This window comes from Myxococcus sp. MH1 (assembly GCF_059738865.1).
Map to the genome: position 1 here is coordinate 3,991,552 of NZ_AP026947.1, position 229,281 is coordinate 4,220,832.

A 229,281-nucleotide genomic window follows, 5' to 3' on the forward strand; every position below is an offset into this window, starting at 1 on the left:
CCATCTGCCCCAGGAACTGACGGGCGTAGGCGGAGAGGCTCTCGACGTAGCGGCGCTGGCCTTCCGCGTAGAGCGTGTCGAAGGCGAGCGAGCTCTTGCCGGACCCGGAGACCCCCGTGAAGACGACCAGCTTCTTCTTGGGGATGTCCAGGGAGACGTTCTTGAGGTTGTGCTCCTTGGCGCCTCGGAGGGAGATGACGTCGGGCTCGGACATGATGGGCGGGCGATCTACCACTGAATAGGTGTTCCGGTAGTGGAAAAACCTGGAGAGGAGGGTGGATGGTCCTCAACGCGTGGCGTTGCGCGCCCACTCCCACCCGCGCCGGCCGCCCGAGCGGGCGACCCGGGGCCGCTGGAGCCCCGACCGGGATTCCGGTAGAGGGGCGCCTCCTCCTATGTCCTCTCGCTGGGTCCTCCCCGTGCGCTACCGCGGCACGCCGCTGCTCGTGTTCGCGAGCGTGCTGTTCGCGGTCATGGCGCTGTGCACCCGCCTGCTGGCCGGCCGCCTGTCCCCGGGGCAGGTGGCGTCCGGGCGCTTCGCCATCGGCCTGCTGTTCCTCGCGCTGTTCTTCCCGCTGATGCGGCGCAGGCCCCGCTTCGGGCGCGTCCACCTGTGGGCGCTGCGCGGCATCTTCGGCGGCGCGGCCGTCTACCTCTACTTCGTGGCGCTGGACCGGATGTCGGTGGGGCCCGCGGTGCTGCTCAACGCGTGCTGGCCCATCTACGCGGCCATCATCGGTTGGATGTTCCTGGGCGAGCGCGTGACGGGGGCGCTGCTGGCGGGCCTCGTGCTCACCACGGCGGGCGCGGGGCTGGTCATGTGGAGCACGGTGGCCCAGGACGTGTCGCTGACCCTGGGGCTGGGCGCGTGGGCGGGCATGGCGTCGGCGGTGCTGGGCGGCGCGGCCGTGGTGGTCATCCGCGCGCTCAGGCACGAGACGGACGCGGCCACGGTGTTCCTCTCCTTCTGTCTGTTCGGCCTGCTCTTCAGCCTGCCCTTCGCGCTCGCGGACTGGAGGCCGCTCGGCTGGGATGTCGTGCTTCCGCTGTTGGGCGTGGGGGTTTCCTCCGTGGTGGCGCAGATGGCCTTCACGTATGCCCTGGGCTACGTCACCGCGGTGGCCGGAGGGGTCGCCACCCAGTCGACGCCGGTCTTCTCGTGGGTGCTGGCGGCGGTGCTGTTGGATGAGGCCGTCTCGCCCCTGGCCGTGACGGGCGCCCTGGTGTGCATGGTGGGCGTCCTCTGGGGAACGGGCGTGCTGGAGCGTTGGCGCGCCCCGCAGTCGAAGCCCGCGCCCTGAGGCGCTCGGGTGCCCACGGCGGGCTGGTGGTTTGTCCCGACTGTCACCTGGCGTTCCTGAAGTAATTCCAGTCCCACCCGCCCCCAGGGAAACGTTCTTCCCACGGCGGAGAACCCCTTTTCCCAGCCACGCCCAAGAGTTGCCACGTTGGCCGGTGGACGTCTGTCGCCGCCATGCGTCGGGCACCTGGGTTGCAAAGCGCCCCCTCCGCCGGAATCGCGCGGGTGCGAGGCCGTGCGGAATCCGGGCTCGGGAGTCGTGGGGAGGCAGCAACGATGAGACGTCTGTTCTGGGTGGCGTGGGTGGCGGTGGCGTTGGTGGTGGGGACGGGATGTGAGCGCCCATCGTCGCAGCGGGCGAAGAGCGCCTTCGTGGTGCGCCCCGAGACCATCGACTTCGGCCCCGCCGCGCTGGGCCGCACCAAGAGCTTCAAGCTGAAGGTGACCAACGGCGGCCGCGCGTCCTACCGCGTGGAGGGCGCCACCTCCACCATCCCCAATGTCACGGTGCCGCCGTTCGAGCCCTTCACGCTGGGCGCCGGCGCCGAGCGCGAAATCGAGGTGCACTTCAAGCCCGAGGTCGAGGGCTCGGTGCAGGGCTCGCTGGAGCTCATCACGGACGCGGACGCCCAGGGGCAGGTGCCGGTGTCGGGCCGGGGCGTGAAGGCCTTCGTGGAGGTGCCGCTGACGGAGCTGGACTTCGGCAACGTGGCCATGGGCTTCGTGGAGATGCGCCAGGTGACGGTGAAGAACCCCTCCGACGTGGAGACGCCCTTGGCGGTGTCGGTGCAGGGCGCGGACCTGGACCAGTTCACCGCGGAGCACGGCGAGGCGCCCACGCTGGCGCCGGGCGAGGAGCGGGTGCTGTCGGTGGCCTTCGCGCCCCGGCGGCTGGGCGCGGCCGCGGCGGAGCTGCACATCGCCGTGTGCGACGGCTGCGAGCCGGCGGTGGTGCCGCTCAAGGGCATGGGCGTGGCGTCCAAGCTGGAGGTGACGCCGCTGCGGCTGGACTTCGGGCGCGTGGCGCTGGGCGCCAGCGCGGAGCAGTCCATCACCGTGCGCAACCAGGGCACCGAGTCCCTGCGCTGGTCCGGCGTGGAGCTGCAGCTCAACCCGGGCGGCGTGTACCGCGTGGTGAGCGAGCCCGTGCTCAGCGGCGGCCTCCTGGCGGCGGGCGCGAGCGTGGAGGTGCGCGTGGCCTTCACCCCGGTGGTGCTGGGGCGCGCGGGCGAGGGGCGCGTGGAGGTGGGCGTGCGCGAGCAGGGCTCCTCGGCGCCGGGCCCCAAGGTGTCGCTCGCGGGCGAGGGCGGCACGTCCTGCGTGGCGGTGAAGCCGCGTGACTTGGACTTCGGCGTGGTGGCCGAGGGCATGACGGCGACGCGGCCGGTGGAGGTCATCAACCGCTGCCGTGACAGCGTGCTCGTCAACAACCTGAACCTGACGACGGCGCAGGGGGGCTACTTCACCCTGGCGCAGGCGCCGGCCAGCGTGACGGTGCCCGCGGGCCAGTCCGCCTTCGTGGGCATCACCTTCAGCCCGCGTGTGGGCGCGGCGGGTCGGAGCGAGGGGCAGCTCGCGGTGAGCGTGCGCGCCGGGAGCACCACGTCCACGGAGGGCGTGACGCTCAAGGGCGAGGGGCGCGCCTTCAAGCCGTGCCAGTACTCGCTGCCGCAGCAGCTGAAGTTCGGGAAGGTGCCGGTGGGCGCGGAGGTGGGGCTGGGGGTGACGTTGCGCAACACCGGCACGGAGGCGTGCTACCTGGCGTCCATGCAGCTGGTGGCGGGCTCGGACCCGTCCTTCCTCGCGCAGTCGGTGCCCAACCACGTGCTCGAGCCGGGCCAGAAGGCCACGCTGGTGGTGCGCTTCAAGCCGGAGGAGGAGGGGCCCTTCGAGGGCCTCGCGGAGGCGTGGGTGAACCACCCGACGCTGGGGCACCCGCTGGTGTCGCTCGTGGGCGAGGGCGTGAAGGGCTGCTTCGCGCTGCAGCCGACGACGGTGGACTTCGGCGTCACCAAGCTGTCGTGTGGACCTCGCACCCGGGAGCTGGTCGCCATCAACGAGTGCATCGGCCCGGTGAAGGTGGCCGGGATGACGCTGGAGCAGGCGGGCGAGGAGTTCTCGGTGGAGTCGGCGAGCGCCTTCCCGTCCTCGATTGCCGCGGGCGGGCGGGTGAAGCTGACGGCGCGCTACACGCCGACGGACGACGGCGACGACGCGGCGGCGGTGCGCTTCCGGCTGGAGGATGGGAGCGAGTACACGGCGGGCCTGTTGGGCCGGGGCGTGACGAAGGCGGAGCAGACGGACCGCTTCTTCCAGGAGTCGAAGGCGAAGGTGGACGTGCTCTTCGTGGTGGATAACTCGGGCTCGATGATGGAGGAGCAGCAGAGCCTGGGGCAGAACTTCGCGGCCTTCCTGAGCGCGGCGAGCGCGGCGGCGGTGGACTACCGCATCGGCGTCACCACGACGGGCCTGGATGAGTCCCCGGGCGGCTGGTCCGAGTGCCCGGGCGGCGCGCAGGGCGGCGAGAACGGCCGCCTGTTCCCGGTGGACGGCTCGCGCCCCCGCATCATCACGCCGGACACGCCCAACGCGGCCGCGGTGTTCGCGGACAACACCCGCGTGGGCGTGTGTCACTGGAACGAGCAGGGCCTGGACGCGGCGCACCGCGCCCTGTCGGACCCGCTGCTCTACAACCTGGATGACGCCCGCACGCCGCTGCCCAACGACGGCAACGGCGGGTTCCTGCGCGAGGACGCGAAGCTGGCCATCATCTTCCTGTCGGACGAGGAGGACTTCAGCTCGCAGCCGGTGTCCTTCTACGAGACGTACTTCCTGGCGCTGAAGGGCAACGACAAGGCGAAGCTCAGCATCAACGCGATTGTCGGCCCCATGGACCTGGCCACCTGCCCCACGTCGAGCAGCGCCGGCAGCCGCTACATCCAGCTGGCGAACACCACGGGCGGCGTGGTGGAGAGCATCTGCACGCCCAACTGGGCCGCGTCCCTGGAGAAGCTCTCCAACAGCGCCTTCGGCCCCAACCGCAAGTTCCCCCTGTCCGAGGAGCCCGCGGACACCACGCGAATCGTGGTCCACGTGGACGGCGTGCAGGTGCTGTCGGGCTGGGAGTACGACGCGCGCACCAACAGCATCATCTTCGACCGGGACTCCGCTCCCGCGCCGGGCTCGCTGGTGGAGGTGACGTACCCGCTGGGCTGCAACTAGCGCTCACGTGAGTCCCAGGTGTGACGGCGCCGCGCTTCTCCTCGGAGGGGCGCGGCGTTTGTCTGTGATTGATTCTGGCGAGTGCTTCCTTCATGGCTGCGTTGAGCTGAAGTGTGGGTTTTCTGTCAGCCTTGCGTCCCATGGGGCGGGGATGACTCGACAGGGTGGATGCGCGGGTGCAGCCTTCCGGGGTGATGCCGGAGCCCCTCCTGGTTGCCGCCCTGGGTGACGTCCACGGTCGCTTCCACCGCGTGGAGACGTGGTTGGACGCGCTGGAGCAGTCGCGTGGTCGGCCGGTGTCGATGGTGCTCGCGGTGGGGGACGTGGAGGCGTTCCGCCGCGCGGATGACCATCGGCGCAAGGCCGCCAAGCGGACCATGCCCGCGGAGTTCGCCGAGTACGCGGACGGCGTCCGCCGCGTGAAGCGGCCCCTGTACTTCATCGGCGGCAACAACGAGGACTTCGAGGCGCTGCACGACTTCCAGGACGGGGGCGAGCTGGCGCCGGGCGTCACCTACCTGGGCCGCGCCGGCGTGCGCGAACTCTCCGGGCTGCGCGTGGGCTTCCTGTCCGGCATCCACGCGCCGCGCTTCATCGACCAGCCCTTGAAGCGCCCCGTCACGCAGGACCTGATGAAGCAGGCGGGCTACTTCCGCACCGCGGAGGTGGAGCGGGTGATGTCGCTCAGGGACGTGGACCTGATGCTCGTGCACGAGTGGCCCCGGGGCATCGTCCAGCGCGCGCGGGAGGAGAACCCCTCGCCGCCCCGGCCCTTGCCCTCGTACTGGATTGGCAATGGCGTGACGCGCCGCCTGGTGGACACGGTGCAGCCGAAGTGGCTCTTGTGTGGACACTCGCACAAGGCCTTCGCGGTGACGCTGGAGGGCGCGGGCCGCCCCGCGACGCGCATCGCCTGCCTGGACCAGGCCACGCGCCCCGAGGAGTCCGTCTTCTGGCTGGAGTACGAGGGCCGGGAGGTCGTGCGCGTCGGCTGGGGGGTGTCCGGCGCCGTCGCCTGGGAGCCGGGGCGCCGCTGGGATTTGTCCCGGCTGCCCGTCGTGGAGGGAGGGCACGACGGCGACGAGGCTCCCGCGGGCGTGATGTAGCGCGGCTCAGGGCTGGCCGGGCTCCCAGTGCTCGAGCAGCGCGTCCGCGTCCGGTGTGAGCAGGGCGCTGGCGGACGGAGGCGGCGCGGTGGGCCGCACGAGCCTGCGTCGCACGGTGGCGTCCAGGAACCTGCGCGTCACGTCCGCCGTCGTGGCCCAGCCCCGGGCCACCGCCTTCGCCGTCTCCGCCGACACCACCCCCGGCGCCAGTGTGGCGGCGGCGCCCACGCTGGTGAAGCCCACGTGGCGCATGCCGGGGATTCGAACCATCCACCGATGCGCGCCGCGCAGCGACTCGAGCAGCTCGAAGTCGGGCACCACCACGGCGTCGTCCTCCTGGAACAGGTGCAGCAGGGGGACCTGGACCCGCTCCGGCTGGAAGTCCGGCAGGCCCTTCAACCACTCCTTGCCGCGCCGGGTCCCGATGCCCCCATCCAGGCTCACCAGCGCGCCCGCCTCGGGATGCGCGAGCGCGAACAGGAAGGCCGCGCGAGCACCCAGGCTGTGCCCGATGACGGCCACGCGCGAGGTGTCGATGCGCGCATCCGCGTGGAGCACGCGCAGCGCGCGCTCCAGCTCCCGCGCCTGCCGTCTCGCGGTGGCGAGCACGTCGACGAGCGGCCCGGGCGGCTCTGCGCGAGTGGGCGAGGGCGTGGTGGCCACCACGTAGCCGTGGCTCGCCAGGTACTCGGCCAGCACGGCCTGATGGTGGGCGGAGTGGTGCCGGCCCTGCGCCACCAGCACGAGCGGGAAGCGTCCCGGCGCGGGCGGCGCGTGGGGCGTGGCCGTCATGGGCGTGTCGAGCCACGCGGCGGTGCTCTCCTCGGGCACGCCCAGGTCGATGAGCTGCTGCTCGTAGAGGGTGACGGCCTGGGTGGCGCGCGCCTCGTCGCGAGGCGTCTCGGGTTCGGACTCGAAGCCCATGAGGCCCACGTAGTCGCGATAGTGCAGGCGCGTCGCCGCGTCGCTCTCCCGCGTCGGGTACCAGACCGTGAGCTGGAGCGCCGAGGGGTCCTCCGGCGTGGCGGCGATGGCCTGCACGCGCATCCCGACGCTCCAATGCCCCGCCTCCACCGGGCCCCAGATGGGCGGCGCGGTGATGAAGGGTTGGGGCGGCACGAGCAGGTAGCTGGGCGCGAAGCGGCTCGCGGAGTTGCAGCCGGCGACGAGCACCAGCGCCAGCACGCCCGCGCGCCACGCCCGCCCGAGACGCCCGCGGATGGCGGGCCTCAGAACACGCCCGAGAAGCCAGCCATGCGCGCGCCGGCGACGGGCATCAGCCGGGCGGCGGTCGGGGAGCGGCGCGCGGCGCTGGACTCCACGCCGCCGGTCCGGCCATGCAACAGCAGGGGCACCGCGACGCCGAAGGCCGCGCCCATCACGGCGCCCGTGGCCACGTCGGTGAGGTAGTGCTTGTCGGCGCCCATGCGCAGCAGTCCCACGGAGGTGGCGAGCGGCAGTCCCACGGCCCAGATCCACGCCTGGTTCTCGTAGCCGCGCAGCGCGGCCACCGTGCCCGCGGACACCACCAGCGAGAAGGCCAGGTTGGTGTGCCCGCTGTAGAAGGACAGGTTGTTGTCGCTGGGTTGGTCGGTGAGGCGCTTCTGGTCCTCGGGCAGCACGTGGACGAAGGGGCGCTCACGGCCGACCAGGAACTTCACCGTCTGGTTCGCGAGCGTCGCCAGCATGGCGCTCTCCAGGATGATGGTCGCGTCCTGCGCGAAGAACCGGTTCGGGCTGTCCGAGCCTCGCCCCACCGCGTACTGCAGACCCATGACCCCGGCGGGCAGCACGCCGAAGCCGATGATGTTGCTCCAGTGCCCCGCGCGGTGCCGGGACGCCTCCGTGTTCCCCGCGAGTCCCCGGCCCCAGCGGTCCAATTGGTTGAGTCGGTCCGTCCCGTCCGGCGCCCGGTCACACCAGCGGCATGTCGCGGGCGCCAGGTCGCTCTTGAAGAGCACCTCGCTCGAAATCCAGAGCACGGCGGCCGAGCCGGTGATGACGCCGTCGCGGGCCCAGTCGAACTTCAGCTCGTGCAGACGAGGGGCGTCCTCCGCGGGCTGGGCCAGGGCCGGAGTCAGCGGAAAGAGCGCGAGGATCGCAGTGAGTGCGAGAATGGGAAAGGACGGGCGCACGGCGCGCAGCATAGGGCGACGCTGGCGCGGCGCGAAGGGTTTGACTACAAGCGTCCGACTCCCATTCGCATCCGAGGCTTCATCGTGAGTACGCACCCCGTCGACCTGACGGCCGAGACCTTCGAACAGATGACTGGCAAGCCAGGGTTGGTCCTGGTGGACTTCTGGGCGGAGTGGTGTGGCCCGTGCCGCAACTTCGCGCCGACCTATGCCACCACCGCGGAGAAGCACCCGGACGTCGTGTTCGGCAAGGTGGACACGGAGGCGCAGCAGGAGCTGTCGGGCCGGTTCCAGATCCAGTCCATCCCCACGCTGATGGCGTTCAAGGATGGCACGGTGGTGCACCGCTCCAGTGGAGCCATGTCGCCGGGCCGGCTGGACGCGCTGGTCAAGTCGCTCAAGACGCTGGACGTCGCCTACGCGAAGCAGGCCGAGGAGAACAAGAAGCTGACCGAGCAGGGCATCGTCCCGCCCGGCGTGCACCCCGAGGCGACGTGGGACGAGGGCGACAGCGAATGGGTGTACGGCGCCACGGACCCCAAGGGGCGCAAGCAGGGGCCCTACAAGTACTGGCGCGCGGACGGCACGCTCTGCAACGAGTGCAGCTTCGAGAACGACAAGCCCCACGGCCCCTTCAAGCGCTTCCACGAGAGCGGTGAGGTCTCCCAGGACGGCGACTTCGTGAAGGGGGAGCTTCACGGGCCGCGCACCTGGTACGCGTCCGAGAAGTTCACCACGGAGCGCATGCACGAGAACGGCGTCTCCACGCTCGTTCGCAAGACGGTGATGGTGTACGAGCACGGCCGCGTCACCGGCGTGACGCACTATGACGGCCAGGACCGCCGCGTGGTGCCGTCCACCGGCGAGCCGTACCCCGACCGTCCCGAGGGAATCCCGCTGGAGGCGGAGCTTCGCGAGGACCTGAACCAGTGGTCCCACGTCGAGCTGAACACCGACGGCGAGCGCCACGGGCTCGCGCGCTTCTGGCTCCAGGACGGCCAGCTGTTGTGGGAGGGCGAGTTCGTCGAGGGGCAGCGCCACGGCGCCTATCGCTCGCTGGCGAAGGACGAGTACCTGGACCCGCGTGTCAGGTTCGACGAGGGCCGGTACGAGCAGGACGTGGCCTGTGGGATGTGGACGCTGCTGGACGCGGACCGGCAGGTGGTGTTGACGCGGGACCTGGGCGTCGCGCAGCAGGAGGCGGAGCTGTCGGCGTCGCCGGTCTTCTCCAACGTGCCCCGGAGCGCGGAGGCCTGGCGTGAGTACGCGGCCACGTGCGTGGCGGCGCGCAAGCACCGCGAGGCGCTCCTGGCGCTGGCGCGCTCGGTGGCGATGGACCAGCAGGTGGCGCCGTTCCTCGAGTTGATGGAGCGCGTGGCGCTGCCGAGGACGCCGGACAACGCGAAGGCCACGGCGGGCGAGGCGCTGCAGAACGCGGCGGACTCCAGCTCGGCGCTGGCGGAGACGCTGGTGCGCGGTGGTGACGCGGGCATGCTGCTGCGGGCCCATGCGGTGCGGCTGGACCAGCTGGACCGGCCGAGGGCGGCGCTGGACTTCGTGAACGCGGCGCTGCTGGTCGCTCCGGAGCGCACGGCGTTCCTCTTCACCCGAGGCCTCGTCCTGTTGAACATGGGCATGGACGCACACGCGTTGAAGGACGCGGAGGCGCTGGCGAAGGCGGAGCCGGGGACGGCCACGTTCCTGGGGACGTACGCGCGGGCGCTGTTCCCGGTGTTCGACTTCTGGCCGGCGAAGCAGAAGCCGGTGTCGACCTACGAGGACCTGCCGGAGAAGCCCGCGCAGACGCTCGACGCCATCGTGCGCATCGTCCAGAAGTACGCCACGCGGCTGCAGCTCGTCCGCGCCGCGCTGCTGGGGCGCTTCAAGCCCGGCGCCGTGCTGCCGTGGATGCCGCCGGACGTGTCCGCCCTGTTGCCTGCGGGGCCGGTGGAGCTGGCCGAGGAGGAGGTGGAGGTTGGGGAGGACTCGGTCTCCGTCGACGAGACGCTGAGCGTGGCGGGCATGGGCCTGCCGGACCTCATCCGGCTGGCGCGTGGAGACTGGAACGCGCTCACGTGGCTGTTGTGGGCCTGTGGGGAGTCGAAGGTGGTGCTGCCGAAGAAGGTGGCGCCTCCGGCGGACTTCGGACAGGCGGCGGGCATGTCGAGCCAGCGACACTGGCGGGTGCGGGACCGCAAGGTGACGGGCGGCCGTGGCGCGCAGGCGTCGGGCGCGGCGGGCTTCGAGTTCGCGGGCGTGGAGATCGACGCCCTGCACCCGAACCTCCTGGGCATCGCGGAGCAGCACTACGCGGAGATGCAGGCGATGTTCTATTGGCTGACGGACAGCCACAACGTTTCGCCCTGGCAGGACAACCTGAGGGGGAGCTGAGCCATGAACCGCACGCCTCGACAGGTCGAGATCGCCGACCCGCTGTGGAAGGCGCTGGAGACGATGAGCCGCGAGATGGGCGTGGACCGCGATGTCCTCGTCAATCAGGCGCTCTTCTCGCTCGCGCGGCAGTTCGGGTTCATCCAGCCCACGCAGGTGAGCCTCACCGAGACGGGCAGCGCGCCGGCCGTGGTGGCCGCGCCTGTGGTCGCGCGGATGCCCGTGGCGACGCCAGCGGCAGTGGCGACGCCCGCGGTCAGCGCCCCCGTCTCAGTGCCCGCGGTGACTGCTGCTCCAGCGGCAGCGGAGCCGGTGGCCACACCTCCCGCGACGGTGCCTCCGATGAAGGCACCTGCCTCCGCGAAGGTCGCGGACGTGGCCAATGAGTCCGCTGAGGTAGAGGCTCCGAAGGGCGCCGAGTCCGAAGCGGTCGCCGAGCGTGTTCGCGAAGTAGTGCGCGCCGTGGACCAGTCGGTGGAGGTTCAGCCGCCTCCGGTCGTCGCGCTCGCGGACACCGACGAAGAAGAGTCCAAGACCGGGGAGCACGAAGGAACTCCCGGGGCCGAAGACGCGGAGGGTGCCGAGGCGAAGGCCGCCGGAAGCGCCAAGGACTCCGACGACGAGGAAGCGGAGGGTTCCGAGGACTCCGAGGACGAGCCCGCCACGGAGAAGGAGCCCACGGTCGACGAGGCCGAACTGCGCGAAGCTGTCGCCGCGCGCGTCCGAGACATCGTGGGTGACGTCGACCGTCTGGTCGAGCCCGTCGACGCGAAGCCCGATGACGACTCGGATGACGATGCCGACGAGGACTCGGACGACGACTCGGATGACGATGCCGACGAGGACTCGGACGATGGTTCCGATGACGACTCGGACGACGATTCCGATGAGGACTCGGACGATGACGAGGACTCGGATGGCGACGCGGATGAGAAGGACTCCGGCGACGACGATTCCGACGAGGACTCGGATGGCGACGCGGATGAGAAGGACTCCGGCGACGACGATTCCGACGAGGACTCGGACGACGATTCCGATGCGGACGGGGATTCGGACGACGATTCCGATGCAGACGAGGATGCGAAGCCGGCCGCAGGCAAGGCGGCGGCAGGCAAGCCAATCCCAGCCAATGCAATCGCAGGCAAGGCCGCGGTCGGCAAGCCCGCCGTCGGCAAGGCGGCAGCAGCTTCCGCCGAGCCAGCGTTCGTGGACGAAGACTCCTCCGACCTGGTGACGGAGGCGAAGCCCGAGCCGAAGGCGCCGGCGGGCAAGCCGGACAAGACCATCATCGTGCAGGCTCCGCCGGAGCTGAAGGTGCACGTGAAGCTCGACGATGGCGAGCCGGTGCTGGTCGCTCGCGAGCGGTTCATCATCGGCCGGGGTCCCAGCGCGGACCTGATGGTGAAGTCCGCCAGGGTCTCGCGTGAGCACGCGGTGATCCTGCGCGACGGCGACGAGGTCTTCATCGAGGACCTCAAGTCCTCGAACGGCACCTGGTTCGACAACACGCGCATCGCGCGCCGTCAGGTCTCCGATGGCGAGGAGTACCTGCTGGGCGGCATCCGCATCACCTTCTCGCTGACCACCGAGTCGTAACGCGGCCCCTCTCCGCCTCCACGGACGTCACGTCCGTGGAGGCGGTGTCAGCGGGGAAGGGGCAGCGAGGCGACCCAGAAGACCTGGGGCAATGCGGCCTCCGGACCTCGAAGGATGCGGTCGCGGAGTCTCGCTTCGGTGACCCAGACCGTCCCCTCGTCGGACACGGTGAGATTCACCGGGGACTCCATCCCCGATGCGAGCACCTCCAGGACCTTCGCGCCCCGGGACTTGCCCAGGACGTCGATACGGACGAGCCGCCCGTCGCCGCTCTGTGTCGCGCCCTCGACGAGCAGCAGGCGTCCGTCTGGCGCGAAGCGCATGCCGTCCGGATTCTCCAGGCGGCGCGGCAGCGAGACTTCACGGACGCTCGGACCCTGTCCCCTGGCTCCAGGACGAATCACGAAGAGCCGACCTGGGCCGAAGGTGTTGATGACGAGCGTGCTTCCATCGGGCGCGAGCGCGATCCCCGCTGGCCCCACCGCGCTCATCCCGGGGCCGCGAGCGCTGAAGCGTGGATCCATCACCCATGTCTCCCACGCCTCGCTGTCGGGCCGCAGGTACAGCACGGCGGCGCGGTGGCTATCCGTGACATACAGGCCGCCATCCGGAGCCACGGCGAGGTCATTGCCGAGCGCGCCCGCGGGAAGCGGGATGACCTTGAGCAGCGCGCCCGAGCGAGCGTCGAGCGCGAAGACGCGAGCCCCCCGTCCACCCGCGACGCCCTGGGGTCTCAGCAGTCCCATGGCGTCGGGAGACGTCCCCCACAGCAGGTTTCGAGGCGCGTCCAGACGGAGGCTCGTCACGGAGAACACCTGCTCGGAGCCCGGAAAGAACTCCGTCCAGTCACCGCCAGCGACACGTCGGAGCACCCGGCCATCCGCCACGGAGCCGACATAGAGCGTCCCCTGGTCATCCACGGCGATGCCGTTGGGCACCGTGAAGCCCGAGGGGAGCGACATGCGCTCGAAGCCATGCGGGCCGGGCGTGGTGCTCGCGGAGGCGGGTGTCACGGCACCCGAAGCGCGGGCCTTCGAGTGCGGCGGGGTCGCGGGGGAGGTGATGAGCAGCAGCGTCGACAAGACACTCGCGAGCGGCAGTGGGCACATGAGATGGACTCCCAGGAGGACGCGTGGTGCATAGCCCGCGAGCGACCCGGCATCATCGGGGCGCCGGGCACGACACTCGTGCGCGAGATGCAACAATCGGAGGGAGGCGTGGAGCGCTTGGAGTTGAGAGATCGGCTGGAGGACATGCTGGCCTTTTCGGCCGTGGCGCGCGCGCTGAGCTTCGCGGACGCGGCTCGGGAGCTGCGGGTGAGCGCGTCCACGCTGAGTCGACGGGTCGCTCGGTTGGAGGCCGCGCTCGGCGCCGCGTTGTTGAGACGCACGACGCGCCGGGTCTCCCTCACGGAGGCGGGCGCCCTGTATCTGGAGCGATGCACGGATGTCCTCCAGCGCCTCGAAGAGGCGGATGCCCTGGTGTCCGGCTACGGAGGAGCGCCGAGAGGGCGGCTGCGCGTGGCCGTGCCCAATCTCTTCGGTCAGCGTCAAATCGCGCCGCTCGTTCCGGACTTCATGCGCCGCTATCCGCGCATCACGTTGGAGCTCTCCTTCCAGGACCGCTACGTCAACCTCGTCGAGGAGGAGTTCGATGTGGCCATTCGGATTGGCGCGCTGCCGGACTCGAGCCTCGTGGCTCGACGGCTGGCGACGATTCGTCGATTCCTGGTGGCGGCTCCGCGCTATCCGAGGGGCCGCGAGGCGCTGGCCCAGCCCGCTGACCTCGCGTCGCATCCGTGTCTCCAGTTCTCCCATTTCCAGGACGGAGAGACGTGGACCCTGGTGCGTGGCGTGGAGCGGACCACCGTGCGCATCCATCCCGTCTTGCGCACGGACAACGCGGAGGCGCTGCGGCTGGCCGCGCTCGGCGGTTGTGGTGTCGCGGCGCTCGCCACGTTCCTGGTGGATGAGGACCTGCGGACGGGCCGGCTCATCCGCATGCTGGAGGACTGGGCCCTGCCGGAGGTGGGCCTGTTCGCCGTGCATCCTCCCAGCAGACTGGTGGCGCCCAAGGCGCGTGTGTTCGTCGACTTCCTCGCGGAGCGACTGGCGGGTGAACCCTGGGAGCGCTCGGGAGCAAAGAGGCTCCGTCGGGCGCGGAAGCAAGGGGTTGCCGGCGGGGTGTCGCTGCGGCAGCGTGGCGTGGAATGAATCGCGAGCCTCAGGCTTCGGAGCCGATTGCCATGGACCTCGTTCCCGCGTCCGAGGGGTCTTTCCTGTCGCTGTCCACGCTGTTCGCGCGCGCCTTCGAGGGCTACTTCGTCCCGGTGCCCGATGCGCCGCAAGCCTTCGATGCGCGCGTGCGAAGCGAGCACATCTCGTTGACGGAGAGCCGGGTCGCTCGCGTGGGTGGTGAGGCGGTGGGGCTCGTGCTGATGGCGCGACGGGGCAACGTCAGCCGGGTCGCGGGCATGGGCATCGTTCCCAGCCGAAGAGGGCAGGGCCTGGGCGGCGAGATGCTGCGTCCCTTGCTGGACTCCGCACGAGCGCGCGGAGATGCGCGGATGGTGCTCGAGGTCATCGAGCAGAACGCGCCCGCGGTGAAGCTCTACGAGCGCCTGGGCTTCCGACGCATGCGGCGACTGGTGGGCTTCACGGGGACGCCGACGCCAGAGCCCGGAGCGCTGGAGGAAGTGGACCCGCGCGAGTGTGCGAAGCTCCTGCCCGCGGGCCTGCCATGGCAGCTCGACGCGGCGACGGTGATGGGCTTGTCGTCCCCGGCGAAGGCCTTCCGACTCGGTCCCGCCTTCGCGGTGGTGGCGGATGTCGCCGCGCCCACGCTCGGTCTGCGCTCGCTGGTGGTGGAGCCCTCGGCCCGAGGAAAGGGCGCCGGGAGGAGGCTGCTGAGGGCCCTGGCCGCCGCGCATCCCGGCAAGCCCCTGGCGGTGAGCGCCATCGTCCCCGAGGGCCTGTGTGACCGCTTCTTCCTGGGCGAGGGCTTCACCTACCCGGCGCTCTCGCAGCTCGAACTGGCGCACACCTTCTGACGCGCACCCGCTCCAGGGCGCAAGGGCCACCCGGAAGCTCCAGGGCTTCTGGGTAAGCCGGTCAAGGAGGTCCGGTTCGCGGGCCAACCGTGGGAAACAGGTGGGCAGGCAGGCGGGCTCACGAACACACTGGGCGCGGAGTGAGGAATCGAGCATGAAAGCGACCCGTCCGGTCGTTCTAGACTCCACGCATCCATGGCCCGCCCCGTCCGTACCCTCCATGTGTTCCCCGACGCCAGCCGGCGTCAGGCCGCGTTGCGCGCGGAAGGGAACGCCCGGGGGCTGGCGGTGGGCCGGGACCTGCTCACCTGGGAGGAGCTGCTCGTCGCGCTGGGCGGGGCTCGCGAGCTGAACCGGCGTCCGTGCCCGGCGGTGCTGGCGCGCGCGGTGATGTCCTCGCTGGGGCCGCAGCTGGGCAACACGCACTTCGGAGAGTACGTCCGGGAGCCGGCCTTCGCGCGCGCGGGGCTGGAGGTGGTGCTGGACCTGAAGGCCGGGCGCCTGTCGCCCCGGGAGCTCCAGGACGCGGTGGAGGTCCTCCCGCCCGAGCGGCAGAAGCACGTGCGGGTGCTCGCCCGGCTGTATCACCTGTACGAGCAGAAGCTGGCGGAGCTGGGGCTCGCGGACCGCGAGGACGTGCTGCGCGGGGCTCGCGAGGCGCTGGGCCGGGGTGCATGGCCGGTGAGCTGGGACGGCGTGGGGACGCTGGTGCTGCACGGGGTCTACGACGTGCGCCCGTCCGGCCTGGAGCTCCTGCTGGCGTTGGCGGCGGCGTGTGAGTCGCGACGCGTGACGCTCCGGGTGGAGACGCCGGTGGGTGGCTCGCCGGTCGCGGACGCGGCCCTGGCCTCGCTGTTCCGCGCCTTCGAGAACCGCGGCGAGTCCATGCCGCACGTGGACCTCTTCAAGGCGGACGTCACCTTCGAGTCCCGGCCGTTCATCGACCTGGGGCGCTTCGCCTTCTCGCCCCGGGCGCCGCGCAATGTGCTCGAGGACGCGAAGACCCAGCCTCGCGTGTGGAGCGCGGCCACGGCGCGCGAGGAGGCGCGACTGGTGGCCAGGGACGTGCGCCGGCTCATCGCGGAAGGGGCCGCGCCGTCGGACATCGCGATTGCATACCGTGAGCTGGGGGCGGAGGCGGGGTGGCTCGCCGAGTCGCTCGGTGAGCTGGGCGTGCCGGTGCGACTGCCCTGGGGCGAGCCGCTCTCGTTGGCCGGGCCGGTGCGTCTGGCGTTGGACCTGCCGCTGCTGGTGGAGGACGGCTTCCCCGCCGAGCGCGTGGCGGAGCTGGTGGGCAGTCGCTACGCGCACATCCTGTCGCGCGGAGGTCCGGAGTCGCCGGCGAGCCTCTTCGCGCTGGCCGCCGTGCGGGACGACCGCCTGGGCGCGCTGCGAGGACGCGGTGCCTACGACGTGCGCCTCGAAGGCCTCGCGCGTCGTCTCCAGGCGCTCCAGGGCGCACAGAAGAAGGACGGCAGCGCGCGCATCCAGTCGGTGCGGGTGCTGCGTGAACGCTGCGGCCTGTTGCTGAATGCCTGCCGGCGCATTCCCGAGAAGGCGCCCGTTGCTGAACAGTTGGCCGCGTGGTGGCACGTGGTGGAGCAGTTGGGGTTGATGGACTCCGAGGGGCCCTTGGAGTCCCGCGCGGAAGGTGGACTGGCGGAGCGGGCGCTGGATGCGCGGTCGCGAGACGAGGCCGCGCGCGAGGCGCTGCGGCAGCGCGTCCAGGGACTGCTGCGGACGATGAAGGCGGTGGGCGGTGGCCCGGTGCTGCGTCGGCGCACGTTCGGTCGATGGCTGCGCGATGCGATGTCGGAGGCGTACCTGCCCGCGCGAGGCCCCAGGGGCGCTGCGGTGGAGGTGCTGGAGGCGGCGGAGGTTCCTGGACGCTCCTTCCGTCATCTCTTCATCGCGGGGCTCACCGAGGGACGCTTCCCGGGACGGGATGTGCCCTCGCCGTTGCTCGCGGACGCGGAGCGCTCGGCGCTCAATCAGCACCTGGGCCGTGACGTGTTCCGACTGACCGGCGGCGAGTTCGAGGACCGCGCGGCGTGGCGGCTCACCGAGGACCGCCTGTTGTTCGCCAGCGCGCTCGCCGCGGCGGAGGAGACGCTGAGCCTGTCCTTCGCGGTGGAGGGAGCGGGTGGACAGGAGCAGGTGCCGTCCTCGTTCCTGGAGGAGGTGCGCCGGCTCACCGCGCTGAAGTGGACGCCGCGCTCGTTGCCGCCCATCCCGCCGCTAGACGAGGTGCTTACCGAGTCGGAGCTGCGGCGCTGCGTGGCGCTCGAGGTCCTGGCGCATCCAAAGCTGCGCGTCACCGAGCCGGACCCGGCGGCGTCTCGGCTCAAGGATCGCTTCGACCGGGAGGCCTGGTACTCGGGCGCACATGAGCTATCGCTGGTGGAGGTGGAGCGGCTGCACTTCTTCGGGGAGCCGGACCGCAAGCCCGGGAAGTACACGGGCTCGGTGGATGCCAACACGATGCGCGCGTCGTTGCGCGAGGCCTTCCGCTTCGACCTGACGCGGCCCCTGTCCGCGTCCGCGCTCGCGCGCTTCGGCAACTGCGGCTTCCAGGGCTTCCTCACGTACGGCCTGAAGGTGACGGAGCCGGACCGCCCGGGCGAGGAGTTCGACGCGCGCGGGCGCGGCACCTTCTGGCACCGCGTCGTGGAGGAGGTCTTCCAATCGCTCAAGCAGCACCAACTGCTCGGCAAGGCTCCGGAGGAGATCCCCGAGGAGGTGCTGGACTCCGCGCTCCAGTCCGCGGTGGCGCACTTCGAGAAGTTCCACCACGTGGGGCACCCCGCGCTGTGGAAGCTGGCGCACGAGCGCGCGCGGGCGATGGCGCGTCGAATCCTGGTGGATGAGCGGCGCGGGCTGCCCTTCGAGCGGATGGTGCCGGAGGGCTTCGAGCTCCAGTTCGGCCCCGCCGCCGAGGACGACCGGTGGCGCCACGTCATGTTGCCCATCGACGGTGACGCCATCGTCTTCGAGGGGAAGATCGACCGGCTCGACGTGTCCGGCTCGGAGGTGGGTGTCATCGACTACAAGTCCGGGCGCCTGGACAAGAACGAGCTGAAGAAGCGGCTGCTCACGTCCGACTTCCAGCTGCCGCTGTACCTCTTCGCCGCGCGCGAGAGCGGCCACCAGAACGCGAGCCAGGCCGCGTGGTTCTCGCTGCGCACGGGCAACACCATCCACCTGTCGGAGGTGGTCCCCGCGCAGGAGCTGGACGAGCTGTTGTCCACGGACCCCGAGGTGCGCGCGAAGGTGGCGGAGAAGGAAGGCGGGCGCAACCTGCCCAACGCCGTGGAGTCGCTGGTGCGCACGCTGCGCGAGGGCCAGTTCGCCGCGCGGCCCCAGGACTGTGGCTCCTGCGGCTTCCGCGCCGTGTGCCGCATCACCGAGCGGCGGATGACGGAGGAGGGGAGTTGAGCACGGCCCCTTCCATCCTCGCGCTGGAGCGCAACCTGGCGCTCATGGCGGGCGCCGGCGCGGGCAAGACGTACAGCCTGGTGACGATGACGCTGCACCTGCTCGCGGGCGCGCGCGAGGCGGGGGGCCCCTTGCGCCCCGCGCGGTTGTGCATGCTGACCTTCACCGACAAGGCCGCGGCGGAGATGCGCGCGCGCCTGAGGATGCGTCTGGACGGGCTGGCGCAGGGCGAGGCGAAGCTGGACCAGGAGGTGGAGCTGCGCGCCTCGCTCTCCCGGCTGGACCGCCCGTTCCCGTTGCCCGAGGCGTGGCGCCAGCTGCGCGAGGAGATGGGCGCGGCCACGGTGGGCACGTTCCACTCGCTCTGCGGTCAGTTGCTGCGACGCGCGCCACCGGCGGTGGGCATCGACCCGAGCTTCGAGGTGCTCGACGAACTCGAGGCGTCCAGTCTGGTGCAGGACGTGTGCGAGCGCGTCGTGCTCGATGCGCTGGAAGCGGGCGACGCGCGCGTGCGTGAGCTGTGTCAGGAGCTGGGGTTCTCCGGCTCCGGGTTCTCCGATGGTCTGGTCGCCGCGCTGGTGTCGGTCTACGGCAAGCTGCGCGAGGAGGGGCTGCGCGCGGCCTCCGCGGCGGTGGCCGACGTGGCGCAGGCCCGCGAGGAGTTCGACGACGCGCTGAAGGAGTGCCTGCGCCTGTGCATGGAAGTGCGAGCACTGGACGCCAAGGGCGAGTGGAGCCAGTTGGTGGGCGCGCTGGAGAAGGCGCTCAACGGGATGACGGCGGAGAACTTCCAGAAGGGAGACCGCTACCCGTGGTTGCGCGCCTGCTTCGCGACGGACACGCGCAACATCGCGCGGCTCAGCAAGGGCGCCGCGGGGCCGGTGCGCGAGCTGTACTGGCGCATCTACAAGGGCAAGACGGACGGCTCGGTGCGCATGCTCGTCGATGCGTGGGCCGCGTGGCACACCGCGCCCTTCGAGGAGACCTTCCGCGAGCTGCTGGGGCGCGTGGAGACCCGGCACGACGCGGAGTTCGCCCGCCGCAACGTGTTCGACTTCACCTCGCTGCTCGTCAAGGCGCGCGACCTGCTGCGAGACCATCCCGAGTTCCGCCGGCAGGTGCAGGAGCGCGTGGGCGCCCTCCTGGTGGACGAGTTCCAGGACACCAACCGGCTCCAGTTGGAGCTGGTGCTGCTGCTCGCGGAGAAGCGCGAGGGGGGGCCTCGCGAGCTGACGCCGGAGATGGACCTGCCGTCCGCGCTGCCGCTGGAGCCCGCGTTCCTCTGCGCGGTGGGAGATCGCAAGCAGTCCATCTACGAGTTCCGTGGCGCGGACGTCTCCGTCTTCACGCTGCTGTCGAAGAAGGTGGAGGAGGAGGGCGGCACGCGCGGCTTCCTCCAGCACAACCGCCGCTCGGTGCCGGGCCTGTTGTCCTTCTTCAACCACGCCTTCGCCGGGGTGCTGGTGGCGGCGGATGCGCACGCGCCCCGTCCGTTCGAGGTCGTCTACGTCCCCGAGGAGGACGACCTGTCACCCGTGCGCGCCTCGCTCACCGAGGCCCCCGTGGTGGAGCGACTCCACCTGGAGGAGCAGGAGACCGCCGGAGACCTGCGATGGCTGGACGCGGACTGCACCGCGAGGCGGCTGCGCATCCTGCTCGCGCCCGGTGCGCTCCCCACGGTGGCTCGCGAGGATGGCGAGGGCTCACGTCCCGCGCGCGGTGGCGACGTGGCGATGCTCTTCCGGACCTTCACGCACCTGGAGGTGTACCGGCAGGCGCTCATCCGCCACGGTGTGCCGCATCGGGTGCTGCGTGGACGAGGGTTCTACGGCGCGCAGGAGGTGCTCGACCTGGCCTCGCTGCTGGCGCTGCTGGCGGACACGGAGGACGCGCTCGCCTTCGCCGCCGTGCTGCGCTCGCCGCTGGTGGGCCTGTCGGACGCGACGTTGTTCCTGCTCGCCGGGGAGCAGCCGTTGTCGCTGGCGTCACCTCGACTGACGGACGACGAGGTGCTCGCCACCCTGCCGGAACGTGAACGTCAGCGCCTGAAGACCTTCCTGGAGGCCTTGCCCGCGCTGTGCCGGGAGCGGGACCGGTTGGGCGTGAGGGAGCTGTTGCTCTCCGCGCTGGACCTGACGGGCTACCGCGAGGCGCTCGCGGGCTCTCCCTATGCGGAGCAGGCGAGCGCCAACGTGGAGAAGCTGCTCGCGTTGGCCTCGCGTCGCGACGAGCGGGGCTCGGGCGGGTGCGTGGCCTTCGCCCGCGAGCTGCGCATGCTGGCCGAGTCCTCCCCGAACGAAGCCCAGGCGGACCTGCTCGACGCCGGAGACCCGCGCGCGGTGCAACTGCTCACCATCCACCGCGCCAAGGGCCTGGAGTGGCCCATCGTCGTCGTGCCCGGCATGGGCGGTCGACGCCGGAGCACCTCCGCCCGCGCGCACTTCGAGCGCTCGCACGGCATCGCCCTGCGCCCCTGGGTGCCCGACTCGCTGGACGGCTACACGTCCAACCGCTTCGAGGCGGTGCGCCAGGAGCTCAAGGCCCGCGAGGACGCCGAGTATCGCCGCCTGCTCTACGTGGCGCTCACCCGCGCCAGGGACTTGCTGGTGCTCTCCGGTGGAGAAGAGCCACGTGCGGGCAAGGATTCGTGGTGGCACCTCGTCGACGCCCGGCTGGAGGACGTCACCACGCGCGAGCTCGTCACGGACGTGGACGTGGACGAGCTGCCTCCACCCAGGGACCCGGAGCCGCCGGGGCCCGAGGCGCTGGCGCGTGTGGAGGCCCGTGTCGAGGCCGCGTTGCTGCGCGTGCGCGGCGGCACGCTGGACCTGCCCGAGTCCGCGGCGTCCCTCAGCGCGCCCGTGAGCTCCGTGCAGGACTTCATCACCTGTCCACGCCGCTTCCACTACGTGCACCGCCTGGGACTGCGCGGCGCGCCGTGGCAGTGGGAGGTGGCGCCGCGAGAGACCCCGCTCGTCGTCGAGCCGGAGGGCTGGCTCCCTGAACGCAGCCCCGCGGAGCTGGTGCGCCATCTGCTGAGCACCTCTGATTTGCGACTGTGCTCGGCCCGTGACGTGGACGTCACGGAGCGCCGCGCGCACCTGGAGGCCTTGCTGCGCGAGGCGGGCGCGTTGGCGGAGGACCCGGGCATGGAGGCGGTCCTGGGCACGGCGGAGCGCTGGCTCGCCACCGACTTCGCCCGGATGCTGGCGGAGTCCCCGCCGCGCGGCGTGCACCGGGGCCTGGCCTTCAGCCTGGTGGTGGACGAGGGCATCTCCCTGGAGGGTGAGATGGATGTCCTCTGGGAGTCACCTCGCGGCGAGGCGGTGGTGGTGACCTACAAGTCGGGCGGACGGCATCCGTTGGGAGCGGCCGCGTACGTCCACGAGCTGGACGCGCTGGAGCTGGCGGCGCGACGGATGGTGCGAGCGGGCGTCCCCGTGCGTGTGGGCGTCGTCTTCCTGGGGGAGGAGCGCCCGGAGCCCGAGTGGCGGGCGGACGCGGCGCGCCCCGAGGAGGCCGCCAGGCGGCTCGCGGACGCGACGCGGGCGCTGGCACGGGGGGAGGTGCGTGGCGCCTGGGTGGGACGAGAGAGGGCGACCTGCCAGGCCCTGCATTGTGGCTTCTCGGAACACTGTCACCCGGCCCCTCCCGCGTGCTAAGCGGCGGGCACCATGCCGAACGTCGTCGTCATCGGAGCGCAGTGGGGAGATGAAGGGAAGGGCAAGGTCGTGGACCTGCTCACCGAGCATGCCCAGTTGGTCGTCCGCTTCCAGGGCGGCAACAACGCGGGGCATACGCTCGTGGTGGGGGGCCAGAAGACGGTCCTGCACCTGATTCCCTCGGGCATCCTCCACCAGGGCAAGACGTGTGTCATTGGCAACGGAGTGGTGGTGGACCCGGCGGTGCTCGTGGGGGAGATCGACGCGCTCAAGGCGCGCGGCTTCCTCAAGGAGGACTCGCAGCTCATCATCTCCGACAATGCCCACGTCATCTTCCCGTGGCACAAGCTGCTGGACAGCTTCCGCGAGAAGGCCCGCGGTGGCAGCGCCATCGGCACCACCGGCCGCGGTATCGGCCCGTCCTACGAGGACAAGGTGGCGCGCCGGGGCATCCGCATGCGGGACTTGCTCAACCCCGAGCGCCTGCGCAAGCGCATCGAGGAGCGGCTGCCCCAGGCCCTCGAGGAGCTCCGGGAGCTGTGCGGCAAGGCGGGCGTGCCGGTGCCCCAGCTCGAGGTGCCCCAGGTGCTCGCGGAGTTCTCCGGGCTGGGTGAGCGGCTCAAGCCCTACGTGCACGACGCCTCGCTGTACCTCGCCGGCCAGGTGCGCCGCGGCGCGCGCATCCTCTTCGAGGGCGCGCAGGGCACGCTGCTCGACGTGGACCACGGCACCTATCCCTTCGTGACGTCGTCCAACTGCGTGGCGGGCAACGCCGCGGTGGGCTCGGGCCTGGGCCCGACGGCCATCGACAAGGTGATGGGCATCAGCAAGGCCTACACCACGCGCGTCGGCGGCGGTCCGTTCCCCACGGAGCTCAGCGACGCCATCGGCGACCAGCTGCGCAAGGTGGGTGACGAGTTCGGCGCCACCACCGGTCGTCCCCGCCGCTGCGGCTGGCTGGACGGCGTGGTGCTGCGCTACGCGGCGCGTGTCAACGGCCTGTGGGGCATGGCGCTCACCAAGCTCGACGTGCTCAGCGGCCTGAAGTCGCTGCAGATCTGCAACGCGTACGACCTGGACGGCGAGAAGATCACCGAGCTGCCCGGCGACTACGAGGACCTGGCGCGCGTCAAGCCCATCTACGAGACGCTGCCCGGCTGGGAGGAGAACCTCGCCGGCGTGCGCAGCTTCGACGAGCTGCCGGAGAACGCGAAGCGCTACGTGCGCCGCGTGGAAGAGGTCAGCGGCGTGCCCGTGGTGTGCGTCTCCGTGGGCGCCGACCGCGGCGAGACGGTGCTGCTGCAGAACCCCTTCCGCAGCTGAGACGGGCCACACCCTCGGAGAAACTCCCACCGGGGGTGTGGGCGCATCGTGACGTCGTCCCCGGTTTCTGCTACGGCAACCGGTGCAACCCCTTGGGGGACGTCATGCACCTGGTGCGCAAGTCCGTCGTCGTCCTGTCCGCGGTGCTGCTGCTCGGTGCGGCGGAGCCCTCCGCGCCCGCCCGGGCCGCCTTTGCTCGCGGCGAGTCCGCCCTGGGCGCCGGCCGTCTGGACGAAGCGGCCGCCGCATACCGCGAAGCGCTGGCCGCCACTCCGGGCTATGCCCCCGCGCTCAACGGCCTGGGCAGCGTGGCCTTCCGCCAGGGCAAGCTGAAGGACGCCATCGCGCGCTTCGGCGAGGCCACGCAGGCGGACCCGCTGCACAAGATGGCGTACTTCAACCTGGGCTATGCCGCGCGCAAGGCCGGGGACGCCGCCACCGCCGCCCGCGCCTACGGGCGCTATGTCGAGCTCGAGCCGGACGACGCGGACGGCTACTACGGCCTCGCGGAGAGCCACCGCCAGCTCGGCGACAAGCCCCAGGCCATCGCCGCGTATCAGGGCTACATCGCCCGTGAGAACCGGCCCTCGGAGCAGATCTGGGTCCAGAAGGCGCGCGGCTACCTGAAGTCGCTCGGCGCCTCGCCCCTGCCGCCCGAGTCTTCGAAGCCGCTCCCGCGCGGCGTCGCGGCGCCGCCTCCGACGAGCACCCTCGGCGCCTCGCCCGAGTCCCCGAAGCCGCTCCCCCGCGTCGCCGAGGCGCCGCCTCCGACGAGCACCCTCGGCGCCTCGCCCGAGACTCCGAAGCCGCTCCCGCGCGTCGCCGAGGCGCCGCCTCCGACGAGCACCCCGGGCGTCACGCCAGTGACACCTCCCGCTGTGGCGACGGCCGACGGCGCGGACCTGCGCGAGAAGGGGACGCCCCCGGGCACCGCCGTGGCCTCGCCGGCTTCGACGCCCTCGGCGCAGGAGCCGGTGCCCTTCCCGTCGAAGCCCTCGGCCGAGGTCGCGCAGGCTCGCACGCCGAACCCCGCGCTGGCGGCGGCGCGCATCCGGGACGGCGACGCGCTGATGAAGGAGCGCCGCTACCGCGAGGCGGCCTTCGCGTTCCTGGATGCGTCGCACGCGGACGAGGGCCATGTGGAGGCCTTGTTCAAGCTGGGCAACGCGTTGGCGGTGCTCGGCTACTACGGGCAGGCGGTGGAGAAGTGGGAGTCCGCCATCCAGCTCACGAAGGACGCGGCCATCCGTCAGAGCGCGCAGGACAACATCGCGCGGGCGCGGACGAAGATGGCGCAGTCGGGCGCGTCGCCGCAGGCGGCGGGACAGGCCCCGGGCTCCGGACCTGTCGCGGAGACGACACGGGCGCAGGCCCGGAGGGCCTATGAGCAGGGCGTGCAGCGCATCGGCTCGCGCGACTTCGCCACGGCGCTGACGCACCTGACGCAGGCCATCCAGCTGGAGCCCATGCTCGCGGTGGCCTACACCGCGCGCGGCAGCGCCAACATCGGCCTGCGGCGCTACGCGGAGGCCGCGGCGGACTATCAGTTCGCGATGGAGCTGGAGCCCCAGGCGGCGTCCCCCCTGTACGGGTTGGCCGAGTCCTACCGTGCCCTGGGGCGCAACGCGGAGGCACGGGGGCTCTACGAGCGCTATGCCGCCTCGTCGGCCGCGGACGTCCGTCCCCAGCTCCAGGAGGAATCTCGACAGAAGGCCGTGAAGCTGCGTTGACCGGCGGCCAGGCGGGCCGGGGGGCAGGTGGATCCTGTCAGCCCCAAGCATTAATTTGGAGGCATGACCGGGCGCGACGCGGAGATGAACGGACGGCAGGTCTTTCGCCCTCGTCGTAGCCTCTCGGCTGCGATGGCGGCGGCGGGTCTGCTCTGGGTGGCGGTGCTGCTCTACCTCTTCAAGTTCGAAGGGGTGCCGCTGAAGACCTTCCTCTCAGCGGGCTTCTTCATCCTCTTCTTCGGCGTCTCGCTCGCGTACTACGCGCGCACGCTCATCGTCGTGGACGCCCGGGGCATCACCTACCGGGGCATGGTCCGCACCCGGCGCTTCGCGTTCTCGGACATCCGCAACGTGGACGTGCTGCCCGGCCCCGTCACCGTCTACGCCATCCGGGGACAGTGGGGATTCGTCCACTTCACCAGCTTCTTCCTGCATCACCAGAAGCTCGCCCGGATTCTCGTCGAACGCGCGGGGTTGGCGCCGCTGCCGGGTTGACGCGCTAGGTCGTCATCAGGAGGTAGGTGACGAGCAGTCCCGCCAGCGCCGCGGTGCCTCCCAGCCCGATGAACCACCACTCCGCGCGAGCCTTCCGCCGAGGAGGCGCCGTCTGCGCCGGCCCCGTGTCGGAGAGGCTCTGCTCGGGGGATTCCGGGGCGGCCGGCTCCGCGGGCGCCTCGTCCAGGGCCGCCTGGAAGCGCAGCAGCGTGCGCCCCAGCTCCAGCACGTCGCCATCGCACAGCGTCACGGGCTCCTGGACGCGCTCCCCGTTGACGTAGACGCCGTTGGGACTGCCCAGGTCCTCCAGGACGAACACACCTTCTTCGTGGTGGATGCGCGCGTGATTGCGGGACACGGACCTGTCGCGAAGGCGCAGCGTGGCTTCTTGTCCCCGACCGAGGTCCGTGCGGGCGTCCGCGAGCGCGTGCATCCGGCCCACGTCCAGTCCCGTCAGGCAGGTGAGGGTGGCCGCGCGGGAAGGGGCCGCGTCCAGGCCCGTGAGCAGCCCCTTGAGCACGGCGACAGTGCCCTGGGCGCGCTGCTCGGGTGTCTCCGGGAGGACACTCAGGCGCATCGTGTCGGGCAGGCCCACCACCTCGCCGGGGAGCACCAGCCTGGACACGCCCGGAGGCACGAGCACCCCGTTGACGTCGAAGGTCCGGGTCGCCTCCACCATGAGCCGCTGCCCCTCGATGTGCAGGGACAAGAGGTGGGGCGGCAGGGCCTCCAGGCGGACATGGTCCTCGGGACCGCCGCCCAGCAGGTGATGGCCCTCGGGCAATTCGAAGGGCGTGGTGGTGCCCAGGTGCTGGAATTCGAAGCGCATGACCCGGGGCTGGAGCAACGGGTGGACCGCCCTGGCGCACGGGGATTCGCGTGCTTGGCGCTTGGGTGCGTCCCGGGCGCTGGCCCGGCCCGTCCTCGCCGCGAGACGGCTCAGGCGGCCGGGTCGCGGGAAGTGTCCACTTCCGACACGCGCGCGCCAGGATGGACGGCCACCGCGGAGCCATCCGCGACGAACGCGGAGGCGGGCGTGCCCCGCAGGAAGGGCACGAAGCGCTCGCCGTACAGCTTCGCCACGTCGCACTCGAAGACGGGGTCCTCGGCGCGCCACACGGACCAGCGCGGGTGCTCCACGCGGTACTCCGCGCTGCCTCCGTCGCGCTGGGGCGTGTAGCCCCAGTAGTGCTCGGTGATGAACTCCTCCTGCGAACCCGGAGCGCTGGGCAGGGGAGCGCCCCGCGTGCGCGCCGCGAGCCGATGCCAGCGGCCCTCGTGCTTCCAGCCGTACTCCAGGCGGCCCGGTGCGCCCTGCTCGGCGCCGTCCATCTCCACGAGGTGCCGCATGGGCAGCGCCAGGTACGGCTCGTTGTAGACGACGCGCGCCACCGTCGCGATGGCCCACCGGGGGACGAGCTCCCGCACGAAGGCCACGCCCCGTCGCCATCCCTCGGGTCCACGGTGGCGCACGTAGTAGCGGAGGTTGACCTCGTCGAAGTCGCGATGGAAGGGCACCGCGAGCCCGCGCACGCGCGTGTCGAGGAAGCGGAAGCCCACCATGCTGGCGAAGGCCTTGCCCCCCCACGTGTCCAGCTCCGTGCCTCGGGGGACGAGCGGCGCGAGCACCTTCGGGTCCACCTCGTAGTTGAGCATCACGAGGTAGCGCCACGTGGCTGTCAGGAAGGGGCTCATGTCCCTTCGTAATCCGCGCGGGGCCCGCGTGTCCGGGCCGCTGTCGCGGGCCCCGAACTCCGCCTTACTGGAGTCGGAAGCCGATGTTCTGTGGGAGCGAGAACATGTACGCGCTCGCGACCGCCATCATCACGACGCCCAGGGCGAGCAACGAGATCTTCAGCGACGGGTGGTCGAGCTTCGTGGCCACGCCCGCGAAGAAGAGGACGGAGGCGAAGAGGACGACGCAGAAGGTGAAGTTGTCGCCGTTCTGGGTGGCCTGCCGCGCCTTGTCGAAGGTCGCTGACGCCTCTTCGTTCAGCAGCCGGCTGCGCTCGCGAGGCGCCGGGTAGTATTCGGGCCGCGTGAAGGGCGTGTCCGGCGGCGCGACGCCTTGCTCGAGGCCCTCCGCGCGCCACGCCTCGAAGGCGGGGCGGAACTCCTCGCGGAAGCGCTGCTCGAAGAACCGCGCCCGCTTCTCGTCGCCGTCGCTCCACGCGGCGGCCCAGTTCCCGAAGGTGCTCGTGTCCACCTCGACGAGCAGCGCCATCTCGTTGGCGGCGCGGACGGCCTCGGAGCGCAGCGCGTTCGCCTTGCTGTATTCGTAGGACTGCTCTCCGCTCCAGCGGGTGGCCTGGTACGCGCTCCACGCGGAGCCGACGGTGGCGAGCGCGAGCAGCACGGTGGCGAGCAGCTCCACCATGTACTCACGCCTTCGCTCTCGCGCGGGGCGAAGGTGGAGGATGGCGTCGGCGAGCTCCTTGTGGAACTCGTGGGGAGCCGGGGAGGACGTGCTCATGCGGGGCCTCCAGGTCCTGTCACGGCGAGGACGTCGGCTGTGTGGTGGCCGAGGTCGCCGTCACCACGGGCCCCTTGGGTCCGGGCCGGATTTCGTAGTCGACGGAGGCCTGTCGGGACGGACAGCACAGCGGATCCTCCTCCGAGTAGCGGCGCACCGCGCCCGACAGGCTCTTCGCGTCCACCAGCCGCACGTCCCCGAGCGCTCCGTCGAACCGGTCCGACATGGGCTCCGGAGACAATGTGCCCGCGAAGCGGCCGTCGACGAAGACGAACACCTGGTAGCCCATGGCGCGGCACTGGCCGTCCCCCTCGGCCGCGGCGGTGATGACCTCCGTCGTGTCGTAGACCTGCAGCGCGCCCAGCAGCGTCCAGCCCGCCTTCACCACGGCCCGGTCCGACGCGGTGGTGGGCTTGCGCGCGAGCTTCGCGCAGGGGCCCGTGCGCAGGGACTGGCCATCGCCACGAGGCGCCTTGGGCAGCGTGGCCCCCGACACGTTCCATGACGCCAGGGGCTGCTTGTCCACCCACGCGGAGCCGCTGGCCTGGGGCGCGGCGGGCGACGCGGCCAGGGAGGGGGCCGCCCAGAGGAGCAGGACGGCGGGGATGAGCACTCGACGTCGCGACATGGGCGAGACCTCCGGAAGCAAGATGGCCCTGTCGCGCGCGAATGGGACGTGGGCCGCGCGGGCGGGCAGGTGAGCGGAGGGCCGCCCGGGTCGAACGCAGGCGCGATGGAGCCTACCTCGCCGCGGGAAGGCCGCTAGGATGCCCGCCGCCGATGCGCACTTCCTCCATCGTCCTCTTCCTGACCCTCTCGTGTTCCGTGGCCGCGTGCCGCGATGAACAGGCGGGCCCCAAGCCGCGCACGCAGCGTCTGCCGGAGCCTGCCCGCGCCCGCATCCTGGACGCCGCGCCCTCGGACCTGACCTTCCGCGCGGGCACGACGTTCGCCGGCGGCTCGGTGGTGTACCTGGGCTCGAAGGTGACGCCCGCGAACGCCGCCCCGGGGCAGCAGGTCCAGCTCTCGCACTACTTCCAGGCGCGCGCGCAGCCGCCCCAGGGCTATGGCTTCTTCGTCCACGTGGTGGACGTGGCGAGCGGCGGCATGGTCGTCAACGCGGACCACGAAATCCAGGACGGCGCCGCGCCGTTGGCCACGTGGCCGGTGGGCAAGGTCATCGAGGATGTCCATGTCGTGCCCATGCCCAACGCCCCCGCGCGGGTCATGCTGGGCTTCTGGCGCGGCGACGAGCGGCTGGCCGTGGACGACGCCTCCGCCCAGGACGGCGCGAACCGGATGCTCGGGCCCCAGCTCGGCGGCGCCGCGCCGGCGCTCCCCGAGTATGTCGTGCGCCGGGCCGAGACGGCGCCCAGGCTGGACGGCGTGCTCGATGACGCGGTCTGGAAGACGGCGACGCCGGTGGTGCTGAAGGGCAGCTTCGACGGGCGCGCGGTGCGGCTGCGCACCGAGGCGCGCCTGGCTTACGACGACGCGTACCTGTACGTGGCCTTCGACTGCGAGGACCCGGACGTCTGGGGCACGCTGCGCAAGCGCGACGACCCCATCTACGAGCAGGAGGTGGTGGAGATCTTCCTCGACGCCAACGCGGACGGGCGCACGTACAACGAGCTGCAGGTGTCACCGCACAACGTCCAGTTCGACGCGTACTTCCCCGCGCGTCGGCAGGGCATGGACCTGTCGTGGGACTCGGGGCTGACGTCCGCCGTGAAGGTGCGCGGCACGCTGGATGACGCCTCCGACAAGGACGAGGGCTGGTCCGTGGAGCTGCGCATCCCCTTCGCGAAGCTCGCGGAGGTGCCCCGGGTGCCGCCGCAACCTGGGGACAAGTGGCGCTTCAATCTCTATCGGCTGGAGCACCACGGCCGGAAGACGGTGGAAGGCCAGGCCTTCTCACCGCTCTTCGTCGGTGACTTCCACGCGCTGCCGCGCTTCGGGTGGCTGACGTTCCAGTGAGGGGCCGCGCCCCCGCGCTCAGGCGTGCGGGGTGATGTCCCACTGGGCATCCGCGACGGAGCGCTCGGAGGTGTCGCCCAGGAAGCGGAGGAAGCCCTGGAGCTCGAGCGTGTCGATGAGCTCCTCGGCCTCCTGTTGCGAGTACCCCTTCAGGTCCACGAGCAGGTCGCGCATGAGCGACTTGCCGCGCAGGTAGCCCACGGGCTCTCCAGGGCCGAGCTTGGACTTCAGGTCCGCCGTCAACTGCCGCAGGTCGATGTCCTCGGGAATCATCGACTCAACGATGGGAATGACGCTCCCCCGCGGCAAGTCGTGGCGCGGAGGGCTCCGGCTCGCGCGTCAGGTGAGGGACCAGCCGGACTTCCCGCCCATCACTCTCCACCGTGACGGCGCCGTCGATGTCCGTCCGCCAACACTCGCTGCCCAGGGCGCGGTAGCGCGCCTCGACCTCCGGGTGGGGGAAGCCGAAGCGGTTGCGCCGGCCGACGCAGAAGACGACGTGCTGGGGGCGCACCCGCTCCAGCAGCGCCTGGGTGGAGGACGTCCGGGAGCCATGGTGGGGTGCCTTCATCACCGTCACCGGGCCCAGGCCTTCCGTCAGCAGATCCTCCGCGTCGTGCTCCATGTCGCCGGGCAGGAGCACCGTGACGTCGCCATGGCGCACGCGCAGCACCACGCTGCGGTCATTGACGCCCTCCAGCAGCTCCCGCTCCGCCGGGCCGGGCGGCCCCAGCACCTCCACCGTCGCGTCTCCCAGGCGAAGCGGCGGATGGCCCGCCTCCACCTCCTCGACACGTGCGCTGCCCGCCGCCTTCACCACCTGCCGTGACAGGGGACCGCCCTCGTCACCCGCGGGCAGCCACAGGCGCGCGGTGGGCACCTGTCCCAGGGTCGAAATCAATCCCAGCGCGTGGTCCGGGTGCGGATGGGACAGCACCGTCAAATCCAACGCGGAGATGCCCTGGTGGCGCAGGTAGGGCAGCACGAAGCGCGTGCCCGTGTCCGCGCCGTTGGGCGCGCCGCCGCCGTCCACCAGCGCATGGTGTCCCCTCGAGCTGAGCACCACGGCGTCTCCTTGCCCCACGGAGAGGAAGGTGACGCGCAGGCCCGGCTGCGGCATCACCCGGGGCACGAGCACGGTGGCGACGAGCGCCGCGGGCGTGAGCCACAGGCCGTGTCTCCACCGCCCCGCGCCCAGGGCCCACACCAGCAATCCCAGCGCATACGGCGCGGCCCAGAGGCCCAGCGACGGCACCTCCACCGAGGCCAGGGGCATGGCCGCGAACACGCGCGTCACCCACAGCAGCGCCTCCGACGCCCACGCGCCCGCCCACAGCACGGGCGTGGCCACCACGGGCGAGATGACGAACAACGCCGCCCCTCCCGCCGCCAGCCCCGTGAGCAGGCCACAGAGGGGCAGGGCGACGACATTGGACAGGAGCCCCGCCAGGCTCACCCGTCCGAAGGCCGAGGCCACCACGGGCAGCCCCGCGAGCGTGGCCGCGCCGCTCGCGCACAGCGTCTGCGCCATGGCCTCGCGCGACTGGTGCCACCACCGCACCCATCGGCGAGGCTCGCGAGGGTCCGCGGGCGCCAGGGGGAACGCCAGCCTCAGCGCGGGCACGAGCACGACCAGGCCGAAGACCGCCAGGAACGACAGCCGCAAGGACAGGTCCTCCACGCTGGAGGGCGCCCACAAGCCCAGCACCAGGGCCGCGGCGCTGAGGCCGTTGAGTCCATCCGCGCGCTTCCACCACGCCAGCCCCAACAGCACCACGGTGGCCATCACCGCCGAGCGCACCGCCGGAGGCTGGTTCCCGGTGAACAGCACGTAGGCCCAGACGAAGGGCACGGCCGCCGGAGCCGCCACCCGACGCGCATCCACCATCCGCCACCGCGCGCCCGCTCTCACCAGCAACCGCCGCAGCACCGCGAGCGTCATCAACGCGAGCGCCGCGACATGCAGCCCGCTCACGCTGAGCACGTGCGCGAGGCCCGCGCGTGAGAACGCGTCCTCCCACCCTGCAGCCAGCTCCGCCCGGCGTCCCGCCGCCAACGTCAGGAAGAGGGCCGCGGAGTCCCGCGACGGCGCCACCCGGTGCGTCTGCTCCGCGAGCCGCTCGCGCGTGTCCTCCAGGCTCCACCGCCACGTCGACGCGAGCGACAACACCAGCACCCGCTCCGCGCTCGTGGACCCGGTGAAGGCCACGCCCTGTCGCCGCCGGACCGAGGAGAAGTCCTTCTCACCCGGGTTGGCCGCCGGAGCGTCCGGGGAGAGCCGCGTCCGCGCTCGGAGCCGCTGGCCCGGCAGCAACGCCAGGGGCGCTCCACGTAACGTCAGGTTCACCTTGAACCGGGCCGGCTCGAGCGCCGTCTCCGAGGGTCCCGCCCGGGCCACCACGAGCCGCACGCGCGTGCCGCCCTCCACGGCGTCCACCCGCTCCGCCTCGCCCTCCAGCACCGCCTCGCCGCCGCCCTGGAGGGACGCGGGCACCCGCACCCGGGCCTCCCAGTGCGACAGACCGGCTCCCGCCATCCAGAGTGCCCCCAGGACCGCCAGGTGAGCACCAGGCAGCCGGGCGAGCGCCAGGCCGACCAGTCCCAGCAAAACCCCGCAGACCAGAAATAGCTCCGCCGAGCCATCCGTTCCGGGTGACCAGAGAGCGCCCAGCAGCAGGCTCAACGAAGGAAAGAAGAGGGGACGCGTCCCCAGGTCGCGCCAAGCGTAACGTTCCACCCACCACCCCGACCTGCACCGTCCGTCACGCCAGCTCGCACACCGAGCGTCATCGCGTACGAAAACCGACAACGTAGTCGGACGCGTTCTGGGTGGTCAAGGCGTTATCGTTGCCCGTTGATGTGGTTTGTGGTAGTAGTGCCCGGCTTGTTGATGGAAGGCCGGTTGCGAGTCTTTCAAGGAGGCAGTTAGTGCAGACCAGCTTCAAGACTGGTGACAAGGCGGTTTATCCGGGCCAGGGCGTCGGTGAGGTGATGGGTATCGAGCACACCGAAGTGGCCGGGCAGCGCCAGTCGTTCTACGTGCTGCGCATCCTGGAGAACGGGATGCGGATCATGATCCCGATCAACAAGGTCGGGTCGGTCGGCCTCCGGGAGATCATCAGCGAGGAGGATGTGAAGCAGGTCTATTCCATCCTCAAGGAGAAGGACATCTCGGTCGACTCCACCACCTGGAACCGTCGGTACCGGGAGTACATGGAGAAGATCAAGACGGGCTCCGTCTTCGAGATCGCCGAGGTGCTGCGTGACCTCTACCTCCTGAAGGGCGACAAGGACCTGTCGTTCGGCGAGCGCAAGATGCTCGACACCGCGCGCTCGCTGCTCATCAAGGAGCTGTCGCTGGCGAAGGACTGCTCCGAGGAAGAGATCGAGTCGGACCTGAAGAAGATCTTCAACCTGGCCTGATCCGGGCCTCCAGCCCGACACTCCCGCCCCGGGTTCCCTCACAGGGAGCTCGGGGCTTCGTGTTTGTGCGTCATGATTGAGCCGTCATCCTCCTCCGCGTCGGCGCGGGCCGAGCGGGACCTTCGCATCGCCGAGCTGGAGGCGAGGCTCGCGCGCCGTCGCGTGGGCGTCAGGCCGCTGGCCGCGGTGCTGGGCATCATGGTGAGCCTTGCGCTGCTGGCGATGCAGCGTCGGGAGCTGGCGTATGTCTTCTCCCCGGCCGCTCCGCTCACGTTGGGCGTGGAGGGGGACTACCGGTTCGACGCGCTGGTCTCCAACCGCTACGCCCAGGTGCATGGCATCCCCACCGCGCGGGGCGCCTACGAGCGCGAGGGCGGCGCGACGTACGTCCTGGTGGGCCTGCGCGAGTCTCCGTTCGTGGTGCGCAGGCTCGCGTTGCCCGGCGAGGACTGGGTGGAGGGCCGGCCTCCGCCTTCACCGGACTCGCGGCCCTTCGCCATCCGGGGGCGGCTCCTGGCGCAGGAGGACGCGCCTCGCTACCGGGACGCGCTCGCGTTGTTGAAGGGCATGGGAGAGCTTCAGCCCCACGAGGGCCGGCTGTGGCTTCTCATCGAGGGGGAGCGCCCCGGTGAGGACCGGGGGCGGGTGCTGGTGGCCCTGGCGCTGCTCGCGTTCGCGGTGTTGAACGCGGTGCTGCTGGTCAGGGGGCTGACTCGGCGGTGGTCTCCAGACGCCTGAGGCCCTCGATGGCGCTGCGGTTGCCCGAGTCGTACTTGAGGGCCTGCTGGAAGGCGGCCCGCGCGGCGCTCGAGTCGTGGGCCTTCATGTGGTCCACGCCGGAGCGGACGTACAGGATGGAGAGCTGCTTGCGCAGCTGCGGCCCCTGCAGGCTCCAGCCCTTGGAGAGCTCCTGGTCGATCTGCGTCGCCAGCGCGAGCTGGGAGATGGCGCGCGCCGTGTCGCCCTTCGCGAGCGCCTTGCGGGACTCGGCGCTGGTGGCCTCGAAGCGCACGAGCTGGGCGTGGAGCGTGTTGAGGCGGGCGCCCTTGGCCAGGTCCATCGCGCCAGCCAGGTCATTGGCTTCGTAGAGGCGCAGGACGTCCGCCTCCGTCACGGGGCCCGTGGGCTTCGACGGCGCGGCCTTGGGGGCGGTGGATTCGGGGAAGGCCGCCACCTCCACGTCCGCGCTGGCACTGCTCGGCCGGACTGCGCCCGAGGCGATATCGCGAGCGCTCGGACTCGGCGATGCAACGGTGCTGGCCGGCGGCGAGCCCCGGCTCGCGCCCGAGGCGATGTCCCGGGCGCTCGGGCTCGAGGATGCAACGGAGCTGCCCGGGGATGCGCCCCGGCTCGCGCCCGAGGCGATGTCCCGGGCGCTGGGGGTCGGAGCCGCAACCGGGTTGCTCGACGGCGAGCGGCCCGCTCCCGAGGCGATGTCCCGGGCGCTCATGCCGGTGGCCGCGACCGGGTTGCCGGAGCCGGCGGCGCCCTGTCCGTCCGAAACCTCATCGGTCCGCGAACCCCGCGAGCTGGTGTCCTGCTGTGCGCCCCGGTTGCCATTCCCGGCGATGTCGCGGGCGCTGAGTCCAGCCGGCGACGAGGGGCGCTTCGTGCCCGAGCCTTCGTCCGAGGCGGTCCGCTCGACCTTCGCGGTGCCAGCGTGCTCTCCGCCAGGACCCTCGTCGACCGCGCGTCCCGTCACGGCGCGCGCATTGCCCGGGTCCACGAGCAGGGGCGGCTCGGCGTTCGTATCGCCGCTCGCCGTCGTCGCGCCCGCGTTCGTCGTCGCGCCCTCGGTGGGATTCACCGCGCGACTCGAGCTCAGCCCCACGGCCAGCACCGTCACCAGCGCGGCCACGGTGGAGCCCACGCCCGCGGCGACGAGCCCCACGCCCAGCGGCCCCAGCCCTCGCTTGCGAGGCACGGGCGGAGGCAGGGCCTGGGAGATGGCAGGCAGACCCGCGGCGGGCGTGCCTCCGGGGCCGCGCAGCCGCAGCAGCGCGTTGCCCAGGGTGATTTCGTCGCCCGACATCACCTCGACCTCGCCCGTGACGCGGACGCGGTTGAGGAAGGTGCCGTTCTGGCTGCCCAGGTCCTTCAGGAGGAACTGGTCCCCGGTGCGGATGACCTGCGCGTGCCGCCGGCTGATGGACGGGTGCTGCAGCCTCAGGTCCGAGGACGAGGACCGCCCCAACACCAGCGAGCCCTGCTGCACCGGCACCAGCTGCCCGATGCCAGGGCCGCGCTCGACGTACAGGAAGGCCGGCGGGTGACCGGGGTTCGAGTACTCGCGGCCCCAGTCGAACCTGGCCGACAGCTCCCGGTCCGCCTTGTCGCGGCCCTTGCCCGAGCCCTGACGGGGCGCCTTGCGCGGGCCCGCCGGGTACTGGGGCACGCGCTGGGGACGCGGGTCATCGGCCTGCAGGGGCGCCACCTCGTCGTCGTCGAAGGGCAGCTCCACCTCGGGCTCCTTCGGCGCCTGCGAACCCGGCGGGCGGGGAGGGCGGGGCGGGCGCTTGGGATTCGGTGGAGCCATGAACACCATTCTCGCTGATTGAGGACCGGCTGGAAGGTTCTCAGGCCCTGGGCGTCCGAAGTTGTCCAGGTCCGATGGTTTCCCCCAGCCCTTCCGGATTCAAGACCCCGTGAATGCTGGCCTGTACAGGGACCGGGAATCTAGAGTGGCGGCCACACGCACAAAGACGGACCTCCAGGAGGAATGGCGCAAGTGACGACTCCCCCCACCATCCGGCTCTTCAACACGATGACCATGCAGAAGGAGCTCTTGCAGCCCTCTGTCCCGGGCTGCGTGGGGGTCTATGTCTGTGGGCCCACGGTCTACAGTTACATCCATATCGGGAATGCTCGCACCTTCACGTCGTTCGACGTGGTGGTCCGCTACCTCCGGTACCGGGGGCTCCAGGTTCGTTATGTCCGGAACTTCACGGACGTGGACGACAAAATCATCAAGGCCGCCCAGGAGACGGGCGAGGCCCCGGTGGCGCTGGCGGCGCGCTACGTCGAGCTCTTCCGCGAGGACGCCAAGGCGCTGCACATGCTGGAGCCGGACGTGGCGCCCAAGGTGAGCGACCACCTGCCGGAAATCATCGGCATCATCCAGAAGCTCGTGGACAAGGGCTTCGCCTACGCGTCCCAGGGCGACGTGTACTTCTCCGTCAGCGCGGACAAGGACTACGCGAAGCTGTCCAAGCGCCACCTGGAGGACCTGTGCGTGGGCGAGCGCGTGCAGCCCGGCGACCAGAAGCGCGAGCCGCTCGACTTCGCGCTGTGGAAGGCGGCCAAGCCCGGCGAGCCCGCGTGGGACAGCCCCTGGGGCCCGGGGCGTCCGGGCTGGCACATCGAGTGCTCGGCGATGAGCGCGAAGTACCTGGGTGAGACGTTCGACATCCACGGCGGCGCTCTGGACCTCATCTTCCCCCACCACGAGAACGAAATCGCCCAGAGCGAGTCCGCCAACGGGGTGGAGTTCGCGAAGTACTGGATGCACTGCGGCTTCCTGGACCTGGAAGGCGCGAAGATGTCCAAGTCGCTGGGCAACGTGGTGCGCCTGCGCGACGCGCTCCAGCGCGTGGACGCGGAGGCCCTGCGCTTCTTCTTCCTCTCCACGCACTACCGCCACCCGCTCAGCTTCTCCGACAAGGCCCTGGCCGACGCGGAGGCGCGCATGGAGTACTTCTACGAGACCCTGCGCAAGGTGGACGAGCGGCTCGCCGGCAAGGACTTCGGCGACGGGCCGGTGCACGGCGACCCGCACCGCTTCCTCGCCGAGTTCGAGTGCGCCATGGACGACGACTTCAACAGCGCGGGCGGCCTGGGCGCGCTGTCGGGGCTGTTCGGCCTGATGAACGAGCTGACCGACAAGCCGCCGGTGAAGGACAAGGCGCTCGTCGGGCGCACGCTGCGCGCGCTGCGCGAGGACGTGCGCAAGGTGTCCGGCGTGCTCGGCCTGTTCGAGGACGACTCGAGCGCGTGGCTCTTGCGCCGGCGTGAGCGCGCCGTGCGCGAGCGGGGCATCGACGTGGCGGAGGTGGAGCGGCTGCTCGGTGAGCGGACGGCCGCTCGGGCGGCCAAGGACTTCGCCGCCGCGGACCGGGTGCGGACCACGCTGAAGGAGAAGGGCGTGGAAATCATGGATACGCCCGCCGGCACCTCGTGGAAGGTGGCGGCCGCGCAGGGCTGAAGGGCTGCGGTGCCCCGGGCCTTCGTGTTAGGGCTCGGGGCACCATGAAGCACCTGCTGTCACTGCTGCTGGCCCTGGCCTCCGCTCCCGCGCTCGCCCAGCGCGCGCCCCTCGTCACGCCCGCCGAGAAGACGGCCGCGGGCACCATCGACCCGGACGTGCTGCGCGCGCACATCCGCTTCCTCGCGCACGACCTGCTCGAGGGACGCGGACCCGGCACCCGGGGCGACGCGCTGGGACAGGCGTACATCGCCTCGCAGTTCGAGGCCCTGGGCCTGAAGCCCGCGGGCTCGGACGGCACGTTCTTCCAGCCCTTCGACCTGGTGGGCGTCACCGGCCATCCCCAGGCGATCTCCGTGCGCGCGCCCCTGGGCAGCGCGGAGCTGAAGTTCCACGAGGACTTCATCGCGGTGTCGGGCGTGCAGAGCCCCGAGGCGCGGCTGGACGCCTCCGAGCTCGTCTTCGTGGGCTACGGCATCCAGGCGCCCGAGTACGAGTGGGACGACTTCAAGGGGATGGACGTGCGCGGCAAGACGCTGCTCATCCTCAACAGCGACCCGGAGGATGACCCGCGCATCTTCGGCGGCCGCACGCGGCTGTGGTACGGCCGCTGGGATTACAAGTACGAGCAGGCGGCGAAGGTGGGCGCGGCGGGCGCCATCATCCTGCACACCACGCAGAGCGCCGGCTACCCGTGGCAGGTGGTCCAGTCCTCGTGGACGGGTGAGCAGTTCGAGCTGCCCGCCACCACGGGCCCCCGGCTCCAGGTCAAGGCGTGGACGACGGAGGACGCCACCCGCCGGGTGCTGCAGCTCGCGGGGCGCGACCTGGAGACGCTGCGCGCCGCCGCGCAGTCGCGCGACTTCCAGCCCGTGCCGCTGGGCGTGACGGTGTCCACGCGCTTCGCCAACGAGGTGCGCCGCCGGCCCACCGCGAACGTGCTGGCGATGCTCCCCGGCAGCGACGCGAAGCTGTCCAACGAGGTGGTGCTCTACAGCGCGCACCACGACCACCTGGGCAAGAAGGAGGGCGGCAAGCCGGGCGAGGACACCCTCTACAACGGCGCGCTCGACAACGCGGCGGGCGTGTCCGCGATGCTGTCGGTGGCGCGTGCCTATCGCTCGCTGCCCAAGGCCCCGCGCCGCTCCATCCTCTTCGCCGCGGTGGCCGCGGAGGAGCAGGGGCTGTTGGGCTCGCAGTACCTCGCGGAGCATCCGCCCGTGCCCGCCGGCCGCATCGCCGCCAACGTCAACATCGACGGCGCCAACATCCACGGACGCACGCGCGACATCACCGTCATCGGCCTGGGCAAGTCCAACCTGGACGCGGTCATCACGGCGCTGGCGAAGACGCAGGGCCGCGTGGTGAAGGCGGACCAGCTGTCGGACCGGGGCTTCTTCTACCGCTCGGACCAGTTCAACTTCGCGCGCCAGGGCATCCCCGCCGCATACTTCGGCAGCGGCATGGACTTCATCGGCAAGCCGGAGGGCTGGGGCCGCCAGCAGCGAGAGGCGTGGGAGGCCAAGCACTACCACCAGCCTTCCGACGAGCTGCGCGCGGACTGGGACATGTCCGGCGCGGTGGAGGACGCCCGGCTGTTCTTCCTCTTGGGGGCCCACGTGGCCCGCGTGCCGGAGCTGCCGCGCTGGAACAAGGGCGACGAGTTCGAGGCGGCCCGCCTGGCGGCCTTGAAGGCGCTGGAGGCGCCCAGGACGCCCCCGTCGGAAGGCGCCTCGAAGTAGGGCAGGGGGCGCTCCGTCCGCCGGTCGACGGGCGGATACAAATGTGCAGTGTTTCCCTCCGCGAGGGTGTTAAACCTCGCGGATATGCCTGAGTTCCAGATCGTCAGCGACCACCAGCCCGAGGGCGACCAGCCGAGGGCCATTGGCGAGCTCACGGAGGGCGTGCAGCGGGGCGACCGCTACCAGACGCTCCTGGGCGTCACCGGTTCCGGCAAGACGTTCACCATGGCGAACATCATCGCCAACGTGCAGCGGCCCACGCTGGTCATCGCGCACAACAAGACGCTGGCCGCCCAGCTCTACGGCGAGTTCAAGTCGCTCTTCCCGAACAACGCCGTCGAGTACTTCGTCTCGTACTACGACTACTACCAGCCCGAGGCCTACGTCCCGTCGACGGACACCTTCATCGAGAAGGACTCGTCCATCAACGACAACATCGAGCGCATGCGCCACTCGGCCACGCACTCGCTGCGCACGCGCGACGACGTCGTGATTGTCGCCAGCGTCTCCTGCATCTACGGCCTGGGCACGGCGCGCAGCTACGTGGACCTGGCGGTGCGGGTGGACCAGGGCGGGGAGATGGAGCGCGACGCGTTCATGCGCCGGCTCGTCGAGTCCCAGTACGAGCGCAACGACATGGACTTCCACCGCGGCACCTTCCGCGCGCGCGGCGACACCGTGGAGGTGTTCCCCGCCTACGAGGAGGAGCGCGCCATCCGCGTGAGCTTCTTCGGCGACGAGGTGGAGCGCATCACCGAGTTCGACCCGCTGCGCGGCGTGACGCTCGGCGTGCTGGACAAGGTCGTCATCTTCCCCGCCAGCCACTACGTCGCCGGCGAGGACTCGCGCAGGCGCGCCATCCAGACCATCCGCGACGAGCTGGCCGAGCAGCTCGGCATCTTCAAGCGCGAGGGCAAGCTGCTGGAGGCGCAGCGGCTGGAGCAGCGCACCATGTTCGACCTGGAGATGATGGAGCAGGTCGGCTACTGCAACGGCATCGAGAACTACTCGCGGCACTTCTCGGGGCGGGCCCCGGGTGAGCCGCCGCCGTGCCTCATCGACTACTTCCCGCGAAATCTCCTGGTGCTCATCGACGAGAGCCACCAGACGGTGCCGCAGATTGGCGCCATGTACCGGGGAGACCGCGCGCGCAAGGAGACGCTGGTCAACTTCGGCTTCCGCATGCCCAGCGCGCTGGACAATCGGCCGTTGAAGTTCGGCGAGTTCGAGGAGCTGGTGCCCCAGGCCGTCTTCGTCTCCGCGACACCGTCCGAGTACGAGCTGCAGAAGTCCCAGGGCGTCGTGGTGGAGCAGATCATCCGTCCCACGGGCCTGACGGACCCGGAGGTGGAGACGCGGCCCGTCGGCAACCAGGTGGACGACCTCCTCGAGGAGGTGCGTGTCCGCGTCAGCCGCAACGAGCGCGTCCTGGTGACGACGCTCACCAAGCGCATGGCGGAGGACCTCACCGAGTACTACGCGGACGTGGGCGTGCGCGTGCGCTACCTGCACTCGGACATCGACGCGATTGAGCGCACGGCCATCATCCGCGACCTGCGCAAGGGCGAGTTCGACGTGCTGGTGGGCATCAACCTCTTGCGCGAGGGCCTGGACATCCCCGAGGTGTCGCTGGTGGCCATCCTCGACGCGGACAAGGAGGGCTTCCTGCGCAGCCACGTGTCGCTCATCCAGACCATCGGCCGCGCGGCGCGCAACCTGAATGGCCGCGTCATCATGTACGCGGACTCCGTCACCGACTCGATGAAGAAGGCGCTGGAGGAGACCTCCCGTCGCCGGGAGATCCAACGCCAGTACAACAAGGAGCACGGCATCACCCCGCGCTCCGTCAAGAGCAACATCACGGACCTGTCCGAGCACCTCTACGACGCCGAGTCCGCGGGCGCGCTGCCCATGGCGGCCGAGGGCGAGGACGACGTGCTCGAGTCGAAGGAGCTCAAGCGCCTCATCGAGGAGTTCACCCAGGACATGCACCGGGCCGCCGAGTCGATGGAGTTCGAGAAGGCCGCCGAGTACCGGGACAAGGTGCAGCTGCTCAAGGACATGGACCTGGGCCTCAAGCCCGCGTCGCGCTCGCTGCTCAAGGGCCCGGCGAAGGCCAAGGAGGACGACGGGCCGAAGAAGGGCCGGGGCCGGGGTCGTTCGTCACGGGCGAAGCCGCGCCGCTAGGAGGCGCCTGTCATGGACGTGAAGCTCCAGGAGAAGCTCGACGCCCTCCCCACCGAGCCCGGCGTGTACCTGATGAAGGACCGCCGCGGGCAGATCATCTACGTGGGCAAGGCCATCAACCTGCGCAGCCGCGTGCGCTCGTACTTCACGCGCACGGGGGACACGCGCGTCTTCGTGTCGCTGCTCGACGAGCTGCTCGGCGACCTGGAGACGGTGCTCGTCCACAACGAGAAGGAGGCGCTGCTCCTCGAGAACGAGCTCATCAAGAAGCACCGCCCGCGCTTCAACGTCCTGCTCAAGGACGACAAGCAGTTCATCTCGCTGCGCCTGGACCGCACCCACGCGTATCCGCGCCTGGAGGTCGTCCGAAAGTACGAGCGCGACGGCGCGCGCTACTTCGGCCCGTACTCCAGCGCCGGCGCCATCCGCGAGACGCTGCGCATCATCAACCGCTACTTCCGGCTGCGCACCTGCACCGACCACGTGCTGGCCAACCGCAAGCGCCCCTGTCTGTTGTTCCAGATCGGCCGCTGCCCGGCCCCTTGCGTCTACCCGGTCCCCGAGGACGACTACCGTCGCAGCGTGGACGAGGTCGTCATGTTCCTGGAGGGCAAGGCGAGCGAGCTGGTGGAGGGCCTGCGGCTGCGGATGAAGCGCGCGGCGCAGGACCTGAAGTTCGAGGAGGCCGCGCGGGTGCGCGACCAACTGCTCGCCATTGAACGAAGCCTGGAGCGTCAGAAGGTCGCCACCACGGACTTCAAGGACCAGGACGTGTTCGCCCTCTACCGCGAGGGGGACCGCATCCTGTTCTACGTCCTCTGGGTCCGGCAGGGCCGCCTCAACGGCGGGCAGGCGTTCCCCTTCGGCAGCCAGGAGTTCCCCAACGAGGAGCTGCTCGCCTCGTTCGTGAACCTCTACTACGACCAGGGCAGCTTCGTGCCGGAGGAGGTGCTGCTGCCGCTGGAGCCGGAGGACGGCCTGGCGGGGCTGGAGGGCCTGCTCACCGAGCGGAAGGGCGAGCGCGTGCGCGTCATGGTCCCCAAGCGAGGGGAGAAGCACGAGCTGGTGAAGATGGCGGAGAAGAACGCCGAGCAGGCCTTCATCGAGCGCCGGCGCACCAAGGACGAGACCGACCAGGTGCTCTCCCGCCTCCAGCAGCGGCTGGGCCTGCGCAACTTCCCGCGCCGCATGGAGTGCTTCGACATCTCCCACTTCCAGGGCTCCGCCATCGTCGCCTCCCAGGTGGCCGTGACGGATGGCGAGGCCGACAAGTCCCGCTACCGGAAGTACAAGATCAAGACGCTGGAGAAGCAGGACGACTTCGCCAGCATGTACGAGGTCGTCACGCGCCGGCTCAAGCGCGGCCAGGAGGACGGCGACCTGCCGGACCTGCTCGTCATCGACGGCGGCAAGGGCCAGCTCGCCAGCGCGCACGCGGCCATGAAGGATTTGGGCGTGGACACGGTGGACGTGGTGGGCCTGGCCAAGAGCCGTGACCTGGAGGTTTTCGACCGGGACGCGGAGAGCGCTCGCAGCCCCGAGCGGGTGTTCGTCGTGGGGCGAAAGGACCCCATCGTGCTGGCGCAGAACTCGGCGGAGATGTTCATGCTGACGCGCATGCGGGACGAGGCGCACCGCTTCGCCATCACCTTCCAGAAACAGGTGCTGCGAAAGAGCCGGGTGCGCTCGGCGCTGGAGGACATCCCGGGGGTGGGGGAGGTGCGGCGCAAGGCGCTCCTCAAGCACTTCGGCTCGCTCAAGCGCGTGGGTGAGGCGAGCATCGAGGAGCTGGCGGAAGTCGTCGGTCCGGCGGTGGCGGAGCGGGTCCATGCGGGGCTTCATGGACACCCCGACGAAGAGGCCGAGGACCCCGTCCGGGAGGCTTCCCTGGATGACGCCACCGAACCCTCCCACGAAAAATCACGGGGAGGGTCGCCACCCGGTGCGGCGTGATTAATTTCCGCTGCAGACTGCGGGGGGAAGCGCGCTGGAACCGCGACGTTCCTGGGGTTTTTAATTGCGACTGGGCTCCGCGCTGATTTATAGCGGTTGACGATTCGAGCAGCTCCAAAGAGGGCGAGGGACCGACATGAGGCTGTATCCGAAGGTGATCCCGATCATTTCGCGAGAGACGATTCAACGGCTCATGCAGGATGGGGACATCGAGGTGGAGCCGATGCGCGTGGCGGACGCCGAGATGGACCTTTCGGCCATCATGCGTGAGTACCTCGCGAACGAAGAGCGTGTGAACCAGGCGACGCGCGAGGCGCTGGAGCGTCGCGGATACGACCCCTCCAAGTTCAACCAGGTGAAGCGCGAGATGGCGGACGTCCGCGGCTTCAAGATGGGCGACGAGGGCATCGAATACGTCATCAACCAGATGATCGAGTTCCTGCTCATCAGCCGGAACGTCGAAGAGGTCTTCTCGGCGGATAACTCGCTGCGTCAGAAGATCCACGTGGTGATGAAGAAGCACCTGGACGTGGACGAGGACATCGACAAGGAGGCGCGCTCCCGCCTGAAGCACCTGCAGGAGGGAACGAGCAGCTTCGAGATCGAGTACAACAAGACGGTGGAGCAGATCCGCCGCGCGCGGGGCCTCATCTAGTCTTCTTTGGAGAGAGGGGACTGTCGTTCCCCGCTCCGCTGCCTACCTTGTTGCACAAGGAGGCAGCGTCGATGGCGGGACCTCTCACCACGCTTCTTTTGTCCGGAGTACTGGCCGCCGGGCCAGGCGGGTTCACGTTCGAGGGCCGGGAGGCCAGCGCGGGGACCGAGCGACCGGACGGCTTCTTCATCCAAGGACCCTTGCCCTTCACGGACCTGGCCGAATCCGGCACGGGGAGCGCCGAGCTCACCGTGGAGGACCGGGTGGACCTGGCCCAGGCCACGTACGGCGACAAGGCGGCCTTCCAGGCGACGTTCCGGCTGGGGAACACCGAGTACCGGGTGGAGCTCGCCCAGGCCGGTTTCCCGCCCGCCCAGGCCCGTTCCCAGGCCTCGTCCAGCGTGCCCCCGGCACCCCGCCACACGGTGGGCGGCGGCGTGCTCCTGAACGTGCCCATCTACGGGGACAGCGGGCTGGGGTGGTCGGTCATGACCCGCTCCCATGCGGCGGTGGCCGTGTGGGGAGTGGGGAGCGTGTGGCGTGATGGCCGGTTGCTGACGGACACGGCGCTCATCCACGTGGCGGCGTTGGACGCCGGGGCGTTCGCGGATGACTCGACGCACCGGATGCTGCGTCAGGCGCGGGCGGGGGACACGGAGCTGGTGGTGCTCGCGTACAACCTGCCGACGGACGTCGAGCGTCGGGGCTTCGTGCAGTTCGTGTTCGAGGACGTGGCCATCGAGGTGGCCGGGGTTCCGGTGCGCTCGGTGGCGGTGGTGGAGAACACGGGGAATCTGACGGTGGACCCGACGCGGCTGACGCCCGTGCCGGCGAACGTCGCGCCTGGCCTGCCGCCCATCCTTCCGCAGCCGGCGGCCACGGGTGGCAGTGGCCTGGCGACGGGAACGTCCGTGTCGGCGCCGGAGGTGGGGACGCCCGGGGGCAGTCGGGTGTTCGTGGGCGGGGGGCAGGGCGGCACGGTGGTGCGGGGAGGCGCCACGGTGGGGACGGGGACGGCCGATGTGACGGCGCCCGAGTCGCCCGCGGTGGTGAGTGGCGGCTTCCCCACGAGCGTGGTGGCGGAGCCGCCGGTGAACATCTCGGGGGTGACGTTGGGGACACCGACGACGAGCCCGACGCTCGCGGCGGAGGGGGTGCTGACGACGGGCGCGTCGCCGGTGGGGACGGCGCCTGGGTTCTTCGGCTCCTCGGGGACGACGTCGAGCCTGGCGACCACGGGGTCGTTCTCGGTGCCGGTGCCCTCGGTGACGTCGCCGAGCTTCGATGCGTTCCTGGGCACGTCGCAGGTGAGTCCGGGCATCCTCGCGACGGCGCCGCCGCTCAATGCGGCGCCGGGCTCACCGCCGCCGGGGCTGCTCGGAACGCCCACGCCACTGAATGCCGCGCCCGCGCCGCCGCTCTTCGGGTCTCCCACGCCGTTGAACGCGGGGGCCGCCACGACACTGCCCGCGACGCCTGCTCCGGCCAATGCGGCGCCTGCCCCGGCCAGCGCCGTGCCCGCGACGTCAGCACCCGGCGGCGCGGCTCCAGCGAATTGAGGCACGGGTCTGTAGAGACATGAGAGGGTGCGCCGCGAGCGTTCGTTGCTCGCGGTGCCGCTCCGCGAGCGCCGTCATCGCCTGTGCATCCGCCTCGCGGCGCAGGCGGGCGACGGCCCGGTGTCGACGTGACAGCGCGAATGGTGTCGGCGGTCAGCGAGCCCGTGAGGGCGCGCCCTGATGCGCCATCGCGGCCGCCTGGGCCAATCGCTTGCGAATCTGGACGACGACGTCGTGCAGCTCGTCGAGCCGCTCGAGGACGCGAAGGTCATCCCCGGTGTTGATGAGGTTCACCGGTGACAACGTCGCGCCGCGCAGCGTGGTCAACACGTCGTGGAAGTGCGCTTCGACGTCACCGAGCGCGTCCAGCCCTTCCCTCAAATCGTCCTCCAGCAGGTCGACGAGCACCGCCGCGTCGGTGCGAGCGGGGAGCGCGCGAGCGAGGCGTTCGGTCGCCACTCGGACCGGGTCGGCCTGGCGCGAGAGCACGGGGGCGGCGAGGGCGAGAGGGGGCATGGGCTCGACGCTACAGGCCCGTAGCACCCCGTCAATTTTCCCACCCCCGCGGGGCCTCCCCCCTCAGTGTCCCTTCGCCGCGAACACCGCGCGATGGGCCGACAGGAAGTCGCGGATGTCGACGGGCGCGTGCCCGGTGAGGTCGGCGATGGCCGTGCTCACTCCACTCATGCGGCCCTGTGCCACGGCCGCGTCGAACGACGCGTAGGCCTCCGCCATCGGTGCGGGCAACCCGTGCGCCACCAGGCCCGCGGCGAGGCTCGCGGTGTCCACGGCGATGGACTCGACGGGGCGCCCCGACAGCTCACCCGCGAACCGCGCCAGCTCCGCCTGCGTCACCGCCGACGGCCCGGTGATCTCCAGCACGCGCTGTCCCTCGTACGAGGAGGCGAGCGCCGCCACCGCCGCCCGGGCGCAGTCCTCGCGCGTGACATACGCCGTGGCCCCCGTCCCGGTCGCCGTGACGAGCCGCCCCTGCGCGACGGCCTGGGGCAGGCTGTGCAAGAGCATCTCCATGTAGACGTTGTTGCGCAGCACGGTGAAGCCCAGTCCGCTCGCCGCCAGCGCCTGCTCCGTGGCCCAGTGGTCCTTGGCGAGCGTGATGGGCGAGTCGGGCTCCGGCCGCGTCAGCGACGTGTACACGACGTGCTTCACCCCCACGCGCCGCGCGGCCTCCACGGCATGGCGATGCTGGGTGATTCGGCGGCCAGGAACATCGAGCGAGTCCGTGCTGACGAGCAACAGTCGCTCCGCGCCGACGAACGCCGCGTCCAGCGTCGACGCGTCATCGAAGTCCGCCTTGCGCACCACGACGCCGCGCGCCGCCAGGTCCGCGAGCTTCGACGGCTCGCGCGTGGTGACGATGAGAGGCCCCTTCCTGGCCTCGAGGAGCAGCTCCACGACGCGGCGGCCCAGATGGCCGGAGGCGCCGGTGACGAGCAGGGTGGGGGATGTGGCCGTCATGTGAATCTCCAGAGCGAGGGAGCGACATTGGCTCCGGCTCATGGGTAGCGCCGCCCGGCGTCCTGCACAATGCGGCCCGCTGGAGCATACTGTTCCACGGGAGGAACAATGGACCTGAACCAGCTCACCCTCTTCGTCGCCGTCGCCGAGGGCGCCAGCTTCTCCAGCGCGGCGAAGAAGCTGGGCCTGCCCAAGTCTTCGGTGAGTCGGGGCATCGCCCGCCTGGAGTCCTCGCTCGGTGTGCAGCTCATCCACCGCACCACGCGCCGGGTGTCGCTCAGCACCGCGGGACAAGCGCTCTACGAGCGGGTGTCCCCGATGCTGCTCGCGCTGCGCAAGTCCGTGGGGGAGCTGCCGGAGTTGGAGGAGGAGCCGTCAGGCGTGCTGCGGCTGACGTCGGTGGTGGACTGGGGGACCACGGTGCTCGCGGAGGTCATCACCCGCTTCGTGGCGCGCTACCCCGCGGTGAAGGTGGACCTGCACCTGGACAATCGCGTCGTGGACCTGGTCGCGGAGGGCTTCGATGCCGCGCTGCGATTGGCCATCGCCCCGTTGAAGGACTCGTCGCTGCGCGCCCGCCGCCTCGGGACGATCTCCCTGCGGCTCTATGCGTCGCCGGCGTATCTCGCGCGCCGGAGCATGCCGCGCCATCCTCGCGAACTCTCCAGCCACACCTGGGTGTCCTTCCGCTCCCCCATGCCCTTCCGGCTCGTGGGGCCCGGCGAGACGCTCGTCATGCCGCAGGATGGCGCCATCGTCTGCGACGACATGTTCTTCATGCGGGAGGTGCTTCGTCAGGGCGCGGGCATCGGGTTCCTGCCGACGATGCTCGCGGAACCGGAGGTCGCCGAGGGGCGACTCGTCGCGCTGCTTCCGAAATGGAGCATGCCGGCGGGGAGCGTGTGGTTCGTCTCCACCGCGGAGCGGCACATGCCTCGCAAGGTCGCCGCCTTCCGCGACTTCCTCCTCGAGACGCTGAAGCAGCGCTCCTTCCCGATGTGAGGCCGGGAGCGGACACTCCCGCCGCGCTCACCTCAGAGCGAGCCGAGGAACTTGAGCACCGCGGCGCGGTCATCGGCGGACAGGCGGTGGAAGCCGTCGCGCGCGGTGCGCGCCTCGCCGCCGTGCCACAGCACCGCCTCTTCGATGGTCCGGGCCCGGCCGTCGTGCAGGAAGCCGGAGTAGGGCAGCACCGTGTGCGTCAGGCCCAGGCCCCACAGCGCGGGCGTGCGCCACTCCGTGCCCGTGGCCGCGCCATCCGGCCGTCCGTCCGCGAGCTCCGGCCCCATGTCGTGCAGCAGCATGTCCGTGTACGGATGGATGCGCTGGAAGGCGAGCTCCTCGTAGGCGGCCTCGCCCGTCTCCAGCGTCTCGCGGTGGCAGGACTCGCAGCCCAGCGCGCGGAACAGCTTCTCGCCGCGTTGGACGACGGGGTCCTCCAGCGCGGTGCGCGCGGGGACTCCGAGCGACTCGGAATAGAAGACGGCCGCCTGAAGGATGTCGGCGGTGATTTCGTGCGTCCCGTCCGGCTCCGGGAAGAGCGGGCTCGTGATGCCCATGTCGTTGAAGTACGCCTCCGCGGACTGCTGCAGCAGGTGCGGGCTGTTCGCCTTCCACCCGAAGCGCCCGGGCAACAGCGTGCGCAGCGCCACGTCCCAGACCTCGTTCATCCGTCCGGAGATGCCGTCACCGTCCCGGTCATCCGGGTCCTCGAGCGCGCGCAGCGCCTCGATGGGAACGGCCTCCAGCAGCCCCAGTCCGAAGACGGGCGGAGGAAGCCGCAGCGACATCATCATGTCCTCCGGCAGCGCCGAGCCATCCGACTTGACGATGCTCACGCTCGGCGAGCGCAGCGTGTACGGCGTGCCATCCGGGTACTGTCCGGTGTGCTCCAGCCACGACAGCGTGAGCGAGGCCGGCGGCACCTGGCCGTAGATGGACTGGTCACGCACCTGGAGCCCCAGTCCGGGGACGGGCACCGCGCCGTGGGGATGGTCGGGCACGCCCTCCGGCAGGCTCACGCGCACGAGGAGCTGGGTGCGCTGCGCGGTGGGCCCCATCACCGGCATGCCGCGCCCGTTGCGCAGGTGACAGCCGTTGCAGGAGACGTTGTTGTACGTGGGCCCGAGCCCCGGGTTCACCCGCGAGGGCGCCGGGACGAAGATGGCCGCGAACGCCGCGTCGCCCGCACGGTGCAGCCGGTCGTACTCGGGACGCAGGTTCGCGGCCGGCTGCGCGAACGCCTGCGACGTGCGGTTGTCGACGGTGGTGGCCCCGCCCGCCCTCGGTGGCTCCAGGGGCACCATCGGCGCCTCCTCGCCACAACCGGCGGACCACAGCAGCAGGGCTCCCAGCATCACCGCACGTCGCATGGTGTTCACCTGGCCTGAGTTCCTACATCACTTCGACAGCAGGGGCAGGACCTCGCCCTGGAAGGTGTCGTGCAGGGCGCGGATGGCCTCCTGCGCGGCGGCGATCTTCGGGCGCTCCGTCTCGTCACGGATGGAGTCGCGGAACGGCTCGCGGACGGCAGCCAGGGCGCTGATGGAGCCGGCGATCTGCTGGCGGATCTTCGCGTCGAGCGCGCTGTCCACGCCCACTACGTCACGCAGCGACATGCCCGTCTTGGCCTCGCCCTGCAGGTGACCCAGGTACGCGTTCTCCACGCTGCGGATGTTGTTGCTGAAGTCCTCCAGCGAGTTGTACGCGAACTGGCTCTCCACCACGTCCGGGTCCCTGGTGTCGTAGGGCTCGGCGATCTTCCCGTTGGCGACCTCGTCCAGGATGGTGGTGATGCCACCGACGATCTCCTGGGCGGCGGCCTCCACGGACGGATACGCGGTGTTGCCGGACTGACCCGCCGTCGCGAGCGTGTCACGGAACGGCGGGTTGCCGTCGTGCGCCTGCGCCCACGCGCCGTGCAGCAGCTGTCCCACGGCCTTGAGCTCCGCGGACAGGGCCGTGACGTACTCCAGCTCGCGGGGCGTCAGCTGCTCGACCGTCTTGGTGCCGCCATCGCCGTAGATGAGGTACTCCAGCGTGTGGAAGCCCTTCTGCTCGTTCTTGAGGTTGCTCACGTACTGCTGGGTGAGGGCGGCGTTGTTGGCCAGCACCGCCTCCAACTCGGTGTGGCTCACCGGCCAGCTGTCCAGCGCCGGGTCATAGCCGAAGCTGTCCACGGGGCCGAAGAGGAAGCCCTCGCTCTGCTCCCAGGGGATGCGCGCCGCGCGCCAGGCCGCCTTGGCCGCCGTCAGCTTCTCCGTCGTGGGCGCCGTCGCGAGCGCGACGCAGGCCGCGTCCAGCTCCGTCAGCCGCGTGGCCAGCCGCGCATAGGTCGGCACCACGACCTTGTCCGCGAACGTGACGACCAGCTCGCTGGTGACCTTGGAATCGCCCTCGTTGGGGGTGTTGGAATCATCATCGCCGCAGGCCGCGAGGAACAGCGAGCCGGTGAGGAGCGCGGGCGCGAGCGCCAGACGCAGGGGCAGGGACGTACGCTTCATGACTGACCTTTCGTTGGGGGGGAGGGGACACGGGGAGGGCCGCGTCAGTAGTTGAAGCCGGTGGCGAGGCGCAGGGTGTTCTCCGGCCGGAAGGCGTTGGAGCCCATGCGGCGGTGCCCGAAGTCGAGCTTCGCGTACACCGTGTTCAGCAGGTTGTAGGCCACGCCCACCGTGTAGACGGTGCGGCGGAAGCGGGGGTTGTCGTACAGCTCCGCGCGCGGCTTGAACTGCGTGTCCACGTAGTCGTAGCGGACGAACGGGACCAGGTGGTGCGAGTTGCTCAGGCCCACCACCGACGCGATGTCGTAGCCGAGCTCTCCCCACGCGGCCAACGCGTTGTCGGACACCGGCGTGCGCATCACGCCCAGCAGGTTCGACAGGCGCGCGTTGCGCTGCGAGACGAGCTCCGCGTTCTTCAGGTGGCCGTACATCACCATGCCCTTCGCGCTCCACGGGCCCTTGGACACGGACAGGTGCACGTCCAGCAGCGTCAGCGGCGCGGACACGTAGCCGCACGGGGCGACCTCGCGATCATTCGCCTCCTCGCAGCTCTTCACCAGGTCCGCCTTGGGACGGTTGCGCGTGGTGTCGCCGTGGTAGGCGGACACGCCGAAGATGAACCCGTCGAAGCGGGTGACGTCCGCGCGGAACACCAGGGCCATGTCCGTGGCGCGCTGCACCTCGAAGCGGCGCTGGTGGCCGCCCACCGCCCACAGCTGCGAGCTGAAGCCCGTGGAGTCCAGCCCGTTGACCAGCTGTCCCGTCAGCCGCAGGCCCCAGGGGAACTTGTAGCGCAGCCGCAGGCCCATCTCGTCCCACGTGTTGGGGATGATGCCCGTCTCCGCCTCGTCGCGGAGGGTGCCCAGGTAGTCGGTGGGGCGCGAGAACTCGCTCAGCGTGCCCACCGCCACGTAGAAGCGGCCCACCGCGAGCGCCGCGTGGTCGCCGAGCTTCTTCGAGATGTAGAGCTCCTCGACGAGGATCTCTCCACCCTTGTCCAGCTCCTGGTCGAACTCGCCGAACTCCTCGTACTCGAGCTCCATCGCGGTGCCGGTGCCGCCGTGCTCGAACTCGACCTCGACTTCCACCTCGAGCCCGTAGTCCGGCAGCGCGCCCTTCATCTCGAGCACGAAGCGCGTGGTATCGAACTCCAGCCGCGAGTCGCGCTGCGCGCCACCCGTCCGGTTCTGGTTCAACCCGTAGTTGTGATAGCCGAACAGCAGCTCACCGTAGGCGGTGACGAACGTGTCGATGTTCGGCCGCGCCCGACTCAGGGCCGCGGGAGCGGGCGCCGCGCTGACGGGCGCGGGCTCCTGGGCGGCGGGGGACGGCGCGGGCTGCTCGGGCTGCTCGGCGGATGGAGCCGAGGCGACGGGCCCCTCGGGCGAATCACTCGGCGGTGCGGCGGAGACCACCGGAGCACCGGCCGAATCCTGGGCGCGGGCGACCGTCGTGGAGAGCAGCAGGGTGGAACAGAGCAGGAACGACGACGAGACAAGACAAGAGCGTGGGCGCATCGGAGCGGCGCGCACCCTACGCTCATGATTTTGATTTTGCAAACCAGAATCAATTTCGGTTCAAAGAGAAAGGCCCGGGAACTCCGTCCACCGGGCCTCTCCTCGAGCCGTGTCTTCTTTTCTCAGCAGTTGGACATCACCACTTCATCTCCTCCTTGCCGGGGCCGGCCTCCTGGCGCTTCTCGCCGGGGCGGCTGACGGAGGTGAGGGTGGCGCGCACGGCGCCCAGGTCCAGCGTGCCCACGGCGGCGAGCGGCAGGCGGCGCGCGTCGTCGGAGAGCCACACGTGCACCTCGCGCTTCTGCTTGGGGCGGTCCAGGCGGACGGCGGTGCCCACCAGGTGCCAGGCGTCGAACTGTCCCAGCGGCGTGGTGACCTTCTCCTTCTTGAGCACCTGGCCCTGCATGCGCCACAGCCGGCGCACGCCGTACACGTCGAAGCAGACGGAGAGGTTCTCCTCGAGGGGGAGCTGACGCAGCAGGTAGATGGAGCCGGCCACGTCCAGACCGTCCTTGTCGTAGGTGTAGTTGTACTGGCCCTTGGGGCGCTGGCCGATCTGGTAGTCCACCTTGATGGCGCGGTCCTTGTGGGTGAAGGCGACCTCCACCTTGCGGCGCATCTCGTTCTCGGTGGCGTCCTCGACGTAGCGCTTGGGGCGCAGCGTGCGCGGGTTGAGCCAGGTGGTGGCGCTGCCGCGCACGCGGCGGACCTTGGAGAAGAAGGAGTTGGTCTCCGCCTGCGCGAGCACGGGAATCTGGCCGTCCTGCGGCTTCTGGACGCGCAGGGTCATCTTGCCGGCCTGCGCGCCCATGGCGTCCAGGTCGAACTCGAGCACCTCGCCGGGCATGAACGTGAGCGGCATGCGCAGCGCGGGCAGCGCCTGCGCGCAGGGCTCCACGGTGATGGGGGCTTCGTCGGGCTTGGCTTCGGTGGCCTCGGCGGGCTTCTCACCCTCGGGCTTGTCGGCCTCGGTGTCGGGGAGCTGGGCCCAGGCGGCACCGCCGGAGGTCAGCATCAGGCAGGTCGCCAGGAGGGTGCGCAGGGTGCTCATCCTTCTTCCTTCCAGAGAGAAACTACGGGGTGCTCTTGGGCGTGTGACGGCCCGGACGCTTCGCGAATTCTGATGCCAACCACCGCTGCCGGAGCCTCGCCGTCACGAGCTGGCGGACCTGCGTCCATTCTCGCGCATCCCGGCGGATGTCCCAACCGGACCTCACGAGCTTGCGCGCCGCGTCTTTCGCGAAGGCCTCGTCCCCCAGCGCGGAGAGCAGCCGGAGGTACTCGTAGTCCTCCAGTCCGTCGCGCAGGTGCTTGAGGCGCAGGGACGCCACGGGGTGGTGTCGGAAACCTCCCAGGCGGCCGGGCGTGCCTGGGTAGAAGAGGGTGCCGTCGCCGTTGCCACCGAACTCGAACACGTCGGTCCAGACGTCGTGCTTGGTGTTGTAGGCGAAGACGGTGTCGAAATAGAGCTCACCGTCCACGCCGCTCGTGAAGGCGAGCAGGCCCATGGCGCGGTTGAGCACGGCGGGGTGGTCCACCATGTACGAGGCCCAACCGCTGTAGCTCTTCTCCTGGGCACGCTTCTGGGACGGGCCCCCATCACAGCCATGCGAGTTGCAGCTCTGGTACCACCAGATACGGGTGCCTTCGGGAAGCTGCTCGCGCATCTGGGCAATGGTGTGCACGGCGCGGCAGGTCTGGGGGCCGGGGCGGGGGAAGAAGCAGTTGAGCGTGGGCGCGAGGATGTCGGCGGCGCTCGCGAGCGGCTCCTCCATGGGCGTGGTGATGAGCACGCGGCTGCCCCCGGCGGCGCGCACGCGGCGCGACTGCGCGAGCACGAGCGGCACGTCCTCCGGCTTCGGCTCGTCCTTGGCGTAGAAGAAGAGCTGCGCGGGCCAGCCCTTCGTCCGGTAGTGCTCGGCGAACGCGCGGTAGTACGCGACCTTGCGCTCCTCGGTGTCCGCCTTGCGGCTGTCGCGCACGTCCGACGTGGTGAAGCGCGCACCCGACGCCAGCAGGCTCCCGTCGAGGAAGGGCGCCATCTCCGCGTCGTAGTCGCTCCAGTCGATGATGGGCGTGTCGCCCTCGAAGCGCACGGACGGCGGCGTCATGCTCATGCCATGCGCGCTCACGCGGTGCTCCAGCAGCACGCGCGCGTAGTCGCGCAAGAGCTCGCGGGCCTCCGGTGACTCGGGGGTGAGCCCGTGGCCCCGGGCGATGCTGTACAGGGAGATGCCGAAGCTGGTGGCGAGCGAGGACGTCGCCGGCAGCGCGAAGGGCTGCACCTCCACCGTGAAGGGGACGCTCACGTGCTCCAGCTTGTTGAAGCTCGCGCGCAGGCGACCCTGATAGGTGCCCGGCGTCTGGTCCTCCTTCGCGCAGACCTCCACGTAGAGCACGACGGGGCGGGGTGGGGCGTCGTCACGCTCGGGCGCGCCGAGCGGCAACAGGGCATCGGGCCACGGGCCCACGTCCCCCTCCGAGTTGGAGGGCACCTCGACATCCAGGTAGCCCACGCGCCAGATGTCCGCGCGCAGCGCGTCCGACGGACCGCCGAGCAGCAGCGGCTTCACCTTCAGGCGACGGGCCGAGTCGGGCAGCACCACCTGCGTGCCCTCGCACTCGCCGCGGGCCACGCTCAGGCGGGCCACGGGGCGCGACGCGAAGGCGGAGCCCGGGCGCACCTTGACCAGGGGAGACACCACCCTCGGCTCCGGCGTGGCGGCCAGCGCCGCCATCACCACCCACGCCCATCCCGCGCCCATCCGCCCCCTTCACTCTCCAGCGGTGCTACCCACCGCTCTCCGCGCTCGCCACCGCCATCGTCCGCCCCGGCTGGTAGTCGGTGATTTCCGCCACCACCGTGCCGAGCGCGAAGTCCGCCTCGATTCGCACCGGGACATGCCGCGCGTCCGTGGTGAGGTAGACGAACATGTCCCGCTTCGACGTCAGGCTGCCGCCGAACTCCGCCTGCACCCGCGTCTTGAAGACCTCCTGCGTCCCCAGCTCCGTCTTCAAGGTCTCGCGCGACTCCACCTTGGCGCGCATGGTGAAACTCTTGCTGCCGGTGAACACCGGGTAGGCGTACTCGCCGCCCACGACGAGCTCTCGGTTGCGCAGCGCGAACGTCGCGCCCGTCACGTCGAGCGTGCCCTCGGCCACCTCGGCGGTGGACTCGCGCGGCGCCTCGCCCTCCTTCTGCTTGACGACGAAGACACTCTTGCCATCCGGCTGCAGCTTGATGCGCTGGCGGCGGCGCTTGCCGTTCTCGTCCGCGTGCAAGTCACTGCCCACCACGCGCTGGGTGTCCGCCTTCCAGTAGGAGACGAACTTGTCCTTGATGGGCCACACGCCGATGAGCGCGTCCGAGCGCGCCACCGCGACGATGGGCCACACGTCCTCGCCCCACTGCTTCATGGGCGCGCCCACCGTCACCTGCGCGGTGCCCGCTGTCATGCCCAGGTACTTCACGCGATACTGCGCCTGCTCACCGGGGCCGAACGCCGGGTTCGCGGAAGACTCCTGGCCCAGGGCAGCCGCCGACCAGACCAGGCCCGCAACCACCGCCGCGAACCCCCAATTGGACTGCGCACGCATCGAGTGAGCTCCATCGCAAGGAAGTTAAGTAGCCCGCCTGCTACTCGCCAGGCCATGCCCCCGAACCATTCCCGCCACTCCACATTTCCCATCGACGTGCCTATGCGGCGGGCATTCAATGGACGCCCGCTCCCTCGTCGTGGGGGCGACCTGAGGGGCGGAAGGGGACATGAGTCTCGCACGGAGGGGCCCCACGGCGCTTCCCGGCCCCCTGAACCCGGCCGCCCTGCGGCGCGCCGGGCGTGTCCACCGGCCGACACCGCTGCTAGCCTCCCGAAGAGAAGGCGGCCCCGGCTGGAGGTCGCCCCCTTGCCCTGGAGACGCGGGAACATGGCCGGTGACTACGATTTCGACGACGACGACGCCAAGGAGACGACCAAGGGCGGCCGCCTCAAGGAGTTCGACTGTCCGGGCTGCGACGCCAACAACCCCGTGCACGATGGCTTCGGGGATGGGGACGAGCTGCGCTGCAACTACTGCGGCTGCGAGTACAAGGTGAAGATCAGCGCGGAGGGCCGCGCGAAGTTCAAGGAGATCTGACCCGCGCGCCGGCCCTCAGTTTCGCTCGCCGAAGAGCGCGGTGCCCACCCGCACCAGCGTGGCGCCCGCCTCGATGGCCAGCTCGAAGTCGTGCGTGGTGCCCATGGACAGCCCGGGCAGGCCATGGCTCCGCGACAGCTCGCGCAGCGCGTCGAAATAACCGCGCGCGCGGGCCACGTCGTCCGTGGGCGGCGGCAGCGACATCAGCCCCACCAGCGTGAGGCCCGGCAGCGCGCGCGCCTGGCCCAGGAAGTCGGGCAGGGCGGCGGGCTCCAGGCCCGACTTGGTGGACTCCCCGCCCACGTTGACCTCGACGTAGCAGGGCAGGGGAGAGGTGCCCTCGCGCCGCTTGGACAGCTCGCGCGCCACCTCCAGCCGGTCCAACGCATGGAAGGCGCTGGCCACCTTCGCCACGTACTTCACCTTGTTCGTCTGCAGGGGACCGATGGCGTGCCAGCGCAGGCCCTCCAGGTCCGACAGCTCCTGGGCCTTGTCGCGCAGCTCCTGCGCGTAGTTCTCCCCGAAGTCGCGCTGACCCGCGGCGTATGCCTCGCGGATGAGCGCCGCCGGCTTGAGCTTGGACACGGCCACCAGCGTCACCGACTCCACCGGACGCCCCGCGCGCTCGCACGCCTTCGCGATGCGCGCCTTCACCGACGCCAGCCGCTCCGCGAGGCCCGTGCTCATGGCGCGGGCTTCCAGGCCAGGGGCACGCCGGCGCGCGTCAGCAGCGCGAGCGTCTCGCCCAGCGGCAGGCCGACGACGTTGGTGGGGCTGCCCTCGATGCGCGCGACGAGGAAGCCCCCCTTGCCCTGGATGGCGTAGGCGCCCGCCCGGTCCACCGGCTCGCCCGTGCCCACGTACCAGTCGATTTCTCCGGCGCTCAGCTCACGGAAGGTGACGCGCGTGTGGACCGCGAGCGCCTCTTCATGCCGCCCCGCGAGCGCGACGCCCGTGTACACATCGTGTGTCTTGCCGGACAGGCGGGTGAGCATGGCGCGAGCCTCGGCCGGGTCCTGGGGCTTGCCCAACAGCGTCATGCCCAGCGCCACCGTGGTGTCCGCCGCGAGCACGAAGGCGCCAGGGGAGCGCCCGGCCACCACGCGGGCCTTCTCTCGCGCCAGCCGCAGGACGTAGGCGGCCGCCTCCTCGCCTGGGTGGGGCGTCTCGTCGATGTCCGCCGCGGAGACGGTAAAAGTGAGCCCCAGTTGCGACAGGAAGTCCCGACGGCGGGGAGAACCGGAGGCCAGGACGAGCAACGTTTGATCAGCGTGCGTGTGCATGTTACGGCTCCAGGCCTTAGCAGACTTGCGCCTCGGAGTGGACTCTACGGATGAATCCCGCGGACCTCCTGTCGGCCATGAAGCGGACGGTGGAGCAACTGGCCGCCTACAACGAGATGGCGAAGGCGTTGACGTCCACGCTGGAGCTGCGCGAGGTGCTCGCGCTCGTCATGCAGAAGGTCAGCAGCCTGCTGCTGCCTCGCAACTGGTCCCTCATCCTCCAGGACGAGCGCACCGGGAAGCTCTACTTCGAAATCGCGGTGGGCGAGGGCGCCGGCGTCCTCAAGGGCCTTCAGCTCAACCCCGGTGAGGGCATCGCCGGGGCCGTGTTCTCCTCCGGGGTCGCCCGGCTGGTGCACGACGTGGGCGGGGACCCCAGCTTCGCGCCCCGCTTCGACGAGGCCTCCGCCTTCCACACCCGCTCCATCCTCGCCGTGCCGCTCCTGTCGCGCGGGCACGTGCTGGGCGTCATCGAGCTGGTCAACGGCCCCACGGACCCGCCGTTCTCCAACGACGACCTCACCACGCTGACGGCCATCGCGGACTACGCGGCCATCGCGATTGAGAACGCGCGCAACTTCCGCCGGGTGCAGGAGCTCACCATCACCGACGAGCACACCGGCTGCTACAACGCCCGGCACCTGCGCGCGCTCCTGGACACGGAGGTGAAGCGCTCGGCGCGCTTCCGCCACCCGCTGTCGCTCGTGTTCCTGGACCTGGACCACTTCAAGAGCGTCAACGACAGGTTCGGCCACCTCATGGGCAGCGCCACGCTGAAGGAGGTGGGCGATTTGCTCATGTCCCTGGGGCGCAACGGGCTGGACGCCGTGTTCCGCTACGGGGGCGACGAGTTCGCCATCCTCCTCGTGGAGACGGACCAGGACGGCGCCGCGCACATCGGCCAGAAGGTCTGTGAGGCCTTCCGCGGGCGCTCCTTCCTCCAGGAGCACGGCCTGGACGTGCGCGTCACCGCCAGCGTCGGCGTGGCCACCTATCCGGACCACGCCACCTCCGCGCTGGACCTCATCCGCTCCGCGGACTTCGCCATGTACGGCGCCAAGGCCCGGGGCCGGGATGCCCTCTGCGTCGCGGAGCCTCCGGGCCCGGACACGCCCTCCGGCGGCTCCGACTTCCCGGTGCGCTGAACACGGGCCCTGCAAAAGCGAGAGGGCCGGGGAGGGAAGTCCCTCGGCCCGGCCCTCACGTGCTGTCAGCTGAAGCGGGTGACTTACCCGGCGCCGACCACCGAGTCGATGGCCTCGGGGTTGGTCACCACGTTGCCGCCCTTCTTCAGCGCCTTGAGGAAGGACTCCGTCACTTCAATCTGCTTGGCCTGCTGGGCCTGCACGCGCAGCGCGTCCTTCTTCTGCTCGAAGCCCGCGGTGTCCGGCTTCTGGCGCTCCACCACCTGCGCCACCACGAAGCCCTCGCCCACCGGGAAGACCTCGCCCAGCACCTGGGGCGCGCTCACCGCGAAGGCCGCCTTCACCAGCGCGGGCGCGGGGCCCAGGTGCGGCACGGCCTCACCCTCGGCCGTGAAGCTGTCGGTCTCCACCGCCTCCGGACGGGTCTCCGTCTCGAAGCGCAGGAGCGCCGGCTGCTCCTTCTCCGCGGGGAAGAGCTCCTTGAGCGTCTTGCCACCCTGCACCGTGGCCAGCGCCTTCTGGGCCTCCGCCTTCGCCGTCTCCTTGGCGCGCTCCTGCTTGAAGAGCGTGGTGGCGATCTCGTCCTGGACCTCCTCCAGCTTCTTGTCCTGGGCCGCCTGCTTCTCCTCCACCTTCACCAGGTGCACGCCGAACTTCGTCTCCACCGGCGCCGTCACCTCGCCCGCCTTGAGCGCGAACGCCGCGTCCGCCAGCACCGGCTCCCAGCTGCCGCGCTCCACCCAGCCCAGGTCGCCACCGCGCGCCTTGCTGCCCGGGTCCTCGCTGGAGTCACGCGCCACCTGCGCGAAGTCCTTGCCGCCGTCGATCTCCTTCTTCAGCGCCTCCGCCTTCTTGAGGGCCTCCGCCTTCTGCTCGGCGGTCGCCTCCGGGGGCAGCTTCACCAGCACCTGGCGCGCGCGGATGCGCTCGGGCTGCTGGTACACGAAGCGGTTGGCCTCGAAGTAGTCCTTGATCTCCTTCTCGTGCGCCTTCTTCCACTCCGTCAGCTGCGCGGGCGTGGGCGCGGCGACCTTGTCCGCGTACATGGTGGGAAGGAAGCGCGCGAAGACGACCTTGGCCTGGTTGCCGTCCTTCTCGTAGCGCGCGCGCACCTCGTCGTCGGACACGGTGGCGTTGGCGCGGACGACCTCCATCATCTTCTGCGCGGCCAGCTGCCGGCGCAGCTCCGTCTCGAACTCCGGCGGCGTCTTCCGGTAGAAGTCGCGCAGCACCTGCTGGTAGCGCGCGAAGTCGAACCCGCCCTCCTTGGCGTGGAAGTCCGTGTTCTGATGGATGAGCTTGCGCAGCTCTTCATCAGAGGGGGTGATGCCGCGCTGCTCGGCCGCCTGGGCGAGCAACTCCGTGTTCACCAGCCTGTCGAGCACCTGGTTGTGCATGCCGAACTGGCGGGCCACGGACTCGGGGATGGGGCTGCCCTGCGCTCGCAGGAAGCTCATCTGCCGGGCCCAGGCCGTGGCGAAGTCGCGCAGCGGGATCTCCTTGCCGTTCACCGTGGCCACCGAGCCGGGTGCCGTCACCGGACCCGAGGCGCCGAAGCCGGTGCTGCCCGGCCCGAATTGCAGCGTGAACACCACCGCGATGCCGATGATGAACAGCAGTGAGAGGACCTTCCGGGGGTTCAGACCGTCCATTGTCGTCACTTCGGAGAGCAAACGCGCCGAGAAAAGTCGTGCGGAAGGACTCGCGACGCGGTGTTGTTGGTAGCCCGGCTGAAGGGTGGCGGACCAGCGACCACCCCCCTCGCGGGCCTTGACTGCCTAGGACACTGCACCAGAAAATGCAAGCGATTTAGAGAGTTTAGCCGCACCCCTCCCTCCGCTTCCTCCTCCCACCCCGGAATTCCCCTCTGTGCTGTCGCTCCTCAAGCGATACCGGCGTCCCCTGATTGTCGGCGTCCTGCTCCTCTACCCGCTGGTCGCCTTCCTGCTGAGCGGGCGCAAGGGCAGGGACCCCAACCCCATCGATCGGGCGGTCATTGCCGTCACCTCGCCCGTGCAGCAGGCGCTCACCGCCACCATCGAGGGCTCGGTGTCCGCGGTGCGCCACTACCTCGATCTGCGCGGGGTCCGGCAGGAGAATGACGCGCTGCGGCTGGAGAACCTCCAACTGCGCGCCTCGGTGCAGGCCCTGGGGGAGTCGCGCACGGAGAACGAGCGGCTGCGCAAGCTGTTGGGGTACGCGGAGGTGGCGCCGGGGCCGGAGATTCCGGCGCGGGTGGTGGGCGTCAACCCGGTGGCGAAGCTGTTGTCGGTGCGCATCAGCGGCGGGGAGAAGGACGGGGTGTTCCGGGGCATGTCGGTGGTGACGCCGGACGGAATCGTGGGGCAGGTCATCCGGGCGACCTCCAGCTATTCGGACGTGGCGCTGGTGACGGACACGCAGAGCCGGGTGGCGGTGCTGGTGCAGCGCTCCCGGGCGCGGGGCACGGCGTCGGGGGCGGGCAGCGGGCCGCTCAAGCTGGAGAACATGCTGCGCACCGAGGACGTGGACAACGGCGACCTCATCATCACCTCCGGCACGGATGGCATCTATCCTCCGGGCCTGGTGGTGGGCCGGGTGACGAACCTGGAGAAGAAGGAGCACGGCATGTTCCAGGGCGCGGACATCGTGCCGGCGGTGGACACCAGCAAGCTGGAGGAGGTGCTGGTGGTGGGCAGTCCCTACAAGGCGATGGCGCAGGGCAGCGCGGCGGAGGGTGCGTCGAAATGAAGTTCCTGGTGACGGTGGGCATCGCGCTGGCGCTGCTCACGTTGGAGTCCGTGGTCGTCAAGCAGGCGGGGCTCGTGCTGGGCCGCATCGACGTCACCGTGGTGCTGGTGGCGTTCCTCGCGCTGCGCGCCACGCTGCTCGAAGGGGCCTTCTCCGCGTTCGCGGTGGGCTACCTGCTGGACCTGATGAGCGGCCAGCCCACGGGGCTGTTCACCTTCCTGGCCGTGTTCACCTTCCTCGTCGGGCGGCTGGTGTCCACCTTCGTGGACGTGCGCGGCGGGCTGTCGTTCGCGCTGTTCGCCATGGGCGCGGACGTGGGGCACGGCCTGCTCGCGGCCTTCTTCACCTGGCTGACGGTGAAGGACGGCGGCACGGCGCCGGCGCTCGCGGGGCTGCCGCTGCAGGTGGCGCTCACGGGGCTGGCGGCGCTGGCGCTCTTCCCGCTCCTGCGCCGCTTCGAGGCCGCGCAGGACCGTCCGGCGGGGTTGCTGAGGTGACGCCCCCCACGCTGGGCAACACGACGCCGGGCCGCGAGCTGCGCCGGCGCTTCCTGTGGCTGGGCCTGGCCATGACGGCGGGCCTGGCCCTGTTGTCCATCCAGCTCTACCGGCTGCAGATCACCCGCGGCGAGGAGTACTCCGCCAAGAGCGTGGCGAACTTCGTCAAGGAGGTGCGGCTGCGCGCCGACCGCGGCGTCATCAAGGACGCGCGCGGCACCATCCTCGTCGACAGCCGCCCGTCCTTCGACGCCGTCGTCACGCCCGCGTTCTGCACGGACTGCTTCGCGCAGGTCATCCCCCGGCTGGCGGAGCTGCTCCAGTGGGACGCGGACCAGGCGAAGAAGGTGGAGGACCTGGTGCGCCAGGGCCGCCGCAACGCGCCCTTCCAGCCGGTGCCGGTGCGCGTGGACCTGACGCGCGACGAGTATGATCGGCTGGCGGCGCGCCGGGACATCCTGGACGGCGTGGAGGTGGCGCCCGTCCCGCACCGCTTCTACCGGACCCACACGGTGCTGTCGCACGTGCTGGGCTACATGAACGAAATCACCCAGGACGAGCTCGAGCGGCTCAACGGCGACGGCGCGCGCTACGCGCTGGGGGACTACATCGGCCGGCGCGGCCTGGAGCGCTACTTCGAGCAGCGCCTGCGCGGCCAGGACGGCGTGCGCAAGGAAGTGGTGAACGCGCGCGGCCAGAAGATTGAAGAGCTCAACGTCAAGCTGGGCGACAACGCCGTGGTGCAGCCCAAGGCGGGCAGCAACCTGGTGCTCTCCATCGACATGCGCCTGCAGGAGGAGGCCGAGCGCGCCTTCCCCGGTGTCACCGGCGCGGTGGTCGCCATCGACGTGCACACGGGCTTCATCCGCGCGCTGGTGTCCCGGCCCGGCTTCGACCCCAACCTCCTGACGGGCCGCGTGACGCCCACGCAGATGGCACAGCTGTCGCGCGATCCGCTGGAGCCCATGGTCAACCGCGTGGCGGCCGAGCACTACAGCCCGGGCTCCACGTTCAAGGTCGTCACCGCGCTGGCGGCGTTCAAGTCCGGCGCGTTCCGTCCGGAGACGGTGGTGAACTGCCCGGGCGGCTACCGGCTGGGCGCGCGCACCTGGCGCTGCCACCTGGACCGCGGCCACGGCCACGTCGACGGCCTGGACGCGATGAAGAGCTCCTGCGACACTTGGTTCTACAAGGTGGCGGACACCATCGGCCTGGACCCGATTGGCGAGATGGGCAAGTCGCTGGGCCTGGGCAGCCCCACCGGCATCAACGTGGTGGCGGAGGTGCCCGGCATCATGCCGACCAGCGCGTACCACGACAAAGCCTCGCCCGGCGGCTACACCAAGGGCATGGCGCTCAACAGCGCCATCGGCCAGGGTGACAACAACGTCACGCCGCTGCAGCTCGCGCTGATGTACGCGGCCATCGCCAACGGCGGCACGCTGTACAAGCCGCAGATGGTGCAGCGGCTGGAGAACCTGGACGGCCAGGTCATCGAGGAGTTCAAGCCGGAGGTCGTCCGTCGGGTGGACCTGCCGCCCGCGCACCTGAAGGCCGTCATCGACGGCCTGGTGAAGGTGGCCCATGAGCCGGGCGGCACGTCGTACCGCTCGCGCCTGAAGTACATGCGCGACCTGGACGTGAAGGTGGCGGCGAAGACGGGCACCGCGCAGGTGGCGCGCCTGGGCGCCATCCGCCTGAAGACGCACCAGATGAGCTTCTTCGAGAGAGACCATGCCTGGTTCGCGGGCTTCGCCCCGGCGGACCATCCTGAAATCGCGGTGGTGGTGCTCAACGAGCACGGCGGCCACGGCGGCTCGGACGCGGCGCCCACGGCGCTGGCCGTCATCCAGAAGTACCTGGACCTGAAGAAGCTGGACGCCACGGCGCCGCCGCCGCGTCCCAACCAGCCCTACACCCCGTCGATGTTCCGCCCGCCGTCTCCCGACGAGGCGGCCATGACGCGGGGCGTGCGCCCCCCCACGCAGCTTCCGGGCGACGAGGAGTCCGAGGACAGGCATGCAACTCAGGATTGAGCGGCGGATGGTGCCCCACGTGCCGTGGGGGCTCATCTTCTGCGTGCTGGCCGTGGCCCTGCTGGGCATCTGGAACCTGGCCTCCGCGTCGCGCCCTCCGCTGGCGCCGGTGTGGTCCAGCCAGGCCCTGTACCTGGGCCTGGGCATCGTCGCGGTGCTGGTGGTGTGCCTGGTGGACTACCGCTGGATCCAACGCATGGCGATGCCCATCTACGTCGCCAACATCCTGGCGCTCATCGCGCTGCGCTTCGTCGGCCACACGGCCAAGGGCGCCGAGAGCTGGTTCGCCATCGGCCCGTTCCGCCTGCAGCCCGCGGAGTTCATGAAGATTGGCGTCGTGCTGATGCTGGCCAAGGTCTACCACGACGACTTCCGCCCCAATGAGCCGTCCTACGGCCTGGTGCGGCTGTGGAAGCCGCTGGTGGTGGTGGGCGTGCCCTTCATCCTCGTGCTGGTGCAGCCGGACCTGGGCACCGCGCTGATGATCGGCCTGTCGTCGCTCACCGTCATCCTCTTCGGCAAGGTGCGCTGGTACCTGGTGGCCACGTTGGTGGCGGGGGTGCTCGCGGGCGCCATCGTCATCTGGAACGACTACATCCGCGAGGTGCCGGAGCCCCGGCCCACCATCGTCCGGCACCACTTGAAGAAGCACCAGAGCCAGCGCATCTCCGGGTGGTTGGATCCGGAGGCGGACCTGCGCGGCAGCGGCTACCACGCGGCGCAGTCGAAGATCGCCGTGGGCAGCGGCGGCGTGTCGGGCAAGGGCTGGCGCGAGGGCACCCAGACGGGCCTGCGCTTCCTGCCCGAGCAGCACACCGACTTCATCTTCTCGGTGTGGGCGGAGGAGCACGGCTTCGTGCTGTGCACCCTCCTGCTGGTGCTCTATGGCGCCATCTTCATCTTCGGCCTGGGGGTGGGGTTCAGCGCCCGAGACAGGTTCGGCGCCTTCGTCGCCGTGGGCGTCGTGGCCATGCTCTTCTGGCAGGTGTTCGAGAACATCGGCATGGTCATCGGCTTGCTGCCGGTGACGGGCATCACCCTGCCGCTGATGAGTTATGGCGGGTCTTCCATGATGTCCGTGATGCTCAGCATTGGATTGCTGGTGAACATCAGCATGCGTCGTCACATGTTCTGAGACATCGCGAGCCGCGCGACGACGGGAGACTCACGAGGTCGTCACGAGCGCTCGGCGCCCGGCCCAGGGTGGTGTATGAATCAACCCACCAATTCCGGGGGGAGGGTGAAGCCCTCCCGGGCCGGTGGAGGTCAGGCATGCAGAGGAAGGGTGGGCAGAAGGCGACGGGGAGTGTCCGCGTGGCGGAGCTTCCCCATGCGGCGAGGGACGTGAAGCCCCCGGCGGCGACGGTGGTGGCCAGGCCGGGCGCTCCGGTGAAGGAGGAGCCGCGCAGGCCTCCCTCGGTGGCCCCCACGCCCGTGGCGGCGCTGTTGCCCGTCATCGAGAAGAACCAGGGGGAGCCCGAGCACCGGGAGTTCCCCCGGGCGCAGCTGACGACACGCTTCGAGGTCTGGGTGGATGACGACCAGGGCGGGCGCCGGTTCGCGGCGAGCCTGGCGTCCATCAACGTCAGCGTCAGCGGCGCCTTCCTGGAGAGCACCTTCTACCTGCCCTTGGGGACGGTGCTGGGCGTGAGCTTCTCGCTGGAGCCCGGCGCCGCGCCCGTGCGGGCCCGGGCCGAAATCGTCCGCGAGGAGCGCGAGGACGGCCCCGGGGGCCGCAGCGGCTTCGGCATCCGCTTCCTCGACTTCAGTGGACAGACGGAGGTGGCCCTGGCCCGGCTCTTCGTGGGCAACCGCCTGCGGGCCTTCGCGGAGGACTACCTGCGCTCGCAGCGGGCGCGCTCGCTGCCCAATGAGCTGGAGCGGGTGGTGGATGTGCTTTCGGCCTGGGAGCTGCTCAAGGCGACGAGCACGGAAGCGGACCCCTGGCAGGCGAAGTGACGCATCGTCCCTCCCTCGCGAGCCTGCCCGTCATGCGAGGGAATGCCCACCCCTGACACGCATTGACGGCGGGTGGCTCGCCCAGGGCCGTGGGCGCCACCGCGTACCGCCGTGTCTCAGGCGGGCTTGCCACCCGCCAACAAGCGACGCCGCTCCGCCTGGTAATGGGCTGAACACAGCCCCTTCGAGCGCTGCTCGCGCGTGCAATCCGGCATCGTGCAACGCCGGTCCGCCGCCACCATGTTGCCCGCAAGGGCCTTGGGCGGACGGCCGCGCCGACGGCTCGCCGACAGCGCATTGCTGCTCCCCGAGCCGCTCGACAGCGGCATGCCCTGGTTCATCGCGCGGAGGACGCCTCGGCCAATCGCGTCACCCAGCGCCTCCGCCCAATTCACCATGGCGGGGGTCAGGGGGACCTTCGACAACTCCTTACGTGGTCGTGCCATGAAAACTCCCGTGAAAACAGTCAAACAAAGCAAGACTCCCAATGCGCTTATTTGGCGGTGGATGTCAACGTTGTCAATACAGCCTGGGAGGGGTCTCTCATGACTCGCAAGTCGTCCCGAAAAATTGGTGACACGACTGCAAAGGGATACGTGTTTCCCACACGTGCCATGCGTGCTGATTTGCGCATCGCGGTGGATTTGTCCGCGCGGGTGAAAATGGCGCGAAGTCTGAGAAATCGCTGAGAGGGCACGAAAAGTTTGCGTGCGCGTGGCGTGGGATTGGCGGGGCCGCGCAAGGGACTCACGCTGGGTGCGAGACGAAGCGCGTCACGCGAAGGAGCGGAGCGCGGGTTGATTCGTCCCGGAAACGAAACGGGGTGGGGCGTCTGGCCGTACGACGAAGCGCCGGACAGGGCGTGGGCGGGAGGCATTGGCCTCGACCCGCCAGGCCCGTGCCCGGCGCTCGGAGGTCTACAGCGCCTTCTTGAGGGCGTCCTCGATGCGCGCCTTGGGGACGGCGCCGACGATCTGCTCCACGACCTGGCCGCCCTTGAAGACGAGCAGCGTGGGGATGGACCGGATGCCGTAGTTCTGCGGCGTGCCCTGGTTGTCGTCGATGTTGAGCTTGGTGAACTTCACCTGGCCCTTGTACTGCTCGGCGAGCGCGTCGATGGAGGGCGCGATGGCGCGGCACGGCGCGCACCAGGTCGCCCAGAAATCCACCAGCACGGGCTGCTCGGAGTCCAGCACCTGCTGCTTGAAGTCGCCATCTCCGACATTCGTCACGTTGTCGCCTGCCATGATGTCTCCTTGGGGCCCTCTGTGGCCTGCATGGCGCGTCGTCTAGTACGCGCCTCGTGGGGCTGCAAGAACCGGTGGGCCGGGGCCAGTCCGCCCGCAATGATGCGGCCGGCAGCCCGGGGTTTCACCTGGAAGGATCATCCGCCCCCCGGGCGCGGCGCTGGTGTAGGCTGGCGGGCGTGACGAAGCTCTTCCTGCCCCAGGCCCAGCTCGAGGAGTGGGCACTGGCTGACAAAGCGGACCTGCGTGACGGCCGGCTGGTGGTCATGGCCGAGGGTGGAACGGCCTTCGCCGTCTCACCGGCCGTGCATTTCCTGCAACTGGTGTCGGGCGAGGACACCCACGGCCTGGTGGCCAAGGTGAAGACCGAGGAGCAGCTCTCCCGACTGGGGGCCGAGCAGATGGCCGACTCGGTGCTGGTGGGGGAGTCCGCCTACGAGGTCGTTCCAGGGTATGTGACGGAGGTCCCCTCCGGCGCTCCGAAGCCGGAGGCGGCGGGGAAGAAACCCGATTCGGAGACGGACCTGTTGGCGGCGTTCCTCCTCAACAAGATGGGCTGATTCGCCTGTCTGCCGCGGTTATGAGCCTGATTCCATGAGCCACACGCTCGTATCGCTCGCCTGCCACGCCTACGGCATCGCCGCCGTGGCCTACCTCGCCTACCTCGTCCGCCAGTCGGAAGGGCTGGCCATGGCCGGTCGCGTCCTGGTGGGCGGGGGGCTGGTGCTCCACGGCGTGGCCCTGTTCGAGCTGTTGGGCGCCCAGGGCGGCCGTCCGGTGGGCTTGGCGCAGGGCTTCTCCGCGCTGGCCTTCCTGCTGCTCGCCATCTTCCTGGCACTGGACGTGCGCTACCGCAGGCCCGTCATCGGCGCGTTCCTGACGCCGCTGGCGGTGACGGTGCTCCTGCCCGGCCTGCTGCTGCACGGGGGCCAGTCGCCGTTGCCTCCCGGCGTGCGCCAGCCCTTGTTGCCGCTGCACATCTCGCTGGCGCTGTTGGGGCTGGCGGCGTTCGCGGTGGCCGCGGGGGTGGGGGTCATGTACCTGCTGATGGAGCGGCAGGTGCGGGCCAAGCGCTTCGGGCTGTTGTTCGCGCGGCTGCCGTCGCTGGAGTTCCTGGACACCCTCAACCGGCGGTTGGTGGTGTGGGGCTTCATCGCGCTGTCGATCACCCTGGCGACGGGGGCCTTCTTCGTGACGACGACGGTGGGCTGGCAGTGGGATGGCAAGTCCATCGCCACGGTGGTGGCGTGGGCGGTGTTCGCGGCGCTGGTCAACGCGCGCATCTTCGCCGGCTGGCGTGGGAGGCGTGTGGCATTGCTGACCATGGCGGGCTTCTGCCTGGTGCTGGTGTCCTTCCTCACCTCGTATGACGCGACGCCGACCGCGGCCGCCGTCATGAGGATTCCCTGAGTATGGAGCTCGTCTGCATTGGCCTGTCCCACCGCACGGCGCCCCTGGTGGTGCGCGAGCGGCTGGCCTTGTCCGAAGCGCGTCAGGTGGAGGTGCTGCAGAAGCTGGCGCAGGCCCCGGTGGAGGTGTTGTGGGTCTCCACCTGCAACCGGGTGGAGGTGTATCTGTCCGCGCCGGATGGGGGCGTGGCCCGGGAGCGCGCCGTGTCGGAGCTGCAGGCGCTGGGCGGGCCCGAGGCGGCCGAGCACCTGTACGAGCACCGGGGCGAGGCCGCGCTCATCCACCTGTTCCGCGTGGCGTCCAGCCTGGACTCCATGGTGCTGGGCGAGGCGCAGATCCTCGGCCAGGTGAAGGACGCGTTCGAGCGCGGGCAGGGCGCGGGCGCGGTGCGGGGTGAGCTGACGCGGGCGTGCGCGGCGGCGTTCGGCTGCGCCAAGCGGGTGCGCACCGAGACGGCCATCGGCCGCGCGGCGACGTCCATGGCGTCCGCGGCGGTGCAGCTGGCGAGCAAGGTGTTCGACGGGCTGAAGGGCAAGACGGTGCTGGTGGTGGGGGCGGGGGAGATGGGGGAACTGGCGGCGCGGCACCTGCAGCAGGCGGGCGCGACGAAGCTCTTCATCACCAACCGCACCCTGGCGCGCGCGGAGGCGCTGGCGGCCGAGGTGGGCGGGACGGCGCGGCCCTTCGAGGAGCTCTTCACGCTGCTGACGGCGGCGGACGTGGTGGTGTGCAGCACGGCGTCGCCGGTGCCGCTGTTCACGCGGGACAATGTGGGCGCGGTGGGCAAGGCGCGCCGTGGCCGCCCCCTGTTCATGGTGGACCTGGCGGTGCCGCGCGACATCGACCCCGGGGTGGGCACGCTGGACTGGGTGCACGCCTACGACGTGGACGACATCCAGAAGTTCGTCGCGGACAACGCGGCCGCGCGCGCCGAGGAGGCGCACAAGGCCGGGGTATTGGTGGCGCAGGAGGTGGCGCGCTTCGTCAAGGAGCGCGCGCTGCGCGAGGGGATGCCGGTGCTGGCGAGGTTGCGGCAACGCGCGGAGGGGATTGCCCGCGCCGAGGTGGAGCGGACGTTGACGTCGCTGGGGGATGGGTTGACGGACAAGCAGCGCAAGAGCATCGAGGCCATGGGGCGCGCCATCGTCAACAAGCTGTTGCACGAGCCGACCTCGCGCCTGCGCGCGGTGGGGCCGGAGGGCGAGGGCAACCGGCTGGCGGGCGCGGCCGCGGAGCTGTTCGGGTTGCTCGAGGCAGAGCTGGAGGCGGCGGAGCAGCAGCCGCAGGCCCTGTCCGCGCAGGGCCCGGCGCAGGTGGCCACGGGGGCGAAGCGATGACGTCCGTGCGCATCGCCACCCGGCAGAGCCCGCTGGCGCTCTGGCAGGCGCGACACGTGGGCGCGCTCCTGAAGTCCCACCACCCGGGCCTCGAGGTGTCCTTCGTCGAGATGACCACCGAGGGGGACCGCTTCCTGTCCGCGCCCCTGTCCTCGGTGGGCGGCAAGGGCCTGTTCGTGAAGGAGATTGAGCAGGCGCTCATCGACGGGCGCGCCGACATCGCGGTGCACAGCCTGAAGGACATGACGTCCGAGCTGCCCGAGGGCCTGGTGCTCGCGGCGGTGCCCGAGCGCGAGGACCCGCGGGATGCCTTCTGCGGCACCGCGGGCCAGACGACGGTGGACGCGCTGCCCCAGGGCGCGCGCGTGGGGACGTCCTCGCTGCGCCGCAGCTGCATCCTGCGCTCGCGTCGGCCGGACCTCGAGATCGTGAGCGTGCGCGGCAACGTGCAGACGCGTCTGTCGAAGACGAAGGAGCTGGGGCTCGCCGGCGCGCTGCTGGCGCACGCGGGGCTCAAGCGACTGGGGTTGGAGCACGTCATCACGGAGGTGCTGTCCACCGACGTGAGCCTGCCAGCGGTGGGGCAGGGGGTGCTCGCCATCCAGTGCCGCGGGGCGGACGCGCGGGTGTGCGGTCTGCTCGCGCCGCTGGAGCACGCGACGACGCGGGTGGCGGTGACGGCGGAGCGGGCGCTGCTGGCGAAGCTGGAGGGCGGCTGCACGGTGCCGCTGGCGGGGCATGCCACGGTGTCGGAGGGCCAGGTGCACCTGCGAGGACTCGTGGGCCGGCCGGATGGCGCACACGTGGTGCGGGGCGAGGTGCGTGGCCCCGTGGCGAAGGCGGCCGAGCTGGGCGAGGCGCTCGCGGACGACCTGCTGTCGCGTGGCGCGGCGGACATCCTGCGTGATTTCGCTCGCCGCCCGGGCGCGCGGCCCTAGACTGCCGCGCGCGTGGAACGGCGACTGGAAGGCATCCGAGTCTTGGTGACGCGCCCGCGTGAGCGGGCCGAAGAGCTGTGCTTCCTCCTGGAGGACGAGGGCGCGGAGGTGCTCAGCCTCCCGCTGCTGGAGCTGCGTCCTCCGGAGGACCCGCGCCCGCTGGCGTCGGCCGCGGAGCACATCCAGCGCTACCGCTGGGTGGTGTTCGCGAGCCCGTCCGCGGTGGACGCGCTGCTGGACGCGCTCCGGGAGGCGGGCACGTCCGACAGGCTCTCCCGCGTGAAGCTGGCGGCGGTGGGGCCTCGCACCGCGCGCGCGGTGAAGGGCTATGGGCTGGACGTGGCCGCGGAGCCCGAGGAGGGCACGGGGCAGGCGCTGTTCGAGATGCTCAAGGACGGCCTGCAGTCCGGAGACGAGGTGCTGCTGCCCGCGGCGGAGGACGGTCGGCGCGAGCTGGAGGACGCGCTGCGGGAGGCCGGGGTGCTCGTCACGCGGGTGACGGCCTACCGCTCGCTGCCGGCGGAGCTGCCACTGGAGGCGTTGGAGCTGCTGGGGGCCTCGCCGCCCGACGTGGCGGTGTTCGCCTCGCCGCGCACGGCGGAGGCCTTCCTGGAGGCCGCGGGGCGCGAGCGGCTGGGCGCCGCGCGGGTGGTGGCCATCGGTCCGACGACGGCCTCGGCGCTGGAGCAACTGGGGCTGCCGGCCTCGGCCATCGCCGAGCGACCCACGCCCGAGTCGCTGGTGGACGCCACGGTGCGCGCCGTCCGGGGGAACTGAGTTCCGGGCGGAAAGCAGCGTGGGTGCCACGAGGCGAATCGTTCGCGAGTAGACTGGCCTTCCCATCGCCCTGCCGGCCGCATGCCGGGAGTCAGGCGACGCGGGAGGGGTCTCATCGATGAATCGGGGTTCGCAGCGGAGCGCCGTCGTACTTGGGCTGTTGTTGGCCGCCACGGCGGCGGCGCAGCAGGTGCTGGAATACAGGGACCTGGGGTACCGGGTGCTCAGCACGCCGTCGGACCCCTTCGTCTTCTACGTGGACGGGCGTGCGGCCCAGCCCGCCGGCAATGACCTGGCCCTGGTGACGGCGGCCAGTCGCGCGGCTTTCGAGACCTGGCAGGGGACGACCTGCGCGTGGCCCACGTTCTCCTTCCCGGCGGACGGCGGCGTGGCGACGACGGGCTCGCCCATGGCGAACGTCGATGACCCGGGGGACCGCTTCAACGTCGTTCCCATCTGGGTGACGAGCGCGACCGATATTCACTTTCAGGACACGCTCAACGGAGGCGACAGGCCCGCGGCCGCGAGGGCGCTGACTTTCGGCGGCTACGTGTACCAGTGTGATGTCTATCTCAACGCGGTGAACTACGCCTGGTCCACGCTGACGCCCACGCCGGCGGGACGCATGGACATCCAGAGTGTGCTGACCCACGAAATCGGCCACTGTCTGGGGCTCGGTGACAGCTTCGAGGCCATTGGCGCGGTGATGTTCTTCGACCTGCCCACGGGCGTGACGCGGCGGCAGCTGGCGGACTACGACAGGACGGCGCTGTGCCGCTTCTATCCGAAGACGGGGGCGGTCGGCTCCCCGTGCGAGAGCGGCACGTGCACCACGGGCCTGACGTGTGTCACCGCGCCGTCCACGGTGTCGGGCAAGGACCTGAAGGTCTGCGCGAAGGGCTGCTTTGGCAACACCTCCGGCGAGTGCCCCGCGCCCTATGTCTGCCGCGACTCCTCGTTGGTGAATGGCTATACGAAGGCCTGTCTTCCGGCGCTGCCCGACGGCGTCACGCCCGTGGGCCGCGAGTGCACGCCGGGCCCGCGCAGCTGTGGCAACACCAACGGCGTCTGCATCCCGCCGGTGGATCCGCCCTCGGGCAACGGGGAGTTCGACCGGTGGGACCTGGGCTACTGCACGGAGACGTGCAGCGGCGAGGGCTCCTGCCCCGCGGGCGCCGAGTGCTCGGACGTCCCCGGCCAGGGCTCCATCTGTCTGAAGACCTGTACGCCCGGCGGGAGCGACTGTCGGCCCGGCTATACCTGCGAGACGCGCCCCGAGGGGAACCTCTGCGTCCCCGGTTGCTATGGTGATGCGGATTGCGACAGCAACTCCGTTTGCAGGACGTGCGACCGCGTCTGCGTGCCTCGGCAGACGGCGGGCAGGCAGGTGGGGGATGCGTGCACGGCGGATGCGCAGTGCGGCACCAACCAGTACTGCCTCTTCGCGGAGGGAGGCACGGAGGGCGTCTGCGCGCAGCCGTGCTCGGTGGCGGCGTGCGCGTGCCCGGGTGGGACGTCGTGCCAGGTGGTGAACAAGGAGGGTGAGCGGGCGTGTGTCCGGGCCTGCTCGGCGACGTCGTGTGACGCGACGCTGAGGTGCGGCACGGTGGAGCAGGGCAGCTCCGCCTGTCTGCCTGTCTGCCGGACGGAGAAGGACTGCGCGCCCTCCATGCTCTGCTCGGCCGCGGGCACCTGTTACGATCCGCTCGCCAAGCCGGACGCGGGCTCGTGCACGCTGTGCAACGACGCGGGCACGCCGCCTCCGCCGCCCGTGGACGCGGGGCCGCCGAAGGGCCCGGGTGGTCCGGACGGCTGTGGTTGCCAGGGGGCGCCCGTGTCGGCGGCGGCCTTCCTGGGTGGATTGGTCCTGTTGCTGCTGGTGGCTGGAAGGAGAAGGACGTGGCACAAGCCGTGAGCGGCCCGAATGCGTCTGCCGTGAGGAGCCGGGTGGACTTCACCACGCTCTTCGTCCTGGAGGCGCTCGTCGGCCAGGGGCTGTTGACGCCCCAGCAGGCCCAGGAGGTGCTCGCGAAGGAGCCCGCGGCGCGAGCGCGTGTGCTCAAGGCGCAGACCGCGGCGAGCGGCAAGGACGCCGCGCGCTACGACGTGTCTCCGGTGGAGGTGGTGGCCGCGTTCCAGGTGCCGTTGGCCAATGGCCGCGGCGTGCTGGACGAGGACCGCGTCACCGAGGCGGCCGCGCGCGCCTCCGGGTTGACGTACCGGAAGATCGACCCGCTGAAGCTGGACATGGGGCTGGCCACGCGCACGGTGTCGCGGCCCTATGCGCAGAAGCACGTGCTGCTCCCGCTGGAGCGCACGCCGCAGGGGCGCCTGGTGGTCGCGGTGGCGAACCCGTTCGACCGGGAGCTGTTCGAGAGCTTCCACCGGCTGACGGGGCTGCCGGTGGAGCCGGTGCTCAGCTCGAAGGCGGACATCCTCAAGTCCATCTCCGACATCTACGGCTTCAAGAAGACGCTCGCGCGGGCGGCGGATGACTTCAGCGCGGCGTCGGGTGGGGCGCAGGTCTCCAACTTCGAGCAGCTCGTCTCCTTGAGCGGGACGCAGGAGCTGGAGGCGTCGGACCGGCCCGTGGTGCAGGCGGTGGACTACCTGCTGCGCTACGCGTTCGACAACCGCGCCTCGGATATCCACATCGAGCCCAAGCGCGCCACGAGCGTGGTGCGGCTGCGCATCGATGGCGTGTTGCATCCGGTGTATTCGTTGCCGGCGCAGGTGCATCCGCCGATTGTGTCGCGCGTGAAGATGCTCTCGCGCATCGACATCTCGGAGAAGCGCAAGCCGCAGGACGGGCGCATCAAGACGGAGCGGGATGGGCGCGAGGTGGAGCTGCGTGTCAGCACGTTGCCCACGGCCTTCGGCGAGAAGGTGGTCATCCGCATCTTCGACCCGGAGACGTTGGTGCAGGACATCGCCCAGCTCGGCTTCGAGCCGGACGAGAAGGCCAACTTCGAGTCGTGGATCGACCAGCCGCACGGGCTCATCCTGGTGACGGGCCCGACAGGCAGTGGCAAGACGACGACGCTCTACTCGGCGCTCAAGGCGCTGGCGGGGCCGGACGTCAACGTCACCACGATTGAAGACCCCATCGAGATGGTGTGGGACGCGTTCAACCAGGTGCAGGTGCAGCCCAAGGTGGGGCTGGATTTCGCCGGGGCGTTGCGGCACATCCTGCGCCAGGACCCGGACGTCATCATGGTGGGCGAGGTTCGCGACGCGGAGACGGCGGAGAACGCCATCCAGTCCGCGCTCACCGGACACCTGGTGCTGTCCACGTTGCACACCAACGACGCACTTGGCGCGGTGGCGCGCATGAGGGACCTGGGGGTGCCGTCATTCCTGCTGGCGCAGAGTCTGCTCGGGGTGATGGCACAGCGCCTGCTGCGGCGGGTGTGCAGTCATTGCGCGGAGGAGACGTCGTTGACGCCCGACGAGCTCCTGGCGCTCCAGGCGCCGTTGCCGCTGCTCCCCGGGGGCGTGCGATTGCTCAAGGGCGCGGGCTGCGTGCGCTGCCGTGGCACGGGCTTCATCGGACGCACGGGTGTCTTCGAAATCGTCACCACGGGCAGGGAGCTGCGGGAGCACATCTCCCGCGAGGCTCCGTACGAGAAGCTGGTGGAGGTGGCCCGGCTCGGCGGGATGCGCACGCTGCGCGAGGCCGCCGTTCGCAAGCTGGCGCAGGGGCTCACCGCGTTCGACGAAGTGGTGCGGATGACGTCCGCGTGAGGACGGGCGCACGGTGTTTCACCGTGCGCCTGGGCCACGATACGAACGGGCTTCAGTCGAGGGTGGCCCTGCCTGGGACCAGCGCACTGGCGGGGAGCTCCTCGCCGAGGAACCAGCGCTTGCTGGTGGCGGGCGTGGAGACTTCGGCGCAGCGGGTCGGCTGTCCCGTGAGCGTGATCTTCGCGTAGGCGGGGCCCTGGTGCCGGGTGCCCAGGAGGAAGACGCGGTGCGCGTCTCCTGCCGGGGTGGCCGCGATGACGGCATACGGGCCCGTGTAGCAGTGCTCCTCGTAGGTCTGCGCCAGGGCTTGGGTGCACGAGGCATCCGCGTAGAGCCCGAGGTGGAAGGCGGGCGTGGTGGGGAAGCAACGCGGTTGTCCGCTCGTGTCCGCCTCGAAGTGGCAGTCCGCGTCCAACTGGGTGTCGAACAAACCCATCGGGACATGGAGCGAGTCATTCATTCGGGCTCCGCGCACGACGAGGCGACCATGGGTCTGCATGTCGACGTGCCTGGCTTCGGGCCAGCTCGTGGGGGGAATCTCCTGTCCGGCGCGATGGAGGCAGGGTCCGTTCGGGCCGAGGGATGACTCCATGCAGGTCCCGTTCTCGGACCTGGCATACAGCTCCGTCGTCACAGGGCCGGTGGAGAACACGCTGGCTCCGGTCTCGCATCGGCTCGCGGGGTGTTCGACGGCGAAGCGGGGCGCATTGCAGGAGGGCGCAATGAAGACGGGCTCGCTGCAGCTCGCGTCCGCAGATAGTCCACCGATGGCCGCGATGGCGACGTCCTGACCCGAGGGCAGGCACCGCTGTGACGCGTCCTGGGCCCGCTGAACAGCGCAGGTGACGCCGTGCTCGGTGGCTTCGAGGTGATGGAGGCTGAAGGAGCCATCCTCGCCTTCGACGAAGTGGGCCGCGATGCCCTCCCGGGACACGTGCTGGCGCAAGACGCCCTTCACGAACGTGTTGCCGGTGACCTCGTCACCGAAACGGTAGGCCGCTCGCGAGGCGTTGCCCGGGAGGGCGTGACAGCCCCCGGAAGTGTCACGGAGGTAGACGGAGCCGGTGACACGGGCGCCCAGGTGGAACAGTTGCTGGAGGACTCCGGGAGGCGGTGCTTCCTTCGAGAGGATGGTTCCCGCGGGCAGCGGATTCGCGGAGATGACACCTTCCTCGGTGCAGCTCGCGTCGAGGTAGAAGGGGGGCTCGTTCCGGGCGATTCGGTGGAGGTTGTCACTCAGGCAGTAGAGGTCTCCGTCGGGTGCCACGGGCTGCCAGGTGCAGGGACGGAGGCGTGCGGCGTCGTAGGTTGCCTCCGACCAGCGCAAGCCGTCGGTCGTGGTCATCCGCCGGACCTTGATGCGTGAGCCTCCCTTGAAGAAGGACTCTTGAGACGTGAAGTCCGATTCCTGCTTGGGACCCGCACCTCCCTCCGTCGAATCCCCACAGCCCACTCCCCCCAACATCGCCACCACCAGCCCTGCACAGACGCGACGCATGACACTCCTCACGAGGCGGCGCGACCCTGGGACAGCCCCCATGCTGCTCCTGGTCGTCCGGGACGCGGATGCGCGCCCGCGACCTATACGGGGCCTGGGGCACAGTCTGGTCGGGAGACTCATGGAACGGCTTCGGACGACGCCGGAGCGTGTTGGCGCTGTGTCTCTGGGTGACTTTCCGTCAGGGAGCACTGTGATTGAGAGTCTGCCTTGACGCTTGCCTGAACTGAGCTTTCGTCTGGAATCAAGGGTGGCCTGACAGCAGATGTTGACTTTTGAGCGTTTCAACTTGTAGGACGGAAAATCGATCATGTCTGCTCCGACAGCTCTAGCGGTTACGTCCTCTATTGGCTCTCCAACCATTGCGACCACCACGCGGAGGAGGGGACAAGGCATCAGAGTCGGAAAGCGCATCATTCAGGCCTTGTCGTGTTTGAGCATGCTCCTCGTCGGAGTGCTGGCGTCGGATGCGAGAGGCGCATGCTCTCCTCCAGGTGGCTCCAAGGCCTGTACGGTGAATTCCTGCAACGGCAGGATGACCTGTGACTTGTACTGGAGTGATTGCGAGATGTTCGACGGCACCTCCACCGCAACCTGTTCTGTCTGTGGACGTACGGGAACGCGCCGGTGCACTGCGGAAGGCTCCGTAATCTCGAACTCCTGCACCGCTTACCTGGCGCAGGACAACAACTGCAATGGTTGCGACGATGATGGCGACGGCTTGATCGATGAGGACTACGTCCCGACCATCATCTGTGACGCCAAGCAGAACGGATGCTTCGGCAAGATGCACTGTGTCGGGGGACAGCTCGTCTGCAAGGTTCAGGTGGGCACCCAGTTCCTTTCTTGTTCCGACGACTGTGATGGACATGCCGCAAGGCGGTGGTGTGCCGAGGATGGGACGGCCGGTCCGTGCACGCGCGACACGCCCACCGAAGAGCGGTGTAATGGCTGCGACGACAACCAGGACGGGATCATCAACAACGCGCCAGGCAAGGGGCCCTATACCCTGACCCGGAGCTGTGTGGGCCCAGGGGGCGCTTGTCCGGGGTCGACGGAGGCCTGCCTCTCCGTTTTCTGGTCCGGCGTCTGCAATGCTCCCGCGGAGGCCTGCAATGGCCTGGATGACGACTGTGATGGCGTCATCGACGAGAATGGCATCTGCCGCATGGACACAGGGGCGTGCACATGCGCGCCGACCACCTGTGCCGCCCAGGGCAAGAGCTGCGGGACCATTCCGGATGGTTGTGGCGCGATGCTGAACTGCGGCACCTGCGGGACGGGGCAGCTCTGCAATAACAACGTGTGTGTCGGGGCGTGTGTTCCCAGGACCTGCGCGCAGCAGTCCGTCACCTGCGGCGTCATCACGGATGGATGCGGTGGGCCGCTCGACTGCGGCCCTTGCGGCGCGAGCTTCGCGCCCTGACGGACATCTTGAATCTGCGGTCTCGGCGCCTCCGCCCACTTGGGCGGTGGATGCCGAGGTACTCCCTCATTCGAGCTTCAATCCGGGTCTTCCGACCCACAAGGACGTTGGCCATGAAGCGCGTCACGTCGTCATTCGTCTCGAGTCTCTGCCTGGTTCTGGGGCTGAGTGGTTGCGGAACACCGACGGAGTCGTCGGACCCGAAGGACGCTCGCGCATCGCGAGTCGTCCGCCAGCTCAGTGATGCCCCCCTGAGCATTCCGGCCTCGTCCATCCTGCCCACCGAGCAGAAGTCGACGGGCACCACACCGATGATGGTGGATGCACAGTTCGAGGTGACCTCGGATGGTGCGGCGACCTACTCGATTCCGCTCTGGAGCCCTTCGGGGCGAGGTGGAGTGGAGCCCCGGCTCTCGCTGGCCTATCACAGCCGTGCCGACAATGGTCTGCTTGGAGTGGGCTGGGAGCTGAAGGGATTCTCCCAAATTTCTCGCTGCCGGAGGACCTTCGCGCAGGACGGTCTGACCGCGCCCGTTCGGTTCCTTCCAACGGATGCCTTTTGTCTGGATGGTCAGCGGTTGGTGGTCGTCTCCAGTGGCGCGAACCTCATCGAGTACAGGACGGAGGTCGAATCCTTCACCAAGGTCCTGGCCTACCTGGATGGCACTGGCGCGCCGGACTACTTCGAGGCGCACCAGAAGGACGGGCGCATCATGTCCTACGGACGGTATGCGGAGACGCATTCCCGACTGGAAGGACACCGACTGAGCGTCAGCGCGGACCCCGTGACGGGAGTCGTCACGCAAGGTGTGGAGGCGACGCCGGTCCGATTGGGCTGGGCGCTGTCCGAGGTTCGCGACCGGGCTGGCAACGACCTGCGGATCCGCTACCTGCTGAGTGGAGGCGCCACCACCGGTTATGAGCACGTTCCGGAGCGCATCGACTACACCGGACACACGAGCGATGCCACGGGGGCGATGAGGCGGCGCAGTGTCCGATTCGCCTACGACGCGACCACTCGCCCGGATGTCGAGGTCCGCTTCGTGTCGGGACTCAAGCTCCGATCGGCCCAGCGTCTATCGCGCATCAACATGTATGGCCCAGGACTCGCGTCGTCGCCGTCCACGGTGGACGACGTCCTGCTGCGCTCCTTCGAGCTGAGGTATCGCACCGCGCGCGTCACCCGTCGCAGCCTCCTCGAGCAGGTTTTCGAGTGTGATGGCCAGGGTATCTGCCGGGATCCTCTCGACTTCGACTACACGCCGGGCATCGACTGCAGTGCGAGTCCGGATAACGACTGTGACGACCCCGTCGTGTCGCTCCAGGACTTCAACGTCGTGACGGCGTCGGAGCAGTCTGGCAGCACGTTTGTCCCCATCCGCGACGTGAAGACCCGGGGGGCGCCGTTGCACACTGCGGGCGGCTCTCTCATTCAGGGGGTCCAGGATTTCTGGACGCTGCACACGCTGGACATCAACGGCGACGGGCGCGACGACCTCCTCTATCGCCGCAATGACACGGCGGGGCCGGTGACCGATGGCAACGGCACGAGAATCGAACTGGGCGACTCGGTCTGGTACTACCGGCTGGCGACGGGAGTAGGGATCTACGGTCCCGCGACGGAAGCGAAGTTGCCTGTCTCCAAGGTTGGAAACAGCGACGACGACCTCCGCATCGCCGACATGAACGGGGATGGCATCCCCGAGGTCATCGTCGTCGAGCGAGCGGACTGGACCGGCCAGAATGGCAAGTTCCAGCTCTACTCGTTCGATGGGACGAAGTTCGTGTCCGAGGGCATCGAGGCGACGGAAATCCATCAGTTCTGGTGGGAGCCCGTCAGCAGCTCGCGTTCGCGCATCCCGGTGATGCATGTGGCCGACCTCAATGGCGACGGCATGCCGGAGCTCTTCCGTTCGACCCAGGCGCCTCAGCCCTTCACCTGGGCGTACCGGATGAATCTCGGTGGGTTGTCCCTGTCGACCTACACGCAGATCCCGCTCGCCTCGGGTATCGACCATGCGGGTTACACCGTCGATGTCGATGGTGACGGCAGCACCGAGGTGCTGGTTCGCGCGGGAGCGCATCCCACCAGCGATGGCTATTCCTCCCAGTACTTCTCGGTGGGGCTCGGTGCGCCGGGCGTATCGAACATCGTTCCGACGGCGCTTCCCGCGGTGCCCGTGGCCAGCGGGCCGAACACGGGGGCGAGGAGGATCTACAACAGGACTTGGTTCCTGGATGTGAACGGGGACGGCCTCGCGGATGCGGTGAGCGCCCGCCGTGAGCGTGAGACGGAGCTGGGACAGAAGTTCCCGGGAGACGTCGGCATCTTCATCAACACGGGCAACGGGTTTCTTCCTCCCGTGTGGCAGGACCTGTCCGACCTGCATGAACTCAGCCCGTCGTGGATTCAGCCCACTCAAAAGGGGCTCGACCCGGGCGTGAGGAGCCTCGATTTCGATCGGGATGGTCGGCAGGACCTGTTGCTGACGGACTCCGGTGCAACCAACGCCAATGGCACGACGCGCACGAAGATGTGGGTCCTGCTGAGTCGTGATGACCACTTCGAACCCCGGGAGCTGGACATCCTGGTCGGCCAGTCCACGGGAGGTACGTCGTCATCGGCCATCTATGGATACGGACAGCGGTTCTCCCACGTCCTGGATGCGAATGGTGATGGCTTGGCGGACATCATCCAGATGGAGGATGACCTCAGCATCGAGAATGGAAATCGTCCGAACTATGGCCTGCTCAAGGTCTATGTCCGCCGGGGAGAGCTTCCGGATGCCCTGACCTCCGTCCGGGTCGGCAAGCACGGCAAGGCCGTGACGGTCCGCTACCAGCACTTCCTCCAACAGCCCGCGGAGTCGGGACAGCCCCGCATCTATACGGCCGGGACGTGCACCTATCCGCAACGGTGCCCGACGAACATGTGGGTCGTCGTGGAGTCGGGGCTCGACGATGGGACCCAGCTCAATCGCTTCAACACGCTCTACTACAGCTATGAGGCGGCCCGAGGAGATGTGCAGGGACGCGGTTGGTTGGGCTTCGCGAAGCGCACGGTCCTCAACCCGCGGACGAACGCCACGACCGTCACCACCTACGACAATCAGACGAAGGATGTCGGCCTCTACCTGCGCGCGGGGCGCCCCGTGACGGAGACGACGGACATCACCCTGGCGTCCGGACTGAAGCACCAGCACCAGCGCTCGTTCCAGTACACCGTTGGCACCAGCGCGGCGCAGCGCCCCTTCCTCTATCCGAGCCTGGTGACGGATGAATATCGGGAGGGAACCGGGACGACGCTTTCGCTGGTCCGACGGAGCCGACAGACCCGGACGAATGACGCCTATGGCAACGACACGGTGTCCGAAGTGCTCGAGGACGAAGTCGTCGGGGGAGTCCTGTCCGGACGCACGTGGTCGGCCCGGAAGGAAGTGCCGCTCATCGACAACCTGGCGACGTCCTGGCTCATCGGGCTTCCCCGTCGAGTGGTCACCACGAGCACCACGGCCGATGGGCTGACCCGGTCGAGGGTCGAGACGCATGACTATGACAGCCGCGGCCTGGTGACCCGCACGGTGCAGGAGCCCTCGGGGAGCGTCGACGAGATGCTGACGGCCACCTACGGCCGCGACGCGTTCGGCCTGGTGGAGCGTGTGGAGCTTACGGGCTCCGGCACGACGCGGGTGGAGACCACGCAGTTCGACCCGACCGAGCACCTGCTCCCCGTGACGACGTTCAATGCGGCGGGACATCGCGGCCGCGTCGCCTATCATCCTGGGCTCGATGCTCCCTTGGTCATCGAGGACGCCAACGGGCTGTTGACGCATCACAAGCGAGACGGCTTCGGACGTCTCCGCAGCACGGTATCTCCATCGGGGGAGACCGAGCTTGTCAGCTACGGCGCGGACTCCCTGGGCTGGATGCGTGTCACCACCCGGACGCTCGGTGGCCAGGAGGTCGCGACCACGGTCGACAACTATGGCCGGGAGATTCGCCGCGAGACCCGGGGGTTCGATGGACGCGTCATCACGGTGCGCAGCGAGTACGACGAGTTGGGGCAGAAGACGCGCATGTCGCGTCCCTTCTCGGGCACGGCTCCGGCGCGCTACCTGGTGGCGACCCATGACCTGTTGGGACGACGCCTGACGCTCACCGCGCCGGAGGGCGGCACCGTGACGAACTCCTACGTGGGGCTGACGACGACCACGCTAGATGAGCGGGGGAACAAGACCACGCAGGTGGCCAACGCAGTGGGGCAGGCCGTGGCGAGCAGTGCCTACGACGCGAGTGGGCGGGAGATTCGCACGACGTACGAGTACGGCCCCTTCGGCGTCCTTCGGCGGGTGACGGACTCCCAGGGCAACGTGGTCGTGCTCGAGCACGATGTGCGAGGCCGTCGGACGAAGGTGACGGACCCCGACTCGGGCGTGACCACCGTCAGCTACAACGCGTTCGGCGAGCCTCGCGTCGAGACTGATGGCAATGGCCACCAGACGCTCTACGAGACCTACGATGCGCTGGGGCGACAGGTCCGGGTGACCACGAACGATGGTGCGTATACCCAGGAGTGGGACACGGACCTGAAGGGCGCGCTGACCAGTTCGACCAGTCCGGATGGCGTGACGGTCTCGCACCTGTACAACGGGCAGGGACTGCTGGAGCAGAGCACCTGGACCATCGAGGGAGCGGCCTACACCGTCAATCGGACCTATGACACGAACGGGCGGCTCTCGACGTTGCTCTATCCCCAGGTCGGGGCGCGGCGCTTCTCCCTGGTGCACGCCTATACGGATTACGGCTTCCTGAAGGACGTCCGTGCCCCGTCCGCGACGAAGGCGTTCTGGACGGCGCAGGCGCACGACGACTTCGGGCAGTTGACGGCCGAGCAGCTTGGAAACGATGTGGTGACCTCTCGCCGCCATGACTTGCGCGGGCGCTTGCGCTTCATCGATTCACGCCGTGCGAGCACCGTGCTTCAGGGGTTGGCCTACGAGTGGGATCTGGAAGGGAACCTCAAGAGCCGTGGCGACACGCTCGCGCGGACGACGGAGGACTTCGAGTACGACACGCTGGACCGGCTGACCAAATGGACCGTCTTCCAGAACTGCCGCAGGTCCGCGTTGGAGTATCGCTACGACGACCTGGGGAACCTGCTGGAGCGCCGTGTGCTGGAGGGCAGCGGGACGGCGACGACGGGCACGTACACGGGGGCGGGTGCGGGGCCTCACGCGGTGAAGCAGACCCAGTTGGGGAGCTACGGCTACGACGCCAGCGGCAACCAGGTGAGCGCTCCTGGTCGGAATGTGAGCTACACCGCGTTCGATCTCCCGAAGCAGATCACCGGTCCGGGGCGGGAGGTGAGCTTCAAGTACGACGGCGGGCAGAGCCGCGTCCTCAAGCGCAGCAGCCTGGGCGGTGTGACGACCTACGTCGGCAGTCTCTACGAGAAGCGCCAGCAAGGGGGCCAGACGCAGCACATCTTCTACGTGACGGGCGGTGGGCGTCCTGTCGCGCAGGTCCACTGGGTGGACGGCGGGGCCGATCAGACGTTGTATCTGCTGGGAGACCACCTGGGGTCCACCGAGCGCGTGGTGGACGCGCTGGGCAACGTGCTCGATGGCGAGCGGATGAAGTTCGAGCCGTTCGGGGATGGGCGCCTGCCTCACGCCTTGCCCGTGGCGGCTTCCGTGGCCTCGGGAGCGGTGAGGAAGAGCTTCACCGGGCATGAGAGTGATGACGAGTTCGGCCTGGTGAACATGGGCGGGCGCATCTACGACCCGGAGACCGCGCGCTTCCTCACGCCGGACCCGTTCATCCAGTTCCCTCAGGATGGGCAGTCCTACAATCGGTATGCCTACACGCTGAACAACCCGCTCAGGTGGACCGATCCGACGGGGTTCGAGGCGGAGGGAGCAGACTTGTCCTCAGGGGGGGAGACCGTGGTGACGGCGCCTCGGTACGATCCGACGGAGATCTTCGGGGAGCAGGGCGTGGGCGCCGCGCAGTGGGGGACGCCGCCTCCGGACGGCTCTCAGTCCGCGGACCAGAACGGAGCCAGGGCGCGGGCGCAGGGGGCCGAGAACCAGCGGCTCGTCATGGAGCGTGCCATGAAGGGCTCGCTGCGGCCGCTCGCCCCGTCCCCAGCCCTGCCTGAGTTCTATGGCACCGAGCATGAGCGGCAGACGGCGGTCTTCAACCACTACCGCCTCCTCGCGGGTAAAGGACTTGTGTGGGGCCTGGAGATCGTGGCGATTGATATGGCCACGCGTGGCATCGCACGTCTGGGGGGGGCGGCGCTTCGTGCGGCGATCATTGATGGAGCAGTGACACTACGAGCTGCAGGGAGCGGTGGATTGAGGGGGCTCGAAGGAGTCCTGCTCGGAGGCGGGTGCTTCATCGCGGGCACTCCGGTGCTCACACTGGCCGGGCCGTTGCCCATCGAAGATGTGAGGGAAGGCGACTGGGTCTGGGCCTGGGACGAGAAGACCCAGGTGCCTGGCTGGCATCAGGTGACGCGGACCTTCGTTCGTCCGATGCGGGCTGTGTTCATGGTGGAGGTCATCTCCGGAGATGCGGGTTCGCTCGATGTCCTGGGCGTCACTGCGGAGCATCCGTTCTGGGTTTCGGGCCAGGGCTGGGTCGAGGCTCAGGCGCTCTCTCCTGGAGACGAACTCGAGACCGCAACCGGGAATCGAGTCCTGGTCGCTTCGCTCCAGTCCGTGCCGGGGCGGGAGACTGTCTACAACTTCGAGGTCGATGGCGCGCACACGTACTTCGTGGGGGAGCTATCCACCTGGGTGCACAACACCTCAGCTATTAGCGCGGGGGGCGAAGCGGTCGAGGGGGCCTTCGACATGGCATTGGGGCTCGCCAAACATCGTGAAACGGGAAGCCCGCTCTTGCTCAAGCGCTTTTCTGAGCGCGTGAATGCCAAGACCTATGGTCAACTGGAAGGAACGTGGTGGCCGGGCAGCATGGAGCGTCTAGAGGCAACCCTGGTTGAGCACATGCAGAATGCTCGTCATATCCACTTCAATCTCGATCAGTTCGATCTCGCACGGTTCAGGCAGTACGCGCTCAATCCGACATTCGGCGATCACACGATCACTGCCTGGGAACTTCATAAAGTCCTTACGAGCCCGAATTTGTTGTCGAAGACGACATTCTACGGACCGGGCGGCGTGGTTGTTCCGCCCCCCGCGCTGAAATAGAGGCGTCACATGGACTTGGTCAGAACCGGAGCCGCACTTTCAGTCTATATCGGCGGGACAGCTCAGGTGTGGAGCTACACCTCAACGCACGATAAGCTCGTTATTGAGCTGAGTGTCGCGGATGGCAGCCACCGTGTCTACTTGGTGTTGATTGGGTGCGTGGGGATTTGGGGACGCACCTGGTGGAAAGTTTCGTCTCCTCGAATCGAGGTGACGAACTCTGGCTTCTTGTTCGTGGATGGCGATCTGCGTGTTGAATTCTTGCACGAGTTTCAGTTGGTCGATGCCTCTCCGTCGTGAAGGTGGACAAGGCAGCTGTTTTCGCAGCAGGGTCCGATGACTTCTCGGCGTCACGAACGGGGAATCTTCCGCCCCTGGGATTCCTGAGACACCTCTCTGGGGGATAGCCTCCCCCTCGTGACGTGGACGTGAAGAAGCAGAAGTAAGCCAGGACCGCAGCGTGCCGTCGGTTTTCGGCGACGCGGAAGAGGGAGGCCGTGCTCCGGCTGCTCAAGGGCAAGGAGGTCGACGCGCTATCTTGAGAGCTGGGTGGCTACCGCGGCGGTGAGCGAGTGGCGGAAGAAGTTCCAGCGCTCGGGGTGACGGGCTCGGGCACGCTGGTACACCCTGTGGCGTCGGGCCAGCAGCGCCGTCTCGCGGCCGAAGTGCCTGTCGTCGGGTGTGACGAATCGGATGGTCGAATGTAGGTGCTCAGTGTTGTACCAGCCCACGAAGCGCGTCACCCAGTCGTGCGCGTTCTCGGCGGAGGCGAAGGGCCTCTGGGGAAAGCTGGGGCGGTACTTCAGCGTACGGAAGAGGGCCTCGGAGAAGGCATTGTCATCCGAGACGCGGGGTCGGTTGAAGGACGGCGTGACGCCCAGCCACTGAAGGCTGGCCAGAAGCGTGGCGCCCTTCATCGGCCCGCCGTTGTCCGAGTGCAGCACCAGGCCCTCGGGGCAGCCCGCCTCCTGCCAGGAGCGACGGATGAGGGCCGAGGCGAGCTCGGACGATTCCTCCTCGTGCACCGCGAAGCCCATGACGCGGCGGCTGAAGACGTCCACCACCAGGTACAGGTAGAGGAAGGCGCCCTTCACCGGGCCCTTCAGGTAGGTGATGTCCCAGCTCCATACCTGGTTGGGGGCGGGTGGCGGTGTGCGCGGCCCGGGGCCTGGGCGAGGGCGCCTTGGTATGGCCGCGGTGGGGCAGTTGCCCGGCTTCGCGCAGCACCCGGTAGACGCTCGCCTCGCTGGCCACGTACTCACCGCTGAATGGTGCGCGCAGCCACGCCCAGCCGCTCGCAGACAACCTCCAGGCGCACGCCCTTGGCCAGGAGGCGACAACTTCCCTGCCACAGGGGGGACCTTCTGAGGCCGCTGCTGGAGCGGGACCACTGGCACAACGAGCACTGGCTGCTGAAGCGTCACCATTTCCTCTCGCCGAGTCAGGCCCGATGAGAGCTGATGCAGTCGAAGCAGGCGGCCTGATTGCAACCAACCTGGTGTCTCAACAACCCGGTGCGGTACAGCCTCTTGCGTCGTGGTGGTCGTCGCGACGACTACTTCTGGGCGGGCATGCATTGCTCGAGTGGTCGTCTGAGGCGGTGGGTGATTCGCAATAGGCTCGACGCGAGGTGCTTCATACGATGCCCACGAACGACAACGGCCCGGCTCCCAGGGAAGGGAACCGGGCCGTCTGGCTTCAGCGCGAGTGAGTTCTAGAAGCGCGCCTGCAGCAGCGTGTTGAAGCCCAGCGCGTGCGGCTTCTCGAACGTCGGCTGCGCGACGCCCGTGATGTCGTCACGGAACGTGGTCCGGTTCGTGTCGTACGTGTAGTAGACCTCGCCGACCGCCGCGACGGAGTCGGACAGATCCCAGCGGAACGTCGCCTTCGCCGAGTAGATGGGCTCCGCCTCGCACGAGCCAGAGCCACCGCACGTCTCCGGCAGGATGCTCAGCATGTTCACGTCACGCACCACCACCGTGCGCGTCCCCGCCAGGCTCGGCGGCGTGTCGTTGCCACCCAGCAGCGGGGTGGGGCTGCGGAACGACGCCGGACGCTGCACGCCCACGATGAAGCCCGGCGTGAAGTGCAGCTCGGGCAGGTGGTAGTCCGCGCCCAGTGCCAGGAACATCTCCGGGTTCAGCTTCGTACCCTCGGGGAAGTCCTGGAACGGGGGGAAGCCCGGCACGTCGAACTGGATGAACGAGAGGCTGCGGTACAGGCCCAGCAGGCTCATGCGCAGGAAGCCCAGCTTCGCGCGCGCCTGCAGCGCCAGCGCCGTGGCTCCCTGCGGCTGCGTCGCACCGAACGTGTCCGGCTTCTCCAGCGTCTGGGACAGGTAGCTGCCCTCGAGCGACACGGAGTAGGACAGGCCACCCGGGTACTGCTCGGGCGCGAAGAACCGCTCGTAGATCTCCGGGTCGTTCTTGTAGAGCCGGAAGTCCACGCTCGTGCCGACCGGCACACCCACGTGGTAGACGACCTGACCGGACACGCCAGCCGCGTTCACCGGCGCCTCCACGCCCAGCGTGGCGAGACCCGGCACCAGGCCCTTCTGGAAGTAGCCACCGCCCGCCTCGATGCGCAGCGTGTCCAGGATGTCCCAGCCCGCGCCCGCCATCACACCGTAGAGCGTCTCCTCCTCGAGGATGAGCTCGTTCTGCACCAGCGCCGTCTTGCCACCGACGTACGCGTACCACCGGTCCCGAGTGATCTGCAGCTTCGCGCCGGGCACGCCGTTGGTCGCCGAGCGCGTGGTGAACGCGCCGCTGCCACCCCAGGAGATGCGGTACGCATAGCCCAGACGGAAGCGATCCGCGGACACCGGGAAGCCCACCAACGAGATGCCTTCCTTCTCACCCCAGCCCGGCGGCTGGTAGTTGAGCCGGATGTAGCTGGAGTTGTCCTGGATGGCCACCTGACCGCTGGGGCGCTCGAGCACCAGCAGCGTCAGGGCCGCCTCCGTCGTCAGGCCCTCGAAGAAGGCGGGCGCCTTCTTGTAGAGCACCACGTTCGAGAGCGACTCGAAGCCGGAGAACCGGGTGTTGAAGTTGTCGTAGAACTGGGTGTTCTGGTTACCCGCGCCGAACCGTGCATTGGGGCTGTTGGGCGTCGTCTCACCCGAACCCGCAAGCACGTTGTCGTCCGCGAAGACGAACGACAGACGCGTGTCCACGAAGTCACTGGCCCAGGCGGGCGCACTCAAGGAGATAAGCCCCGACAGGGCCAGCTTCTGCAGCGTTTTCAATGTCCCTCTCCACGGAGCGCCCGCTTGGAACGCTCCTCCCTGCGCCCCGGTGCAACCGGGGCACGAGCTCGTCAAAAGTCTAAGGATTCACGCAAGGCTTGATGGGCTTCGGGCACTCCAGCCCCGGGCCGGGATAGCAGCAGAGGTCGTCCTGGCTCCGCGGCAGGATGATCCACCGGGGGCGCGCCGCGCTCACGTGGCGCATGTGGCCCACGATGTCGAAGGTGGCCTCGTGCAAGAGCTTGCACTGCCGGGCCAGCTCCGCGTCCGGGTCCTGCTCGTTGCAGTTGACCACCAGGTCGGGGACCGCGTCCTTCGTCACCAGGTTGATGCGAGCCTTCTGGTTCTGGCTCACCGTGCAGCGGGCCGCGCCGTTGGCAGGGTCCGCGACGGAGACCCACACCACCATCTGGTTGTCGCCCATCAGGTGCTCCAGGCGGGTGGCCGCGGGCAGCGCCACGTTGCTCGCGGGGCCCGGGGCGCTCGTGCTGCCGAAGCGCACGTTCGTCGCCTTGTCACACCAGATGTTGAGCGTCACGCCGATGCTGTACGTATTGGTCGAGCGCGTCCACGCCTCGGTGGCGGGAGCCACCGGCGGCGCGGCGTTGATCGTGTGCAGCCGGCCTGGCACGGAGTCGTCCAGCCCCGCCTCGGGAGCGCCCATGGGGACCATCTCCACCACGAACTGCCCGAAGCTGTCGTAGGTGTTCTTCTCCGCGCAGATCTGGTTGCGGTACTCGCCCATGCCCAGTGTGCAGTCGACATTGCACTGACGCTCGGGGACGTCCGGATCATTGGGCGTGTCCGCGCCGCAGGCGCCGAAGACGCCGTTGCGGGCGTCAGGGCAGAAGAAGGGCACGGTGCCGTTGCCATTGGCGTCGCAGTTGCGGAACACCGTGGGGAACTTCACCCGGCGCACCTTCACCAGCGAGGACTCCAGGCCCTCCATCTTGTAGTTGCCGTAGCTATAGCCGCACATCACGTCCGAGATGTAGGGCGAGCCGCTGAGGCCACACAGCCGACCGTTGATCTCCGTCGGAGGCGCCAGGGCCAGGTACTTGTTCCACTCCGACTGCGGCAGCAGGCGGACCTTCTCGCGGATGCTCCACGACGGGAAGGTGAGCTGCGTGGTGGCGGTGAACTCCTGCACCGAGCCCGCGATGGACCAGAGCAGGTCACCGGTGTCCAGGCCCTCGGGGTAGGAGTAGTTGTAGATGTAGATGGAGTTGAAGCGGCCCGGGAAGAAGCCGGAGGGCTCCGCCGTCTGGGTGTTGGCGCCGGGGATGCTGCCCTCGCGCACCCGGCAGGCCGTCAGGTCCGTCACGAAGAAGCCGCTGGGGTCCATGCCCGTCACCAACAGCGTCACCGGCTGGTTGTGGTTCGGATCATCCGGCTCGCAGTTCTGCAGGAGGGGAGCACCCGCCTCAGGCGCACGGCCAATCCGCATGAACGTGCCGGCGTACGCGGTGAGCTGGTCGCTGTTCTGCGGCACCTGCACCGTGGAGATGGTCGGCTCCTCGAAGAACACTGAGCGCGACAGGCCCGTGGCCGCGGTGCGCTGGGCGGGCTCCACCGGGAGCTCTCCGTCGACGACGGCGCCATCCGCGTAGTCGACCTCGACCGGATCGTCCTCGACCCACACGTGGGCCTCACCGTAGAGCTGGGAGGAGCGCACGGTGCCCGAGCCCACGCCGTTGGTCAGCTGCACCCAGCGGTAGCGGTAGGGACCCGTCAGGTTGCCGGGGACGGTGCGGAACGACACCGGGCCGTTGAACGACTCCATGGGCTGGCCCTTCACGTCCAGCGCCTGGATGTCGATGTCCACGTCCACCGCGCTGCGGGGCATGGCGAGCCGGCAGTCCTTGGTGCCGCGGAGCTCCAGGGGAACCGCCGCCTGGTTGCCTCCGCCGTGCGCGGTCGCACACTCCGCCACCACCGGCACGGCCGTGCGCGGGTTGGAGTCCGCGACGTAGAAGCCCTTCACCGTCACCTTGAACGAGGAGAGGCCGGTGGGCTGGGGCGTCTCGTCGGTGTAACAACCCGCGGCGACGAGGGCCACCGCCGACAGGAAAGCGAATCGCTTCATTGCTCCACCCTCCGGCCGATGCGGCCGTCATCCACCGCGTCGGCGATGGGCATCGCCGTCGGGTTGTCACAGAAGTTGCGAAGCTGCTGGGTCACCGTGCCGCACACGGGGTTGCTGCCGCTGATGATCTCCCGGCAGTCACAGCGGCCCGTGAACGGACCGGGCGACACCGCGCAAGCGGCCTGCGCCTCCTCGGGCGTGTCCACGTCGGGGATGTTGCAACCCGCAGGATTGTAGCCGCGGGCGGCCAGGTCTCCGCAGGTGCAGGTTCCCACCTGCTTGCCGGAGATACAGGCCGCGCGGGCCTGGTCGGGGTTGGTGACCGTATCGACGCCGCAGCCCGACGGGTCGAAGCCGTTGCGCAGCAGCTCACCGCACGTGCAGCTTCCGACGCGCACGTCCAGCTCGTTCTTGTAGTCCTGCATCTCGCGGCACGCGGCGCGCAGTCGGTCGTTGACCACCCACTGGCCGTTCACGAGGTTGCCACAGCTCTGTGCCCCCGGCTTGTTGCCGCGCGTCGCGTAGCCCGCGTTGATGTCGTCGCAGGTGCAGAAGTCCTGCATGTAGCCGATGAGCGAGTCACGCAGCGAGATGCCCGTCTCCTGGCGCGTGGTGTTGCGCTTGAGCACGTTGAAGCCCGAGCCGCCCTTCGCGATGTAGTCGTTCACCGCCACGCGGTAGGTGCCGAACGGGTTGAGCGGCTCGGGGCCCACCGAGATGTCCGTGCCGGGATTGGCGTAGCAGCGGCCCCGGTCGGAGGAGCTGCTCTCGTCCTGGATGCACTGCCAGGGCGCGTGACCCGTGCGGCTCTGGGCGGGACAGTCGGCGCCCTTCAGGGCCAGGTTGCAGGGGGTGCGCAGGTCGTTGATCTGCACCTGGGCGCAGTCCATGGTGAACTTCGCGCCGGAGATCTGCGCCTGGCTGACGCAGCCGCGCTCGGCGGAGCGCTCGGCGACGAAGTTGAACATCTCCTGCATCTCCTTGCCGGAGAGGTACATGATGTTGATGGTGTTCTCGAAGGGGAACACGTTGAACATCGACTCCTGGGTGATGACGCCCGCATAGAGGTTGTCGCGGATGCCCAGCGAGTTGGTGAGCGCCATCTGCGCATCGACGCGGCGACGCTTGCGCATCGAGTCCGCGGCGATGTTGCCCAGGGGCGAGTCGCCACCCGTGGAGTTGTTCCGGCGCGTCACGTCCGTGGGCGCGTAGGAGAAGATGTTGGTGAGCTGCAGCCGCATGTCCATGCCGATGATGTAGGGCTGGAGCAGGTGCGTCGTCTGGCGGTCCTCCTGGGCCTCGCAGGCCTCCATGGCCGCGCGGACCTCGGGGGTCTGGATGAACTGGCCATCCTCCCAGAAGATGTTCGAGTCATACCGGTACTTGCGCATGGCCTCGTCACACCAGAGCCTGTCGAGCGGGAACACGCGGTAGTCCTGGCTGACGACCTCGCCGCCCTCACCGGCGCCGAGCTCCGTCGGCATCTTCACGACCAGCTCCAGCCGGCCCACGTACTTGGCGAACGCGCCGGAGTGCGACAGCACCACCTTGCGGCCGCTGGGGTCCGCGAGCAACTGCGGCGGGTTGAGCACCACGTGCAGGTGGCCGCCCATCACCACGTCCACGCCGCTGACGCCCGGAATCTGGACGCGAACGACGGACTTGTCGTTGCCCTCGGGGCCGAACCACTCGAGCACCTGCCACGGGTTCTTCTCGCGGCGGATGAAGGAGCGGGCGCGGCCGTACTCGTAATAGGCCTCGTAGCCCTGGATGACGTCCTGGTCCTCGGTGAGGCCCAGGTGGCTGACGATGACGATGAGGTCGGAGACCGGCCGCAGCAGGTCCACGTACGCACGCACCACCTCGTTCTGCTCCAGCGGCGTCACCTGGAGGCTGTTGCCACCCTCGACGATGGAGTTGAGCGAGGAGATGTTCGCCATGCCGATGATGGCGACGCGCAGGCCCTTCACGTTGCGGATGGTGTACGGCGCGGCCTCCAGCGCCGTCTCGTTGCTGCCGTTCTGCCGCCAGTCATTCCAGTTGTAGTTGGCGGCGAGCAGCGGGAACGAGGCGAACTGCTTGGCCTGGTTGGTGAAGTTCAGCGCGCCCGCGTCGAACTCGTGGTTGCCGATGACCGCGGCGTCCAGCCGGGCCTGCGACAGGAAGCGGAACTCCACTTCACCGTTGTTGAGGTTGAAGATGGGGGCGCCCTGGAAGCAGTCGCCCGAGTCGACGTGCAGCACCCGCTCACCCTTGGCGCGCTCGCGCTTGAGCACCGCGGCCATGCGCGTGGCGCCACCGAACGGGCCGGCCTCCGGGATGAGTCCCAGGTCCTGGTCCGTCTTCAGCGGCGCGAAGTCGTAGGGGATGAGGCGTGAGTGGATGTCCGAGGTATGAAGGAGCGTCAGCCGCACCTCCTGCCCCTCGAGGTTGTAGTCCTGGCCTTCCATCACTGGCATGCATGAGGCCGAGACCAGGGCGCAGAAGAGGCCGAGCAGGAGGCGACGCATCAGGAGATTCCGTGTTTCGGTAGGACGTCGGGAGTAAAGCGGGCGCAAGGTACGGTATCGGACACGGGCGGGCAAGCAACGCCGCCATGGCATTCGTACAGTCCCCCTATTCAGGGCCCCCTTCACGGAGAGCAAGCAGACATGCGGCAGCGTCATTCCAGTGTGACTGACATCGAGATCATCGAGGATTTCTCGTCTACGGCGCGCTGCGACGAAGGCTTCCTCCGAGTGAAGCGGCTGCGGTGTCGCAACCGACGCGCGGATGGCTCCTCGTCGTCCGTGTACCGCGTCGACGTGGTGGACCGGCCCCGGTTGGATGCCGTCGCCGTGCTCGTCTATCGACGCGGTGCGGCGGGACTCGAGGTCCTGACGCGGATGAACCTCCGGCCCGCGGCGTACTTCCGGAAGGATCAACGCGACGCGATGACGGTGCCGGACCCGGGCACGGGCTACCTGCGGGTGGAGGAGATCGTCGCCGGCCTGCTCGAGCCCGAGGACAAGGGCGAGGAGGGCCTCAAGAAGCGCGCGGCGGCGGAGGTCCACGAGGAGGCGGGCTATCCGGTGCGACCCGAGGACATCCAGCTGTTGGGCGGCTCGTTCTTCCTGGCGCCGGGCATCCTGTCGGAGAAGGTCTTCCCCGCGGCGGTGGACGTCACGGACGTGTCGCAGGAGGAGCCCGAGGGAGACGGCTCGCCCCTGGAGGAGGGGACGCAGCTGCACTGGCGCCCGCTGGGGGAGGTGCTGGAGGCGTGCCGGCGCGGGGACATCCCGGACGCGAAGACGGAGGTGGCGCTCACGAGGTTGCTCGCCCGATTGGGATGAGCACGGAGTTTCTCCGGGGGCGGCGGCCGGGGTAGGGTGCGCGGCGTTTTCGCACTCCACTGCCGAGGTCGCTGCATGTCGTCGCTGCCCCCGTGGCTGGCCAACCTGTTGCCCATTCTCATCCTGCTGGGAGCCATCGCGCTCGTGCTCGCGCGGCTGCCCAAGGTGGAGCTGGGCCACACGGACGCCTTCCGCCGACGCCGCTTCTTCAACTGGTTCCCGCTGGGGATGACGTACGCGTTCCTCTACATGGGGCGCTACAACCTCAACGAAGCCACCAGCGCGATGAAGGGCCACACGTCCAACGCGGACTTCGGCACCATCTTCTTCTGGGGCACGCTCGTCTACGGCTGCGCGTTCCTGCTCAACGGACCGCTGACCGACAGGCTCGGGGGCCGCAAGACCATCCTCTTGTCGGCCGCGGGCTCGTCGGTGGCCAACGTGCTGATGGGCGTGGTGGTCTACAAGGTCCTCACCGAGGGCTGGCAGCCGCCGGGCGGCATCGTGGGGACGCTGTCGTTCCTCTATGCCGTCAACATGTACTTCCAGAGCTTCGGCGCGGTCTCCATCGTCAAGGTGAACGCGTCCTGGTTCCATGTGCGCGAGCGCGGTCAGCTGGGCGGCGTCTTCGGCATCCTCATCTCGCTGGGCGTCTACTTCGCCTACGACTGGAGCCGCTTCATCGCCAAGGCGGCGCCCACGTACTGGGTGTTCTTCGTGCCGGCGGCCATCCTCGCGGCCTTCGTGGTGCTGGACTTCTTCGTCATCCGCGACACGCCCAGCCACACGGGTCACCCGGACTTCGATACCGCGGACGCGTCCAGCGGCGAGGTGGCGTCCAGCAGCGTGTGGGAAGTGTTCAAGAAGATGATCAGCAACCGCACCATCATCATCATCCTGATGGTGGAGTTCTGCAGCGGCTTCATGCGCAACGCCATCATGCAGTGGTACCCCAAGTTCGCGAAGGCGACGGGCCTGTCGGAGGCGTTCGTCGCGGCCAACTGGGGCATGCTGCTGTGTGTCGCGGGCATCACCGGCGGCATGTTCGCCGGCGTCATCAGCGACCGCGTGTTCGACTCGCGGCGCGGGCCGGTGTCGGCGGTGCTCTACGCGGGCATGAGCCTGGGCGCGGTGGCCACGCTGTTCCTGCTCAACAGCCCGGCGCTCGGCTGGACGGTCATCTTCATGTCCCTGTGTGTCATCGGCGTGCACGGCATGCTGTCGGGCACGGCGAGCATGGACTTCGGCGGCAAGAAGAACGCGGGCCTCGCGGTGGGCATCATCGACGGCGCCGTGTACGCGGGCACCGCCCTCCAATCCATCCTGCTGGGGCGCATCCTCCCGGCGGGGGAGGTGGCCAAGGACCCCAACAACTGGGGCAACTGGCCCCTGGCCATGCTGCCCCTGTCCTTCGCGGGCCTGCTGTTGGCCACGCGGGTGTGGAATGCCCGCCCGCAGCCGAAGACGGCGCCCGTCGGGGGGGCCTCGGTGGTCACCCAGCCGGTTGCGACTCCCAAGACCGGTACGGGAGGCTGAGGCCGCTGTGGACCGCAGGACGTCACGGGGGCATCACTCCCCCGTGACAGGGTTGTGACGTAGAGTGTGGACGTGTCCCAGGTACCCGCCCCACTGCCACTGCAGAGCCGCTTCGAGGTTCACGACCGGAAGCAGTTCGAGATCAAGCTCGAGTACCAGCCCTCGGGGGCGGACGAGACTCGCTACCTGGTGGAGGCGCACCTGTTCCTCCCGGGGAGCCTGAACATCGACGCGGAGACGTACCCCCGCGCGGACTTCTACGCGGACATCCACAACTACGTGCGCTTCAAGACGCCGGTGATGGCGGTGCAGGAGCTGCTCACGTCGGACGCCTCGCCGCTGGTGCGGCTGGAGGCGTGGCTGCGCACGGGGCTGGGCTCGGAGAAGGACATCGTCTACCAGGCGAAGCTCCTGTCGTGCGTGCTGCGCGGGGCGCTCAGGCGCTTCGCCACGGGCGTGGAGACGCGCTGCGAGGGGCCGGTGGCGCTGCCCACGGAGGCGTGCGCGACGCTGGAGTCGGACGTGGTGGCGATGCAGGCGGGGGTGACCGAGGTGCTCGCGCGCTTCCGGCAGTGGCTGCGCTCGGTGGGGGAGCTGCGGCTGCAGGAGCGCTCGCGCGCGTCGCTGCGGCTGGTGGACGAGTACGTGAGCCTGCTGGTGGAGAACGGCTTCCGGCGCGCGGTGGCGGACATGAAGGCGCTTCCGCGTGGGGAGCCGTGGCTGCAGCTTCGCAAGGGGCTGATGGAGGCGGTGCTGCGCGAGGAGTCCTACCGCAAGGAGCACCGGCTTCGCAGCGTGCTGAGCCCCACGGGGGACAACGAGGAGTACATCCAGCGGCTGGGCATGCTGAAGAAGTTCTGCATGAACGTGCTCTTCCTGTCCTCGCGCCGGCGGCAGAAGCGGCAGGGCTGGGAGGAGGTGCTCTTCGCGCTGGCGGCGGGCATCGCCATGGCCTTCGCGACGGCGGTGGCGCTGTGGGCGCAGATCCGCTTCACGCAGGTGAGCCTCAACTTCTTCCTCATCGCCGTGGTCGGCTACATGATGAAGGACCGCATCAAGGAGGGCCTGCGCCGGGTGCTCAGCCGGGTGGCGGCCACGCACCTGTCGGATCGCACCGCGGACCTGGTGGACCCGGTGACGGGGCGGACCATCGGCACGTGCGAGGAGCGCGTGGACTACGCGCCCAAGGTCCCCGACTCGGTGGCCTCGCTGCGCCACCAGGACGACTTCCTCACCGTGTCCCAGGGCGAGCTGACCGAGACGGTCATCCGCTACCAGAAGCACATCATCCTGGACGCCCGGCTCCTGCCGCGCACGGAGCGGGGCCTGTCGGGCGTGACGGACATCCTGCGCTTCAACGTGGAGCGCTTCCTTCGCGACATGGACGAGCCGGAGCTGGCGCTCGAGTACGTGGACCTGGCGGACCTGTCCGTGGGTCACATCCGGGGCGCCAAGCGTTATCCGGTGGACGTCGTGCTGCGCTTCACCGTCGAGGAGGAGGAGACGGACCGGCGCCAGGAGAGCACGCAGCTGGTGCGGCTGGTGCTGGACCGCAACGGCATCCAGCGCATGCTGCGCTTCGCGGACACGGCGGCCGGGGCGCCCCCTGGCCCCATGCCCTGGCAGTCGGCCGCCTGAGTCGGGCGGTTTCGGCGGCGCTCGGCGGCCCGCGCGGGTAATGTTCGCCGCGCTCATGGCCCACGAAGACTTCAAGAAGCGCATCCGCGACGACTGGCGCGACAGCCTCCACGCCATCCTGGCCAAGGCCCGCTCGCTCGGGGAGCAGGCGGTGCTGGCGTTCGACCTGGACTCCACCCTGCTCGACAACCGGGAGCGCCAGGCGCGCATCCTCCGGGAATACGGCACGGCGCATGCGGTGGAGCCGCTGTCCACGTGCAAGGCCCACCACTGGAACTCCGGCTGGGACATGCGCGAGGCGATGCGCGCGTGCGGCCTGGAGGCGGCCCTGGTGGAGCGGCACTTCGAGCCCGCGCGCCACTTCTGGGGCGAGCGCTTCTTCACCAGCGAGTACTGCGCGGTGGACGAGGCCATCGACGGCGCGGCGGCCTTCACGCACGCGGTGGTGGGCACCGGCGCCCGGCTCGTCTACGTCACGGGCCGTCACGAGGGCATGCGCGGGGGCTCCGTCGCCTGCATGCGCCGGCTCGGCATGGCCGTGCCGGATGGGGAGCGGGTGATGCTCGTGATGAAGCCCGCGCCCTACGACGACGACGATGCGTTCAAGCGCGAGGCCCATGCGCAACTGGGCCGGCTGGGGACCGTGGTGGCCGCCTTCGACAACGAGCCCACCCACGCCAACGACTACCGGCGCCGCTTCCCCGACGCCACCGTCATTCATCTGGCCACGGATCATTCCGGCCGGCCCGTGACGCTCCTGGACGGCATCATCAGCGTGCCGCACTTCACGCTGGTTTCCTGACGCACCGCGCCTGAATTTTCGGGGGAAGGGCGCGGGGTTTGAAAGGCTTTGAAGTCCCAGGTCCGCGCGCTATGAGGCGCACGGCATTCGCCGTCCCCGGGTGAGGAGGGACGGCCTGCATGGAGGCACCCGCGGTGGCCAGCCCGTACTCGAAAGAACAGCTGTTGACGATGTACCGGAAGATGTACCTCATCCGCCGTTTCGAGGAGCGCGCGGGTCAGCAGTACACGCTGGGGAAGATCGCCGGCTTCTGCCACCTGTACATCGGGCAGGAGGCGGTGGCGGTGGGGCCCGTGGAGGCCATCCGCCAGGACGACTACATGCTCAGCGCCTACCGCGACCACGGCCAGCCCCTGGCGCGCGGCAGCGACGCGGGCATGGTGATGGCGGAGCTGTTCGGCCGCGGCTCGGGCTACAGCAAGGGCAAGGGCGGCTCGATGCACATCTTCGACATCGAGCACCACTTCTACGGGGGCTACGGCATCGTCGGCGGGCAGATTCCGCTCGCGGCCGGCATGGCCTTCGCCAGCCGCTATCGCAACGAGGACCGCGTGACGGTCTGCTACTTCGGCGACGCGGCGGCCAACCAGGGCGCGCTCCACGAGACGTTCAACATGGCGTCCAAGTGGAAGCTGCCGGTCATCTACATCTGCGAGAACAACCGCTACGGCATGGGCACGGCCATCGCGCGCACGTCGGCGGTGCCGGAGATCTACAAGCGCGCTGCGGCGTACGACATGCGCGGCGAGCCGGTGGACGGCATGGACGTGCTGAAGATGTACGAGGCCGTGAAGGACGCGGCCGCGTGGTGCCGCGCGGGCAAGGGCCCGGTGCTGCTGGAGGCGAACACGTACCGCTTCCGTGGCCACTCGATGGCGGACCCGGCCAACTACCGCACCAAGCAGGAGGTGGAGGAGGAGCGCAAGAACGACCCCATCCCCAAGCTGCGCGACTACGCCATCAAGAATGGCCTGGGGGCGGACGCGGACTTCGAGCGCATCGAGGAAGAGGTGAAGGCGCAGGTGGACGCCGCGGTGAAGTTCGCGGACGAGTCCCCGGAGCCGAGCCTGGAGGAGCTGTGGCGCGACACCATCGTCGAGCCGGGCGAGGAGGACGTTCGCCCGCGTGAGCGCGTGCTGGGCGTGAAGGTGACGAACTGGCCGAAGTACCCGAGCGGCCAGGAGCTGAAGGTCACCTGGGACCTGGAGCCGCGCGAGCAGGCGGAAGCCGCGGACAAGAAGGCGGGCCTGAGCCACTAGTGCCCGGCCCGTCACACCCCAACCCTTTTTGATTTCGAGTCGGAGCCGACGATGCCCGAGTTGATGTACCGCGAGGCCCTGAACCAGGCGCTCGCCGAGGAGATGGAGCGCGACGCCAACGTCTTCCTGATTGGCGAGGAGGTGGGCCGCTACAACGGCGCCTTCAAGGTGTCGCAGGGACTGCTGGACCGGTTCGGGAGCGCGCGCATCATCGACGCGCCCATCTCCGAGCTGGGCTTCGGTGGAATGAGCGTGGGCGCGGCCATGGTGGGCCTGCGTCCGGTGGTGGAGATGATGACGTGGAACTTCGCCATCCTGGCGATGGACCAGATCGTCAACAACGCGGCCAAGCTGCGCCACATGTCCGGCGGCCAGCTGCGCTGCCCCATCGTGTTCCGGGGCCCGGGCGGCGCCGGCGGCCGGCTGTCCAGCCAGCACAGCCAGGCGTTGGAGGCCAACTACGCGCACTTCCCCGGCCTGAAGGTGATTGCTCCGGCCACGCCCGCGGACGCCAAGGGCATGCTCAAGGCGGCCATCCGGGACGAGAACCCGGTCATCATGTTCGAGGGCGAGCGGCTCTACGCGCTCAAGGGCGAGGTGCCCGAGGGCGAGCACGTGGTGCCGCTGGGCAAGGCGGACGTGAAGCGCGAGGGCACGGACGTCACCATCATCACCTGGAGCCGCATGTATTACTTCTGCATGCAGGCGGCCGAGGAGTTGGCGAAGGAGGGCATCAACGCGGAGGTCCTGGACCTGCGCACGTTGAGGCCGCTGGATGAGGAGGCCATCCTCGCGAGCGTGCGCAAGACGAACCGCGCCGTCATCGTGGAGGAGGGCTGGGCGCTGGCGGGTGTGGGCGCCTCGGTGGTGGACATCATCCAGTCCAAGGCGTTCGACGACCTGGATGCGCCGGTGGAGCGCGTGACGGGGCTCGACGTGAACATGTCCTACGCGGCGAACCTGGAGAACGCGACGCAGCCGGACGCGCCCAAGATCATCGCGGCGGTGAAGAAGGTGCTGTACCGCGAGGGAGCCTGACCCGTATGGCCACGCCCATTCAGATGCCGAGCCTGTCCCCGACGATGACGGAGGGGAAGATCGTCAAGTGGCTGAAGAAGGTGGGGGACAAGGTCTCCTCCGGTGAGGCCATCGCCGAGCTGGAGACGGACAAGTCCAACCTGGAGATCGAGGCGTACGACGACGGCTACCTGCTGGAGATCGTCGTCGGCGAGAACCAGACGGCCCCCGTCGGCGCGCCCATCGCCTATGTCGGCGCGAAGGGCGAGAAGGTCGCTGCCGGAGGCGCGCCCGCGCCGAAGGCCGCCGCGCCGGCTCCCGCGCCCGCCGCCGCTCCCGCGCCGAAGGCCGCCGCGCCCGAGGCCCCCAAGCCCGCTGCCGCCCCCGCCGCGTCCGGTGGTGGGGACCGCATCGCCATCCAGTTGCCGAGCCTGTCCCCGACGATGACGGAGGGGAAGATCGTCAAGTGGTTGAAGAAGGTGGGGGACAAGGTCTCCTCCGGCGAGGCCCTGGCCGAGCTGGAGACGGACAAGTCCAACCTGGAGATCGAGGCCTACGACGACGGGACACTGGCGGAGATCGTCGTCGGTGAGAACCAGACGGCCCCGGTCGGCTCGCCCATCGCGTACCTCACGCCCAAGGGGGGCAAGGCGGCCGCCGCCGCTCCCGCGCCGAAGGCCGCCGCGCCCGAGGCCCCCAAGGCCGCTCCCGCCGCGCAGCCGGTCCAGGCTCCCGCTCCCCAGGCGCCTTCCGCGTCCGGTGGGGGACGCCGGGTCCGGGCCAGTCCGCTCGCCAAGAAGATTGCCCAGGCGCGCGGGCTGGACATCGCGCAGGTGCAGGGCTCGGGTCCCTCGGGTCGCGTGGTGAAGCGCGACATCGAGGAGGCGCTGGCCAAGGGTGGAGCGAAGGCCCCCGCGCAGGCGCCCTCCGCGCCGGCCGCGAGGAAGGGCCCCTCGGCGCCGACGGTGGCGCGCGCGGAGTCCCGCACCGAGCCCCTGTCCTCCATGCGCAAGGTCATCGCGCAGCGGATGACGGAGGTGAAGCCCGGCGTGCCGCACTTCTACCTCACCATCGAGGTGGAGATGGACGCCGCGGTGAAGGTGCGCGAGGAGGCGAAGGCGATGGACCTCAAGGTCTCCGTCAACGACCTCATCGTGAAGGCCGTGGCCATGGCCGTGCGCCGCTACCCGAAGGTCAACGTGTCGCTGCAGGGTGACCAGGTCATCCACCACGGCTCGGTGGACGTGGGCATCGCGGTGGCGCTGGAGCAGGGCCTCATCACCCCCATCGTCCGCGACGCGGACACCAAGGGGCTGCAGGCGCTGTCCACGGAGATTCGCGAGCTGGCGGAGCGCGCGCGCAAGCGGGCCCTCAAGCCCGAGGAGTACACGGGCGGCTCCATCACCGTGAGCAACCTGGGCATGTACGGCATCGACAACTTCGCCGCCATCATCAACCCGCCGCAGGCCTCCATCCTCGCGGTGGGCGCGGTGACGGACAAGGTCGTGGTGCGCGACGGGCAGATGGTCATCCGCAAGATGATGTCGGCCACGCTGTCGTGCGACCACCGCATCGTCGACGGTGCCATCGGCGCGGAGTTCCTCCGCGAGCTGCGCGGCCTGCTGGAGCACCCCACGCGGCTGCTCTTCTAGGCTGCTTGCAGGTGAGTGGCCCGCTTCCTCGCTCCGTCCCCGGAGCGGCTGGGAGCGGGCCCTCTCGTTTCTACTCGCGGGTGGGCTCGCGCTCGCCCGCCTCTTCCTCCTCGAGCTTGCGTTGCGCCTCCGTCACCCGGGCCTGCTGCTCGCGCGGCGTGCCGGTGGGGAGCTCCTGCTCATCCTCGTGCGAGCGTCCGCGGATTCCGGGCCAGGGCTCGGGGCGCGTGGCCTCCACGTGGTCGATGCGCTCGGCGTAATCCGCGTCACTGCCCGCCTTGCGCGGCTTGTCGTCGGGCTTGTCCTGGTGCGCCATGACGAAGTCCCTCCTGAGGGTGCGTGTGAAGTTGCGCGATTAACGGTGGGGCGCCCCGCGGAAGGTGGCCACCCGGGGCCCGCTGCGTGGCCCGCTCTCCCGGTTGCTGGGCGGGCACGAAAAAAAGGCCGGCAGCCGAATCGGTTCGCTGCTTAACTTCGTCCAAATGAACGACGACATGACACGCGAACGGCTTGTCCAGGGTGTGTCGGAGTTGGAGGAGCGGGTGGGCCCGCCGCTGCCTCTCGCGCAGTCGCTGCACCAGGCCCTGCTCGGCGCGGTGTTCCCCCTCACCGCGGAAGAGCTCACCTGGGTGGCTCGTGAGAACGAGGCCCCGCCCACGGTGCTCTCGCTGTTGGGCGCCCTCCCCAGGGGCCGCTTCGCCTCCGTGGACGCGGTGGCCGTGGCCCTGGAGCAGGACACCGGTGATGCCCTGGCGTCCCCGGACACACCCGCGCCCGTCCTCACCTCCACTCGCTGAACCCTCACTCCTCCTGCGCCCTCCCGTCGCCGGCATGCCCGGTGAGCGGGCAGGGTGACGGGCACTCGTCTGGATTTTCCTGGGGGTCAAACCTGTCTGGTTGGTCTAGAGTTCGCGAGGCATTACGTCCCGGGGGGACGGTTCCGTCGGCACCCAGCAGAAAGGGAGTCGGAGGAGGCGCTATTCTAGGCGGCACCAGCCTGGCCTCTTTGAGGGATAGCCGGCCAGGAGGAGCGTCATGAACCCGTCTGAACTACCCGCGGTGCTGTACGTCGACGATGACGCGCTGAACCTGCGGGTCTTCGACGCGAACTTCGGACAGCGCTTCCGCATCTTCCGCAGCGCGTCTCCCAGCGAGGCGCTGGCGTTGCTCGAGCAGCGCAAGGGCGAGATTGGCGTCATCCTCTCCGACCAGCGGATGCCGGGGATGACGGGCGTGGAGCTGCTGGAGCGCGCGCGCTCGATTGCCCCCGACGCCAAGCGCATGCTCGTCACGGCGTACGCGGACATGCAGGCGGTCATCGACGCGGTGAACCGCGGCCAGGTGACGCGCTACTTCGTCAAGCCGTGGGACCGCTCGGAGCTGCAGGCGGCGCTGGACGACGCGCTGAAGATTGCCCGGCTGGAGCTGCGCATCCGCGAGGTGGAAGGGCGGATGATGAAGTCGGAGCGTCTGGCCACGCTGGGGCAGGTGACGGCGGGCATCGCGCACGAGCTGATGGGCCCGGTGGGCTACCTGTCGCAGAACGTGTCCTCGCTGCAGCGGGATTTGACGAGCGTCATCCAGTACGTGTCCAAGCACCTGTCTTCGGACCCGAACCCGTCGGTGGCGGAGACGGTGGAGGACCTGCCCGCGCTCATCAAGGACCTGGCGGACGGCGCCGAGCACCTGCGTCAGGTGGCGCTGGGCCTGAGGGCCCAGGCGCGCGGCGAGGACATGGAGGCCACCGCGGACGTGGCCGAGGTGGTCTCCTTCGCGGTGAAGCTGGCGCGGGCGGAGGTGCGGGACAGGGCACGGCTGACGAGCAACGGCGAGGCGGTGCGCGTCATCTTCGGGCCGGTGAAGCTGTGCCAGGTGCTGCTCAACCTCGTGGTGAACGCCGCGCAGGCCATGTCGGGCACGGGGCGGCAGGGGCGCATCGAGGTGCGCTGGGCGGTGCGGCCCGACGACGTGGTGCTGACGGTGGCGGACAACGGCTGCGGCATCCCCGTGGACCTGCAGGAGCGCGTGTTCCAGCCGCTGTTCACGACGAAGCCGGTGGGAATCGGCACGGGCCTGGGCCTGTCCATCTGCCGCGAGCTGGTGGCGCAGGCGGGAGGCAACCTGCGGCTGTCGTCCACGCCCGGCGAGGGCACGGACATCGAAATCACCCTCCGGCGAGCCCCGCCCCTCTGAGGCCGAAGGCGTTGCTGAGCATGCGCCACACGCGGTGGAGCGTCTCTCCCTCCGCGTGGCGCACCTTCTCCACCAGCACGGCGTGCCGGGCCTGGGCGCCCTGGGGGCCGTACTCCACGACCAGCGCGTAGCCGGAGCCGGTGCGCTCGACGATGTGCACGGCGCGGACCTCGTCGAAGGGGATGAGCTCCGTGCGGGTGGCGCCGGGAGTCCACGCCAGTCGCTCGACTCGCAGGGTCTCCGAGCGGAAGTGGAGCACGAAGCGGCGGCGGCCGAGCTTCGACTCGAGCCGGAGGGCGGCTCCCACCAGGGCCGCGGCCACCAGGGCCAGGGTGGCGGAGGCGGCCGGGAGCGAGCCCTTCTCCTGTCCCACCAGGACGGCGGCGCCCAGGGCGCAGCCCACGGCGACACCGACACACAGGCCCGGCAGCATGCGCGCATCCCACCGGGGCGGGCGGGATTCCCCCACCAGCCGGCCCCCGTCGTAACGCAGGCGCACGTCGCCCAACAGCGGGGGCACCCGATTCTCCTGCAACGCGTCCTCGAAGCTCGCCACGGGCATAAGCATACCGGTCCCCGCATGCGAGCCTCGAAGTCCGCGTGAAGCTGTGCGAATCTCCAAAGCCATGGATCTCCCGTTCGAGACCGGTGAGGGCGACGGTGGGGAGGGGGGAACGCTCGCCTCGACGGTGTTGGTGGTGGACGACGAGCCCGTCGTGCTCGACATCTGCGCCCGCTTGTTGGAGCGCGAGTCGGACCTCGTGGTGCTGGTGGCGGCGAGCGCGGAGGAGGCGCTGCCGATACTGCGTGAGCAGCGCATCGACGTGCTGGTGACGGACAAGAACCTGCCTGGCATGGGCGGGGTGGAGCTCGTCGCGCAGGCGCGGACGCTGCAGCCCACGCTGGAGGCGCTGATGATCACCGCCTACGCGAGCAGCGAGTCCGTCATCGCGGCCTTCGCGGCGGGGGCGAGCGACTACATCCTCAAGCCCTTCGATGACCTGCGGGTGCTGCGCGCCAAGGTGCGCGCGGCGCTGGAGCGGCGCACGTCCGGGACGCGAGTCCGCGAGCAGGCGCGGGAGGTGGCCCGGGAGGCCGCCGCGCTGCTGGCCGCCGGGCAGGACGCGCCGGAGCCCGCGCACGTGGCGCTGGAGGAGGAGCTCCGGGCCTACGAGGAGTCGTCACGCCAGGTCCAGGCGGGCCGCGTGGCGGTGGTGGGCAGCGCCGAGGCACTGGAGTCGCTGCGCGAGTCCGGGTTCGAGGTGCGGGAGCTGCCGCCGTACGCGCCGGAGCTCGAAGAGGTGGACGTCGTGGTGGTGGAGACGGGGGACCCTCAGTGGCGAACGCTGGCGGAGCGCCTGCAGAGCCGGCCGCCGGATGTGCTGCTGCTGGCCAGTCCCGAGGCGGACCTGGGTGACCTGCTGGAGGCCATCACCCTGCGCATGGACCTGGTGGGCTTCGGCACCACGCAGGGCGCCAGCGTCCTGCCGGAGAAGGTGCGGATGCTGCTGTTGCGCCGGGGTGTCCAGCGAGCCCAGGACCGACTGGCCGCCGCGCTCTCCGCGTTCCGCCAGAGCATCCTCGCGCCGTCGGCTTGAGCCGGTGCTTCAGGCCTCGCCGGCGTCGAGCTGGCGTGCGAGGTCGAGCTGAAGCGCCAGCAGCTCCGTCATGGGCACAGCCCGTCGAGACACCTGGGTGAGGTCCTTGCCTTCTGCCGTCCAGAGGGGAGGGTGGAGGGAGAAGCCCTGATCCGGTGAGAGCCTCGAGGCCTCTTCGCTCCAGCCGGCCGCGCGGTACGCGCCATAGAACCCGGCGAGGTCTCCAGAGAGGAAGAAGGCCAGCAGGTCCGAGTAGCCGCGCCCCAGGTCCTCCCAGCGGAGCGTGTCGGGCGCGAAGTAGAACGCGCCGCCTCGCCCTTCGCCGAGTGCCCCGCCGTCGAGCGCGAAGAAGCCGCCGAGGACATCATGGGCCACGAGCAGCATTCCCCGGCTCGCAGCCACCGCGGGATGCGGGCCCAGCGCATTCCACGTCGCCAGACTGCCGCGCATGCGCGGGCCTCCGCCGCCCAGGATTCGGAGCCAGCCCCCGTCGACGAGCAGGCCCCCTGTCTCGTAGGCCACCGCGCCCAGGGGAGAGCGCGTCGTCACCTGAAGCAGGTGGAGCACAGCTCCGGCGGCGGCTTCGTCGCGAGGCAGGACCTCGACCGGGTGGCTCGCCGAGCCCAACCACTCCCGCACCAACGGCCACGCGGGGTCCTCGGTTTCGAGCAACGCCTCGAGCGGCCGCATGCGTCACCCCACTCCGGAAAAACAAAACGCCGCCTTCTTTTCAGAAGGCGGCGTCTGAGTGACCCTGCCGGGATTCGAACCCGAGTTTGTGCCGTGAGAGGGCACCGTCCTAACCGCTAGACGACAGGGCCGACATTTCGCTGCAACCACCGTGTTTCTGCTGCTGCTTCCTACATCCTGCTTCAGCTCTCGTCAACCATCTTGATTCGAGCTTTTTTGCTGCGGACTGCGGTGCTGCGAGCTGGGGAACTAGGATTCGAACCTAGATAAGCAGAGTCAGAGTCTGCTGTCCTGCCGTTAGACGATTCCCCAATCACTGCGGCTGCCTCTACTACCAACACCGCCCATCGACTGCAACAACTTCGGTGGGCGTTTCCTGCTGACTGCTCTACTTCTTCTTCCCTGACTTGGGCTCCGGCTTCTTCGCCGGCTTGGCCGCTTGCTGCGTCGGGACGATGTAGATGCGAACTTCCTCGTTCGCCTCGTAAATATTCAGCCCCGCGAAGTTCTTCCCCGAGGGGTTGGTGATGTGGACCGCCTTCACGCCCGGCTGGTTGACGATCTGCCTCCGAGGATAACTGCTCGTCGAGTAGACCGAGCGGTAGTAATCCAACGTCGCCTCGAAGTCTTTCGGCGCCCGGTACCGATTCTCCCCCACCTTCTGGGAGCCGTCCGGGAGCTGGGCGCCGCTGACCACCTCGGCGCTCGCCACCACCGCCCAGAGCGCACACATCAACGCGCCGAGCGGGCGCGCCTTATAAAAACGCTGTCTCATGGTGTCAAGCGCTCGCGTCATGGCTCGCGAAGATAGGGGCCGAAGCGGGGAACGTCCACCGCTTCGTGAGGCGGAGGTCACGCGCCGCGCGCCAGGGCGGCGTCGATGCGGCGCAGGGCCTCGTCACGACCCGCGAGCAGCAGCGTCTCGCCGATGCCCGGGCTCGTGGTGTTGCCCGTGATGGCGACCCGCACGGGCTGTGCCACCTTGCCCATGCCCACGCTGGAGGACTCGCTGACGGACTTCACCACGCCGTCCAGCGCCTCCACCGTCCACTCCGGCAGCGCGGCGATGCCGTCGCGCACCTTGCGCAAGAGCCCCAGCGAGTCCCCCGTGAGGTGCTTGGCCGCGGCCTTCTCGTCCAGCGTGACGCCGGAGCGGAAGTAGAGCGACGCGGTGGTCGCCATCTCCTCCAGCGTGCGCGAGCGCTCCTTGAGCGCGTGCACCAGCGGCACCAGGCGCGAGTCGCCCTTCACCTGGAAGCCCTTGGCCTCGAGGAAGGGCACCAGCCGCTCCGCGACGGTGGCCTCCGGCAGCTCCTTCATCCACTGCTGGTTGAGCCACAGCAGCTTCTCCGGGTTCCACACGCCGGAGGTGGTGCCGACGCCGGAGAAGTCGAACCACTCCTTCATCTGCTCGCGGCTGATGACCTCGTCGTTGCCGTGGCTCCAGCCCAACCGGATGATGAAGTTGTTGAGCGCCTCCGGCAGGATGCCCGTGCGCTTGTGCAGCATCACGTCCGCCTCGGGGTGCTTGCGCTTGGAGAGCTTCTCGCGGTCCGGTCCGAGGATGAGCGGCAGGTGCGCGAACTCGGGCGGCTTCCAGCCCAGCGCCATGTAGAGCATCAGCTGGGGGAAGGTGGAGTTGACGTGCTCCTGCCCGCGCGCCACCAGCGTGATGTCCATCAGGTGGTCGTCGATGACGCAGCCGAAGTTGTAGAGGGGGATGCCGTCCGCGCGCAGCATGACCCAGTCGTCCAGGTCCGAGTAGGGCTTGGTGATGACGCCCAGCGCCTTGTCGTCGAACGACACGGTGCCCTCGGTGGAGGGCATCTTGAAGCGGATGACGGCCTCCTCCTCGCGGCGGCCCTCGGGCGGGCCCTTCAGCTCACGGCACGTGCCCGGGTACTTGTAGAAGGCGCCGGCCTTCTCGGCCGCCTCGCGCTGCGCCTCCAGGTCCTGCCGGGTGCAGTAGCAGCGGTAGGCCTTGCCCTCGGCCAGGAGGCGCTGGGAGTGCTCGCGGTAGGTGTCCAGGCGCTGGGTCTGGAAGTAGGGCGCGTGAGGGCCCTCCTTGCCGGGGCCCTCGTCCCAGTCGATGCCCAGCCACTCGAGGCCGTCGAGGATGGCCTGCACCGACGCCTCCGTGGAGCGCACGCGGTCCGTGTCCTCCATGCGGACGATGAAGGTGCCGCCATAGCGGCGGGCCTGCAGGTAGTTCATCAACGCCGTCCGGGCACCGCCGATGTGGAGGTATCCGGTGGGAGACGGAGCGAAGCGGACGCGAGGGGCGGAAGTCATACGGGCGCGCGGATTAGCAGGGAGGCGGTCGAGGGGTCAACGCGGATGGGCGCGCTGAGGTATGGTGCGCCCCGAGGGAGATAACGCGTATGTCGATTCGTCAGCGATTTCGCTTGGGAATGTTGACGGTGGCGCTCCTGGGGGGATGGACCGCGTCCGCGACCACGCAGCTTCGCGTGGACGTGACGCAGCTCTCCCAGGAAGCGGATGCCGTCGTTCATGGCGTCGTGCGCCGCGTGGAGAGCCGCTGGAGCGGGGATGGTCGGCGCATCGTCACCGACATCGAGGTCCAGGTGACCGACCCGCTCAAGGGCCAGCCGGGCAACACGGTGCTAGTCACGCAGCCCGGAGGCGAGGTGGGCGACGTCGGCCAGACGGTGCATGGCCTGGCGACCTTCAAGAAGGACGAGGAGGTGGTCGTCTTCCTGCGCAAGCGCGGCGCCTCCGCCTTCCGCGTCGCCGGCATGGCGCAGGGCAAGTTCCAGGTGCGCCGCGACGAGGCCGGCAAGCCCGCCATGGTCATCCCCGAGCACTCCGACGCGCTCCTCCTGGACCCCGTCACGCGCAAGCCCACGACGGCCACGCAGAAGCCCCGGACGCTGGATGAGCTGAAGGCCACCGTGCGCGCCGCGCTGAAGAAGGGGTCCACGCCGTGATGCCCGTGGCCACGCTGCTCACGCTGATGGCCGTCGGTCAGTTCGACCCGTACGTGCGCAGCCGGGTGACGGCGGGAGACCCATCCACCCAGGCGCTGTACTGGACGGTGCCGCTCGTCACCTGGAGCCTGAACCGCGACGGCAACCCCGTCACGCCGGGGGAGACCGAGTTCCAGGCCATCCGCGCCTCCTTCCAGAGCTGGCAGGACATCTTCACCTCCTGCGGCAACCTGTCGCTGCGGGAGGGGCCGCTGGTGGACTCGCGGGAGGTGGGCTACCTGCGCGGCAAGACGAACCACAACGTGGTGCTCTTCCGCACCCAGAACTGCAGCGGGCTGGTGCAGTCGACCGACCCCTGCTGGAAAGAGGAGACGTGCGCGAACCAGCACGACTGCTGGGATGACGACGACGGCACGCTCGCCATCACCCTCACCACGTACGACAAGCGCTCGGGCATCATCTACGACTCGGACATCTCCTTCAACGCGAGCCGGTACTTCTTCACCGCGGTGGACGGGCCTCCGTGCACGGCGCAGGGGCAGAGCAACTGCGTCGCCACCGACGTGCAGAACACCGCCACGCACGAGATTGGCCACTTCATCGGGTTGGACCACACGCGCGTGACGGGCTCGACCATGTTCCCGAGCGCGCCGCCGGGCGAGGTGTCCAAGCGCGAAATCGACCCGGGCTCGCGCGACTTCGTCTGCGACGTCTATCCGAAGGGCAAGCCCAGCCAGTCCGACTTCCACCCGGCGATGGACACGCTGGTGGGCGGCCCCGTGGGCGACAAGGGCTGCTCCGCGACGGGCGCCACCGCGACGTCGATGGGGCCGGCGCTGCTCGCGTGGGCGTGGCTGCGTCGGCGCAGGCGCGGCGCGGCGGAGGGCCGCCCGTGAGAAGGCCCCTGGTGCTCGCGCTGACGCTCGTCGCCAGCGCGCCCGCCGTGGCTCAGGACACGTATCCCTACCGCCGCACCACGGCGAACGGGAACGGCCGCATGTGTCTGGTCTGGCCCGCCCCCGAGTACGTCTACCACCTGGATGCCGCCGGCAGCGCGCGCACGCCGGGCGACACGGAGGTGGCCGCCATCGAGGCCTCCTTCGAGTCGTGGCGGCGCGTGGCCGCGACGTGCAGCGACTACACGTTCCGCCGGGGCAGGGATTGGGAGGGGAAGGTGGAGGTGGGGTACATGAAGGAGGACCCCGCGTCCAACTACAACATCATCACCTTCCGTGAGACGTACTGCTTCGACGTCGCCCCTGAAGACGACGCGTGCTGGACGGAGATGACCTGCGGCAACAAGTACGCGTGCTGGGACGAGGACTCGCGCACGCTGGCCATCACCATCTCCTCCCACGGCGTCGAGAGCGGGCGGGTGTGGGACGCGGACATCGAGGTCAACGCGGCGGGGTACCTCTTCACCACGGTGGACGCTCCGCCGTGCGTGGAGGGCTCCGAGTCCGTCGACTGCGTGGCCATGGATCTGCAGAACACCATGACGCACGAGATTGGCCACGTGGTGGGGCTGGACCACGTGCCCTATCCGGGCGCGACGATGGAGCGCACCGCGCCGCTCGGTGAGACGCAGAAGCGCATCATCGACGCGGGCTCCGCCGAGGGCTTCTGCTCCATCTACCCGAAGGGGCTGCCGCCCAATCAGTGCATCATGAAGAACACGGGGCTGGCCCTCTTGGGAGACGGGCGCGGCACCGGCTGCGCCGCGGCGCCGGGCGCGGTCGTCGCCGGAGGCTGGCTGGCGGCGCTCGCGCTACTGCGTACACGGCGGCGGCGCGGCTGAGGCCCGAGATAGGAGCGCCGCCCTTGCCGGAAGGCCGGGGGCGGCGCTCACGTCCTCGAAGGGCCTGACGGACCTCAGCGGCGCGGAGCCACCAGGCGCATGCTGAAGGTGTAGTCCACGTTCACCGGATGGCCCTGGTAGATGACGGGCTTGTAGGTGCGCGACTGGAGCGAGTCCAACACGGCCTTCTCCATGTACTGCACCGTCTTGATGACGCGGCACTTCTCCACGCGGCCCTTGGTGGTGATGGTGCAGCGGGTGATCATCACACCCTCCGCCTTCGCCGCCATCGCCTCGCGCGTGTAGATGAGGTCCTTGCTCTGGTCGATCATCTCCGGCCGGGGCATGTCCTCGTTGTAGGGCAGCACGTCGCCGCGCGCGGAGGCCAGCGCCGCCGTGGGCAGCACGGGCACCGTCAGTCCGCCCGACACGCCCTTGGCCTGCGTGGCCGCCGCCGCGCCCACCGCGCCCGCCGTGGGGGGAACGGCCGGCTCCGCGGGCGCCTGCGTGGGCGCGAGCATCACCGGCGCGGACATGCCCCCGGGCGTGGCCACGGGCTCGGGCACGTCGACGTCATCCGAGGACGACGAGGAGGCGGTCGCCACCTCCACTCCGCCGCCCCGGCCGCCGCGGCGCTTCTGCAGCTTCTGCGACAGCACCACGTCACCGGAGCCGCCCGTGACGACGGTCTCCATCTGGTAGCCCTCGAGCGCGAACGTCAGCTCCACGGTGATGGTGCCATCCTCGCCCGGCGGAAGCTCCAGGGTGAACGGCGTCACGCCGCGCTCCTTGCCCCGGTAGAACACGCGCGCGCCGCTGGGCTGGCTCATCAGCTTGAAGCGGACCTTCTGGTTGCCCGCGGGCGTGGGCGCCGCCTGCGCCGCGGGAGCCACCTGCGCCGGCGCCTGCGCGACGGCGGCGGGCGTCGGCTCGGCGGGCTTGGGCGTCTCCTTGTTGCCCATGAAGAGCACCGCTCCGCCCGCGATGAGGCCGGCCACCACCACGCCGCCGAGCCCGCCCATGAGCAGCGTGCGCTGCCGGGCGCGCTGCACCGCCACCGGCACCTCGACGCTGATGTCCACGGCGAGGGTGTCACCCGACTCGGTGGACGCGCTGCCGACGCTGGAGAACAGCGGAGAGGGGTAGGGGCCCGTCGTCGTCGCGCCGCCGGGGCGCTTGAAGATGCCGCTGTTGCCGCCCGCGGACATGCTCGCCTCGCGCAGGCCCTCCAGCATCTCGTCCATCGTCTGGAAGCGGCGCGCCGGATCCTTCTCCAGGCAGCGGCGCACCACGCCCTCGATCTCAGGCGGAATCGCGAGGTCCGGACGCAGCTGCTGGAAGGTGGGCGGGGCTTCCTTGTAGTGGGCGAAGATGAGCTCGATGTGGTCGCGCGCGATGAACGGCGGCCGGCCCATCAGCATCTGGAAGAGGACGATGCCCAGCGAGTACACGTCGCTGCGCGCGTCCGTCGCGTTGCGCGCCTGCTCGGGCGCCATGTACTGCGGCGAGCCGAGGAACGTGCCGTTCTGGGTGATCTCCGGGGAGATCTGCCCCTCCTGCGGCGCCGCCACCGACTTCACGAGCCCGAAGTCCAGGACCTTCACCAGGTCCTGATCCTGCTCGTTGAGCAGCATGATGTTGGCGGGCTTCAGGTCGCGGTGGACGATGCCCAGGCTGTGCGCCTCGCGCAGCGAGCGGCAGATCTGCTGCGCGATGGCCACCGAGCGCGACCAGGACAGCGGCCCCACCTGCCCGAGCACCTGGGCCAGCGTGCGACCGTCCAGGTACTCCATGGCGATGTAGAAGATGCCGTCGTCCGTCTGGCCATAGTCGATGACGGTGACGGTGTTGGGATGGCGCAGCTTCGACGTCAGCGACGCCTCGCGCAGGAAGCGCTTCTGGAAGCCTGGATCCCTGCTGCTGGGGAAGCTGGGGTTGAGCACCTTGAGCGCGACCACTCGCTCCAGGGGGGCCTGCAGGGCGCGGTAGACCTTGCCCATTCCTCCGACACCCAGGGGCTCCAGGATGCTGAAGCGGCCGTTCAGGGTGCGACCGATGAGCGGATCCGCGCCCGGCGCGCCAGGCGTCTCGGGGTTCGGCGAGTCGCCCTTGATCATTCGTACCCCCTGACAACAAGCAACATGGATTCTCCAGGAGTGTGCCGGGTCCGCATCAAACCATATCTTCACTTCCGGACGCACTCCCCGCCTGGTGGACACCCGACCTGTCGAGGCGGCTGAGGACACACATCCGCCGCGTCGTATGGGGGACGGTCAGTTTGACCCCGCATTGACGGTTATTCCTGGCCCGGACTAGCGTGAGTCGACCCGCGCGCCAGGGCTGAAGCGGGCGGGGCCGTCCCCATGGCAGACACCCCCAACAACCCCGTGGACACACAGGTGCGCCGGGCCTCCGTCGAGGAGCGACTGGGTGCGCTGGAGCTCGAGCAGGCGCGGCTGCGTCAGGAGTTGATCTCCCTGTCGGGAGAGCTGCGACTGCCGGGGCTCTTCCTCACCCTGGACGCGGCGGGCACCAGCGCGCTGCTCGCGGCGGACGCCGTGCAGGAGGTGGTGCGATTGGTGGAACTGGAGCCGCTGCCGGGGGCGCCGCCCCATGTCGCGGGCACCTTCATCTATCGAGGCAACCCGGCCGTCGCGGTCGACCTGGCGGTGCTGCTGGGCGTGACGCGGCAGCCGGAGCTGGATGCGCACCTGGTCATCTGCAAGGGCGCGCGCCCGGTGGCCGTGCTGGTGGACCGCGTCAGGGATCTGGTGGAGGCGCCCACGTTGGTGGAGGGCACTCCCGATGGCACGGTGACTTTGCCGTGGGACCGGACGGGGTTGATGGCGGGCCTGTGCCGGACGCCCGAAGGGGTGCGGCCGTTGCTGCGCGTCTCGGCGGTGTTGGTGGGGTCGGAGGGGGCGTGAGCGAGGCCGTCCTCGATGACGCGACGCTCATCCAGGTGGAGGAGGTCCTCCGGGCCGCCTGCGGCCTGACGCTCGCGCACAGCCTGCGCCGCACGTTGGAGACGGCGCTCGCGCGCTCGTCGGAGGCGCGGGGCCTTGCGCCCGCGTCGTTCCTGCGCGGGCTGTTGCGCCGCGACGCGCAGGCGGTGGAGACCTTCATCGAGCACGCCGTCATCGGCGAGACGTACTTCTTCCGTCACCCCGAGCACCTGCGCACGCTGGCGCGGCTGGCCGTGCCGCCGGCGGGGCCGTTCTTCCAGGTGTGGAGCGCGGGCTGCGCCACGGGCGAGGAGCCGTACAGCATCGCCATGGCGTTGCTCGCGGCGGGCGTCCCCGAGGGCCGCTTCCGGGTGCTCGCCACGGATGTGTCCAACCGGGCGCTGGACCGCGCGCGCGCGGGGCTCTACGGCCCGTGGTCGCTGCGGCACATCGAGCCGGAGCTGGAGCGCCGCTACCTGGAGCCGCAGGGCGATCAGCTCTCCGTCGTCGCGCAGGTTCGCCGCTCGGTGGAGTTCCGCCGCCACAACCTGGCCAACGAGCCGCCGCCCGTGAGCGCGCCGAGCGCCATCTTCTGCCGCAACGTCCTCATCTACTTCCCGCCCGAGCTGGTGCGCCAGGTGCTCACGCACTTCGTCTCCGTGCTCGCGCCGGGCGGGCTGTTGTTCGTGTCGCCCGCCGAGGTGCCGCTCACCAACGGGCTGGGGCTGGAGACGGTGGATGCCGAGGGCAGCGTGGCGTTGAGGGTGCCGCCTCCGGGTTGGACGCGGCCCGCGCCGCCCACGCCCCGGGCCGTGCGCGACGCGGCCCAGGCGCTGCTTCGCACGGCGGCGCGGGCCGCGGCGCGTCCCTCGGCGCTGGGGGAGGGGGGCTCGACCCAACCGGCGCGCACGCCCTCGGGGACCGAGATGCCCGTCGTGAGCCTGTCCGCCATCGCCACAGGCCCGCACAAACCCCAGGGCGCGGGAGAGGCGCGGGGCCCGCAGGCCGTGCCCGCTTCGAGCGGGAGCGCCACGGGGCCCATGGAGCGCGCGCTGGACGCGGCCCGCTCGGGCCGCTTCGAGGAGGCCGAGGCGCTCGCGCGCGAGGCGGCGAAGGCGTTGGTGCCGGAGGCGTACCTGCTGCTGGCCATGGTGGCGGAGGGGCGCGGGGACTTGAACGGCGCGGTGGAGGCGGTGCGCAAGGCGCTGTACCTGGAGCCCCGGTTGGCGCTCGGTCACGCGACGCTCGTGGCGCTCTACGGACGCATGGACCGGCCCGAGGACGCGGAGCGCGCGCGACAGAACGCGCTGCGCTCGCTCGACGGGCTGGATGATGAACACCCGCTGCGTGGGGTGGAGACGATGACCGCCGGCGGCCTGCGACAGGCCCTGGTACCCAGAACTCAGGCTGGATGGCAGGGCGCGCGCTAGCGCGCGCGCTTTCGCCCGTGGGAGTCAACGTGGACCTCGAGAAGACGAAGCTGACGCTGCCAGGGCTGCTCGCGATGGGCCGCCTCAGCCTGCGCTTCAAGATTGTCGCCGTCACGGGCGTGACGGGCGTGCTCGTGGCGGGCATCCTCGTGCTCGCCTTCTGGATGCAGATGAGCAACGCGCAGCGGGAGGACTTGTCCCGGCGCTCGCACGCGGTGAGCGAGGAGCTGGCGAAGACGCTCACGCCCATGCTGTCGGCCAGCCCGGACGCCAGCCGCCTGCAGTCCACGGCGCACGGTGTCCTGCGCCATGTCCCGGACGTGGCCTACGTGCTGGTCCGCGACGCGAAGGGTGAGCTGCTCGCGGAGGTCGCCGCGGAGCGCTTCGCGGGCGCGGATCAGCCGTCCGCCGAGGGAGACACCGCGGTGGAGCGCCGGCTGGTCATCAACGACGAGGCGGTGGTGGAGTCCTCCACCCCCGTGGTGGCGCCGCAGGCAGGCGCCTCGCGCCGGGTGGGCACCGTGCAGGTGGCGCTCCACGAGGAGGCGCTCACCAACGCGCTGCGAGGCACCACGCGCTTCACGTTGGTGCTCGGCGTCTTCATCCTGGCCGCGTGCCTGGTGGCGTCGTGGTTCTTGTCCGGGCTGCTCGTCGTGCCGCTGGAGCGACTGTCGCACGCGGCGGCGGGAATCGCCGGGGGCAACCTGCGCCAGCGCTTCGACACCGAGGCCAACGACGAGATTGGCGCGGTGTCGCGCAGCTTCGCGGCCATGTCGGAGGGGCTCGCGCACCTGCTCGAGGACCTGAAGGGCGCGGCGGCGGAGATGGAGAAGGAGGCGGCGGGTGTGCTGACGACGTCCTCGCAGCAGTCCGCCATGGCGCACCAGCAGGCGTCCGCCATCAGCGAGACGAGCACCACGGTGGCGGAGATTGCCCAGACATCCAAGCAGGCCACGGCCTACGCGGACTCGGTCATCTCCCAGACGCAGAAGTCGGAGACGCTCAGCGCCGAAGGCCAGAAGGTGGTGTCGGAGAGCGTGTCCGGCATGGAGAAGCTGGGTGAGCAGGTGAAGGCCATCGCGCTCTCCATCACGGATTTGAACGAGCGCACGCTCCAGATTGGCGACATCATCAGCACGGTGAAGGACGTGGCCGAGCAGTCGAACCTGCTGGCGCTCAACGCCTCCATCGAGGCGGCGAAGGCGGGCGAGCACGGGCGGGGCTTCGCGGTGGTGGCCACGGAGATGCGCACGCTGGCGGAGCAGTCCCGGCTGGCCGCGGAGCAGGTGCGCGGACTTCTCAACGAAGTGCAGAAGGGAACGCGCGCGGCCGTCACGGCCACGGAAGAAGGCAGCCGCCGGGCGCAGGCGGCGATGGAGCTGGCGCGCGGCGCGGGCAACGCCATCCTCGGACTGTCCGAAGTCATTCGCGAATCGTCCGGTGCGGCGCGACAGATCGCGGGCAATACCCGGCAGCAGACGATTGGCGTGGAGCAGATCGCCGCGGCGATGGGCGAGCTGACGTCGGCCATGGGAGACTCCGTCATCGGGACGCGACGCATCGAACAGGTGGCTGGAAACCTGACCAATCTCTCGAAGCGCTTCTCGGACCTGGTGGGTAGGTACCAGCTATGAATGTGAATGTGGCGACGGAACGAAAGTCCTTGAAGGTCCTCATCGTGGAGGACACGAAGACCATCACCAATCTGCTCCAGGTCTACCTGATGGGCTGGGGCCTGGAGTTTGTCGACGCCCCCAACGGAGCGGTGGGGCTGAACAAGGCGCGCGAGTACAGGCCGGACCTCATCATCTCCGACGTGCAGATGCCGGAGATGGACGGCTTCGCCCTGTGCGCGGCGGTGCGCGCCGACTCCAACCTGCATGACACGCCCTTCATGCTGCTCACCTCCCTGAAGGACGACGCGAGTCGCAAGAAGGGACAACTGGTGGGGGCGAGCGCCTTCCTCAACAAGCCGGTGTCGGTGGACGACCTGCGCTCGAAGGTGCGTGACATGTTGAAGCTGCCCGCGACGAAGTGACGAGCCCATGCCGGGTGACGAGGTCAAGGTGAGCAAGGACTCCACGGGGCCCAGGCCCCAGCTCGGGACGACCGGGGTGAGCGTGGACAAGCGCCGCGAGGTGCTCGGCGCGCGCGCGCGCGCCCTGGCCGAGTCTCGTCACGAGGAGCATCAAGAGGTGCTGTCCGTGCTCGCCTTCCAGGTGGGCGGGGAGCGCTACGCGGTCCGAATCGAGCACGTGGACCATGTGCTCGAGGCGCGTGGCATCTCCTCGCTGCCCGGGGCGCCGCGGCACGTGCTGGGCGCGCTGGCCAGCCGCTCGCGCGTGGTGCCAGTGCTGGACCTCCGCCAGCTGCTGGGGCTGGAGGGCGGCGGAATGTCGGACCTGGGCAAGATCGTGGTGGTGGAGGTGGACGAGGAGTGCTTCGGCCTGGCGGCGGAGACGGTGGAGGGGCGTAAGGAGTTGCCGAAGTCGGAGCTTTCGCAGCCCCCGCCGGGACCCTTCCTGTACCTGACTCCGGACCGGCTGACGGTGCTGGAGCTGGAGCAGCTCGGGGGCCCGGCCGCGGGACGGCAGGCGCAGGAATAGGGGCGCGACATGGATCCGCAGCTCTTGCGCAGCATCTGGCCGGTCTTCTCCGCGGAGACGCGTGAGCAGATCCAAGCCATTGGAGCGAAGGTGCTCGGGTTGGAGGGCCCCTCGAACGAGCGCGAGGCGGACCTCCTGCCCTCGCTCAAGCGATTGGTGCACAGCCTCAAGGGCTCGGCGGCGAGCCTGGGGCTCGACGACATCGAGCAGGTGGTGCACGCCATCGAGGACGGGCTGACCCACATCCGCACGGATGACGGCCTTCCTCGCGACGCGGTGGAGTCCATGCTGCGCGGCCTGTCCGGCATCGAGGCCGCCATGGCCCGGGGCGACGCGGGACAGGCGCCCCAGGTGGATGGCCTGGCCGGGCTGCTCAAGTCGCTGGGCCGCGACGTGGTGCTGCCCGAGTCGGCCGCGGTGCTGTCCGGGCTCGCGGCGAAGGGGCTGGAGGCGCTGGAGTTCCTGGAGGCCGCGCTCGGCGCGCTGTGCTCGCCGGACGTGCCGGACCGCGCGGCCGTGGTGCGCAAGGCGATGGAGCGGGCGCGCGGGCTGAAGGTGCAGGCCCTGGAGGCCGGCTCCGCGCGGCTGGCCACGCTGTCCGAGTCCGCCGCGCTGGGGTTCGCGCGCATGGAGCCGGGAGGCGACGCGGCGAGTCTCGCGGCCTCCGAGGTCGCGGGCACGCTGGTGGACCTGCGCGGACAGCTCGAGCACGAGCGGCCGCCTCAAGCGGTGGCGCGCGCGGTGGAGACGTTGCGCGCGGCGCCGGTGGCCGTGGAGAACGGCGCGTCCGGTGCGCAGCAGGCGCCCGTGCAGCAGGAGGCTCGGGCCTCGACGGACCACACGGTGCGCGTGGCGGTGAAGACGCTGGACTCGCTGGCGCTCCAGGTGGAGCTGCTCGTGGCGGGGCGCTCCCAGCAGGCGCGGCGCTCGGAGAGCTACCGCGCGTTGTCGGATGGGACGCACGAGGTGCTGCGTCAACTGGAGCGCGCCGCGTCGGAGCTGACGCTCGCGGGAGGCGGTGGCGCGGCGCTGGATTCACTGCGCTCGGGCGTGACGTTGATGCGGAGCATGCAGAAGCGCTTGCTGGAGGTGTCGCGCGAGGCGCACCGGGACAGCGAGCAGCTCGCGCTGGTGGCGCAGGTGGCGCGCGATGACCTGCGGGACCTGCGCATGGTGCCCGCCTCGCAGCTGCTGGAGCCCTTGCGTCGCACCGTGCGCGAGGTGTCCGCGCGGCTGAACAAGGACGTGGCGCTGGAGCTGGCGGGCGGCGAGGTCCGGTTGGACCGGCGCATCCTGGATGCGCTCAAGGACCCGCTGCTGCACCTGGTGCGCAACGCCATCGACCATGGGCTCGAGACGCCGGACGAGCGCCGCCAGGCGGGCAAGTCCGAGACGGGGCGGCTGACGGTGCGCGTGGAGCCCCGGGGCGCGCGCATCGCCGTGGTGGTGGAGGACGATGGTTACGGGCTGTCTCCCGAGCGCGTGAGGGCCACGGCCGTGCGCCGGGGCCTGTTGACGGAGGACGCGGCCGCGAAGCTGTCCGACGCGCAGGCCGCGCGGCTGGTGTTCCAGCCGGGCTTCTCCACGCGTGAGCAGGTGACGGCGACGTCGGGCCGGGGCGTGGGGCTGGACGTGGTGCAGGCCACGGCGGCGCGGCTCCAGGGTTCGGTGGATGTGGAGTTCTGGGCGGGGCGGGGGACGCGCTTCACCGTGGACCTGCCGCTGACGCTGGCCGCGGCGCTGGGGCTGCTGGTGCGCACGGGCACGACGGTGTCCGCGATTCCGTCCGACAGCGTGGAGCGCGTGATGCGCCTCACGCCGGACGACGTGGGCACGGTGGCTGGGCGGGTGGTGGCGCGTGTGGACGGCTCGCAGCTCACGTTCCTCCCGCTGGCGGAGGCCATCGGGCTGCCCCGGCTGCCGCTCGCCATCGAGTCGGGCCGCGTGCAGACGGCGGCGCTGGTCGTCGTGGGTGGGGACAAGGTGCTGTACGCCATCGACGAGGTGGTGGGGCAGCAGGAGATTGTCGTGCGCTCGCTGGGCAAGCATCTGCAGAGCGTGCGGCATCTGGCTGGCGCGGCGGTGCTGGATGACGGACGCGTGGTGCCGGTGCTCAACGCGCCGGAGCTCGTGCGCGCGGCGAGGCCGGAGACGCGCTCGATGGCGACGGAGTCGCGTCGTCCGCGCATCCTCGTGTGCGACGACGCGCTCACGACGCGCTTCGCGATGAAGTCGTTGCTGGAGATCGCCGGCTTCCCGGTGGTGACGGCGGCGGACGGCGAGGAGGCCTGGGGCATCCTGGAGCGCACGTCGTGCCAGCTCGTGGTGAGCGATTGGCAGATGCCTCGGCTGGATGGTGTCGGGCTCGCGCGGCGCATCAAGTCACACCCGACGCTGCACTCCACGCCCATCATCCTCGTCACCTCGCTCGACAGCCCCGAGGACCGCGCCGCGGGACTCGAGGCGGGCGCGGATGGCTACCTCGTCAAGCGCGAGGTGGAGCGCGGCAGGCTGCTGGAGCTGGTGCGACAGCTCCTGCCCGCGAACGCGGCGTAGCGGCTCGAGTCGCGGAATCGGCTTCGGTGCCCTGTCCCGACCCGTGGCGGTGAGCCCCGCGTCGGAATGGAAAGGCGCTCATGCCGAGCAGCGGCCGGGGCGTCGCGCCCGGCCGTTCCAGGCAGGCCCGACGCGCGACTCGCGAGATGGTCGGGTGGAGGCGCGATGCTGGGAGCGGGCGGGCCCGCGAATCGCTCAGCCCGTGACGGCGGCGCCGGGAGGTCCGAGCTCCGCCGGAAGTCGCGCGACCCAGCGCGGCTCCTCGTCGGTCGGCACCTCCAGGGTTCCTCCGAGCCGGCGCGTCAGCTCCCTCATCCGTGTGAGGGCCTTGGCCGAGGGAGTCTCTCCGCCCCGAGTCATCGCGAGCACCCGCCAGCTGCTCGTCGGCTCGAACGCCTCGACCTGGAGGTCCATCGCGGTGGCGCGCGTCGACGCGAGCCCGCGCGCCATCGCCCGCATCCAGGTCTCCACCTCGATGCGGGCTCCCTTCACCAGCAGGGGACGCTCCGGCAGCGCCATCGTCACCGTGCACCGTTGCGCGTGTCGCGACGCGGGACCGAAGGCCGTGTGCAAGAAGGGCCGCAGGTCCGTGACTGCTCCGCGTCCCAGTCGATGGTCGATGAGCACCCGCTGGTCCTGCGCCGCGCGCATCATCCGGTCCAGGTAGCGCTGCACCGTCGCGTTCATCGGCCCGGCGATGCCCTTCATCATCATGTCCAGATAGCCCTTGATGACCATCAAGGGGGTCCTGAGGTCATGGGCGGCGTGTGAGCGGCGCTGCTCCCACCGGGCCACCTCGCGCTCCAGCTCCCTGCGCTGGGCCAGCAGCTTCGTATGACGTGCGTTCGCGGCCGACTCCCGCGCACGCGCCGCGAGCAGCGCGCTCCCGAAGGCGGACAGCCGTTCGAGCACTGCGCCGTCCGCGCGCTCGGGCCAGACCTTGAGCATCCGTCCACCACCGGACATGGGAAGCGGAATGCCCGTGCCCGCGCGCGCCACGCAGACGCGTCCATCGAAGAGCGCCGCGCCGGAGGCCCCCGTCAATCGGAGCGTCTCGCGCAGCAACAACTCCATGCCCGCGTGGGCACCACGGCACAGGGCCCGCTCGGCCACCGCCACGAGCGCCTGTTCCACCCCCGCGTCGACATCCGGGTCGACGCTCCGCCCACTCCGAGCACCCACTTGCACGCGCAGAGGTATGGGCACGGCACCTCCAGGGCGCAACACTGCCCAGGGTGGGCAAACAAGGCGCCGACACCCGGCAATCCTTTACCCATGCTCCTCGGCGACCTCCCGACTTTTTACCGTCCCGCGGGGCGGGATGATCGCCCAAACCCGCTCAACTCCTCGGAGAGCCCCCTTGGCCGGACCCTTGCTAACGGCCTCTGCGACGGGCGGCGGAAGGGACTGATGGGGACTCTCGACTACTACGCGGCAATCGCCAGACTGGCTCCGGGGGCCTTGGCCCTCAGCGCCGTGCGGCGTGTGCAGGGCGTGGCACGGCAGGCACGATACCGACGGCGTGAGCGCACCGATGAGGTGCGGCTGTTGAGCGCGTTCGGCGTGACTCGCGCGGAGGAGCTGGCCCAGAAGGCGCTCAACAGCCGCACCTCGCGCGCATGGTGCGAGGTGTCCCAGCGCGAGTCCGTGCTCGCCGCGCTCTCCACGATTCCAGGCGCGCGTGAGCGCGCCATCGCCCGGGCCCAGGCCGCGCTCCGTCAGGAGTGGGACGTCTTCGGCACGCGCGTCGTCTTCGGCGAGGGCAAGCCGGTGGACTGGTCGCTCGACGTGCTCAGCGGCCACCGCTATCCGCTGGCGCCGGTGGAGCGGATGCCGCTCCTGTCGAAGGGGAATGACCCGAAGTACCCCTGGGTGATGGGGCGGCTCGACAGCGTCATCGCGCTGGCGCAGGGCTACTGGGTGGAGACCTCTCGCCGTGAGCGCTCGCGGCTGGCCTCCGCCTTCGTGATGCAGGTGCTCGACTTCCTCCAGGCCAATCCCGTGGGGCAGGGCGTGCAGTGGTCCTGTGCCATGGAGGTGGCGCTGCGCGGAGCCAACCTGGCGCAGGCCCTGGCCATGTTCGCCGACGCGCCCGAGGTGCGCCGCGCGGAGTTCCTGGTGCCGCTGCTCGGCTCGCTCGCGGACCACATGTCCTGGGTGGAGGCCCACCTCGAGGACCGGGGCGCGGTGCCCAACAACCACCTGGTCTCCAACCACGTGGGCCTGCTCGTCGTCGGCCTGCTGTTCCCGGAGCTGCCCGGTGCCTCGCGCCAGGTGGCGCTGGCGGTGGCCGGCCTGTGCGAGCAGATGTCCGCGCAGGTCCACGTCGAGGGCACCTCCTTCGAGGGCTCCATTCCCTACCACCGTCTCTCGGTGGAGCTGTTCACCCTGGCGCTGCTGGTGGCGCGGGGCGCGGGCGTGGCGCTGGGCACGGCCTACGAGACGCGGCTCAAGCGCATGTTCCACGCGGTGCGCGCGTGGTCCTCCGAGACGGGCCTGGCGCCGCAGATTGGCGACAACGACTCCGGCCGCGTCTTCCCGCTGCGAGACCGCGGCGACATGGAGCAGGGCTACCTGGTGGGCCTGGGCGCGGCGCTCTTCGGAGACGCGGCCCTGGCGGGCGGCGAGCTCCCGGACGAGGCCGCGTGGCTGCTCGGGCACGTGGGCCTGGAGCGCTACCAGCGCCTGTCACCCGGCGCGGCGCCGCAGTCCATCAGCTTCCCGGAGGGCGGCTTCCACGTGCTGCGCGGCGCGGGCGCCGTCGTCACCGTGAGCGCGGGCAAGCAGGGCCAGCGCGGGGTGGGCGGCCACAGCCACAACGACAAGCTCTCCTTCGAGCTGCACCTGGGCGGCCGTCCCGTCATCGTCGACCCGGGCACGGGCTCGTACACGCGCGACCCGGCGATGCGCAACGTGTTCCGTGGCACCGCCGCGCACAACACCGTGCAGGTGGATGGCGCGGAGCAGGCCACGTTGGACAAGGCCCGGCTGTTCGCGCTGCCCGAGGAAGCCAAAGCGCGCGTGGTGGCCTTCCTTCCTGGCACCAGCGTGGACAGATTGCGGGTCCGCCATGATGGTTACCGCCTGCTGCCGGCACCGGTCGGCATCGAGCGCACGTTCCGGTTGGACCGGCGCGAGCGCTCACTGGCGGGGCGGGACTCCTTCATCGGCACCGGGTCTCACGAGGTCATTGGACGCTTTCATCTTCCCGATGAGCAGGCCCGGCGGGTGACGCCGGACGCGCAGGTGCTCGCGCGGGCGCAGCGCGCGGCGGAGGAGCCGCTGGTGTTCTCGCCCGTCGCGGTGGAGCTGGGCCCGGAGGGGGCGCCGCTCGCATGGATTCTGCTGGAAGAGGGCCTGGAGTCGCAGGTGGTGCCCTCGCGCTATTCGCCTGGTTATGGGCGGGTGGTGCCCGCGGTGACGGTGGAGTTCCGGGGGCAGGTGAAGCCTCCGTCGAGTTTGAAGTGGGTGGTTGTCTTCAGGTGAGTGTTCGGGTCGGGGCGTGACCGCTCAGCGGCACGTCGCATCAGGAGAGGTGAGGACGATGAGGGTGATGGTGGGCAGCCCGCTGCTGGAGCGGATTCGTCGGCGGGAGGCGAAGGTCGGTGTGGTGGGGCTGGGGTACGTGGGTCTTCCCCTGGGCATGGCGTTCGCCGAGGCCGGCTTCCCGGTCGTGGGGCTCGATGTCGACAAGCGCAAGCTCGACAAGATCGAGAAGGGCGAGAGCTACATCAAGCACATCCCCAGCGCGCCGCTGGCGGAGCTGACGAAGGCGGGCAAGCTGAAGGCCACCGGGGACTTCTCCCGGTCCAAGGAGCTGGACTGCGTCATCATCTGCGTGCCCACGCCGCTGACGGCCTCGCGTGAGCCGGACATGAGCTACATCATCCAGACGGGTGAGTCGCTCGCGCCACACGTACGCCGCGGTCAGCTCTTCATCCTGGAGTCCACCACGTACCCGGGCACCACCGAGGAGGTGCTCAAGCCGATCCTGGAGAAGAACGGCCTCAAGGCGGGCGTGGACTTCCACCTGGCCTTCAGCCCCGAGCGCGAGGACCCGGGCAACAAGAGCTTCAACACCAAGACGATTCCGAAGATCGTCGGCGGCTACTCGCCCGAGTGCTCCGAGGTCGCGGCGGCGCTGTACGGCAGCGCGCTGAAGGAAGTGGTGCCGGTGTCCTCCACGCGCGTGGCGGAGCTCGCCAAGCTGCTGGAGAACATCTACCGCTGCGTCAACATCGCCATGGTCAACGAGATGAAGATGCTCTGCGACCGCATGAACGTGGACGTGTGGGAGGTCATCCAGGCCGCGAGCACCAAGCCCTTCGGCTTCCAGCCGTTCTACCCGGGCCCGGGTCTGGGCGGTCACTGCATCCCCATCGACCCGTTCTACCTGACGTGGAAGGCGCGCGAGTACGAGTTCCACACCAAGTTCATCGAGCTGGCCGGCGAGGTGAACTGGCAGATGCCGTACTACGTGGTGCAGCGCACCATGGAGGCGCTCAACAAGGCGAAGAAGACGCTCAACGGCGCGAAGGTGCTGTGCCTGGGCGCGGCGTACAAGAAGGACATCGACGACATGCGCGAGAGTCCGTCCCTGCGCATCATGACGCTGCTGGCGGAGAAGGGCGCGGAGCTCAGCTACCACGACCCGTACGTGCCGGAGCTGCACAAGGGCCACGGCTTCAACATGGAGATGAAGTCCGTCCCGCTCGAGCCGGAGAAGCTCGGCGAGTACGACGCGGTCCTCATCCTCACGGACCACACCAACATCGACTACGCCGCCGTGGTGGCCAACGCGACGTGTGTGATTGACACGCGCAACGCCACCAAGGGCGTGCCCCAGGGCCGCGAGAAGGTGACGAAGGCGTAAGGCAGACGAGCCTGGGCCCGGAAGTCGACCCTCCGGGCAGGGGTTCGCGACTCCAGGTGTCGGGAGGGGCACCTGGAGTCAGCGGACCTGCTCGTCTTGCGGGGTGGTTTGGGTACAGTGGGGGGCGTGACAGCCCTCACCCGACCCGTTCTCCCCCTGCTGGTGGCCTCGGCCATGTTGCTGGCGGCGGCACCCGCGCAGACCGACTCGCGCCAGGTGCTCCTCGACGCCATGTCGAGCGAGCTTTCGCGCAACCAACAACAGCTCAAGCTGCAGAGCCACGAGCCACCGTACTTCATGAGCTACCAGCTCAAGGACTACGAGCAGGAGGTCGTGGCCGCGCGCTTTGGCGCCATCTTCATGGACGACGGCTACCGGGAGCGGCGGCTGTACGTCGACGCCCGCGTGGGCGACTACGCCTTCGACAGCTCCGTCGCGGAAGGGCTGGAGTTCTCCTTCTCCACCAAGGGCACCAGCTACACGGCGCGCAAGGAGGGGCCGCTGGATGACTCGCCCCTGGCGCTGCGCACGTCGCTGTGGCTGCTCACGGACGAGAAGTACAAGTCCGCGCTCTTCCAGTTCCTGAAGAAGAAGGGCGAGGACGTGTACTCGGTGGAGGACCCGAAGCGGCCCGCCTCCTTCACGAAGGAGAAGCCGAGCACCTTCGTCCAGCCGCCGGTGGCCCGTCCGTTCGACCGGGCGCGCTGGGTGAAGGTGGCGCGCGAGGTGTCCGCGCAGTTCAACGCGCATCCGGAGCTGTTCGACTCGGAGGTGCGCATCACCGCCGACAAGGTGACGCGGCTGTTCGTGTCCACGGAGGGCACGCGGCTGGTGACGGAGGAGACGCTGTACGGGCTCCACGTCTCCGCGGTGACGCGGGCGCCGGACGGACAGCTGCTGGATGACTCGCGGGACTTCTACGCGCCCACGGAGGCGGGGCTGCCGGACGACGAGCGCATCCGTCAGTCCGCGGCGAAGGTCATCGAGGAGCTGCTGGCGCTGCGACAGGCGCCGGCCATCGACCCGTACACGGGCCCCGCCATCCTCGCGCCCGAGGCCTCCGGCGTGCTCTTCCACGAGACGGTGGGCCACCGGCTGGAGGGAGACCGGCAGGACGGCGACAACGAGGGGAAGACCTTCAAGGGGCAGGTGGGCAAGCTGGTGCTGCCCTCATTCCTGTCCATCCATGATGACCCTTCGCAGCGCTCGCTCGCGGGGGAGCCGCTCAACGGCTACTACCTCTACGACGAGGAGGGCGTGAAGGGGCAGCGGGTGACGCTGGTGGAGAAGGGCGTGCTGCGCAACTACCTGCTGGGACGCCGGCCGGTGGAGGGCTTCCTGCGGTCGAACGGGCACGGTCGCAGCCAGGGCACGCTCAAGCCGGTGGCGCGCATGGCGAACCTCATGGTGGAGAGCACGCGTCAGGTGAGCGACGAGAAGCTCAAGCAGATGCTCATCGACGAGGCGAAGAAGCAGGGCAAGCCGTACGGCCTCATCATCCGCGACATCACCGGTGGCAACACGAACACGTCCAGCTATGGCTACCAGGCCTTCAAGGGCGTGCCGCGCATGGTGTACCGGGTGGACGTGAAGACAGGGAAGGAGACGCTGGTGCGTGGCGTGGAGATCGTCGGCACGCCGCTGTCCGCGGTGAACCGCATCATCGCCACGGGGCAGAAGCGCGGCATCTTCAACGGCTTCTGCGGCGCGGAGAGCGGGAACGTGCCGGTGTCCACGGTGGCGCCGGCGGCGCTGCTGCAGGAGATCGAGCTGCAGCGCGCGGTGGAGGGCAAGGACCGTCCGCCCCTCCTCCCGAGCCCCGCGGCGCAGCAGGCTCCGCCGCCTGTCCAGAAACCCTGAGGCACGCTCCGGTTCGAGGGTCCAGAAGGGGGGCACGTCGTGGGCAATCCGCTGCGCGAGAGGCGAAGTCCGGTGTCACGGGCCCGGTATCTCGAGGACCCGGGCTCAGGGGCTCGCGTGCTCGCGACGTGTCTCCTCCTGCTCGCCAGCCTCGTATCGGGGAGCGCGGGGGCCGAGCCCGTGGCGACGGGCGATGCGTGGCTGGAACTGGCGCACGATGATCGGCTCAGCCAGGAGGGATTCTGGGAGCTCGTCTCCGTGGACTACACGCTGGATGGGCGGACCTTGCCGTCCACGGGGGCCGCGGGTCCTCGTCACGCGCTGCCGCTCGGGCTGCGCTGGCTCGACGTGTCGGTGGTGTACGAGGGGCGCTCGTCGGTCTTCTCGTACGTGGATGCGTACCGCTTCGTGATGCGCGGCCGGGTCACCATCGACGCGCGTCCCGGGGACACGGTGCGAGTCACCTCGACGGCCTACGAGCGCGACGGAGTCACCGTGCAGTGGCAGCAGCGCCCGGCCTTCATGCTCCTGGGCCAGCCGCAGGAGGCCATCGTCGGAATCGAGTACGGCCCCGTGGTGAACACGCCGCTCCCCGACGAGGTGGCCGCGCGCGTCGTCGACGAGGTGCTCGCGGAGGCGCGTCGACTCTCGCCCGAGCGTCCCGCCACCGCGTCCATCTCGGAGCCCGTCGGGCCGCCCGTCACGTGCGAGCTCGAGCCCGTCTTCTTCGCCTTCTTCGACACCCGGCTCTCGGCGGAGGGCGAGGCCTCGCTGCTGCGCGCGGCGGAGTGTCTCCACCGGGGGCCGCGGCTGCGCGTCCGGCTGCGCGGACACGCGGACATCCTCGGTCCCGAGTCCGTCAACGCCTCGCTGGGCCTGGGCCGCGCGCAGTCCGTGGCCGCGAAGCTCCAGGCGCTCGGCATCGAGGGCGCGCGGCTCGTCCTGGAGACCCAGGGCGCGGACCTGCCTCCGTGCAATGACGGCACCCCGGGGTGCATGGCGCGCAGCCGCCGGGTGGAGCTGCTCGTGGAGTCGTCGCCGCCCTGACGCCCAGGCCCTCAGTCCCGAGGGGGGAGGGCCACGGCCATCACCGCGTCGCGCAGGTGCCGGGCATCGAAGGGCTTGGCGAGCACCGGGTTCTTCACTTCCTGGAGGAAGCGCTTGGTCTCCGGCGTGAAGGCGCCGCCGCTGATGAAGACGATGCGCTCGTGCAGGCCCGGCCAGGAGTCGCGGACCGCCTGGTACACGTCCACACCCGTCAGCTCCGGCATCATCAAGTCGCACAGGATGACGTCGAAGGCGCTGTCCCCGCGCAGTCGCGCCAGTGCCGCGCGTCCATCCGGCACGGTGACCAGCTCGTGGCCGCGCAACAAGCGCCGCATCAGGTCCAGCACGCGCGGCTCATCGTCCACCACCAGCACCCGTCGGCCCTCGGAGCGGGCGAGGGACTGGAGGCTCGGGGCGAGCGGCACGGGGGCCTCGGCGCGCGGCAGGGTGACCTCCACCGTGGTGCCTCGCCCGGGCTCGCTGCGCACGTCGATGCGTCCTCCCAGCGCCGTGACGATGTCGCGGCAGATGGCCAGCCCCATGCCCATGCCCTCACCCGCGCGGCGCGTGGTGAAGAGCGGGTCGAAGATGCGCGGCAGGACGTCTGGAGCGATTCCGCAGCCCGTGTCGGAGACGGCGAGCCGCACCTCGGTGGCGTCGGTGCGCAGGCTCACGGTGATGCGATGCTCGGAGACGTGGCCCTCGGGGATGGCGTGCGCCGCGTTGAGCACCAGGTTGAGCAGCACCTGGCCCAGCTTCGTCGACGTGCCCCGGACCCGAGGCTCGTCCTCGCCGTAGTCCCTCACCACCTGCGCCTTGTGGCGGAGCTGGTTGGCCGCCATCCGCAGCGTGCTCTCGGTGACGGCCTTGAGGTCCACCGGCTCCGTGGCCTCCACCTGCGTGGAGGACAGCGCCTTGAGGTCCGCGACGATGCGCTGGATGCGCAGCGTGCCCTCGAGCGCCTCGTCCAGGACTTGAAGGCACTCCGCGTCCGTCGGCTCGCTGACGTCGGGCAGCCGCTCGCGCAGGTACTCCAGGTTGCCCGTCGCGTACGCCAGCGGGTTGTTGATCTCGTGCGCCAGCCCCGCCGCGAGGATGCCCAGCGACTGCGCGCGCTGCTCGCGCTCCTTCTCCTGCAACAGCTGCGCGTCCCGGCGCTTGCGGTCCACCGCGCTGACCACCACGTGGGCCGTCAGTCGCATCAGGTGCCGCTCCTCGGGCGTCCACTCACGCGCGGCGTCCACCGAGTCGAAGCCCATCCACCCGAGCAGCCGCCCCGCGAGCAGCAGCGGCGCGGTGATGTACGAGCGCACGCCCAGCAGCGCACAGACGCGCTTCTCCTCGACGGACTCGGGCGGCAGCCGGCCCGCGTCCGTCACCGTCACCATGCGCCCCGCGCGCAGCTCATCCAGCGACCAGGGGAAGCCCACCAGCGAGCGCCCTCGGTGCTGCGCGAGCCCATGGGCCTTCATGCCGGGCGAGAACCACTCATACGCCTCCGACAGGTGCTCGCCGTCATCCGACAGCAGGGTGACGTAGCCACGCTGCGCGTCGATGTTCCGCCCCAGCACCTCCAGCGCCGCGCGCACCCCCGACTCCAGCTCGTCCGGAGGCAGGTTGAGCAGCTTCTGGGACGTGTCCGTGAGCAGCGACCAGCTCTTGAGCAAGAGCCCCAGCTCCCCACGCATGCGCCGCAGCGCCGCGGCCTCCTGCCGCAACGCCGCCGACGTGCCCTCGGACTGCTCCGGGGCCCGCGTCTCGCTGAGGTTCTCCAGGACGTCGGCGGACCGCTGGAGTCGCTCCAGCAAGGTCCTCGAGTCCGCTGCATCGGCGGACAGCTCCGGGCTGTTCCGCGGCGGCTCCGTCATCGATACCCCCTCCACACTCCCCGCACGGGCTTCCCCAACCCGTCACGTGGATTTCAGTCGCGCCGGAATAGTGCCACTGGTTTGTTATCTGCATCCAGTGTGCAGTTTTGAAAACTTCAACCGGGCGAAAGGTGGTGATGCGGGCTCAGAGGGAGGGAGGGGGCGGGAGCGTGAGGTGGTCCGGGGTGGGGAAGGAGTAGGGGCGGAGCAGGCGGCCGCCCTTGAAGCCGCGCCATTGGACGTAGCGGCGGAAGTCCCGGAGGAAGGCCTCCTGGGACAGGCCCACGGCCTGGGCGAAGGCCTCCGGGAAGTCGGGGCCCTGGCTCATGACGCGCAGGACGCCCCGGGCCACGGGCTCGCCGTAGCGGCGCACCAGGAAGGTGAAGGCGTGGTGGGCGGCGCTGTAGACGATGTCGCTCTCGCGTCGGTAGAGCGAGTCCGCCTGGGCCAGCGGGTCCGCCTGGGGATGGAGGCCGTAGTAGCGGGCCAGGTCCTCCAGGGACGCGGTGCGGTAGCCCTGCTCGGCGGTGTACGAGGCCATGCCCTCGCGGAACCACAGGGGGATGCGCTTGCGCGTCCAGCCCAGCCGGTCCGAGGCCACCTGGTACATCAGGCTGTGGGTGAGCTCGTGCAGGAGCAGCTCGTCCACCTGGGATTGGCTGGCGCCCAGGAGCGTCCACGTGCGCGGGCTCTGCAGTTCAATCTGCTCGTAGCGGGCCCACGCCCTGAGGAAGTCGTGGTTGGGGCGGTTGGCGGCGCGCTCCAGGGCGGCGTGGTTGGGGTGGATGATGATGGAGACCGAGTCATCGAACGTGCCCCAGCGCGCCATCCGGGGCAGGGCGCGCTCGACGGCCAGCCGCACCTGGTCCGCGGCGGCGGTGTCGCGCGGCTGGAACTCGAGGGTGATTCGCGCGCCGCTGGAGGTGGGCAGGGCCGTGGTCTTCGCGAGGGCGCCCGGCGCGGCGGCGGGGGAGATGTCCACCGTGCTGCGGCGCGGGGCCTGACATCCGGCGAGCATGGCCATGAGGGCCGCCCCCACGACGAAGAGGCCCGCTCGTCCCTGTCCGCGCATCCATCCCCTCGTCACGAGCGTCACTCCACTGCCAGCCAGCGCATCACCGTGCGTCCCACGTCGGCGACGGTGGAGAGCGCCTCCACCTCCGGCGATGGAGGCCCGAAGTAGAGCACGGGGACGGGGTGGAGCGTGTGTCCGCGCGTGGACAGGTCCTCCACGTTGCCGTGGTCGCTGCACACCATGAGGCGCGCGTCGGCGGGGCGCGTGGCGAGCACGGCGCGCAGGAAGGCGTCGAAGGTGTCCAGCGCGGTGTGGGCGGCGGTGAAGTCCTGGGCGTGTCCGGCCTCGTCCGCGAGGTAGTGCTCGAAGTAGGTGAAGTCCGCGCCCATCGCCACGCGCCAGAAGATGTCCGCGGCCTGCTCGGGCGTGCGCTCGGGCGCGGGCAGTCCGAAGGCGCGCGCGTGGGCGCCGGTGATGTCGGGCGTGAGGCCGTCCGCCGCGCGTGCGTCCTCCAGCGTGCGCAGCGGCACGTCGCCCGCGGCGAAGGCCAGCTTGGCGGCGGAGGGCTTCATGCGGCGGCGGGCCTCGGGGGGCGGGGTGAACTCCGGGGGCGAGGTGGTGGGGCGCCGGGGGACCCCGAGCGCGTCCAGGTACGCGGCGGGGTAGGCGGTGGCGAACGTGGCCTCGCGGCCAGCGACGCGCAGGCGCTTGACGATGGAGCGCTCGGCGAGCAGCGCGCGCAGGGCGGCGTTGGGATAGCCCAGCACATGCTGGCCGAGCAGCGCGGGTGCGGGCTCTCCGGTGAGGATGGCCGTCTGGTTGGAAGCGGACTGGGGCCGACCCGACACACCGAAGGTCGTGTCCACCGGGATACACAGGCCGCCGTCGGGCAACGGGGGGCTGGGGGCGTCCTGGAAGCGGGAAAGCAGGTGCTCGCGGTGGGCGAGCGGGTTGATGGCCGGGTCCTTCCGGCCGATGCCCACGCCATCGATGAAGAGGAGCGCGACGCGCACGGCTCGTGACTGTATCCTCGAACGCATACCGCATGGCCCTCCACGGCGACCTCTTCAGCTACCCGCTTCCCGAGTTCCTTCAATGGTTGGACAGCTCCCGCAAGACGGGCACGCTCCAGCTCTCCTGGGAGGCCGGCGAGCGGAAGCTCTTCCTGCTCTCCGGCCAGGTGGGGGCCACCGCCTCCGAGGGGCTTCGCGGCCGCGTGGCCCGGCTGCTCGCGCTGGCGAAGCTGGCCTCTGGCACCAAGGTGCTCGCCGCCTTCGATGAGCTGTCGCGCACGCCCGACGTGGACGCCGCCTTCGATGTGCACGGCATCCAGGCCCGGTGGATTCGCGACCTGGGGCGCGAGGAGCTGTTCGCGGCGATGACGGACTTGACGATTGCAGGGCGCGGCACGTTCCACTGGACGGAGGACGCGGACCGCTCGGGCGAGGACTGGGTGCCGTCGGACATGGGCATCCGCGAGCTGCTCTTCGAGTCCTTGCGCTGGGTGGATGAGCAGCCGGACGTGGACAAGGCGCTGCCCATCGACGCGCTCAGCGTGCGCGCGCTGGCGCCGCCGAGCCCCAGCCAGCCGCTGATGCACCGAATCATCCTGGGGCTGTGCGCCACGCCGCAGAACCTGGGGCGGCTGCGCCTGTCGATGGGCGTGTCGCGCTCGTCGGTGACGCGGCGGGTGTACGAGCTCTTGCGCTCGAAGCTGGTGGAGGTGGAGGGCGCGCCGCAGGTGGAGGCGGACCCGGTGGCGGAGATGCTGGAGAAGGGCGCGGTGCTGATGCGCGAGGGCCAGTACGACGCGGCGGGCATCGTCTGCGCGTCCCTGCTCGCGAGCGACCCCGCGGACCGGCGTGTGCGCGAGTTCGCCCGGCTGGTGCAGCGCGAGCACGTGGCCGCACTCTACTCGGACATGCCGCCGCTCCTGATTCCCGTCGTCGTGCACGACCCGCAGGGCATGGCGTTGCTCAAGCCCGAGGAGCGGCAGATAGCCGGCCTGGTGAGCGGGACGTGGGACGTGTCCACCATCGTCCTGGCCAGCCCCTCGCGGGAGCTGGAGACGCTCAAGACGCTGGCGAAGCTGCTCCGGATGGGGCTGCTCCAGCTCACCGCCCCTCGCTGAAGAGGGGCGGCGGGGCGCGGCCTACTCCGACGCGGGCAGGCCCACCGCGTTGAGCCGCGCGAAGGACTGCATCAGCACGTAGAGCGCGAAGGCCGCGTCGTCCACGCGCAGGTGCGACTGGGTGGAGAGGCCCTGCACGCGCAGCAGGTCCGCGCCATCCATGCGCAGCAGGAACGCCTGCTGCGCCAGCGTGCCCTCGCCCGCGTACGCGAGCGCGCGCCGGATGGCGTCCGTGCACGCGGTGACGCAGGTGGAGTAGTTGCCCGCCATGAACGCGGCCTCGGCGGCGCGCGCGTGGTCGAACAAGTCCCCCGGCGCCAGCGCGCTCGCGGCGCCCAGCAGCTTGGGGCCCGCGGGCTGGGCCACCACGGCCGGAGCCATGACGGCGGGCGCCACGGGCGGCGGCGTCACCGGCTCCACGCGGGGCGGAGGGGCGATGGCGGGGAACGAGCCCGACGGCCGATGCGGCACGGGCGTGTTGGGGATCACCGCCATCGCGGGAGCGTGGCCGCCGGACATCGCCACGGGGGGCGCGGACGGGGGCTGGCGGTGCTGCAGGTGCTGGGCGAGCTGGGCCTCCAGGCCCGCGGGCTGAGCGCCGCCGGCGGGCGCCACGGGGCGCGGCGGCGGGACGATGCGCTTGGCGCGCAGGTCCTTGATGACCAGCCGGGTGATCGCCTTGAGCGTGTCGAGCACGCCCCGGCCGTTGGTGGCCGCGGTCTCGAAGTCGGGCACGCCGCGCGGGTTGAGCTCCTGGCGCAGCTGCTCCACGGGCAGCACGTGGTCCAGGTCGCGCTTGTTCCACTGCATCACCAGCGGGAAGCGGTCCAACCGGATGCCGTGCTCGAAGAGGTTCTCCTCCAGGTTCGCCAGCGACTCGCGGTTGGCGTCCATGGCCTCCGGCTGCGAGTCCGCCACGAAGACGACGCCGTCGGCTCCCTGGAGCACCAGCTTCCGGGTCGCGTTGTAGAAGACCTGGCCGGGCACGGTGTACAGCGCCAGCCGCACCGAGCAGTCCCCGACGCGCTCCACCTTCACGGGGAGGAAGTCGAAGAAGAGGGTCCGGTCCCCCTCGGTGGCGATGGACATCATCTCGCCCCGGTGCGCGGGCCGGACGGTTTCGTAGATCTTCCGCAGCGAGGTCGTCTTCCCGGACAAGCCAGGTCCGTAGAAGACGATTTTGGCGGCCACCTCGCGGGCCATCAGGTTCACGCTGCTCACGGTGTCAGCTTTCCTAGAACGACTCGACGCTTCGCGCCAGTTGCGGACGGGACATTCGCGGGGGTTCCCACGAGGTACTCGGCGGCCAGCAGGGCGAACAAGGCCGCTTCCTTCGCGCCTTCTGGAAATCCAAGGCTATCAAGCCGGCGCACGGGGAGGGGAGCCAGTCGCGCTTCGAGCCGCGCCATCAACCGGGGATTCCGTGTACCGCCCCCGGAGACGTACATCGCCTCCAGGTCCGGCGCTCGGGGAAAAACCCAGGTTTCGTAGGCGCGCGCGGTGCTCTCCACGGTGAGCTCCAACGCGGTGGCCAGCAGGTCATTCGCCCGGTCCGGGTGAATCGTCCAGAGCCGCTCCACCAGTGCGTCTCCGTAGCGCTCACGTCCCGTGCTCTTCGGAGGCGGTCGGGCGAGGAAGTCGTCGGTGAGCAGCTCCTCGAGCAGCTCCGGAATCACCCGGCCCTGGCCGGAGAGCGTCCCGTCCAGGTCACACGCCAGCCGGTTGTGCGTCGCGCGCCGGGCCAGGCCGTCCAGCACCATGTTCCCGGGGCCGGTGTCGAACGCGAAGGTGTCGTCCAGGCGCGGCCCGACGACGGACACGTTGGCGATGCCGCCCAGGTTCTGGAGCGCGCGAGGGGCCTGGAGACCGCGGAAGGCCACCCAGTCGAAGTAGGGCACCAGCGGCGCGCCATGGCCCCCGGCGGCCACGTCCCGGGTGCGGAAGTCGCTGACGACGGGCAGGCCCGTCAGCTCGGCGATGACGGACGGCTCGCCGATCTGCAGGGTGGAGGGCACCTCGGTGGTGCCCGGGGGATGGTGGGCCATCGTCTGGCCGTGGGAGCCGATGGCGGCCACGTCCGAGCGCGCCACGCCCGCCTGCTCCATCACCTGGAGCGCGGCGCGGGCGAAGTACTCCCCCAGCTCGAAGTCGAGCCGGCTGAGCGAGTGCGCGTCCTGGGGCCCCAGCATCCGCGCCACCACGTCCGGAGGGAAGGGCGCCGAGACGTGGGACAACAGCCGCAGCCGAGCGCCGCCGCCCGTTCCAGTCACCTCGCACAGCGCGGCCTCCACCGCGTCCGCGCTGGTGCCGGACAAAAGCCCGATGCACAGGCGCGGGCGCTCGGAATCGGAGAGGGGAGGCGGAAGGCGCATGCCTCCAAGTCTAAGGCCCGGTCCCCACACGCCGCTTTCGGGGAGCGGGCAGGCGGGCGGCCGATGCGTGCTCGCCCTTACGTCCGGAGCGGCCGAGCGCGCGCAAGCCGTTCTCCTCCAGACGCTTCCGGGCCTCCCGGGCGCCCAGGCCCGTGAAGGCCATGGCCACCGCGACCCGCACCTCGCCCCGGGCCTTCGCGAGCAGCGCCTCCGCGTCCTCGCCGGGAAGCCCGGTCAGCTCGGCCACCATGCGCGCGGCGCGGGCCCGCAGCTTCGCGTTGACGGGGCGCATGCCCACCATCCGTCCCCGGTACACCCGGCCCAGCGCCACGAAGGCCGCGGTGGTGATGGCATTCAGGAGGAGCTTCGTCGCAGTGCCGGCCTTCAGCCGCGTGGAGCCCGCCACCAGCTCCGGCCCCGTGCGCGCCAGCACCAGCGTGTCCACGTCCGCGCGAGTGCCAGGCGGGTTGCAACACACCAGCACCGTGTGGGCGCCTCGCCGCTTCGCCTCGCGCAGCGCGCCGCGGACATAGGGAGTGGCAGCACTCGCGGAGATGCCGCAGACGACATCCCGGGGGCTCGCGGCGAAGTCCGCCACGTCCCGGACGCCCGCCTCGACGTCGTCCTCGGCGCCCTCCACGGCGTGCGTCATCGCCCGGCGTCCACCCGCGATGCGGGCCTGGACCTGGGTGGGGGCGCTGCCGAAGGTCGGAGGACACTCGCTGGCGTCGAGGACGCCGAGACGTCCACTCGTGCCAGCGCCGATGTAGAGGAGCCGTCCGCCCGCCCGCAACGCGGCCACGACGGCGGTCGCGGCTCGGGCGACAGCGGGCAGCGCGGGGCGAACCGCACGGACGGCGACAACGTCCTCGTCATGTAACCGGCGGACGACCGACCCGAGAGAAAGCAGATCCAGGCCGTCCGCGCGGGGGTGAAGCCGCTCGGTGGGAGGGAGTTTCGTGAATGAAGCGCGAGAGGAACCCACCCCCGAGCGCCAGACTTCAAGCTGCCTTGGTCACCTTGCCCGCTTTGATGCAGCGGGTGCAGGCCAGAACGCGCTCCGTGCGACCCTCGACGCTGGCCCGAATCTTCTGGAGGTTCGGGAGGGTCCGCTTCTTGGTCTTGTTGTTCGCGTGGCTGACGTTGTTGCCGACGAGCGGACGCTTGCCACAGATGTCACACTTCCACGCCATGACCTCTAACTCCTTGAAAACTGGGGCGTTGGACGCCTGCCGATTAAAGAGCGGCGGAACCTGCCAGAAAGCCGCTTGGAAATCCAGCCTTTCAGCCGTTTTGGATCAGCCCTTGAGCGGATCCTTCTTCTTCAACATGTCCTGAACGAGCCTGGCGGCCCGGACGCCCGCGAGCAGCTCGCCCTCCAGGCCCAGGCCCGGGAGCACCTCGCGGCCCGCGAGCAGCAGGTTCTTCACCGGGGTGCGCTGGGGCAAACCGGTGACGCCCAGGAAGGCTTCCGACTCGAAGCTGTAGAGGGGATGGGGCATCAGCCGCGTCCCTCGGGAGCCGCTGGCGTCCAGGTAGGGGACCGAGCGAAGCATGCGATGGGGCGCGGTGAAGGGCATCAGCGCGTCGAGCTGCGCGTCGATGCGCACGGCCAGCCCCTGCAGGTGCTCGTCGCCCAGCTCCCGCGCGGACGCCGGGACGAAGACGCCGGCGCAGACCACGCGCACGCCCTCCACGTCCTTGCCCTCCTTGCCGCCCGAGGCGGTGGTGCGCGCCGGGTGGAGCTGCAGCAGCATGGGGCCCAGCTCCGCGTCCTGCGTGTCCACGAGCGTCAGCTCCCCCATGCCCCGGGGGAGCGCGGACTCGGGCACCACCCAGTTGACGGTGAAGAGCAGGGACTTCGTGGTGGACTGGTCCAGGTGCTCGAGCAGGCCGCGGTGGTGCTTCTTGTCCGTCACCAGCCTGCGCAGCGCGCCGGAGTCGGTGGCGGCGACGAGGCAGGAGGCGCGGTAGAGCGTGTCCGAGCGCACCAGCTTCACGCCCGCGAACTTGCTGCCGTCGAAGGACAGCTCATCGACGATGAAGCCCGAGGGGCTGTCTCGGCCGAGCACGTCTCCGCCCAGCTCCGCCAGGCGCCGCGTGAGCAGCTCTCGCAGGCCGTCGTGGCCGCCCTGGAAGGAGGAGGGGGCCGACAGCACCTGGGACAGGGGCCGGGTGAGCGCCAGGGGCGACTCGGGCTTGTCCAGGTGGTTGATGAAGGGGCGCAGCCCGCGGAGCAACGCGGCCGCGGGGGTGTCCGAGGTCAGCCGGGGCGCGCTCTCCAGGCCGGGGTGGGCCTTGATGAGCTTCTTGAGCCCCCAGCCCTCGAAGAACCCGTCCGGGGGCAGGGCGGGCTGGGCCTTGAAGAAGGCATCGCTCGCCTCGTGCTGGGCGGTGGTTCCGGCCAGGGCGCCCAGGAGCGCCTCGCCCTCTTCGCCCAGCTCGCGCGTCACCTCGGCCTTGCGGCGGGCGGCGTCGGCGTGCAGGTCCATGCGGTTCCTGGGCAGGACCAGCTGGAGCTCGGGCGTGTGGGGGCGCAGCGCGCGCTGCACGGTGGTGGTGAGGCCCAGCTCGGTGAGGGCCTCCTCCACCGCGGGCATGGCCTTGAGCGGGGGCGCGACGAAGGGCGCGTAGGGGAGCACGTAGCCGCCGTGCTCGTAGCCCGGGCCCATGCCGTCGTGCTCGACCCAGAGGACGCGGTGGCTGCGCTTGGCCAGCAGCGCCGCGGCGAGCGCGCCACCGAGCTGGCTGCCCAGCACGATGACGTCGTACACGTGCCGCGACGGGCCCGAGGGAAGCTTGAGTTTGGCTGCGGACGTCATGCGGCGCGCAACACTACACAACGTCCTCCCGGCTGGCTCCCTTTTGACGAGGCAAGAGGGTGGGTGCTCGGAGCCCTCAGCCTCCCGCGCCGAAGAGGCGGGCCTCCAGCTCGGGCGGGAAGGTGGTGAAGTCCGGGAGCGTCCAGAGGGCGCCGGCCTGGCGCAGCTGGACGGCCGTCGTCGTGGTGGTGATGCCCACCACCGGCATGCCCGCGTCCCGGGCGGACATGACGCCGAGGATGGCGTCCTCGAAGGCGAGGCACTCGGAAGGGTCCACGCCCAGCCCGCGCGCGGCGGCCAGGAAGATGTCCGGGAAGGGCTTGCCCCGGGAGACCTCCTCGGCGCCGACGATGCGCTGGAAGACGGGGCGCAGGCCCAGGCCGTCGATGACCAGCGCGCGGTTGCCTTCCGGCGCGGCGGTGGCGATGGCCATGGGGATGCCCGCCGCGCGCAGTCGGGACAGGAGCGCCTCCGCGCCGCGGTGCAGCCGCAGGTGGGGCCGGTAGAGGGTGCGGTAGTGGCCCTCCTTCTCGTCGGCCAGGCGCTGGAGCTCCTCCGCGTCCAGGGCGCGGCCGAGGAGCTCGGGGAGGATTTCTTCGTTCTTCCGGCCCGCGAAGCGCGTCTGGAAGTCCTCGGCGGTGAGCGACAGGCCGAGCTTGCGCGCGAGCGCCACCCACGCCTGGTTGTGGAACACCATGTTGTCGACGAGGGTGCCGTCCATGTCGAAGACGGCGGCTCGGAGGGGCGCGTCGGAAGGTGTCATGGTTTCCCACCCATAGCGCGGCTGGGGACCCGCGAGCGGCCGAATCGTGCGCGCCTGCTCGGGAGGACTGATATTCGGGCCTCACATGAGCGACGGCGTGCGGACAGAGATGCGAGGCGCGGTGGGGGTGGTGACGTTGGACCGGCCCAAGGCGCTCAATGCGTTGAATCTGGAGATGTGCCGGCGGCTGCTGCCCCAGCTGGAGGCCTGGCGTGCGGACCCCGCGGTGAAGGCCGTGGTCGTCCGGGGAGCGGGCGGGCGGGCCTTCTGCGCGGGTGGGGACGTGCGCGCCGTGGCGGCTTCCCAGGCGGAGCCCCGACCGGCCGGCGCGGAGCGATTGTCGCGGGAGTTCTTCCGCGCCGAGTACACGCTGAACCACCTCATCCACCACTTCGGCAAGCCGTACATCTCGCTCGTGGACGGCATCTGCATGGGTGGCGGGCTGGGCCTGTCCATCCATGGGGCGTACCGCGTCGTCACCGAGAAGCTGGTGCTGGCGATGCCGGAGACGGGGATTGGCCTGTTCCCGGACGTGGGCGGCGGCTGGTTCCTGCCGCGCTTCCCGGGCGAGTCGGGGACGTACCTGGGCCTGACGGGCGCGCGGTGCGGCGCGGCGGACGCGATGTGGCTCGGGTACGGGACGCACTTCGTGGAGTCGGCGCGGCTGGAGACGGTGCTGGAGGCGCTGGTGGGCGCGCAGTGGGGCGAGGGCCTGGCGAGCGCGGTGGTGGAGCGGGTGCTGAAGGACTTCCACGCGGACGCGGGGACGTCGGTGCTGGCCACGCAGCACGTGGCGATGGACCGGTGCTTCGCGGCGGAGCGGGTGGAGGACATCCAGCAGGCGCTGGAGGCGGAAGGGACGGCGTGGGCGCAGGAGACGTGGGCCACGCTCGTGCGCATGTGCCCCACGAGCCTGAAGGTGACGCTGCGTCAGCTGCGCATGGGCCGCACGCGCGACTATGACGAGATGCTGTCGGTGGAGTACCGGCTGAGCCAGGCCATGACGGCGCGGGCCGACTTCCGCGAGGGCATCCGCGCGGTGCTGGTGGACAAGGACCACAAGCCGCGCTGGCACCCGGGAACGCTGGGCGACGTCTCCGAGGCGGACGTGGAGACGTGCTTCGCGTCCCCGGAGGGGGATGAGCTGGTGCTGTCGCGAAGCTGAGCGCTCAAGCCCGCTCCAGGGCCTGCTTCAGGAAGTCGATGCAGGCCTCGGGGGCCTCTTCGTGGGGCCAGTGGCCCGCGTCGGGGAGCGTGTCCACGGTGGCGTGGGGCCAGGCCTTCCGGAACCGCTCGAGGACCACGGGCGGGAAGGCCGCGTCACGCAGGCCCCAGATGAAGTGGATGGGCGTCTTCGCGAACCGCTCACGCCGCTCCCAGAGGGACTGGAAGAAGGGCGTGGAGGCGCTGAGGCTCTTGGCGAGGGCCCAGAGCACGCGCTCGCGCGAGCCGGCGTCCGGGAACGCGGAGGTGTACTGGTTCCACACCTTCGCGGGACGCGGGCCCTTGCCCCAGGCCGACTTGGCGATGATGAAGGACAGGTTCAGGTTCCGGTACAGCCAGCGGAAGAGCCCGCCCCCTGCCATTCGCGCGCCCCGGGCGAGCGAGGGCTCGTCGATGAAGGGCCAGGCGATGGTGTTGATGAGCACCATGCGCTCGATGCGCTCCGGATGGGAGAGCGCGAAGTCGAGCGAGATGGGGCCGCCGAAGTCGTGGGCCACCAGGGTGAAGCGGGGCAGGTTCAGCGCCTCGATGAGCGCGGCGAAGCGGCGCGCGTGGGCCTCGGGCGAGTAGTCCGCGTCCGGAGGCCGGGGCGACAGGCCGAAGCCCAGGTGGTCCACCGCGATACAGCGGTGCGTGGCGGAGAAGGCGCGGATGAGCGCGCGCCACTCGAAGGACCAGGTGGGCGTTCCGTGCACGAAGACGATGGGCGGCCCCTGGCCCTCGTCCACCACGGACAGTCCTGCCACCTCACGCACGCTGAAGGGAAACGCCTCTCGGTCGACCCATGCGGGAACTTGCATGGCGGATAGTCAATGGTTCTTGACCAATAAAGTCAAGTACACTTGACTGGATGAAGAGGAAGGACGCGCTCGAGGACGTGAAGAAGCTTCAGGCCAGCAGCCTGGGTTACGTGCTCATCCGATGTGGGCAGTTGTTCAACGAGTTGGGGATGCAGGCGGTCAACAGCGAGGCCGGCTATCCCATGATGCGCGAGGTGCACGCGCGCATCCTCCCGTACCTGGAGAATCCGGACGGCGTGCGAATCACCGAGCTCGCGCGCAGCCTGGGGGTGACGAAGCAGGCGGTGCAGCCCGTCATCGCGGAGCTCGCGGAGTTCGGCGCGGTGCGGATTGAACCGGACCCCGATGACGCCCGCGCGAGGCGGGTCCTCCTGACGGAGAAGGGCATCGCGGCCATGCGGCACGGGACGACGAAGCTGGTGGAGATCGACCGACGCGTGGCGAAGCGCCTGGGCGCGGAGGAGACGCGGGAGCTGCACGGGCTGTTGACCCGGCTGCTCGAGGTGCTCAAGGCGCAGGATTGAGGCGCGTGGCTTGCTCCTCGTGAATGGGGGCCGTGATGCCTGGCGGCGGCGAACGAGAGGGCTTCGTTGCCGACGTCGGTGGCGCGGACCCGCTGGGCCAGTTTCGGCGTCGGGATGCGCACGGAGCCGACAGCCGCGCCTCGTCAGGCGATGTGAGGGCGCGCAGCCGGGCTTCGGTGGCGCGAGCCTCGCCAGTGAAGCCGGTGGGTGCCCCCCGGAGGTTGCTGGCTACAGCTCTTCGTCGCTGACGACGGTGATGTCCTCGGCGCGAAGCAGGGCCGTGGTGATGCCTTCCCCCGAGCGCAGCACTCCGGACTCGTAGACGCGCTGGCTCCCGCAGGAGGGGCTCTTCTCCTTGAGCAGCGCGACCGTCACGTCGAAGCGTCGCGCGGCCTCGAGCGCGAGCTGGGCTCCCCGCTGGAAGTCCTCGGTGCGGTCCGTTCGCGCCTCGCGTTCCACCGCGCGAGCCTGTCCCGCCCAGACGTCGACGCCCGTGCCGCCTCGCAGGTCGACGGGAGGACGAGGGATGGGGAGCCCCGAGGCGACCTCGGGACAGATGGGCACGACCGCCTTGCCCTCGAGGGCCGCGAGCACTCGCTCCGAGCGCTGCGAGCGGCCGTCGTAGCGGCACGCTTCGCCCAGGAGGCACGCGCTCACCAGCACCACGGGGGCCTCGCGAAGGGCCGCGCGGCGCGCTTCCTGCGGCGGTATCGCGCGCGCACGTACGTGACAACCGTCGGCGTCACCCTCCACCGAGGAGGCGAGACCCGTACCGGCCCGCGCGTCCTCACGCTTCACGTCGTCGCCCCAGGACTGCGCAGGGCCAGCTCGCCCGTGCTCGGCGCCGCCGCCACGCGGGTCCTCCCGCCGTCCAGCGTCACCTGTCCCGTCACCGCGAGCCGCACGGCCAACGGATACAGCCGATGCTCCTCGACGAGGATGCGCGCGCTCAGGCTCTTCTCGTCATCCTCCGGCAGCACCGGCACCGCCGCCTGTCCGATGATGGGCCCCGTGTCCGTGCCCGCGTCCACGAAGTGCACCGTGCACCCGGCCACCTTCACGCCCCGCTCCAGCGCCTGCCGCTGCGCATGCAGCCCGGGGAACGACGGCAGCAGGGAAGGGTGGATGTTCAGCACCCTCCCGGCGAACCGCCCCAGGAAGTCCGCGCTGAGCAGCCGCATGAACCCCGCCAGGCACACCCACTGCACGCCCGCCGCGCCCAGCGCCTCGAGAATCGCCGCCTCGAACGCGGCCTTGCTCGCATGCGCCTTGTGGTCCACCACCACCGCCGGGACGCCCGCGGCCCGCGCCCGCTCCAGCGCATGGGCCGTGGGCACGTTCGACACCACGCAGGCCACCTCAGCCGGGAAGTCCTCGCGCGCGCACGCGTCGAGCAACGCCTGCAGGTTGCTCCCTCCGCCGCTGACGAGCACGCCCAGCCGGACCCGCGCTGTGCTCATGGCTCGATGACCGCCGTGGCCTCGCCCGAGCCCGCCTCCACCCGGCCCACCTCGGACGCCTCCACGCCCCGCGCGCGCAGCACCTCGAGCGCCTGCGCCACGTCCTCCTGCGCCACCACCACGATGAGGCCCAGGCCCATGTTGAACGTGCTGAACATCTCGTCGCGCGCCACGCTCCCCAGCTTCGCGATGAGGTCGAAGATGGGCGGCTTCACCCAGGACTTCTCGCTCAGCACCGCGCGCGTCCCGTCCGGCAGGCACCGGGGCAGGTTGCCCGGGATGCCGCTGCCGGTGATGTGCGCCATGCCCTTCACCTTCACCGCCTGCGTCAGCGCCAGCGCGTCCTTCACGTAGATGCGCGTGGGCTCCAGCAGCGCGTCACCCAACGAGCGGCCCAGCCCCTCGGGCGTCGCGTCCAGCGCGAGCTTCGCGTTCTCCAGCAGCACCTTGCGCGCCAGCGAGTAGCCGTTGCTGTGCAGCCCCGACGACGTCAACCCGATGAGCGCGTCCCCGGGCTTCACGCTCTTGCCGTCGATGATGGCCGAGCGCTCCACCACGCCGACGCAGAAGCCCGCCAGGTCGTACTCGCCCCGCGCGTAGAAGCCCGGCATCTCCGCCGTCTCGCCGCCGAGCAGCGTGCACCCGGCCTGCTCGCAGCCCTGGGCGATTCCCTTCACCACCTCCGCCGCCGCGTCCACCTCCAGGCGGCCCGTGGCGAAGTAGTCCAGGAAGAACAGCGGCTCCGCGCCGCACGTGAGGATGTCGTTCACCGACATCGCCACCAGGTCGATGCCCACCGTGCCGTGCCGGCCCGCGGTGAAGGCCACCTTCAGCTTGGTGCCCACCCCGTCCGTGCCCGCCACCAGCACCGGCTCGCGGTACTTGCCGGGCGGCAGCGCGAACAGCCCCCCGAAGCCGCCGACTCCCGCGACGACCTCCGGACGCATCGTGCGCGCGGCGTAGGGCTTGATTCGGTCGACAAACGCGTCGCCGGCCTCGATGTCCACTCCGGAGTCTTTGTAGGTCGTTCCCACGGGCGGCCTTCTATCCACCCCCGCGCCGGTTGTCTCGGACTCCGAAACCCCGGTGTCGGGTTTGCGGCGAGCCCGGACGCACGGTGTGTCCCACCGCTCCGTACAAAAGGTAATTTGACCAGGGGGGGAGGGGCTGATTGACTCCTCGCAGGATGGGCGCCGAGGAAACCCTCTTTCAACGTTTCGGCAAGGAATTCCCAAAGGGCACCGAACTCTTCCGTGAGGGAGAGGCGGGCCGGGAGATGTTCGTCATCCAGGCGGGCAAGGTCTCCATCTCCAAGCGCGTGCGCGACGTGGAGAAGGTCCTGGCCGTGCTGGGGCCCGGTGAGTTCTTCGGGGAGATGGCCATCATCTCCAACAAGCCGCGCAACGCGTCCGCGGTGGTCAACGAGGACGCCCGGCTGCTGGTCATCGACCCCAAGACGTTCGAGGCGATGATCCGCGGCAACGCGGAGATCGCCGTCCGGATGATCAAGAAGCTGGCCGAGCGGCTGTCGGAGGCGGACGCCCAGATCGAGAACCTGCTGCACAATGATCCGGCCAGCCGGGTGGTGCACCAGCTCATCCAGACCGCCCAGTCGCGCGGCCGCCCCTCGGATGAGGGGACGGGGACGGACATCGACTTCGTCGTCCGCGAGATGCCCCGGCAGATTGGCGTGGGCGAGCCCGCGGTGCGCAACGTGCTGGACCGGCTGGTCCGCGCGGGCCTCATCTCACGCAGTGGTGACCGAGTCACCGTGTATGACACGGCCAGACTCCACGACTTCCTCCAATACCTGGAGATGAAGTGGAAGTTCGGAGACCTCTAGCGTGAAGCTCCGCGTCCTCGGCTGCCACGGTGGCGAGCTCCCCACGTGCAAGAGCACGTGCTTCCTCGTCGATGACGTGCTGGCGCTCGATGCGGGCGCCCTGACGGGGACGCTCTCGTTGGACGAGCTGTGCCGGGTGGACCACGTGCTCGTGGGCCACAGCCACTTCGACCACGTGAAGGACCTGCCGCTGATGGCGGACCTGGTCATCGGTCGCCGGGACAAGCCCGTCACCATCCACGCCTCCCGCGAGTGTGCCAAGGCCCTGCGCGAGAACATGTTCAACAACGCCCTGTGGCCGGACTTCACCCGCATCCCGACCAAGGCCAACCCCGTCCTGCGCATCCAGACCTTCCGCGCCGGCGGCACCTTCCAGGTGGGGCCCTACACCGTGCGCAGCGTCCCGGTGAGCCACCCCGTGGAGTCCTGCGGCTTCATCATCTCCAACGGCAAGAGCACGCTCGCCATGAGCGGGGACACCGGGCCCACCGACAAGCTCTGGAAGGCCCTGAACGAGACGAAGAACCTCAAGGCCCTCCTCCTGGAGACCTCCTTCCCCAACGCCCTCCAGTCGCTGGCCGACATCTCCGGCCACCTGACGCCCCACACCCTGGGGCTGGAGCTGCGCAAGTTCGAGCGCAACGGGGCCTCGGTGATGCTCTACCACCTCAAGCCGGCCTTCGTGGCCCAGCTCAAGAAGGAGCTGGCGAGCATGCCGGTGGAGGTGCTGGAGCTCAACGACGTGTTCGAGTTCTAGCCCGTCCCCCGGGCGGCGACGCATCGCGCCACACGGAACGGTTGACGGGCGAGGACGGGCGGATTAACCCCCGCCGTTCTCATGGCCTGGTTTTCGAAGAAGCCGCGCATCGCCGTCGACACCCAGCAGCAGCCCGAGCCCGGACCGTCTCGCATGGAGGGCCTGTGGGCCAAGTGCGAGAGCTGCGACGAAATCATCTACCGGCAGGAGCTGGAGAAGAACTGGATGGTGTGTCCGCACTGCGACCACCACCACCCCTGGAACGCGCGCGCGCGGCTGGCGACGCTGTTGGATCCGGACAGCTTCGAGGAGTTCGACAAGGAGCTGGAGCCGCAGGACCCGCTCGGGTTCAGTGACTCGAAGAAGTACAAGGACCGGCTGAAGACCACGCGCAAGAGCCTGGAGGAGAACGACGCGTTCATCTCCGGTGTGGGCCGTATCGGCGGGCACCCGGTGTCCGTGGGCGCGTTCGTCTTCGAGTTCATGGGCGGCTCCATGGGCTCGGTGGTGGGCGAGAAGGTGGCGAGGACCTTCGAGCGCGCGCATGACCTGAAGTGCTCCGCGCTCATCTTCTCGGCGTCCGGCGGCGCGCGCATGCAGGAGGGCATCTTCTCGCTGATGCAGATGGCGAAGACGTCCGCGGCCATCGCCCGCTTCCGCACTGGCAACAAGCCCTACATCTCCGTGCTGCTGCACCCGACGACGGGCGGCGTGGCGGCCTCGTTCTCCTGGTTGGGGGACGTCATCCTCGCCGAGCCCAAGGCGCTCATCGGCTTCGCCGGTCCGCGCGTCATCGAGCAGACCATCCGCCAGAAGCTGCCCGAGGGCTTCCAGCGCTCGGAGTTCCTGCTGGAGCACGGGATGATCGACAACATCGTCAACCGCAAGGACCTGCGCGCCCGGCTGGGGCAGATCCTCGGCCTGCTGGGCTGAGCCCGCGCGCTCATCGGCATCCCTCATGAGCGCGCCCAGGACACCGGAGGAAGCACTCGCCTTCCTCTCGCGGCTCAACCCCTCCGGCATCAAGCTGGGGCTGGAGCGGGTGAGCGAGGCGCTCGAGGCCCTGGGCCACCCCGAGCGCCGCTATCCGGTGCTGCACGTCGCCGGCACCAACGGCAAGGGCAGCACCTGCGCCTTCGCCGCCACCGCGCTCCAGGCCGCGGGCCACCGCGTGGGCCTCTACACGTCCCCGCACCTGGTGCGCGTCAACGAGCGCATCCGCGTGGGCGGCGAGGACATCTCCGACGAGGACTTCGGCCGCGCCATCCTCGACGTGCTGGAGCGCTACCCGTCCGCCGTCGCCGAGCCGATGACGTACTTCGAGTTCGGCACCGTCGTGGCGCTGTGGCACTTCGCGCGCGTGGGCGTGGACGTCGTCGTGTTGGAGACGGGGCTGGGCGGCCGACTGGACGCGACCACCGCCGCGCCCTCCACCGTGACGGCCATCACCCCCGTCTCGTTCGACCACATGGAGTACCTGGGCAACACCCTGGCCGCGATCGCCGGCGAGAAGGCCGGAATCCTCAAGCCCGGCGTGCCCTGCGTCGTCGCCCGGCAGGCCCCCGAGGCGCTGGAGGCCATCGAGGCCCGCGCGCGGGTGCTCGGCGTGCCCCTCGTCGTGGAGGGGCGGGACTTCGAGGCGCGGCGGCAGCCTGACGGGAGCCTCACGTACCAGGGCGTGGCGTGGCGGCTGGAGCGGCTGCGTGTGTCGCTTCGAGGCCCCCATCAGGTCCAGAACGCGGCGGTGGCGCTGGCCTGCCTGGAGAGCCTGTCCTCGCGTGGCGTGGCGGTCTCGAGCGAGGAGGCGAAGGCGGGGCTCGGCTCGGCGCGCTGGCCTGGACGGCTGGAGGAGGTGGGCGAGCGACCGGTCGTGCTCCTGGATGGCGCTCACAACCCGGCGGGGGTGGAGGTGCTGCTCGCGTCCCTGCGCGCGCTGTACACGGGGCGCCCGGTCCACTGTGTCTTCGGCGTGGTGGCGGACAAGGACCGGGGGCCGATGATGCGGGCCCTCTTCCCCGCGTGTGCCTCCGTGCAGCTGACGCCCCTGGAGACGTCCCGCTCGCTTCCACCCACGGCCTATCTCGACGAGGCGCGCGCCCTGGTGCCGGACGTCACCGCCTGGCCGGACGTGGACGCGGCGCTCGCGGAGGCCCGGCGGCGCGCGGGCCCGGAGGGACTGGTGCTGTGCACCGGCTCGCTGTTCCTGGTGGGCATGGTGCGGGCGCGACTGGGGACTCCCTGAGGGGTCGGCTCACGCCACCTTCCCGACAGGGACCTGGGGCAGCGGGGCAGGGCGCGCCGAGGCCCGCCTGCAGCGGGTGACCTTCCAGGATGGGCCTTGCGTCCAGGACGGGCAAGACACACGGGCCGAGGGGGAATCCTTGGCGCGTTGCATCAGCCGCCGTAGATTCAAGGCATGCGCCTGCCGGACTGGAGAGCCGCGACCACCACGGGACCCGCCATCCCGTCCATCGACGAAGTCGACTTCCGGGCGCTTTACACGAAGACGAAGTACGTGGTGGAGACGGCGGACGGCTGGTCGCTGGTCATCACGCGCTACCGTCCGGTGAAGCAACCGTTCGCCCAGCCGCTGTTCGGCGAGCCGCTGCTGCTGGTGCATGGCTTCTCGCAGAACCGTCACACGTGGACGAGCGGCCAGTTCGTCAAGAACCTGCTCTTCTTCGGCGTGGACATCCACATCCTGGAGCTGCGCGGCCACGGCAAGAGCTCCATCGCCTTCCAGAAGGAGCGCGCCGAGCGCTTCAAGCGCCCGCTGCCGCCGGACCTGGACTACGGCTGGGACCTGGACAGCTATTTCCTCTACGACCTGCCGGCCGCCGTGTCGGGCGTCAAGCGCATCACCCGCCGCGAGCGCATCTTCTACTGCGGCCACTCCATGGGCGGGATGCTGGGCTACGGCTATACGGGCATCCACGACGACTTCGAGGGCCTCATCACCATCGGCTCGCCCGCGGACCTGGGGCGGGGCTTCATGGCGCTGCGCATGCTCGCGCACGGCGCGCCCATGCTCGCGGGGATGATCGACATGACGCTCGCGGGGGTGAACCTGGGCGGGGACGTCAACGGCCTGGGCAAGAAGCTCCTGTCGCGCGGCGTGGGCGCGTTCAACGCGAAGCTGGGCCGCAAGCTGGTGCCGGAGGAGCGCCGCAAGCTGCGCTTCGACGCGGTGCCCGTGGACCTCATCCTCAAGTTCGTCGAGCGGCAGATTGGCAAGGCGGAGGACTCGCCGCTGTATCAACAGCTCACCACGCGGCTCAACCGGCTCATCAACCCGGAGCGCGTGGGCGCCGACGACATCCGGTGGCTCCTGCGCGAGGGTGGCGAGCGCGAGCCTCGCAAGGTCATCGAGCAGTTCGCCCGCTGGATCCGCCGCGGGGAGATGGTCTGCTACCGCACCGGCTACGACTTCAAGCGCGGCTTCGAGAAGATCCACATCCCCATGGCCATCATCTTCGGGGACATGGATCCGCTCGCCTCGGTGGAGTCCACCCGGAGCGTGTATCGCGCGGCCAAGAGCGAGTACCTGCTCTGGCGGCCGGTCAAGGGCAACAGCCACATCGAGCTGACGATGGGGCACGACATCCGGCAGATCTGCTACGACATCAAGAACCTCATCGAGTACGCGCGCACGCACCGCAACCGCGCGCCGTCCCTGCCTCGCCTGCGCTAGCCCTTCGCGCGGCGGTGTGGCTGGAAAGTTGGAGGGTGATGGGCGCGTGCTAGCATCCGAGCCCACTGTCAACGTGAAGGGGAGTGGTCGATGAAGGCCTCAGCGGTGTGGCTGCTCGGTGTGGTGCTCGTGCCTTGCATGGCGCTCGCGCAGGCTCCGGCGGCGAACCTGAACACCATCACCAGCGTGCAGGTGAATGGCGGGACGGTGACCATCTCCGGCTCGAAGAAGGCGAACTTCACCACCTTCACGATGACCGACCCGCCCCGGCTCGTCATCGACATCGCGGAGGCCGTCTTCAACGGAGTCCCCGAGGAGACGCAGGTGGGCAATGGCACGGTGACGGGCATCCGCACCGCCAGCTACGGCTCGGATGACTCCGCCATCGCCCGCGTGCTCATCGGCTTCGAGCGCGAGGTGGAGACCGACATCCAGGCCACCGACAGCCAGCTCGTCATCAAGGTCGTCGGAGGCGCGGGTCAGGCCGTGGCCCAGGCCGCGCCCACCCAGCCCGCCACGGATGGCTCCGCCGCCGAGGCCGCCGCTCGCGCCGAGGCCGAGCGCCAGGCCCAGGAGAAGGCCGCCGCCGAGGCCGCCGCTCGCGCCGAGGCCGAGCGCCAGGCCCAGGAGAAGGCCGCCGCCGAGGCCACGGCCCGCGCCCAGCAGGACGCCGACGCCGAGCGCCAGCGCCAGCAGGAGGCCGAGGCCCGCGCCGCGGCCCAGCGCGAGGAGGAGCAGCGCGCCGCCCAGGCCGCCGCCGACGACAGGAAGCGCCAGGAGGCCGAGGCCCAGGCCTCCGCGAAGGCCGCCGCCGACGACAGGAAGCGCCAGGAGGAGGAGGCCCGTGCCGCCGCCGAGGCCGCCGCCGATGAGCGCCGCGCCACCGCCCAGGCCGCCGCCGACGAGAAGAAGCGTCAACAAGAGGACGCTCGCGCCGCCGCGAAGACGGCCGCCGAGGAGAAGCGCGCCGCCGCCCAGGCCGCGAAGGAGGAGGCCGCCGAGGCCCGCCGTCAGCGCGAGGAGGAGGCCCGCGCCGAGCGTGAGCGCCGCCAGCAGGAGCGCGTCGCCATGGCCCAGCCCCGGGAGCGCCGCGAGGTGTCGAGCGGCGGTTCGGCCGAGGTGTCCTCGCGTCGCAAGACGATGACGCTGGTGGGCTTCCAGCAGCAGGGTGGGGTGTCGCGCGTCTTCATCCGGACCAACGAGCCGGTGCGCTACAGCGTGAGCGAGACGGGCAACGCGGTGGTGCTGGAGCTGGAGAACAGCCGCATCGACCTGAGCAACAACACCCGGCCGCTGGACACGTCCTACTTCAACTCGCCCGTCACCCGGGTGGACGCGGACGCGGAAGGCCGCAACGTGCGCGTCACCGTGCAGCTGCGGCAGCAGGCTCCGGTGCAGGCTCAGCAGGACGGGAACGTCATTTCGTTGGATTTTCAGCGCACCGCTCGGTGATAAGGGCCCCCGCGCGGCCGTGGCGCGGCATACCTTGCACCCCTGAATGAGCCTCCTCGTTCCGCTCGCCGCCGCGCTGCTGGTCTCCTCGGCGCAGATTCCGCTCGCCACCCAGGTCCAGCTCCCCTCCGGCGAGACGGTGGAGCTGGCCGCCGACTTCCTCACCTACGAGGCCGACAAGCAGGTCCTCACCGCGCGCGGCCACTGCGAGCTGCGCACCGGCGAGATGTTGCTGCGCTCGGACGAGGTGACCTACGACGAGGCGAACCAGGTGGCCACGGCCACCGGCAACGTCATGTTCGTGGGCCCCGGCGGCATGGCGGCCGTCGCGGATGACGTCAGGGTGGACATCCGCTCCTTCGAGGCCACGCTCCAGGGCGGCCTCTTCATGCAGAAGAAGGGCGTCACCCAGGAGGCGATGCTCGCGGCGAAGACGCCCGAGGAGCTGCGCTCCATGGGCGAGACGCCCATCATCCTCAGCGGCACCCGCATCCGCCGTACCGGGCCCAACGCCTTCACCGTGGACGACCTGGCCTTCACCCCGTGCGAGTGCGGCCCGGGGGAGCCCACCTGGCGCATGGAGGCCCGGTCCGCCAACGTCATCCTCGGCGAGCGCGCCACCTTGTCGTGGCCCGTGGTGTACGTGGAGTCCGTCCCCATCTTCGCGCTGCCCTGGGTGTACCTGCCCCTGGCCGAGCGCCGCACGGGCTTCCTCATCCCCAACCCGAACTTCTCGGGGCAGAGCGGCTTCAGCCTCGAGCAGCCGTTCTTCCTCACGTTGGGGCGCAGCTACGACATGACCTTCACCCCGGGCTACTTCTTCGGCTCGTCGGACCAGACGGTGCTGCGGGGGCCGGAGGGCGCCAGGTTCGAAACCCAGGAGCCTCGGCTGTTTGGCGTGAAGGGCCCGCGGTTGCGCACGGAGTTCCGTTATGTGCCCAGCGAGACGGCCCGAGGCCGGGTGTCGCTCGGCGTGCTGCACGACTCCCGCCCTCTGCGAGACCCTCGGACTGGTGACTTCTACCTGTACCCAGAAGGAGCGCCCGACGCCTATACCTACGTCGACGTGCCCCGGGGCTGGCGCGGCGAGGCGTCCTGGCAGCACTTCCAGGACCTGGGCTCCGGTTGGTACGACCGGGTGGACGCGTCGTTCGTGTCGGACGGCAACTACACGCGCGACCTCACCGCCGACGTCATCCTCCAGGGCCTCGACTACCTGCGCAGCACCGCCACCGTGTTCCGCCGCCAGGAGGACTCGTACGCGGGTCTGGATGTGTCCCTGCGCCAGGACATCCGCTGGCCCTATCGCTTCTTCCAGGACAACCGCGTGCCGTCCCAGGTGGACCCGCTGCGGCCGGACCTGCCCTCGCCGGTGACCTTCCAGCGCCTGCCCGGCGTCGTCTACGCGCTGCCGGAGCGCCCCCTGTTCGGCGGCATCGTCGGAGGGCTGCGCGCCGAGTTCACCCGCCTGGCCCCCATGACGGGCGGGTTCGGGGACGAGGGCGTCGACGGCATCTTCCGCCGCGATGGCATCTACCTCCCGCTGGGCTACCACTACACGGACCCGACGTACCCGGTGGACCCGGGGCAGGGCAACGGCCTCTTCGACACACGAGACCGCGAGGCGAGAGATCGCATCGACCTCACCTCCCGGCTCGCCACGTCCATCCCCCTGGGCGACGTGGCGCGGGTGACGCCGTCGCTGGGCGTGCGCCAGGACGTCTGGGCCGGCGAGTACTCGGGCAGGACGTGGCAGCGCGGCTACCCCATCGCGGGCCTGCTCGTGGACACCCAGCTCACGCGCACGTGGGACGGGGAGAAGAACCGCTACCGGCACTCCTTCGCGCCCTCGCTGGAGCTGCGCTACGTGCCGGGCGGCTGGGGCCACGTGCCGTCCGCGGGCGCGCAGCGGGGGCCTGGGTTCGCCCAGCCCTACGACGAGGTCGACGCCGCCGTGCCCCTGGACCTGGATGGCCGCACGCGGGGCTTCCTCCAGGGCGTCTTCGCCGTGGACCAGACGCTGCGCGTCAAGGTGGGCAACGCTTACCGCGAGCCGCTGCGGCTGCGCATCGGCCAGGGGTTCGACCTGACGCGTTACGCACCCGCCGCGAACAAGCTCGGAGATCCCGAGCCGATCCTCCGTGACACCTTCGCGCGCCTGACGACGAGCCTGGGAATGCTCACCGCCGGTGGGATGGTTCGCTTCGACCCCAACTCGGGGCGCGTCACCCAGATCACCGGCGACTTCAACATCGACAACGGCAAGGGCCAGGCGCTCTACGCGCGCTACGACGACATCCTCACCACCGCCCAGGCGGCCATCGACCGGGGTGAAATCCCCAACGCCCTGGGCCCGGATTCCATCCGCCGCCCCCTGGATGCCCTGGTAGGCAGCGTATCCCGAGAAACGCCCGGCCTCCCCACGGCCGAGCGGGCCCAGGCTCTCATCGCGGGTACGCGTTTGACGCTCGGATTTGGCCTCGGGGTGCGGTACGAAGCCCTGGTGCAGCCCCTCTACCAGGATCCAACAAACCAAGAGGCGTTGAAGCCCTTCGCCCAGCAGACACTGGGCGTGTCATATGGGCCAGCGTGTAATTGCTGGCGCATTGAAGGGGTGGTGACCCTCAGACGTGATATCGGACTGGAATTTTCCGGTGTGAATTTCAGCGTCACTGGGTTGGGATCGTTCGGTTCGGGCGGCTAGGAATCACCGAAGGTGAATGGTGGTTCCACAACCCCCAAGCAGCCAGGAGAAGTATTTCGTGTCGGACCTCGGAAAACGAATCGGCCAGCGCATCCGCGAGCTTCGTACGCAGAGGCCGGAGCGGTGGACGCAGGAAGAGCTCGCGGAGCGGGCTCAGATCAGCGTCTCCTTCCTTTCCATGATCGAACGCGGCGAGCGTGTCCCTCATGTGGAGACCCTCGCCGCCCTGGCCAACGCCCTTGGCGTCAGCCTGGGAGAGTTGTTCACGGGAACGGAGCAGACCCTTGCCCAGACGGAGGACCTGCTGCGTCCCCTGTCTGACTTCGCGCGCGCCCGGGGCCTCACCGCACGGGACGTGGACCGCCTGCTCGGGGTCGCCCGGGTGATGTTCAGCGGCACCATCGCCTGAATCCCACCCCTCGGGGTCCCTGGCCGGACGCAAGGGGCCCCTCGGTCCTCCTGTCCTGTCCTTGACTGGACGGTAGGTAGACCGGGAAGATGGCGGAAATGCGCTGTGCGCCGCGTGCGCACAGCGTGCTTCCTTCTTCGTCCAAGGAGTCTTCGCTGATGCGTCCGGGTCTTGCCTCGTGGATGGCCCTCACGAGCATGGTGTTGTTGGCGTGTTCCTCGCCAGCTCCCGCCACGCTTGAATTCGTGGATCAGAATCCGGCCAGGCCGCGTCTGGGTGAGATCACCACCCTGCGTTTCCGGGCGGTGGACTCGCGTGGCATGCCGCAGGCCGGCACGCAGGTGCGGTTCTCACTGCAGTCGGAGGTGCCGGGGGTCCAACTGTCGCCGGCCGAGGGGACGACCAACCCCGGGGACGGCATCGTGTCCATGCAGGTGACGGCCACGGGAGGCCGTGTCACCTCCGTGGTGGTGGTCGCCTCGGCGGGTGAGGGAGCGGAGGCCAAGTCGGTCATCTCTCCGGTCATCAGCTTCGCCGGCACCAACTCGAGCTCCCGCCAGCTCACCTTCCAGTGTGGTTCGTGGTCCGGTGAGGCCTCCGGTCTGCACCACGCCATCGGCGCGTGGGACGAGGCCCGCTCGCTCATCGCCGGCGTGAAGGTGAACTGCATCGCCCACGTGGGTGATCGCAACGGCGACGGCATCGAGGGCGCCCAGGTGTCCTTCCTGACGGAGGCCGGCACCATCGGCCCCACCGCCACGTCTCTCACGGACGTCGTGGGCAACGCGCAGGTGCTCTACAAGACCTCGCTGCCCCTGCCGCAGGACGTGGACCCGGGTGAGTTCACCTGGAACCCCACCAACGACGCCACCCACACGGGTGAGTATCTGGCGCCGCTGTGGATGCAGCCCTTCCTGTGGGAGCAGAACCCGCTGGCCGCGCACGGCACCCCGCCGCAGCCGCAGTCGAACCGGCCGGAGCCCCAGCGCGCCGACCCCATCCGCCCCAACAAGATCAACAACCCGCGCGACAACCTGGTCTCGCTCATCGCCGTCACCTCCGGCGAGGAGGCCTTCAGCGACGACAACAACAACGGCCAGTGGGACACGGGCGAGGCCTTCGTGGACCTGACCGAGCCCTTCGTCGACAACAACGACAACGGCACCTGGGACGCGGGCGAGCGCTTCGTCGACACCAACGGCAACGGCCGCTGGGATGGCAAGAACGGCGTCCACGACACCAGCACGCTCATCTGGGTGCAGGAGCGCATCCTCTGGACCGGCGTGCCGCACTCGCTGGACCGTCCGGACACGGTGCGTCAGATCTCCCCGCCGCCTCCGGCCACCAACGTCGCCATCGACCACTTCGGCTCGGCCAGCGCCACGTTCCTGGTGGCGGACCCGTGGTTCAACATGATCGCCCAGAACTCGCAGGGTGACGGCTGCAACTCCGGCGCGGAGGGCCCGATTGAGATCGAGCCGGCCATCACCGGCGCCATCCCGCTGACCTACCCGTCGTACGCCGTCGTGCGCTACCTCATCAAGGACAAGCACGACGTCTCCCAGGAGCCTCAGCCGGGGCCGTTCCCCCAGCCCATCCCCTGGAAGTCGGACGCGGTCTGCACGTACACGGCCGCCCAGCTCGACGGCCACAAGGTCCAGGTCGTCGCCCCCACCGTGACGGGCACCGTGCTCTAGACGCGGTGGACGCGGGCTCCCGGTGAAGTACCCATTGACCCCGGGAGCCCACGTCCGTAGGGTCCACCTCGGCTGATTGAAGAATCAACCGGCCGGTGGAGGACGTCGTGGGCCAGAGCAAGTCGGCGGCGGACAACGGCAACCGCGAGAGCGAACGCCGCCGGACCATCCTGCGGGCGGCCATCGATGTGTTCGCCCGCAAGGGCTATCACGGGTGCCGCATCGCGGACGTGGCCAAGGAGGCCGGCGTCGCCTACGGCCTCGTGTACCACTACTTCAAGAACAAGGATGAGCTGCTGGAGACCGTGTTCGACACGGGCTGGAGCGGCTTCGTCACGCGCGTGCGCGCGGTGGTGGAGGGCGAGGGGGCGCTGGCGCAGAAGGTGCGCGGCGTGGTGGACGTGGCCTTCGAGGCGTACCGGGTGGACCCGCGCGCGGTGAAGGTCCTCATCCTGGAGATTGCCCGCAGCCCCGCGGGCTCCCGCATCAACCGGCAGACGGCCTTCGTGGACGCCATCCGCCTCTCCTCGGAGCTGTTCACCCGGGCGAAGGAGGCGGGGGAGCTGCGCTCGGACACGGACCCGCTGCTGTCGTCCGCGCTGCTCTTCGGCGCCATCGAGATGGGGCTGACGGCCTTCGTCACGGGGCTGGCCGACGCGCGCGACACCCAGGCTTTGGAGCGCGCGAAGGCGCAGATCGCCGAAACCTTCCTTCACGGCGTCCTGGCCGACGCGTCGCCAGGCGCGGAGTCCCCTGCATGGAAGCCGGAGAAGTCGTCGGAGAAGTCCGCTACGAAGTCCAAGGTCCCCAAGCGCACCTGACCATCGACCGGCCCCGGGCGCGCAATGCCTTGTCGCCCACGGTGGTGAAGGCGCTGATGGACGGGCTGGACCGCGCGGACGCGGACCCCGCCGTGCGCGTGGTGGTGCTCACCGGCGCGGGCGAGAAGGTCTTCTGCGCGGGCGGGGATCTGGGGCAGATGGCCGGCGACGGCGGCTTCCTCGCCACGCACGATGGCCGCCGCTCCTACGGGAAGCTGCTGGCCCGGTTCCAGGAGGCGCGCAAGCCCACCGTGGCGCGCGTCAACGGGCACGCGCTGGCGGGCGGGCTGGGGCTGGTGCTCGCGTGTGACCTCGCCGTGGCGGTGGAGGGCGCGGACTTCGGCACGCCCGAGATCGACGTGGGCCTGTTCCCGATGATGATGATGGCGCTCCTGCAGCGTCACGTGGGCCGCAAGCGCGCGCTGGAGCTGGTGCTGACCGGGGACAAGCTGCCCGCGCGCGAGGCGCTCGCGCTGGGGCTGGTCAACCGCGTGGTGCCCGCCGCGGAGCTGGACGGGGCGGTGGCGGCGCTGGCGGGGAAGCTCGCCGGCAAGAGCCAGGCGGTGCTCGCGCTGGGGCGCCGGGCCTTCTTCACCGCGGAGGACCTGCCGCTGCCGGCCGCGCTGGAGTTCCTCGCGTCCCAGCTGTCGCTCAACGTGCTCGCGGACGACGCGGGCGAGGGCGTCTCCGCCTTCCTGGAGAAGCGCCCGCCGAAGTGGAACGACCGCTAGCCGCGCGCCGTCAGGGCGTGCCCAGACGTGTCTCCCCGCTGGCGACGGCGGGGAGGGCGGGCGGGAAGAAGTCCAGGCGCAGCAGCGACTCGCCGTCCACCCAGATGCCGTCCACCTTCACGCCCCAGTGGAGGTGGGGGCCGGTGACGCGGCCGGTGCTGCCCACCAGGCCCAGCTGCTGACCCTGCTGGAGCTTGTCGCCCTGCTTCACCTGGATGCGCGACAGGTGGAAGTACGCGGTGAAGAGGTCTCCGCCGTGGTGCACCAGCACCGTCTTGCCGGCGGAGTAGTTGTCGCGCGCCATCACCACGGTGCCCTCGTTGCTGGCCAGCACGGGCGCGCCCGGGTCTCCGTCGATGTCCACGCCGAAGTGCTGGCTGGACAGCTTGCCGTTGAACGTGCGCCGGTCGCCGAAGGGCGCGGTGATGCGGTCCTGCCGGGGCCACGCGAAGTTCTGGGCGAAGTGGGGCGCGCTGAACGGCTGCGAGAAGGCGGCGGCGAAGGCGCGTCGGTCCGCGGCCATGCGCGCCTTCACGGAGGCAGGCGGCGCCACGTACTTGCCCGACACCTTCAGCTCGCGCGAGGGGTAGCCCGGCTCGACGATGTCCAGCGTGCCCGTGAGCTCCAGCGGCGCGCCCTCGGCCGAGCCGGGGCCCACCACGAGCACGGGAGCGGTGCCCGGCGTCAGCTCCACCGGCAGGCCCGTCACCGCGAGGAAGCCGTCTCCCCACGCGAAGAAGCGCAGCGGACGTCCCGCGAGCGTGCCCGTGGGCATCCCCGCCATGCCCCGCACCGTCACGATGACGGGGTCTCCCGGACGCGCCGAGCCGGGCTGGAGCGACAGCAGCGGCTGGACCTGGGCCGTCGTCGACGCGGAGGAGGAGAGGGCCGCGGACGTGGGCGTCGGCTCGGAGGCCTGGGCCTTCGCACCGAGGGCGAGCAGCACGAGCAGCAGGTGGGATGGCGCGGAATGAAACCAGCGGGCGGGGTGCGGAGCCATGGGCGTTCTTTACACCACGGATGGCCGGACTCTTCCCAGGGTGAGAAATCCGCGCGTCGGATGCCTGCTTCTCTGCCCGGGAGCGCCCGGCGGGTCGCCTGCTGAACACTGCCTCGTCGGCTGCTCACCGGGCCAGCGGGACGCGCCTGGATTTGTCGGCACTTGAGCGACGCAGGGGCGCGGAATCGCGGCCCGACGGGCTGGAGGGCAGGCAGCCGGCTGCACGTCGTGGCGTCAAGCCGTACCGGCGCGCCTCCAGGCTTCCTAGCTTCTGCTCGGACCCAATTACTTTTCGGAGATTCGCGGATGCCTCGTCCCTATAGCTTCGACCATTTCCAGGTTCCGAAGACGCTGCCGAAGCAGAGCCGCAGCCTGCGTCGACGGGACAAGGCGCACCTGGCGCAGTCCCGTGCGCAGCCAGAGGAACTGGCGGCGCGCGAGGGAGTGCACTACGGCAAGTCCTTCGCGGAGACGGAGGACCTCTACAACGCCCGACAGATGGAGGCGCAGCTCCAGGAGCTGGCCCGCCTGGAGCCGGACGGGAAGTTCTCCCACGGCACCTCGGCGCCCGCGCAGCGCGCGACGAAGCGCGCCTCGCGTGAGAAGGCGCAGCAGCGCAAGGCGGCGGAGGAGCCCGTCATCCGGAGCACCACGCCCATCGGCGCGCTGCCGCCCACGCGCGAGCAGCCTCCTCGTGGCCGGCTCCCGGACCTGCTCGACGAGGCGGGCCGGCAGCTCCAGACGCTCAAGGGCGGACTGGGGGACGCGGCGAAGGCCGTGGCCCGGCTGGCGGCGCTGCCGCTGGAGGTGGTGCGGCTGGCGGCGCGGCGCCTCAATCCCCTCCACGGCTGAGCCCGCGCGCGTGGAGCTGACGCTCGTCTCGTACAACATCCACAGCGGCATCGGGACGGACGGCCGGTTCGACCTGGGCCGCGTGGGTGAGGTGCTGCGCGAGGTGGGCGCGGACATCGTCGCCCTGCAGGAGGTGGGCGACTTCCGCGGCCGCACCTCGCGCGATGACCAGCCCGAGCACCTGGCGGACATGCTCGGCATGCACATGGCCTTCGGCCCCAACGTCGTGCGCAACGGCCGCCGCTACGGCAACGCCATCCTCACCCGGCTGCCCATCCTCCACTCGAAGAACTACGACTTGAGCGTGAGGCGGCGCGAGCCCCGGGGCGCGCTGCGGTGCGACCTGGACATCGGCGCGGGTCAGCAGCTCCACGTGTTCTCGCTCCATCTGGGCCTGCGGGTGTCGGAGCGGCGACGGCAGGAGGCGCTGCTGCTCGGCTCGGACATCCTGAGGGACGCCGTGCGCAAGGACCCGGCCGTGGTGTGCGGGGACTTCAACTACTGGGGCAACGGCGCGGTGCCCTCGCTGGTGCGCAAGGCCATCCACGACGCCGCGCTGGAGCTGGGCACGCCCGCGCGCACCTATCCCACGCGGTGGCCCATGCTGAGGCTGGACCGCATCTACGTGGACGCGGGCGTCCGGCCGCTTCGGATCTTTCCGCACCGCACCGAACTCAGCCGGGTGGCCTCGGACCACCTTCCCCTCGTCTTGCGCTTCCAGGCGCCCATTCTCTCGACGCGCACGTCCGACTCTCATCCGGTGCAGCTCATCGGTTAGCGTGCGGGAGCCGGCGTCACGTTGAGTGGCTGACGCTTGTGAACGCCGGACAGAAACGCCTCGGGGAGGTTGTCCCAAAGGGCAGGGGTGCCTAGGTTGGCGCCACTTCTGTGAGGACGCGAGCGCCGGCCGGAGAGTGAATGCACGTGGGGAGCGAACAGACGGAGCGTGGGCTCACCGCGCTCGTCGGCCGCATGGCGGACAGCTTCAGTCGGCTGGTGACCCAGCACCTGCAGCTGGCGCGCCTGGAGCTCGAGGAGGACCTGAAGTCCGCGAGCATGAACGTGGCGATGATCGCCGCCTTCGTGCCCTTCATCCTGGTGGGCTATGCCTTCGCGTGCGCGGCGCTCGCGGCGGTGCTGGTCCCCTGGCTGGGGTGGGCGGGAGCGTTCGGCGTGGTGGCGCTGCTCAACCTGGTGGCGGGTGGTGGCGGCGTGGCCTGGGCGCTGCACAAGCTGAAGACACGACGGATGATGGACGACACCACGGACGAGCTGTCGCGCAGCATGGCGGCGCTCACCGCGCCGGCCCCCGTGGCCCTGGGCAACGCGCTCCAGGGCGGGGACGGTCAACTCTTCAAGGAGCCCCCGCATGGGCGCTAGCAATGGACATCCCAAGCCGATGGGGCCTCGCACGAGCGCGATGCTCCGTCAGGACATCGAGCGGACGCGCGCGGAGCTGGCCACGTCGGTGAGCGCGCTGCGCGAGGAGGTGGCGGTCGCCGCCGACTGGCGCGAGTGGGTGCGCCGTCATCCCTACGCGTGCGTGGGGGCGGCGTTCGCGGTGGGGATGCTGCTGGGCTCGCGTCGCTGAAGGCGCGCGTGGGCCCCCCGGACTTTCGCAGTTCCACTTTTCGAATCGAGGAGAGCACGTTCATGGACATGAATCCGCAGCAGGTGGCCGACCGGGCCCGGCAGCTCCAGGACCAGGTGTTGCCGCAGCTCGACGAGGCCCGGCAGAACCTGGTGGACATGAACCACCGCGTGGTGAGCTTCATCCGCGCCAACCCCGGCACGTGTCTGTTGGGCGCGGTGGCCGTGGGCTTCCTGGTCGGCCGCATCGCTTCCCGCCGCTGAAGCCGTCCTGGGACGGCAGACGAGAGAGGACACTCATGACGAACTATCCAGGGGCTTCAGGCAATGGCAACCCTTCGTCGCGGCCCTCGGGCACGGACGCGGGGTTCGGCCAGCGGGTGGACCAGATTGGCTCGGAGGCGCAGCAGCTCTGGAGTGATGCCAGGGGCGCTGTCGATGACCTGGGCCAGTCGCTGGACCTGCGCGGGCGCGTGGAGCGCAACCCGTACGGGATGATCGCCGCCGCGCTGGGCGTGGGCTACGTGCTGGGCGGGGGTCTGTTCACGCCGCTGACGGCGCGCATGCTCCGGTTGGGCGTGCGGCTGGCGGCGCTGCCCTTCGTGAAGGACGAGCTCTTGGGCATGGCCGAGACGGCGTTCCAGGGCTACCAGGCGGGTCGCGGCGCGGTGAACTCCGCCGTGTCGCGGGAGCCCGGCGCTGCGTCCGCGGATGCGTCGGTTGCGGGCACGCCCCGTCCTCCGTCCTACTAGGGTTGTCTTCGTTCCCCGCCGTTTCACCTTCCATTGGAGTCGCGCATGAACCTGAACGCCCTGAAGAAGATGGACAAGGACGACCTGCTCAACCTCATCGGCCTGGAGAGCCGTCGCAGCGCGGCGGAGGACGTGCTGCCGGTGATCGGCGCCTTCGCGGCCGGCCTGCTGGTGGGCGCGGGCCTGGGGCTGCTGCTGGCCCCCAAGCCGGGCACCCAGCTTCGGGACGACCTGCGCCAGAAGCTGCAGACCGGCCAGGAGTACCTGACCAACCAGCTGAACCGCGGCGAGAGCGCTCCGGCGCAGGGCACGCAGTCGTCCGTGTCTCGCACGGCGTGAGCCCGTGTCCCGTGGCTTCGCGCCACGTGGACGGTGTGCTCGACGAGAGGGCCCTCATCCGCGAAGGCGGGTGGGGGCCTTCGTCGTCTCGGGGTGGCGGCCGAGCGACGGCGGGGCGGGCGTGAAGCGGGTGTAGACTCCTCCCTCGTGAGTGACCTGGCAAAGGGTGACGGGGCGGTGGGACCGGAGGCGGCGCTGGCGCGGCTGCGCGCGTTGGAGACGCTCGAGTCCGGATACGAAGCGTGGTTGGAGCTGAAGCTGGAGCACGCCGCGTCCATCGCGCGGTTCCGCGAGGAGCGCGAGCGGCTGACGCAACAAGGCTCGTTCCTCCTGGGCGCGGTGCGCGCCGCGGGGCTCGAACCCTCGGCCTCGTCGGAGCCGGGACTCGCGCCCGCGTCCGCGGGGGACTTCCTGCGCGACGCGGAGGAGAAGCTCGCGAGGACGCGCGAGGCCCTGTCCGCACGCGAGGCAGAGACGGAGGCGGGCTATGCGTCCGCCTTCGCGGAGATCCGCGCGACGCTGAAGGACCGGGCCTTGCGTCACCTGTCGGTCCATCGCCCGCGGCTGACGTTGCTCCTGCGTCGCGTGGGCGCGGAGCGCTCCATCCTCCACCTGGAGCGCGTGTCCGGCGACACACCCGTGCTGCTGTGCATGCTCTTCACCGGCCGGATTCCGTCGCGGTACGGCTTCCTGCTCGACGACTCGACGGAGGACGTGGCGCTGCCGCCCGCGCCGCTCTATCCCGAGGAGGGCGTGGCCCCGGGCGACGTGCGGCCCGACGCGGCGGCCCTGGTGTCACGGGTCCGCGCGGGCGAGGAGGTCCTCCCGCTCAAGGGGATGCTGCCGCTGTCCATCCCCCGACCCGGTGGCGACGAGGACTTCTTCCGGCTCCTCCAGCGGGGCGCGGTGCTGGAGGTCGAGGTGGCGGACGGCGCGAGCTTCCGCAACGTGCTCTCGCGAGAGGAGTCGGAGCGCTTCGCCGGCCACCTGCTGCGCCTCAAGCTGTCGGGGCGCATCGAGCTGGACATCGAAGCGGGCTGAAGCGCGTTCAGTTCGTCCGGACTACGCCCACGTCGGCGGTGCCCGCGAGCAGGGCGCTGCCGATGAACAGGTTGTCGGACTCGGCGCCGCCCAGGCGCACGGCCTGGAAGATGACCAGGTACGTCTTGTTGGACTGCGGGAAGGCCGAGCCCGGGATCGTCACCTGGGCCTCGCGGTACGAGCCCGGCACCGCGACCAGCTGGAGGAACTCCACTGGCGTGGTGGGCACGTTGGAGTACGTGGGCTCGCCCTTGGAGCCGTCCGAGCCCAGGGGCACCACGGTGACGAAGCCCAGCGTGCGCTCCTTGCCGCCCGAGACGGCGGCGCGCTCGAAGCTGAGCGCCGTGCCGGACGTGTGGCGCACGAAGCCCTCGGGCGGATGGAACCGGGTGATGGCCTCCTGCACGGGCGCGTCGTCCACCTGGCCCACGTAGCGCGTGCCGTTGCGCGCGGCGATGAACTGGTAGGTGGCGCCGGAGGCGTACGTCAGCCCCGAGTCACTCCCGCCCACGTTGGTGCGGCTGTAGCTGCCCGAGCCGTCCTCGTTCAGCACCGTCGCCTGCCCACCCTGGGGCTGGAGCGTCGCGGTGGCGCCCGTCACGCCCGAGGGCTGCGAGTTCTCTCCGGAGCGCGTGCCGAAGAACACGAGCGCGGCCGTCTGGGCCGGAATCACGATGTTGTCGCCCCCATCCGGGACGAAGACCCCTCCGTCGACGCCGGCGAGCGCCAGGGCCGAGACCTCCACCTCGGGCGTGGCCAGCAGGGTGCCCACCATGACGTGCTCGGCGGTGAGCTGGGCCCCCGTCTTCTCCAGGTCGCACGCCAGGGGAGCGAGGAAGAGGGCGGTGACGGCGGCGGACATGAGGATGCGTTTCATCAGGAGTCTTCCTGGGGTGTGTGACGGGGGCGGCGAGCATAGCAGGGGCTCGTGACAGACCCCGCGCGCTGGGGAATCTCGGGGTATCCTCCCGCGCACCCGTGCAAGCACACCGCGTACACTTCGCGAGCTGGCGTTTCTTCAAGCGGCTCGGCTTCTCACTGGCGATGGCCGTCTTCTTCGGCTGCGTGCTGGGCATCCTCGTGTACCTGCGGGCGCCCCAGCCGGCGGCGCCGCGCGAGGACTCGCCCACGTGGGTTCCCTCGGGCGCGGTGGAGGCGGCGCAGGGCTGGCTGGAGGGGCTGGAGCGCCGCACCTACGACTGGCGCGTGCTGGAGCTCGGCGCGCGCTCGGAGCGGCCGGACGAGGCCGTGGTGGTGGCCATCGACGACGAGACGCTCGCCGAGGCCCGTCAGGACGACCGCCCCGGGGTCGCCACGCAGCCCTGGCCCCGGCAGCTCGTCGGCGCCATGGCCCACCGGCTGGTGGAGGAGGGGGCCCTGCTGGTGCTGTTGGACCTGCCCTTCCCGGAGCTGAGTCCCAACGCCTGCGTCAACCCGAAGCTGTCGCTCGGCGCCACGTCGAGCGATGACGCGTCCTTCCGCGAGTTCCTCGAGCGCGACCCGGGCAAGGCGCTGCTGTCGTTCTCCTGGGAGAGCCAGGGCGCGCGCGTGCTGCCGCCGGCCAGCCGCCTGTGGCCGTACCGGGTGAAGGTGGGCACGTTCCCCGGCATCAGTGAGGCCCGCGAGCGGACGCAGACGGTGCTCGCGGTGCAGCGGCCCGCCTTCGTCATCCCCGCGGGCAACCAGGTGGAGGTCTGGGGCGGCGCCACGGACGAGGCGGACGCGAAGTCGCTGGGCTCGCGGCTGGGCGCTCCCGGGGCCGTCATCGCCGAGCGGCGCGCGTCGGACGACACGTTCCGCGTGGGACCCACGGACCTGTTCGTCTCGTTGGCGGAGGTCCAGGTCGACGGGCTGGACACGTCGAAGCTCCTGGAGGTGCGCCAGCTCCAGCACCCGGTGGCGCCACTGTTGGGTGGAGGTGCGGGGTACGGCGCCGTCACGCTGACGGCGGACCCGGATGGAGTGGTGCGCGGCATCCCGCACCTGGTGGTCTACACGGCGAGGGATGGTCGCCACGTGCTGCCATCGCTGCCGCTCGCCGCCGCGATGCGCCTGGCCAACACGCGCACGCTCCGCTACGCGAACGGGCGGCTGCACGTGGGGGACGAGTACTCGGTGCCCATGGATGACTCGGGTTTCAGCCTGATGCGCTGGGATGCGCCGACGGCGGGGCGGGGCTCACGCGGCTCGTTGTCCCGCTCCATCCGCGCGTGGAACGTGCTGCTCAACGTGTTCGACGTCGCGGACGAGCGCCCCGCGCGGTTCGACAACGATTTGGAGGGGCGCACCGTCGTCCTCACGCGGACGGCGGGCGAGTCCGGGCACATGCGGGCCACGCCCATCGGTCCGGAGACGCCGGGCGGCGCCATCCTGGGACAGGCGCTGGCGAACATCCTGCGCTCCGAGGGCATCTCCCGCGCCCCGGCGGACCACGACCTGGCGCTCACCATGGGGCTGGCCTTCCTGGGGGCCTTCCTCGCGCTGTCGCTGAGCTTCCTGCTGCGCTCGCTGCGGGGCGCGTTGCTCTACGTGAGCGGACTGGGGCTCGCGGGGGCGGGCTACACGGCGGCGGCCTGCTACGTGTTCATCGAGCAGCGGCTGTGGGTGGCCATGGCGGGGCCGCTGCTGGCCATGGTGGGCGCGTTCGCCGTCACCACCGTCTACGCCTTCCGCAACGAGCAGCAGATCCGCGACTTCGTGCAGGCGGCGCTCGGCCGGTACGTGAGCCCGGAGGTGGCGCGGCTGGTGACGCGTGACCTGAGCCTGATGCGCCCGGAGCGCCGGCGGATGTCGGTGTACATCTGCGACATCGAGGGCTTCACGCGGCTGTCGGAGGGCATGACGCCCGAGCAGCTGGTGGGGCTCTTCAACGAGTACCTGCTGGAGATGGCGGCGGTGGTGCGCTCCACGGCGGGGCAGATGGACAAGTACATCGGCGACTCGGTGATGGCGTTCTGGGGCGCGCCGGTGCGCACCGAGCGCCATGCGCACCTGGCCTGTGAGGCCGCGCTCAAGATGCGCGAGGTGCTCGCGGCGCGGCAGGACGCCTGGGAGAAGAAGTACGGGCGCCGCCTGAGCTTCCGCGCCGGCGTGGACACGGGCGAAGTCGTGGTGGGCGACATGGGCAGCGAGCTGAAGTCCAACTACACCGTGCTGGGTGACGCGGTGGGCCTGGCCGCGCGGCTGGAGTCGCTCAACAAGGTGTACGGCACCTACGTGCTCGTGGGCGACGGCACGGTGACGCTCGCGGGGGACAACTACGTGTTCCGCGTGGTGGACCGGGTGCGCCTCAAGGGCCGCGCGGAGCCGCTGCGCGTGCACGAGCTGGTGGGGCGCAAGGGTGAAATCACCACGCCCCAGCAGGAGCAGCTCGCCGTCTACGAGCGCGCGCTGACGGCGTACCACCAGCGCCGCTTCCCGGAGGCGCATGCGCTGTTCGAGCGCTCCGCCACCGACTTCAAGGACTCCGTCTCCGCCGTGTACGCGGCCCGCTGCGCGCGCTTCCTCGTCACGCCGCCGCCCGCGGAGTGGGACGGCGTGCACGGCCTGGAGGAAGGGGACGCGCCGGCCATCGCCGCCTGAGCCCGCGCGGGCCGCTCAGCCGTCGTCTGGCGCCGGCGTGTCCGGTTGCCCGAACAGCTCCACGACGGGCGCGTCCTTCGCGATGTGCTCGCTCACCACGCGGCGCATCTTCTCGGGCGTCATCTCGGAGTAGTACACCTCTCCGTCCCACCCCATGAGCTGGTAGTCCTCGGGAGACAGCGGGTCCCTGCGTCGGCCGGTGTCCTCGCGGACCACCACGTTGGGCCCCATGTGGCAGAAGCCGTAGCAGCCGCCCCGGTACAGCTCGCAGCGTGGCACCAGTCCCTGGGCGCCCAGCTCCGCGCGGGCCGTCGCGTACACGTCATCCGCGCCGCCGGCCTTGCAGGTCGACCCCTTGCACACCGACAAGCGGTAGCGCTTCATCGCCAAGACAGCACCCACCCTACGCAGGCCCCACGTCGGGCGATAGCCACCAGCCCCCGCCTCTGTGCGCCTGAACGCACTCCACGCCGCCCCACGGGACGGCCGCCCGGACGCCAGACGCCAGGTCCACTGAAGAGCTGCAACGTCATCACCCGCGCCCCGAAATGACACCGGCCCGCCTGCCGCTCGAGGAGCGGGAGGCGGGCCGTGCTTGCTACCAGTCCCTACGCGCGGGACGTCTGGATGGATCTACTTCAGGAACTTCGTCACCTGGATGGGACCCTGCTGCGTCACCACCGTCTGCCCGTGCGCCACCGCGCCCTTGCCGTGCGGCGCGTGGTGGTCATGCGCGCCCAGGTGGTGCGGCGTCTTGAGCTGCACCAGGCCCTCGCCGATGCGCGTGTGGGCCTCCTTGTGCACGTGGTGCGGCTCCTCGGAGCCGTCGCGCTTGTTCCACGGGTCCGAGGGGTGCGACACCGCCGGGCCCTTCAAGAGCTTCGGGATGTCGTAGACGAAGTTCTGCCGCGTGTACTCGGAGGGCGTGTGCATGTACGTGTCCATGCGGATGGCGTCCTTCGGGCACGCGTCCACGCACAGGCCACACACGATGCAGCGCAGCTCGTCGATGACGAACTGGGTCGGGTACTTCTCGATGACGCGCGACTCGCCGTCCGCGTCCGACTCCTCGTACTCGCCCGCCTCGATGTAGATGCACTGCGCCGGGCAGATGGTCGCGCACATGTAGCAGGCCACGCAGCGCGGCTTGCCGTCCTCGCGCGGAACCAGCCGGTGCAGACCGCGGTAGCCCTCCGGGTAGATGGGCTTCTCCTCGGGGTACTCGACCGTCGTCATCAGGCTGGTGCCCGTGCGGTCCTGCACCTGCGTGTTCGTGTCACGCGTGCCGAAGAGGTTGCGGAAGAAGTGCTTCGTGGTGATGGCCAACCCGTGCAGCAGCCCCGGGATGTACATCCGCTCGCGGATGTCCGTCCGGGGGTCCTGGGTGACCTTCGTAACCTTGATGGCCATGATGGTGTCTACCTTGGTCGGGCCGGGAGCTAGTGCGAGGACGCCGCGCTGGCGTGGGACGGCAGCCCATGCGCGTCGTGCCCGTGGTCATGGCCGTGGGCGCCGTGCGCTCCGTGCGCACCACCCTCCGCCGCGTCTGCCTTCTTCGTCATCGTCAGCACCACGAACACGCCAATCTCCAGCATGCCGAAGATGGCCAGCGCCCGCAGGGACGGATCCCACAGCACCAGCGCGCCCGTGATGAACACGTTGGCCAGCGCCAGCGGCAGGAGGATCTTCCAGCCCAGCGTCTGGATCTGGTCGTAGCGGAAGCGGGGGAACGTCCAGCGGATGACCAGCTGGATCCAGATGAGGAAGACCACCTTCACCCAGAACACCGTGCCCAGGATGGTGCCGTACAGCCACCCGTGCTCCTGCATCAGCGGCTGGCTCGCCAGCCACTCGTTGCCGAAGGGCAGGTGGTGGCCGCCGAAGAACAGCGCCGTCGTCACGCCGGCCAGCACCACGACCTCCACGAACTCGGAGATCATGAACAGGCCGAACTTCATGCCGGAGTACTCCACGAAGTAGCCGATGATCTCCGACTCGCCTTCCGGCACGTCGAACGGGGCGCGCTTGGTCTCCGCGAAGGACGCGGCGAAGAAGCCGATGAACCCGATGGGCTGCAAGAGGAAGCCCCACGCCGGGATGCCCAGGTCGAACCCGCCCTCGGTGCGCCACAGGTACTGCGCCTGGCCCGTGGCCTGCGCGCCGTCCAGCCCCAGCGTGCCGACCAGCGTCGGCAGCTGCAGCGAGGAGAACGCCATGAACAGGCCGACCAGCGACAGGCCCAGCGCGACCTCGTAGGAGATCATCTGGGAGGAGGCGCGGACGCCGCCCAAGAGCGCGAACTTGTTGTTGGAGGCCCAGCCGGCGAGCGCCGTGCCGTAGACGGCCAGCGACGCGATGGCCAGCAGGTACAGCACGCCGAAGTCCGGCGTCGCCACCACCATGTCCACGTTGTGGCCGAACACATTGACGGAGGGGCCGGCGGGCACCACCGCGAACAGCGCGAACACCGGCGCGAACGCGAGGATGGGGCCCAGCTTGAACATGAACGTGTTCGCCGTGCCCGGGATGAAGTCCTCCTTGGTCAGCATCTTCAGCACGTCCGTGAGGATGTGCGGGAGACCGGCCAGGGAGCGGTTGCGGATGCCGGGCAGGTTGATGCGCGCGCGGTTGGGGCCCACGCGGTCCTGCATGAGCGCGCTCCACTTGCGCTCGGCGATGGTGAGCAGCGTCGCGATGATCATCACGAAGACGAGCATCAGGAACAGGATGTTCGACAGGCGGCTGGCGCCCGCGAACCAATACTTCTCGGCCAGGCCTCCGACCGCATAGGCCGCCGCCGAGACTCCCGCGAGCGTCGCGACGATGAAGCCCATCGCGAAGAGGACAGTCAGAACGCGCTTCATCGCTAGATACCCCTCACCCGGGGAGCACCGAACTCACGGTAGCCCGGAGGACGCCCGTCGGCGCCCGTCGGCAGCGGATTGATACCCGGCTTCTCCCGGTCCGGCGGAGACGCCTTGTCCCAGTTGAACTCCGCGAACTCGGCCACCTTGCCGGACAGCTCGCGCCACACGTCCCGCGCGCTGCTCCAGGTCGGCGCCTCGCCGCCCAGCTCGCGCGTCAGCTCCGCGGCCCACTTCCAGCCGGGGATGACGTCGCCCTTGGGCGGGTACGCCTTGCGGAAGCGCTGGGTCATCCCGTCCATCTGCGTGAACGAGCCCTCGTCCTCCACGTGGATGGACGCGGGCAGGAGCACCGTGGCCTGCGCCGTGATGGGCGACTCGTTCTTCTCCTGGACCACGAAGACGTCCAGTGAGGCCACCGCGCTGGCGAAGGCCTCCACGTCACCGGGCACCTCGGTGCCGATGGCGTACAGCCCCTTCACCTGGCCCTTGGAGAGCGCCTGGGTGAGCGACTCGTAGGTCTCCACCTTCAGGCCCAGGCCCTTGGCGATCCACTCCAGGCCCTTGCGGTTGGGGTTCTTGTCCGCCGTCTTCAGGAAGTGGTCCGCCTTGCCCGCCGGACGACCGCCCACGTAGACGGTGGTGAGGCCCAAGGTCGCCTTGGCGAACGTGAGGCCCGCCAGGAGCTCCTCGTTGGAGGACACCGGCGAGGCGAGCACCGCGAGCTTGCCCGAGCCCACCAGCGGCTTGAGCGCCTTGGCGGCGGCCTGAGCGGCCTCCTTGCGCGTCACCACCGGCACGGCCTCGGAGCCGGACTGGCCCGTCGCGCGGCCCACCCTCGCCTGGAGCACGCGGCCCAGGTTGAAGGACTTGTACATGAGCCGGCCCTGGTCACACATCCAGCTCTTGTTGATCTCCTCGTTCTCGCGAGGACGGATGCGGTAGGTGTCCTGCGACATCCAGTCCACGTACGTGTTGCAGCCCTTCGCGCAGCCGGTGCAGATGGACGGCGTGGCGGACAGGAACCACGCGCGCGCCTTGAAGCGGAAGTCGCGGCTGAGCAGCGCGCCCACCGGGCAGACGTCCACGGTGTTCATCGAGTAGTCGCTGTCCAGCTCGTTGCCCGGGAACACGTCGATGCGCTCGTGGCTGCCGCGGCCGAACACGCCCAGCTGCGGCTCCTTGGCGATCTCGTTCATCACGCGCACGCAGCGGGTGCACATGATGCAGCGCTCCTGGTCCAGCACCACGCGGGGCCCCAGGACCTTGCGCTTGTTCTTCAGCGTCTTGCCGCCCTCGAGCCGCGAGGGGCGGTAGTCGTACTTCATGTAGTAGTCCTGCAGCTTGCACTCACCGGCCTGGTCGCAGATGGAGCAGTCGACCGGGTGGTTGAGCAGCAGGAACTCCATCACCGCGCGCTGCTGCTCCTTCACCTTGGGCGTCGTCGTCTTGACGGCCACGCCCTCGGCCAGCGGCGTCTGGCACGCGGGCACCAGCTTCGGCGCGTTGGACGCCTCGATGAGGCAGATGCGGCAGTTGGCCGCGATGGAGAGGCGCGGGTGGTAGCAGTAGTAGGGGATGTCCGAGCCGACCGTCTTGGCCGCCTCGATCATGTTCGTCCCCGGCTTCACCACGACTTCCTTGCCGTCGATGGTGCAGGTGACGAAGCCCGGGTTCTTCGGCGCGGGCTTGGGCGGCGGGCCCGCGGGCGCCGCGGCCTTGGGGGGCGGCGTGACGCTGCTGGCCGCCGCGGGGGGCGTGTCCATCTTCGGACCGGCCGGAGGGTTGGAGGGCTCGGGACCGATCTTCGCCGCGGGGGTGTCCGTGGGCGCGCCCTTGGGGGGCGGCTGCGCGTCACCGGTCGGCTTCTTCGTGTCGTTGTCGCTCACTGCTCGACCTCGCCGCCAATCATGTTGATGGTGTCAAACGTGGGGATGAGGTCCGCCAGCATCTTCCCCTCGATGATGTGGGGCACCGCCGCGAGCACCGGGAAGCCCGGCGCGCGCACGTGCACCTTGTACGGGCGACCGCGCCCGTCGCTCACCAGGTACCAGCCCAGCTCGCCGTTCGAGGCCTCCGTCGCGTCATAGGCCTCGCCGGGGGGCACCTGGATGCCCTCCATGACGAGCTTGAAGTGCGCCATCACGCCCTCGATGGTTCCGTACACCTCGGGCTTGGGCGGCAGCGCGATGCGCCAGTCATCCACGATGATGGGACCCGCCGGGATGGTGTCGAGCGCCTGGCGCAGGATGCGGATGGACTGACGCATCTCCTCCATGCGGACGAGGTAGCGGTCGTAGTTGTCGCCGTGCTCGCCCACCGGGATGTCGAAGTCGAAGCGGTCGTAGACCCAGTACGGCTTCGCCTTGCGCAGGTCGTGGTCCACGCCGCAGGCGCGCAGGGCGGGGCCCGTCCAGCCGTAGTCGATGGCGTCGTCGGCGCTGATGATGCCGGTGCCCTTGGTGCGGTCGACGAAGATGCGGTTGCGCGTGAGCAACCCGTCCATCTCCACCAGCAGCTCCTCCGTGCGGGTGAGCGTCTTGCGGACCTTGTCGGCCCAGCCGTCCGGCAGGTCGCGGTTGATGCCGCCCACGCGGCCGAAGCTGGTGGTGAGGCGCGCGCCGGTCAGCTCCGTGACGCGGTCCTGGATGAGCTCGCGGGCCTCCATGCCGTAGAGGAACGGCGCGAAGCCGCCCATCTCCAGGCCGGTGGCGCCCACGCACGTCAGGTGGTCCGTCAGCCGGTGCAGCTCGCTGCCGATGACGCGGATGTACTGGGCGCGCTCCGGAATCTCCAGGCCGATGAGCTTCTCGACGGCGTTGAGGAACCCGAAGTTGTTCATCATCGCGGACAGGTAGTTGAGCCGGTCCGTGTACGGCAGGCACTGCGTCCAGGTGACGTTCTCGCAGCTCTTCTGGAAGCCGCGGTGGAGGAAGCCGATCTCCGGGTCGATCTTGACGATGGTCTCGCCGTCCAGCTCCACCTTCAGCCGCACGGTGCCGTGCGTGGCGGGGTGGGACGGGCCCATGTTGATGACCATGTGCTTGGCCTGGAGGTGCGCCTCCAGCTCCGAGCCCTCGGGCGGCAGCGAGCCGTCCGTGTCCGGATTGTGGCCCTTCACTTCAAAGTTGTGGCTGTCGGCCATGGTGTCGTCCTCAGGAGTGCCCGCTGGTGCCGGGACCGCGGAAGATGTCCTTGATGGGGCGCTCCGGGATGAGCGGCTGGCGATCTCGCAGCGCGTAGTCCTTGCGCAGCGGGTGGCCCTGGAACTCCTCGTACAGGAGGATGCGGCGCAGGTCCGGGTGCCCGTCGAAGCGGATGCCGTAGAAGTCCCAGACCAGGCGCTCCCACCAGTTGGCGCCGCGGTAGAGCGGGACCAGCGAGGGCAGCACGGCCTGGTGCTCGCTCACGCGCACCTTGAGCCGCACGTGCTCGTGACGCTTGAGGGAGTAGAGGAAGTAGACGACCTCGAAGCGCGGGTCGTTCTCCGCCAGGTGCAACCGGTCCACGGCGTCGACGGAGCCGAACAGCTTGAACTGCAGCTCCTCGTCGTTCTTCAGGAACGCGGCGACCTTCGGCAGTGAGTCGGCATGGATCACGGCCCAGGCGCCACCGGCCCGGTCCACGTAGCGCTCCACCACCGCCTCGGGGAAGTGGGCGGAGACCCTGTCCAACGCGAAAGTGCTCAAGGGGGACCCAATGACTGAGGGAGAAGAATCCGCGGCTTTATAAGGAGCCCAGAAGGGGGGCGTCAACGTAAACCCTCAACCATGTAGGCCACTTAGGAAGCCCAGAAGCCAGCGTTGCGCACGCGGCGTCCGGGGAGGCTCACGGATCGTCCGCCGGGGCGGAAATCAGGCCGCCGAGCCCGGTCCCCGGGCCAGCGAGGGGCCCGCCGCCAGGGGGACGAAGGTGGCCACCGGCTGGCTCTTGCCGGCCACCAGGGCCTGTCCCACCGGCTCCCAGCCGAACCGGGCTCCCGCCTGCTCCCGGGTCGCCTGGGACACGAGGACGGGCACCCCGGCCTTCTTGGTGAGCCCCTCGATGCGGCTGGCCAGGTTCACCGTGTCGCCGATGGCGGTGTAGTCCAGGCGCCGGGCCGTGGAGCCGATGTTCCCCAGCACCACGGGGCCCGTGTGGATGCCCACCCCCATGCGCAGGGCCGGGACGCCCTGGAGGGCCCGCTCCGCGTTGAACCCCTCCAGCTCGCTCACCATGTCCAGCGCGCACCGCACCGCCCGGGAGGCGTGCTCCGCGTCGGCCAGAGGCGCGCCGAAGTACACCATGAGTGCGTCCCCGATGAACTTGTCCAGCGTTCCACCGTGGCGGAACACCACCTCCACCATGCGGCCGTAGTAGGCGTTGAGGAGCTTCACCACCTCGCCCGGGGGCAGGTGCTCGCTCATGGCGGTGAAGTCGCGGATGTCGGCGAAGAGGACGGTGACCTCGCGCAGCTCGGGCTCGGGGGAGGCGAGGCGCTGGAGGCGCTCGGCCACGGCGGGGGCGAAGTAGCGGCCCAGCCGGGCGCGCTTGAGCTCCTCCTCGGAGACGGCGGCGGACAGGGCGCGGATGCGGTTGAGCAGGTGGCGCGAGCCGGCGGCGGCCACGGAGAGCATGACGACGGCGGCCAGCTGCGCGCCCACGCCGATGCCGGCCTGGTGCTGGAGGGCCGCCTCGGCGACGGCGGCGAAGGCGGTGACGACGAGCGTCACCGTATTGCGCAGGGACAGGGCGGCCAGCAGCACCAGCACCGCGTAGATGCCGAGCGTGAAGCCCGCGACGCCGCCGGGGGAGGGGGACACGGGGATGGCGTGGCTCTGGAGCCAGTACACCGCGGGCACGTCGATGAAGGCCACGGACAGGCCCGCCCAGCGCACGGCCCGGGGCGAGCGGGCCACCGCGACGAGCACGCCCGCGGTGCACAGCCAGTACACGCTCAGGGGGGCCAGGTACTCGGCCCAGTCGGCCTTGCCCACGAAGAGGCCCAGGGTGGCGGAGATGCCGAACATCACCGTGATGGCGACGAAGCGGATCCACGCGAGCTGGCGCGCGTTGCGGTGGCGCTCGCCGTCGAGGGCGCGGTTCACCGAGTCCTCGATGCCTTCTGGCGCGTTGGGCCGCAGGGCTCCCCCCATCCGCGAGCGCTGCGCCTACCGGGCCGGAAAGGGCCATGGCTCGCGGGCCTCTCTCATTGCGGTATACACGCCCTGCATGGTCGAGTCCTCTTCCTCGCACCCCCTCCGCCCGCTCGTCTGGCGCCTCGCCCTGGGCCTGGGGCTGGGACTCGCGCTGTTCGCCGGGGAGACCTGGTGGCTTCTGCGCTCCGGCCTCGTGGGCGTGGACATCCCGGTGGACGGTCCGTATGCGGCGCTGTCGGCGGCGGTGCGACCCGTGCTCCCGGGGCTCTTGGCGCGAGTGGCGGCCGTCTACGTCGTGGCGGGCATGGGCCTCGCTGCCGTGTCCTGGGGGCTCGCGCGCGTCTGGGGCCGGGGTGGCGTCCTGGCCACGCTGGCGGGGTGGCTCGGGCTCGCGCTGCTGCTGGCGTGGGACCGCGCCATCGCCCGGCCCGCGTTGTTCGATGACCTGCCGGCGGTGAGGCCGGTGCTGGCGTGGCTGGTGGACCATGGCGAGCCCTGGCACCCGAGGCTCGCGGCGGGGCTGCTCGCGCTGCTGCACGTCGGGGTGTGGCTCCACCGGCAGGACACGTGGAGGCGGAGGGCGCGGCTGGGCGGCGCGGTGCTGGCGGGTGGGCTGGCGCTGTTCGTCGCGACGCGCGCGAGCGGCTGGGTGGCCAGCGACAAGCATCCGTTGGTGGTGCTCATCGGCATCGATGCGTTCCGGCCGGACCGGCTCGCGAGCCTGGGCGGGACGCGAGCGGTGGCGCCGCATGTGGACCGCTTCGTGGCGGAGTCCACGTTGTTCACGAAGGCGTACACGCCGGTCGCCCAGACGGAGCCCGCGTGGCGCTCGCTGCTCACCGCGCGCTGGCCGCACGAGACGGGGGTCCGCTACGCGCTGACGGCGGAATCCCGGATGCAACTGCAGCCCACCTTCGCGGAGGTCTTCGCGCGCGCGGGCTGGCGCACGGTGTTCGCCACCGACTGCTCGCGCTTCCACGCGGAGGGGCCGTCCTCCGGTTTCGCCACCCGGTTGCAGCCGCCGCGCGGGGCGGTGAACTTCCTCCTCGAGAAGCTGCGCTACCGGGCGCTGGGCGTGTTCGCGGACCACGCGCCAGGCGCCGCGTGGGTGCCGGAGTTCATCGACAACCGCGCGCTGGCGGGCATCCACGACCCCATGGGCTACGCGGAGCGGCTGACGTCGCGGCTGCTCGAGGAGGCGGGGCAGGGGCCCACGCTGTTCGCCTTCCACGCCACCGCGGCGCACTTCCCCGGGGACCCGGTGCACCCGTTCTATCGGCGCTTCGTGTCCGCGTCCGAGCCGCTGGAGCGGCGGCTGCGCATGCACTTCGCGCCGGTGTCGCCCGGGGCCAAGGGCGGCTGGAGCCGGGAGGGCGCGGAGGCGCTCTACGACGAGCTGATCGCCCAGGCGGACGCGCAGGTGGGGCTGATGCTGGAGGCGCTGCGCCGCTCGGGCCGCTACGACGACGCGCTCATCGTCCTGGTGTCGGACCATGGCGAGAGCTTCCACGAGGACCGGCCGGACCTCGCCGGCGCCACGCCCGTGCACGGGGCCCGGCTGTCGGAGCTGGAGAACCGCATCCTGCTCGCGGTGAAGCCCGCGGGAGGTCGAGGCGCGACGCCGGCCACGCTCGATTCGCTGGTGCGTCTGGTCGACGTGGGGCCCACGCTGCTGGAGCTGTCGGGCCTGCCCGCGCTGAGCGGCGCGGATGGCGTGTCGCTCGGGCCGTTGCTCCGTGGCGAGACGGCGGCGCCGCTCGCGCTGTACGCGGAGACGGGCTTCACGCACGTATCGCCGGAGGTCTTCGACGAGGGGCACTGGCCCGGGGCGCCGCGCGCGTTCGACGCGTACCGCATCCGTCCCGACGGCGTGGTGGAGCTGAGCGACACGGCGCACACGGCGGTGGTGCTGGAGAAGGACCGGGGCGCGTACGACGGGCAGCGCTGGTGGGTGGACCGTCCTCGGGCGGATGGCTCCGTGCTGCGCGTCTGCACGGGGGACTGTGAGGGGCTGGACGCGCTGGCGTTGGAGGCGTGGCTGGACGCGGTGCAGGGACGGACGGGGGCGGGGGACTCGCGTAAGGTGGCGGGCCATGTCGACGACCCCAGACACCCCGTCCCTTCAGGAACAGTACGCCCCTCACAACAGCTGCTTCGGCTGCGGCCCGGCCAACACCCAGGGCCTGCGCATCCGCAGCCGCGCGGAGGGTGAGCTCGTCGTCGCCGAGTGGACGCCCTCCGAGCATCACCAGGCCTTCCCCGGCGTGCTCAACGGCGGAATCATCGGCGCGCTGCTGGACTGTCACTGCAACTGGACGGCGGCGTACCACCTGATGAAGGCGCAGGGCGCGGCGTCTCCGCCGTGCACCGTCACCGCCGACTACACCATCACCCTCAAGCGCCCCACGCCCATGTCGGGGCCGGTGCGGCTGGAGGCGAAGCCCGTCGAGATCAAGGGCGACCGCGCGGTCATCGAAGGCACCCTCACCGCGGGGGGCAAGGTGACGGCGCTGTGCCGGGGCACCTTCGTCGCGGTGAAGGAGGGCCACCCCGCGTACCACCGCTGGTGAGCGCAAAAACCAGGGGCCCCGACGCCCCCCTTCGAGAGGGTGGCACGCGGGGCCCCAGGGGGACTTCGTGGGCTTCGGGTGGACTACTTGCCCATGGAGATGAGCAGGTCGTGCCGGGCCGCGGTGGGGTTGGGCTGCTCGCGGTCGGCGATGCGGTGGACCTGGTTGGCGATCTTGTCCTGGAGCAGCATGAGACCGTCCAGCACCTGCTCCGGGCGGGGCGGGCAGCCGGGGATGTAGACGTCCACCGGGAGGATGCGGTCGATGCCCTGGAGCACCGCGTAGTTGTCGTAGAAGCCGCCCGAGGACGCGCACACGCCGAACGACACGACCCACTTGGGCTCGGTCATCTGCTCGTACACGCGCTTGAGGATGGGCGCCTGCTTCAGGTTGATGGTGCCCACCACCATCAGGAGGTCCGCCTGCCGGGGCGAGAAGCGCGGGAACTCCGCGCCGAACCGCGCGATGTCGTGACGGCTGGCCGCCACGGACATGTACTCCATGCCGCAGCAGGCGGTGGCGTACGGGTAGGTGAACAGCGAGTACTTGCGGGCCCAACCCAGGCCCTTGGAGACCATCCGCTGGAAGAAGCCCATGGCCTCGTCGCGGCGGGTCGTCAGCACTGGAGCGATGTCTGCATCAGCCATGATGGTTCAGCTCTCCCAATCCAGGGCGCCCTTCTTCCACACGTAGATGAGCCCCACCACGAGGGTCACCGCGAAGACGAGCATCTCCATGTACCCGAACCAACCGAGCGCCTGGAAGTTCACCGCCCAGGGGTACATGAACACCGCTTCGACGTCGAACACGATGAACAACAGCGCGACGACGTAGAACTTCACCGCGAACCGCTGACGTGCCGGGCCGCTCGACTCGGAGCCGGCCTCGAAGGCGGTCGACTTGATGGCGCTCGGGCGCTTGGGGCCCAGCAGCGAGGTGATGAAAGGAATCGCGACGCCCATGATGCCGGCCAGCAGCAGCACCACCGCCAGGGGCAGATAGGGCGAGAGGGGAGAGGGAGTCATCGCGCGCGGAACCTAATGACACCCGCTCACGCATGTCAAAGGGAAAGTCCCCTGCTGGGCGCCGCAACCCCTTGAGATGACGACGAAAAGCGCGGCTTGTCCCCGCCGGGGCGGGCAGGGGGCTGGCGGATGTCCCCTCGGGTGGCCCTGGCGGGAGGCGCGTTTGACGCTCCCGGGGACGGACGCCTACCGTCGTGCGGCCCGCGCAGGCGGGCGATCAGCGCTGCACTTGGGGAGAGGAAGAGGGCATGTGGGGCCGGCTCGGCTTGCGGATGCAGGTGGCCATCGCGGTGCTGGTGCCTTGCCTCACGGTGATGGGCCTGTGCATCTGGAACTTCTCCGCCCGACAGCGCGAGGTGTCGCTGGAGTTGCTCCAGAAGCGCGCCCGGGTGCTGGGCTCCCTGGTGGCGCAGCATCCGGCGGTGCTCCAGTGGGACGGCTCGCGGGAGGCGCAGGCGCGGCTGGAGACGGTGCTCGCGCGGGTGGAGGCGCGTGACGCGGACGGCGACGCGGGCTTCACGGTGAGCTACCAGGGACTGCTCGGTCCGGACGGTCGCCCCGTGTACGCGTCGCTGGCGCGGCTGCCGGAGCACGCGCGGGGGCCGACGCTCCGGGTGCTCGAGGGCTGCGTCACGTCGCTCATCGGCCTGCGCGAGGTGTCGCTGCGGTGCGCGAGCGGCGAGCGGACCTATGTCGTGGGCCTGGGGCTGGACGAGGCGGCGGCGTCCGTCACGGAGCTCAAGGGCTCCGTGGTGGTGGGGCTGGTGGGCGCGCTGGGCCTGGGGCTCCTGTTGGCAGTGCTCATCGGCAGGACCATCGTCGACCCCGTGTCGCAGGTGACGGAGGTGGTGCGGGACGTGGCACGGGGCGATGTGTCGCGCATGGAGCTGGACGTGCCCGCGACGGGCGAGGTCCGGCTGATGGCGGAGTCCTTCAACAAGATGCTCGGCACGCTGCGAATCACGGTGCTGGAGCTGGTGTCGCGCACCGAGCAGCTCTCCGGTGCGTCGCGGGGACTGTTGGGCGCATCCGCGGACCAGGAGCACGTCATCAGCCAGCAGGCGGCCTACGCGCAGCAGATCGCCGCGACGTTCGAGGAGCTGAGCCGCACGGCCGAGCAGATCTCCTCCTCCACGGAGGTGGTGGAGTCGAGCGCCCGGCGCACGCACGAGGCGGTGGCCGAGGCGATGGCCGTGGTCGCGCAGGTGGTGGCGGGCATCAACGACATCCGCACCGAGTCCAAGGGCGTGGCGGACGCCATCGTCGGCCTCAACCAGGACCTGCAGCAGGTGTCGAAGATCGCCCACGTCATCAACCAGGTGGCGGAGCGCTCGGACCTGCTCGCGCTCAACGCGGCGCTGGAGGGCACCAAGGCGGGCGAGGTGGGGCGGGGCTTCTCGCTGGTGGCCGCGGAGATGCGCAAGCTGGCGGAGAACGTGTCCGCGTCCGCGCGCGACATCGGCCGCATCGTCGAGAAGGTGCAGGACTCCGGCGAGGAGGCCGCGTCGAAGGCCCGCGTGGGCATGGCGACGAGCGATCGCGGCGTCGAGGTCGCGGAGCAGGCGTCCTCGGTGTTCCAGCGCATCGTCGAGCTGGCGCGTGGCACCAGCGAGGCCGCGCGGCAGATCACGATTGCCACGCGGCAGCAGCGTCAGTCCAGCGAGCAGGCCGTGCAGGGCGCGCGCAACGTGGCGGAGCTGGTGAAGCAGGGCGTGGACGCGACCGGGCGCACCACCCGCATCGCGCAGGACCTGCAGGCGGTGGCGGAGGGGCTCACCACCGTCACCACCCGCTTCAAGACGACGCGCGGCTGAGGGCTACTCGCGCTTCCAGCGGACCTGGAGCTCCAGCTCGTCCACGGCGCCCTCTCGCTCGTGCTCGACGCTGAAGTACGCGTCGGCGGGCACGTGCAGCCGCTCGCCGGCCACCTGGATGCTGAACGCCTTGCCCTTCTCCAGCGCGTCCGCCAGCCGGCGCAGCTTCGCGACGAACTGCGCGCGCGGGTACGTCTTCTCGATGTCTCGCTCGGGTCGTTTGGCCATCGCCCCATCCTGCCAGCGAGGTCCCGCACCGTCGAACTCCGGGCCTGTCGGAAAACGGGCCCGCGACACGGGAGGGCCCGTGAAGCACGGTGGCTTCACGGGCCCTCATGGCAAGCGTCCGCTCAGGCGTGGCTCTGCTGGAAGCGGTGCAGCGCCTGCTCCACCTCGTTGGCCAGCGACATCACCTGGTCGCCGACCTCGGTGCGGTCGTCGCGCTGGGCCTCCTTGATCTTCTCCTTCACCCGCTCCTTCAAGTTGCCGACGCTGAGGCTGCCTGGGGCCTGGCTCGGGATGTAGTCGATGAGGCTCTCCGCGAACCGCTTCACCAGCACCTGCGCCGGGACGAAGAGGAACATCCGCTCGCCGTACCACTGCGTGTACAAGCCGGAGAAGAGCCCCTCCTCGAACGGGTCCGAGCGCAGGTTGATGAGGTAGGGCCACGCCGGATTGAAGCGCTTGCCGCTGAACCACATGTCCGGGCCCCGGCCGTCCTGGTAGCTGAAGATGACCTTCCAGTCGTCGTAGCGCACCGCCGCGAGGTTGCCGCTGTCGAGCACGTAGATGAACTCGTGCCGCCGCCCCGGCTCCTTGCCCGCGAGCAGGCCGCGCTGGTCATACCCGTCCAGGTGGACGCGGAACTTCTTCTTCCCCACCGTGTGACCCGCCTTGCACTTCTCCACCAGGTCCTCGGGGCCGCCCGCCGCCGCGACGAAGGTGGGCATCCAGTCCTCGTGGGCGAAGATGTCGTTGATGACGGTGCCCGGCTCGATGACGCCCGGCCAGCGGACCACGCAGGGCACGCGCACGCCGCCCTCCCACGTGGAGCCCTTCTCGCCCCGGAAGGGCGCGTTGCCACCGTCCGGCCAGCCCATCTTCTCCACGCCGTTGTCGGTGGAGAACACGACGATGGTGTTGTCCGCGATGCCCAGCTCATCCAGCTTCGCGAGCAGCACGCCCACGTGGTCGTCCAGCTCCGTCATCGCGTCCGCGTAGAGCCCCTTGCCCGTCTTGTTGCGGTACTTCTCCTGGAGGAACGTCCACACGTGGGTGCGCGTGGTGTTGTGCCAGATGAAGAACGGCTTGTCGTCCTTCGCCGCGCGCTCCATGAAGGACAGCGAGGACTTGAGGAACTCCTCGTCCACCGTCTCCATGCGCTTCTTGGTGAGCGGGCCCGTGTCCTCGATCTTCTGGCGGCCCACGCGGCCCCAGCGGGGATCCTCCGTCGGGTCATCCCGGTCCGTGGCCCAGCAGTGCAGCACGCCGCGCGGACCGAAGCGCTCCTTGAACGCCGGGTCCTTCGGGTAGTCGGGGCACTCGGGCTCGTTCTCCGCGTTGAGGTGGTAGAGGTTGCCGTGGAACTCGTCGAAGCCGTGCACCGTGGGCAGGTAGCGGTTCGAGTCCCCCAGGTGGTTCTTGCCGAACTGGCCACACACGTAGCCTTGCGGCTTGAGCATCTCCGCGATGGTCGGGTCGGAGTCCTGGAGGCCGTAGTCCGCGCCCGGCATGCCGATGGTGGTCAGGCCCGTGCGCAGCGGGTTCATGCCGGTGATGAAGGCCGCGCGGCCCGCGGTGCAGCTCTGCTGGCCATAGCAGTCCGTCATCATCGCGCCCTCGCGGGCGATGCGGTCGATGTTGGGCGTGCGGTAGCCCATCATCCCCTGGTTGTAGGCGCTGATGTTCCACAGGCCGATGTCATCGCCCCAGATGACCAGGATGTTCGGCTTGCGCGCCGGCTGCTTGCCGTGCCCATTGCCATTGCCGTTGCCATTGCTCTTGGATTTCCCACTGGATGCCATGTGCCTGCTCCCCCATCGCCCGCCGTCGGTCGACTCCGTCCGGCCTTCGGAATGGTGAGGCGGAGGAGGGGACTGGACCTCGTCCCCGGGGCTGGCCCAGGCGCGCGAGCGAGCGGCGCTTCAGCCCGAGGGCTCAGGCCGTGGCGCGCGAGCGCAGCTTCGCGAACAGCTCCGGCGGCATGGCGGCGCTGCCCAGCTTGTGGTCGGCCGACACCGCCTCGCCGTGGAAGTCGCTGCCCGACGTCGGCACCAGGTCGTGCTCCTTCGCCAGCGCCAGGTACTTCTGCTTCAGCGCGGGGTTGTGGTCCGCGTGCAGCACCTCCAGCCCCGCGAGGCCCGCCTTCACCAGCTCGCGCAGCTCCATGCGCTCCACCTTCGACGAGCCCGGATGCGCCAGCGTCGCCGTCCCGCCCGCCTTGCGGATGAGGCGGATGGCGTCCGCGCCGTCCAGCTTGAAGCGCTCCACCCACGCCATGCCCCGCGTCCCCAGGAACCGGTCGAACGCGGCCTTCATGTCCACCGCCCAACCCTGGTCCACCAACACGCGCGCCAGGTGCGGCCGCCCCAGCTGTGCGTCACCGGCGATGGCGCGCACGTGCTCCATGCGGACGGGGAAGCCCAGCTGCTGCATCCTCGCGACCATCGCCTCCATCCGCTGCTCGCGCTCACCACGCAGCCGCTGCGCGAAGCGCGCGAGGTCCTCGTCCTCCGGCCTCACGAAGTGCCCGAGGATGTGCACCTCGCGACCCAGCACGAAGGCGGAGATCTCGATGCCGGGCACCAGCTCCACGCCGTTCGCGAGCGCGGCGGCCTTCGCCTCGGCGAGCCCCGCGACCGTGTCGTGGTCCGTCACCGACAACACCGTCACGCCCGCGGCCCGGGCGCGCTCGAGCAGCTGCGTGGGCGTGTACTGCCCGTCGCTGGCGGTGGTGTGGGAGTGCAGGTCGATCACATCGGTCTCCAGGGGCGAGCGGTTGAAAGCCGCACTGTCGCGACCTAGGCTCTTCTTCAAACCACGAGCCACGTCAAGGGCGATGCCGCAGCACCCACTCCAGATCTCCCGGAAGATTGAATACGGACTGAGGGCCATGACCTTCCTGGCCTCTCAGCCGCTGGAGCGCATGGTCCCCTTCCGGGAGATTGCCCGGCGCATGGACGTGCCCGAGGACTTCCTCGCCAAGATCCTCAAGGTCCTCCTCTCGCGCAAGCTCGTGCGCTCCACCCGCGGCGCCCACGGTGGCTACGCCCTGGCGCGCCCCGCACGGGAGGTGACCTTCCTGGACGTCATCGAGGCGGTGGAAGGCCCCGTCAACGTCAACGTCTGCCAGGACACACAGCATGACGGCTGCCGGGCCACCGGGAGCTGCACCATGTACGGCGTGTGGAAGCTGGGCCAGCAGCGGATGTTGGAGGTGTACCGCTCCACCACGCTGGACCGTCTGGCGATGACAGAGCTGAAGGGCTCGCCGCCCGCCGACTCGCTGTCCCTGGCCGCGCGGGCCTAGACTGCCCGGCCCATGGCCAAGAAATCCGAGTCGAGCATCGAGAACCGGGTGTACCTCTTCGAGTCGCTCGCCAGCAGCTACGTGGCCGCGGCCTCGGACGCGCTGGGCTCCAAGGACTCCGCCGAGCGCGAGCGCGCCCGCCGGGCCCTCGCGGAGCTGGCGTACGTCTCCTGTGTGGTGGCGGACACCGGGGACCTGTCCCCGGAGGCCGTGCGGGAGCGGCTGCTGAGCGCGCCCGCCCCCGAGCGGAAGTCCGCGCGCCGCGGCAAGCGGAACAAGTAGGCGCGCCCCCTCGCGCCGTGGATGATGAAGCTGCTGGAGCGCCCCGTGAGTGGAGCGCCCCCGAAGTCACCCGGCCCGAGGAGAGACCGACATGAGCCAGCAACAGCCCCCCGCCACCGGCGTGGTGATGACCCTGGTCAGCCACCCCCAGTTCAAGACGAAGCTCACCCACGGCCCGTCCACCACGGAGCTGCAGACGGAGGCCCCCCGGGACAACGGCGGCACCGGCGGCAGCTTCTCCCCCACGGACCTGGTGGGCGCCGCGCTGCTGGCCTGCGCGGTGACGACGATGCACCTGTTCGCCTCGCGAGAGGGCATCTCCCTGGGCGAGATTCGCGGCCGCGTGGAGAAGCGCATGACGCCGCCGCCGCGCCGCATCGGTGAGCTCGTCGTGGACCTGCAGATGCCCGCGGGCCTGTCCGCCGAGCACCGCGCCCGGCTGGAGCAGGTGGGCCGCGAGTGTCCGGTGGCGCGCAGCCTCCACCCCGAGCTGAAGCTGCCGATGACGTTCAGCTACCCGGACTGAAGAGCGCCCGCCCGCTCGGTGTACACGGGAGCCTCCTGGCCTTCGCTGCCAGGGGGCTTCGTCGTGAAGAGTCTTCACGACGGCACTCCCAACCCGGAGAGGGGCATGGACGCGAAGCGCCTGGGCATCTACCTCAACGACCACCACGCGGGCTCCGTGGCCGGCATCGAGCTGGCCCGGCGCACCGAGTCGGAGAACCACAGCAACCTCGTGGGCCACTTCCTGGCCACCCTCGTCCCGGAGCTGCGCGAGGACCAGCGCATGCTCGAGGCGGTGATGGGCGCGCTGGAGCTGCGAAGAGATCCACTCAAGTCCCGCGTCGCGTGGGTGGTGGAGAAGGCCGCCCGGCTGAAGCTCAACGGCTCCTGGGTGCGCTACTCGCCGTTGAGTCGGCTGGTGGAGCTGGAGGGGCTGTGCACCGCCACCGAGGGGCGGCTGTCCCTGTGGACCACGCTGGCGCGACTCCAGCGGAAGGACACGCGGCTCGCGCCGTTCGACTTCGAGTCGCTCATCGCCCGAGGCGAGCTGCAGAAGGCCGCGCTCCAGCGCCTGAGGGCCCGCGCCTCGGACGTGGCCTTCGCCGACGAGCCCATGGCGTTCGGCTCGGGCGAGACGCCCATCGCCAGCTACTGAGGGCCGCGGACACCACGCCCCCCGGCGCTTTCGCGGCGGAGGGCGTGGGGGCTTCAGTCACCTGTCACGGCAGGGGCGTCAGGTGCCCGAGGGCGACACCGGAGGCCGGGTGGCGTCCGGCTGCGGCACCAGGCGCAGCTGGCTGGCGCTGCCCGCGAAGCTCGCGTCCACGCCGCGCTCCAGGTACGTGTAACCGGACAGGCCGTCCTCGTACATGCGCAGCAGGGTGCGCGACTCGTCCAGGGAGATGCGGCCCTGGCGCAGGGCCATCTCCGTGAACTTGCGCAGCCGGGCGACCAGGTCGTCCTTGTTGTAGCTGACGTAGTTGAGCACCTCCGTCACCGTGTCGCCCGCGACGACGTGGTCGATGAGGTAGCCCCCGTTGGGCGCCAGCGACACCTGCACGGTGTGCGTGTCACCGAAGAGGTTGTGCAGGTCGCCGAGGATCTCCTGGTACGCGCCCACCAGGAAGATGCCCAGGTAGTAGTCGTCGTCGTTGAGCGCGTGCAGCTCCAGCGCGTCCTTCACCTCGCGCTTGTCGATGAAGTGCTCGATCTTCCCGTCGGAGTCGCAGGTGATGTCCGCCAGCGTCGCGCGGCGCGTCGGCTTCTCCGCCAGACGGTGGATGGGCATCATCGGGAACAGCTGGTCGATGGCCCACGAGTCCGGCAGCGACTGGAACACGGAGAAGTTGCAGAAGTACGTGTCGCTCAGCGCCTTCTCCAGCGACTCGAGCTCCTCCGGGATCTCGCCCGCCTCCTTCGCGATGCGCATGATCTTGTGGCAGGTGGCCCAGTAGATGTTCTCGGCCGCCACGCGCTGCTCGAGCGACAGGTGGCCCAGCGAGAAGAGGGTGAGGCTCTCCTCCTTGGCGTCCTGCGCGTCGTGCCACGCCTCCAGCAGGTTCTTGTTCGTCACCTCGCGGAAGGTGGACAGGAGGTTGCGCACCACGGAGGGCGCCTTGTCGTCCACCTTGTCCGGCAGCTGCGCCGGGTCGAACTCGCTGGTGCCCAGCACGTCCACCACCAGCACCGCGTGGTGCGCGACGACGGCGCGGCCCGACTCGGAGACGAGCGTCGGGTGCGGCACGCCGGCCCGGTCACACGCCTCCATCACGCCGAACACCACGTCGTTGGCGTACTCCTCCGTCGTGTAGTTCATGGAGGAGGCGAAGTTCGTCTGGGAGCCGTCGTAGTCCACGCCCAGGCCGCCGCCCACGTCCAGGTACTTCAGCGGCGCGCCCTGCCGCGCCACCTCCACGTAGAAGCAGCCCACCTCGCGCAGCGCGTTCTTCACGTTGCGGATGTTGGAGATCTGGCTTCCCAGGTGGAAGTGCAAGAGCTCGAACGCGGGCAACAGGCCCGTGTCCTTCATGAAGGCGATGCAGCTCATCAGCTCGGAGGAGGACAGGCCGAACTTGGAGCGATCTCCGCCGCTGGCCTCCCACTTGCCGGCGCCGCGCGTGGACAGCTTCACGCGCATGCCCAGCCGCGGGGTGATGCCCGTGCGACGCGCCACCTCGGCGATGAGGGGCAGCTCGCTGGGCTTCTCCACCACGAGGATGACGTTGCGGCCCAGGCGCGAATAGAACAGCGCCGTCTCGATGTACTCCTCGTCCTTGTAGCCGTTGCAGATGACGAGCGCGTCCTCGTTCTCCAACAGCGCCATCACCGCCATCAGCTCGGGCTTGCTGCCGGCCTCCAGGCCGTAGTTGTAGCCCTTGCCCGCCTCGATGATGGTCTCCACCACGTAGCGGTGCTGGTTCACCTTGATGGGGTAGACGCCCCGGTAGCCACCCTTGAAGCCCTGGTCGGCCATGGCCTTGCGGAAGGCCTCGTTGAGGTGGACGACGCGGTGGCGCAGCACGTCCGTGAAGCGCAGCAGCAGCGGCAGACCGATGCCGCGGCGGCGCACTTCGTCCACCAGGTCCTTCAGGTCCATGCTGGGGGCCTGGGGCCCGTCCGGGTGGACGCAGACGTGACCCTTGTCGTTGATGCCGAAGTAGGGCGAGCCCCAGTTCCGGATTCCATAGAGCTCGTGCGCGTCAGCGAGGGTCCAGCGGTGCGGAGGGGCGTTTGCGGGCATCGGCGGTTCGAGGCTCCCTGGGAAGAGAGAGGGTGGACTCCAGTCAACAGTGGAGGGGCGCGGGAACTATAGGAAAGCCCCCCGGCATTCAACAGCCGCCTGAAAGTGGAGCGAGCGGCCAGGCAGACGTCCCGCTGGGGCCCCTGTCCTGGCGGGCGGACCTTCCATCCGATTCCTACCCTTTGTCCGGAGTGTCGGGAGGACGCGTGGATAGAAGGGAAGGGTACATGGAGTCGTCCGCACGTAGGGAAGAAGCGCCGCTGACCCCTCGGGAGATCTACGAGCGACTGGACCGGTACGTCATCGGCCAGGACGCCGCCAAGCGCGCGGTGGCCATCGCCGCCCACAACCACCTCAAGCGGGTGCAGGCCCGACGCCTGCGCCGTCAGTCCCTCATCAAGAAATCCAACATCCTGCTCATCGGCCCCACGGGGAGCGGGAAGACCCACATCGCCCGCAACCTGGCGGAAATCCTCCACGTTCCGTTCACCACGGTGGACGCCACCGAGTACACGGAGGCCGGCTACTACGGGAAGGACGTGGAGGTGATGATCTCCGACCTGCTGCTCAAGGCGAACCACTCCGTCGAGGACACGCAGCGGGGCATCATCTTCGTGGACGAGGTGGACAAGATCGCCCGGCGCTCGCAGGGGGCTCGCAACGGCGCGGGCAGCCGCGACATCGGCGGCGAGGGCGTCCAGCAGGGCCTGCTCAAGCTCCTGGAGGGGCGCGAGGTCTATGTCCCCCTGAATGTCACGCAGGCGTGGAACAAGAGTGACTTCGTCCAGGTGGACACCCGGGACATCCTCTTCATCTGCGCGGGCACGTTCAGTGACTTGCATGACTACGGGGACGAGCCCGGCGGGGGACGGCCCCTGGGCTTCGGCGCGGACGAGAGCTTCCGGCGCGCGAAGAAGCGCATCGGCACCAAGCAGCTGGTGGAGTTCGGCATGCTGGCGGAGTTCCTCGGGCGCCTGCCGGTGGTGGTGCAGCTGGATTTGTTGGGCGAGGCGGACCTCATCCGCGTGCTCACCGAGCCGCCGGACTCCATCATCCGCGAGTTCCGCGAGCTGCTCGCCATGGACGAGCTGGAGCTGGACTTCGACGACGGGGCGCTGCGCGAGGTGGTGCACTACTCGGTGGCGCGCGGGCTGGGGGCGCGCGGGTTGCGCTCCATCCTGGAGCACGTGATGGCGGACATCATGTTCGAGGCCCCCGAGCGTCGGCGTCGGCAGGTGAAGGTGGACGCGGACTACGTGCGCCCGAGGCTGGCGACGCTGGACGCCGTGGAGCTCAACGTGTGACGTCCGCGTCACGCTCCGAGGCCTGGGCGGCGGCGCCCAGCCTCGCGGCGATGTCCGGGTCCTGGATGAGCTGGAGGACCAGGTCGTTGCGCAGCAGCGCGGCGGTGTCACCCCGGGCGAGCGCCTGCTTCACCTGGTCATCCTGGAGCAGGCGCTGGAAGCGCGGGTCCTTGCGCAGGGCCTTGTAGGCCGGGTCGTTCTTGAGCTTCTGGGCGCGCTCGGGGTCGGTGCTGGCGCGGGCCACCGCCACCATGTCCTCCATGGGGGCGAACTGGCTCATCTCGAAGAGGTTGTAGCGGCGCGCGGCGGACACGGCGAGCGAGTCCTTGGGGGACACGCCCACGCGCTTGCCGGCGATGACCACGTGCTGCTCGAAGAAGGACATGGCGCTGAGGACGAACCACGCGAAGGCGGCCGTCTTGGCCGCGCCCAGGATGAAGCCCAGGAGGCGGTCGATGCTCCGGTCCTCGTTGTCCTTTCCGGTGGCGAGGAAGCGCGCGAGCAGCGCGCCCAGGGCGTAGCGCACCGTGAGCCAGACGCAGACGAACAGGAGCGCGGTGCCCAGCACGAGGCCCACGACGAGCGGGCCGTCCACGGCCTCGGCGAACCGGGGGGCGAGCAGGGGCCCCAGCTTGCGCGACGCGAAGTAGCCCAGCGCCAGCCCCACCCAGTTGGCGACCTGGCGGGAGGCGCCGGTGAAGGCGCCGATCATGCCGAAGAACAGCACCAGGCCCAGGATGACGAGGTCGATGACCATGGCGAGTCGGGGCGCGGGGCGTCAGCGGATCTTGAACGAGTCGCCCTTGCCCTTGGCTTCTTCCTGGAGGCGCTTCTGGGCCTCCGCGAGGTTCTCCTTGTAGCGCGCGTTGGAGGGCTCGTAGGTGAGGGCCATCTTGAGGTTGCGCTCGGCGGCGGACCAGTTGCCCGCGTCGATGTCCTTCTGCGCCTGCTGGTAGAACTGGCGGCCCTTGGGGTGGGTGCCGATCTGTTCTTCCTGCTCCTTCTTGGCGGCGGCCTTGGTCTCCGCCTCGGAGGCCTCGGTGAAGCGCAGCTTCTGGGCGCGCTCGGGGCCCGTCACGTCGGTGACGTACTTCTTGCGCTTCGTGTCGTCGCGCAGGACGTAGTAGGCCTCGGTGACGCGCTTGTAGAGCTCGTGGACCTGCTCCTTGAGCTGCTTGTCCGTGATGTGGAAGAAGCGGTCCGGGTGGTAGGTGCGGCTCTCCCGGTAGAACGCCTTCTTGATGTCCGCGGGCGTGGCCGTGCGCTCCAGCAGGAGCACCTCGAAGTAGTCGAGCTGCTCCAGCTTCGCGCAGCGCGACGCGAGGTCCGCGAGCTGGTGCTCGTCGAGCCCCGGGCCCTTGGCGGCGCTCGGCGGAGGAGGCGGTGACAGCGCGCCCGGTGGCGGGGGCGGCGGCGTCATCGGCGCCACGGACGGGACCAGAGGGCTGACGGCGGGCACGCGGGGCGCGGTGACCGGCGGGATGCCCGGGACGGGAGGCCGCGGCGAGAGGTCCGACGGCGCGATGGCCGGCAGCGACATGGTGGGCCGGGCGCCGGGGCGATTCGCGGGGACCGAGGGTGGAGGCGGCGGTGGGGCGACCTGCCCGACGGCGAGCGTCGGAGGCGGGCGCGGCGTCAGGGCCGGACCGCGCGGCGCGGCCGGGGCGCCCGTGGCCGGAGCGATGGAGGGCACCGCCGGCGCGATGGGCGGAACGACCGGGGAGATGGCGGGAACGGCTCCCGAGGGAGGACGGTTCGCGGGCGCCGCGCGAGGTGCGCCCGCGACGGGAGCTGGCGTCGGCGGCGTCGGTCCGACCGGAGTTCCCCTCGGAGCGGGGCCCGAGCCGGGGGGCATCGGCGGCGTCAGTCCGACGGGAGTCCCTCGCGGCGCGGAGCCAGAATCGGGGGGCGGCGGAGGCGTCAGCCCGACAGGGGTTCCCCTCGGAGCGGGACCCGAGCCTGGAGGAGGCGGCGGCGTCAGTCCGACCGGAGTGGCCCTCGGCGCGGGGCCTGAGCCCGGCGGCGGCGGAGGCATTCCGGCTGCGACGGGCGGAGGCGGCGGAACGATGGCTCCGGGAGACGAGGCAACAGCCTGGACGGGCGGAGGAGGAGGGATCAATGCCGCGACGGGCGCGGGCGTCGGTGGAGTGCCGACCGGAGCACGAGGCACTCCCGCGGGCGCCACCGTCGGCACGGCACCGGCCGTGATGCCAGGCGCGCGAGGAGGAATGATGGGCGCGGGCGTCGGCGGTGTGCCGACCGCGGCACGGGGCACTCCCGCGGGCGCCACCGTCGGCACGGCACCCGTCCCGACGCCGGGCGCGCGAGGAGGAGCCACGGGCGCGGGGGGCTGCGGAGTGCCTGTCGGAGCACGGGGCACGCCAGCGGGCGCCACCGTCGGCACGGCAGACGTGCCGAGGCCGGGCACGCCAGCGGGCGCCACCGTCGGCACGGCACCCGAGGCAGGGCCGGCTCCCGGCGCGCGAGGTGGCGCCACGGGCGCCGGTGTCATGGGCGCGACACCCGGGACGCGGGGCGCCGGTGGAGGGACGCCGGGGGCAGGGGGCGTGGCCGGGCGCGCGGGCTGCGCACCGATGGCGGGGATCGCGGCCACGGTGGGCCGGGCACCCGCGGACGTCGTGGACGCGGGCGCGCCCACCGCGGGAATCCCCGTGGCGCTCATCCGCTGGGGCACCGGCGCGGTGACGGCGGGGATGGACACGGTGGGCCGCTGGGCCTGGGGCACGGCCGGCGCCGCGACGCCCGGAGGCTTCGCACCCGGGGGCACCGGCGCGCCAGGCGCCGCCGGAGGCTTCGCCACGGGGGCGGGCGTGGGCGGTACCGGCGAGGCCGCCGTCATCCGTGGAATGGCCGGTCGCGAGGGAGCCGCCGGTGTCCCGGGCGGGCTTCCCGGCGGCTTGCCGGAGCTGGGATCGGTAGGCTCGGACATCGCGCTCGTCTACTGGGCCACGGCGGGCAGGTCGGAGTTGTTGTGCCCAGCCAGCCGCGTGCTCCGGTTCGCCTGGATGGACTTCTGGATGTCCGCCTCGGACATGCCCGAGGACAGCGTGATCGTCGTCGACGTCTTCTGGCCCGTCTCCGTGTCGCACGCGGACACGTTCACCAGGCCGTCGGTGTTGATCTCGAAGGTGACCTCGATCTTCACCTCACCGCGATACCCGATGCGGAAGCCCGCGAACTCGAACTCGCCGAGCATCTCGCACTCGTCGGCCCGGTTGGACTCGCCCTGGTACACGCGGATCTTCACCTTCTCCTGCCCGTCACGGCTGGTGGTGAACGCCTTCGAGCGGTCGATGGGGACCGGCGTGTTCTTGTCGATGATCTTCTCGGTGTACCCACCCACCGTGCCGATGCGCAGCGTCAGCGGCGTGACGTCCACCAGGAACGTCTCCGTCTTGCTGTCGAGCAGCGCGTGCGACTGGAGCGCGGCCCCCATCGCCACGACCTGGTCCGGGTTGATTCCCTCCAGCGGCGCCTTCTGGAAGTAGTGCTTCACCGAGTTGCGGATGATGGGCAGCCGCGTGGGCCCGCCCACCAGGATGACCGCGTCGATGTCCGCCGCGGTCAGCCGCGCGCTCTGCAGCGCCTCGTCGCAGACCTTGAACGTGCGCTGCACCAGGTCCATCACCATCTTGTTGAACTGGTCCTGGTTGAGCGTGTTGCGCAGGTCCATCACGTTGCCCTGCGCGTCCTGGCAGATGCCCTGGCAGAGGATGTCCGCCGAGCCCGTCTGCCCCACGTCGATCTTCGCCTTCTCCGCGGCCTCCTTGAGCATCTGCAGGCAGAACTTGTTCTGCCTCAGGTCCAGCCGCGTCTTGTTCAGGAAGTCGTCCGCCAGGTACGTCATGATGCGGTCGTCGAAGTCGTCGCCGCCCAGGTACGTGTCACCCGCCGTCGCCAGCACCTCGAAGACGTCCTTGCCGATCTCCAGGATGGACACGTCGAACGTGCCGCCGCCCAGGTCGTAGACGACGACGCGCTGGTTGACGTCCCGGCCGAAGCCGTACGCGAGCGCCGCCGCGGTGGGCTCGTTGAGGATGCGCAGCACCTCCAGCCCCGCGATGCGGCCCGCGTCCTTGGTCGCCTGGCGCTGGTTGTCGTTGAAGTACGCGGGGACCGTGACGACGGCCTTCGTCACCTCGCGGCCCAGGTACGTCTCCGCGACGGCCTTCATCTCCTTGAGCACCAGCGCGGAGATCTCCGGCAGCGAGTACGCGCGCTCGCGCACCCCGATGCGCACCGAGTTGTTCTCGCCCTCGACGATACGGTACGGCATCACCGCCTGGGCCTTCTTCACCTCATCGGAGAAGTAGTACCGGCCGATGAGCCGCTTCGCCGAGTACACCGTCGTCTCGGGGCTGGTGATGATGTTCTTCTTGGCGGCGTTGCCCACCAGCACCGAGCCGTCCTCGAGGAAGGACACGCAGGAGGCATGCGTCGTCTCACCCCACTCGTTGGGGATGACGATGGGCTGCCCGTCCTGGACCACCGACACGCACGAGTACGACGTGCCGAGGTCGATGCCGATTGCGATGTCGTCCGACATTCCATCTCCGGTGAAGGTCTCGAAGCCCGAGGCCGTCGGTGAAGCGCCCGGAGGTTAGGAGCCTCCCAACGACGTGTCAATGTTCGTTCAATGTAAACCCCAGCCATTTCAGGCACTTAGCGGGCTGTTAAGGGGACGGGCTCGCTGGCTTGAGGGGGGGAGGGGACGTCATTATCTATGAAGCAAAGGAGTTCTCCCTCATGTCCGTCGTCCTCGCCGCCCTCACGTCCGACCCGAACCTGCTGAGGTGCGAGCTCTCCCGGCTCGCCGGGCAGGTGCTCGTCCAGACGGAGCCTCGAGCGAACGCGATGGGGGTGGGCGCGTATGCCCAGGACGAGGTCCTGCTGCGGCGGCTCGCCGACGTGGAGGAGGTTCCCTCGCTGGAGTCGCTCGCCCCACCCACCGAGTCCGAAGCGCTCCTGTTCCACGCGGGCCGGCTGCCCCTGGGCGCGTCGCTCGAGGAGAACACCCAACCCTTCCGCTCGCGCCGGTGGCTGTTCGCCCATCAGGGCGCCATCAGCGGGTTCGAGCAGCTCCGGGGGCCGTTGATGGCCTCGCTCCCCGAGCACCTCCAGCGTCAGGTGCGCGGCGGCACCGACAGCGAGGTCCTCTTCGCGCTCTTCCTGCGTCAGCTGCGCGACGTCGGCCGCACGGATGATCCGCGCCTGGAGCCCCAGGTCGCCGGACGCCTCCTGGCGGACACCGCGCGCGAGGTCGTCAAGCGCTCCATGGAGCTGGGCATCCCCCGCGCCTCCACGCTCAACCTGGTGGCCACCAACGGGCTCCTGCTCGTGGCGAGCCGCTGCGGCGAGGAGCCGCTCTACTACTCGCGGCTGGAGGGCGGAGCGGAGTGCGAGCCCTGCGGCGTGACGGCGAGCACCCCGGAGAGCCAGCCCGCTGTCGGCGCGCACCGCCGTCGTCGCACCGTCGTCGTGGCGAGCCACCTCCAGCGCCCCGGCAGCTGGGTGGAGCTGCCTCGCGGCACCACGCTCGCCGTGGGCCTGGACCTGCAGGTCCACCTGCTCCAGGGCCACTGAGCCCGGAGTCGCCCTCTCGCTCGCAGTCCCGCTCGGGGCGCGTGGGTCCTCCGCGCCCCGTCGCGATGGGGCCGAGCGGGGAAATCCCAGCGCTTCCTGGCCGAAGCCGGTGAAGCCCGGAAGCGAAAAAGCAAAAACCCTGGATTCTAGACACCTCTTCCAGAGAACGGAAGCCCAATCCATGGGTGGATTGTGAACCGCTTTACAAGGCTTCGGGATTCGTTGCCTCATACCCGCGTAATCCCAAGGGATTTACTCCGGGAACGAGCCCTTTGCCGTCGCCTCTGCCTGCCTCCGCCTCGCTGGACCCGCACCTGTCGGTGACCGTCCGACATCCCGTGGACGCGGTGGTGGCGGCCTCGCTGAGCCGGCGCTTCGCGCGCGAGTCGGGGCTGTCGGCGGCGTCCAGCGCGGAGGTGGCGGTGGTGGTGAGCGAGCTGGCCACCAACCTGGTGCGCCACACGCGGGTGGGCGGCACGGTGGAGCTGTGGCGCGAGGACTGCTGGCTGTGCATCCGCGCGCGCGACCGGGGCCCGGGCATGGCGGAGCCGGAGCGGCTCTTCCTGGGCCGCGCGGGCCGGCCCGGGCCGCTGCCCGGAGAGAGCCTGGGCGAGGGCGGCGCGGCGGTGCGGCGACTGACGGACGAGGTCCGTGTGTCCAACCGCGAGGGCGGGGGCCTGGAAGTGTTCGCACGCAAGCGCATGAAGCTGGAGGCAAGCAAGCCGTGGTGAGTCGTGGTGGGACCAGTTCGCAGCTGCTCGGTGTCCTCCAGCACTTCATGTCGGAGACCGCCGCGAGGCTCGTGCTCAGGGGGACGCTGGAGCCGCTGCGGTTGAGCGCGGACACGCTGGGCACGGCGGAGCTGCCCCGGGTCATCGAGGCGCTGGAGCCGGCCACGCGGCACTTCGTGGACCCGTCGAGGCGGCCGGACCTGTCCGCGCGGCTCAAGGCGCTGCTGGCGACGGCCGCCGTGCCCAGCGGCCTGGGGCTGCGCCAGCCCTCGGCGACGTCCAGCGCTCCGGTGGAGGCGCGGCCCACGACGTATCAGGTGCGCACGGAGGCGGACGCCAGCCAGGCGCGGCTCGCGGCGCGCGCCCTGTGCGAGGCCATGGGCGGCCGCGGCTACGAGTGCCAGAAGGTCGCGACGGCGGTGAGCGAGCTGGCGCGCAACCAGGTGTCCTATGCCGGCGGCGGCACCATCCAGCTCATCCCGGTGCAGGCGCCGCGCAAGCTGCTGCGCGTGCGCGCCGAGGACCAGGGCAAGGGCATCCCCGAGCTGGAGCGCGTGCTGTCCGGCACCTACCGGAGCAAGACGGGCATGGGCCTGGGCATCCTGGGCGTCAAGCGGCTGGCGGACAGGTTCGAGGTGAAGACCGGCCCCGTTGGCACCCAGGTGGAGTTCGAGGTGTGGCTGTGAGGCTCGCCGTCGCCCACCTGACGCGGCCCAAGCCGGGCGAGGTGGAGAACGGCGACGGCGTGGTGGTGCGCTCCGGGCCGGGCGTCACGCTGCTCGCGGTGGTGGACTCGCTGGGCCACGGGCCCGCCGCGGCCCTGGCGACGGCGGCCGCCACGCAGTGCCTGACGCGGATGCCGCTGACGTCCTCGGTGGAGGAGCTGGTGGCCGCGCTGCACGTGGCGCTCAAGCACGGCCGGGGCTCCGCGGTGATGCTGGCCCTGTTCGACGGGAGCGTCCTGCACGCGGGCGGCGTGGGCAACGTGGAGCTGCGCACGCTGGGCACGCGGGTGCCGGTGCTCCCCACGCCGGGCATCCTGGGCCAGTCGTTCCGGACGCTGCGCACCGTGTCCACGCCGCTGTTGCCCAAGGACCGGCTGGTCCTCTTCTCAGACGGGCTGAGCTTCCGCCTGGACCTGGAGCAGGTCCGCGGCCAGCCCCCCGACGCGGCCTGCGCGGTGCTCCTGGAGCGCTTCGGCCGCGCCACCGATGACGCCACCGTGCTGGTGGCGGACGTGGAGCCTTCATGAGCCACCCCGAATCCCCCCTGTCCTCGCGTGACCTGTCGCGCATCCCCATCATCCCCCTGTGGGGACAGCTCATCGTCCCCCTGCAGGGCGACATCACCGACGCGCAGGCCGCGCAGCTCTGCTCGGACGTGCTGCGCGACATCCAGCGCACCGGCGCCAGGGGGATGGTGGTGGACATCTCCGGCCTGTGGCTGGTGGACAGCCACCTGTGCGCGGTGCTGGCGCGGCTGGCGGGCTCGGCCCGGCTGATGGGCACGCGCACCGTGCTGTGCGGCATGGGCGCGGACGTGGCGCTCACGCTGCAGAGCATGGGCATCCAGCTGGACGGCGTGGAGACGGCGCTGGGGCTGGAGGAGGGCCTGGCGCTGCTCGGCGTCCGGGCGGTGGGCGCGCGCACGGAGGAGTCCGAGCGGGAGCAGGCGCAGCGGCTGGCCGACGAGATGCTCGGCCTTGTCGCCCCGGCGTCCCCGCGCACCGTCGTCTGACCGTCGTCCGAAGGAGGCGCCATGAGCCACACCCCGTCCGCTCCGCTGTCCATCGCCCCCGAGCGCATCGGCCGCATCATCGACGTGCTGTCGCTCATCTCGGTGGGGGAGTTCTCCTCCGCGCGCACCACCATCGACATCCGCGAGCAGGACGAGCTGGCGGCGCTGGAGGAGACGCTCAACATCTTCGTGCGCGAGCTGGCCTCCACCCGCCGCGAGCACGAGGAGGCGCTCACGCGTCTGGCGGCGAGCCACCGCGAGCTGGAGGAGAAGCTGTCCACCATCGACCGGCAGCGCGACGCCATCCGGGACTTGTCCACGCCCATCATCGAGCTGTGGGACGACATCCTCACGCTGCCCATCGTCGGCGTGGTGGACACCCAGCGCGCCATGGAGATGACCGAGCGGCTCCTGCACCGCGTGGTCCAGGGCAAGGCCCGCTGCGTCATCATCGACATCACCGGCGTGGAGGTGGTGGACACGATGACGGCCAACCACTTCATCAAGATGGTGGGCTCGGCGCGGCTGCTCGGCGCCTACTGCGTGGTGACGGGCATCCGCCCGGCGATCGCGCGGACGCTGGTCCAGATTGGCGTGGACCTGCGGGAGGTGAAGACGCTCGGCAGCCTCAAGGAAGGCCTGCGCGACTGTTTCCTGCACCTGAATGGCCGCGGCGCGGGCCCCCACCGCTGAAGCCCTCGCGGCCGCTGGAGGAGACACGACATGGTTCGCATGTGGACGTTCGGTGACAGCAAGGTGTGGCTCGAGTCGCCGGACATCGTGCGGCTCGTCAACGTGGGCCCGTTCGACGTCAAGCTCATCCATGACCTGGCCGGCGTGGCCGAGGAGCTGCGCGGGACGCACCCCACGCTCTATCTCATCAATGACTCGCGGCGGACCTCGAGCATCACCTCCGAGGCGCGCCGCATCTTGAGCGAGACGCCGGAGGTGATGCCCTTCGCCGGCACCGTCATCTTCGGCGCGAGCTTCTCGCTGCGCACCATGGCGAACATGATGGGCCGCGCCTCCCTGCTGCTGGGGCGGACGCGGAGCGCGCCGTTCGGCATGGTGGACACGGAGGACCAGGCCCGCGCCTGGGTGGCGGACCTCCGCGCGCGGGCGCAGGCGGTCTCCCGCGCCTCCTGAGCGGGGCAGGGGGGGAAGAAATCGTCACGCCCCGATGCAAAGAAAATCCCCGGGTGCCGACCTCCAGGTGAACGAGGGGGGAGCGGCGCGAAGGCGCCGAGCCTGTCCCGCGTCCTGGCGCGACAGGCGCGCCAGCGTCAGCCCGGAGATGAACCCCATGAAGCTGTTGCGTACGGCCCTTGCCTCGCTGTGCCTCGCCTCCCTGCTCACCGCGTGCGGAGAGCCCCCGCCGGAGGATGCGCCCGGTTCGCTCGACACGAGCGTGCAGGAGCTCCCGCCCCTCCCGGACCCCGGAGAGGAGGAGCCGGGGGGAGGTGGCTGCGGTGGCTGCGGCGGCGGCTCCACGCCCGTCACCATCAGCACGGTGCAGAACACCACGCCGCCCGTCTACATCAACGCCAACATCCCCCTGTACCCGCTGGCCTACGGGCGCCCCAGGGACTGGTGCCGGCAGTCGAGCTACGTGTCGATGAGCTACACCAGCCCGCTGAGCCCGGGCGGCTCGCTCACCTTCAGCGGCGTCGTCGCGCCGAGCACCAAGGTGAACTTCTACATCTACGACACGCTGGGCAACCTGGTGAAGACGCACCAGACGCACCACTCGCACGACAACTGCGTCATCGCGCACGAGCAGGAGGTCACCCACACGTACGGCCTGTCGGCGGGCACCTACCTGGTCTACGCGTCGTACTGGTTCATCGGCATCTACCTGAACGACGGCTGGTACATGAACGGCGGCCAGGGCCCGCTGGGGTACACGAACGACTACGTGGGCTCGTTCGTCATCCAGTGACGTGAAGCGCTCGCCCCTGTGCGTTGGGGCGAGCGCCTCGTGCCTCGCGCGTCCGTTCAGCGCCGGCGGCGGAACATCGCCACCAGGCCCGGCGCCGCGACGCACAACAGCCACCCGAACACCTCCAGGGGACTGCCGCCCGTCGACGCGCAGCCCACGCCGCCGCCCTCCACCAGACTGGGGCGGATGGTGTGCCAGGCGCGATGGGCGGGCGCCACCTCCACGTTGCCCGCGAAGTCCGTCGCCCAGACGTCCAGCGTGTGGTCTCCCTCCGCCAGGTTGCGCAGCGTGAGCTCCTTCGCGCAGGGCTCCGGGTCCTTGCCATCCACCGAGCACCGGAAGCTGGCGACCTCCTCGGACGTGTCCAGGATGAAGGTGACGTTGGCGAGCGTGCTGGTGCCCGTGGGGCCGCCGGTCAACGTCGTCACGGGGGGGATGAAGTCCAACCGGAACAGGCGCGGGTCGGAGCGGGTGCCCGTGTTGCCCGCGGCATCCACCGAGTACACGCGCAGGGCCTGGTCTCCGTGCACCGTGGCCTTGTCCACGACGAGCGTCCACTCGCCTCTATCATTGGCCATGGCGGTGCCCACCACCAGGCCGTTGAGCTCCGCGGTGAGCGTCGTGCCCGCCTCGGCCGTGCCGGTGACGGTATCGAAGCTCCGGCCGAGGATGCTGCCCTCCGTCGGCGTGATGATGAGCGGCGCTCCCGGCGCGGTGGCGTCCACCGTGAAGGTGCGCGCCTCGGCCTTCTCTCCGCGCCGGTCGAACGCATCCAGGCAGTCCGCCGTGACGGTGTACGCGCCCTCGGTCAGGTCGGCGGTGGGCGTGAACGACCACTCACCCGCGCCGTTGACGGTGATGGTGGGCGTCTGGGGTTGGTCGTTCAGGTGGACGGTGAGCCGGCACTGGGGCTGGGCGGTGCCGCGAATCGAGGGCCGGCGGGAGCGCAGCAGCGCGCCCGGCGCCGGCGACAGCAGCACGGGGGGCGTGGGGTCCTCCAGGTCCAGGGTGAACCTGCGCACGGCCATCCGCGCCGTGTTGCCCGCCGCGTCCCGCGCCTCCACGGAGAACTCGTGGACGCCGTTGGCCAGGGGCTCCAGGGGCTCGTAGCTCCAGTTGTTCGCGGCGTCCGCGGTGACGCTCGGCAGCGGCTTGCCGTCCAGGGTGATGGTGATGATGCTGTTCGGCTCCGAGGTCCCCATGAAGCGCGGCCTGGCCAGGGTGAGGACATCCCCCTCCTTGGGCGACGCGACGACCAGCGGAGGGTTGAAGCCGGAGTCCACCGTGAAGCGGACCGGGAGGGACGGCTCGCTCAGGTTCGCCGCCGTGTCCCGCGCCCTTGCGGTGAGGTCGTGGGGGCCCTGCGACAGCGAGGGCGAGGTGAAGGACCAGGTCCCGCCCTCTCCCACCGTCGTGGTCAGCGTGCTGCCGCGCTCGTCACCGTCGATGGCGAGGATGATGGTGGTTCCCACGTCCCCCGTGCCGGTGATGGTGGGGCGCGCGGAGGTGATGGCCGTCCCGTCCACGGGATAGGTGATGGTGGGGCGGTTGGGGGGCGTGACGTCGACCTCCAGGTCGATGCCATTGGACGCGGCGCTGATGTTGCCCGCGGCATCCGTCGACTTGGCCGTCACCGTGTGCTCGCCCCCGGGGATGGTGGTGACCCTGGTCATGATCCACGTCCCATTGGAGCCCGCCACCACCCGCGCGTTGACGCGGAGGTTGCCCTCGATGAAGAGCTCCACGGTGCTTCCCGCCTCGGCCGTCCCCGAGAAGTCCACGCCCGCGCTGCCCACCAGGATGCCGGAGTTCGGCAGCAGGATGACGGGCGGGTTCGGCGGGGTGACGTCCACCCGGAACGTGTCGACGGTGGCGTCGCTCTTGTTCCCCGTGGCGTCGGTGGCGGTGACGCTCAGGTTGTAGATGCCGCTGGTGGTGAAGACCTGCGTGGGCAGGGTCCAGATGCGGCTGGCGCCGGCCTGGACGGCGGGGGACGCGACACCGTTGATGGTGACGACCACCGTGCTTCCGGCCTCCGCCTCTCCCTCGATGGTCGTGCCCGCGGTCCCCACGACGGTGTCGGCCCTGGGGGTGGTGATGATGGGCTTCGCCGGAGGCGTGGTGTCGACGGAGAAGATGCGCGTCGCCGGGTCGCTCTTGTTGTTGAGCGCGTCGGTGGCGGTGACCACCGCGGTGTGCTCGCCGTCCGGGATGTTCGTCTTCGTCGGGACCGTCCACTGCCCGTCGGCGGCGGTCGTGGCCGTCCACGACAGCGTGCCCACGACGACGTCCACCCGGCTCGCCGGCTCGGCGGTGCCGCTGAAGGCCGTGCCGGCGACGCCCACCCGGGCCGCGTTGGCGGGCGTCACGATGACGGGCACGTCGGGCTTCGTCGTGTCCACGTTGAACGTGACCTGGGCGGCGCTGCTGACGTTGCCGGTGGCGTCGGTGGCGGTGACGGACGCGGTGCGGCTGCCATCCGGGATGTTCGTCTGCACGGAGACGGTCCACCGGGTGTCAGGGCCCGCGGTGGTGCTCCAGTTGAGCGCGCCCACGACGACCTTCACCGTGCTGCCGGCCTCGGCCGTGCCGGAGAAGCCCGTGCCCGCGACGCCAATCTGGGCGCCTCCGATGGGCGTCTCGATGACGGGGATGGCGGGCGGCGTGGTGTCGACGGTGAAGGAGCGCGTCACGGCGGCGCTGACGTTGCCCGCGGCGTCGGTGGCGGTGACGGACGCGGTGCGGTTGCCATCCGCGAGGGTCGTCACCGGCGCGAGGGCCCATTCGCCATCCGAGCTGGTCGTGGTGCTCCAGTTGAGCGCGCCCACGACGACCTTCACCGTGCTGCCGGCCTCGGCGGTGCCGGAGAAGCCCGTGCCAGCCGTGCCCACCCGGGCGCCCGCGGCGGGCGTCACGATGACCGGCTCGCCCGGCGCCGTCTTGTCGATGGTGAAGTGGACCTCACGCGCGTCGCTGACGTTGCCGGTGGCATCGGTGGCGGTGACGGACGCGGTGCGAGCGCCCTCGGGGATGTCCGTCCTCGTCGGGATGGACCAGCGGCCGTTGGCGGCCGCGGTGGTCGTCCACTCGAGCGCGCCCACGACAACCTTCACCGTGCTGTTCGCCTCGGCGGTGCCGGAGAAGCCCGTCCCCGCGGGGCCCACGTGGGCCCCCTCGGCGGGGACCTCCACCAGGGGCAGCGCCGGCCTCTGGGTGTCGACGTTGAAGAGGACCTCCGTCGCTCCGCTGACGTTGCCGGTCTCGTCGGTGGCGGTGACGGAGGCCGTCTGCGCGCCATCCGGGATGGCCGTCGTCGTCGCGACGCTCCAGCGGCCATCCGCGCCCGTCGTGGCCGTCCAGGCGAGCGCGCCGACGTTGACCGTCACCAGGGTGCCCAGCTCGGCGGTGCCGGAGAAGCCCGTGCCCGCCGGACCCACCCGGGCGCCCGCGGCGGGCGTCTCGATGGTCGGCGCGGCCGGAGGCACCGTGTCGACGATGAACGTCACCGTCGTGGCCGCGCTGGTGTTGCCCGCGGGGTCCGTGGCGGTGACGGAGGCGGTGCGGCTGCCATCGGGGAGGCTCGTCTGCGCGGCGATGGACCAGCGGCCGTTGGCGGCCGTGGTGGTCGTCCACGAGGCGCTGCCGACGGAGACCCTCACGAGGGTGCCCGCGACCGCGGTGCCGGAGAAGCCCGTGCCGGCCGTGCCCACCCGGGCGCCCGTGGCGGGCGTCTCGATGACTGGCGCGGGCGGAGGCGTCAGGTCGACGGTGAAGTTCGACGTGGTGGTGGAGCTGCTGTTGCCCAGCTCGTTGGTGGCGACGGCGGTGACCTTGTGCGTTCCCTCCGTGAGGGTTCCGCTGAAGCTCACCGTCCACTGCCCGTTGGCCGCCGCGGTGACGGTGCCGAGCAGCACATCATCCAGGTGGACCGTCACCTGGTTGCCCAGCGTGGCCATTCCCGTGAACGCGGTGCCGGCCGGGCCCACCACGGCGTTGTTGGCGGGGGCGGTGATGGTGGGCGCGACGGCGGGCGTCTTGTTGACGGTGAAGGTGACCGTCCTCGCGGCGCTGACGTTGCCCAGGCTGTCGGAGGCGGTGACGGAGGCGCTCTGCGCGCCCTCGGGGATGTTCGTCTTCACCGGGACGGACCAGGTGCCACCGGCGCTGGTCGTGGCCGTCCACGTCTGGGCGCCCACCGTGACGCTCACGGTGCTGTTGGCGTCCGCGGTGCCGGAGAAGCCCGTGCCGGCGGTGCCCACCACGGCGCCCTCCGCGGGCGTCGTGACGACGGGCACTCCGGGAGGCGTGGTGTCGATGATGAAGTTGACCGTCGTCGCCTCGCTGACGTTGCCGGCGGTGTCCGTGGCGGTGATGGAGGCGGTGTGGCTGCCATCCGCGATGGTCGTCTGCGCGGGGACGGACCAGGCGCCGTTGGCGGCGGCCGTGGCCGTCCACGACGCGCTGCCGACGGTGACCCGCACCTGGCTGCCCACCTCCGCGGTGCCGGAGAAGCTGATTCCGCTCCGGCCCACGCGGGTGCCCGGCGCGGGCGTCGTGACGACGGGCACGGCGGGAGCCGTCGCGTCGACGGTGAAGGTGCGCGTGGTGGTGGAGCTGGTGTTGCCAATCCCATCGGTGGAGAGGGCGGTGACGGTGTGCTGGCCCTCGCTGAGGGTGCTGCTGACCGTCACGCTCCACAGCCCGTTGGCCGCGGCGGTGACGGTGTCGACCAGGTTGCCGTCCAGGTTCACCGTCACGCGGTTGGTGGCGGTGGCCGTCCCCGAGATGGTCAGCCCCACCGGACCCACGGGCGTCGCGGTGGTGGGCGTGGTGATGGTGGGCGCGCTGGCGGGCGTCTTGTTGACGGTGAAGTTGACCGTCCTCGCGGCGCTGACGTTGCCCGCGGCGTCGGTGGCGGTGACGGACGCGACGCGGGACCCCGCGGGGATGTCCGTCTGGACGGGGACGGACCAGGCGCCCCCCACGGCGGCCGTGGCCGTCCACGTCTGGGCGCCCACCGTGACCGTCACCGTGCTGCCCGCCTCGGCGGTGCCGGAGAAGCCCGTGCCGGCCATGCCCACGGTGGAGCCCTCCACGGGCGTCGTGACGACGGGCCTCGCCGGCGCCGTGAGGTCGACGGTGAAGGCGACCGTCGTCGCCACGCTGACGTTGCCGAACGTGTCCGTGGCCGTGACGGAGGCGGTGCGGCTGCCCTCCGCGATGGTCGTCTTCGTCGGAACGGACCAGGCGCCGTTGGCCGCGGCCGTGGCCGTCCACGAGGTGCCGTTGACCGTGACGGTCACCGTGCTGCCTGCCTCGGCGGTGCCGGAGAAGCCCGTGCCGGCCGTGCCCACCACCTGACCCGCGGTGGGCGTGGTGACGACGGGCGCCGCCGGAGGCGTCGCATCGACGGTGAAGTTGCGCGTGGTGGTGGCGCTGGTGTTGCCGATGTTGTTGGTGGCGGTGGCGGTGACGACGTGGCTTCCGTTGGCGGGCGTGCTGTTGGCCGGCACGCTCCAGCGCCCGTTGGCGGGCACGGTGACGGTGTCGACCACGTTTCCATCCAGGCTCACCCGCACCTGATGGGTGGCGGTGGCCGTTCCCGAGAAGGTCAGCCCCGTCGGACCGACCACGGCGTCCTCGGCGGGCGCGCTGATGACCGGCGCGGCGGGGGGCGTCTTGTCGACGGTGAAGGTGACCGTCCTCGCGGTGCTGTCGTTGCCCGCGGCGTCGGTGGCGGTGACGGAGGCGGTCTGGCTGCCCGCCGGAAGGGTCGTCTGCGTGGGGATGGACCAGGCGCCACCGGCCGTGGTGGTGGCCGTCCACGACTCTCCGCTGACGGTGACCGTCACGGTGCTGCCCGCCTCGGCGGTGCCGGAGAAGCCCGTGCCGGCCGTGCCCACGGTGGAGCCCGCGGCGGGCGTCGTGACGACGGGCCTGTCCGGAGCCGTGGTGTCGACGGTGAAGCTGACGGACGCCGCGGTGCTGGTGTTGCCCGCCGCGTCCCTGGCGGTGACGGAGGCGGTGCGACTGCCCTCCGCGATGGTCGTCTTCGTCGGCACGGACCAGGTGCCGCCCGCGGTCGTCGTGGCGGTCCACGAGGTGCCATTGACCGTGACCGTCACGGTGCTGTTCGGCTCGGCGGTGCCGGAGAAGCCCGTGCCCGCGGTGCCCACCTGGGTGTTCGCGAGCGGCGTGGAGATGACGGGCGCGCCTGGCGGCGTCCGGTCGACGGTGAAGGTGACCGTCGCCGCCGGACTGATGTTGCCGGTGGCGTCGGTGGCGGTGACGGAGGCGGTGCGGCTGCCCTCCGCGATGGTCGTCTGGGCGGCGATGGACCAGGCCCCACCCACGGCCGTCGTGGTGGTCCACGTGATGCCATTGACCGTGACCTTCACCGTGCTGCCCGCCTCGGCGGTGCCGGAGAAGCCCGTGCCGGCGGTGCCCACCTGGGCGCTCGCGGCCGGGGTGGAGATGACGGGCACGCCCGGCGGCGTCGTGTCGACGGTGAAGGTGACGGTCGCGGCCGGCCCCGTCTCGTTGTCCTCGTTCGTGGCGGTGACGGAGGCGGTGTGCGTGCCGTCATCGAGGTCCGTCGTCGTCGGCACCGACCACCGGCCATCCGCGCCCGTGAGGGCCTGCCACTCGAGCGTGCCGATCGTGACGGTCACCGTGCTGTCCGTCTCCGCGGTGCCGGAGAAGCCCGTGCCGGCCACGCCCACCTTCGCGTTCGCCAGGGGCACCTCGATGACGGGCGCCGCGGGGGCGAGCAGCGCCTCCACGGAGAAGTAGACCGGGTCGCTCGTGGGGCTCGCGAGCCCCTCCAGCTCCGTGTGCGCCGTGACGGCGTACAGGCCATCCTCCAGGCGGCCGGGCACCTCGATGGAGAACGCGCCGGACTCGCTGACCACCGAGGCGGGCAGCTCGCGCTCGGGCGTGGTGGGCTGGTCGGTGTTGCCCAGCTTCACGTGCACGGTGGCGCCCGGGTCCGCGATGCCCGTGACGCGCGGGGACTGGGCCTTCACGTTGGCGCCGTCTCCCGGCGCGGTGATGACCGGACGCGCGGGGATGACGAGCCCGTGCTCCAGAAGCGTCGCGCCACCTTCCTCCCCGGCGCGCGCCGCCGAGGCCTTGGCGCCCGAGACCTCCGACGCCACGAACACCGGGCAGCCCCGGAGGTTCGCGGCCTGCAGCAGCACGCTGCCCGCGCTCCTGGCCAGCAGCGCCTCACAGTCCGCGCTCTCCACCAGCCGCGCGGAGATGCTGCCGCCCGCGCCGCCCTGGGTGAGCCCCTCCAGCTCCCACGGCCAGGCTCGCGCGTCGGCCTCGATGCGCCCCGCGCCCGTGAGCTTGCGCGCGCGGAAGAAGACCACGCCGCCGCCGCTCGTCGAGCCGCTCTGCGGGCCCGCGCCGCTCGCGGTGATGACGCCGTTGTTGTGCAGCGTGTCCGCGACGAGGAAGGCCACCACGCCGCCGGACGAACCATTCCAGGCGCGCGCCCTCACTTCGCCCGTGGGGTGGATGGTGACGGCCTGGAACTCCGGCACGCGGATGACCTGCGTGCCCGGGAAGGCGAAGTCATTGAGCACCGGACGCGCGAGCAGCAGCACGCCGTCCTTCGCGCGCGACACCCGCGCCAGCTCCCACTGGCCCAGCGGGCTCTCCTCGCGCGGACCGTACGTGAAGGTGGAGAGCGACAGGGCGGCCACGGGACCCGCGTCCGCGCTCTGCAACACCATCACCAGGTCGCCCGCGGCGAAGCCCTCGAGCGTCTCCACGCGCAGCTGGCGGTCGCCCTTGCGCACCGGGCCCGTCACCGCCGCGTAGTGATTGACGACCTGACTCGAGTTGGCGGGGACCGTGAGGGACTCGTCCCGCGCCTCGCCCAGGCCGAAGACATCCGCTTCGGCGAACGCGGAGTGCGCGCCCAACGCCACGACGCAGGTCAGAAGGTGCAACCATCTCAGTGATTTCATGGCGTGGCTTCCAGGTTCGTCGGCAGCATGAGGAGGAGCTCGACCCGGCGGTTCTTCTCGCGCCCCTCGACGGTTCCGTTGCTCTGTGCGGGATGCTCCGGGCCATAGCTCCGCAATCGCAGCTTCTGGGGAGAGACACCACGCTCCACCAGGTAGCGCCACACGGCCTCCGCGCGGGCGCGACCCAGCCGTGGGTTGAAGGTCTCCGTGGCCGAGTCGTCCGTGTGTCCATCCACCGTCATCAGCTTCACCGACGGGTTGGTCAGCATCAGCTCCACGGCGCGCTCCAGGTCCGGCGAGGACTCGGGCAGCTCCGCGCTCCCGACGCGGAAGTACACGCGGCCGTCGAGCACGAACTTGTCCCGGGACACGTTCGCGACGGGCGAGGCCTCGCCGGGGTTGGGAATCATCGAGCCCTGCATGTCCGACACGCGCCGGTTCGGCGCGGGCGTGGGCAGCGGCACCGACTCGTGCACGATGCTCGTGTCGCTGTCGGGCCGGGTGTCCTCGCCCAGCAGCGAGTTGAACGCCACGCCGGCGACCAGGCGGAACAGCGGGATGCCCGGCTCCGAGCCGAAGCCCAGGCCGCCGAGCGCGAACAGCTCCACGCCCTCGCGCGGCGCATAGCGCGCGCCGCCCAGCACCTCCACCGCGCCCCGCGCCTGCTTCCAGGAGAGCGCCGCGTTGATCGCCACCTCCGCGCGCAGCGGCGCCCCCGTGGTCATCAGGCCCGCGCCCAGGCGCAGCTCGCTGCCCAGCTCGCGCGCCTCCAGCGTAGGGACCTCGATGGTGACTCCGCGCCGCACCAGCACGCCCAGCTCGAACGACGGCGCCAGGATGGAGCCCAGCATGCCGCCCACCATGACGCGCGCCAGGATGCTCGTGTCGGCGCCCCGCGCGAACGCGCCCTGCGTCCCGAACGGCAGATAGACGCTCACCTCCGAGGCGAGGTCCACCGCGTCGTCCTCCTCCGTGCGCAACAGGCCCACCCGCGCGCCCACGCGCGGAGAGCCCACGCCGTGCCGCGTGGGCCCCAGCAGCCCCTGCGAGGCCAGGTCGTCTCCCTCACGCTGGGTCAGCACCGGGATTCGCGCGTCGATCTGCAGCCGCGAGCTCAAGCCGAGCGCCACCGCGAGCACGCCCGTCGTGCGGCTCGTCAGGATGGGCATCGTCTCGCCCTTCGCGTTGAGGGTCATGGGCTCGTGCTGGTAGTGCCCCAGGATGAGCACCCGGAGCTCGGCCGCGCGCAGCACGGTGCCACCGCCCGTCGCGAGGGGGCCGGGACCTGGGTTGATCTCCAGCCGCTCCATCAAGAAGGCGGGCAGCGCCGCCGGCTCCTGGGCGAACGCGCCGGGCGCCAGCAGCAGCAGCGCCAGCGTCCCCATCCGTTGCCACGTGAGGCACCACCCACTCATCCGCGTCCCATGGCGCATGACCGACATTGGTGCTCATGCGGGAGACAGCCCGCGGCCACACGCCGGCTCGGCCTGAGAGCAAGGCACGTACCAAGGAGGCGCGCGGGAGGGGGCGTGTCGCGAGCACCCCGGGGGAGGGTCCGGGCTGCGTACCGGCGGAACGCGGCTGCGTCCGGGAGGACCGCAGGAGCGGCGGGCAGGCGGGGTCCTCCCCAGGGGAAGCGCTGGCACGGAAAGGGCAAGCGCAGGCCGGCGCATGGCCTTCCAGGAACGACTCGCGCTGTCCCTCACCCTGACCCTGGGCGGGCAGTCCTTCGTCATCCCGGGGGGGCAGGTGGAGGCCTTCTCCGTGGACCTCCAGTCCCATGGGTTCACCGCGGAGGTGAACTTCTGGACCGGTCTGGAGAAGGACGACGGGCCGCTCTTCACGGCCTTCGCCACCCCGGACCTCCTGGACGTGAAGCTGTCCATCTCCGGCGGCTACCCCGTCCCCCAGCCCCCACCCAAGCCGCTCATCCTCCATGGCCTGGCCCGGGAGCGCTCGCTGGAGGCCCGGACCCATGGCCCGGTGGGCGGCGCGCCGGTGCGCTTCCGGCGCTACACCGTGGTGTTCGAGGACGCCGCGCGCGTGCTCTGGCGCCAGCACCGCCCCACGGAGCTGCGCACGGACTTCGCGCTGAAGACGCTGTTGACGGAGCACACCGCGGGGGCGTTCACCCTCGACTTCGACTGGGACGTGCTCGACGAGAAGCGGCCCCTGGTGTGCCTGGCGCTGGGCGAGGATGCGCCGGGCGTGGGCCTGTACGACTTCGTCGCGTGGCTCGCGGACACGCGGGGTGGTGTGTGGGCCTATGACTGCGTGAAGGACCAGTACGGGCTGTGGGGACGCAAGCCTCCGGTGAGCGGCGCGAAGCCGCTGTCGCGCACGAAGGTGGAGCGGCTGGACGTGGTCCTCCCCGCCATCCCTCGCAACGCGGCGCGGGTGCTCAACGCCTCCACGCTCAAGTCCTCCACGCTGGAGGTCCCCGCGAGCAAGGGTGCGGGCGTCGCGGGCATCCATCAGGACCACCTGGTGCGCACGCCCATCGTGTCCGTGGTGGAGCAGCGCCAGGCGCTCGAGGTCAACCGGCTGCGCGTCCCGCAGCGCAGGTACCGGATGACGTTCGGCCACTTTCCCACCGTGCCGGTGAGCCCGTGGGCCGGGCTGCGGTTGGAGGGGCCGCTGTGGGGCGCCTCGGTGGTGGGGAGCGGCGAGGACCTCCGCGTGGTGGAGCTCTCCTTGTCGGCGCGGACGCTCGATGAGGGGCCACACGCGGGGCTGCAGCTGAAGGACACGGGGTTCGAGGTGGAGATGTCGCTGTTGGCGGAGCGCGCTTCGGACACGACGGTGTCGCTACCCGCGCACCACGCGCCTCGCTATCCCATCCACGTCGAGGGCAAGGTGCTCAGCCCCGGAGGCGGGGAGAAGGACCGCATCTACCTGCTGTCCGAGGACAAGAAGACGTCGGTGCTCACGTGGCGCGTGAAGGTGCCGCTGTGGAACAAGGACGTGAGCGTGCCGGCGGAGCCGGGCTTCTTCCCGGGCCACTTCTACTTCCCGCCGTACAAGAACGCGCGCGTGCTGGTGGCGCTGCACTTCGACCGGGCGGAGCTCCACCGTCACCTGGACTGGGCGGACGCGGCGCGACTGCCGCAGGACGGGCAGGGGGACGGCATCCTCCTGGGGAAGAACGACACCAGCCAGACGTCCATCGTCCACGACTTCCAGGACATGAAGCCCGTGTGGCACCTGGAGCGCACCTCGGGGCCGGACACCGAGACGGTGCGCATGGCCGAGGGCACGATGATGTTCCGGACGAAGGAGCTGCCCGGCGCCGCGTCCGTCACGCCCACGTTCGATGTCTCGCCGCAGGTGGAGACCGCGCGCGCGGACCTCTCGGCGGGGGTCGGCGGCGCGATGGGGGAGACGACCGCCGCGTACCGGGTGGCCTCGGGCAGCTCGCAGGCGAAGCTGGACGGGGCGTCGTCCGAGACGCAGGCGGCGCTCGAGTCCGCGCAGGCCGAGGTCTCCGCGAAGGTCTCCGAGGCGAAGGCCGAGCTCAAGGGCGCGCTCTCCGGGCTGGAGGGACGCACGTCCTCGCTCACCCGCGCGGCCTCCGAGGCCCGCGCGGCGCTGGAGCAGCTCAAGTGACGACACTCGCGCGATGGGGTGATTCTCCGGGAATGGGGGTCGAGTCGTGAAGGCACTGCTGGGCACGCTGGCGGAGCTGCGGGGAGACCTGGAGACGACGGGCTCGGGGGGCGTGGCCCGCATCGGTGACGCACGCTCGGCCATCGAGTCCATGGCGGAGGGCGTCACCGCGCTCATCGCCTCGATTCGTCCGGAGCTGGAGCCTCCGCTGACGGGGCTGCTCGCGCGCATCGACGCGCTCGACGCGAAGCTCGCGGCGACGAAGCAGCCGGAGGCGGAGCGGATGCGCGAGCAGCTGGCGCCGCTGCGCTCCCGGGTGGATGGCACGTCCCAGTCGATGGCGTCGAGCCTCGCGAGCCTGGAGGGTGGGGCGGGGGGCTCGCTGACGTCCGCGAAGGACGGCGCGGCGACGTCACTGGGAGCGCTCGAGGCGACGTTGTCCACGCAGGTGCAGTCGCTGACGGGGCAGGTGGAGGCGGTGGAGAAGGCCATCGTCCCCGCGCAGGCGCAGGTGGACTCGCTCATCAAGCAGGCCAACGAGGCGCTGGAGACGCTGGTCGCGGGCGCGCTGGCCTCGGTCGCCGCCATCCGCGAGCCGCTGAAGATGGCGGTGGACACGGCGATGGCGACGCTGGACGCCGTCGTGGAGAAGCTCGCCGCGCTCAAGGAGCAGGTGCTGGCCCTCTTCACGCCGCTGCCCGCGGTGCTGGAGCAACTCCAGACGCTGTACCAGACGCTCGTTGGTTCGCTGGAGGCGCTGCTCACCAAGGTGAACACGCTCCTGGATGCCATTCCCGCGGCGAACCTGCCCAAGCCCCTGGTGACGCCCGCGGTGCAGGCCATCCAGCAGGTGGTGACGCAGATCACCACGCAGCTGGGCACGTTCTCCACGCAGATGACGACGCAGATGGGCACGCTCCAGGACCAGGTGCTCACCCAGGTGGACCAGGTGCGCACGCAGGCGCTCGCGCAGGTGGAGACGGTGCAGAAGCAGCTGGTCCAGCAGGTGGACACGCTCAAGCAGACCGTCCTCCAGCAGGTCGAGCCCGTCAGCGCGCAGATGGACCAGGCCGTCGCGGCCGCCGTCACCCAGGTGGGCACGGCGAAGGACCAGGCCATCGCCCAGGTGACGACGGTGCAGGACCAGATGGCCGCGCGCGTGGACGCGGTGAAGACGCAGGTGAAGTCCCAACTGCCCACGCTGCAGGAGCAGGTGGACGCGGGCGCGCAGGCCGCGCAGGCGCAGGTGGAGACCGCGCGAGCCTCGGCCGAGGACCAGGTCACCTCGACGCGCGCGACGTTGAAGTCCCAGGTCGACGCGACGACGAGCAGCGTGAACGCGGAGCTGGATGCGCTGGAGGCGCGGCCGATTCCGACGGCGTCCTCGGTGGAGCAGAAGCTGGCCGCGGGCGAGGCGGCCGCGCGGGCCCAGGTCGAGTCCGCGAAGGCGCAGGCGGAGTCCGCGAAGGCGCAGGCGGAGTCCGCCCAGGCGAAGGCGGAGGCGGAGGCCAAGGCCCAGGTCGAGTCCACCCAGGCGAAGGCCGAAGCGGAGGCCCAGGCCCAGGCCCGGGCTCCTACGTCCGAGGCCGCGCTGAAGTCCGAGGCCGAGGGCCGCGCGGAGGCGGAGCTCGGCGCGAGGACGGCCACCGCGCCGGGCCTCAAGCGCCCGTCGAAGGCCTGAGCCTCCGAGCCCCGCTGGCGCGGCACACCGGGGGGCTCGGGCGGACCTCAGGGGCCGAACAGGGCGGCGAGCGGGCTCTCGACGGTGACCTGGGGCGGCATGGGGCGGGCGCGGTAGATCTTCAGATTGCCCGCCGACGCGAAGTAGGTGAGGGGGTTGAGCGGCACTCCACCCACCACGGGGTTGGGGACGCTGTGGACAGCGAAGCTCCCCAGGCCCTCCAGCGCCGCCGTGGTGCTCGTGCCCGCGTCCCATCGCTTCAGCTCGATGGCGGGGGGCGTGCTCCCGGGAGTCCTCAGCCCGTCGACGTTGAAGACATAGCCCGTGTCCGTCACGGCGACGGCGTTGTCCTTGATGTCCATGCCCGCGGAGGGGATGAGCTGGATCATCGGCTCAATCTCTCCGATGGTCTCGGCCTCGTCCGTGTTCTTCATCCGGGCCGACAGGTGGTCCAGGCACACCTCCACGCCGAAGCTCACCTCGTTGATGGCCTCTCCACGGGCGCCCAGACGGAAGTTGCATCCGCCCTGCAACGGGTTGGTGGACCACTCGCTGCGGTTCACGCTCCGGGTGGCCACCTGGGACATGGGATCATGCGAGCCCCGCGTCGGAATCGTGGGGCGGTACCTGTTCTTGTTGCCCAGGAGGATACGGCCCCGGTTGTCGCCGCGGCCCAGCACGTTCCCCGGTCCGTCGACCTGCATCCAGCTGTCGTTGATGTAGTCGATGCCGGAGACCTGCTCCTTGTAGACGAGCCGATCATGCTTGCCGTCGGAGTTCAGGTATCCGCCTTGCTGGATGAGGGCGATGTTGAAGACCTCCACGCCGGTCTTCCGATTCGTGACGACGGCGTCGTACTCGTCCAGATACCCGATGATGGTCCCCAGCACGAACACCCAGCCGCGGAAGCGATCATTGCGCGCGTTGAAGGTCCACCGACGGAAGTCCGAGAGCACCTGGCTGATGAGGTCGAACTGGTAGCCGCCCTTCGCGCCCCGGAAGAAGAACTCCGGCATCAAGAACACCTTGAGCGTGGAGTCCCTGTCGTCGAGGTGCGGGCTGTTGGAGGCCCTCATGATGGCCGACTTGACGAAGGAGCAGCGGTGCGTCAGGTCCGTGCGGTCATTGGGGTGTCCCTTGTAGGACTGCGTCCCCTTGCCCTGCCAGAGGGTGAAGACGGGGCCCCCTCCGGGGAGCAGGTGATACGCCCCTCCCCAGATGCGGTGGGGACCGCCTCCGTTCTTCACGTCATAGCCAAGCTGGTGGTGGTAGCCGATGAACTGCACGTCAGTGTAGGGCATGGACTCCGCTCCTGGAGGGGACTGCGTGCGACACACGTCTCCCAGCAGCGAGAGCCATGGCTCTCGCCGGAGGGGGGCTGGTGGTTCGTTGGCGCGGCCCGGCTACTTCCCGGCGGAGGGGGCCTCGACCTTCGGACCCTCGACCTTCGGACCCTCGACCTTGGGCGGCTCGAACTTGGGTGGCTCCTCCTTCTTGGGCTCACCCTTGGGCTTCTTGCGCTTCGACGGCGCATCCGTGCGGATGCGGCTCTCCTCCAGCTCGATGTCCACGCGCCCCGGGATGGGCGAGTCGAGCAACACCTGCCACGCGCCGTCGGGCGTGGTGAACAGGAAGGAGATGGCCAGCGGAGACTCCTCCGGAATCTTCACCCGCGTCTGGGTCTTCTCGCCCGGGTAGATGACGAGCGTCTGCACCACCGAGTCATCGGGGTGCACCACGCGCTCGGCCACGTCGGCGTAGAACTCCGTCATGTACCGCTGCGAGTCCACCGCGCGCACCACCATGTGCAGCGGCCGCCCCTGGTTCGTCCCCTGGGGCGAGTTCACGTGGATGGACAGGTGCGTCGGCGCGCACGCCACCGTCCCCAGGGCCAGCGCCAGCATCAACAGCCAGGGGAACCTCATCGCGTCACCTCCTGGAACAGCGTCCAGGGGCCGCCACGCATGCCGAAGCGCAAGCGAATCTCCGAGTGTTGTGAGCCATCCGGGCCCGGCAGCGGCCAGATGGCGTTCTGCTCGGCGTCGAACGTGGCGGCATCCAGGATGCGGAAGCAGTTCCACGACGAGCGCGACAGCTCCGTGGAGCGGTAGCGCTTGGCCTCGCGGCCCGGCACGCGCAGCTCGACGCCGACGGAGGCCGAGCGCGGCTCCCACCACGCCAGCGCGAAGTCCTGCCACGCGGGCGTCTGGTTGAAGCCGAACGCCGCCGCCTCGCCGCACTTCAGGAAGGACATGGTGACGAAGCCGTTCTCACCCGACGGCGGCAGCGGCAGCGGGCGCACCTGGAGCTGCAGCGGCTGCGGCTTGCCCTCTTCGGTCCACAAGAGCTTCGCCAGCTTCGACAGCCGGCCGAGCATCACCAGCATGCGCGGCGGGACGGCGAGCTGCTGACGCAGCGGCCGGCGCAGCATCCACTCCGTGCCGCGCTCCTCCACCACCGGCGAGAGCACCTGCGCCACGAACTGCCAGAAGGCGCCGTCCTTGCGCTTGAGCACCTCCAGCTCCGTCGGGTCCAGCTCCTGGCTCGCCTCCACCGCGAACGGGTAGCGACGCAAGAGCGGCGTCAGCAGCGTGCGGAAGCGCCACTCCCACTGCTCCTCCAGCACGCGCTCCAACTCGGCCCGGCCCAGCTCCCGCGTCATCAGGAAGGGCTCGCGGAACGGCCGGCGCAGCTCGCCGAGGATGCCCTGCTTGTCCAGCCACTCGTCCACGCGGCGCAGGTACGAGCCCTCCTCGTCGAGCAGCATGGACAGGCCCACGCGGCCCAGCGGGGAGAGCAGGTCTGTCAGCTGGCGTCCGCCGTCCTCGTTCGACGCGGGCGTCTCCTCCGCGCCCGAGCGCAGGGACGCGGGGACGATGGTGCGCGCGGCCCCGGCCGCCGGCGGCGCGCTGAAGCCCGACACCTCCGTGTGCAGCTGTGACACCAGCAGCAGGTACGCCGCCAGCTGCGCTGTCTGCCCGTCCTTGTCCGGCGTCATGAGCTGCACGATGGGCCGGAACAGCGACAGCTCCTGGCGCAGCGGCTCGTAGTAGGGCCCCTCCATGGGGCCGATTCCCGCCCCCGTGGCCACCTCGCGCAGCATCGCCACCAGCTCGGAGGTCGGCTGCGTCACCGAGGACAGCTCCGAGGCCAGCGTCGTCGTCAGCGCCGTGAAGCGGTAGTCGCGGTACTTCACCAGCAGGTCCTGCCGGTAGCGCTGCCCGAAGTTGGCCACCTTCTTGAGCACGTAGCCCTGGCGCTGCGCGGCCTCCGCGCGCGACAGCTTCGAGTCCGCCATGCGCAGGGTGAACTCGTCCACCAGCGGCTTGATGTCCGTCTCGAACGTCAGCCACTCCACGCCGCGGCGCGAGGGCAGGGCGTCCACCGCGCCCACGTCCAGCGCGTCCTCCATCGACAGCCCCAGCCCGGCCTCGGCCGCGGACGCCACCGCGCCCGGCGGCAGCCCCATCGAGGTCCGGCTGAAGGGCCGCTGGCCCTGCTCGATCTGCCGCAGCAGCTTGTCCAGCAGGGAGCGCGACAGCTCCTTCGGACGGAACTCGAAGGACTGCTGCATCACCCGGACCTCCAGGCGCGCGTCGCCGTTGGCGGGCACGAAGAGGCCACCGGTGCGCGTGAGCAGCTCCGCGGTGGACATCTCCGCCGCGGCCTTCAGGCCCGCGTCGATTTCATCCTCCATGCGCAGCACCGCGGACAGCATCGGCTCGTGCTCGCGCAGCCAGTCGAGCGCGACGAGCGTGTTGTCCACGCCCTTGAGGGTCGCCTGGCTCTCCGGCGCGCCGGACGCGTCCAGCAGCGCCAGCACCTTGTGCGCGGACGTGTACGCCATGCTCTGCGCCAAGGTCAGCTTCAGCCGCTGCCGCTCGCTCGCCAGCGAGCGCCACCGCTCCAGGTCCATCTCCCGCGCGCTCAGCACCAGCTGCAGCTTGATGAGATGGTCTCTCCACGGGCCCAGGTAGCTCTCCTCGGACAGCCACTCGTAGGGCCAGCGCATCCACGGCACCTGGCCTTGCGTCTGCAGGCCCGTGCGCCACGCCTGGTCGCTGGAGATGATGTAGTCGCCCACCACCTCCTCGCGCAGCCCCGTGGCCTCCATCCAGTCGCCGCCCTTCTCCGTGGCGCGGGTCCCCAGCAGGCTCAGCGCGTCCGCCGCCCAGTTCCAGCGCTTGCGGTACTGGCCATCCAGGTACGACAGGATGAAGCGCCCCATGTCGTCGGTGCGCGAGGCGCGCGCCACCGCCATCAGGTGCAGCATCTGCTCGGGACGGCAGAGCGTCTCGCGCTCGCAGCGCTCCTCCGCGTGCGACGCCGCCCACAGCGAGCGGCTGCCCACCAGCTCCGTCGAGGCGCAGCCCGGGATGAGCGGGCCACAGCGCTGGCACTGCTCCTGGCAGGACTCGAGCAGCGGCTTGAGATAGGACAGGCGCACCGTGTTGGACAGCTGCGCGCGCAGCACCTCCTGCTCGTCCTGGAAGCTGTTGCTCAGGAGCGGGAAGTAGCGCGCCGCGGAGAGCAGGGCGTCCATGGCCTGCATCGCGCCCTGGCCCTTGTCCACCACCACCTCGCCGGACGCCGTCAGGTGCTGCTGCCCCAGCCGCTGCACCGTGGACTCGAAGTCCTCCATGTGCCGCTGGGCCTCGGCCAGGCGGTTGTAGAAGTTCCCGTACGCCGCCACCACCGGGAGCACGCCCAGCGCGAGCAGCGCCGCGCACCTGCGCAGGTGCTTGCCGCGGTAGCGCGCGCGCAGCTCCACGTTGCGCTTCTCCGCGGCGATGGCGAACACCCCCGCGGAGCGCGCGTCCGCCGCCGGCGACGACACGTACACCCGCGTCAGCTCCGGGCGGTAGGACAGCGTGCCGCCTTCCACCAGCCCCGTCACGAACCTGGCGAGCGCCGCGAAGGACTCGCCGCCGCGCGCGTAGAACTCCTCCAGCCGCCCGAAGGCGTCCACCGACAACGAGACCAGGCCCAGCGCGAAGTACTGCTCCAGGGGCTGCAGCCCCGCGGCCAGCCGGCCCTCCTCACCCGACGGCGGCACGTCCCAGTGCAGGGGGATGCCATGGCTGCGCAAGAGCTGGGCGAAGTCCGAGAAGCCCACCAGCGAGTCCATGTGCGTCAGGCACAGGCGCGTCTCCACCGAGCCCCGGCTCGCCTCGGACAGCAGGTTGATCTTCCCGCGCACCAGCTGGATGACCCGGCGCACCTCGTCCGGCGGCGTCTCCGCCAGCCACCGCGCGTCCAGCGCCACCACGACGCGCCCCTTCTGCCGACGGAAGCTCGACTTCCACAGCCGGCTGAGCGCGCGGCGCGCCTCCTGCGAGTCGTCCTCCAGCAGCGACGCCGACACCTCGTGGACCACCTTGTCCGGCCCCAGGAACATCTGGAGCAGCGGGTCCGAGGTGTGGCTGGGCATGAACTGGCGCTCCTGCCTCCGCCAGTCCACCTCCAGGTCGATGAGCGTCGTCTTGCCCGCGCCCGCCGGCCCGAGCACCACCACCGTGGGGAAGTCCAGCACCGCCACGCGGTAGCGCAGCGGCAGCGCGTTCAGGAACTGCTTGCGGATGCGCACCAGCGCGCCGGTGTCCAGCCGCTTGCGCGTCTCCACCTTCGGCGCCACCCGCCGGCGCTTCCTCCACCACCACACCAGCCCGACGACGAGCGCCAAGGCGAGCAGCACCCCGAGCCCTATCAATATCCACGTCAGATAGGGTCGCGCCGCGTCCGCTGTCGTCGTCGCCGCGCTCGCGGCCGCGGCAACGGGGTTCTTCTCGCCCGCCATGGCTCTAGTCCCTCTTCCCGCCCGCTTGCGCGCGGACCGCGAGCTGGAGGCCTTCCATCACGTCCTCCAGTCGCTCCAGTGTGGCCTCCAGTTGCACACCCCATGCCTCCCGCTCCTTGGGTGACAACCGCTTGCCTCCGGGGCCGGGTTCCAGGGCCTTCGCCCCCTCGCGGAGCACGTCCACGAGGGGCACCGTCCCCTCGGCCAGGCTCCCCAGCGACGAGGTCAGGGCCTTCTGGAGCCGCTCCACCAGCTCGGCCACGTTCTGACGGGACGCACTCGCGTCCTTCCGGACGCCGGGGGGAGTCGTCACGCGGGCCTCAGTTGGACAGGTGCCAGAGCAGCACCGGCACCGCGATGATGATGGACACCGTCACGGCGTAGTAGCGCCAGGGGAAGTCGTACAGGGTGGGAGGCGGGGGCGCGGCCTCCGTGTGCGCCTCGCCCACCTGCGTCTCCGGCCGGGGGATGCGGGCCGCCAGCTGCTCGCGGTAGTCGCGCAGCCGCGCCGGGTGGCCCACGTGCCGGCCGATGAAGCCCGCGGTGAGGCAGAAGTGCAGCATCTCGAAGAGCAGCGGCGCCGTGTCCGGGCGCCTCAGCGCGGTGTCCGCCAGCTCGAAGAACAGGTCGCCGCCCGCGTCCACGCCGAACGCACGCAGCTGCAAGAGCGGCCAGTGCTGCGCGTCCTCGTTCGACAGGCGGGCGAGCACCTTCTCGTCCACCAGGAAGGCGAAGGGCTGGAGCACCTTCTCCACGTCGTCGTGGCGCAGGTCGGTCTCCAGCGCCGCGCGCAGGGCGTCCACCTCGGCCATCAGCGTGCGGGACATCGCGTCCAGGGCGCCCTCGGACAGGTGCTCGCGCAGGGCGGGGTCCAGATTCACCGTGCCCAGCTCCCGCTCGAGCAGCTCCTCCACGTGGCGGTAGGCCAGGAGGATGGCTTTCCAGTGCGTCATCTTCATCAGGAGGCTCCAGGGATGGCGAGGGGACCTTGGCCGGCGATGGTCGCCTTCAGCTCCACCGTCGCCTCGTGGTTCCACGCATCCAGCAAATCTCGGACCCGCGTCAGGAACGTCACCACCAGCGGCTCGAAGCCCTCCTCGAAGGGCTCCAGCACCACCTCGTACACGTTCCTCAGCCCGGAGCCCTTCATGGCGCTGTCGGGCACCCGCGACACGCTCATCTCCCGCAACAGCGGCAGACACCGGCGGAAGGGGCCCTCGGAGGGGGTGCCCAGGTGCTGGAGCACCGAGCGCAGCTCGTCCAGTCCCAGCGTGGCCTGGGCCTTCCAGGCGAGCAGCTGGGTGAGCGCCGTCAGGTCATCCCTCAGGGGGCTCTCCCGGTCCGGCTGGAGCTGGCCGACCAGCCGCCACTCCAGGCCCTCGATGTGGCGCGCCGGCACGCTCACCGTCATCCGCCCCGACGCCTCCGAGGCGAAGCGCGGCTGGTGCCACAGCGCCTCCACCACCAGCTTGCGCGGCGTGGTGAAGGCCTCCGGCATGCGCAGCACCAGGTGCGGGGAGGGGCCGTTCTCCGACGGCACCTCCTCCACCTCGTAGCCGGGGCCGCTGCCGGGCAGGTGCGCGGGCCTGAGCGGGGCGAGCCCCGTCTTGGTCATCTCGAACACGCCCGTCACCGAGTGCAGCGCCAGCTCCCGCCCCGCGCTCATGTTGCGGATGGGGTGCTCGGAGCGGGTGCCGTCCGTGGTGATGACCTGTGCGGGCTCCGCGCGCAGGTTCTCCACCGGCACCGCGAAGGGCACCAGGAAGTCGGGCCGGTGGGAGCGCCCCACCGTCCACGCCTGCGCCAGGTCGAAGCACAGGCTGAAGCGCCGCCACCCGCCGCGCGACGGCGGCACCGCGACGTGGAGGAAGAGCTCCGTCTCCGGGAAGAGGAAGAACGAGCGCAGCCGCTGCAGCGGGTGGGTGAAGGTCTCCGAGTCGTCCGGCGCCGGCGGCTCCCGGTCGAACGACACCTCGCACCGCTCGCCCGTGACGTGCTCGTCCGCGGGTGGCCCGTACACCACGCTGACCTCGCGCAGGTGCTGGCGCAGCGCGTGGAACACCGCCAGGGACGGCAGGTACTCGTCCAGGTGGCGCACGTGCAGGCTCATCGTGCCGATGGCGTCCGCGCGCTCGTGCCGGGACTCGAAGTGGAGCATCAGCCGGTGGCCACCCCGCACCAGCGGGCGCACCTCGGTGGACTCCAGGGTGATGGGCAGCACGCGCAGGTCGCGCTGGAGGCGGAAGGTGCCGGGCTCACCCTCGGCCGGCGACAGCCGCAGCTCGGTGCCGCGCGGCAGGAGCACCGCCTCGCCCATCTTCCCCATGGGCTGCGCCTGCACCACCGCGCGCGTGGGCAGGGGCTCCAGGAGGAAGTCGAAGAAGCCGGCGAACAGCCGGCGCCACGTGGAGCGCAGGTTGTGCAGCGTCGCGTGGCGCGTCTGCACGGAGAAGAACGCCATCGCCTCGATGAGGCGGCGCACGTCCGGGTCCTCCCGCTCCAGGGGGGCGGCGGGGTAGCGCTCGTGGAAGCGTTGGCGGAAGCGCTCGAGGGAGGCCATCTCCTCGAGGAAGTCCTGGTGCAGCCGGTCCTTCGGGCGGGTCATCTTGAATGACTCCTTACCCCAACTTCACGAGCGCGCCCGAGACGCTGGTGATACCGGATGCCTTGAGGTTGGCCATTCCCTGGGCTTCCAGGTCCAGCGCGGCTTGCCCCGCCACCTTGACATTGAGCCCCGTCACCTGCGTGTCCGTCTTGCCCGCGGCCTTCAGCGTCAGGCCTTCAATCTTGGCCTCGCCGCCGGTGGCCTCCATGGAAGCCGTCAGGCCCTTGAGCGCCAGCGCCTGGGTGGCCTCCACGTTGACCTTCGCCGAGGAGCTGATGCTCGCGTCCTGGGTGGCCGTCTGGGTGAGCTTCGCCTGGGTGGTGAGGCTCATGTCCTTCGTGCTCGTCACCTTCAGCGTGTCCTGGCTCGTCCACTCCGAGGTGCCCTTGGACAGGAGCGTTATCGTCTGGGCGTCGACCTTGAAGTCCTTGACGGTGACGACGATGCTGTCGGCCTTCTGCACGACGGTGCTGGTGTCGCTCTGCCCGGCGACCTTCAGGGTGATGGCGGTGCCGTCCATCGTCACGGTCTGGACGATGTTCGCGTCGGCATTGTCCACCGTGACGGTGATGCCCTTCACTTTGTCCAGCTCGATGGTGCAGACCAGCGTTCCCATGGCTCCTTCACGCCTCCAGCCGCCTTAAGCGGGCTCTTCCTTCACGCGGATGACCAGCGTCCCCTCCTTGATTTCGATGCGGGCCGTGTCCTTGGCGTTCGTCCTCTGCAAGAGGAAGACCGGCTTGCCGTCCACGTAGGAGTGCTTCATGGACGTGCCGTTCTCCGGCGTCTTGCCCACCAAGAGATGCGTCCCCTGGCCGTCGGCCGGCATGCGCGCCGTGTCGCGCCAGTCCAGGAAGCGCTTGAGCCAGGCCTTCTGGAAGTCCAGCCCCACCAGCACGCGCTCCCCCTTGTAGGCCGGGAAGTAGAAGTGGCCGGGCAGCAGGTTCGGGTTGAAGGGCAGGGTGACGATTTGATTCGCCCAGAGGGGAATCTTCACCTTGTACCCGTCCTGCGACGTCTTGGAGTCGGTGTAGGCCTGCCACGTCTCGTGGGGCTCGTCCCCCATCTCGCTGACGATGAGGCCCTCCACGTACCGGGGCCAGGTGGGCGGCAGGTAGGGCGGCAGGTCCACCCACTTCTCCGCCTGGGGCTCCAGGAGCGTGGCCATCTGGAACTCGAAGCCCCCGTTCTTCGACAGGTGCTCCGCGTCCGGGGTGGACGCGAGCGCGTCCCCTCGCAACGCCAGGGTGCGCACCCGGAACGTCTCGCCGCCGGCCAGCCCCGCCGCGGCCCACGCCTCCGTGGTGGGCAGCTTGACGAGCGAGCCGGGCACCAGGGCGGTGGCGGGGAAGCGCTTCCAGCCGAGCTCCACCTCCTTGCCCCGGACCTTGAGGCGGGCGGTCTCCAGCGTCACCCGCGCGTCCACCTCGTTGGTGATGGGCGTGCGCAGCAGCACGTCGTGCCGGATGCCGGTGACGGCGCTCTGCTGGTTGATGGGCCGGGTGGCGGGGCCCTCGGCCACCGCGTTGAGCACCGTCACCTCGTGGCGGGGGACCTCCGGGAAGCGCACGGTGACCTGGTCCACGTCCGGGCCCCACAGCTTCACGGGCGTGCCCTCCGCGGCCTTCGCGGCGGACAGCTTGTACTTCGCCGCCGTGTAGTCGTACGCGAGCACGCCGTCGCGCGTGTCCACGTACCAGAGGAGGAAGTCGTAGAAGCTGGCGCCGTGCTCGGGCGTCAGGCCCAGGAACAGCTGCGGGCAGGTGGCGTCCAGCCCCGCGCTCCAGTCGTAGACGAGCGGGATGTGCGTGCCCTTGTGCGCGTCCAGCACGTCCTTCATCGTCTTCTGCGTGTAGAGCACGCAGGGGAAGTGCTGGCTCCACAGCAGCGCCGCCGCGTCCTGGAACGTCACCTCGTAGCGCCGGTGCAGCAGCGGGGCGCCGGGACGGGGCACGCCGGGCACCTCCACCAGCGAGCGCTCCGACACCAGGCCCTTCACCTTCAGCGACGTGAGCGCGGGCTGGGGCGCGGCGTCCGTGTGCACCGCCGTCAGCTCCAGCTGGACCTCCATCAGGTCCTGCTCCAGGAACGCCGCCTTCAGCGGGTCCTTCTCCAGGCCGCCCGCGGACGTGTTGTCCGCGAGGTCGAAGGCCACGCGGCCCTCGAAGCCGAACGAGCGCAAGGTCAGCGCGAAGGACTTCACGTCCCCTGGAGGGATGACGTGCGCGGTGCCGCCGGCGGTGAGCGTGACGGCGACCTTGAGCCGGTCCGCGAAGCTGTCGGCCTTCATGGCTCCTCCTCCACGCGGACGTTGCCGCTGAGGGTGTCGAAGCGCAGGCGCAGCTTGCGGCGCTCCTGGCCCACCGTGCCGACGAGGCCGAAGTGCAGCCACAGCCCCGCGTCGCGCCCGCGCATCGTCAACTCCACGTCCGACAGGCGCGGCTCGTGGCGCGAAATCTCCTCGGTCAGCTCGCGGGTGAGCGTCTCCACCAGCTCCCGCGTGCCGTACTTCTCCGTGTACTCGCCCAGGCCGAAGTCGCGGCGGAAGAAGCCGTAGCCCTCCTTGGTGTTGAGCACGGCCTCCAGGTTGCGCACCACGTGCTCCAGCTCGCTGTGGCCCTTCTTGCCGGACGCGCGAGCGGAGTCGGCGCGGGTGGCGAACTTGTCGAGGAAGGAGGCTCGGCCCATGTCACGCCCTGCGCCAGAAGAGGGACACCTGGGCTCCCTGCAACGCCGGGGTGGCGTAGAAGGCCAGGCCATTCTCGCGCAGCGCGAACTGCCACTCCTCGCCCTGCACGAGCTGGTACCAGTCTATCTCGGGTCCCAGCGCATGCGGGAACGAGGGGTGCGGGACGTGGTGGAACGGGATGCCCTTGAGGGCCATGCGCCGCACCGTGGCCAGGCGCGAGGGCCCCGCCAGCTTCACGCCGTCCACGACCAAAGGCTCTCCGGCCCGCTTGCGCTGCACCAGCATGTACAGCTCGCCGCTCTCCAGCACCTCGGGCGGCAGCGGCGAGAAGATGAACTGCCCGTCGCGCGCGGTGAACGAGCGATGGGTGGCGCGCGTGGACTCCGGCTGGAGCGCGCGCGTGAGCAGCTCCACCCAGCGGATGAGGCCCTTGCCCGGGCTGTCGTGCTGGTACGTGGGCAGGTCCGCGTCCGGCATCATCTCCAGGTAGCAGCAGGACTCGAAGTACAAGTCCCTGAGCGCGTCGAAGAAGACGTACGGGTGGGGGGAGATGTGGCGACCCATGTCGCCGCGAAGCGCTTGCAGCCGCTGCACCTCGCACAGCGCGCGGCGGGCGTTGGTGAGCCGGTCCGAGCGCAGGTAGCTGTCGGACAGGCGCGCGATGAGCTGCAGCCGCGCCTGCTCCAGCAGGTCATCCAGCCTGACGAGCAGGGCCGAGAGGAACGGGTGGGGACCGACGAGCAGCAGCGGAGGCACCAGGTCCTCCGTCAGTCCCCACACGCCCTCGGTGTCCCGCCGGAACACGGCCAGCGGCAGCGTGTCGATGGCTCCGTCCAGCACGGGCTCCGCGGACAGGCGCAGCCGACGCATGACCCGCTCCACCACCGGCGGGTCCTCCGCGTACAGCCGCACCCCCGCCGCGCCCTGGCTGCCCCCCAGCACGTGCAGGTAGACGGTGGCCTCGGCGCGGCCGGTCCCCTCGAGCGAGAAGGGCGGCAGCACCGCGTTGCCCGGCACATCCACCACGAAGCCGGCGGGGGTCACCGCCGTCAACGTGGCAATGGACAGGCTTCCACCCGCCAGCAGTGGCTCGCTCCAGGCCATGGCCGCCACGCCATGACTCGGCGTACCGGACAGCGAAGCCTGGAGGCGGACCTGGGCCTCCAGTGATTCTTCCTGGGCCTCGAAGTGCTCCGGCAGCAGCGTCTGACCGACGTGCCACCGGACCCGGGCGAGCTTGAAGGGGGGCATGGGACTTTCTTACCGCAGGACGACTAGGCCGTCTCCGTGACGCCCCACTTCTTCACGATGTTCTTCGAGGACGCCGCCGCGACGTTGATGGACTGCTCCAGCGTCTTGGGCTTCACGCCGATCTGGAACGTGAAGTTCTTGGGCGACTGCACCTCACGCGACTCGTTCTCCGCCACGGCGATGTTCAGCGCGTCGCCGTTCTTCTCGAGCAGGCCGTTGAGGTCCGCGTCCACGAAGTTGGACTTGAAGTACTTCTTCGCGAGCGGGTCGTACTCGTAGATGACGTACTTCACGACCACTTCGATGTTGGAGAAGCTGCCCAGCAGCATCTCGGAGATCTTCTGCTTGTTGGCGGTGGAGATCTGCCCGGAGAAGTACAGCGCGTCGGTGACGCCCGTCTCCCACAGGTAGTTGTTGAGCACCGCCACGGCCTTGGAGGCCAGGGCCTTGTCCGGCTGCTCCGGGTCCTTCAGCGTCTCCTGGTCCGCCACCAGCGCTTCACCGCCGATGGAGATGGACAGGATGTAGCCGACGGGGGACTGCTTGTCCTTCTTGAAGTTGTAGCCCTGGTACACATCCAGGTCTCGGGCGAACTGAGGCATGACTCACTCCTGCATTTGGGTGGGACTGCTTGGTGGGTTTGCAGCGGGGGGACTTCAGCCGAGCCGGGACTCCAGCATGAGCTCCACGTTGAGGCCCTCGAACTGGATGTGCGGCAGCACGGCGACCTTGCAGTCGTACCAGCCGATCTCTCCGGTGCGCTGCTCCACCATCACGTTGGTGGCCTTGAACGGGAAGCGGCGCACCGTCAGGTCGTCGGGGCTGGCCACCGTGGTGACGTAGCCGGCGAGCCACGCGTCGATCTGCCGCTGGATGTAGGGCGCATCCGCCGTGGAGCCGATGTTGTCGCGCATGATGCACTTCACGTAGTGCGCCAGGCGGGTGATGGAGAACGTGTACGCCATGTTCGTGACGAGCTGCGAGTTCTCCGAGTCCTTCGGGTCCTTGAACCGCTTGGAGACCTTGGCGGACTGGGTGCTGAAGAACGTCGCCTCGCTGGTGCCCTTGCGGTACACCAGCGGCATGAAGCCGCACCGCGCGAACTCGAACTCGCGGTAGTCCGGGATGGCGATCTCCACCGGGGCCTTGAGCTCCTCCTGGCCGCGCAGGAAGAACGTGTCCACGGGCAGGCCGGTGATGAGGCCGCCGCCCTTGGGGCCGCGGATGGACTGGCACCAGCCGGAGTTCTCGAACGCCTTCACCATGTTTCGGGCGAAGAGCACGGACGAGTTGCCCCACAGGTACTTGCTGGAGTCACCCTGCGCGTTCTCCGTGAAGTGCAGGTCGTCGCAGGGGTTCTTGTCCGGGTGCCAGGGCAGGCGCAGCACGTAGCGCGGGAAGGTCAGGCCCAGGTACGCGGCCTCCTCGCTGTCGCGCAGCTCGTTCCACTTGCCGTAGCGCGGGTGGGCGAGCGCGCCCTCCAGGTCCTTGATGGCCTCCATCTCCTCGACCTTCTCGCAGCCGAAGAACTTGGGGCTCACGGCGGCGACGAAGGGGCAGTGCGCGGCGTTGGCCACCTTGCCCATCGCGCGCAGCCACTTGATGTCGCCGGGCGAGGAGGAGAACTCGTACAGGCCAATCATCGCGCCGAAGGGACGGCCGCCGTACTGGTCGTACTCCTGGATGTAGACCTTGTCGAACAGCGCCCCGGCGAACACGTCCGCGGAGTTGTTCTCGAAGTCCTGACCCAGCTCGTCGCGCGCGGCGTCCAGGAGGTCGATGGCGATGTTCGCCTTGAAGTTGGTGTTGGCGACCAGGTCGTCCAGACCGCGCCACGCCGACTCCATCTGCTGGAAGCGCTCGTGGTGGAGGATCTCGTTCATCTGGTCGTCGATCATCGAGTCGATGCGGCTGACGACGTCGAGCACCTTGCCCTTGTCGAAGCGCAGCGCGTCGCCCGAGTCGGTCTCCGCGGGCGTGACGTTCTGCACCAGGGCGGCGAGCGCGGACATGAAGCGCGCCTCGATGGTGACTTCCTTCTCGTCCAGCGTGGGGACGAACTTCTCGGAGATCATCGGCTTGGCGTCCGTGGGACGCTCCAGCCGCACGCTCTTGAACAACCCAGGCAGATAGGAGGTTTCAGCCATGACGGTTACCTTGAGATGGAAAAGGGTGGGTTGAGGAAGCGGGCCCTTACGCCTTCACGGTGGCGGGCTCGGAGACGGTGGCCGGCTGGGTGGCGGCGGCGGGCGTCGCGTCGGAGGAGAGCGCGGGCTTGCCCGGCAGACGCAGCGACTCGTAGTCCTTGAGCTCGGCGAGCACGGCCTTGAGCGCGTCCTTGTTGGAGAACAGCTCGTAGACCATGCTGCGCAGCGCCTTCTGGTTGTCGATGCTCGACTGCATCTCCAGCAAGAGCTTCTTGAGCAGCCGCAGCGCCTTGAGCTTCGGCACGTGGTTGACGATCTCGTCCGGGTGGAAGGACTTCATCCGGTCGATGGGCAGCTCGACGTTCAGGTCCGCCTCCACATCCGGGTTGATGCGGTTGGGCACCTGGAAGCTGACGGACATCTTCATGTCCTTCATCAGCTCGTCGAGGTTCTTGCCATTGACGGAGCGCAGCTTGCGCGCCTCGAGGTCCACCTTGCGGTCCTCGGAGGAGCCGAGCGAGAAGTCACCCAGCATCAGCAGACGCAGGGGCAGGTTCACCGTCTCCTGCTCGCCGTTGATGGTGGTCCGGTACGTGAGCGTGATTCGTGACTTGGGCAACTGATCCTGGATTGACATGGCTACGTTACTCCCTCGGTTTGAAGGCCTTTCTTGCCCGGCGACGTGCCGGGGTGCTGCACGTCACTGCGGGGGTGAAGCTCTGGGGGCGGTGTCGCCGGAGAACAGGACGACCTGCCGGTCCTCCTCGGGGCCGCCGATGATGGGCTCGTAGCCGAGGTGACTGGTGTCCTCGACGCGCGCGTGGCCGTGCTGATCCCTGATGACCAGCGCGACGGTGAGGAACACGGGCGTGTCCACCAGGTGCGGCAGCACGCGCGAGCGCAGGCGGCGGCGCGCCTCCACGGCCCAGGCGGCGCCGGTGCCGCAGAAGGACTCGTTGACGTGGAGCCACGCCTCCAGGCCGCCGGTGGGCACGGTGGCGAAGCCGCCCATCGCGGTGCCGTCGCCCAGGGCCGCGCCGCCCAGGCGGATGCCGCGCGTGTCGATGCGCTGGCGGCGGGTGGCGCGGCGCACGCGGACCTCCGCCTCCGGATATGCCTGGGAGAACAGCCAGTGCAGCGTGGAGGGACAGCCGGGGCGCAAGAGGCGCAGGCGGTGCGCGGCGGCGGACTCCCAGCCGGGGAGCAGCGCCCCGTCGCGCTCGGGGAACAGGCCGGCGAAGCGCGCCTTGAGCAGCAGGTGGTCGAAGTAGCCCAGGAAGCTCTCCATGGCGTCGTGCTCCAGCGACTCCATGGCCTTCAGGAAGAAGGAGGGCAGGGGCGACTGGACGCTGAGCAGTCCCAGGTGGACGGTGATGATGGCGCGGCGCGGGTTGCGCGCGAAGTCGACGGACTGGATGAGCCGGGGCGCGTGCACGGTGCCGCGGTGGCTCTTGAGCTCCACGTCGTCCGGGCCGTAGCCCTCTTTCGAGAGCAGCTCCAGCAGGGCCGGCATGTCGAACGCGCCGGCGTGCTCGCGGATGCGCTCCTCGACGGGGGCGAGGCGGACGGGGGGCTGGGGTGGGTGCTGCTGCATGACGTCAGTCCTCCTCTCCGCCGCCGGGCGGCTGCTGCGCGATGAACGCGTCCAGGTCGACGCGGTAGAGCTGCTCGAGCGCTCGCATCGACAGCGAGTCGGCCTCTTGCAGGAAGGGTTCCAGCTGGTGCGCGTGGCTGCTGAGGCCCGCGAAGAAGCGGGTGAAGAGCGACGGCAGGAACACGCGCGGGTCGAACCGCTCCACCGTGGCCATGACGTCCGAGGCCACCACGCCCGCCTTGGGCAGCTCGCCCTTCTCGAGCAGGAGGGTGAAGGCCTCCAGCTTGCGGATGAGCAGCGCGAGCTGCGGAGAGATGGGCACGCCGGGCGGCGGCGCGACGACGGGCTGCGCGGCGACGGCGACGGGCGCGGGCTGCGTGGGGGCCACCGGCGGCGCGACGGCCACGGGCTGCGCGGCGACGGCCACGGGCTCCGGAGCGGGCGGGGGCACGAGCGTGACGGGCGCGGGCGGGGGCAGGGCCTCCATGTGGCGGCGCAGCCAGTGCGTCAGGTTGCGGAAGGGCTCCTCGCAGCCGTTCTTGGGCAGCGTGGCGGGGATGGCGGTGAGGATGGCGTCGCCCAGCGCGAGCGCCTCCTCGAGCGGCGCGCGGATGTCGGCCTCGCACCAGCGCCGCCACGTGGCGTCCTGCTTCTTCTCGTGGTGGGCCAGGTGCTTGTTGATGGAGCGCAACAGCCAGCGCAGGCCGCTCTCCAGGAAGATGTCGCGCTTGGACTCCGGGCCGAACGCGGGGAGGCTGTCGGTGAGCAGGTGGTGGATGGAGTGGAACATCCCCGGCATCGCCAGGAGGCCGCGCTCCTGGAACCCGCCGAAGAGGTAGATGCCGACGAGCCGCGTGTCGCGCTGGCCCTCGCGCAGCAGCGCCTCCGCGCCGCGGGCGGCCTGGGCGTATTCGCCGCTGGCGACCGCCTCCGTGACGGCCTCGACGCGGGCGTCGGGCTCGCCGTCCGGCGCGGGCGCGGGAGGAGCGCCCTCGAGGAGCTTCTCGAGGAGGGTGCCGTCGAAGGGCGCCAGGGTGAGGGCCGCGTCAGCCATCGATGACCTTCACCTGTCCGGGGGAGACGATCTGGATGACGCCGCCGTACGAGCACATCAGCTTCGAGTTGCTCTCCAGCGCCGGGGCGCTGCCGAGCAGCAGCTTGGGGCAGCCGGGCACCCACGGCGCCGCGGTGGCGGGGATGCAGGGCATGGGGGTGAGCACGCCCAGGGCCGCCGCCGTCGCCGCCGCCACCGTGGGGTTGGCCAGCGACTGGCACATCCCGAAGGGCAGGATGTTCACCAGGGGTTT

At 70.2% G+C, this 229,281-nt stretch carries 187 protein-coding genes, 2 tRNA genes and 1 pseudogene (2 of these 190 cut by a window edge); 103 read left to right on the plus strand and 87 right to left on the minus strand.

Features of this window, described 5'->3' with window-relative positions; all coding sequences use genetic code 11:
• Positions 1-214: the 5' end (the start) of an excinuclease ABC subunit UvrA gene (uvrA, locus tag AC6JA9_RS15985; RefSeq protein ID WP_223746725.1), read on the minus strand. Its footprint begins 2,687 nt before the window's first position; only the first 214 of its 2,901 coding nucleotides appear in the window; its start codon is at positions 212-214; its stop codon lies beyond the left edge, outside the window.
• Between the two features lie 181 nt (positions 215-395).
• Between uvrA and AC6JA9_RS15990 the strand changes: the two genes are divergently transcribed.
• From AC6JA9_RS15990 to AC6JA9_RS16000, 3 genes are all read left to right on the plus strand, one after another.
• Complete coding sequence (locus AC6JA9_RS15990; protein ID WP_408890868.1) at positions 396-1,301, plus strand: DMT family transporter; 906 nt, start codon at positions 396-398, stop codon at positions 1,299-1,301.
• 275 nt (positions 1,302-1,576) lie between these two features.
• Positions 1,577-4,522 carry a choice-of-anchor D domain-containing protein gene (locus tag AC6JA9_RS15995; protein WP_426746883.1) on the plus strand — a complete coding sequence of 982 codons (2,946 nt, stop codon included), beginning with the start codon at positions 1,577-1,579 and terminating at the stop codon, positions 4,520-4,522.
• 194 nt (positions 4,523-4,716) lie between these two features.
• Complete coding sequence (locus tag AC6JA9_RS16000; RefSeq protein WP_223746915.1) at positions 4,717-5,628, plus strand: metallophosphoesterase; 912 nt, start codon at positions 4,717-4,719, stop codon at positions 5,626-5,628.
• A 6-nt stretch (positions 5,629-5,634) separates the two neighbouring features.
• Here AC6JA9_RS16000 and AC6JA9_RS16005 read toward each other — a convergent pair whose 3' ends face one another.
• Complete coding sequence (locus tag AC6JA9_RS16005; RefSeq protein ID WP_473566936.1) at positions 5,635-6,813, minus strand: dienelactone hydrolase family protein; 1,179 nt, start codon at positions 6,811-6,813, stop codon at positions 5,635-5,637.
• A 44-nt stretch (positions 6,814-6,857) separates the two neighbouring features.
• Positions 6,858-7,775, minus strand: a complete 918-nt coding sequence (locus AC6JA9_RS16010) for a phosphatase PAP2 family protein (protein ID WP_223746728.1) — start codon at positions 7,773-7,775, stop codon at positions 6,858-6,860.
• A gap of 72 nt (positions 7,776-7,847) precedes the next feature.
• Here AC6JA9_RS16010 and trxA (AC6JA9_RS16015) point away from each other — a divergent pair, with 72 nt between their 5' ends.
• Positions 7,848-10,154 carry a thioredoxin gene (trxA, locus tag AC6JA9_RS16015; protein ID WP_497960058.1) on the plus strand — a complete coding sequence of 769 codons (2,307 nt, stop codon included), beginning with the start codon at positions 7,848-7,850 and terminating at the stop codon, positions 10,152-10,154.
• A 3-nt stretch (positions 10,155-10,157) separates the two neighbouring features.
• Entirely contained in the window at positions 10,158-11,750 is a 1,593-nt protein-coding gene (locus AC6JA9_RS16020; protein ID WP_497960059.1) for an FHA domain-containing protein, read from the plus strand.
• 47 nt (positions 11,751-11,797) lie between these two features.
• Here the strand turns inward: AC6JA9_RS16020 and AC6JA9_RS16025 are convergent, their stop codons facing one another.
• On the minus strand, positions 11,798-12,859 hold the full coding sequence (locus AC6JA9_RS16025) for an SMP-30/gluconolactonase/LRE family protein (RefSeq protein WP_408890864.1): 1,062 nt from the start codon (positions 12,857-12,859) through the stop codon (positions 11,798-11,800).
• A 108-nt stretch (positions 12,860-12,967) separates the two neighbouring features.
• Here AC6JA9_RS16025 and AC6JA9_RS16030 point away from each other — a divergent pair, with 108 nt between their 5' ends.
• From AC6JA9_RS16030 to AC6JA9_RS16060, 7 genes are all read left to right on the plus strand, one after another.
• Positions 12,968-13,963, plus strand: a complete 996-nt coding sequence (locus AC6JA9_RS16030) for a LysR family transcriptional regulator (protein ID WP_497960061.1) — start codon at positions 12,968-12,970, stop codon at positions 13,961-13,963.
• A 32-nt stretch (positions 13,964-13,995) separates the two neighbouring features.
• A complete protein-coding gene (locus tag AC6JA9_RS16035; protein ID WP_223746734.1) occupies positions 13,996-14,799 on the plus strand; it encodes a GNAT family N-acetyltransferase in 804 nt (267 codons plus the stop codon).
• A gap of 195 nt (positions 14,800-14,994) precedes the next feature.
• Positions 14,995-18,234, plus strand: a complete 3,240-nt coding sequence (locus tag AC6JA9_RS16040) for a PD-(D/E)XK nuclease family protein (protein ID WP_267696748.1) — start codon at positions 14,995-14,997, stop codon at positions 18,232-18,234.
• Complete coding sequence (locus tag AC6JA9_RS16045) at positions 18,231-21,896, plus strand: UvrD-helicase domain-containing protein (RefSeq protein WP_497960062.1); 3,666 nt, start codon at positions 18,231-18,233, stop codon at positions 21,894-21,896. Before AC6JA9_RS16040 ends, AC6JA9_RS16045 begins: the two co-directional genes overlap by 4 nt.
• A 12-nt stretch (positions 21,897-21,908) precedes the next feature.
• Positions 21,909-23,219: an adenylosuccinate synthase gene (locus AC6JA9_RS16050; RefSeq protein ID WP_046712872.1), complete on the plus strand. Its 1,311-nt coding sequence runs from the start codon at positions 21,909-21,911 to the stop codon at positions 23,217-23,219.
• 104 nt (positions 23,220-23,323) lie between these two features.
• Positions 23,324-24,949, plus strand: coding sequence for a tetratricopeptide repeat protein (locus tag AC6JA9_RS16055; protein WP_497960702.1), 1,626 nt, complete (start codon positions 23,324-23,326; stop codon positions 24,947-24,949).
• Between the two features lie 63 nt (positions 24,950-25,012).
• Positions 25,013-25,444, plus strand: a complete 432-nt coding sequence (locus tag AC6JA9_RS16060; RefSeq protein ID WP_141325203.1) for a PH domain-containing protein — start codon at positions 25,013-25,015, stop codon at positions 25,442-25,444.
• A 4-nt stretch (positions 25,445-25,448) separates the two neighbouring features.
• Here AC6JA9_RS16060 and AC6JA9_RS16065 read toward each other — a convergent pair whose 3' ends face one another.
• From AC6JA9_RS16065 to AC6JA9_RS16080, 4 genes are all read right to left on the minus strand, one after another.
• Positions 25,449-26,273: an FHA domain-containing protein gene (locus tag AC6JA9_RS16065; RefSeq protein ID WP_223746738.1), complete on the minus strand. Its 825-nt coding sequence runs from the start codon at positions 26,271-26,273 to the stop codon at positions 25,449-25,451.
• Positions 26,274-26,383: 110 nt separating this feature from the next.
• A complete protein-coding gene (locus AC6JA9_RS16070; RefSeq protein ID WP_497960064.1) occupies positions 26,384-27,139 on the minus strand; it encodes a YqjF family protein in 756 nt (251 codons plus the stop codon).
• A 64-nt stretch (positions 27,140-27,203) separates the two neighbouring features.
• Entirely contained in the window at positions 27,204-27,917 is a 714-nt protein-coding gene (locus tag AC6JA9_RS16075; protein ID WP_223783031.1) for a hypothetical protein, read from the minus strand.
• A gap of 19 nt (positions 27,918-27,936) precedes the next feature.
• Positions 27,937-28,545 carry an LppP/LprE family lipoprotein gene (locus AC6JA9_RS16080; RefSeq protein WP_473566930.1) on the minus strand — a complete coding sequence of 203 codons (609 nt, stop codon included), beginning with the start codon at positions 28,543-28,545 and terminating at the stop codon, positions 27,937-27,939.
• 152 nt (positions 28,546-28,697) lie between these two features.
• Here AC6JA9_RS16080 and AC6JA9_RS16085 point away from each other — a divergent pair, with 152 nt between their 5' ends.
• Positions 28,698-29,894 carry a carbohydrate-binding family 9-like protein gene (locus AC6JA9_RS16085; protein WP_223783029.1) on the plus strand — a complete coding sequence of 399 codons (1,197 nt, stop codon included), beginning with the start codon at positions 28,698-28,700 and terminating at the stop codon, positions 29,892-29,894.
• Between the two features lie 18 nt (positions 29,895-29,912).
• On the opposite strand, the gene AC6JA9_RS16090 is transcribed toward AC6JA9_RS16085, so the two are convergent.
• Together AC6JA9_RS16090 and AC6JA9_RS16095 are read right to left on the minus strand one after the other, a co-directional pair.
• Entirely contained in the window at positions 29,913-30,167 is a 255-nt protein-coding gene (locus AC6JA9_RS16090; protein ID WP_141325209.1) for a hypothetical protein, read from the minus strand.
• Positions 30,168-30,171: 4 nt separating this feature from the next.
• Entirely contained in the window at positions 30,172-32,631 is a 2,460-nt protein-coding gene (locus AC6JA9_RS16095; protein WP_497960066.1) for a DNA internalization-related competence protein ComEC/Rec2, read from the minus strand.
• 191 nt (positions 32,632-32,822) lie between these two features.
• Between AC6JA9_RS16095 and AC6JA9_RS16100 the strand changes: the two genes are divergently transcribed.
• Both AC6JA9_RS16100 and AC6JA9_RS16105 read left to right on the plus strand, forming a co-directional pair.
• Positions 32,823-33,317, plus strand: a complete 495-nt coding sequence (locus tag AC6JA9_RS16100) for a CarD family transcriptional regulator (protein WP_013939202.1) — start codon at positions 32,823-32,825, stop codon at positions 33,315-33,317.
• Between the two features lie 72 nt (positions 33,318-33,389).
• Complete coding sequence (locus AC6JA9_RS16105; RefSeq protein ID WP_497960067.1) at positions 33,390-34,055, plus strand: hypothetical protein; 666 nt, start codon at positions 33,390-33,392, stop codon at positions 34,053-34,055.
• Here the strand turns inward: AC6JA9_RS16105 and AC6JA9_RS16110 are convergent.
• Positions 34,018-35,853 carry an FHA domain-containing protein gene (locus AC6JA9_RS16110; RefSeq protein ID WP_223783026.1) on the minus strand — a complete coding sequence of 612 codons (1,836 nt, stop codon included), beginning with the start codon at positions 35,851-35,853 and terminating at the stop codon, positions 34,018-34,020. The two genes, AC6JA9_RS16105 and AC6JA9_RS16110, sit on opposite strands and share 38 nt — an antisense overlap.
• 192 nt (positions 35,854-36,045) lie before the next feature.
• Here AC6JA9_RS16110 and cysS point away from each other — a divergent pair, with 192 nt between their 5' ends.
• The 6 genes from cysS (at position 36,046) to AC6JA9_RS16140 (ending at position 45,614) form a co-directional block, all read left to right on the plus strand.
• The gene (cysS, locus tag AC6JA9_RS16115; protein ID WP_370641912.1) at positions 36,046-37,518 is read left to right on the plus strand and encodes a cysteine--tRNA ligase; all 1,473 of its coding nucleotides are present in this window, start codon (positions 36,046-36,048) and stop codon (positions 37,516-37,518) included.
• 44 nt (positions 37,519-37,562) lie between these two features.
• The gene (locus AC6JA9_RS16120; protein WP_223783024.1) at positions 37,563-39,260 is read left to right on the plus strand and encodes a M28 family peptidase; all 1,698 of its coding nucleotides are present in this window, start codon (positions 37,563-37,565) and stop codon (positions 39,258-39,260) included.
• An 84-nt stretch (positions 39,261-39,344) separates the two neighbouring features.
• Positions 39,345-41,447 (plus strand): excinuclease ABC subunit UvrB, encoded by a 2,103-nt coding sequence (gene uvrB, locus AC6JA9_RS16125; RefSeq protein WP_497960069.1) that lies wholly within the window; start codon positions 39,345-39,347, stop codon positions 41,445-41,447.
• A 12-nt stretch (positions 41,448-41,459) separates the two neighbouring features.
• Entirely contained in the window at positions 41,460-43,400 is a 1,941-nt protein-coding gene (gene uvrC, locus AC6JA9_RS16130) for an excinuclease ABC subunit UvrC (protein WP_141325214.1), read from the plus strand.
• A gap of 136 nt (positions 43,401-43,536) precedes the next feature.
• Positions 43,537-44,055 carry a DUF507 family protein gene (locus tag AC6JA9_RS16135; protein WP_046712884.1) on the plus strand — a complete coding sequence of 173 codons (519 nt, stop codon included), beginning with the start codon at positions 43,537-43,539 and terminating at the stop codon, positions 44,053-44,055.
• A gap of 71 nt (positions 44,056-44,126) precedes the next feature.
• Complete coding sequence (locus AC6JA9_RS16140; protein ID WP_473566928.1) at positions 44,127-45,614, plus strand: hypothetical protein; 1,488 nt, start codon at positions 44,127-44,129, stop codon at positions 45,612-45,614.
• 153 nt (positions 45,615-45,767) lie between these two features.
• Here AC6JA9_RS16140 and AC6JA9_RS16145 read toward each other — a convergent pair whose 3' ends face one another.
• Both AC6JA9_RS16145 and AC6JA9_RS16150 read right to left on the minus strand, forming a co-directional pair.
• A complete protein-coding gene (locus AC6JA9_RS16145; RefSeq protein ID WP_223746751.1) occupies positions 45,768-46,130 on the minus strand; it encodes a hypothetical protein in 363 nt (120 codons plus the stop codon).
• Between the two features lie 63 nt (positions 46,131-46,193).
• Complete coding sequence (locus AC6JA9_RS16150) at positions 46,194-47,093, minus strand: SDR family oxidoreductase (protein WP_223746752.1); 900 nt, start codon at positions 47,091-47,093, stop codon at positions 46,194-46,196.
• A gap of 108 nt (positions 47,094-47,201) precedes the next feature.
• Here AC6JA9_RS16150 and AC6JA9_RS16155 point away from each other — a divergent pair, with 108 nt between their 5' ends.
• Positions 47,202-48,095, plus strand: a complete 894-nt coding sequence (locus AC6JA9_RS16155; RefSeq protein ID WP_483577620.1) for a LysR family transcriptional regulator — start codon at positions 47,202-47,204, stop codon at positions 48,093-48,095.
• A gap of 32 nt (positions 48,096-48,127) precedes the next feature.
• Here the strand turns inward: AC6JA9_RS16155 and AC6JA9_RS16160 are convergent, their stop codons facing one another.
• The 6 genes from AC6JA9_RS16160 to AC6JA9_RS16185 form a co-directional block, all read right to left on the minus strand.
• Positions 48,128-49,465, minus strand: coding sequence for a di-heme oxidoreductase family protein (locus AC6JA9_RS16160; RefSeq protein WP_483577621.1), 1,338 nt, complete (start codon positions 49,463-49,465; stop codon positions 48,128-48,130).
• A gap of 27 nt (positions 49,466-49,492) precedes the next feature.
• Positions 49,493-50,596, minus strand: coding sequence for an imelysin family protein (locus AC6JA9_RS16165; protein ID WP_223783019.1), 1,104 nt, complete (start codon positions 50,594-50,596; stop codon positions 49,493-49,495).
• A gap of 44 nt (positions 50,597-50,640) precedes the next feature.
• Complete coding sequence (locus AC6JA9_RS16170; RefSeq protein ID WP_497960071.1) at positions 50,641-52,113, minus strand: hypothetical protein; 1,473 nt, start codon at positions 52,111-52,113, stop codon at positions 50,641-50,643.
• Between the two features lie 136 nt (positions 52,114-52,249).
• The gene (locus AC6JA9_RS16175) at positions 52,250-53,164 is read right to left on the minus strand and encodes a DUF3108 domain-containing protein (protein ID WP_223783017.1); all 915 of its coding nucleotides are present in this window, start codon (positions 53,162-53,164) and stop codon (positions 52,250-52,252) included.
• A gap of 22 nt (positions 53,165-53,186) precedes the next feature.
• A complete protein-coding gene (locus AC6JA9_RS16180; RefSeq protein WP_426746870.1) occupies positions 53,187-54,878 on the minus strand; it encodes a DUF4091 domain-containing protein in 1,692 nt (563 codons plus the stop codon).
• 25 nt (positions 54,879-54,903) lie between these two features.
• Positions 54,904-55,710 (minus strand): DUF3108 domain-containing protein, encoded by an 807-nt coding sequence (locus AC6JA9_RS16185; protein ID WP_223746759.1) that lies wholly within the window; start codon positions 55,708-55,710, stop codon positions 54,904-54,906.
• Positions 55,711-56,040: 330 nt separating this feature from the next.
• Here AC6JA9_RS16185 and AC6JA9_RS16190 point away from each other — a divergent pair, with 330 nt between their 5' ends.
• Positions 56,041-56,250, plus strand: a complete 210-nt coding sequence (locus AC6JA9_RS16190) for a hypothetical protein (RefSeq protein ID WP_141323204.1) — start codon at positions 56,041-56,043, stop codon at positions 56,248-56,250.
• A 15-nt stretch (positions 56,251-56,265) separates the two neighbouring features.
• On the opposite strand, the gene AC6JA9_RS16195 is transcribed toward AC6JA9_RS16190, so the two are convergent.
• Complete coding sequence (locus tag AC6JA9_RS16195; RefSeq protein WP_497960073.1) at positions 56,266-56,937, minus strand: YggS family pyridoxal phosphate-dependent enzyme; 672 nt, start codon at positions 56,935-56,937, stop codon at positions 56,266-56,268.
• Positions 56,934-57,533 carry a Maf family protein gene (locus AC6JA9_RS16200; RefSeq protein ID WP_223746760.1) on the minus strand — a complete coding sequence of 200 codons (600 nt, stop codon included), beginning with the start codon at positions 57,531-57,533 and terminating at the stop codon, positions 56,934-56,936. The genes AC6JA9_RS16195 and AC6JA9_RS16200 overlap by 4 nt, the downstream gene beginning before the upstream one ends.
• Before the next feature lie 50 nt (positions 57,534-57,583).
• Here AC6JA9_RS16200 and AC6JA9_RS16205 point away from each other — a divergent pair, with 50 nt between their 5' ends.
• Complete coding sequence (locus AC6JA9_RS16205; RefSeq protein WP_141323208.1) at positions 57,584-58,678, plus strand: sensor domain-containing diguanylate cyclase; 1,095 nt, start codon at positions 57,584-57,586, stop codon at positions 58,676-58,678.
• 83 nt (positions 58,679-58,761) lie between these two features.
• Here the strand turns inward: AC6JA9_RS16205 and AC6JA9_RS16210 are convergent, their stop codons facing one another.
• Positions 58,762-60,330 carry a peptidylprolyl isomerase gene (locus tag AC6JA9_RS16210; protein WP_174816718.1) on the minus strand — a complete coding sequence of 523 codons (1,569 nt, stop codon included), beginning with the start codon at positions 60,328-60,330 and terminating at the stop codon, positions 58,762-58,764.
• 217 nt (positions 60,331-60,547) lie between these two features.
• Here AC6JA9_RS16210 and mreC point away from each other — a divergent pair, with 217 nt between their 5' ends.
• From mreC to AC6JA9_RS16235, 5 genes are all read left to right on the plus strand, one after another.
• Positions 60,548-61,408, plus strand: coding sequence for a rod shape-determining protein MreC (mreC, locus tag AC6JA9_RS16215; RefSeq protein WP_046712898.1), 861 nt, complete (start codon positions 60,548-60,550; stop codon positions 61,406-61,408).
• Positions 61,405-61,905 (plus strand): hypothetical protein, encoded by a 501-nt coding sequence (locus AC6JA9_RS16220; RefSeq protein WP_046712899.1) that lies wholly within the window; start codon positions 61,405-61,407, stop codon positions 61,903-61,905. The genes mreC and AC6JA9_RS16220 overlap by 4 nt, the downstream gene beginning before the upstream one ends.
• A complete protein-coding gene (gene mrdA, locus AC6JA9_RS16225) occupies positions 61,902-63,941 on the plus strand; it encodes a penicillin-binding protein 2 (RefSeq protein WP_267696735.1) in 2,040 nt (679 codons plus the stop codon). Before AC6JA9_RS16220 ends, mrdA begins: the two co-directional genes overlap by 4 nt.
• Positions 63,925-65,076: a rod shape-determining protein RodA gene (rodA, locus tag AC6JA9_RS16230; RefSeq protein WP_223746763.1), complete on the plus strand. Its 1,152-nt coding sequence runs from the start codon at positions 63,925-63,927 to the stop codon at positions 65,074-65,076. The genes mrdA and rodA overlap by 17 nt, the downstream gene beginning before the upstream one ends.
• A 137-nt stretch (positions 65,077-65,213) precedes the next feature.
• The gene (locus AC6JA9_RS16235; RefSeq protein WP_408890842.1) at positions 65,214-65,900 is read left to right on the plus strand and encodes a PilZ domain-containing protein; all 687 of its coding nucleotides are present in this window, start codon (positions 65,214-65,216) and stop codon (positions 65,898-65,900) included.
• A gap of 116 nt (positions 65,901-66,016) precedes the next feature.
• Here the strand turns inward: AC6JA9_RS16235 and AC6JA9_RS16240 are convergent, their stop codons facing one another.
• Both AC6JA9_RS16240 and trxA (AC6JA9_RS16245) read right to left on the minus strand, forming a co-directional pair.
• Positions 66,017-66,346, minus strand: coding sequence for a hypothetical protein (locus tag AC6JA9_RS16240; protein WP_046712903.1), 330 nt, complete (start codon positions 66,344-66,346; stop codon positions 66,017-66,019).
• A 471-nt stretch (positions 66,347-66,817) separates the two neighbouring features.
• Complete coding sequence (gene trxA / locus AC6JA9_RS16245) at positions 66,818-67,147, minus strand: thioredoxin (RefSeq protein WP_223746765.1); 330 nt, start codon at positions 67,145-67,147, stop codon at positions 66,818-66,820.
• A 179-nt stretch (positions 67,148-67,326) separates the two neighbouring features.
• Between trxA (AC6JA9_RS16245) and AC6JA9_RS16250 the strand changes: the two genes are divergently transcribed.
• From AC6JA9_RS16250 to AC6JA9_RS16280, 7 genes are all read left to right on the plus strand, one after another.
• Positions 67,327-67,707, plus strand: coding sequence for a hypothetical protein (locus tag AC6JA9_RS16250; protein WP_194869015.1), 381 nt, complete (start codon positions 67,327-67,329; stop codon positions 67,705-67,707).
• Between the two features lie 34 nt (positions 67,708-67,741).
• A complete protein-coding gene (locus tag AC6JA9_RS16255; RefSeq protein WP_141323221.1) occupies positions 67,742-68,557 on the plus strand; it encodes a cytochrome C assembly family protein in 816 nt (271 codons plus the stop codon).
• A gap of 2 nt (positions 68,558-68,559) precedes the next feature.
• A complete protein-coding gene (gene hemA, locus AC6JA9_RS16260) occupies positions 68,560-69,894 on the plus strand; it encodes a glutamyl-tRNA reductase (RefSeq protein WP_223746766.1) in 1,335 nt (444 codons plus the stop codon).
• Positions 69,891-70,832, plus strand: coding sequence for a hydroxymethylbilane synthase (gene hemC / locus AC6JA9_RS16265; protein ID WP_497960075.1), 942 nt, complete (start codon positions 69,891-69,893; stop codon positions 70,830-70,832). The genes hemA and hemC overlap by 4 nt, the downstream gene beginning before the upstream one ends.
• Positions 70,833-70,874: 42 nt before the next feature.
• Complete coding sequence (locus AC6JA9_RS16270; protein ID WP_267696731.1) at positions 70,875-71,609, plus strand: uroporphyrinogen-III synthase; 735 nt, start codon at positions 70,875-70,877, stop codon at positions 71,607-71,609.
• A 118-nt stretch (positions 71,610-71,727) separates the two neighbouring features.
• On the plus strand, positions 71,728-73,524 hold the full coding sequence (locus AC6JA9_RS16275; protein WP_497960076.1) for a zinc metalloprotease: 1,797 nt from the start codon (positions 71,728-71,730) through the stop codon (positions 73,522-73,524).
• Positions 73,509-75,353 carry a GspE/PulE family protein gene (locus AC6JA9_RS16280; protein ID WP_497960077.1) on the plus strand — a complete coding sequence of 615 codons (1,845 nt, stop codon included), beginning with the start codon at positions 73,509-73,511 and terminating at the stop codon, positions 75,351-75,353. Before AC6JA9_RS16275 ends, AC6JA9_RS16280 begins: the two co-directional genes overlap by 16 nt.
• A 52-nt stretch (positions 75,354-75,405) precedes the next feature.
• On the opposite strand, the gene AC6JA9_RS16285 is transcribed toward AC6JA9_RS16280, so the two are convergent.
• Positions 75,406-76,698, minus strand: a complete 1,293-nt coding sequence (locus tag AC6JA9_RS16285) for a DUF7481 family protein (protein WP_497960079.1) — start codon at positions 76,696-76,698, stop codon at positions 75,406-75,408.
• A 721-nt stretch (positions 76,699-77,419) separates the two neighbouring features.
• Between AC6JA9_RS16285 and AC6JA9_RS16290 the strand changes: the two genes are divergently transcribed.
• The 3 genes from AC6JA9_RS16290 (at position 77,420) to AC6JA9_RS16300 (ending at position 85,794) form a co-directional block, all read left to right on the plus strand.
• On the plus strand, positions 77,420-78,277 hold the full coding sequence (locus AC6JA9_RS16290) for a hypothetical protein (RefSeq protein ID WP_267696728.1): 858 nt from the start codon (positions 77,420-77,422) through the stop codon (positions 78,275-78,277).
• A gap of 113 nt (positions 78,278-78,390) precedes the next feature.
• The gene (locus AC6JA9_RS16295) at positions 78,391-85,494 is read left to right on the plus strand and encodes a polymorphic toxin-type HINT domain-containing protein (protein ID WP_497960080.1); all 7,104 of its coding nucleotides are present in this window, start codon (positions 78,391-78,393) and stop codon (positions 85,492-85,494) included.
• 9 nt (positions 85,495-85,503) lie between these two features.
• Positions 85,504-85,794, plus strand: a complete 291-nt coding sequence (locus tag AC6JA9_RS16300; protein WP_497960082.1) for a hypothetical protein — start codon at positions 85,504-85,506, stop codon at positions 85,792-85,794.
• A 233-nt stretch (positions 85,795-86,027) separates the two neighbouring features.
• Here the strand turns inward: AC6JA9_RS16300 and AC6JA9_RS16305 are convergent, their stop codons facing one another.
• From AC6JA9_RS16305 to AC6JA9_RS16320, 4 genes are all read right to left on the minus strand, one after another.
• Positions 86,028-86,588 (minus strand): DDE-type integrase/transposase/recombinase, encoded by a 561-nt coding sequence (locus tag AC6JA9_RS16305; RefSeq protein ID WP_267696725.1) that lies wholly within the window; start codon positions 86,586-86,588, stop codon positions 86,028-86,030.
• Positions 86,589-87,208: 620 nt separating this feature from the next.
• Positions 87,209-88,741, minus strand: coding sequence for a hypothetical protein (locus AC6JA9_RS16310; RefSeq protein WP_141323235.1), 1,533 nt, complete (start codon positions 88,739-88,741; stop codon positions 87,209-87,211).
• A gap of 79 nt (positions 88,742-88,820) precedes the next feature.
• A complete protein-coding gene (locus AC6JA9_RS16315; protein ID WP_223783006.1) occupies positions 88,821-90,827 on the minus strand; it encodes a hypothetical protein in 2,007 nt (668 codons plus the stop codon).
• Positions 90,824-93,337, minus strand: coding sequence for a bifunctional metallophosphatase/5'-nucleotidase (locus tag AC6JA9_RS16320; protein ID WP_497960083.1), 2,514 nt, complete (start codon positions 93,335-93,337; stop codon positions 90,824-90,826). The genes AC6JA9_RS16315 and AC6JA9_RS16320 overlap by 4 nt, the downstream gene beginning before the upstream one ends.
• Positions 93,338-93,478: 141 nt before the next feature.
• On the opposite strand from AC6JA9_RS16320, the gene AC6JA9_RS16325 reads away from it, so the two are divergent.
• The 7 genes and pseudogenes from AC6JA9_RS16325 to AC6JA9_RS16355 all read left to right on the plus strand — a co-directional run bounded on the left by AC6JA9_RS16325 (position 93,479) and on the right by AC6JA9_RS16355 (position 102,063).
• Positions 93,479-94,159: an NUDIX hydrolase gene (locus tag AC6JA9_RS16325; RefSeq protein WP_141323239.1), complete on the plus strand. Its 681-nt coding sequence runs from the start codon at positions 93,479-93,481 to the stop codon at positions 94,157-94,159.
• Between the two features lie 75 nt (positions 94,160-94,234).
• Entirely contained in the window at positions 94,235-95,695 is a 1,461-nt protein-coding gene (locus tag AC6JA9_RS16330) for an MFS transporter (protein WP_223783003.1), read from the plus strand.
• Between the two features lie 72 nt (positions 95,696-95,767).
• Positions 95,768-97,333 carry a hypothetical protein gene (locus AC6JA9_RS16335; protein ID WP_223783002.1) on the plus strand — a complete coding sequence of 522 codons (1,566 nt, stop codon included), beginning with the start codon at positions 95,768-95,770 and terminating at the stop codon, positions 97,331-97,333.
• 55 nt (positions 97,334-97,388) lie between these two features.
• Positions 97,389-98,135, plus strand: coding sequence for an HAD family hydrolase (locus AC6JA9_RS16340; RefSeq protein WP_223783001.1), 747 nt, complete (start codon positions 97,389-97,391; stop codon positions 98,133-98,135).
• 134 nt (positions 98,136-98,269) lie between these two features.
• Complete coding sequence (gene pdhA / locus AC6JA9_RS16345; protein WP_408891744.1) at positions 98,270-99,394, plus strand: pyruvate dehydrogenase (acetyl-transferring) E1 component subunit alpha; 1,125 nt, start codon at positions 98,270-98,272, stop codon at positions 99,392-99,394.
• Positions 99,395-99,436: 42 nt separating this feature from the next.
• Positions 99,437-100,432 (plus strand): annotated as a pseudogene (locus AC6JA9_RS16350) (pyruvate dehydrogenase complex E1 component subunit beta); the annotation flags it as partial.
• A gap of 5 nt (positions 100,433-100,437) precedes the next feature.
• Positions 100,438-102,063 (plus strand): pyruvate dehydrogenase complex dihydrolipoamide acetyltransferase, encoded by a 1,626-nt coding sequence (locus AC6JA9_RS16355; protein ID WP_267696720.1) that lies wholly within the window; start codon positions 100,438-100,440, stop codon positions 102,061-102,063.
• A 70-nt stretch (positions 102,064-102,133) separates the two neighbouring features.
• Here AC6JA9_RS16355 and AC6JA9_RS16360 read toward each other — a convergent pair whose 3' ends face one another.
• Complete coding sequence (locus tag AC6JA9_RS16360) at positions 102,134-102,379, minus strand: hypothetical protein (RefSeq protein WP_223782999.1); 246 nt, start codon at positions 102,377-102,379, stop codon at positions 102,134-102,136.
• A 178-nt stretch (positions 102,380-102,557) separates the two neighbouring features.
• On the opposite strand from AC6JA9_RS16360, the gene AC6JA9_RS16365 reads away from it, so the two are divergent.
• Together AC6JA9_RS16365 and AC6JA9_RS16370 are read left to right on the plus strand one after the other, a co-directional pair.
• The gene (locus tag AC6JA9_RS16365; RefSeq protein WP_223746780.1) at positions 102,558-102,860 is read left to right on the plus strand and encodes a DUF2795 domain-containing protein; all 303 of its coding nucleotides are present in this window, start codon (positions 102,558-102,560) and stop codon (positions 102,858-102,860) included.
• A gap of 238 nt (positions 102,861-103,098) precedes the next feature.
• Positions 103,099-104,256: a sensor histidine kinase gene (locus AC6JA9_RS16370; protein ID WP_141323248.1), complete on the plus strand. Its 1,158-nt coding sequence runs from the start codon at positions 103,099-103,101 to the stop codon at positions 104,254-104,256.
• Here the strand turns inward: AC6JA9_RS16370 and AC6JA9_RS16375 are convergent.
• Positions 104,228-104,824 carry a hypothetical protein gene (locus AC6JA9_RS16375; RefSeq protein ID WP_497960085.1) on the minus strand — a complete coding sequence of 199 codons (597 nt, stop codon included), beginning with the start codon at positions 104,822-104,824 and terminating at the stop codon, positions 104,228-104,230. The two genes, AC6JA9_RS16370 and AC6JA9_RS16375, sit on opposite strands and share 29 nt — an antisense overlap.
• A gap of 58 nt (positions 104,825-104,882) precedes the next feature.
• On the opposite strand from AC6JA9_RS16375, the gene AC6JA9_RS16380 reads away from it, so the two are divergent.
• On the plus strand, positions 104,883-105,854 hold the full coding sequence (locus tag AC6JA9_RS16380; RefSeq protein ID WP_194869019.1) for a response regulator: 972 nt from the start codon (positions 104,883-104,885) through the stop codon (positions 105,852-105,854).
• Positions 105,855-105,863: 9 nt separating this feature from the next.
• On the opposite strand, the gene AC6JA9_RS16385 is transcribed toward AC6JA9_RS16380, so the two are convergent.
• The 5 genes from AC6JA9_RS16385 to gltX form a co-directional block, all read right to left on the minus strand.
• Positions 105,864-106,544, minus strand: a complete 681-nt coding sequence (locus AC6JA9_RS16385; RefSeq protein WP_426746861.1) for a DUF2625 family protein — start codon at positions 106,542-106,544, stop codon at positions 105,864-105,866.
• Positions 106,545-106,603: 59 nt separating this feature from the next.
• Positions 106,604-106,675, minus strand: a tRNA-Glu gene (locus AC6JA9_RS16390).
• 110 nt (positions 106,676-106,785) lie between these two features.
• Positions 106,786-106,856 (minus strand) — tRNA-Gln (locus AC6JA9_RS16395).
• A 76-nt stretch (positions 106,857-106,932) separates the two neighbouring features.
• The gene (locus tag AC6JA9_RS16400) at positions 106,933-107,319 is read right to left on the minus strand and encodes a hypothetical protein (protein ID WP_223746782.1); all 387 of its coding nucleotides are present in this window, start codon (positions 107,317-107,319) and stop codon (positions 106,933-106,935) included.
• Positions 107,320-107,396: 77 nt separating this feature from the next.
• Entirely contained in the window at positions 107,397-108,836 is a 1,440-nt protein-coding gene (gltX, locus tag AC6JA9_RS16405; protein ID WP_408890832.1) for a glutamate--tRNA ligase, read from the minus strand.
• A gap of 89 nt (positions 108,837-108,925) precedes the next feature.
• Between gltX and AC6JA9_RS16410 the strand changes: the two genes are divergently transcribed.
• From AC6JA9_RS16410 to AC6JA9_RS16420, 3 genes are read left to right on the plus strand one after another with little or no spacing between them, the layout of a single operon-like run.
• A complete protein-coding gene (locus tag AC6JA9_RS16410; protein ID WP_408890831.1) occupies positions 108,926-109,492 on the plus strand; it encodes a hypothetical protein in 567 nt (188 codons plus the stop codon).
• Positions 109,489-110,388 (plus strand): myxosortase-dependent metalloprotease, MXAN_2677/MXAN_2678 family, encoded by a 900-nt coding sequence (locus AC6JA9_RS16415; RefSeq protein WP_223782995.1) that lies wholly within the window; start codon positions 109,489-109,491, stop codon positions 110,386-110,388. The genes AC6JA9_RS16410 and AC6JA9_RS16415 overlap by 4 nt, the downstream gene beginning before the upstream one ends.
• On the plus strand, positions 110,385-111,290 hold the full coding sequence (locus AC6JA9_RS16420; protein WP_497960086.1) for a myxosortase-dependent metalloprotease, MXAN_2677/MXAN_2678 family: 906 nt from the start codon (positions 110,385-110,387) through the stop codon (positions 111,288-111,290). The genes AC6JA9_RS16415 and AC6JA9_RS16420 overlap by 4 nt, the downstream gene beginning before the upstream one ends.
• 74 nt (positions 111,291-111,364) lie before the next feature.
• Here the strand turns inward: AC6JA9_RS16420 and AC6JA9_RS16425 are convergent, their stop codons facing one another.
• Positions 111,365-113,407, minus strand: a complete 2,043-nt coding sequence (locus tag AC6JA9_RS16425; protein ID WP_408890829.1) for a protein kinase domain-containing protein — start codon at positions 113,405-113,407, stop codon at positions 111,365-111,367.
• Positions 113,408-113,653: 246 nt separating this feature from the next.
• Between AC6JA9_RS16425 and AC6JA9_RS16430 the strand changes: the two genes are divergently transcribed.
• Genes AC6JA9_RS16430 through AC6JA9_RS16455 form a run of 6 tightly spaced genes read left to right on the plus strand, consistent with a single transcriptional unit; the run spans position 113,654 to position 120,827 of the window.
• A complete protein-coding gene (locus AC6JA9_RS16430) occupies positions 113,654-114,217 on the plus strand; it encodes a chemotaxis protein CheW (protein ID WP_074957366.1) in 564 nt (187 codons plus the stop codon).
• Entirely contained in the window at positions 114,214-115,665 is a 1,452-nt protein-coding gene (locus tag AC6JA9_RS16435) for a CheR family methyltransferase (protein ID WP_223746788.1), read from the plus strand. Before AC6JA9_RS16430 ends, AC6JA9_RS16435 begins: the two co-directional genes overlap by 4 nt.
• 29 nt (positions 115,666-115,694) lie before the next feature.
• A complete protein-coding gene (locus AC6JA9_RS16440; protein WP_370640331.1) occupies positions 115,695-117,299 on the plus strand; it encodes a methyl-accepting chemotaxis protein in 1,605 nt (534 codons plus the stop codon).
• The gene (locus AC6JA9_RS16445) at positions 117,296-117,703 is read left to right on the plus strand and encodes a response regulator (protein WP_141323264.1); all 408 of its coding nucleotides are present in this window, start codon (positions 117,296-117,298) and stop codon (positions 117,701-117,703) included. Before AC6JA9_RS16440 ends, AC6JA9_RS16445 begins: the two co-directional genes overlap by 4 nt.
• 7 nt (positions 117,704-117,710) lie before the next feature.
• On the plus strand, positions 117,711-118,271 hold the full coding sequence (locus AC6JA9_RS16450; protein WP_141323265.1) for a chemotaxis protein CheW: 561 nt from the start codon (positions 117,711-117,713) through the stop codon (positions 118,269-118,271).
• A 9-nt stretch (positions 118,272-118,280) separates the two neighbouring features.
• Positions 118,281-120,827 carry a hybrid sensor histidine kinase/response regulator gene (locus tag AC6JA9_RS16455; RefSeq protein ID WP_483577637.1) on the plus strand — a complete coding sequence of 849 codons (2,547 nt, stop codon included), beginning with the start codon at positions 118,281-118,283 and terminating at the stop codon, positions 120,825-120,827.
• 195 nt (positions 120,828-121,022) lie between these two features.
• On the opposite strand, the gene AC6JA9_RS16460 is transcribed toward AC6JA9_RS16455, so the two are convergent.
• Complete coding sequence (locus AC6JA9_RS16460; RefSeq protein WP_497960089.1) at positions 121,023-121,961, minus strand: histidine kinase dimerization/phospho-acceptor domain-containing protein; 939 nt, start codon at positions 121,959-121,961, stop codon at positions 121,023-121,025.
• A 276-nt stretch (positions 121,962-122,237) separates the two neighbouring features.
• Here AC6JA9_RS16460 and AC6JA9_RS16465 point away from each other — a divergent pair, with 276 nt between their 5' ends.
• The 4 genes from AC6JA9_RS16465 (at position 122,238) to AC6JA9_RS16480 (ending at position 128,607) form a co-directional block, all read left to right on the plus strand.
• On the plus strand, positions 122,238-124,313 hold the full coding sequence (locus tag AC6JA9_RS16465; RefSeq protein ID WP_497960090.1) for an alginate lyase family protein: 2,076 nt from the start codon (positions 122,238-122,240) through the stop codon (positions 124,311-124,313).
• A 67-nt stretch (positions 124,314-124,380) separates the two neighbouring features.
• Positions 124,381-125,700, plus strand: coding sequence for a nucleotide sugar dehydrogenase (locus AC6JA9_RS16470; protein ID WP_305070650.1), 1,320 nt, complete (start codon positions 124,381-124,383; stop codon positions 125,698-125,700).
• Between the two features lie 174 nt (positions 125,701-125,874).
• The gene (locus AC6JA9_RS16475; RefSeq protein ID WP_267696712.1) at positions 125,875-127,560 is read left to right on the plus strand and encodes a TldD/PmbA family protein; all 1,686 of its coding nucleotides are present in this window, start codon (positions 125,875-125,877) and stop codon (positions 127,558-127,560) included.
• Positions 127,561-127,677: 117 nt separating this feature from the next.
• Positions 127,678-128,607 (plus strand): OmpA family protein, encoded by a 930-nt coding sequence (locus AC6JA9_RS16480; protein ID WP_497960091.1) that lies wholly within the window; start codon positions 127,678-127,680, stop codon positions 128,605-128,607.
• An 11-nt stretch (positions 128,608-128,618) separates the two neighbouring features.
• Here the strand turns inward: AC6JA9_RS16480 and AC6JA9_RS16485 are convergent, their stop codons facing one another.
• The 3 genes from AC6JA9_RS16485 to AC6JA9_RS16495 all read right to left on the minus strand — a co-directional run bounded on the left by AC6JA9_RS16485 (position 128,619) and on the right by AC6JA9_RS16495 (position 132,503).
• Positions 128,619-130,475: a hybrid sensor histidine kinase/response regulator gene (locus AC6JA9_RS16485; protein ID WP_497960093.1), complete on the minus strand. Its 1,857-nt coding sequence runs from the start codon at positions 130,473-130,475 to the stop codon at positions 128,619-128,621.
• A 145-nt stretch (positions 130,476-130,620) separates the two neighbouring features.
• A complete protein-coding gene (locus tag AC6JA9_RS16490) occupies positions 130,621-131,547 on the minus strand; it encodes a hypothetical protein (protein WP_223746795.1) in 927 nt (308 codons plus the stop codon).
• Positions 131,548-131,567: 20 nt separating this feature from the next.
• Positions 131,568-132,503, minus strand: coding sequence for an alkaline phosphatase family protein (locus AC6JA9_RS16495; RefSeq protein WP_223746796.1), 936 nt, complete (start codon positions 132,501-132,503; stop codon positions 131,568-131,570).
• Positions 132,504-132,535: 32 nt separating this feature from the next.
• Between AC6JA9_RS16495 and AC6JA9_RS16500 the strand changes: the two genes are divergently transcribed.
• A complete protein-coding gene (locus AC6JA9_RS16500) occupies positions 132,536-133,621 on the plus strand; it encodes a DUF4388 domain-containing protein (RefSeq protein WP_141332905.1) in 1,086 nt (361 codons plus the stop codon).
• Between the two features lie 21 nt (positions 133,622-133,642).
• Here the strand turns inward: AC6JA9_RS16500 and AC6JA9_RS16505 are convergent, their stop codons facing one another.
• The 6 genes from AC6JA9_RS16505 to AC6JA9_RS16530 all read right to left on the minus strand — a co-directional run bounded on the left by AC6JA9_RS16505 (position 133,643) and on the right by AC6JA9_RS16530 (position 139,578).
• Complete coding sequence (locus tag AC6JA9_RS16505) at positions 133,643-134,842, minus strand: GTP-binding protein (RefSeq protein ID WP_141332904.1); 1,200 nt, start codon at positions 134,840-134,842, stop codon at positions 133,643-133,645.
• Positions 134,839-135,993 (minus strand): anhydro-N-acetylmuramic acid kinase, encoded by a 1,155-nt coding sequence (locus AC6JA9_RS16510; protein WP_223746798.1) that lies wholly within the window; start codon positions 135,991-135,993, stop codon positions 134,839-134,841. The genes AC6JA9_RS16505 and AC6JA9_RS16510 overlap by 4 nt, the downstream gene beginning before the upstream one ends.
• Positions 135,994-136,003: 10 nt before the next feature.
• Complete coding sequence (locus AC6JA9_RS16515) at positions 136,004-136,978, minus strand: N-acetylmuramic acid 6-phosphate etherase (RefSeq protein ID WP_497960095.1); 975 nt, start codon at positions 136,976-136,978, stop codon at positions 136,004-136,006.
• Between the two features lie 16 nt (positions 136,979-136,994).
• Entirely contained in the window at positions 136,995-137,186 is a 192-nt protein-coding gene (rpmB, locus tag AC6JA9_RS16520) for a 50S ribosomal protein L28 (RefSeq protein WP_043403428.1), read from the minus strand.
• Positions 137,187-137,291: 105 nt separating this feature from the next.
• The gene (locus AC6JA9_RS16525; protein ID WP_408890821.1) at positions 137,292-138,815 is read right to left on the minus strand and encodes a phytoene desaturase family protein; all 1,524 of its coding nucleotides are present in this window, start codon (positions 138,813-138,815) and stop codon (positions 137,292-137,294) included.
• A gap of 76 nt (positions 138,816-138,891) precedes the next feature.
• Entirely contained in the window at positions 138,892-139,578 is a 687-nt protein-coding gene (locus AC6JA9_RS16530) for an HAD family hydrolase (RefSeq protein WP_223746801.1), read from the minus strand.
• Between the two features lie 85 nt (positions 139,579-139,663).
• Between AC6JA9_RS16530 and AC6JA9_RS16535 the strand changes: the two genes are divergently transcribed.
• Complete coding sequence (locus AC6JA9_RS16535; RefSeq protein WP_497960097.1) at positions 139,664-140,743, plus strand: enoyl-CoA hydratase/isomerase family protein; 1,080 nt, start codon at positions 139,664-139,666, stop codon at positions 140,741-140,743.
• 4 nt (positions 140,744-140,747) lie between these two features.
• On the opposite strand, the gene AC6JA9_RS16540 is transcribed toward AC6JA9_RS16535, so the two are convergent.
• Positions 140,748-141,557, minus strand: a complete 810-nt coding sequence (locus tag AC6JA9_RS16540; protein ID WP_497960098.1) for an alpha/beta fold hydrolase — start codon at positions 141,555-141,557, stop codon at positions 140,748-140,750.
• A gap of 95 nt (positions 141,558-141,652) precedes the next feature.
• Here AC6JA9_RS16540 and AC6JA9_RS16545 point away from each other — a divergent pair, with 95 nt between their 5' ends.
• On the plus strand, positions 141,653-142,126 hold the full coding sequence (locus AC6JA9_RS16545; RefSeq protein WP_223746804.1) for a MarR family winged helix-turn-helix transcriptional regulator: 474 nt from the start codon (positions 141,653-141,655) through the stop codon (positions 142,124-142,126).
• Positions 142,127-142,354: 228 nt separating this feature from the next.
• Here AC6JA9_RS16545 and AC6JA9_RS16550 read toward each other — a convergent pair whose 3' ends face one another.
• Genes AC6JA9_RS16550 through purM form a run of 3 tightly spaced genes read right to left on the minus strand, consistent with a single transcriptional unit; the run spans position 142,355 to position 144,620 of the window.
• Positions 142,355-142,924: a 2-thiouracil desulfurase family protein gene (locus tag AC6JA9_RS16550; protein WP_497960099.1), complete on the minus strand. Its 570-nt coding sequence runs from the start codon at positions 142,922-142,924 to the stop codon at positions 142,355-142,357.
• The gene (gene purN, locus AC6JA9_RS16555; RefSeq protein WP_223746806.1) at positions 142,921-143,586 is read right to left on the minus strand and encodes a phosphoribosylglycinamide formyltransferase; all 666 of its coding nucleotides are present in this window, start codon (positions 143,584-143,586) and stop codon (positions 142,921-142,923) included. The genes AC6JA9_RS16550 and purN overlap by 4 nt, the downstream gene beginning before the upstream one ends.
• A complete protein-coding gene (purM, locus tag AC6JA9_RS16560) occupies positions 143,583-144,620 on the minus strand; it encodes a phosphoribosylformylglycinamidine cyclo-ligase (protein WP_223746807.1) in 1,038 nt (345 codons plus the stop codon). The genes purN and purM overlap by 4 nt, the downstream gene beginning before the upstream one ends.
• 152 nt (positions 144,621-144,772) lie before the next feature.
• Between purM and AC6JA9_RS16565 the strand changes: the two genes are divergently transcribed.
• The 11 genes from AC6JA9_RS16565 to AC6JA9_RS16615 all read left to right on the plus strand — a co-directional run bounded on the left by AC6JA9_RS16565 (position 144,773) and on the right by AC6JA9_RS16615 (position 157,691).
• Positions 144,773-145,429 carry a Crp/Fnr family transcriptional regulator gene (locus AC6JA9_RS16565; protein WP_141329846.1) on the plus strand — a complete coding sequence of 219 codons (657 nt, stop codon included), beginning with the start codon at positions 144,773-144,775 and terminating at the stop codon, positions 145,427-145,429.
• A 1-nt stretch (position 145,430) separates the two neighbouring features.
• Positions 145,431-146,186 (plus strand): MBL fold metallo-hydrolase, encoded by a 756-nt coding sequence (locus AC6JA9_RS16570; protein ID WP_141329826.1) that lies wholly within the window; start codon positions 145,431-145,433, stop codon positions 146,184-146,186.
• Between the two features lie 81 nt (positions 146,187-146,267).
• The gene (accD, locus tag AC6JA9_RS16575) at positions 146,268-147,119 is read left to right on the plus strand and encodes an acetyl-CoA carboxylase, carboxyltransferase subunit beta (RefSeq protein ID WP_223746808.1); all 852 of its coding nucleotides are present in this window, start codon (positions 146,268-146,270) and stop codon (positions 147,117-147,119) included.
• A 25-nt stretch (positions 147,120-147,144) separates the two neighbouring features.
• On the plus strand, positions 147,145-148,428 hold the full coding sequence (locus AC6JA9_RS16580) for a bifunctional folylpolyglutamate synthase/dihydrofolate synthase (protein WP_223746809.1): 1,284 nt from the start codon (positions 147,145-147,147) through the stop codon (positions 148,426-148,428).
• A 174-nt stretch (positions 148,429-148,602) separates the two neighbouring features.
• Positions 148,603-149,877, plus strand: a complete 1,275-nt coding sequence (locus AC6JA9_RS16585; protein ID WP_141329830.1) for an alpha/beta hydrolase — start codon at positions 148,603-148,605, stop codon at positions 149,875-149,877.
• A 90-nt stretch (positions 149,878-149,967) separates the two neighbouring features.
• Positions 149,968-151,329 (plus strand): AMIN domain-containing protein, encoded by a 1,362-nt coding sequence (locus AC6JA9_RS16590; RefSeq protein WP_497960102.1) that lies wholly within the window; start codon positions 149,968-149,970, stop codon positions 151,327-151,329.
• 46 nt (positions 151,330-151,375) lie between these two features.
• Positions 151,376-154,033 (plus strand): LPS-assembly protein LptD, encoded by a 2,658-nt coding sequence (locus tag AC6JA9_RS16595; RefSeq protein ID WP_497960103.1) that lies wholly within the window; start codon positions 151,376-151,378, stop codon positions 154,031-154,033.
• Positions 154,034-154,091: 58 nt separating this feature from the next.
• Positions 154,092-154,442, plus strand: a complete 351-nt coding sequence (locus AC6JA9_RS16600) for a helix-turn-helix domain-containing protein (protein WP_141329836.1) — start codon at positions 154,092-154,094, stop codon at positions 154,440-154,442.
• 245 nt (positions 154,443-154,687) lie between these two features.
• Complete coding sequence (locus AC6JA9_RS16605; RefSeq protein WP_228557133.1) at positions 154,688-156,139, plus strand: hypothetical protein; 1,452 nt, start codon at positions 154,688-154,690, stop codon at positions 156,137-156,139.
• A gap of 107 nt (positions 156,140-156,246) precedes the next feature.
• Positions 156,247-156,960, plus strand: coding sequence for a TetR/AcrR family transcriptional regulator (locus AC6JA9_RS16610; RefSeq protein WP_223746813.1), 714 nt, complete (start codon positions 156,247-156,249; stop codon positions 156,958-156,960).
• Positions 156,897-157,691, plus strand: a complete 795-nt coding sequence (locus AC6JA9_RS16615) for an enoyl-CoA hydratase/isomerase family protein (RefSeq protein ID WP_141329842.1) — start codon at positions 156,897-156,899, stop codon at positions 157,689-157,691. Before AC6JA9_RS16610 ends, AC6JA9_RS16615 begins: the two co-directional genes overlap by 64 nt.
• Positions 157,692-157,701: 10 nt before the next feature.
• On the opposite strand, the gene AC6JA9_RS16620 is transcribed toward AC6JA9_RS16615, so the two are convergent.
• Entirely contained in the window at positions 157,702-158,691 is a 990-nt protein-coding gene (locus AC6JA9_RS16620) for a M23 family metallopeptidase (RefSeq protein WP_497960105.1), read from the minus strand.
• Between the two features lie 306 nt (positions 158,692-158,997).
• Here AC6JA9_RS16620 and AC6JA9_RS16625 point away from each other — a divergent pair, with 306 nt between their 5' ends.
• The 8 genes from AC6JA9_RS16625 to AC6JA9_RS16660 all read left to right on the plus strand — a co-directional run bounded on the left by AC6JA9_RS16625 (position 158,998) and on the right by AC6JA9_RS16660 (position 163,265).
• The gene (locus AC6JA9_RS16625; protein WP_141326261.1) at positions 158,998-159,543 is read left to right on the plus strand and encodes a hypothetical protein; all 546 of its coding nucleotides are present in this window, start codon (positions 158,998-159,000) and stop codon (positions 159,541-159,543) included.
• 10 nt (positions 159,544-159,553) lie between these two features.
• On the plus strand, positions 159,554-160,321 hold the full coding sequence (locus AC6JA9_RS16630; RefSeq protein ID WP_223746815.1) for an endonuclease/exonuclease/phosphatase family protein: 768 nt from the start codon (positions 159,554-159,556) through the stop codon (positions 160,319-160,321).
• A 140-nt stretch (positions 160,322-160,461) separates the two neighbouring features.
• Positions 160,462-160,923 carry a phage holin family protein gene (locus tag AC6JA9_RS16635; RefSeq protein WP_223746816.1) on the plus strand — a complete coding sequence of 154 codons (462 nt, stop codon included), beginning with the start codon at positions 160,462-160,464 and terminating at the stop codon, positions 160,921-160,923.
• On the plus strand, positions 160,913-161,134 hold the full coding sequence (locus AC6JA9_RS16640; RefSeq protein WP_046712963.1) for a DUF3618 domain-containing protein: 222 nt from the start codon (positions 160,913-160,915) through the stop codon (positions 161,132-161,134). The genes AC6JA9_RS16635 and AC6JA9_RS16640 overlap by 11 nt, the downstream gene beginning before the upstream one ends.
• Before the next feature lie 62 nt (positions 161,135-161,196).
• Positions 161,197-161,397, plus strand: a complete 201-nt coding sequence (locus AC6JA9_RS16645; protein ID WP_046712964.1) for a hypothetical protein — start codon at positions 161,197-161,199, stop codon at positions 161,395-161,397.
• A 35-nt stretch (positions 161,398-161,432) separates the two neighbouring features.
• Positions 161,433-161,885: a hypothetical protein gene (locus AC6JA9_RS16650; protein WP_223746818.1), complete on the plus strand. Its 453-nt coding sequence runs from the start codon at positions 161,433-161,435 to the stop codon at positions 161,883-161,885.
• A 45-nt stretch (positions 161,886-161,930) separates the two neighbouring features.
• The gene (locus tag AC6JA9_RS16655; protein ID WP_223746819.1) at positions 161,931-162,224 is read left to right on the plus strand and encodes a YtxH domain-containing protein; all 294 of its coding nucleotides are present in this window, start codon (positions 161,931-161,933) and stop codon (positions 162,222-162,224) included.
• A 147-nt stretch (positions 162,225-162,371) separates the two neighbouring features.
• Positions 162,372-163,265: a hypothetical protein gene (locus AC6JA9_RS16660; protein ID WP_141326256.1), complete on the plus strand. Its 894-nt coding sequence runs from the start codon at positions 162,372-162,374 to the stop codon at positions 163,263-163,265.
• A gap of 7 nt (positions 163,266-163,272) precedes the next feature.
• Here AC6JA9_RS16660 and AC6JA9_RS16665 read toward each other — a convergent pair whose 3' ends face one another.
• Positions 163,273-164,142 (minus strand): hypothetical protein, encoded by an 870-nt coding sequence (locus AC6JA9_RS16665; RefSeq protein WP_223746820.1) that lies wholly within the window; start codon positions 164,140-164,142, stop codon positions 163,273-163,275.
• A gap of 167 nt (positions 164,143-164,309) precedes the next feature.
• Here AC6JA9_RS16665 and AC6JA9_RS16670 point away from each other — a divergent pair, with 167 nt between their 5' ends.
• A complete protein-coding gene (locus AC6JA9_RS16670) occupies positions 164,310-166,847 on the plus strand; it encodes an adenylate/guanylate cyclase domain-containing protein (RefSeq protein ID WP_223746919.1) in 2,538 nt (845 codons plus the stop codon).
• A gap of 15 nt (positions 166,848-166,862) precedes the next feature.
• Here AC6JA9_RS16670 and AC6JA9_RS16675 read toward each other — a convergent pair whose 3' ends face one another.
• The 7 genes from AC6JA9_RS16675 to AC6JA9_RS16705 all read right to left on the minus strand — a co-directional run bounded on the left by AC6JA9_RS16675 (position 166,863) and on the right by AC6JA9_RS16705 (position 174,798).
• Complete coding sequence (locus AC6JA9_RS16675; RefSeq protein ID WP_223746821.1) at positions 166,863-167,231, minus strand: (2Fe-2S) ferredoxin domain-containing protein; 369 nt, start codon at positions 167,229-167,231, stop codon at positions 166,863-166,865.
• Positions 167,232-167,480: 249 nt separating this feature from the next.
• Positions 167,481-168,257 carry a NuoI/complex I 23 kDa subunit family protein gene (locus tag AC6JA9_RS16680; protein WP_223746822.1) on the minus strand — a complete coding sequence of 259 codons (777 nt, stop codon included), beginning with the start codon at positions 168,255-168,257 and terminating at the stop codon, positions 167,481-167,483.
• A 29-nt stretch (positions 168,258-168,286) separates the two neighbouring features.
• Positions 168,287-169,711, minus strand: coding sequence for a complex I subunit 1/NuoH family protein (locus AC6JA9_RS16685; protein WP_223746823.1), 1,425 nt, complete (start codon positions 169,709-169,711; stop codon positions 168,287-168,289).
• A 2-nt stretch (positions 169,712-169,713) separates the two neighbouring features.
• Complete coding sequence (locus AC6JA9_RS16690) at positions 169,714-171,600, minus strand: NADH-quinone oxidoreductase subunit G (protein WP_223746824.1); 1,887 nt, start codon at positions 171,598-171,600, stop codon at positions 169,714-169,716.
• Positions 171,597-172,856, minus strand: coding sequence for an NADH dehydrogenase (quinone) subunit D (gene nuoD, locus AC6JA9_RS16695; RefSeq protein ID WP_141326252.1), 1,260 nt, complete (start codon positions 172,854-172,856; stop codon positions 171,597-171,599). Before nuoD ends, AC6JA9_RS16690 begins: the two co-directional genes overlap by 4 nt.
• A gap of 10 nt (positions 172,857-172,866) precedes the next feature.
• A complete protein-coding gene (locus AC6JA9_RS16700) occupies positions 172,867-173,385 on the minus strand; it encodes an NADH-quinone oxidoreductase subunit C (RefSeq protein WP_223746920.1) in 519 nt (172 codons plus the stop codon).
• Between the two features lie 180 nt (positions 173,386-173,565).
• A complete protein-coding gene (locus AC6JA9_RS16705) occupies positions 173,566-174,798 on the minus strand; it encodes an adenylate/guanylate cyclase domain-containing protein (RefSeq protein WP_497960109.1) in 1,233 nt (410 codons plus the stop codon).
• Positions 174,799-174,922: 124 nt separating this feature from the next.
• Here AC6JA9_RS16705 and AC6JA9_RS16710 point away from each other — a divergent pair, with 124 nt between their 5' ends.
• Together AC6JA9_RS16710 and AC6JA9_RS16715 are read left to right on the plus strand one after the other, a co-directional pair.
• On the plus strand, positions 174,923-177,061 hold the full coding sequence (locus tag AC6JA9_RS16710) for a sulfatase-like hydrolase/transferase (RefSeq protein ID WP_497960110.1): 2,139 nt from the start codon (positions 174,923-174,925) through the stop codon (positions 177,059-177,061).
• Positions 176,943-177,419: a PaaI family thioesterase gene (locus AC6JA9_RS16715; protein ID WP_141326249.1), complete on the plus strand. Its 477-nt coding sequence runs from the start codon at positions 176,943-176,945 to the stop codon at positions 177,417-177,419. The genes AC6JA9_RS16710 and AC6JA9_RS16715 overlap by 119 nt, the downstream gene beginning before the upstream one ends.
• A gap of 83 nt (positions 177,420-177,502) precedes the next feature.
• On the opposite strand, the gene AC6JA9_RS16720 is transcribed toward AC6JA9_RS16715, so the two are convergent.
• A complete protein-coding gene (locus tag AC6JA9_RS16720; RefSeq protein WP_046712975.1) occupies positions 177,503-178,066 on the minus strand; it encodes an NADH-quinone oxidoreductase subunit B in 564 nt (187 codons plus the stop codon).
• A 6-nt stretch (positions 178,067-178,072) separates the two neighbouring features.
• Complete coding sequence (locus AC6JA9_RS16725; RefSeq protein WP_046712976.1) at positions 178,073-178,444, minus strand: NADH-quinone oxidoreductase subunit A; 372 nt, start codon at positions 178,442-178,444, stop codon at positions 178,073-178,075.
• Between the two features lie 248 nt (positions 178,445-178,692).
• Here AC6JA9_RS16725 and AC6JA9_RS16730 point away from each other — a divergent pair, with 248 nt between their 5' ends.
• On the plus strand, positions 178,693-180,258 hold the full coding sequence (locus AC6JA9_RS16730) for a methyl-accepting chemotaxis protein (protein ID WP_223782967.1): 1,566 nt from the start codon (positions 178,693-178,695) through the stop codon (positions 180,256-180,258).
• A 3-nt stretch (positions 180,259-180,261) separates the two neighbouring features.
• On the opposite strand, the gene AC6JA9_RS16735 is transcribed toward AC6JA9_RS16730, so the two are convergent.
• From AC6JA9_RS16735 to AC6JA9_RS16745, 3 genes are all read right to left on the minus strand, one after another.
• Positions 180,262-180,486, minus strand: coding sequence for an amphi-Trp domain-containing protein (locus tag AC6JA9_RS16735; RefSeq protein WP_046712978.1), 225 nt, complete (start codon positions 180,484-180,486; stop codon positions 180,262-180,264).
• Positions 180,487-180,608: 122 nt separating this feature from the next.
• A complete protein-coding gene (locus tag AC6JA9_RS16740; protein WP_497960112.1) occupies positions 180,609-182,282 on the minus strand; it encodes an arylsulfatase in 1,674 nt (557 codons plus the stop codon).
• 133 nt (positions 182,283-182,415) lie between these two features.
• Positions 182,416-183,234 carry a PHP domain-containing protein gene (locus AC6JA9_RS16745; RefSeq protein WP_046712980.1) on the minus strand — a complete coding sequence of 273 codons (819 nt, stop codon included), beginning with the start codon at positions 183,232-183,234 and terminating at the stop codon, positions 182,416-182,418.
• An 82-nt stretch (positions 183,235-183,316) separates the two neighbouring features.
• Here AC6JA9_RS16745 and AC6JA9_RS16750 point away from each other — a divergent pair, with 82 nt between their 5' ends.
• From AC6JA9_RS16750 to AC6JA9_RS16765, 4 genes are all read left to right on the plus strand, one after another.
• A complete protein-coding gene (locus AC6JA9_RS16750; RefSeq protein ID WP_223746829.1) occupies positions 183,317-183,787 on the plus strand; it encodes an RrF2 family transcriptional regulator in 471 nt (156 codons plus the stop codon).
• A 12-nt stretch (positions 183,788-183,799) separates the two neighbouring features.
• Positions 183,800-184,069 (plus strand): hypothetical protein, encoded by a 270-nt coding sequence (locus AC6JA9_RS16755; RefSeq protein WP_223746830.1) that lies wholly within the window; start codon positions 183,800-183,802, stop codon positions 184,067-184,069.
• A gap of 91 nt (positions 184,070-184,160) precedes the next feature.
• Positions 184,161-184,595 carry an OsmC family protein gene (locus AC6JA9_RS16760; protein WP_223746831.1) on the plus strand — a complete coding sequence of 145 codons (435 nt, stop codon included), beginning with the start codon at positions 184,161-184,163 and terminating at the stop codon, positions 184,593-184,595.
• A 105-nt stretch (positions 184,596-184,700) separates the two neighbouring features.
• Entirely contained in the window at positions 184,701-185,228 is a 528-nt protein-coding gene (locus AC6JA9_RS16765; protein WP_223746832.1) for a hypothetical protein, read from the plus strand.
• Positions 185,229-185,306: 78 nt separating this feature from the next.
• Here the strand turns inward: AC6JA9_RS16765 and speA are convergent, their stop codons facing one another.
• Entirely contained in the window at positions 185,307-187,313 is a 2,007-nt protein-coding gene (gene speA, locus AC6JA9_RS16770) for a biosynthetic arginine decarboxylase (protein ID WP_046712985.1), read from the minus strand.
• 227 nt (positions 187,314-187,540) lie between these two features.
• Here speA and clpX point away from each other — a divergent pair, with 227 nt between their 5' ends.
• The gene (gene clpX / locus AC6JA9_RS16775; RefSeq protein ID WP_046712986.1) at positions 187,541-188,617 is read left to right on the plus strand and encodes an ATP-dependent Clp protease ATP-binding subunit ClpX; all 1,077 of its coding nucleotides are present in this window, start codon (positions 187,541-187,543) and stop codon (positions 188,615-188,617) included.
• Here clpX and AC6JA9_RS16780 read toward each other — a convergent pair.
• The 3 genes from AC6JA9_RS16780 to dnaK all read right to left on the minus strand — a co-directional run bounded on the left by AC6JA9_RS16780 (position 188,607) and on the right by dnaK (position 193,184).
• The gene (locus AC6JA9_RS16780) at positions 188,607-189,374 is read right to left on the minus strand and encodes a CvpA family protein (protein WP_223746833.1); all 768 of its coding nucleotides are present in this window, start codon (positions 189,372-189,374) and stop codon (positions 188,607-188,609) included. The two genes, clpX and AC6JA9_RS16780, sit on opposite strands and share 11 nt — an antisense overlap.
• Before the next feature lie 21 nt (positions 189,375-189,395).
• The gene (locus tag AC6JA9_RS16785) at positions 189,396-190,157 is read right to left on the minus strand and encodes a J domain-containing protein (protein ID WP_223746834.1); all 762 of its coding nucleotides are present in this window, start codon (positions 190,155-190,157) and stop codon (positions 189,396-189,398) included.
• Between the two features lie 1,419 nt (positions 190,158-191,576).
• A complete protein-coding gene (dnaK, locus tag AC6JA9_RS16790) occupies positions 191,577-193,184 on the minus strand; it encodes a molecular chaperone DnaK (RefSeq protein ID WP_046712988.1) in 1,608 nt (535 codons plus the stop codon).
• A gap of 200 nt (positions 193,185-193,384) precedes the next feature.
• Here dnaK and AC6JA9_RS16795 point away from each other — a divergent pair, with 200 nt between their 5' ends.
• The 8 genes from AC6JA9_RS16795 to AC6JA9_RS16830 all read left to right on the plus strand — a co-directional run bounded on the left by AC6JA9_RS16795 (position 193,385) and on the right by AC6JA9_RS16830 (position 198,628).
• Positions 193,385-194,221 (plus strand): class II glutamine amidotransferase, encoded by an 837-nt coding sequence (locus tag AC6JA9_RS16795; protein ID WP_223746835.1) that lies wholly within the window; start codon positions 193,385-193,387, stop codon positions 194,219-194,221.
• Positions 194,222-194,493: 272 nt separating this feature from the next.
• On the plus strand, positions 194,494-194,952 hold the full coding sequence (locus tag AC6JA9_RS16800) for an ATP-binding protein (RefSeq protein ID WP_223782962.1): 459 nt from the start codon (positions 194,494-194,496) through the stop codon (positions 194,950-194,952).
• The gene (locus AC6JA9_RS16805) at positions 194,949-195,638 is read left to right on the plus strand and encodes an ATP-binding protein (RefSeq protein ID WP_408891743.1); all 690 of its coding nucleotides are present in this window, start codon (positions 194,949-194,951) and stop codon (positions 195,636-195,638) included. The genes AC6JA9_RS16800 and AC6JA9_RS16805 overlap by 4 nt, the downstream gene beginning before the upstream one ends.
• Positions 195,629-196,204: a SpoIIE family protein phosphatase gene (locus AC6JA9_RS16810; protein ID WP_223746837.1), complete on the plus strand. Its 576-nt coding sequence runs from the start codon at positions 195,629-195,631 to the stop codon at positions 196,202-196,204. The genes AC6JA9_RS16805 and AC6JA9_RS16810 overlap by 10 nt, the downstream gene beginning before the upstream one ends.
• Entirely contained in the window at positions 196,201-196,689 is a 489-nt protein-coding gene (locus tag AC6JA9_RS16815) for an STAS domain-containing protein (protein ID WP_223782960.1), read from the plus strand. Before AC6JA9_RS16810 ends, AC6JA9_RS16815 begins: the two co-directional genes overlap by 4 nt.
• A 21-nt stretch (positions 196,690-196,710) precedes the next feature.
• Positions 196,711-197,382, plus strand: coding sequence for an STAS domain-containing protein (locus AC6JA9_RS16820; RefSeq protein WP_497960115.1), 672 nt, complete (start codon positions 196,711-196,713; stop codon positions 197,380-197,382).
• Between the two features lie 30 nt (positions 197,383-197,412).
• A complete protein-coding gene (locus AC6JA9_RS16825) occupies positions 197,413-197,835 on the plus strand; it encodes a hypothetical protein (RefSeq protein ID WP_223746840.1) in 423 nt (140 codons plus the stop codon).
• Positions 197,836-197,992: 157 nt separating this feature from the next.
• Positions 197,993-198,628, plus strand: a complete 636-nt coding sequence (locus AC6JA9_RS16830; RefSeq protein WP_223746841.1) for a hypothetical protein — start codon at positions 197,993-197,995, stop codon at positions 198,626-198,628.
• Positions 198,629-198,684: 56 nt separating this feature from the next.
• Here AC6JA9_RS16830 and AC6JA9_RS16835 read toward each other — a convergent pair whose 3' ends face one another.
• Complete coding sequence (locus AC6JA9_RS16835; protein ID WP_497960116.1) at positions 198,685-206,604, minus strand: Ig-like domain-containing protein; 7,920 nt, start codon at positions 206,602-206,604, stop codon at positions 198,685-198,687.
• Positions 206,601-208,019: an OmpA family protein gene (locus AC6JA9_RS16840; protein ID WP_223782956.1), complete on the minus strand. Its 1,419-nt coding sequence runs from the start codon at positions 208,017-208,019 to the stop codon at positions 206,601-206,603. The genes AC6JA9_RS16835 and AC6JA9_RS16840 overlap by 4 nt, the downstream gene beginning before the upstream one ends.
• Positions 208,020-208,275: 256 nt before the next feature.
• On the opposite strand from AC6JA9_RS16840, the gene AC6JA9_RS16845 reads away from it, so the two are divergent.
• On the plus strand, positions 208,276-210,210 hold the full coding sequence (locus AC6JA9_RS16845) for a hypothetical protein (RefSeq protein ID WP_497960118.1): 1,935 nt from the start codon (positions 208,276-208,278) through the stop codon (positions 210,208-210,210).
• Positions 210,211-210,256: 46 nt separating this feature from the next.
• Positions 210,257-211,891, plus strand: coding sequence for a phage tail family protein (locus AC6JA9_RS16850; protein WP_497960120.1), 1,635 nt, complete (start codon positions 210,257-210,259; stop codon positions 211,889-211,891).
• A gap of 47 nt (positions 211,892-211,938) precedes the next feature.
• Here the strand turns inward: AC6JA9_RS16850 and AC6JA9_RS16855 are convergent, their stop codons facing one another.
• The 16 genes from AC6JA9_RS16855 to AC6JA9_RS16930 form a co-directional block, all read right to left on the minus strand.
• Positions 211,939-213,192: a hypothetical protein gene (locus AC6JA9_RS16855; RefSeq protein ID WP_223746846.1), complete on the minus strand. Its 1,254-nt coding sequence runs from the start codon at positions 213,190-213,192 to the stop codon at positions 211,939-211,941.
• Positions 213,193-213,294: 102 nt separating this feature from the next.
• A complete protein-coding gene (locus tag AC6JA9_RS16860; protein ID WP_408890807.1) occupies positions 213,295-213,816 on the minus strand; it encodes a hypothetical protein in 522 nt (173 codons plus the stop codon).
• Positions 213,813-217,688 carry a type VI secretion IcmF C-terminal domain-containing protein gene (locus AC6JA9_RS16865; protein ID WP_223746847.1) on the minus strand — a complete coding sequence of 1,292 codons (3,876 nt, stop codon included), beginning with the start codon at positions 217,686-217,688 and terminating at the stop codon, positions 213,813-213,815. Before AC6JA9_RS16865 ends, AC6JA9_RS16860 begins: the two co-directional genes overlap by 4 nt.
• A 4-nt stretch (positions 217,689-217,692) precedes the next feature.
• Positions 217,693-218,001, minus strand: a complete 309-nt coding sequence (locus tag AC6JA9_RS16870; protein WP_223746848.1) for a hypothetical protein — start codon at positions 217,999-218,001, stop codon at positions 217,693-217,695.
• Positions 218,002-218,008: 7 nt separating this feature from the next.
• Positions 218,009-218,647 carry a DotU family type IV/VI secretion system protein gene (locus tag AC6JA9_RS16875; RefSeq protein WP_497960122.1) on the minus strand — a complete coding sequence of 213 codons (639 nt, stop codon included), beginning with the start codon at positions 218,645-218,647 and terminating at the stop codon, positions 218,009-218,011.
• Positions 218,647-220,293 carry a type VI secretion system baseplate subunit TssF gene (locus AC6JA9_RS16880; protein WP_223746850.1) on the minus strand — a complete coding sequence of 549 codons (1,647 nt, stop codon included), beginning with the start codon at positions 220,291-220,293 and terminating at the stop codon, positions 218,647-218,649. Before AC6JA9_RS16880 ends, AC6JA9_RS16875 begins: the two co-directional genes overlap by 1 nt.
• Positions 220,294-220,306: 13 nt before the next feature.
• A complete protein-coding gene (locus tag AC6JA9_RS16885; RefSeq protein ID WP_223746851.1) occupies positions 220,307-220,909 on the minus strand; it encodes a hypothetical protein in 603 nt (200 codons plus the stop codon).
• A 24-nt stretch (positions 220,910-220,933) separates the two neighbouring features.
• A complete protein-coding gene (locus AC6JA9_RS16890) occupies positions 220,934-222,583 on the minus strand; it encodes a hypothetical protein (RefSeq protein WP_497960124.1) in 1,650 nt (549 codons plus the stop codon).
• A complete protein-coding gene (gene tssE, locus AC6JA9_RS16895; protein WP_141325439.1) occupies positions 222,580-222,981 on the minus strand; it encodes a type VI secretion system baseplate subunit TssE in 402 nt (133 codons plus the stop codon). The genes AC6JA9_RS16890 and tssE overlap by 4 nt, the downstream gene beginning before the upstream one ends.
• Position 222,982: 1 nt before the next feature.
• A complete protein-coding gene (tssK, locus tag AC6JA9_RS16900; RefSeq protein WP_497960126.1) occupies positions 222,983-224,233 on the minus strand; it encodes a type VI secretion system baseplate subunit TssK in 1,251 nt (416 codons plus the stop codon).
• Positions 224,234-224,256: 23 nt separating this feature from the next.
• Entirely contained in the window at positions 224,257-224,835 is a 579-nt protein-coding gene (locus AC6JA9_RS16905; protein WP_248541569.1) for a hypothetical protein, read from the minus strand.
• 54 nt (positions 224,836-224,889) lie between these two features.
• Positions 224,890-226,380 (minus strand): type VI secretion system contractile sheath large subunit, encoded by a 1,491-nt coding sequence (tssC, locus tag AC6JA9_RS16910; protein ID WP_141325434.1) that lies wholly within the window; start codon positions 226,378-226,380, stop codon positions 224,890-224,892.
• A 46-nt stretch (positions 226,381-226,426) separates the two neighbouring features.
• Entirely contained in the window at positions 226,427-227,017 is a 591-nt protein-coding gene (tssB, locus tag AC6JA9_RS16915) for a type VI secretion system contractile sheath small subunit (RefSeq protein WP_141325432.1), read from the minus strand.
• A gap of 63 nt (positions 227,018-227,080) precedes the next feature.
• A complete protein-coding gene (locus AC6JA9_RS16920; protein WP_223782948.1) occupies positions 227,081-227,974 on the minus strand; it encodes a type VI secretion system baseplate subunit TssG in 894 nt (297 codons plus the stop codon).
• Positions 227,975-227,978: 4 nt separating this feature from the next.
• Positions 227,979-229,028 carry a type VI secretion system protein IglI family protein gene (locus tag AC6JA9_RS16925; protein WP_223746857.1) on the minus strand — a complete coding sequence of 350 codons (1,050 nt, stop codon included), beginning with the start codon at positions 229,026-229,028 and terminating at the stop codon, positions 227,979-227,981.
• Positions 229,021-229,281, minus strand: partial view of a DUF4280 domain-containing protein gene (locus tag AC6JA9_RS16930; protein WP_223746858.1) — the 3' portion only. It continues 126 nt past the right edge of the window; 261 of the gene's 387 nt are visible here — the last part of the coding sequence; the start codon falls outside the window, past its right edge — the gene reads right to left on this strand; it ends in the stop codon at positions 229,021-229,023. Before AC6JA9_RS16930 ends, AC6JA9_RS16925 begins: the two co-directional genes overlap by 8 nt.

What these genes read in the sequence shown, in the direction of transcription:
- AC6JA9_RS15990 (WP_408890868.1), top strand. Translation starts at nt 396, where the DNA reads ATGTCCTCTCGCTGGGTCCTCCCCGTGCGCTACCGCGGCACGCCGCTG.
- AC6JA9_RS15995 (WP_426746883.1), top strand. Translation starts at nt 1,577, where the DNA reads ATGAGACGTCTGTTCTGGGTGGCGTGGGTGGCGGTGGCGTTGGTGGTG.
- AC6JA9_RS16000 (WP_223746915.1), top strand. Translation starts at nt 4,717, where the DNA reads ATGCCGGAGCCCCTCCTGGTTGCCGCCCTGGGTGACGTCCACGGTCGC.
- AC6JA9_RS16010 (WP_223746728.1), bottom strand. Translation starts at nt 7,775, where the DNA reads ATGCTGCGCGCCGTGCGCCCGTCCTTTCCCATTCTCGCACTCACTGCG.
- AC6JA9_RS16020 (WP_497960059.1), top strand. Translation starts at nt 10,158, where the DNA reads ATGAACCGCACGCCTCGACAGGTCGAGATCGCCGACCCGCTGTGGAAG.
- AC6JA9_RS16025 (WP_408890864.1), bottom strand. Translation starts at nt 12,859, where the DNA reads ATGTGCCCACTGCCGCTCGCGAGTGTCTTGTCGACGCTGCTGCTCATC.
- AC6JA9_RS16035 (WP_223746734.1), top strand. Translation starts at nt 13,996, where the DNA reads ATGGACCTCGTTCCCGCGTCCGAGGGGTCTTTCCTGTCGCTGTCCACG.
- AC6JA9_RS16040 (WP_267696748.1), top strand. Translation starts at nt 14,995, where the DNA reads ATGGCCCGCCCCGTCCGTACCCTCCATGTGTTCCCCGACGCCAGCCGG.
- AC6JA9_RS16050 (WP_046712872.1), top strand. Translation starts at nt 21,909, where the DNA reads ATGCCGAACGTCGTCGTCATCGGAGCGCAGTGGGGAGATGAAGGGAAG.
- AC6JA9_RS16055 (WP_497960702.1), top strand. Translation starts at nt 23,324, where the DNA reads ATGCACCTGGTGCGCAAGTCCGTCGTCGTCCTGTCCGCGGTGCTGCTG.
- AC6JA9_RS16060 (WP_141325203.1), top strand. Translation starts at nt 25,013, where the DNA reads ATGACCGGGCGCGACGCGGAGATGAACGGACGGCAGGTCTTTCGCCCT.
- AC6JA9_RS16065 (WP_223746738.1), bottom strand. Translation starts at nt 26,273, where the DNA reads ATGCGCTTCGAATTCCAGCACCTGGGCACCACCACGCCCTTCGAATTG.
- AC6JA9_RS16070 (WP_497960064.1), bottom strand. Translation starts at nt 27,139, where the DNA reads ATGAGCCCCTTCCTGACAGCCACGTGGCGCTACCTCGTGATGCTCAAC.
- AC6JA9_RS16075 (WP_223783031.1), bottom strand. Translation starts at nt 27,917, where the DNA reads ATGAGCACGTCCTCCCCGGCTCCCCACGAGTTCCACAAGGAGCTCGCC.
- AC6JA9_RS16080 (WP_473566930.1), bottom strand. Translation starts at nt 28,545, where the DNA reads ATGTCGCGACGTCGAGTGCTCATCCCCGCCGTCCTGCTCCTCTGGGCG.
- AC6JA9_RS16085 (WP_223783029.1), top strand. Translation starts at nt 28,698, where the DNA reads ATGCGCACTTCCTCCATCGTCCTCTTCCTGACCCTCTCGTGTTCCGTG.
- AC6JA9_RS16090 (WP_141325209.1), bottom strand. Translation starts at nt 30,167, where the DNA reads ATGATTCCCGAGGACATCGACCTGCGGCAGTTGACGGCGGACCTGAAG.
- AC6JA9_RS16105 (WP_497960067.1), top strand. Translation starts at nt 33,390, where the DNA reads ATGATTGAGCCGTCATCCTCCTCCGCGTCGGCGCGGGCCGAGCGGGAC.
- AC6JA9_RS16110 (WP_223783026.1), bottom strand. Translation starts at nt 35,853, where the DNA reads ATGGCTCCACCGAATCCCAAGCGCCCGCCCCGCCCTCCCCGCCCGCCG.
- AC6JA9_RS16120 (WP_223783024.1), top strand. Translation starts at nt 37,563, where the DNA reads ATGAAGCACCTGCTGTCACTGCTGCTGGCCCTGGCCTCCGCTCCCGCG.
- uvrB (WP_497960069.1), top strand. Translation starts at nt 39,345, where the DNA reads ATGCCTGAGTTCCAGATCGTCAGCGACCACCAGCCCGAGGGCGACCAG.
- uvrC (WP_141325214.1), top strand. Translation starts at nt 41,460, where the DNA reads ATGGACGTGAAGCTCCAGGAGAAGCTCGACGCCCTCCCCACCGAGCCC.
- AC6JA9_RS16135 (WP_046712884.1), top strand. Translation starts at nt 43,537, where the DNA reads ATGAGGCTGTATCCGAAGGTGATCCCGATCATTTCGCGAGAGACGATT.
- AC6JA9_RS16140 (WP_473566928.1), top strand. Translation starts at nt 44,127, where the DNA reads ATGGCGGGACCTCTCACCACGCTTCTTTTGTCCGGAGTACTGGCCGCC.
- AC6JA9_RS16145 (WP_223746751.1), bottom strand. Translation starts at nt 46,130, where the DNA reads ATGCCCCCTCTCGCCCTCGCCGCCCCCGTGCTCTCGCGCCAGGCCGAC.
- AC6JA9_RS16150 (WP_223746752.1), bottom strand. Translation starts at nt 47,093, where the DNA reads ATGACGGCCACATCCCCCACCCTGCTCGTCACCGGCGCCTCCGGCCAT.
- AC6JA9_RS16155 (WP_483577620.1), top strand. Translation starts at nt 47,202, where the DNA reads ATGGACCTGAACCAGCTCACCCTCTTCGTCGCCGTCGCCGAGGGCGCC.
- AC6JA9_RS16160 (WP_483577621.1), bottom strand. Translation starts at nt 49,465, where the DNA reads ATGCGACGTGCGGTGATGCTGGGAGCCCTGCTGCTGTGGTCCGCCGGT.
- AC6JA9_RS16165 (WP_223783019.1), bottom strand. Translation starts at nt 50,596, where the DNA reads ATGAAGCGTACGTCCCTGCCCCTGCGTCTGGCGCTCGCGCCCGCGCTC.
- AC6JA9_RS16170 (WP_497960071.1), bottom strand. Translation starts at nt 52,113, where the DNA reads ATGCGCCCACGCTCTTGTCTTGTCTCGTCGTCGTTCCTGCTCTGTTCC.
- AC6JA9_RS16175 (WP_223783017.1), bottom strand. Translation starts at nt 53,164, where the DNA reads ATGAGCACCCTGCGCACCCTCCTGGCGACCTGCCTGATGCTGACCTCC.
- AC6JA9_RS16180 (WP_426746870.1), bottom strand. Translation starts at nt 54,878, where the DNA reads ATGGGCGCGGGATGGGCGTGGGTGGTGATGGCGGCGCTGGCCGCCACG.
- AC6JA9_RS16185 (WP_223746759.1), bottom strand. Translation starts at nt 55,710, where the DNA reads ATGCGTGCGCAGTCCAATTGGGGGTTCGCGGCGGTGGTTGCGGGCCTG.
- AC6JA9_RS16190 (WP_141323204.1), top strand. Translation starts at nt 56,041, where the DNA reads ATGGCCGGTGACTACGATTTCGACGACGACGACGCCAAGGAGACGACC.
- AC6JA9_RS16195 (WP_497960073.1), bottom strand. Translation starts at nt 56,937, where the DNA reads ATGAGCACGGGCCTCGCGGAGCGGCTGGCGTCGGTGAAGGCGCGCATC.
- AC6JA9_RS16200 (WP_223746760.1), bottom strand. Translation starts at nt 57,533, where the DNA reads ATGCACACGCACGCTGATCAAACGTTGCTCGTCCTGGCCTCCGGTTCT.
- AC6JA9_RS16205 (WP_141323208.1), top strand. Translation starts at nt 57,584, where the DNA reads ATGAATCCCGCGGACCTCCTGTCGGCCATGAAGCGGACGGTGGAGCAA.
- AC6JA9_RS16210 (WP_174816718.1), bottom strand. Translation starts at nt 60,330, where the DNA reads ATGGACGGTCTGAACCCCCGGAAGGTCCTCTCACTGCTGTTCATCATC.
- AC6JA9_RS16220 (WP_046712899.1), top strand. Translation starts at nt 61,405, where the DNA reads ATGAAGTTCCTGGTGACGGTGGGCATCGCGCTGGCGCTGCTCACGTTG.
- rodA (WP_223746763.1), top strand. Translation starts at nt 63,925, where the DNA reads ATGCAACTCAGGATTGAGCGGCGGATGGTGCCCCACGTGCCGTGGGGG.
- AC6JA9_RS16235 (WP_408890842.1), top strand. Translation starts at nt 65,214, where the DNA reads ATGCAGAGGAAGGGTGGGCAGAAGGCGACGGGGAGTGTCCGCGTGGCG.
- AC6JA9_RS16240 (WP_046712903.1), bottom strand. Translation starts at nt 66,346, where the DNA reads ATGGCACGACCACGTAAGGAGTTGTCGAAGGTCCCCCTGACCCCCGCC.
- trxA (WP_223746765.1), bottom strand. Translation starts at nt 67,147, where the DNA reads ATGGCAGGCGACAACGTGACGAATGTCGGAGATGGCGACTTCAAGCAG.
- AC6JA9_RS16255 (WP_141323221.1), top strand. Translation starts at nt 67,742, where the DNA reads ATGAGCCACACGCTCGTATCGCTCGCCTGCCACGCCTACGGCATCGCC.
- hemA (WP_223746766.1), top strand. Translation starts at nt 68,560, where the DNA reads ATGGAGCTCGTCTGCATTGGCCTGTCCCACCGCACGGCGCCCCTGGTG.
- hemC (WP_497960075.1), top strand. Translation starts at nt 69,891, where the DNA reads ATGACGTCCGTGCGCATCGCCACCCGGCAGAGCCCGCTGGCGCTCTGG.
- AC6JA9_RS16275 (WP_497960076.1), top strand. Translation starts at nt 71,728, where the DNA reads ATGAATCGGGGTTCGCAGCGGAGCGCCGTCGTACTTGGGCTGTTGTTG.
- AC6JA9_RS16285 (WP_497960079.1), bottom strand. Translation starts at nt 76,698, where the DNA reads ATGACCACGACCGACGGCTTGCGCTGGTCGGAGGCAACCTACGACGCC.
- AC6JA9_RS16290 (WP_267696728.1), top strand. Translation starts at nt 77,420, where the DNA reads ATGTTCGACGGCACCTCCACCGCAACCTGTTCTGTCTGTGGACGTACG.
- AC6JA9_RS16295 (WP_497960080.1), top strand. Translation starts at nt 78,391, where the DNA reads ATGAAGCGCGTCACGTCGTCATTCGTCTCGAGTCTCTGCCTGGTTCTG.
- AC6JA9_RS16300 (WP_497960082.1), top strand. Translation starts at nt 85,504, where the DNA reads ATGGACTTGGTCAGAACCGGAGCCGCACTTTCAGTCTATATCGGCGGG.
- AC6JA9_RS16315 (WP_223783006.1), bottom strand. Translation starts at nt 90,827, where the DNA reads ATGAAGCGATTCGCTTTCCTGTCGGCGGTGGCCCTCGTCGCCGCGGGT.
- AC6JA9_RS16320 (WP_497960083.1), bottom strand. Translation starts at nt 93,337, where the DNA reads ATGCGTCGCCTCCTGCTCGGCCTCTTCTGCGCCCTGGTCTCGGCCTCA.
- AC6JA9_RS16325 (WP_141323239.1), top strand. Translation starts at nt 93,479, where the DNA reads ATGCGGCAGCGTCATTCCAGTGTGACTGACATCGAGATCATCGAGGAT.
- AC6JA9_RS16330 (WP_223783003.1), top strand. Translation starts at nt 94,235, where the DNA reads ATGTCGTCGCTGCCCCCGTGGCTGGCCAACCTGTTGCCCATTCTCATC.
- AC6JA9_RS16340 (WP_223783001.1), top strand. Translation starts at nt 97,389, where the DNA reads ATGGCCCACGAAGACTTCAAGAAGCGCATCCGCGACGACTGGCGCGAC.
- AC6JA9_RS16355 (WP_267696720.1), top strand. Translation starts at nt 100,438, where the DNA reads ATGGCCACGCCCATTCAGATGCCGAGCCTGTCCCCGACGATGACGGAG.
- AC6JA9_RS16360 (WP_223782999.1), bottom strand. Translation starts at nt 102,379, where the DNA reads ATGGCGCACCAGGACAAGCCCGACGACAAGCCGCGCAAGGCGGGCAGT.
- AC6JA9_RS16365 (WP_223746780.1), top strand. Translation starts at nt 102,558, where the DNA reads ATGACACGCGAACGGCTTGTCCAGGGTGTGTCGGAGTTGGAGGAGCGG.
- AC6JA9_RS16370 (WP_141323248.1), top strand. Translation starts at nt 103,099, where the DNA reads ATGAACCCGTCTGAACTACCCGCGGTGCTGTACGTCGACGATGACGCG.
- AC6JA9_RS16375 (WP_497960085.1), bottom strand. Translation starts at nt 104,824, where the DNA reads ATGCTTATGCCCGTGGCGAGCTTCGAGGACGCGTTGCAGGAGAATCGG.
- AC6JA9_RS16380 (WP_194869019.1), top strand. Translation starts at nt 104,883, where the DNA reads ATGGATCTCCCGTTCGAGACCGGTGAGGGCGACGGTGGGGAGGGGGGA.
- AC6JA9_RS16385 (WP_426746861.1), bottom strand. Translation starts at nt 106,544, where the DNA reads ATGCGGCCGCTCGAGGCGTTGCTCGAAACCGAGGACCCCGCGTGGCCG.
- AC6JA9_RS16400 (WP_223746782.1), bottom strand. Translation starts at nt 107,319, where the DNA reads ATGAGACAGCGTTTTTATAAGGCGCGCCCGCTCGGCGCGTTGATGTGT.
- gltX (WP_408890832.1), bottom strand. Translation starts at nt 108,836, where the DNA reads ATGACTTCCGCCCCTCGCGTCCGCTTCGCTCCGTCTCCCACCGGATAC.
- AC6JA9_RS16410 (WP_408890831.1), top strand. Translation starts at nt 108,926, where the DNA reads ATGTCGATTCGTCAGCGATTTCGCTTGGGAATGTTGACGGTGGCGCTC.
- AC6JA9_RS16425 (WP_408890829.1), bottom strand. Translation starts at nt 113,407, where the DNA reads ATGATCAAGGGCGACTCGCCGAACCCCGAGACGCCTGGCGCGCCGGGC.
- AC6JA9_RS16430 (WP_074957366.1), top strand. Translation starts at nt 113,654, where the DNA reads ATGGCAGACACCCCCAACAACCCCGTGGACACACAGGTGCGCCGGGCC.
- AC6JA9_RS16445 (WP_141323264.1), top strand. Translation starts at nt 117,296, where the DNA reads ATGAATGTGAATGTGGCGACGGAACGAAAGTCCTTGAAGGTCCTCATC.
- AC6JA9_RS16450 (WP_141323265.1), top strand. Translation starts at nt 117,711, where the DNA reads ATGCCGGGTGACGAGGTCAAGGTGAGCAAGGACTCCACGGGGCCCAGG.
- AC6JA9_RS16455 (WP_483577637.1), top strand. Translation starts at nt 118,281, where the DNA reads ATGGATCCGCAGCTCTTGCGCAGCATCTGGCCGGTCTTCTCCGCGGAG.
- AC6JA9_RS16465 (WP_497960090.1), top strand. Translation starts at nt 122,238, where the DNA reads ATGGGGACTCTCGACTACTACGCGGCAATCGCCAGACTGGCTCCGGGG.
- AC6JA9_RS16470 (WP_305070650.1), top strand. Translation starts at nt 124,381, where the DNA reads ATGGTGGGCAGCCCGCTGCTGGAGCGGATTCGTCGGCGGGAGGCGAAG.
- AC6JA9_RS16475 (WP_267696712.1), top strand. Translation starts at nt 125,875, where the DNA reads ATGTTGCTGGCGGCGGCACCCGCGCAGACCGACTCGCGCCAGGTGCTC.
- AC6JA9_RS16485 (WP_497960093.1), bottom strand. Translation starts at nt 130,475, where the DNA reads ATGACGGAGCCGCCGCGGAACAGCCCGGAGCTGTCCGCCGATGCAGCG.
- AC6JA9_RS16490 (WP_223746795.1), bottom strand. Translation starts at nt 131,547, where the DNA reads ATGCGCGGACAGGGACGAGCGGGCCTCTTCGTCGTGGGGGCGGCCCTC.
- AC6JA9_RS16500 (WP_141332905.1), top strand. Translation starts at nt 132,536, where the DNA reads ATGGCCCTCCACGGCGACCTCTTCAGCTACCCGCTTCCCGAGTTCCTT.
- AC6JA9_RS16510 (WP_223746798.1), bottom strand. Translation starts at nt 135,993, where the DNA reads ATGCGCCTTCCGCCTCCCCTCTCCGATTCCGAGCGCCCGCGCCTGTGC.
- rpmB (WP_043403428.1), bottom strand. Translation starts at nt 137,186, where the DNA reads ATGGCGTGGAAGTGTGACATCTGTGGCAAGCGTCCGCTCGTCGGCAAC.
- AC6JA9_RS16525 (WP_408890821.1), bottom strand. Translation starts at nt 138,815, where the DNA reads ATGACGTCCGCAGCCAAACTCAAGCTTCCCTCGGGCCCGTCGCGGCAC.
- AC6JA9_RS16530 (WP_223746801.1), bottom strand. Translation starts at nt 139,578, where the DNA reads ATGACACCTTCCGACGCGCCCCTCCGAGCCGCCGTCTTCGACATGGAC.
- AC6JA9_RS16535 (WP_497960097.1), top strand. Translation starts at nt 139,664, where the DNA reads ATGAGCGACGGCGTGCGGACAGAGATGCGAGGCGCGGTGGGGGTGGTG.
- AC6JA9_RS16545 (WP_223746804.1), top strand. Translation starts at nt 141,653, where the DNA reads ATGAAGAGGAAGGACGCGCTCGAGGACGTGAAGAAGCTTCAGGCCAGC.
- purN (WP_223746806.1), bottom strand. Translation starts at nt 143,586, where the DNA reads ATGAGCACAGCGCGGGTCCGGCTGGGCGTGCTCGTCAGCGGCGGAGGG.
- AC6JA9_RS16565 (WP_141329846.1), top strand. Translation starts at nt 144,773, where the DNA reads ATGGGCGCCGAGGAAACCCTCTTTCAACGTTTCGGCAAGGAATTCCCA.
- accD (WP_223746808.1), top strand. Translation starts at nt 146,268, where the DNA reads ATGGCCTGGTTTTCGAAGAAGCCGCGCATCGCCGTCGACACCCAGCAG.
- AC6JA9_RS16580 (WP_223746809.1), top strand. Translation starts at nt 147,145, where the DNA reads ATGAGCGCGCCCAGGACACCGGAGGAAGCACTCGCCTTCCTCTCGCGG.
- AC6JA9_RS16585 (WP_141329830.1), top strand. Translation starts at nt 148,603, where the DNA reads ATGCGCCTGCCGGACTGGAGAGCCGCGACCACCACGGGACCCGCCATC.
- AC6JA9_RS16590 (WP_497960102.1), top strand. Translation starts at nt 149,968, where the DNA reads ATGAAGGCCTCAGCGGTGTGGCTGCTCGGTGTGGTGCTCGTGCCTTGC.
- AC6JA9_RS16595 (WP_497960103.1), top strand. Translation starts at nt 151,376, where the DNA reads ATGAGCCTCCTCGTTCCGCTCGCCGCCGCGCTGCTGGTCTCCTCGGCG.
- AC6JA9_RS16615 (WP_141329842.1), top strand. Translation starts at nt 156,897, where the DNA reads ATGGAAGCCGGAGAAGTCGTCGGAGAAGTCCGCTACGAAGTCCAAGGT.
- AC6JA9_RS16620 (WP_497960105.1), bottom strand. Translation starts at nt 158,691, where the DNA reads ATGGCTCCGCACCCCGCCCGCTGGTTTCATTCCGCGCCATCCCACCTG.
- AC6JA9_RS16625 (WP_141326261.1), top strand. Translation starts at nt 158,998, where the DNA reads ATGCCTCGTCCCTATAGCTTCGACCATTTCCAGGTTCCGAAGACGCTG.
- AC6JA9_RS16635 (WP_223746816.1), top strand. Translation starts at nt 160,462, where the DNA reads ATGCACGTGGGGAGCGAACAGACGGAGCGTGGGCTCACCGCGCTCGTC.
- AC6JA9_RS16640 (WP_046712963.1), top strand. Translation starts at nt 160,913, where the DNA reads ATGGGCGCTAGCAATGGACATCCCAAGCCGATGGGGCCTCGCACGAGC.
- AC6JA9_RS16645 (WP_046712964.1), top strand. Translation starts at nt 161,197, where the DNA reads ATGGACATGAATCCGCAGCAGGTGGCCGACCGGGCCCGGCAGCTCCAG.
- AC6JA9_RS16650 (WP_223746818.1), top strand. Translation starts at nt 161,433, where the DNA reads ATGACGAACTATCCAGGGGCTTCAGGCAATGGCAACCCTTCGTCGCGG.
- AC6JA9_RS16655 (WP_223746819.1), top strand. Translation starts at nt 161,931, where the DNA reads ATGAACCTGAACGCCCTGAAGAAGATGGACAAGGACGACCTGCTCAAC.
- AC6JA9_RS16665 (WP_223746820.1), bottom strand. Translation starts at nt 164,142, where the DNA reads ATGAAACGCATCCTCATGTCCGCCGCCGTCACCGCCCTCTTCCTCGCT.
- AC6JA9_RS16670 (WP_223746919.1), top strand. Translation starts at nt 164,310, where the DNA reads ATGGCCGTCTTCTTCGGCTGCGTGCTGGGCATCCTCGTGTACCTGCGG.
- AC6JA9_RS16675 (WP_223746821.1), bottom strand. Translation starts at nt 167,231, where the DNA reads ATGAAGCGCTACCGCTTGTCGGTGTGCAAGGGGTCGACCTGCAAGGCC.
- AC6JA9_RS16680 (WP_223746822.1), bottom strand. Translation starts at nt 168,257, where the DNA reads ATGGCCATCAAGGTTACGAAGGTCACCCAGGACCCCCGGACGGACATC.
- AC6JA9_RS16685 (WP_223746823.1), bottom strand. Translation starts at nt 169,711, where the DNA reads ATGAAGCGCGTTCTGACTGTCCTCTTCGCGATGGGCTTCATCGTCGCG.
- nuoD (WP_141326252.1), bottom strand. Translation starts at nt 172,856, where the DNA reads ATGGCCGACAGCCACAACTTTGAAGTGAAGGGCCACAATCCGGACACG.
- AC6JA9_RS16710 (WP_497960110.1), top strand. Translation starts at nt 174,923, where the DNA reads ATGGTCGAGTCCTCTTCCTCGCACCCCCTCCGCCCGCTCGTCTGGCGC.
- AC6JA9_RS16715 (WP_141326249.1), top strand. Translation starts at nt 176,943, where the DNA reads ATGTCGACGACCCCAGACACCCCGTCCCTTCAGGAACAGTACGCCCCT.
- AC6JA9_RS16720 (WP_046712975.1), bottom strand. Translation starts at nt 178,066, where the DNA reads ATGGCTGATGCAGACATCGCTCCAGTGCTGACGACCCGCCGCGACGAG.
- AC6JA9_RS16725 (WP_046712976.1), bottom strand. Translation starts at nt 178,444, where the DNA reads ATGACTCCCTCTCCCCTCTCGCCCTATCTGCCCCTGGCGGTGGTGCTG.
- AC6JA9_RS16730 (WP_223782967.1), top strand. Translation starts at nt 178,693, where the DNA reads ATGTGGGGCCGGCTCGGCTTGCGGATGCAGGTGGCCATCGCGGTGCTG.
- AC6JA9_RS16735 (WP_046712978.1), bottom strand. Translation starts at nt 180,486, where the DNA reads ATGGCCAAACGACCCGAGCGAGACATCGAGAAGACGTACCCGCGCGCG.
- AC6JA9_RS16740 (WP_497960112.1), bottom strand. Translation starts at nt 182,282, where the DNA reads ATGGCATCCAGTGGGAAATCCAAGAGCAATGGCAACGGCAATGGCAAT.
- AC6JA9_RS16750 (WP_223746829.1), top strand. Translation starts at nt 183,317, where the DNA reads ATGCCGCAGCACCCACTCCAGATCTCCCGGAAGATTGAATACGGACTG.
- AC6JA9_RS16755 (WP_223746830.1), top strand. Translation starts at nt 183,800, where the DNA reads ATGGCCAAGAAATCCGAGTCGAGCATCGAGAACCGGGTGTACCTCTTC.
- AC6JA9_RS16760 (WP_223746831.1), top strand. Translation starts at nt 184,161, where the DNA reads ATGAGCCAGCAACAGCCCCCCGCCACCGGCGTGGTGATGACCCTGGTC.
- AC6JA9_RS16765 (WP_223746832.1), top strand. Translation starts at nt 184,701, where the DNA reads ATGGACGCGAAGCGCCTGGGCATCTACCTCAACGACCACCACGCGGGC.
- speA (WP_046712985.1), bottom strand. Translation starts at nt 187,313, where the DNA reads ATGCCCGCAAACGCCCCTCCGCACCGCTGGACCCTCGCTGACGCGCAC.
- clpX (WP_046712986.1), top strand. Translation starts at nt 187,541, where the DNA reads ATGGAGTCGTCCGCACGTAGGGAAGAAGCGCCGCTGACCCCTCGGGAG.
- AC6JA9_RS16780 (WP_223746833.1), bottom strand. Translation starts at nt 189,374, where the DNA reads ATGGTCATCGACCTCGTCATCCTGGGCCTGGTGCTGTTCTTCGGCATG.
- AC6JA9_RS16785 (WP_223746834.1), bottom strand. Translation starts at nt 190,157, where the DNA reads ATGTCGCTGCCGGCCATCGCGCCGTCGGACCTCTCGCCGCGGCCTCCC.
- dnaK (WP_046712988.1), bottom strand. Translation starts at nt 193,184, where the DNA reads ATGTCGGACGACATCGCAATCGGCATCGACCTCGGCACGTCGTACTCG.
- AC6JA9_RS16795 (WP_223746835.1), top strand. Translation starts at nt 193,385, where the DNA reads ATGTCCGTCGTCCTCGCCGCCCTCACGTCCGACCCGAACCTGCTGAGG.
- AC6JA9_RS16815 (WP_223782960.1), top strand. Translation starts at nt 196,201, where the DNA reads ATGAGCCACCCCGAATCCCCCCTGTCCTCGCGTGACCTGTCGCGCATC.
- AC6JA9_RS16820 (WP_497960115.1), top strand. Translation starts at nt 196,711, where the DNA reads ATGAGCCACACCCCGTCCGCTCCGCTGTCCATCGCCCCCGAGCGCATC.
- AC6JA9_RS16825 (WP_223746840.1), top strand. Translation starts at nt 197,413, where the DNA reads ATGGTTCGCATGTGGACGTTCGGTGACAGCAAGGTGTGGCTCGAGTCG.
- AC6JA9_RS16830 (WP_223746841.1), top strand. Translation starts at nt 197,993, where the DNA reads ATGAAGCTGTTGCGTACGGCCCTTGCCTCGCTGTGCCTCGCCTCCCTG.
- AC6JA9_RS16835 (WP_497960116.1), bottom strand. Translation starts at nt 206,604, where the DNA reads ATGAAATCACTGAGATGGTTGCACCTTCTGACCTGCGTCGTGGCGTTG.
- AC6JA9_RS16840 (WP_223782956.1), bottom strand. Translation starts at nt 208,019, where the DNA reads ATGAGTGGGTGGTGCCTCACGTGGCAACGGATGGGGACGCTGGCGCTG.
- AC6JA9_RS16845 (WP_497960118.1), top strand. Translation starts at nt 208,276, where the DNA reads ATGGCCTTCCAGGAACGACTCGCGCTGTCCCTCACCCTGACCCTGGGC.
- AC6JA9_RS16855 (WP_223746846.1), bottom strand. Translation starts at nt 213,192, where the DNA reads ATGCCCTACACTGACGTGCAGTTCATCGGCTACCACCACCAGCTTGGC.
- AC6JA9_RS16860 (WP_408890807.1), bottom strand. Translation starts at nt 213,816, where the DNA reads ATGAGGTTCCCCTGGCTGTTGATGCTGGCGCTGGCCCTGGGGACGGTG.
- AC6JA9_RS16865 (WP_223746847.1), bottom strand. Translation starts at nt 217,688, where the DNA reads ATGGCGGGCGAGAAGAACCCCGTTGCCGCGGCCGCGAGCGCGGCGACG.
- AC6JA9_RS16875 (WP_497960122.1), bottom strand. Translation starts at nt 218,647, where the DNA reads ATGAAGATGACGCACTGGAAAGCCATCCTCCTGGCCTACCGCCACGTG.
- AC6JA9_RS16880 (WP_223746850.1), bottom strand. Translation starts at nt 220,293, where the DNA reads ATGACCCGCCCGAAGGACCGGCTGCACCAGGACTTCCTCGAGGAGATG.
- AC6JA9_RS16885 (WP_223746851.1), bottom strand. Translation starts at nt 220,909, where the DNA reads ATGGGAACGCTGGTCTGCACCATCGAGCTGGACAAAGTGAAGGGCATC.
- AC6JA9_RS16890 (WP_497960124.1), bottom strand. Translation starts at nt 222,583, where the DNA reads ATGAAGGCCGACAGCTTCGCGGACCGGCTCAAGGTCGCCGTCACGCTC.
- tssE (WP_141325439.1), bottom strand. Translation starts at nt 222,981, where the DNA reads ATGGGCCGAGCCTCCTTCCTCGACAAGTTCGCCACCCGCGCCGACTCC.
- tssK (WP_497960126.1), bottom strand. Translation starts at nt 224,233, where the DNA reads ATGCCCCCCTTCAAGCTCGCCCGGGTCCGGTGGCACGTCGGTCAGACG.
- AC6JA9_RS16905 (WP_248541569.1), bottom strand. Translation starts at nt 224,835, where the DNA reads ATGCCTCAGTTCGCCCGAGACCTGGATGTGTACCAGGGCTACAACTTC.
- tssC (WP_141325434.1), bottom strand. Translation starts at nt 226,380, where the DNA reads ATGGCTGAAACCTCCTATCTGCCTGGGTTGTTCAAGAGCGTGCGGCTG.
- tssB (WP_141325432.1), bottom strand. Translation starts at nt 227,017, where the DNA reads ATGTCAATCCAGGATCAGTTGCCCAAGTCACGAATCACGCTCACGTAC.
- AC6JA9_RS16920 (WP_223782948.1), bottom strand. Translation starts at nt 227,974, where the DNA reads ATGCAGCAGCACCCACCCCAGCCCCCCGTCCGCCTCGCCCCCGTCGAG.
- AC6JA9_RS16925 (WP_223746857.1), bottom strand. Translation starts at nt 229,028, where the DNA reads ATGGCTGACGCGGCCCTCACCCTGGCGCCCTTCGACGGCACCCTCCTC.